General features: G+C 39.8%; 191 protein-coding genes and 1 tRNA gene (2 of these 192 cut by a window edge). 81 read left to right on the top strand and 111 right to left on the bottom strand.

The features are described 5' to 3' along the window. Positions 1-1,623, bottom strand: partial view of an SbcC/MukB-like Walker B domain-containing protein gene (locus tag M1D52_RS12270; protein ID WP_437392686.1) — the 5' portion only. It extends 1,443 nt beyond the left edge of the window; only the first 1,623 of its 3,066 coding nucleotides appear in the window; its start codon is at positions 1,621-1,623; its stop codon lies beyond the left edge, outside the window. Next, the gene (locus tag M1D52_RS12265) at positions 1,620-2,843 is read right to left on the bottom strand and encodes a metallophosphoesterase family protein (protein ID WP_437392685.1); all 1,224 of its coding nucleotides are present in this window, start codon (positions 2,841-2,843) and stop codon (positions 1,620-1,622) included. Before M1D52_RS12265 ends, M1D52_RS12270 begins: the two co-directional genes overlap by 4 nt. A gap of 133 nt (positions 2,844-2,976) precedes the next feature. Between M1D52_RS12265 and M1D52_RS12260 the strand changes: the two genes are divergently transcribed. From M1D52_RS12260 to M1D52_RS12250, 3 genes are all read left to right on the top strand, one after another. Continuing rightward, positions 2,977-3,810, top strand: a complete 834-nt coding sequence (locus M1D52_RS12260) for a sulfite exporter TauE/SafE family protein (RefSeq protein WP_130855855.1) — start codon at positions 2,977-2,979, stop codon at positions 3,808-3,810. A 32-nt stretch (positions 3,811-3,842) separates the two neighbouring features. Continuing rightward, positions 3,843-4,232: a DUF1634 domain-containing protein gene (locus tag M1D52_RS12255; protein WP_437392684.1), complete on the top strand. Its 390-nt coding sequence runs from the start codon at positions 3,843-3,845 to the stop codon at positions 4,230-4,232. A 96-nt stretch (positions 4,233-4,328) separates the two neighbouring features. Continuing rightward, positions 4,329-5,309: a 2-hydroxyacid dehydrogenase gene (locus M1D52_RS12250; protein WP_437392683.1), complete on the top strand. Its 981-nt coding sequence runs from the start codon at positions 4,329-4,331 to the stop codon at positions 5,307-5,309. A 123-nt stretch (positions 5,310-5,432) separates the two neighbouring features. Here M1D52_RS12250 and M1D52_RS12245 read toward each other — a convergent pair whose 3' ends face one another. Both M1D52_RS12245 and M1D52_RS12240 read right to left on the bottom strand, forming a co-directional pair. Next, the gene (locus M1D52_RS12245; RefSeq protein ID WP_013667121.1) at positions 5,433-5,630 is read right to left on the bottom strand and encodes a cold-shock protein; all 198 of its coding nucleotides are present in this window, start codon (positions 5,628-5,630) and stop codon (positions 5,433-5,435) included. A 311-nt stretch (positions 5,631-5,941) separates the two neighbouring features. Beyond that, positions 5,942-6,577 carry a peroxiredoxin gene (locus M1D52_RS12240; RefSeq protein ID WP_013667122.1) on the bottom strand — a complete coding sequence of 212 codons (636 nt, stop codon included), beginning with the start codon at positions 6,575-6,577 and terminating at the stop codon, positions 5,942-5,944. 234 nt (positions 6,578-6,811) lie between these two features. Here M1D52_RS12240 and M1D52_RS12235 point away from each other — a divergent pair, with 234 nt between their 5' ends. Beyond that, positions 6,812-7,624 carry a DUF3050 domain-containing protein gene (locus tag M1D52_RS12235; protein ID WP_437392682.1) on the top strand — a complete coding sequence of 271 codons (813 nt, stop codon included), beginning with the start codon at positions 6,812-6,814 and terminating at the stop codon, positions 7,622-7,624. On the opposite strand, the gene M1D52_RS12230 is transcribed toward M1D52_RS12235, so the two are convergent. From M1D52_RS12230 to M1D52_RS12215, 4 genes are all read right to left on the bottom strand, one after another. Further along, positions 7,591-8,358, bottom strand: coding sequence for an MBL fold metallo-hydrolase (locus tag M1D52_RS12230; RefSeq protein ID WP_013667124.1), 768 nt, complete (start codon positions 8,356-8,358; stop codon positions 7,591-7,593). The two genes, M1D52_RS12235 and M1D52_RS12230, sit on opposite strands and share 34 nt — an antisense overlap. Next, entirely contained in the window at positions 8,355-8,627 is a 273-nt protein-coding gene (locus M1D52_RS12225) for a hypothetical protein (RefSeq protein ID WP_013667125.1), read from the bottom strand. Before M1D52_RS12225 ends, M1D52_RS12230 begins: the two co-directional genes overlap by 4 nt. Positions 8,628-8,666: 39 nt before the next feature. Beyond that, positions 8,667-9,317, bottom strand: a complete 651-nt coding sequence (locus M1D52_RS12220) for a LolA family protein (protein WP_437392681.1) — start codon at positions 9,315-9,317, stop codon at positions 8,667-8,669. Positions 9,318-9,432: 115 nt separating this feature from the next. Continuing rightward, positions 9,433-12,051 (bottom strand): FtsK/SpoIIIE family DNA translocase, encoded by a 2,619-nt coding sequence (locus tag M1D52_RS12215; RefSeq protein WP_437392680.1) that lies wholly within the window; start codon positions 12,049-12,051, stop codon positions 9,433-9,435. A gap of 161 nt (positions 12,052-12,212) precedes the next feature. Here M1D52_RS12215 and M1D52_RS12210 point away from each other — a divergent pair, with 161 nt between their 5' ends. Both M1D52_RS12210 and M1D52_RS12205 read left to right on the top strand, forming a co-directional pair. Beyond that, positions 12,213-12,947: a DUF4397 domain-containing protein gene (locus M1D52_RS12210; protein WP_437392679.1), complete on the top strand. Its 735-nt coding sequence runs from the start codon at positions 12,213-12,215 to the stop codon at positions 12,945-12,947. A 284-nt stretch (positions 12,948-13,231) separates the two neighbouring features. Continuing rightward, positions 13,232-15,025: a DEAD/DEAH box helicase gene (locus M1D52_RS12205; RefSeq protein WP_013667129.1), complete on the top strand. Its 1,794-nt coding sequence runs from the start codon at positions 13,232-13,234 to the stop codon at positions 15,023-15,025. A gap of 56 nt (positions 15,026-15,081) precedes the next feature. Here the strand turns inward: M1D52_RS12205 and ggt are convergent, their stop codons facing one another. From ggt to M1D52_RS12170, 7 genes are all read right to left on the bottom strand, one after another. Beyond that, entirely contained in the window at positions 15,082-16,788 is a 1,707-nt protein-coding gene (gene ggt, locus M1D52_RS12200; RefSeq protein ID WP_437392678.1) for a gamma-glutamyltransferase, read from the bottom strand. Positions 16,789-16,815: 27 nt separating this feature from the next. Next, positions 16,816-17,820 carry an NAD(P)H-dependent glycerol-3-phosphate dehydrogenase gene (locus tag M1D52_RS12195; protein ID WP_437360933.1) on the bottom strand — a complete coding sequence of 335 codons (1,005 nt, stop codon included), beginning with the start codon at positions 17,818-17,820 and terminating at the stop codon, positions 16,816-16,818. A gap of 188 nt (positions 17,821-18,008) precedes the next feature. Continuing rightward, a complete protein-coding gene (locus M1D52_RS12190; RefSeq protein WP_437392677.1) occupies positions 18,009-19,454 on the bottom strand; it encodes a RagB/SusD family nutrient uptake outer membrane protein in 1,446 nt (481 codons plus the stop codon). 50 nt (positions 19,455-19,504) lie between these two features. Next, on the bottom strand, positions 19,505-22,570 hold the full coding sequence (locus M1D52_RS12185; RefSeq protein WP_437392676.1) for a SusC/RagA family TonB-linked outer membrane protein: 3,066 nt from the start codon (positions 22,568-22,570) through the stop codon (positions 19,505-19,507). A gap of 307 nt (positions 22,571-22,877) precedes the next feature. Next, entirely contained in the window at positions 22,878-23,228 is a 351-nt protein-coding gene (gene gldC / locus M1D52_RS12180) for a gliding motility protein GldC (RefSeq protein ID WP_013667134.1), read from the bottom strand. A 44-nt stretch (positions 23,229-23,272) separates the two neighbouring features. Further along, positions 23,273-23,530, bottom strand: coding sequence for a hypothetical protein (locus M1D52_RS12175; RefSeq protein ID WP_013667135.1), 258 nt, complete (start codon positions 23,528-23,530; stop codon positions 23,273-23,275). Next, complete coding sequence (locus M1D52_RS12170) at positions 23,527-24,855, bottom strand: DEAD/DEAH box helicase (RefSeq protein WP_437392675.1); 1,329 nt, start codon at positions 24,853-24,855, stop codon at positions 23,527-23,529. Before M1D52_RS12170 ends, M1D52_RS12175 begins: the two co-directional genes overlap by 4 nt. 93 nt (positions 24,856-24,948) lie before the next feature. Between M1D52_RS12170 and M1D52_RS12165 the strand changes: the two genes are divergently transcribed. The 3 genes from M1D52_RS12165 to M1D52_RS12155 are packed head-to-tail and all read left to right on the top strand — an operon-like array spanning position 24,949 to position 28,910. Continuing rightward, the gene (locus tag M1D52_RS12165; protein ID WP_013667137.1) at positions 24,949-26,286 is read left to right on the top strand and encodes a dihydroorotase; all 1,338 of its coding nucleotides are present in this window, start codon (positions 24,949-24,951) and stop codon (positions 26,284-26,286) included. Positions 26,287-26,321: 35 nt separating this feature from the next. Further along, on the top strand, positions 26,322-27,380 hold the full coding sequence (locus tag M1D52_RS12160) for a S66 peptidase family protein (RefSeq protein WP_437392674.1): 1,059 nt from the start codon (positions 26,322-26,324) through the stop codon (positions 27,378-27,380). Positions 27,381-27,422: 42 nt separating this feature from the next. Continuing rightward, on the top strand, positions 27,423-28,910 hold the full coding sequence (locus M1D52_RS12155; protein WP_437392673.1) for a M14 family zinc carboxypeptidase: 1,488 nt from the start codon (positions 27,423-27,425) through the stop codon (positions 28,908-28,910). Positions 28,911-28,948: 38 nt separating this feature from the next. Here M1D52_RS12155 and M1D52_RS12150 read toward each other — a convergent pair whose 3' ends face one another. Beyond that, positions 28,949-30,139, bottom strand: coding sequence for a C40 family peptidase (locus tag M1D52_RS12150; RefSeq protein ID WP_437392672.1), 1,191 nt, complete (start codon positions 30,137-30,139; stop codon positions 28,949-28,951). A gap of 187 nt (positions 30,140-30,326) precedes the next feature. Between M1D52_RS12150 and M1D52_RS12145 the strand changes: the two genes are divergently transcribed. After that, complete coding sequence (locus M1D52_RS12145; RefSeq protein ID WP_437392671.1) at positions 30,327-31,346, top strand: N(4)-(beta-N-acetylglucosaminyl)-L-asparaginase; 1,020 nt, start codon at positions 30,327-30,329, stop codon at positions 31,344-31,346. A 77-nt stretch (positions 31,347-31,423) separates the two neighbouring features. Continuing rightward, entirely contained in the window at positions 31,424-32,143 is a 720-nt protein-coding gene (locus M1D52_RS12140) for a copper homeostasis protein CutC (RefSeq protein WP_437392670.1), read from the top strand. Between the two features lie 58 nt (positions 32,144-32,201). Here M1D52_RS12140 and gap read toward each other — a convergent pair whose 3' ends face one another. Genes gap through pfkA form a run of 3 tightly spaced genes read right to left on the bottom strand, consistent with a single transcriptional unit; the run spans position 32,202 to position 35,047 of the window. Then, positions 32,202-33,197, bottom strand: coding sequence for a type I glyceraldehyde-3-phosphate dehydrogenase (gap, locus tag M1D52_RS12135; protein ID WP_013667143.1), 996 nt, complete (start codon positions 33,195-33,197; stop codon positions 32,202-32,204). 5 nt (positions 33,198-33,202) lie between these two features. Continuing rightward, positions 33,203-34,051 (bottom strand): hypothetical protein, encoded by an 849-nt coding sequence (locus tag M1D52_RS12130; protein WP_130855838.1) that lies wholly within the window; start codon positions 34,049-34,051, stop codon positions 33,203-33,205. Between the two features lie 9 nt (positions 34,052-34,060). Continuing rightward, positions 34,061-35,047: a 6-phosphofructokinase gene (pfkA, locus tag M1D52_RS12125; protein WP_309012891.1), complete on the bottom strand. Its 987-nt coding sequence runs from the start codon at positions 35,045-35,047 to the stop codon at positions 34,061-34,063. Positions 35,048-35,450: 403 nt separating this feature from the next. Here pfkA and M1D52_RS12120 point away from each other — a divergent pair, with 403 nt between their 5' ends. Continuing rightward, positions 35,451-36,146 carry an NUDIX hydrolase gene (locus M1D52_RS12120; protein WP_013667146.1) on the top strand — a complete coding sequence of 232 codons (696 nt, stop codon included), beginning with the start codon at positions 35,451-35,453 and terminating at the stop codon, positions 36,144-36,146. A gap of 55 nt (positions 36,147-36,201) precedes the next feature. Here the strand turns inward: M1D52_RS12120 and M1D52_RS12115 are convergent, their stop codons facing one another. Next, complete coding sequence (locus M1D52_RS12115) at positions 36,202-37,056, bottom strand: N-acetylglucosamine kinase (RefSeq protein ID WP_013667147.1); 855 nt, start codon at positions 37,054-37,056, stop codon at positions 36,202-36,204. Positions 37,057-37,400: 344 nt separating this feature from the next. On the opposite strand from M1D52_RS12115, the gene M1D52_RS12110 reads away from it, so the two are divergent. Next, the gene (locus tag M1D52_RS12110; RefSeq protein WP_013667148.1) at positions 37,401-38,006 is read left to right on the top strand and encodes a riboflavin synthase; all 606 of its coding nucleotides are present in this window, start codon (positions 37,401-37,403) and stop codon (positions 38,004-38,006) included. Between the two features lie 29 nt (positions 38,007-38,035). On the opposite strand, the gene M1D52_RS12105 is transcribed toward M1D52_RS12110, so the two are convergent. Then, positions 38,036-39,337 carry an MFS transporter gene (locus tag M1D52_RS12105; protein ID WP_437392669.1) on the bottom strand — a complete coding sequence of 434 codons (1,302 nt, stop codon included), beginning with the start codon at positions 39,335-39,337 and terminating at the stop codon, positions 38,036-38,038. A gap of 116 nt (positions 39,338-39,453) precedes the next feature. After that, positions 39,454-40,473: a LacI family DNA-binding transcriptional regulator gene (locus tag M1D52_RS12100; RefSeq protein ID WP_437392668.1), complete on the bottom strand. Its 1,020-nt coding sequence runs from the start codon at positions 40,471-40,473 to the stop codon at positions 39,454-39,456. Between the two features lie 166 nt (positions 40,474-40,639). Here M1D52_RS12100 and M1D52_RS12095 point away from each other — a divergent pair, with 166 nt between their 5' ends. Further along, complete coding sequence (locus tag M1D52_RS12095; RefSeq protein ID WP_437392667.1) at positions 40,640-40,933, top strand: hypothetical protein; 294 nt, start codon at positions 40,640-40,642, stop codon at positions 40,931-40,933. A 35-nt stretch (positions 40,934-40,968) separates the two neighbouring features. Here M1D52_RS12095 and M1D52_RS12090 read toward each other — a convergent pair whose 3' ends face one another. Further along, entirely contained in the window at positions 40,969-42,483 is a 1,515-nt protein-coding gene (locus M1D52_RS12090) for a RagB/SusD family nutrient uptake outer membrane protein (RefSeq protein WP_013667152.1), read from the bottom strand. A 17-nt stretch (positions 42,484-42,500) separates the two neighbouring features. Continuing rightward, a complete protein-coding gene (locus tag M1D52_RS12085; RefSeq protein WP_013667153.1) occupies positions 42,501-45,503 on the bottom strand; it encodes a SusC/RagA family TonB-linked outer membrane protein in 3,003 nt (1,000 codons plus the stop codon). Positions 45,504-45,960: 457 nt separating this feature from the next. Between M1D52_RS12085 and M1D52_RS12080 the strand changes: the two genes are divergently transcribed. From M1D52_RS12080 to M1D52_RS12070, 3 genes are all read left to right on the top strand, one after another. After that, positions 45,961-48,444: a penicillin acylase family protein gene (locus M1D52_RS12080; protein ID WP_437392666.1), complete on the top strand. Its 2,484-nt coding sequence runs from the start codon at positions 45,961-45,963 to the stop codon at positions 48,442-48,444. Positions 48,445-48,505: 61 nt separating this feature from the next. Further along, the gene (locus M1D52_RS12075) at positions 48,506-48,850 is read left to right on the top strand and encodes a hypothetical protein (protein WP_437392665.1); all 345 of its coding nucleotides are present in this window, start codon (positions 48,506-48,508) and stop codon (positions 48,848-48,850) included. Between the two features lie 30 nt (positions 48,851-48,880). Then, positions 48,881-49,867 (top strand): LuxE/PaaK family acyltransferase, encoded by a 987-nt coding sequence (locus M1D52_RS12070; protein WP_437392664.1) that lies wholly within the window; start codon positions 48,881-48,883, stop codon positions 49,865-49,867. A gap of 70 nt (positions 49,868-49,937) precedes the next feature. On the opposite strand, the gene tyrS is transcribed toward M1D52_RS12070, so the two are convergent. Then, positions 49,938-51,230, bottom strand: a complete 1,293-nt coding sequence (gene tyrS, locus M1D52_RS12065) for a tyrosine--tRNA ligase (RefSeq protein ID WP_377608774.1) — start codon at positions 51,228-51,230, stop codon at positions 49,938-49,940. A gap of 209 nt (positions 51,231-51,439) precedes the next feature. Here tyrS and M1D52_RS12060 point away from each other — a divergent pair, with 209 nt between their 5' ends. Continuing rightward, the gene (locus M1D52_RS12060) at positions 51,440-52,126 is read left to right on the top strand and encodes a hypothetical protein (RefSeq protein WP_377608771.1); all 687 of its coding nucleotides are present in this window, start codon (positions 51,440-51,442) and stop codon (positions 52,124-52,126) included. Positions 52,127-52,236: 110 nt separating this feature from the next. Continuing rightward, complete coding sequence (locus M1D52_RS12055) at positions 52,237-53,931, top strand: amino acid permease (RefSeq protein WP_377608769.1); 1,695 nt, start codon at positions 52,237-52,239, stop codon at positions 53,929-53,931. 301 nt (positions 53,932-54,232) lie between these two features. Here the strand turns inward: M1D52_RS12055 and M1D52_RS12050 are convergent, their stop codons facing one another. Beyond that, complete coding sequence (locus tag M1D52_RS12050; protein WP_130855827.1) at positions 54,233-56,179, bottom strand: KUP/HAK/KT family potassium transporter; 1,947 nt, start codon at positions 56,177-56,179, stop codon at positions 54,233-54,235. A gap of 256 nt (positions 56,180-56,435) precedes the next feature. On the opposite strand from M1D52_RS12050, the gene M1D52_RS12045 reads away from it, so the two are divergent. From M1D52_RS12045 to M1D52_RS12000, 10 genes are all read left to right on the top strand, one after another. Further along, positions 56,436-56,951 (top strand): T9SS type A sorting domain-containing protein, encoded by a 516-nt coding sequence (locus tag M1D52_RS12045; RefSeq protein WP_130855826.1) that lies wholly within the window; start codon positions 56,436-56,438, stop codon positions 56,949-56,951. Between the two features lie 306 nt (positions 56,952-57,257). After that, the gene (locus M1D52_RS12040; protein ID WP_130855825.1) at positions 57,258-57,869 is read left to right on the top strand and encodes a fumarylacetoacetate hydrolase family protein; all 612 of its coding nucleotides are present in this window, start codon (positions 57,258-57,260) and stop codon (positions 57,867-57,869) included. Positions 57,870-57,876: 7 nt separating this feature from the next. Next, on the top strand, positions 57,877-59,592 hold the full coding sequence (locus M1D52_RS12035) for a M23 family metallopeptidase (protein ID WP_377608767.1): 1,716 nt from the start codon (positions 57,877-57,879) through the stop codon (positions 59,590-59,592). 58 nt (positions 59,593-59,650) lie between these two features. After that, positions 59,651-60,112: a thioredoxin-dependent thiol peroxidase gene (bcp, locus tag M1D52_RS12030; RefSeq protein ID WP_013667165.1), complete on the top strand. Its 462-nt coding sequence runs from the start codon at positions 59,651-59,653 to the stop codon at positions 60,110-60,112. Between the two features lie 114 nt (positions 60,113-60,226). Next, positions 60,227-61,072, top strand: a complete 846-nt coding sequence (locus M1D52_RS12025; protein WP_013667166.1) for a transketolase — start codon at positions 60,227-60,229, stop codon at positions 61,070-61,072. Between the two features lie 38 nt (positions 61,073-61,110). Beyond that, complete coding sequence (locus tag M1D52_RS12020; protein WP_309012871.1) at positions 61,111-62,064, top strand: transketolase family protein; 954 nt, start codon at positions 61,111-61,113, stop codon at positions 62,062-62,064. Positions 62,065-62,130: 66 nt separating this feature from the next. After that, entirely contained in the window at positions 62,131-62,676 is a 546-nt protein-coding gene (locus M1D52_RS12015; protein ID WP_013667168.1) for an RNA polymerase sigma factor, read from the top strand. 42 nt (positions 62,677-62,718) lie between these two features. Then, positions 62,719-63,414 (top strand): hypothetical protein, encoded by a 696-nt coding sequence (locus M1D52_RS12010; protein WP_437392663.1) that lies wholly within the window; start codon positions 62,719-62,721, stop codon positions 63,412-63,414. A gap of 6 nt (positions 63,415-63,420) precedes the next feature. Beyond that, positions 63,421-63,822 carry a hypothetical protein gene (locus M1D52_RS12005; protein ID WP_013667170.1) on the top strand — a complete coding sequence of 134 codons (402 nt, stop codon included), beginning with the start codon at positions 63,421-63,423 and terminating at the stop codon, positions 63,820-63,822. Between the two features lie 77 nt (positions 63,823-63,899). Then, entirely contained in the window at positions 63,900-65,090 is a 1,191-nt protein-coding gene (locus M1D52_RS12000; protein ID WP_013667171.1) for an aspartate aminotransferase family protein, read from the top strand. Positions 65,091-65,147: 57 nt separating this feature from the next. Here the strand turns inward: M1D52_RS12000 and trxA are convergent, their stop codons facing one another. Both trxA and dnaE read right to left on the bottom strand, forming a co-directional pair. Next, positions 65,148-65,468 carry a thioredoxin gene (gene trxA, locus M1D52_RS11995; RefSeq protein WP_013667172.1) on the bottom strand — a complete coding sequence of 107 codons (321 nt, stop codon included), beginning with the start codon at positions 65,466-65,468 and terminating at the stop codon, positions 65,148-65,150. A 118-nt stretch (positions 65,469-65,586) separates the two neighbouring features. Beyond that, complete coding sequence (dnaE, locus tag M1D52_RS11990; protein WP_437392662.1) at positions 65,587-70,068, bottom strand: DNA polymerase III subunit alpha; 4,482 nt, start codon at positions 70,066-70,068, stop codon at positions 65,587-65,589. A 391-nt stretch (positions 70,069-70,459) separates the two neighbouring features. Here dnaE and M1D52_RS11985 point away from each other — a divergent pair, with 391 nt between their 5' ends. The 5 genes from M1D52_RS11985 (at position 70,460) to M1D52_RS11965 (ending at position 83,164) form a co-directional block, all read left to right on the top strand. Then, positions 70,460-74,473: a hybrid sensor histidine kinase/response regulator transcription factor gene (locus tag M1D52_RS11985; protein WP_437392661.1), complete on the top strand. Its 4,014-nt coding sequence runs from the start codon at positions 70,460-70,462 to the stop codon at positions 74,471-74,473. 202 nt (positions 74,474-74,675) lie between these two features. Further along, the gene (locus tag M1D52_RS11980; protein WP_377608757.1) at positions 74,676-77,534 is read left to right on the top strand and encodes a glycoside hydrolase family 31 protein; all 2,859 of its coding nucleotides are present in this window, start codon (positions 74,676-74,678) and stop codon (positions 77,532-77,534) included. A gap of 39 nt (positions 77,535-77,573) precedes the next feature. Further along, positions 77,574-80,669: a SusC/RagA family TonB-linked outer membrane protein gene (locus M1D52_RS11975; protein WP_437392660.1), complete on the top strand. Its 3,096-nt coding sequence runs from the start codon at positions 77,574-77,576 to the stop codon at positions 80,667-80,669. Between the two features lie 19 nt (positions 80,670-80,688). Beyond that, the gene (locus tag M1D52_RS11970) at positions 80,689-82,278 is read left to right on the top strand and encodes a RagB/SusD family nutrient uptake outer membrane protein (RefSeq protein WP_377608753.1); all 1,590 of its coding nucleotides are present in this window, start codon (positions 80,689-80,691) and stop codon (positions 82,276-82,278) included. A gap of 19 nt (positions 82,279-82,297) precedes the next feature. Next, entirely contained in the window at positions 82,298-83,164 is an 867-nt protein-coding gene (locus M1D52_RS11965; RefSeq protein WP_437360996.1) for a hypothetical protein, read from the top strand. A 39-nt stretch (positions 83,165-83,203) separates the two neighbouring features. On the opposite strand, the gene M1D52_RS11960 is transcribed toward M1D52_RS11965, so the two are convergent. Continuing rightward, complete coding sequence (locus tag M1D52_RS11960; protein ID WP_437392659.1) at positions 83,204-84,283, bottom strand: Gfo/Idh/MocA family protein; 1,080 nt, start codon at positions 84,281-84,283, stop codon at positions 83,204-83,206. A 67-nt stretch (positions 84,284-84,350) separates the two neighbouring features. Then, the gene (locus M1D52_RS11955; RefSeq protein WP_130855813.1) at positions 84,351-84,572 is read right to left on the bottom strand and encodes a hypothetical protein; all 222 of its coding nucleotides are present in this window, start codon (positions 84,570-84,572) and stop codon (positions 84,351-84,353) included. Between the two features lie 151 nt (positions 84,573-84,723). Between M1D52_RS11955 and M1D52_RS11950 the strand changes: the two genes are divergently transcribed. The 8 genes from M1D52_RS11950 (at position 84,724) to M1D52_RS11915 (ending at position 98,018) form a co-directional block, all read left to right on the top strand. After that, positions 84,724-84,924: a hypothetical protein gene (locus M1D52_RS11950; protein ID WP_013667181.1), complete on the top strand. Its 201-nt coding sequence runs from the start codon at positions 84,724-84,726 to the stop codon at positions 84,922-84,924. 247 nt (positions 84,925-85,171) lie between these two features. Next, entirely contained in the window at positions 85,172-90,451 is a 5,280-nt protein-coding gene (locus M1D52_RS11945; protein ID WP_437392658.1) for a translocation/assembly module TamB domain-containing protein, read from the top strand. Further along, positions 90,441-92,741: a translocation and assembly module lipoprotein TamL gene (tamL, locus tag M1D52_RS11940; RefSeq protein ID WP_437392657.1), complete on the top strand. Its 2,301-nt coding sequence runs from the start codon at positions 90,441-90,443 to the stop codon at positions 92,739-92,741. The genes M1D52_RS11945 and tamL overlap by 11 nt, the downstream gene beginning before the upstream one ends. 207 nt (positions 92,742-92,948) lie before the next feature. Continuing rightward, positions 92,949-93,887: a malate dehydrogenase gene (mdh, locus tag M1D52_RS11935; RefSeq protein WP_013667184.1), complete on the top strand. Its 939-nt coding sequence runs from the start codon at positions 92,949-92,951 to the stop codon at positions 93,885-93,887. A gap of 16 nt (positions 93,888-93,903) precedes the next feature. Beyond that, positions 93,904-94,332 carry a retropepsin-like aspartic protease gene (locus tag M1D52_RS11930; protein ID WP_130855808.1) on the top strand — a complete coding sequence of 143 codons (429 nt, stop codon included), beginning with the start codon at positions 93,904-93,906 and terminating at the stop codon, positions 94,330-94,332. A 355-nt stretch (positions 94,333-94,687) separates the two neighbouring features. After that, positions 94,688-95,863, top strand: a complete 1,176-nt coding sequence (locus M1D52_RS11925; RefSeq protein WP_437392656.1) for a glycosyltransferase family 4 protein — start codon at positions 94,688-94,690, stop codon at positions 95,861-95,863. Between the two features lie 7 nt (positions 95,864-95,870). After that, a complete protein-coding gene (locus M1D52_RS11920) occupies positions 95,871-96,845 on the top strand; it encodes a lysylphosphatidylglycerol synthase domain-containing protein (RefSeq protein ID WP_437392655.1) in 975 nt (324 codons plus the stop codon). Between the two features lie 6 nt (positions 96,846-96,851). Beyond that, on the top strand, positions 96,852-98,018 hold the full coding sequence (locus tag M1D52_RS11915) for a glycosyltransferase family 4 protein (RefSeq protein ID WP_437392654.1): 1,167 nt from the start codon (positions 96,852-96,854) through the stop codon (positions 98,016-98,018). A gap of 193 nt (positions 98,019-98,211) precedes the next feature. Here M1D52_RS11915 and M1D52_RS11910 read toward each other — a convergent pair whose 3' ends face one another. From M1D52_RS11910 to radC, 17 genes are all read right to left on the bottom strand, one after another. Beyond that, positions 98,212-99,195 carry an endonuclease/exonuclease/phosphatase family protein gene (locus tag M1D52_RS11910; protein ID WP_437392653.1) on the bottom strand — a complete coding sequence of 328 codons (984 nt, stop codon included), beginning with the start codon at positions 99,193-99,195 and terminating at the stop codon, positions 98,212-98,214. 1,035 nt (positions 99,196-100,230) lie between these two features. Then, positions 100,231-101,379 carry a hypothetical protein gene (locus M1D52_RS11905; protein ID WP_437392652.1) on the bottom strand — a complete coding sequence of 383 codons (1,149 nt, stop codon included), beginning with the start codon at positions 101,377-101,379 and terminating at the stop codon, positions 100,231-100,233. Positions 101,380-101,417: 38 nt separating this feature from the next. Continuing rightward, a complete protein-coding gene (locus M1D52_RS11900) occupies positions 101,418-104,168 on the bottom strand; it encodes a TonB-dependent receptor (RefSeq protein ID WP_437392651.1) in 2,751 nt (916 codons plus the stop codon). 778 nt (positions 104,169-104,946) lie between these two features. Further along, positions 104,947-105,081, bottom strand: a complete 135-nt coding sequence (locus tag M1D52_RS11895; RefSeq protein WP_278045553.1) for a hypothetical protein — start codon at positions 105,079-105,081, stop codon at positions 104,947-104,949. Between the two features lie 238 nt (positions 105,082-105,319). Beyond that, on the bottom strand, positions 105,320-106,237 hold the full coding sequence (locus M1D52_RS11890) for an EamA family transporter (RefSeq protein ID WP_437361014.1): 918 nt from the start codon (positions 106,235-106,237) through the stop codon (positions 105,320-105,322). Positions 106,238-106,633: 396 nt separating this feature from the next. Further along, positions 106,634-107,491 (bottom strand): sugar phosphate isomerase/epimerase family protein, encoded by an 858-nt coding sequence (locus tag M1D52_RS11885; protein ID WP_437392650.1) that lies wholly within the window; start codon positions 107,489-107,491, stop codon positions 106,634-106,636. Positions 107,492-107,520: 29 nt separating this feature from the next. Next, entirely contained in the window at positions 107,521-108,417 is an 897-nt protein-coding gene (locus M1D52_RS11880; protein ID WP_377608737.1) for an aldo/keto reductase, read from the bottom strand. A gap of 5 nt (positions 108,418-108,422) precedes the next feature. Then, on the bottom strand, positions 108,423-109,136 hold the full coding sequence (locus tag M1D52_RS11875) for an FKBP-type peptidyl-prolyl cis-trans isomerase (RefSeq protein ID WP_157622266.1): 714 nt from the start codon (positions 109,134-109,136) through the stop codon (positions 108,423-108,425). A gap of 274 nt (positions 109,137-109,410) precedes the next feature. Further along, entirely contained in the window at positions 109,411-110,745 is a 1,335-nt protein-coding gene (locus tag M1D52_RS11870) for a GH1 family beta-glucosidase (protein ID WP_437392649.1), read from the bottom strand. Next, positions 110,742-111,734, bottom strand: a complete 993-nt coding sequence (locus M1D52_RS11865; protein ID WP_013667201.1) for a glycosyltransferase family protein — start codon at positions 111,732-111,734, stop codon at positions 110,742-110,744. The genes M1D52_RS11870 and M1D52_RS11865 overlap by 4 nt, the downstream gene beginning before the upstream one ends. 143 nt (positions 111,735-111,877) lie before the next feature. Further along, positions 111,878-112,405 carry an Mpo1 family 2-hydroxy fatty acid dioxygenase gene (locus M1D52_RS11860; protein WP_437392648.1) on the bottom strand — a complete coding sequence of 176 codons (528 nt, stop codon included), beginning with the start codon at positions 112,403-112,405 and terminating at the stop codon, positions 111,878-111,880. 153 nt (positions 112,406-112,558) lie between these two features. Further along, complete coding sequence (rny, locus tag M1D52_RS11855; RefSeq protein WP_013667203.1) at positions 112,559-114,112, bottom strand: ribonuclease Y; 1,554 nt, start codon at positions 114,110-114,112, stop codon at positions 112,559-112,561. A gap of 331 nt (positions 114,113-114,443) precedes the next feature. After that, positions 114,444-114,734, bottom strand: coding sequence for a cell division protein ZapA (locus M1D52_RS11850; protein ID WP_041387595.1), 291 nt, complete (start codon positions 114,732-114,734; stop codon positions 114,444-114,446). A gap of 36 nt (positions 114,735-114,770) precedes the next feature. Then, positions 114,771-115,079: a hypothetical protein gene (locus tag M1D52_RS11845; protein ID WP_437392647.1), complete on the bottom strand. Its 309-nt coding sequence runs from the start codon at positions 115,077-115,079 to the stop codon at positions 114,771-114,773. A 26-nt stretch (positions 115,080-115,105) separates the two neighbouring features. Beyond that, a complete protein-coding gene (gene pheT / locus M1D52_RS11840) occupies positions 115,106-117,505 on the bottom strand; it encodes a phenylalanine--tRNA ligase subunit beta (protein ID WP_437392646.1) in 2,400 nt (799 codons plus the stop codon). Continuing rightward, positions 117,462-117,680: a hypothetical protein gene (locus M1D52_RS11835; protein WP_013667207.1), complete on the bottom strand. Its 219-nt coding sequence runs from the start codon at positions 117,678-117,680 to the stop codon at positions 117,462-117,464. Before M1D52_RS11835 ends, pheT begins: the two co-directional genes overlap by 44 nt. Positions 117,681-117,743: 63 nt before the next feature. Continuing rightward, positions 117,744-118,445, bottom strand: coding sequence for a RadC family protein (gene radC, locus M1D52_RS11830; RefSeq protein WP_013667208.1), 702 nt, complete (start codon positions 118,443-118,445; stop codon positions 117,744-117,746). A 177-nt stretch (positions 118,446-118,622) separates the two neighbouring features. Between radC and M1D52_RS11825 the strand changes: the two genes are divergently transcribed. Continuing rightward, a complete protein-coding gene (locus tag M1D52_RS11825) occupies positions 118,623-119,489 on the top strand; it encodes a 3-keto-disaccharide hydrolase (protein WP_437392645.1) in 867 nt (288 codons plus the stop codon). Positions 119,490-119,541: 52 nt separating this feature from the next. On the opposite strand, the gene rpsT is transcribed toward M1D52_RS11825, so the two are convergent. Beyond that, positions 119,542-119,796, bottom strand: a complete 255-nt coding sequence (gene rpsT / locus M1D52_RS11820) for a 30S ribosomal protein S20 (RefSeq protein ID WP_013667210.1) — start codon at positions 119,794-119,796, stop codon at positions 119,542-119,544. Between the two features lie 105 nt (positions 119,797-119,901). Here rpsT and M1D52_RS11815 point away from each other — a divergent pair, with 105 nt between their 5' ends. Beyond that, entirely contained in the window at positions 119,902-120,858 is a 957-nt protein-coding gene (locus tag M1D52_RS11815) for a zinc dependent phospholipase C family protein (RefSeq protein ID WP_242627171.1), read from the top strand. A gap of 122 nt (positions 120,859-120,980) precedes the next feature. Next, positions 120,981-122,855 carry a TonB-dependent receptor plug domain-containing protein gene (locus M1D52_RS11810; protein WP_437392644.1) on the top strand — a complete coding sequence of 625 codons (1,875 nt, stop codon included), beginning with the start codon at positions 120,981-120,983 and terminating at the stop codon, positions 122,853-122,855. A 56-nt stretch (positions 122,856-122,911) separates the two neighbouring features. Here M1D52_RS11810 and M1D52_RS11805 read toward each other — a convergent pair whose 3' ends face one another. The 3 genes from M1D52_RS11805 to M1D52_RS11795 form a co-directional block, all read right to left on the bottom strand. Further along, on the bottom strand, positions 122,912-123,967 hold the full coding sequence (locus tag M1D52_RS11805) for a sugar phosphate isomerase/epimerase family protein (RefSeq protein ID WP_437392643.1): 1,056 nt from the start codon (positions 123,965-123,967) through the stop codon (positions 122,912-122,914). 192 nt (positions 123,968-124,159) lie between these two features. After that, on the bottom strand, positions 124,160-125,488 hold the full coding sequence (xylA, locus tag M1D52_RS11800) for a xylose isomerase (RefSeq protein WP_013667214.1): 1,329 nt from the start codon (positions 125,486-125,488) through the stop codon (positions 124,160-124,162). Positions 125,489-125,520: 32 nt separating this feature from the next. Next, the gene (locus M1D52_RS11795) at positions 125,521-127,002 is read right to left on the bottom strand and encodes a xylulokinase (RefSeq protein ID WP_437392642.1); all 1,482 of its coding nucleotides are present in this window, start codon (positions 127,000-127,002) and stop codon (positions 125,521-125,523) included. A gap of 258 nt (positions 127,003-127,260) precedes the next feature. Between M1D52_RS11795 and M1D52_RS11790 the strand changes: the two genes are divergently transcribed. The 4 genes from M1D52_RS11790 to M1D52_RS11775 all read left to right on the top strand — a co-directional run bounded on the left by M1D52_RS11790 (position 127,261) and on the right by M1D52_RS11775 (position 134,053). Beyond that, on the top strand, positions 127,261-128,286 hold the full coding sequence (locus tag M1D52_RS11790) for a LacI family DNA-binding transcriptional regulator (RefSeq protein ID WP_289553260.1): 1,026 nt from the start codon (positions 127,261-127,263) through the stop codon (positions 128,284-128,286). A 73-nt stretch (positions 128,287-128,359) separates the two neighbouring features. Continuing rightward, positions 128,360-129,655, top strand: a complete 1,296-nt coding sequence (locus tag M1D52_RS11785; RefSeq protein WP_377608719.1) for a TolC family protein — start codon at positions 128,360-128,362, stop codon at positions 129,653-129,655. 142 nt (positions 129,656-129,797) lie between these two features. Then, positions 129,798-130,907, top strand: a complete 1,110-nt coding sequence (locus M1D52_RS11780; RefSeq protein ID WP_013667219.1) for an efflux RND transporter periplasmic adaptor subunit — start codon at positions 129,798-129,800, stop codon at positions 130,905-130,907. A 53-nt stretch (positions 130,908-130,960) separates the two neighbouring features. Further along, positions 130,961-134,053, top strand: a complete 3,093-nt coding sequence (locus M1D52_RS11775) for an efflux RND transporter permease subunit (protein WP_437392641.1) — start codon at positions 130,961-130,963, stop codon at positions 134,051-134,053. Positions 134,054-134,060: 7 nt separating this feature from the next. Here the strand turns inward: M1D52_RS11775 and mgtE are convergent, their stop codons facing one another. Then, positions 134,061-135,440, bottom strand: coding sequence for a magnesium transporter (gene mgtE, locus M1D52_RS11770; RefSeq protein WP_013667221.1), 1,380 nt, complete (start codon positions 135,438-135,440; stop codon positions 134,061-134,063). Between the two features lie 406 nt (positions 135,441-135,846). Between mgtE and M1D52_RS11765 the strand changes: the two genes are divergently transcribed. From M1D52_RS11765 to M1D52_RS11755, 3 genes are all read left to right on the top strand, one after another. After that, positions 135,847-136,185: a hypothetical protein gene (locus M1D52_RS11765; RefSeq protein WP_013667222.1), complete on the top strand. Its 339-nt coding sequence runs from the start codon at positions 135,847-135,849 to the stop codon at positions 136,183-136,185. 209 nt (positions 136,186-136,394) lie between these two features. Further along, positions 136,395-138,023 (top strand): SulP family inorganic anion transporter, encoded by a 1,629-nt coding sequence (locus M1D52_RS11760; RefSeq protein WP_437361041.1) that lies wholly within the window; start codon positions 136,395-136,397, stop codon positions 138,021-138,023. Between the two features lies 1 nt (position 138,024). Next, the gene (locus M1D52_RS11755; RefSeq protein ID WP_013667224.1) at positions 138,025-138,687 is read left to right on the top strand and encodes a carbonic anhydrase; all 663 of its coding nucleotides are present in this window, start codon (positions 138,025-138,027) and stop codon (positions 138,685-138,687) included. A gap of 77 nt (positions 138,688-138,764) precedes the next feature. Here the strand turns inward: M1D52_RS11755 and M1D52_RS11750 are convergent, their stop codons facing one another. The 13 genes from M1D52_RS11750 to M1D52_RS11690 form a co-directional block, all read right to left on the bottom strand. Next, positions 138,765-139,691, bottom strand: coding sequence for a bestrophin family protein (locus M1D52_RS11750; protein ID WP_013667225.1), 927 nt, complete (start codon positions 139,689-139,691; stop codon positions 138,765-138,767). 25 nt (positions 139,692-139,716) lie between these two features. After that, entirely contained in the window at positions 139,717-140,211 is a 495-nt protein-coding gene (locus tag M1D52_RS11745) for a hypothetical protein (RefSeq protein WP_013667226.1), read from the bottom strand. Between the two features lie 168 nt (positions 140,212-140,379). After that, positions 140,380-141,753: an ATP-binding protein gene (locus M1D52_RS11740; RefSeq protein ID WP_377608716.1), complete on the bottom strand. Its 1,374-nt coding sequence runs from the start codon at positions 141,751-141,753 to the stop codon at positions 140,380-140,382. Between the two features lie 65 nt (positions 141,754-141,818). Beyond that, a complete protein-coding gene (locus M1D52_RS11735) occupies positions 141,819-142,514 on the bottom strand; it encodes a response regulator transcription factor (RefSeq protein ID WP_013667228.1) in 696 nt (231 codons plus the stop codon). 121 nt (positions 142,515-142,635) lie between these two features. Beyond that, the gene (gene rpsJ, locus M1D52_RS11730) at positions 142,636-142,941 is read right to left on the bottom strand and encodes a 30S ribosomal protein S10 (RefSeq protein ID WP_013667229.1); all 306 of its coding nucleotides are present in this window, start codon (positions 142,939-142,941) and stop codon (positions 142,636-142,638) included. A 61-nt stretch (positions 142,942-143,002) separates the two neighbouring features. Beyond that, positions 143,003-145,111: an elongation factor G gene (gene fusA / locus M1D52_RS11725; RefSeq protein ID WP_013667230.1), complete on the bottom strand. Its 2,109-nt coding sequence runs from the start codon at positions 145,109-145,111 to the stop codon at positions 143,003-143,005. Between the two features lie 173 nt (positions 145,112-145,284). Next, positions 145,285-145,752, bottom strand: coding sequence for a 30S ribosomal protein S7 (rpsG, locus tag M1D52_RS11720; RefSeq protein ID WP_013667231.1), 468 nt, complete (start codon positions 145,750-145,752; stop codon positions 145,285-145,287). A 19-nt stretch (positions 145,753-145,771) separates the two neighbouring features. Beyond that, complete coding sequence (gene rpsL, locus M1D52_RS11715; RefSeq protein WP_002993550.1) at positions 145,772-146,185, bottom strand: 30S ribosomal protein S12; 414 nt, start codon at positions 146,183-146,185, stop codon at positions 145,772-145,774. Between the two features lie 113 nt (positions 146,186-146,298). Continuing rightward, positions 146,299-147,264, bottom strand: coding sequence for a 30S ribosomal protein S6--L-glutamate ligase (gene rimK / locus M1D52_RS11710; protein ID WP_013667232.1), 966 nt, complete (start codon positions 147,262-147,264; stop codon positions 146,299-146,301). A 68-nt stretch (positions 147,265-147,332) separates the two neighbouring features. Then, a complete protein-coding gene (locus M1D52_RS11705) occupies positions 147,333-147,764 on the bottom strand; it encodes an ATP-dependent zinc protease family protein (RefSeq protein ID WP_013667233.1) in 432 nt (143 codons plus the stop codon). Positions 147,765-147,806: 42 nt separating this feature from the next. Next, complete coding sequence (locus M1D52_RS11700; protein WP_013667234.1) at positions 147,807-148,982, bottom strand: AIR synthase related protein; 1,176 nt, start codon at positions 148,980-148,982, stop codon at positions 147,807-147,809. A 124-nt stretch (positions 148,983-149,106) separates the two neighbouring features. Beyond that, positions 149,107-151,296, bottom strand: coding sequence for a glutamine synthetase III family protein (locus M1D52_RS11695; protein ID WP_130855778.1), 2,190 nt, complete (start codon positions 151,294-151,296; stop codon positions 149,107-149,109). Between the two features lie 511 nt (positions 151,297-151,807). Next, complete coding sequence (locus tag M1D52_RS11690; RefSeq protein ID WP_437392640.1) at positions 151,808-152,785, bottom strand: cation diffusion facilitator family transporter; 978 nt, start codon at positions 152,783-152,785, stop codon at positions 151,808-151,810. Positions 152,786-152,993: 208 nt separating this feature from the next. On the opposite strand from M1D52_RS11690, the gene M1D52_RS11685 reads away from it, so the two are divergent. Further along, a complete protein-coding gene (locus M1D52_RS11685; RefSeq protein WP_437361053.1) occupies positions 152,994-154,199 on the top strand; it encodes a pyridoxal phosphate-dependent aminotransferase in 1,206 nt (401 codons plus the stop codon). Between the two features lie 48 nt (positions 154,200-154,247). Here the strand turns inward: M1D52_RS11685 and M1D52_RS11680 are convergent, their stop codons facing one another. From M1D52_RS11680 to M1D52_RS11670, 3 genes are all read right to left on the bottom strand, one after another. Then, on the bottom strand, positions 154,248-155,450 hold the full coding sequence (locus M1D52_RS11680; protein ID WP_437392639.1) for a Gfo/Idh/MocA family protein: 1,203 nt from the start codon (positions 155,448-155,450) through the stop codon (positions 154,248-154,250). A gap of 4 nt (positions 155,451-155,454) precedes the next feature. Beyond that, a complete protein-coding gene (locus tag M1D52_RS11675; protein ID WP_437392638.1) occupies positions 155,455-156,825 on the bottom strand; it encodes a 3-keto-disaccharide hydrolase in 1,371 nt (456 codons plus the stop codon). A gap of 303 nt (positions 156,826-157,128) precedes the next feature. Beyond that, positions 157,129-158,373 (bottom strand): ABC transporter permease, encoded by a 1,245-nt coding sequence (locus M1D52_RS11670; RefSeq protein ID WP_437361058.1) that lies wholly within the window; start codon positions 158,371-158,373, stop codon positions 157,129-157,131. Positions 158,374-158,629: 256 nt separating this feature from the next. On the opposite strand from M1D52_RS11670, the gene queA reads away from it, so the two are divergent. Both queA and M1D52_RS11660 read left to right on the top strand, forming a co-directional pair. Continuing rightward, the gene (gene queA / locus M1D52_RS11665; RefSeq protein WP_013667241.1) at positions 158,630-159,679 is read left to right on the top strand and encodes a tRNA preQ1(34) S-adenosylmethionine ribosyltransferase-isomerase QueA; all 1,050 of its coding nucleotides are present in this window, start codon (positions 158,630-158,632) and stop codon (positions 159,677-159,679) included. A gap of 62 nt (positions 159,680-159,741) precedes the next feature. After that, a complete protein-coding gene (locus tag M1D52_RS11660) occupies positions 159,742-160,443 on the top strand; it encodes a 2-C-methyl-D-erythritol 4-phosphate cytidylyltransferase (protein WP_437392637.1) in 702 nt (233 codons plus the stop codon). Here M1D52_RS11660 and M1D52_RS11655 read toward each other — a convergent pair. Together M1D52_RS11655 and fbaA are read right to left on the bottom strand one after the other, a co-directional pair. Beyond that, on the bottom strand, positions 160,440-160,592 hold the full coding sequence (locus tag M1D52_RS11655) for a lmo0937 family membrane protein (protein WP_013667243.1): 153 nt from the start codon (positions 160,590-160,592) through the stop codon (positions 160,440-160,442). The genes M1D52_RS11660 and M1D52_RS11655 overlap by 4 nt on opposite strands. A 223-nt stretch (positions 160,593-160,815) precedes the next feature. Beyond that, complete coding sequence (fbaA, locus tag M1D52_RS11650) at positions 160,816-161,895, bottom strand: class II fructose-bisphosphate aldolase (RefSeq protein ID WP_013667244.1); 1,080 nt, start codon at positions 161,893-161,895, stop codon at positions 160,816-160,818. Between the two features lie 201 nt (positions 161,896-162,096). On the opposite strand from fbaA, the gene accD reads away from it, so the two are divergent. Further along, positions 162,097-162,939 (top strand): acetyl-CoA carboxylase, carboxyltransferase subunit beta, encoded by an 843-nt coding sequence (gene accD / locus M1D52_RS11645; RefSeq protein ID WP_013667245.1) that lies wholly within the window; start codon positions 162,097-162,099, stop codon positions 162,937-162,939. A 39-nt stretch (positions 162,940-162,978) separates the two neighbouring features. Here the strand turns inward: accD and M1D52_RS11640 are convergent, their stop codons facing one another. The 3 genes from M1D52_RS11640 to glmM all read right to left on the bottom strand — a co-directional run bounded on the left by M1D52_RS11640 (position 162,979) and on the right by glmM (position 165,832). Beyond that, the gene (locus M1D52_RS11640; RefSeq protein ID WP_013667246.1) at positions 162,979-163,152 is read right to left on the bottom strand and encodes a hypothetical protein; all 174 of its coding nucleotides are present in this window, start codon (positions 163,150-163,152) and stop codon (positions 162,979-162,981) included. A 95-nt stretch (positions 163,153-163,247) separates the two neighbouring features. Next, entirely contained in the window at positions 163,248-164,384 is a 1,137-nt protein-coding gene (locus tag M1D52_RS11635; RefSeq protein ID WP_130855771.1) for a cysteine desulfurase family protein, read from the bottom strand. Positions 164,385-164,449: 65 nt separating this feature from the next. After that, positions 164,450-165,832, bottom strand: coding sequence for a phosphoglucosamine mutase (glmM, locus tag M1D52_RS11630; RefSeq protein WP_013667248.1), 1,383 nt, complete (start codon positions 165,830-165,832; stop codon positions 164,450-164,452). A 273-nt stretch (positions 165,833-166,105) separates the two neighbouring features. Here glmM and M1D52_RS11625 point away from each other — a divergent pair, with 273 nt between their 5' ends. Both M1D52_RS11625 and M1D52_RS11620 read left to right on the top strand, forming a co-directional pair. Next, a complete protein-coding gene (locus M1D52_RS11625) occupies positions 166,106-166,690 on the top strand; it encodes a phosphatase PAP2 family protein (RefSeq protein ID WP_437392636.1) in 585 nt (194 codons plus the stop codon). Further along, complete coding sequence (locus M1D52_RS11620; protein WP_437392635.1) at positions 166,687-167,406, top strand: ZIP family metal transporter; 720 nt, start codon at positions 166,687-166,689, stop codon at positions 167,404-167,406. Before M1D52_RS11625 ends, M1D52_RS11620 begins: the two co-directional genes overlap by 4 nt. 22 nt (positions 167,407-167,428) lie before the next feature. On the opposite strand, the gene M1D52_RS11615 is transcribed toward M1D52_RS11620, so the two are convergent. From M1D52_RS11615 to M1D52_RS11580, 8 genes are all read right to left on the bottom strand, one after another. Beyond that, positions 167,429-167,878 (bottom strand): MarR family winged helix-turn-helix transcriptional regulator, encoded by a 450-nt coding sequence (locus M1D52_RS11615; protein WP_013667251.1) that lies wholly within the window; start codon positions 167,876-167,878, stop codon positions 167,429-167,431. A gap of 103 nt (positions 167,879-167,981) precedes the next feature. After that, the gene (locus tag M1D52_RS11610) at positions 167,982-168,920 is read right to left on the bottom strand and encodes an MBL fold metallo-hydrolase (RefSeq protein ID WP_013667252.1); all 939 of its coding nucleotides are present in this window, start codon (positions 168,918-168,920) and stop codon (positions 167,982-167,984) included. Then, entirely contained in the window at positions 168,917-169,531 is a 615-nt protein-coding gene (gene coaE, locus M1D52_RS11605) for a dephospho-CoA kinase (RefSeq protein ID WP_437392634.1), read from the bottom strand. The genes M1D52_RS11610 and coaE overlap by 4 nt, the downstream gene beginning before the upstream one ends. Beyond that, positions 169,522-170,463 carry a CdaR family protein gene (locus M1D52_RS11600; RefSeq protein WP_437392633.1) on the bottom strand — a complete coding sequence of 314 codons (942 nt, stop codon included), beginning with the start codon at positions 170,461-170,463 and terminating at the stop codon, positions 169,522-169,524. The genes coaE and M1D52_RS11600 overlap by 10 nt, the downstream gene beginning before the upstream one ends. Before the next feature lie 105 nt (positions 170,464-170,568). Next, positions 170,569-170,916, bottom strand: coding sequence for a preprotein translocase subunit YajC (gene yajC, locus M1D52_RS11595; protein ID WP_130855765.1), 348 nt, complete (start codon positions 170,914-170,916; stop codon positions 170,569-170,571). 28 nt (positions 170,917-170,944) lie between these two features. After that, positions 170,945-171,421, bottom strand: coding sequence for a DUF1573 domain-containing protein (locus M1D52_RS11590; protein WP_130855764.1), 477 nt, complete (start codon positions 171,419-171,421; stop codon positions 170,945-170,947). Between the two features lie 75 nt (positions 171,422-171,496). Then, positions 171,497-172,444, bottom strand: coding sequence for a transcription antitermination factor NusB (gene nusB, locus M1D52_RS11585; RefSeq protein ID WP_437392632.1), 948 nt, complete (start codon positions 172,442-172,444; stop codon positions 171,497-171,499). A gap of 43 nt (positions 172,445-172,487) precedes the next feature. Further along, the gene (locus M1D52_RS11580) at positions 172,488-173,570 is read right to left on the bottom strand and encodes a Glu/Leu/Phe/Val family dehydrogenase (protein WP_013667258.1); all 1,083 of its coding nucleotides are present in this window, start codon (positions 173,568-173,570) and stop codon (positions 172,488-172,490) included. A 201-nt stretch (positions 173,571-173,771) separates the two neighbouring features. On the opposite strand from M1D52_RS11580, the gene M1D52_RS11575 reads away from it, so the two are divergent. After that, positions 173,772-175,553, top strand: coding sequence for an ABC transporter ATP-binding protein (locus M1D52_RS11575; RefSeq protein ID WP_013667259.1), 1,782 nt, complete (start codon positions 173,772-173,774; stop codon positions 175,551-175,553). 48 nt (positions 175,554-175,601) lie between these two features. On the opposite strand, the gene M1D52_RS11570 is transcribed toward M1D52_RS11575, so the two are convergent. Next, complete coding sequence (locus M1D52_RS11570) at positions 175,602-176,138, bottom strand: tetratricopeptide repeat protein (RefSeq protein WP_013667260.1); 537 nt, start codon at positions 176,136-176,138, stop codon at positions 175,602-175,604. 162 nt (positions 176,139-176,300) lie between these two features. On the opposite strand from M1D52_RS11570, the gene ung reads away from it, so the two are divergent. Continuing rightward, positions 176,301-176,972 (top strand): uracil-DNA glycosylase, encoded by a 672-nt coding sequence (gene ung / locus M1D52_RS11565; RefSeq protein WP_013667261.1) that lies wholly within the window; start codon positions 176,301-176,303, stop codon positions 176,970-176,972. A gap of 31 nt (positions 176,973-177,003) precedes the next feature. Here the strand turns inward: ung and M1D52_RS11560 are convergent, their stop codons facing one another. The 7 genes from M1D52_RS11560 to pyrF form a co-directional block, all read right to left on the bottom strand. After that, positions 177,004-177,474 (bottom strand): Lrp/AsnC family transcriptional regulator, encoded by a 471-nt coding sequence (locus M1D52_RS11560; RefSeq protein WP_013667262.1) that lies wholly within the window; start codon positions 177,472-177,474, stop codon positions 177,004-177,006. Positions 177,475-177,594: 120 nt separating this feature from the next. Further along, complete coding sequence (locus tag M1D52_RS11555) at positions 177,595-178,014, bottom strand: SufE family protein (protein ID WP_013667263.1); 420 nt, start codon at positions 178,012-178,014, stop codon at positions 177,595-177,597. Between the two features lie 11 nt (positions 178,015-178,025). Continuing rightward, positions 178,026-179,249: an aminotransferase class V-fold PLP-dependent enzyme gene (locus M1D52_RS11550; RefSeq protein WP_437392631.1), complete on the bottom strand. Its 1,224-nt coding sequence runs from the start codon at positions 179,247-179,249 to the stop codon at positions 178,026-178,028. A 32-nt stretch (positions 179,250-179,281) separates the two neighbouring features. After that, the gene (sufD, locus tag M1D52_RS11545; protein WP_013667265.1) at positions 179,282-180,589 is read right to left on the bottom strand and encodes a Fe-S cluster assembly protein SufD; all 1,308 of its coding nucleotides are present in this window, start codon (positions 180,587-180,589) and stop codon (positions 179,282-179,284) included. A gap of 42 nt (positions 180,590-180,631) precedes the next feature. Further along, positions 180,632-181,402 (bottom strand): Fe-S cluster assembly ATPase SufC, encoded by a 771-nt coding sequence (gene sufC, locus M1D52_RS11540; protein ID WP_130855762.1) that lies wholly within the window; start codon positions 181,400-181,402, stop codon positions 180,632-180,634. A gap of 67 nt (positions 181,403-181,469) precedes the next feature. After that, entirely contained in the window at positions 181,470-182,921 is a 1,452-nt protein-coding gene (gene sufB / locus M1D52_RS11535) for a Fe-S cluster assembly protein SufB (protein ID WP_437392630.1), read from the bottom strand. A gap of 183 nt (positions 182,922-183,104) precedes the next feature. Continuing rightward, positions 183,105-183,941, bottom strand: coding sequence for an orotidine-5'-phosphate decarboxylase (gene pyrF / locus M1D52_RS11530; RefSeq protein WP_437392629.1), 837 nt, complete (start codon positions 183,939-183,941; stop codon positions 183,105-183,107). Between the two features lie 366 nt (positions 183,942-184,307). Here pyrF and rho point away from each other — a divergent pair, with 366 nt between their 5' ends. Further along, positions 184,308-185,867: a transcription termination factor Rho gene (rho, locus tag M1D52_RS11525; protein ID WP_013667269.1), complete on the top strand. Its 1,560-nt coding sequence runs from the start codon at positions 184,308-184,310 to the stop codon at positions 185,865-185,867. A 142-nt stretch (positions 185,868-186,009) separates the two neighbouring features. Beyond that, complete coding sequence (locus M1D52_RS11520) at positions 186,010-186,717, top strand: CDP-alcohol phosphatidyltransferase family protein (RefSeq protein ID WP_130855759.1); 708 nt, start codon at positions 186,010-186,012, stop codon at positions 186,715-186,717. A gap of 64 nt (positions 186,718-186,781) precedes the next feature. On the opposite strand, the gene folK is transcribed toward M1D52_RS11520, so the two are convergent. Continuing rightward, the gene (gene folK, locus M1D52_RS11515) at positions 186,782-187,267 is read right to left on the bottom strand and encodes a 2-amino-4-hydroxy-6-hydroxymethyldihydropteridine diphosphokinase (RefSeq protein ID WP_130855758.1); all 486 of its coding nucleotides are present in this window, start codon (positions 187,265-187,267) and stop codon (positions 186,782-186,784) included. Positions 187,268-187,440: 173 nt separating this feature from the next. On the opposite strand from folK, the gene sppA reads away from it, so the two are divergent. The 7 genes from sppA to M1D52_RS11480 all read left to right on the top strand — a co-directional run bounded on the left by sppA (position 187,441) and on the right by M1D52_RS11480 (position 195,106). Further along, entirely contained in the window at positions 187,441-189,207 is a 1,767-nt protein-coding gene (gene sppA, locus M1D52_RS11510; protein ID WP_437365797.1) for a signal peptide peptidase SppA, read from the top strand. Between the two features lie 143 nt (positions 189,208-189,350). Then, positions 189,351-191,033, top strand: coding sequence for a helix-hairpin-helix domain-containing protein (locus tag M1D52_RS11505; RefSeq protein WP_377608702.1), 1,683 nt, complete (start codon positions 189,351-189,353; stop codon positions 191,031-191,033). 12 nt (positions 191,034-191,045) lie between these two features. After that, a complete protein-coding gene (locus M1D52_RS11500; protein WP_013667274.1) occupies positions 191,046-191,654 on the top strand; it encodes a DUF4254 domain-containing protein in 609 nt (202 codons plus the stop codon). A gap of 34 nt (positions 191,655-191,688) precedes the next feature. Beyond that, a complete protein-coding gene (locus M1D52_RS11495) occupies positions 191,689-192,720 on the top strand; it encodes a glycosyltransferase family 9 protein (RefSeq protein WP_013667275.1) in 1,032 nt (343 codons plus the stop codon). Next, complete coding sequence (locus M1D52_RS11490; protein WP_377608698.1) at positions 192,713-193,204, top strand: SixA phosphatase family protein; 492 nt, start codon at positions 192,713-192,715, stop codon at positions 193,202-193,204. Before M1D52_RS11495 ends, M1D52_RS11490 begins: the two co-directional genes overlap by 8 nt. Before the next feature lie 52 nt (positions 193,205-193,256). Continuing rightward, positions 193,257-194,126, top strand: coding sequence for an aldose 1-epimerase family protein (locus M1D52_RS11485; protein WP_377608697.1), 870 nt, complete (start codon positions 193,257-193,259; stop codon positions 194,124-194,126). Between the two features lie 140 nt (positions 194,127-194,266). Then, positions 194,267-195,106, top strand: coding sequence for a mechanosensitive ion channel family protein (locus M1D52_RS11480; RefSeq protein ID WP_013667278.1), 840 nt, complete (start codon positions 194,267-194,269; stop codon positions 195,104-195,106). Between the two features lie 252 nt (positions 195,107-195,358). Here M1D52_RS11480 and cls read toward each other — a convergent pair whose 3' ends face one another. The 10 genes from cls to M1D52_RS11430 form a co-directional block, all read right to left on the bottom strand. Then, on the bottom strand, positions 195,359-196,819 hold the full coding sequence (cls, locus tag M1D52_RS11475; RefSeq protein WP_437392628.1) for a cardiolipin synthase: 1,461 nt from the start codon (positions 196,817-196,819) through the stop codon (positions 195,359-195,361). A gap of 49 nt (positions 196,820-196,868) precedes the next feature. Further along, positions 196,869-197,654: a GLPGLI family protein gene (locus M1D52_RS11470; RefSeq protein ID WP_013667280.1), complete on the bottom strand. Its 786-nt coding sequence runs from the start codon at positions 197,652-197,654 to the stop codon at positions 196,869-196,871. Positions 197,655-197,699: 45 nt separating this feature from the next. Further along, positions 197,700-200,480 carry an outer membrane beta-barrel family protein gene (locus M1D52_RS11465; protein WP_437392627.1) on the bottom strand — a complete coding sequence of 927 codons (2,781 nt, stop codon included), beginning with the start codon at positions 200,478-200,480 and terminating at the stop codon, positions 197,700-197,702. Positions 200,481-200,700: 220 nt separating this feature from the next. Continuing rightward, a complete protein-coding gene (locus M1D52_RS11460; RefSeq protein WP_437392626.1) occupies positions 200,701-202,581 on the bottom strand; it encodes a M1 family metallopeptidase in 1,881 nt (626 codons plus the stop codon). 70 nt (positions 202,582-202,651) lie between these two features. Next, positions 202,652-204,679 carry a M3 family metallopeptidase gene (locus M1D52_RS11455; protein ID WP_377608690.1) on the bottom strand — a complete coding sequence of 676 codons (2,028 nt, stop codon included), beginning with the start codon at positions 204,677-204,679 and terminating at the stop codon, positions 202,652-202,654. 130 nt (positions 204,680-204,809) lie between these two features. After that, the gene (locus tag M1D52_RS11450) at positions 204,810-205,034 is read right to left on the bottom strand and encodes a hypothetical protein (RefSeq protein WP_013667284.1); all 225 of its coding nucleotides are present in this window, start codon (positions 205,032-205,034) and stop codon (positions 204,810-204,812) included. A 31-nt stretch (positions 205,035-205,065) separates the two neighbouring features. After that, positions 205,066-205,407: a hypothetical protein gene (locus tag M1D52_RS11445; RefSeq protein WP_013667285.1), complete on the bottom strand. Its 342-nt coding sequence runs from the start codon at positions 205,405-205,407 to the stop codon at positions 205,066-205,068. A 33-nt stretch (positions 205,408-205,440) separates the two neighbouring features. Further along, positions 205,441-206,016: an RNA polymerase sigma factor gene (locus tag M1D52_RS11440; protein WP_013667286.1), complete on the bottom strand. Its 576-nt coding sequence runs from the start codon at positions 206,014-206,016 to the stop codon at positions 205,441-205,443. Between the two features lie 211 nt (positions 206,017-206,227). Continuing rightward, positions 206,228-207,151, bottom strand: coding sequence for an SMP-30/gluconolactonase/LRE family protein (locus M1D52_RS11435; RefSeq protein WP_437392625.1), 924 nt, complete (start codon positions 207,149-207,151; stop codon positions 206,228-206,230). Positions 207,152-207,185: 34 nt separating this feature from the next. After that, positions 207,186-208,016, bottom strand: coding sequence for an alpha/beta hydrolase (locus M1D52_RS11430; protein ID WP_013667288.1), 831 nt, complete (start codon positions 208,014-208,016; stop codon positions 207,186-207,188). A gap of 181 nt (positions 208,017-208,197) precedes the next feature. Here M1D52_RS11430 and M1D52_RS11425 point away from each other — a divergent pair, with 181 nt between their 5' ends. Then, the gene (locus tag M1D52_RS11425) at positions 208,198-208,683 is read left to right on the top strand and encodes an anthrone oxygenase family protein (protein WP_130855745.1); all 486 of its coding nucleotides are present in this window, start codon (positions 208,198-208,200) and stop codon (positions 208,681-208,683) included. A 4-nt stretch (positions 208,684-208,687) separates the two neighbouring features. Here M1D52_RS11425 and M1D52_RS11420 read toward each other — a convergent pair whose 3' ends face one another. Both M1D52_RS11420 and M1D52_RS11415 read right to left on the bottom strand, forming a co-directional pair. After that, entirely contained in the window at positions 208,688-209,203 is a 516-nt protein-coding gene (locus tag M1D52_RS11420) for a 2'-5' RNA ligase family protein (protein ID WP_437392623.1), read from the bottom strand. A 139-nt stretch (positions 209,204-209,342) separates the two neighbouring features. Then, the gene (locus M1D52_RS11415; RefSeq protein ID WP_437393127.1) at positions 209,343-209,825 is read right to left on the bottom strand and encodes a VOC family protein; all 483 of its coding nucleotides are present in this window, start codon (positions 209,823-209,825) and stop codon (positions 209,343-209,345) included. Positions 209,826-210,208: 383 nt separating this feature from the next. Between M1D52_RS11415 and M1D52_RS11410 the strand changes: the two genes are divergently transcribed. After that, positions 210,209-210,643: a soluble adenylyl cyclase-like protein gene (locus M1D52_RS11410; protein WP_130855743.1), complete on the top strand. Its 435-nt coding sequence runs from the start codon at positions 210,209-210,211 to the stop codon at positions 210,641-210,643. A 115-nt stretch (positions 210,644-210,758) separates the two neighbouring features. On the opposite strand, the gene M1D52_RS11405 is transcribed toward M1D52_RS11410, so the two are convergent. The 3 genes from M1D52_RS11405 to M1D52_RS11395 form a co-directional block, all read right to left on the bottom strand. Beyond that, positions 210,759-211,553, bottom strand: a complete 795-nt coding sequence (locus M1D52_RS11405) for a response regulator (protein WP_437365816.1) — start codon at positions 211,551-211,553, stop codon at positions 210,759-210,761. Positions 211,554-211,759: 206 nt separating this feature from the next. After that, the gene (locus M1D52_RS11400) at positions 211,760-212,491 is read right to left on the bottom strand and encodes a LytR/AlgR family response regulator transcription factor (RefSeq protein WP_437365818.1); all 732 of its coding nucleotides are present in this window, start codon (positions 212,489-212,491) and stop codon (positions 211,760-211,762) included. Next, positions 212,475-213,509 carry a sensor histidine kinase gene (locus M1D52_RS11395; protein WP_437365820.1) on the bottom strand — a complete coding sequence of 345 codons (1,035 nt, stop codon included), beginning with the start codon at positions 213,507-213,509 and terminating at the stop codon, positions 212,475-212,477. Before M1D52_RS11395 ends, M1D52_RS11400 begins: the two co-directional genes overlap by 17 nt. Before the next feature lie 208 nt (positions 213,510-213,717). On the opposite strand from M1D52_RS11395, the gene M1D52_RS11390 reads away from it, so the two are divergent. After that, positions 213,718-214,251, top strand: coding sequence for a hypothetical protein (locus M1D52_RS11390; RefSeq protein ID WP_437365822.1), 534 nt, complete (start codon positions 213,718-213,720; stop codon positions 214,249-214,251). Positions 214,252-214,371: 120 nt separating this feature from the next. Here M1D52_RS11390 and M1D52_RS11385 read toward each other — a convergent pair. Beyond that, positions 214,372-214,459 (bottom strand) — tRNA-Ser (locus M1D52_RS11385). A gap of 336 nt (positions 214,460-214,795) precedes the next feature. Here M1D52_RS11385 and M1D52_RS11380 point away from each other — a divergent pair. Beyond that, entirely contained in the window at positions 214,796-215,092 is a 297-nt protein-coding gene (locus tag M1D52_RS11380) for a hypothetical protein (protein ID WP_130855739.1), read from the top strand. Between the two features lie 65 nt (positions 215,093-215,157). Here the strand turns inward: M1D52_RS11380 and M1D52_RS11375 are convergent, their stop codons facing one another. The 3 genes from M1D52_RS11375 to M1D52_RS11365 all read right to left on the bottom strand — a co-directional run bounded on the left by M1D52_RS11375 (position 215,158) and on the right by M1D52_RS11365 (position 217,277). Further along, entirely contained in the window at positions 215,158-215,529 is a 372-nt protein-coding gene (locus tag M1D52_RS11375; RefSeq protein WP_013667298.1) for a DUF423 domain-containing protein, read from the bottom strand. Positions 215,530-215,567: 38 nt separating this feature from the next. Further along, a complete protein-coding gene (locus M1D52_RS11370; RefSeq protein WP_013667299.1) occupies positions 215,568-216,566 on the bottom strand; it encodes an LLM class flavin-dependent oxidoreductase in 999 nt (332 codons plus the stop codon). Positions 216,567-216,635: 69 nt separating this feature from the next. Further along, positions 216,636-217,277 (bottom strand): M949_RS01915 family surface polysaccharide biosynthesis protein, encoded by a 642-nt coding sequence (locus M1D52_RS11365; RefSeq protein WP_049795072.1) that lies wholly within the window; start codon positions 217,275-217,277, stop codon positions 216,636-216,638. Between the two features lie 89 nt (positions 217,278-217,366). Between M1D52_RS11365 and M1D52_RS11360 the strand changes: the two genes are divergently transcribed. The 7 genes from M1D52_RS11360 to M1D52_RS11330 all read left to right on the top strand — a co-directional run bounded on the left by M1D52_RS11360 (position 217,367) and on the right by M1D52_RS11330 (position 228,934). After that, on the top strand, positions 217,367-218,020 hold the full coding sequence (locus M1D52_RS11360) for an HAD family hydrolase (protein ID WP_013667301.1): 654 nt from the start codon (positions 217,367-217,369) through the stop codon (positions 218,018-218,020). Positions 218,021-218,149: 129 nt separating this feature from the next. Further along, a complete protein-coding gene (locus M1D52_RS11355) occupies positions 218,150-220,732 on the top strand; it encodes a phosphatidylglycerol lysyltransferase domain-containing protein (protein ID WP_130855738.1) in 2,583 nt (860 codons plus the stop codon). Between the two features lie 193 nt (positions 220,733-220,925). After that, complete coding sequence (locus tag M1D52_RS11350) at positions 220,926-221,609, top strand: response regulator transcription factor (protein WP_437392621.1); 684 nt, start codon at positions 220,926-220,928, stop codon at positions 221,607-221,609. A 15-nt stretch (positions 221,610-221,624) separates the two neighbouring features. Beyond that, complete coding sequence (locus tag M1D52_RS11345) at positions 221,625-222,959, top strand: sensor histidine kinase (RefSeq protein WP_013667305.1); 1,335 nt, start codon at positions 221,625-221,627, stop codon at positions 222,957-222,959. Positions 222,960-223,107: 148 nt separating this feature from the next. Next, positions 223,108-224,466: a TolC family protein gene (locus tag M1D52_RS11340; protein WP_437365827.1), complete on the top strand. Its 1,359-nt coding sequence runs from the start codon at positions 223,108-223,110 to the stop codon at positions 224,464-224,466. A gap of 49 nt (positions 224,467-224,515) precedes the next feature. Continuing rightward, positions 224,516-227,794, top strand: coding sequence for an efflux RND transporter permease subunit (locus M1D52_RS11335; protein ID WP_437365829.1), 3,279 nt, complete (start codon positions 224,516-224,518; stop codon positions 227,792-227,794). Positions 227,795-227,806: 12 nt separating this feature from the next. Next, positions 227,807-228,934, top strand: coding sequence for an efflux RND transporter periplasmic adaptor subunit (locus M1D52_RS11330; protein WP_130855735.1), 1,128 nt, complete (start codon positions 227,807-227,809; stop codon positions 228,932-228,934). Positions 228,935-229,007: 73 nt separating this feature from the next. Here the strand turns inward: M1D52_RS11330 and M1D52_RS11325 are convergent, their stop codons facing one another. After that, complete coding sequence (locus M1D52_RS11325) at positions 229,008-229,829, bottom strand: arylamine N-acetyltransferase family protein (RefSeq protein WP_130855734.1); 822 nt, start codon at positions 229,827-229,829, stop codon at positions 229,008-229,010. A gap of 138 nt (positions 229,830-229,967) precedes the next feature. On the opposite strand from M1D52_RS11325, the gene M1D52_RS11320 reads away from it, so the two are divergent. Beyond that, a complete protein-coding gene (locus tag M1D52_RS11320) occupies positions 229,968-230,597 on the top strand; it encodes a helix-turn-helix transcriptional regulator (RefSeq protein WP_013667310.1) in 630 nt (209 codons plus the stop codon). An 82-nt stretch (positions 230,598-230,679) separates the two neighbouring features. On the opposite strand, the gene M1D52_RS11315 is transcribed toward M1D52_RS11320, so the two are convergent. After that, on the bottom strand, positions 230,680-230,686 hold the 3' end of the coding sequence (locus tag M1D52_RS11315; RefSeq protein ID WP_289553314.1) for a phosphatase PAP2 family protein. The gene runs 572 nt beyond the window's last position; 7 of the gene's 579 nt are visible here — the last part of the coding sequence; the start codon falls outside the window, past its right edge; it ends in the stop codon at positions 230,680-230,682.

The following is a 230,686-nucleotide window of genomic DNA, read 5'->3' as shown; positions in this document are numbered from 1 at the left end:
ATTCCGTTCGTCCTTGAGATGTACAGATTTAGCATTTAATTGTTGGAGCTGATTTTCCACATCCTCTAAGACCATAACTTGAGGGTGCTCCAATGCTCCACAAAGCGGACAAGCTTCACCTCGCTGCAAGGCCGCGACAAAATCACCTAATTTAACTTGCATCCGGGCATGCGCAATTTCATTTGAAAGCTTATCGAGCTCAAAATCAATGGTCTTTATGCGTGCGTCTAATGATTCTTTATGATTTTGGATCGGAGTAGTTACCCCAACAAGTAAGTCGTCGATGGTACTTTCAAGTTGCTTTAAAGTTGCAGTTATATCATCAAGTGCTAATTGGCTTGTTTTTTTGTTTTTTTCTAAATGCTCGCGGGAAGTAAACCAATTTTTTATCTGCGATAAGGTGTTCAAATCCAGCTTTTCATTCCGTTTCTTTTTTAGTTTTTCTCGAAGCGCTAAGGCTATTTTTTCTCGATATATCTTCTCCTGCTGCGCTTTATGGACAAATTCTTTCCCCTTGATAATTCGTCCACTTAAGTGATCGATATCTTCTTTTAACTGCAATATTTGCAAAGCAGTCCGATAATCGTTACGCTTTTGATTAAGGAGCTCAAGTGATTGATATTTCAACGTGATATTGGCAAGTTCTTGCTGTTGCTCCATCAGTAATGTTTCGCAGTTTTTGAGCTTATACTGATATTCTTTCAAGCTTTCTTTTCGCTTTTCTATTCCTGTTGCCAGCTCTTCCGCTCGTTGTATATTTACCTTAAAATAACGTTCGCAGTATTCATAATCACTCAATTGCTGTTTCAACTGCTGATATTCCGATGACTTAAGATGCAACTGCTTATAGGAGTTTTCAGCAGTTTTTAAGTCCTCAAATAATCGTTTCAATATCTCCTGCTCTTTTAGGTCGCTTTCTCTCTGTTGAAGCTCGGCCTTCATTGTCGAGACTTCTGCTGCCAAGCTTTGCAATTTTTGCAAAGCGAGACCAACATAAGTTTCATTTATTCCTTCAAAAACAGATAAACGTCCTTTTAGACGTTGGGTCACTTCGTTGTTCTTTCGCTCTAAAGAGGCGGTCTGTTGAAAAAAATCATATTTGTCCAGCTGAAAAATATCTTTGAGCATCTCCGTTCGGGCTTTATCTGTCAGCTGTAAGAACTCTTGAAATTTGCCTTGTGGAATAATAATGGTACGTCTAAAGTTCTCGTAACTAAGTCCCAATAAAGGTGTCGCAGTTGTTACCTCCAAAGGTTGCCACATACCATTTTCAAACTTATAAGCAGACCGATCGAAAGTATTTACTTTCTCAAATTTCTTGCCATGGCGTTTCCCTTTAACGATAAATCGATACTGCTTTTCGTCGAAGTTGCTGAACACAAAATCAATGAGCAACTCATCCGATTTCAAGTTCATCATGTTATAGTTTCTATCGTCCCGGGTGCTCAGTCGTTCGGTTTCTCCATACAAAGCAAAAGCAATCGCCTCCAAAACCGATGATTTGCCTGAGCCTACGGAACCGAAAATGCCGAATAATTGTCCCTCAATTAGTCGAGCGAAATTAATCGTTTGCTCCTTTTGATAGGAAAAAAGTCCCTTTATAGTTAATGAAATTGGAATCATTCGTCTATCTGCTCTGCTCTTACTTCTGTAAATAGTTTTAACAAGTCCTCATTTGGTTGCTGTTTGTTCCTGAAGCTAAAATACTGGATAAATAATTCTTCGACTGACTGACTTAAATCGATTGTTCTAGTCTCATCAGCTACATTTCCTTTGTTTTTTACTTCAGGAATGATAGTAACGATGCCGTCATGGGCCTGTAGAAGTTGCTTTCGGTCTTCTGCATTCATGAAATCTTCGCTTACCATTGTCAATTCAATCCAGGCAGGACCGCAGTGGTGCAACCATTCAAGAGCCTCTGATATACTTTCGAAACGTTTTTTATATAGTGGTTTTCCTGCTGTTAGTGGCAATTGCCGGAAATCTACTGATCTGGCTGGCTCAGCTTCTATCGACACTACATTTTTCTGTTGACCCGCTTCAGCAAAGCTATAACTTAATAAACTACTGCTATACACAATAGGCATGCGAGCTTTATCTATTTCCTGATATCGATGTAAATGCCCTAATGCCACATATTGTAAACTCTCCGGTATATTTTCGCTATAGACAGCCTGTGCACCACCAATGTGCAGTATAGGTTTTTCATCGATGGGTTCTTCGGGGGGGACTTCTCCCCTCTTCATAACGAAGAGGTGTGCCATTAATATATTTACGCCAAATTTGTCGCAATACTTTGTTGCCAGCTGCTCCCAATGGGCTTCCAAAATACTTCTCAATTCTTTCTCCTCATTATCCACACCCAAAAATGTTCTCAATCGATATTCGTTAGCGTAAGGCATTAACAGCAAACGAAGCGGATAATCGTATTTCGGAACCTTTATCTCGAGGAAGCCAGGTTCACTCTTAGTAATACAAAAGCCACCACACAATTCACCTACAGCGATTGTGGCCTGTGGATAACCGACGAACACAATCCCGCATTCACGAGCCAATACATCGGGGGCATCTATTCTATCGGGCGAATCATGATTACCAGCGATGGCAATAACAACTCGTTCACCATTCTTTGCCAATCTTTTCAAACTTCTATATAAAAGCTCCACGGCTTCAACGGCCGGGTTAAAAGCGTCAAATAAGTCTCCGGCGACTAACACAACATCTATTTCCTCTTCGTCTGCCAGGGCAATTAGCTCATCCAATACAGCGCGCTGCTCCTCTAGCCTTGAATACTTGTCTAATCTCTTACCTAAATGCCAATCGGCAGTATGGAGTATTTTCATAAGTCCATTATAGTTAATATAAGCAAAAAACGGAATTTTTTTTTTTAAAAGCTTTAAAAATAACGTCCACACTAGGCTATCTAATTGTATAATCCCCACAAATTGGCTAAGTTTGAAGCCAAACACCATATTAATGACAGTTTTAACTTTTACACTCATCTTGTTATTTGGGGCGTGCTGTGCTGGATTTATTGGATCGCTTACTGGACTTGGTGGAGGCGTGGTAATTATCCCCCTGTTGACAGTAGTGTTGGGTGTTGATATACATTATGCTATTGGCGCTGCTCTTGTCTCGGTCATTGCCACATCTTCGGGATCAGCTGCAGCTTATGTAAGAGAAGGGATCACGAATATGCGCTTAGGAATGTTTCTAGAAATAGCGACAACGGCAGGCGCTGTGGGAGGAGCCTTGTTAGCCTCCATTGCACCAACCAGCTTAATCGCTATTCTATTTGGTTGTACCCTTATATTTTCAGCGTTAAATTCTTTGCGTAAAAAGGAAGAACACAATGTGAAATCCTCAAGCTCCTTGGCTTTAGCATTAAAGTTACCTTCAAGTTATCCCAGCACTTCCGGGATTATCTCCTATGGAACCAAAAACGTAATAGGCGGTTTTAGCATGATGGGTTTGGCGGGTATGCTTTCGGGATTACTTGGAATAGGATCCGGTGCCTTTAAAGTAATCGCTATGGATAATATTATGCGTATTCCTTTCAAGGTGTCAACAACCACTAGTAACTTTATGATGGGAGTCACTGCTACCGCCAGTGCTGTTATTTATTTGCAGAAAGGATATATCGAACCGGATATTTGCATGCCGGTGGTAATAGGTGTTTTATTGGGTGCTATGACGGGTGCTAAAGTCCTACTGAGGGCCAACCCAAAAAAATTAAGAATGTTTTTTGCCGTTATCATCATTATTTTGGCACTCAACATGATTTATAACGGCGCCGCCGGAAATATATAATATGATGAGAGGAAGCTCTAATTCAATCACGAATGCAAAATGAGAAAGTAAAAGATAGAGATATCCAGCTGGTTATAGGAAATCTATTGCGATACGGCGTTTGGACGGCACTTGGTGTTGCCGCTTTGGGTGGATTGATCTATCTGTTCAATCATGAACGTGATACAATTCACTACGGTACCTTTATAGAGAAAGACATAGATATCATAACATTATCTAAGCAAACACTTATTGGGGTGGCACATGGAAGAGGCGATGATGTAATCCTGCTGGGAATATTACTCTTGTTTTTAACACCAATTCTGCGTATAATATTTTCGTTAGTGGCTTTCTTGTTAGAGAAAGACTATCTTTATGTAGGAATTACACTACTTGTTATCGCAATAATCTGTTTTAGTATTTTTTTTGGTTTTGCCCATTAGCATCGTTCCGATTAGGAATACCTAATGCAAGGAAACCACCTAAAGCAGGATTAACTATTTATCGTTAGTATAATTATTATAATAAAACGATTACGTATGACCGTATTTATCGACCGCATGATCCCGCAAATCGGCCTAGATCTTTTAAATGAGGCTGGCATAACTTATGAACAACACGTTGACAGAAGAGAACTTAGTACACAAGAGCTGATTGATCGCTGCAGTAAACACAACGCGTTGCTGACTGCCGGTTGGGGGCCGCTCAATAGTGAATTTATTGCAGCATGCAAGCATTTGAAAATCATCTCACTCCATTCTGTTGGCTATGACCGCGTTGATATTAAGGCGGCCACCAAATGGGGTATTCCTGTCGGCAATACGCCGGATGTATTAAGCGAAGCCACCGCTGACACCGCTTTTCTTTTAATGCTTGCTGTATCGCGGAAAGCACTGTACCTTCATAAAAAAATTATTAAAGGAGAATGGGGGTTTAGCCAACCAATAGATGATCTTGGTTTTTCCCTTCAGGGTAAAACGTTAGGCATATTTGGCTTAGGTAATATTGGTTGCGAACTAGCAAAAAAAGCAAAGGCGGCTTTTAATATGCCTATTATTTACCACAACCGTTCGCACAATGAAGAAGCCGAAAGAAACCTGGGTGCAAACCGTGTATCCTTCGACGACTTAGTAAGTCAAAGTGACGTTTTAGTTGCTTTCTCTTCTCTAACACCGGAGACGAAAAATAAGTTTAATAGAGACGTTTTCCATAAAATGAAGCCGTCTGCCATTTTTATAAATCCTTCGCGGGGTGGCGTACACAATGAACCCGATCTCATCCAAGCCTTGCAGCAAGGTATAATATGGGGAGCCGGACTAGATGTAACCAATCCTGAGCCGATGCAAGCAGACAACCCGCTTCTCAATATGCCTAATGTAGCTGTTTTCCCTCATATAGGATCAAATACCGTAGAAGCGCGAAATGGGATGGCCAGTATTGCGGCTAAAAACGTTATCGCCGCGTTCCAGGGACGACCTTTATTACATATAGTCAACCCGGAAGTTTACGAACAGCACTGACGATCAGAAATTGAAGGTTACGGTTTTACGAATTATTAATAAAAGGGTAACATAATATAGAACAGCCCGTAATAACGGGCTGTTAGAATTTCTTAATACAAGCTTAAACAGAAGTTATACACACTAGATCTTCTTCACATTTACAGCCTGCTGGCCTTTTCTTCCGTCGGCTACCTCAAACTCCACTCGATCATTATCTTTGATTGCATCTATTCCGCCCTTTACGTCTTTAAAGTGAACAAAAATGTCGGTCCCGTCTTCTTGAATAATAAATCCAAATCCCTTTTGCGCGTTGAACCATTTTACTTTTCCGGTTTTCATTAATAAAAAATTTGTTGTTGTACGATTGTTGTGGCCCTATATAGAAATACTGATGTATCATAATTTAGGAAACACAGGGTTAATTCTCAGTAATTTTGCTTAAAAAAATAGTCCACATTACTACCGGCAATGGTGAGAACCCGAACAGATTTATTTAAACTATACCAAACCTACTATAAAATTTTCAATTTTTCAATGATCAAGCAAAAAAATTGAACGGTATATGATAAGTTGTTTCATTGATATCATCGTTACTCACTGATTTGTTAAAAGTTCAGCTAATAGCTCATTAAGTTATTAGCTGATTACTCTTACTTATTCGGCTGTGGAGTTGTGCGCAAATAAGGTTTGATCTCCTTATAGCCTTTCGGAAATTTTGATGGAATATCCTCTGTTTTTATAGCCGGAACTACAATAACATCCTCTCCATCCTTCCAATCAGCAGGTGTTGCAACACTATAATTCTCGGTAAGTTGTAATGAATCAATCACTCGCAAAATTTCCTGGAAATTTCTGCCTGTAGACGCAGGATAGGTAATCGTAAGCCGTACTTTTTTATTTGGATCGATGATATAAACCGAACGCACAGTCGCAGTGGCAGATGCATTGGGATGAATCATTCCATAAGCTTCTGCTATTTTCCTGTCTTTGTCAGCAATAATCGGAAAGTTTACCTCCACATGCTGGGTTTCATTAATATCTTTTACCCATCCATGGTGATCCTCGACGCTGTCCACACTAAGTGCCAAGACTTTCACGTTACGCTTGTCAAACTCATGCTTCAGGGATGCTGTTTTTCCCAATTCAGTTGTGCATACCGGTGTATAATCAGATGGGTGAGAGTAAAGTACTACCCAACTGTCTCCAACGTAATCATAAAAATTAATATTTCCTTCTGTTGTGACCGCATCAAAGTTTGGTGCAACATCTCCTAGTTGTAAACTCATTATTTTTCCTCCTTTAAAGTTAATACAAAGTATATCAAATTAATCGACTTTTTTCGACAATAACAAACGCCGCCATCACAAATTTTACTTATAGCTGATTCGATCTACACCTATTACATTGACATTACATAAATCCGGGGAAATGGTTTTCATAGTAGCTCCTACTTGCTTTTTTGACATCTGTGTTATGTTAATTACATCGCACATAGCTATGTTTGCAGAAAATTACGGGCCATGCAGTTAGCTTATATACAACAATTAGAAGAAGCGATCGCTCAACAGAAGGAGGAAATCATTTACCACCCGCTTTATAGGAGTATTACAAGTATTGATGATCTGAAAGTTTTTATGGAACATCACATTTTTGCCGTGTGGGATTTTATGTCCTTGTTAAAAGCGTTACAAAGAAGTTTAACTTGCGTTCAAATACCTTGGTATCCTATAGGCGACGCAAACACACGTTATTTAATCAACGAAATTGTCACCGGTGAAGAATCTGATATTGACCATCTGGGAAATCGAAAGAGCCATTACGAAATATATTTGGAAGCAATGGAGCAGTGTGGAGCTGACACGACTTCAATAACCAAATTGACGCAGGCGCTTAAAGAAGGTAATTCAATGCAAATTGCTCTACGTATAGCAGATGCACCGGAGGCGGCAGTAGATTTTGTTAGCGATACTTTCGATATAATAAGCCATGCAACCCCCGCAATTCAATCAGCTGTATTTACCTTTAGTAGAGAAGACTTGATTCCTGATATGTTTATTTCCATCATAAAAGATTTGGACAGCGAATTTCCGGAAAGTATTTCCATTTTTAAATACTATTTGGAAAGACATATTGAAGTAGATGGAGATCATCATGGCAATCTTGCACTCCAGATGACGAGCACCCTGTGCGGTGACGACCCCTCTGTTTGGCAAGATGCGATACAAGCGGTAAAAAGATCCTTACAATTTCGCATTAAGCTCTGGGATTGTGCTTTAATGAAAATGAAGTACCAAAAAGATCAATTATCCAAAGAAATTTCTAATCCATCATAAGCAAGGTGGATTCCTGGAGGCAATTCTTTGGAAACTTCCTCATGCAAGCCCAAACGATGGCTGATATGGGTCAAATAGGTGTGGTCAGCCCCTATTCTGCTCGCAAAGTTTATAGCTTCTTCTAAAGTAAAATGAGAAATATGCGCCTCTCGTTGCAACGCGTTTACTACTAAAGTTTTCGTACCTTTTATTTTGTTCACGGAACTTTCCGAAACGGATTTCACATCGGTAAGGTAAGTGAAATCACCAAAGCGATAACCTTTTATCGGTAGTTTAAAATGCATAATATCAATAGGTTGAACACCTATATTTCCCACGAAAAAGGATTGATCGGTTACATCTCTTAAATTAATCTTAGGTATACCTGGATATTTGTGCTCAGCGAAGATATAATAGAATTCCCGTTTAAGTGCTTCTTGAACCAAATAATCGCCAAAAACATCAATCGCTGTCCCCTGAAAATAGTTAAAGGCACGGATATCGTCCAAACCTGCTATATGATCTTTATGTGCATGCGTGTAAAGTACGGCTTCTAAATGATTTACTTTCGCACGGAGCATTTGAAAACGAAAATCAGGGCCGGTATCGATCACAATGTTTTTGCCTTTCTCCGTGAGCAAAATAGAAGAACGAAGACGTTTATCACGATAATCAGAAGAGGTACAGACGTTACAATTGCATGCAATTACAGGCACGCCCTGTGATGTTCCAGTACCTAAAAACTTAATCGTCAAAGTGTTAATTTAGTTTGTTTAATATTAAATAATAGTTGTTTTTGTTTATCATCCAGTTGGGATATATCGGGTTCCAGTTCACGCAAAAGCTCAATTAACGAATTTATCTTTACCTCTACATTCGAAAAGCGATTAACAACTATTATCTTACTATTCTGTAAAAGGCAGGAACCTGTCTTAAAGTTTCCTTTTTCATAGCGAACTTTATAGCCCATCCCCTTAAAAAGAGCCTCTAACTTATCCAAACTATGTTGCGTAAACGGTAACACTTTTTCTATGTATAAAAATCATTGACCCGATCGCAGAACTTATCGCAAATCTACAACGTCCATCCCCGGATAATCTGCTTTGTCAAATATAAAAGTTTTGGGGCTAACTTTAACATTGGGTATGAAATTTTGGATGGTGTAGCTATAAAGGCTTCCACTTTTATCAAAAACTGTAACATCGTAAATCTGATTTACTGATTTGTTTAACCGTAATCGCACTTTGAAATAAGACTTGCTATTGTCCGTCGGGGTCAAATCGATCACCCACAAGGCCTTGCCTGCTACTTGCTCGCTTTTTGCGGCAGGATATTTAAATCCCTGATTATAGAACGAAAAAATATTTGCCGGGGTAATTGATCCCGATTGTGTTTCTTCTACATCGTTAATCTGAACTTCCTGCTCTTCTTTCAGTACATGCCATTGCTGTTTACCATCCGAGATCACTACCTGATCGTCAAGAACGATACGGTATTTATTGGTTCGAGGTTCTATAGTTAACTCCCCTTTTTCATTTACCGTCGTCTGTTTTTGTTGGTTAAGTGCCTTTAAGCTAAATTGAATTTTAGCCGTTCTATACGATTGGTATTTTTTACTTATGTCGTTTAGCAGCTTCTTTGTTGCAGGATCATTTTGACCTAAAGCCATTAAACTGCAAGCAAGCAAAATAATCACAGAAAAAAATTTCTTCATATTATAAACTTCTGTAGCCACCGTTTTCCCCAGCGATTGGTAGGGGCTCAATAGCTAGGTTATATGGGATAGACGTTTTTATCTGCAAAACGTTTAATTGCGTATTCGATTTCCATCAATCCTTTTTAGCTAAACTTTCCAAAAATTGTTCCAATGAGTATTCATCCGGGTATAGCACTTCCCTGGCCTTGCTACCTTCAAAAGGACCTACAATGCCTGCTGCTTCAAGTTGATCAATAATGCGCCCTGCACGGTTATACCCTAATTTGAGTTTTCGCTGAATCAAGGACGTAGAACCCTGCTGATGCAAAACAATTAATCGCGCAGCTTCTTCAAATAATGCATCGCGGTCGTTTACCAAATCGATATCGCTTAAACCACTGCCCTCTCCATTTTCATCCACGTACTCGGGCAACAGAAAAGCTGAAGGATAGCCTCTTTGTGCCCCGATGAATTCTGAAATCTCTTCTACTTCGGGGGTGTCCACAAAAGCACATTGTATCCGGATCAAATCACTTCCTGTCGCAAGCAACATATCACCTCGTCCAATAAGTTGATCCGCACCTCCGGTATCTAAAATCGTGCGTGAGTCCACCTTAGAAAGAACTCGGAAAGCTAAACGAGCCGGAAAGTTTGCTTTAATAGTACCGGTAATAATATTAACGGAAGGGCGTTGCGTTGCAATTACTAAATGTATTCCCACGGCCCGTGCCAATTGCGCAAGTCGCGCGATAGGTGTCTCCACTTCCTTTCCGGCTGTCATCATCAGATCTGCAAATTCATCGACAATCAGAACAATGAAAGGCATAAAGCGATGTCCCTCTTCAGGATTAAGCCTTCTGTTAACAAATTTGTTGTTATATTCTCTCAGATTTCGCACTTGCGCATTCTTCAACAAATCGTAACGTTGATCCATTTCAATGCAAAGTGAATTGAGGGTATTGATAACTTTTTTCGTATCGGTTATGATGGCTTCCTCTTCTCCTGGAAGTTTAGCTAAAAAATGTCGCTCAATAGTTTTAAAAAGCGATAGTTCAACCTTCTTCGGGTCTACCATCACAAATTTCAATTCTGCCGGATGCTTTTTATATAGTAAAGAAGTAATAATGGCATTAATGCCCACTGATTTACCTTGGCCCGTTGCCCCTGCAACTAGTAAGTGTGGCATTTTGGCTAGGTCAGCTATATATACTTCATTCGAAATAGTTTTGCCTAACGCAATCGGTAAGTCCATTTCAGTATGCTGAAACTTTTCGGTAGCGATAACTGCTTTCATAGCAACCATCTCCGGCTTTTTATTTGGAACTTCAATACCAATAGTCCCTTTACCCGGCATCGGTGCAATAATACGTATTCCAAGGGCTGCTAAACTAAGTGCGATATCATCTTCTAAATTCTTGATTTTTGAAATACGCACACCTGGCTTAGGAATAATTTCATATAAGGTAACCGTAGGACCAATAGTTGCCTTGATCTTGTCGATTTCAATATTATAATTGCTAAGTGTTTCAACAATTTTATCTTTATTTGCTTCCAGTTCTTCATTATTCACCACGATCTTTCCCGAACCATAATCTTTTAACAAGTCTAAATGAGGGTGTTGATAGCCTGATAAATCTAATTTTGGATCATATTGACCAAATTGCTCTACAAGCGTATCAGCGGTGGTCAACGGCTTTTCCTCCTTCACGCGCTCTACCAGTAAGTCAGGGCTTTCTTTAACCTCGTTGAGAGGCATATTTCGCTCGGATTCCGGTTCATTTGCAATGAGCGGTTCCAATTCAAATGAAGGACTATTTGAACTTGCGTCTGAGTCCAATTCAACCTTTCTCGGCTTAACTTCTAAGTTCTGCGATAAACGAGTTTCATTTTCTTTCTCGCCACCAATATGATCACCCCGGTCATTCTTTATTTGATTGCGTTGAAAGGCGGGTGTTGTGTATTCATCCTCCTGAACATCATCATCCTCTTCTTCCTCCACGTTGGATATAAGATCGTTGACATCATTATTTAGCACTATTTTTTTCTTTTTCTCCGGCAGTTTAAAATCGAGATTAAATGCAATAATCAAAGCGGTTAAGCCTATAAATAACAAAAAGGCTCCAACACCTGCCGTGCCAACCTGAGCTTCTAGTATCTTATTGGTCCAAAAGCCGAACTCTCCTTCTAAATAATGTGGATATTCTAAGATGAAGCTATGAAAATAAGCAATCGTTACAGATATGAACAACAAGAGAAAAAAACCGTAGCCGAAAAGCTTATCTAAAGCAATGAGCCTTACTTTAAATAGAAGCCTATACCCCATTACAAAAAAGGCTATTACAAACAAAAAGGATGCGATACCGAACCACTCATACATAAATTGATTCGCCAATAATGCACCCAACTTGCCAAGCCAGTTTTCAACAACTACCTCTTTAAACCCCAAGGTTTCTAGCTCTTCCCTGGTCTTAAATAGTGTGTTCCACCCTCCATTAGCCGCAGATATATAACTTTGGTCATTTTGCCAAGTAAATAGATAAGAGGTAAATGCAATGAAAAAATAAAGAGACAGTACCAAAAAAAATAGACCGGCAATTTTCACAGCTTTACTATTCTGGAAATTTATTCGCCCCGAAAATCGGGTACCAAACGTCGACTGTTCATCGCGTGATCTTTTAGGGGTACCGTTATTTCGTATCTTCCCTTCTCCCTTTACTGTATTAGACCTAAACTGATTTCCTTTTAAAGACATTAATTTCTACAATTCTTTGGTACAAACTTATGGATTTTTTTGGACGAAGGCTTCGCCCTAAATAAATTTTATAAATACTGTAGCGCTCACACTCCCCAACCCGTTAAAGGTATCAGAAGATAAGCCATCAACAGGCTATCTACATACGTTTATTAATTCACATGAACATACATACTTTATTGTTAAATAACAAGAAGAGATTGATCTATGCGTTTCTAGGCCTTTGTTTTTTGTTGCCAATGAGCGCATGTCTTAAAGATGACGATAACGGACAGGATGGAACCATACCCGCAGCACTTGTATCGTTTATACATACATCACCGGATGCTGGTGATTTAATCGTAGGAATAAACGGGTATAGAGTTAATACACAACAATTTAAATATTTGGATAGAACGGTTTACCAATTGGTGTATCCAGGGGGTAACCAATTTCAGGTAAATACGTCAGCAGACAATAAAAAATTGGATGTAAAAAATTGGAGTTTAGAGGGTGGGGTATGCTATTCCATTTTTGCGGTAGATCGCCTTGATTCATTGGAACTGTTAGGAATGCGGGATTTTTATGCAAGCGATGTCCCTGCCAGCGGCATGGCGAGAATTCGTTTTATTAATCTTTGCCCTGACTCCGTGAAATTTGACTTAAAGACAAGTGCGGTGGATACACTTTTAGCGTCCGATAAAAAGTTTAAGCAAAATAGTGCTTTTGGTAATATTAAAGCGGACGACAACACAGCATACACACTGGAGGTAATTAACCATGATACGCATGTATCAATGGCGAACGCTACTTTTACACCAAAACAAGGACAATATTATACTATACTGGCTACCGGCTTTATAGACACTGAAGAGGAGGCGAAAAAGCTTAAGGTCTCCATCTTCAAGCACGATTAGGTTGATTGATGTCCATCATATCCCAATCGATGGACAGCCGCCCGCTCCCCTTGGGCGGCTTTTTTTCACAACACTTCATTCACTTTTGCTTCGGGGGGGAAATAGTTAAGAGGTAAATAAGATAATGATCTTTTTAAAACAAGTTAATGTTAAACAGGTTTGAGGTTCTATATTACAATTAATGTAGTTGGTTAATAAAAAAGGTTATAAGCTTGCATATATCAATAATTAAGTCTACCTTTGCACCTTCTTTAGACAATAAAGTCTAACGTTTTTTGAATTTCATGAACCCATTTAGTCAATTGGGAATCCGTCATGATGTTGTTAATGCCATATCGGCGCTAGGTTTTGAAAAACCTACACCAATCCAGGAGCAGGCCATTCCGGCCCTTCTTACAGGCAGCAGCGATTTTGTCGGATTAGCCCAAACAGGAACCGGTAAAACCGCAGCATTTGGCCTGCCGTTATTAGAATTATTAGACTTCTCACAAAACACGCCTCAAGCATTAGTGCTCTGTCCTACGCGTGAACTGTGTTTGCAGATTACTAATGATTTAAAAAATTTTTCTAAAAATCTAGACAATGTACACGTTGTAGCTGTGTATGGTGGCGCTAATATTAGCGATCAGCTGCGCCAGATTAGACGTGGTGTACAAATTGTGGTTGCGACACCTGGCCGTATGCTCGATATTATCGGCAGAAAGGCCATAGATTTTTCGGGAGTACGGTATGTAGTTTTGGATGAAGCGGATGAAATGCTCAATATGGGCTTTCAAGAGGACATTAACGATATCCTTTCAACTACTCCCGATGAAAAGAAAACGTGGTTATTTTCAGCCACTATGCCGGCAGAAGTACGTCGGATCGCAAAAAATTACATGACCGATCCGTTTGAACTTACCGTAGGAACAAAGAATACAGGTAACGCAAATATCGATCATGAATACTACATCGTGAGACCGCGCGATAAATACGCGGCTTTTAAACGCATTGTAGATTTTAATCCTGAAATTTTCGGTATTGTTTTTTGCCGCACGAAAATTGAAACGCAAGAAATTGCGGAAGCCTTGATAAAGGATGGTTATAATGCCGATTCTCTACATGGTGATCTTTCGCAACAACAACGCGACAAAGTAATGAAACGTTACCGCGAACGTAGTTTGCAACTGCTCATCGCAACTGATGTTGCTGCGCGTGGTATCGATGTTAATAATGTAACACACGTTATTAACTTCTCTTTACCGGACGAGATCGAGAATTATACGCACAGAAGTGGTCGTACTGCTCGTGCCGGTAAAACGGGAGTTTCTATTTCGTTGGTTACCTCTAAAGAACTAGGGAAAATAAGACAGATTGAACGTGTAATCGGCAAGCAATTCGTAAAAGCAGAGATTCCTAATGGTTTTGATGTATGCGAGAAACAATTGTTTGCACTTGTTCATAAAGTAAAAGCCGTTGAAGTGAACGATGACCAAATCGGTCAATACCTTCCACGTATCATGGACGAGTTTAGTGATTTTTCTAAAGAAGATGTCATTAAGCACTTTGCTAGCTTGGAGTTCAATCGCTTCTTGGATTATTACGAGAATGCACCTGATCTGAATGTATCCGCGGCAACTGACTCCCGATCAGAAAAAGGAGGAAAAGCAGATCGTTTTGGCCGTACAGGCTACAAATCTGACTTTACTCGCTTATTTATTAATCTTGGTTCGGTGGATGATTTTACCAGAGGAGATATGTTGGGATACATCTGTAACAATGCACAAATAAGCGGTAAAAGCATCGGTAAGATAGACCTAAAAGGTGTGTATACTTTCTTTGAAGTAGAAAATGATGTAGTTGACAAAATCATGAGCGGATTTCAGCGAGCGGATTTCAACGGACGTTCCGTACGTGTTGAATTAGCCGGCGACCGAGACGCGGGCCCTTCTAGAGGTGGAAGCAGTCGGAGTGGGCGCTCTTCAAGAAGTAGTGGACGTGGAGGACGCGATCGTGAAAGAGATAGTGGTAATGGCGGAGGTTTTCGTGATTTTTCGGGAAAACGTCGCGAGAGAAAAGGTGAACGAAAAAAATGGTAACCCTAGCCCCTATTTAGTAGGGGCTTTTTTTATACCAGTTGTTTCTTATTTTTAAGTTAATATCCAACGGCCTTATCGTCTCCTCTTGAATCGGCTCCTCCCATCAATGAGCCATCCGAACCTACCAAAATTGCATCCACCCTACCAATGCTACTTCTAGGCGTAAACTTATATCCTTTCTGCTCCAAACGAGTTCGGACAGCGTCTGTTATCGCGTTCTCTTCTACAAATACCTCGTCTGGCATCCATTGATGATGAAAACGGGGTGCATCAACAGCCTGCTGCATTGTTTTATTGAATTCTATGACGTTTAAGATCGTTTGAAATACCGACGTTATAATAGTTGATCCGCCAGGTGTACCAAGAACCATAAAAAGCTTGTTATCTTTGGTTAAGATTGTCGGACTCATTGCACTTAACATTCGCTTTCCCGGTTCTATTGCATTTGCCTTTCCACCAAGAAGTCCATATAAATTGGGCACACCTGGTTTAATTGAGAAATCATCCATTTCATCATTTAATAAAAACCCTCCTTTTTGCACCACTACCTGTGAGCCATAGGCATTATTCAGGGTAGTCGTTATGGATACCGCGTTCCCTTCTTTGTCAACAATTGAAAAGTGCGTCGTTTGTTCACTCTCATGATGTTGAGGGCTTCCTGCTTTGATGGCGCTGCTAAGGGTAGCCCGATTAAAATTCATGTCTCGCATTCTTCCAAGCTGATAATTGGAATCCAACAGCCCCTTAATTGGTACCGGGTAAAAATCGATGTCTCCTAAATGTTCCGCGCGGTCCGCATAAACCCTCCGCTCAGCTTCCACCATCACTTGAATTGTCGAATCTTGTTGGAAGCCCCACCTACTCAACGGATAGGGTTCAACTGATTTGAGCAAGGACACTAAAGCAATACCGCCACTAGATGAAGGCGGCATCGACACAATTTGGTAACCTTTATAATTTCCTATAATCGGTTCGCGCCATTTAGCTTGATAGCGTTTTAAATCCTCATAACTAATAATTCCGTTACCGCGCTTCATTTCCTCCAAAATCAAAAAAGCCGTCCGACCCTCGTAAAAACCGGCACGACCTTTCTCCTTAATTGCGGTAAGTGTCCGGGCTAAATCCTTTTGCACTAAAAGATCGCCTGCTTTCCATTCGCTTTTTTTATTAATAAGCGCCGTTCCCATTGGATTGAACCGCTGAAAAGCTTCCTTTCTTGCATTCAGCTCCTCCGCTTGCATAGCTGTAAGGGGGAAACCTTTTCTCGCTAAATCTATTGCTGGCTGAAGCAAATCCTTCCAAGCCAATTTAGCATATTTTTCGTGGGCTTTAACCATTCCATCCACGGTTCCTGGAACCCCTACTGATAACTGTCCATCTAAACTTAAACGCTCGATTGGATTGCCTTCGGGGTCTAAATACATATCTCGTGTCGCTTTGCCGGGAGCTGTTTCCCTAAAATCCAAAGCGGCAAATTCGTTTTTGGCAGAACGATACACCATAAACCCGCCTCCACCGATATTCCCGGCATTAGGGTAAACGACGGCTAGGGCAAATTGTACTGCAATGGCAGCATCAACCGCGTTTCCACCTTTCTTCAGTATATTCAAACCAACTTCTGAAGCTATCGGGTGAGCAGAAACTACCATACCATTCCTATATCCTGAAACTGCATCCTGTGCAACGACAATATGATGGGTTGGAAGTAAAAAGCACAGCAACAAACAACTGAATCTGCCGATTGATCGTAAATAGGTGTTCATAATAAGTCTTATATGATTGGTTAATAATTAGGTTAATTGTTCAGATAAAAGTCTCATTTCGATATGAGGTGAATGTTTTTCATACAAAATGGCATATACGGCTCTACAAATGGGCATATCTACCTGATATGTTTTATTAATTTGGTGAATACATTTTGATGCATAATATCCTTCTGCCACCATGTTCATCTCCAGTTGAGCAGATCTAACAGTATAGCCCTTTCCAATCATATTCCCAAAAGTTCTGTTTCGGCTGAATTGTGAGTATGCCGTTACAAGCAGGTCACCCAAATAAGCGGATTCATTAATATCTCGGTTAATCGGATGTACTTTTGCCAAAAAGCAAGCCATCTCACGAATAGCGTTGGAAATAAGAACCGCTTGGAAATTATCACCGTACCCCACGCCATGACATATGCCACTGGCAACGGCATAAATATTTTTCAAAACAGCTCCATACTCGGTTCCATATATATCATCGGATTGAATCGTCTTAATATAACGCGTATTGAGCATAGACGAAAAAACAGAAGCCGTATGTGGAGACGCAGAGGCAATAGTTAGATAAGAAAGCTTTTCCAAGGAGACTTCCTCCGCATGACAGGGTCCGCTAATGACAGCAATGCGATCCAAGGGAACATCGAATCGACTCTGTAAATAGTCGCCGATTATCTGATTTTCTTCCGGAACAATGCCTTTGATCGCGCTTATAATATATTTACCTTGCAATAGCTCTGCTGAAACTGTCGAAAGTGCATCCTTCAGGAACGCTGCAGGTATACTTAAGATCAAGAGATCGCAAGATTTGATAACAGCAGACAATTTGGTTGTTATCTGGTCCGAAGGGATTTTAATTTCTACAGCACTAAGGTAATTTGGATTATGATGGTATTCTCTAATGTAGGATGCAGCTTCCTTGTTTCGCATCCACCAGAAAATGTCTTTTTCCACTTCGTTATCGCTTAACATCTTAATGATGGCTGTCGCCCAGCTACCCCCTCCTATTACGGCTACTTTCTTTTTTCTTTCCATGCGTGTACCAACTCTGCTAAAGTAGGCCAAATTAAGGATTTTTTTACATTACTACTACATGGATTCTTTTTTAGAACTATTACGCCATGTAAACCAAAAGTCTAGGATCGCTCCCAGACTTTGGTTTACTGTGATAACAAGTGTTATACTTGCCCAACAAGATAATAAGACAAATAGACGAGCAGCTGTCAATACCCGGGGTTATTTTCCGTTATACCCTGATTGTAGTTTAATTCAGCTAATGGAATCGGCCACAAATAATGTTTATCAGCAATGGCCACACCTTTATTCTTTTGAAGTATCTCTGATGCTTTACCTGTGCGTTTCAAATCAAACCAACGCTTTCCCTCAAACTGAAATTCATAGGCCCTTTCTTGTAGGATGGAGTCTATCAACGTTTCAGGAGAAAATGACCCAATTTGATAATCGATGTCAGAAGCTGTGTTTATTTCTCTTCCATAAGCACGTCTTTTAACTTGATTTAATGCATCCAGCGCCTCGGCTGTGACACCATTCACCCGTGCCTCTGCTTCAGCAAATAACAGTAATACTTCAGCATAACGATATACGGGAAAATCATTAATTGCCCCGTATTCATTTGCAGCTGCGGGGTCAATGAATTTTTTTTGAAGAACGGTTCCTTCTCCTAGACCGATATTCATTGGATACCACAATTGTTTACGTAAATCCAAGTCACTCCATTCCTTATAAAAATTATTATTAACATTGGAATATTGGGCATAAGCACCTTTTCCACCCCCTTTCATGAAATACCCTGTTTCCGGATGGTTGATAATAAATGGATAATAATTTCCCTGACCTTCTCGTGTATATTTGAAATGAAAAACTTCTTCATCTGTTACGCCTACTCCCGCTCCAAAAATACGTTCGAAGTCATCAACTTGTTGTATAGGAACAAGGGAGAAAAGACCGGATTGCACAAGCTCCGATGCTTTATCTCTTGCCTCCTGATATTTATTGTTGGTTAATAGGTAATCACTTAGCACCGTCTTTGCCATCCATTTAGTAGGCCTTCCCGGCTGTGCAGCATTATCCTCAGGGAGGTAACTTTCTGCAAACCGTAAATCAGCATCAATCAAAGCATAAACTTCCTCAACCGAGCTTCTTGGCACATCCTTTTCTTCCATATTACTTTCAATACGTAACGGTACACCTCCCCAATTACGAACTAAATGAAAATAGCACCAGGCACGCATGAACTTTGCTTCTGCAACATACCTGTTCTTTTCTTCATCATTCATTGCATTACCCTCCGGTACGTGTCTAATGACAAGATTGGCATTTCGGATGGCCAGATAAAATGAATTCCAAAAATCGCCTACTCGATTGGTATTCGTAGCATCTAAGCCACTAAAATCATTAAACTGCGCCCAACTTCCTCTTCCGTAGGCATAATCGCTATGGCACTCCAAGGTAGCATTATAAGAAGCGATGCCCTGCGCTCCTAAACGAATTGGGGGGAAAATCGCATTGACGGCTGCCTCGGCCTCGGCAGCTGTATTATAAAAGGTTTCTTCCAAGATCGACCGTGGTTCCTGATCCAATTCTTTGCTGCAACTCGACAGCGTAAAAAATACCACTATTAGCCATATCCCCAGGCTGTGATGCTTCATCGTATATATTAATTGAGCTTTGTGTATCATATTCTTAAAGTCTTTTTTTGTTAGAAACCAGCTTTCACACCGAATGTATAGGTTTTAGCGATCGGATAACTTAGGTAATCAGAACCACTGGATGGCATCTCCGGGTCATACCATGAATAATTGGTTAATGTGAGCAGATTTTGCCCGCTCACGTAAACCTGTAAACGCTTAAGCCACCCGAGATTAAACTTCTCTACCGGTAAATTATAAGCTAGCTGGATATTCCTTAATCGTAAAAAGGAACCGTCTTCAATCCATCTATCAGACACACGTGCGTTAACGGTATTGCTGATTACCGGATACTTTGCGTTTGGATTCTCGGGAGTCCAATGATTATTCAGCACATCACGCACCATATTCAGTCCGGAAACATAATCCACAGTGCTGCCAATTGAGCTGGCGTTGAAAATGTCATTACCGGTCATCCCTTGTATAAAAAAGGTAAAATCAAAGTTTTTATAAGACATGGAGGAGTTCAACCCATAAATAAAATCCGGATTCGGGTTGCCTATTACCGTTCGGTCTGCGTTACTGATCGATCCGTCACCATTTAAATCTTTGTACTTTATCTGGCCTTTTTCATCATATCCATCTTCTAGATAACCAAAAAACAAGCCCCTTTGTAAACCCTCGCGTAAAATGGTTCTGGAATCACTTACCACATTCATCTTCAGTTCATCGCCAAATATATCGGCTCCTGCATATAATTTTAAGACTTTGCTTCTGTTAAATGCAATATTAGCAGTAACATCCCATTTAAAATCGCCCTTGAAAATGTTAGCATTCAGACCTAATTCAACACCGCTATTACGTATTTGTCCCACATTCTGAAAGGTCGTTGCGTATCCCATTGAAGTGGGAAGTGGAACAGCATTTAATAAATCTTTTGTAGTTTTGCGGTAGTAATCTGCCGTAAAAACAAGCCGATTATCTAAAACACCAAAATCAAGTCCCGCATCGATCTGCTCAGTCGTTTCCCATTTTAAATCCCTATTTGGAAGATCAGTCTCAGGCGCAAACGCTAAGTGCAAATCTTGTCCGAAAACAGTATATCCGCCAGCTAATGGATTAAACGTCGGATAAAAATCTTCAATCTGTGTACCTGTTTTACCCCAGCTTACTCGCAATTTAAGGTCAGATATCCAATTGTGATCTTTCATAAAATCCTCCTGCGAGACTCGCCATGCAAAAGCGCCGGACGGGAAATAACCCCAGCGACTGTCCGTACGGTACCGAGACGACCCATCGGCACGAAAGCTTACCGTAAAAAGATACTTATCATTCAATGTGTAGTTTACTCTTGCCAAATAAGACAGCAAAGTTGATTTATTATAACCTGATGCAGGCACTAAAGGCACCAAAGCGCCGCCTAAATTATCCCATCCGCTTACATTACTAATGAATCCCTGGCCGCTTCCCATCACGTAGCTATTTATAAAATCCTGATAAGTTACACCAGCTAGCGCCGAGAAATTGTGTCGCTCATTCCAAATCTTATTATAATTTGCGGTTAGTTCAACCAATCTACTTTGTTCATTATTAGCCGTAATTTTTGCTTCACCCGTTGAGCCCTGATACCGGTTTGTGCGATACATATTTTCGCGATCATCTCGGTTCTCAATACCGGTTAAGAGTTTAATATTGATGTCTGATATAGGTTTGTAAGTAACGGCTGCATTTGCAAGCACTAAATTTGCTTCCGTTTTGTTTGTTTCTTCGTTTATCCAATTCAATGGATTTATAATATCCGGTGCTGCGATATTGAAGGCGTTTGAGAGCAATCTGTACCCCCCATTATCGTCGTATGGCGTTAATGCAGGAGGTGCCCCTAAAATTGATGATATCAATGAATTACCCCTTGCTCCACCATTACTGTCTTTTCTTCCCGTGATTAATCTACTTAACGTAGCATTAGCATCAACTGTTAGCTTGTCACTAATCTGATGTTGAATACTTCCGCGTAAAGAATATCGATCATAATCGCTTCCTTTGATAATTCCGTCTTGTGCAAGCACACTACCACCGACTGAAAATTGCGTACGTTCATTTCCACCGCCAATATTGAGTGAGGTGCTTTTTATCGGTGCTGAACGGAAAATAAAATCTTGCCAATCGAACGATGGTAAATTATTAATTTGTTCTTGCGTAAAATAAGGGGTAACTCCATCATTTGCAGCACGTAGGTTATAAAACGTGGCGTATTCAGGTCCGGTCATCAAATCCAGTTTTTTTCGGATTTGCTGTATGCCGTAATTAGCTTCAAAATCTACCTGTGTTGCACTTCCCGTACCTTCAACTCCGCCTTGTTTTGTTGTGATAATTACTACACCGTTGGCCCCCCGCGAACCATATATTGCTGTCGCGGATGCATCTTTCAGTATTTCCATACTTTCTATGTCGGCGTTATTTAGGATAGTCGGATTACTCCCCGATAAGGGAAAACCATCCACGACGTATAAGGGCTCATTGCTTCCTAAGATGGAATTGGCTCCCCTAATACGTACGGACATAGCAGGCCCGGGTGCGCCGGAACCCTGATAAACTTGCACGCCAGGTGCCCGGCCTGATAACGATTGCAATGCATTACTTGTTGGAAAAGCATTGATTTCAGTAGCTTTTACTTGCGCCACGGAACCGGTCAAATCTCGTTTTTTTACCGAACCATAACCAATAACAACTACCTCTTCCAACGCTTCCTGCTCTGCTCTAAGGACAACATCAACTTCTTTTCTCTTTCCAATGCGTTCTTCCTTACTTCCGTAACCGGTGTAAGAAAACACAAGTATCGTATTACCGCCAACAGTGGCTTTGTAACGGCCGTTCGGATCGGTTGTGGTGCCGGTGTTGGGTTTTCCCTTTACCATTACCGAAACGCCCGGAAGTGCATTTCCTTGTTCATCCCTCACAATTCCGGTTATCGTGTCTTGTGTTTTTGTGTTGGTCGTATCGCCGGGAATGGTCGGAGTTGGAATCTCTTGTGCTTGAGACAGCTTTATAAATAACACATCGGCAACTAACAAAAAAGCAATCAGTATACTGATGTATTTAAACGATTGCATTAAATAAAATAAGAGTCTAACCACCATAACAGAAGGCTTAATAAATAACGATTAATAATGCAGGGTATGTAACAATTGTCTGTCCACTCTAAGGAGTCGTAGCATATTACTAACGGCTCATCAGCCTTTCTTTTATAGCAATGAGGGTTAAAAACGCTATTTATGAAAAGCTGAAGCGTCAAATACACAATTTGATTATTTAATCAGAAAATTGCAATTGAAGACAGCCAATATTGCTTACATAATTATGGCATGTGGAATGAGAAGGATACTTTGTAGAGAAAGAGAAACAACTAGTTCAATAAAGTGAACTAGTTGTTTCTTTTTGAAAACGTTATTTTTGAGCTTGTACTACTTCCATTTTTTCAGCAAAATGGGCGCAATAGTCGCGTAAATCTCCTATTACGGCTTCCGCTAAAGGATCGCTGCCCGCAGCTCTCAAAAATGAGTCGCCCATAGTATGCAAGGTTTCATAAAAGAAACGTTTCATTTCATCAAGGGGCATGTCCTTTGTCCACAAATCAATACGTAGCGCATTTTTGTAATGATGGTCCCAAAGTGCTAGAAACATTGCCTTGGTTGGTAATGCTTCTTTGTTTTCTCCTTCTGTCGACTCCCAGGTTATATTTTCAGGAATATTAGCGTCATCTAATTCAATTGTTAATTTTATTTCTGCTTTTCTCACTTTATATTATTTTAGTTTATTCATTATCTATTAATAGCTCTACATCAAAAAGAGCCTTGATTTTCTATTAGCCATATCACCAAGATGGTAAAAACAACAAAGCCCATTTCAACAAGCCAAATACGTCTGATTCGTTGAAAAAAAAGACGAAAAAACTGGTCCGCAATGATCAGTATAACAATTAATAGTATGCCAAGTGCAATTCTCTTCCAAGCCAATTGATCAACAATTACACTCCACACCCCCCAAACAGCGAGCAAGGCACATACAATATTGAGCGGAGTCAAACGGAGATTCTTCATCTTTTACGTTTCATATTGCCTTTTGTTGCCCTTTTACTTGCCGTTTTGCTTTTACCGGCTTTATTCACCTTTTTGTTCGCCGCTTTCTTTTCGTGGAACGCCCCTTTGAATTCGGGATTCTCTTTCCGCTTTTGCATATCAATTTCCCTAGCCTGAGCTTGTTTTTCCTCAAAAGGAGTCTTTTCTATAAGCACCTCGGCGGGCAGTTCAGATACAGGAATTTGCTGGCGAATAAGTTTTTCAATCTTCGTAATATAGTACGCTTCCGCTGGCGTACACATACTAATGGCAATGCCCGATTTCGTTGCTCGGCCTGTACGACCAATGCGATGTACATAGTCCTCTATAACAATTGGGATATCAAAATTAATAACGTGGCTTACATCGCTTACATCCAACCCTCTGGCAGCTACATCTGTCGCAACAAGTATTCTTACAGATCCCTCTTTGAAGGCGTTGATAGAGTTGATTCGCGTATTTTGTCCCTTATTGGCATGAATCACCCGCACTTCGTCTTCGCCATATTTTCTAGATAAAAAATGATATATATTGTCAGCGATCGTTTTCGTTTTACTGAAGATGATGAGCCGGTGAAAATCTTCATCATTTTTTAGTAAATATTGCAAGAGATTAATTTTCGTTTTTGTATTCGGCACAAAATATAATTGCTGGCTTACCGTGTTTGCCGGCGTAGCTTGTGGCGACACCTCTACTATAGTTGGAAAAGCCAAAAAATCACCGGCAATTTTATGAACTAGCTCACTCATTGTTGCAGAAAAGAGCAAATTTTGTCTTTTTCTAGGAACAACTTCAAGAATCCTGTGGATTTTTCCGATAAATCCCATATCCATCATTTTGTCCGCTTCATCCATCACGAGCAACTTGATTTGCTTCGTATTAATGTGCTCAGCTAGGTATAGATCCAAAAACCTTCCCGGAGTAGCCACAAGTATATCCACCCCTTTCTCAAGTGCTTCTATTTGCTGCTTAGGCCCTAGTCCACCGTAAAGAACTACCGTACGCAAATCCGTATACTTAGCGAACAATTGTATATTCTCTTCAATTTGCATTGCTAATTCCCTTGTCGGCGATAAGATCAATGCTCTCGGGTCTGATCCCTGGGCATATTTGAGCTTCATAATTATGGGCAATACGTAAGCGGCCGTCTTTCCTGTACCCGTTTGAGCAATACCCATCACGTCCTGCCCGGCAAGTATTGGAGTAATCGCCTTTTGTTGAATAGCCGTAGGCTCTTTATATTCCGCGTCAGCTATTGCGTTCAGTATTTGCCTGTTAAACTTAAAGTCCTCAAATGATTTGTGCATAGCCTGCAAAGATAGAGAATTGATTGGATTGGATAAAATTGTTTATGAAGCCAATTTTGCCTAAGTTTGACTTATCATACTGAACAAAATACTATGTCATCCATTTTAATCAAGGCCGCTACCATTGTAAACGAAGGAACTACTCAGATCGCTGATTTATATATAAACCATGGTATAATAGAAATGATTTCGTCGGAGATTAACCACCCGGCCGATCACATAATTCGTGCGGAGGGTTTACATCTTTTTCCAGGCCTAATCGACGATCAAGTCCATTTTCGAGAACCTGGTTTGACACACAAAGCAGATATATGGCATGAAAGCAGGGCCGCCGTTGCCGGTGGTACTACCAGCTTTATGGAAATGCCCAACACGGTTCCAAATACGTTGACTCAGGGGTTGTTAGCAGACAAATATAGAATAGCATCAAAAAACTCGTTGGCAAATTATTCCTTTTTTATGGGAGCTGCTAATGACAATTTGGAGGAAGTATTAAAAACCAATCCCAAAGATGTCTGTGGTATCAAAGTCTTTATGGGATCATCAACCGGAAATATGCTTGTTGATAACCAAAAGACCTTAGAGGCTATCTTTAGAAATGCACCGATCCTTATTGCAACACATTGCGAAGATGAAGCTACAATACGGCAGAATTTAACAAATTTCAAGAATCAGTATGGCGATAAACTTACGCCGGATATGCATCCTTTGATACGATCTGCCGAAGCTTGTTATTTATCATCTTCAAGCGCAGTAGCACTTGCGGAGAAGTTTGGTACTCGATTACATATTTTACATATTTCGACCGCAAAGGAAACGCACCTGTTTAGAAACGATATACCGCTTAAAGAAAAAAGAATAACGGCAGAAGCATGCATTCATCATTTGTGGTTTAACGATCAGGACTATAAAACGAAGGGCAATTTCATCAAATGGAACCCTGCGGTAAAAACGAAGGAAGACCAAAGAGAAATTCTACGGGCGGTGTTGGACGGAAGACTAGACGTAATAGCTACCGATCATGCGCCACATACGCTGGAAGAAAAATCCAAGCCGTATATCGACGCGCCATCAGGAGGACCTTTAGTACAGCATGCACTCCAAGCCCTCCTTGACTTATACCATGAAGGAAAGCTAACGCTAACGGATATTGCTTGGAAAACCGCTCATAATACGGCAATTTGTTTCCAGGTTGAAAATAGAGGTTTTATTCGTGAAGGTTATTTCGCAGATCTTGTATTAGTTGATCTGAACAAACCATATACTGTAAGTTCATCCAACATCCTATCAAAATGTGGCTGGTCGCCGTTTGATGGACATACATTTAAATCCTCGATTATACATACGATTGTCTCCGGAAATCTGGCTTTTGAAAATGAAAAAATTGTGAGCAACGAACCGGGGAAACGCCTATTATTTGAAAGAGATTAGCTAATTCAGGTAAATTCAATCACAACCATTAGGCAATGGATAGACGAACTCTTTTGCGTTTCATGGGAACTGGCATAGCATATGTCACATCGGCGAATTTGAACCTGCCTACGGTGCAGGCTGCCAAGAAAAACATGCCTAAGATCGCCCCGATTTATCCTGAAAAATTAAAACCGGGCGATACTATTGGTATCATTTCTCCCTCGTCGGCTATTGATGGAAACTTGCCATTTATGCTAGCACAAGAGACATTCGAAGCCCTGGGATTTAAAGTTAAATGGGGTAAACATACCCATGATCGCTTCGGCCATCTTGCAGGGAATGATGAACAAAAATTGGATGACTTGCATGATATGTTCGAAGATACGCGGGTTAAAGCTATAGTTTGCATGCGTGGAGGTTCAGGCGCTGCGAGGTTGTTAGATAAAATAGATTACAATCTAATAAGACACCATCCTAAAATATTTTTGGGATATAGTGACATTACAGCTTTACACGCTGCTATACACAGTCAAACAGGTTTGATAACTTTTCATGGCCCGGTAGGATCGAGTTCCTGGCCGACCCTAGTCGTGGAGCAATTCCGAGATATTTTCTTTAACGGCATCCCCCCACTCTACCGCAATCCATTGAACAAAGGTGACGATCTTATTCCAAGGCAAAACCGTATCCAAACAATTGTCCCCGGTATTGCCAAAGGCAAATTATTAGGTGGAAATCTTACCGTTTTGACCAGTATTGCCGGTTCAAAATATTATCCAGATTTTGATAATAGCATTTTATTTTTGGAAGATGTATCAGAAGAACCATATCGAGTTGAACGCATGTTTTGTCAGCTGAAGCTAAACGGTACACTCGATAAAATCAGAGGTTTTATTTTTGGAAAATGCACAGATTGCTCGCCTAGTGGTGGTTTTGGCTCATTGACACTCGATCAAATTTTAGAAGATTATATTAAACCACTTCGTATACCCGCTTATCAGGGTGCACTAATTGGTCATATTCGCGAGCAGTTTATTCTTCCTGTCGGCGCAGAAGTTACGATGAACGCAAATGAAGGCACATTTCTTGTTGAAGGGAAGATGGTTTCTTAAAATGAATTAGGTCTGTGGTTATTTCTCACAATCCCGTGCAGTATGAAGTTAATTAAAATCGTATTCTTTGCTTTACTTACAATAAGCGCCTGTCAGCGCGAAAAATCCAGCTTTAACAACAAAAAAAACTATAGTCCCGATACCGCTATGTTAGCAACTGCTTTTGAAACTTTTAAGGAAAAAAATCTTACGCATCGTCGATTTAAACACGCAGATATAGAGCCTTTGATATTAAAACGAGAAGAGGGTAAGCTTTTTGAAATAAGTAAGTTAGGTCAATCGGTACAAAAAAGAACGCTTTATCAGCTGAAATATGGCTCAGGAAATAAACGAGTGATGCTATGGTCACAAATGCACGGTAACGAAAGTACCGCTACCATGGCGCTATTTGATCTCTTTAATTTTTTGGAGGGTAGAAATGACCAATTTGATTCCGTTCGAAATCTGCTAAACAAAGAAACAACATTGTACTTTCTACCCATGATCAATCCCGATGGTGCTCAAATTTTTAACCGCAGAAATGCGTTGGACATCGATTTAAATCGAGATGCCCGCGAAACGGCGAGTCCGGAGGCTCGCATACTAAAACATGCTGCCGAAGTTAACAAACCGGCATTCGGCTTTAATTTGCATGATCAACATATTTATTACAACGTTCCGGGCACGTCAAATCCAGCGACAATATCGTTCTTGGCACCAGCTTATAATCATGAAAAAGACATTAATGATGTAAGGGGCCGAGCGATGCAACTTATTGTGGGAATGAATAAAATCTTACAGCAATACATCCCCAATGGTGTGGCTAAATACGATGACACACATGAACCCCGCGGTTTCGGCGACAATTTTCAGAAATGGGGAGCCAGCACGGTGCTCATCGAATCGGGAGGTTATAAGAATGATCCCGAAAAGCAATATATCCGAAAGCTAAACTTTTTGATTATTTTAAACGCCTTGATTGAGATCGCACAAGAAAGTTATACCCAGTATGAACAAAAGGCTTATCAAGATATTCCTGAAAATGCGACTAAACTATGTGATCTATTAATAAGGAATATCCAAGCTGAGCGAGACTCGGTAACCTATCCGATTGATCTAGCGATTAAAAGAGACGAATTGAATGCACCGGACAGTGCATTTTATATACGAGGTAGAATTGACGATGTAGGTGACCTGAAAGATAGTTACGGCTATGAGGAGTTGGATGCGAAAGGGCTTAGTTTTATGAAAGGGAAATTGTATCCGACAGCAATAAATCATCCCAACGAACTCACAAAGGAAAAGGTTATCGGATTATTGCGAGCAGGTTACATTGCTGTTCAAGTTAAAAACGTAGCGAATAATAAACACTATAAATGGCCGCTTCTTTTAACCGGTAACGGAACAATTTATGGCAACAGTCCAACGCTAGGAAGTCAGGCGAATTTTTTCCTTGCTAAAGAGGGTGAACCTAAGTATGCAATTGTAAATGGTTATTTGGTTGACTTGTCGAAAGAGCTGGATGAAAACTTTAAAAATTATATTCAATAATGAGGAAACAGACTGGAAGAAACGAGGTGTCAATCGAACTATTTCACCTTCTTTATGCCCTCTATTTCCCGGTTTGCTAAATAGCGACGCGCTGCTACTACCGTTCGACTTTCAAAATCATCATAATTGGAGGCTCCGGGCACCATACTGTTGATCCTCACCTTGCCTGCGGCGTGGATGAAGCTACCATCGCCTATATATAATGCCACATGGGTTACCTTGGCATTTGAGCTTCTATGCTTTCCTCCAGCAAAAAATAGGAGATCTCCCGGTTTTAAATTGTTAAGTGCTTTGGATAAATCAAGTTTATCATTCGTTAAAATATTAATGGGCTCTCCTACTAAGACTTGTTGTGAAGCGTCTCTCGGAATGATAAAACCATTCATTAAATAGGCTGTCTTTGTAAATCCACTGCAATCAACTCCTTTTATCGATGTTCCTCCCCATAGATAAGGCACACCAATCATTGTTTTTGCAATTCCCAGAACTGCATCTGCTGATGGGTTAAGCCCGTGTCTCCAATCTTCATAATCCAGCGCTATTGCTTTATCGATATAACCACGTCTGCCGTCAGGAAAAATGACTTTAAAAAAATCCTTGAACTCACCCTCTTTTACCAATATATTTCCCATCACTATATCAGAAACTCGCAAAGACCTTCTATCCAGATCACTGTAGACATGCCCGTAGTCGCCTACAACTATTACTTTTTCCTTTCTATTCCAATCATCTATTTCAGGTTTTGTTTTTAACGAAATAGCCGCTTCATCTAGCCAGCTAATATAACCATCGATCGTTCGCACTAGATAGTACCCCTCCTTCTTTCTCAATACATCAACAGGCCAACCGAGCAGTGCTTGACTGGCCATTTCCGCAGCGTTTTTGGGGAACGTACGCATATTACCTACAGAAACATTTATTACACCGAAAGTAGTATCTTGCAGCGCCGCGTCCGGCAAAGTATTAATGAATAAAGGCTGGTTTATATTGGCAGTTTGGTATTGTTCACGAAAATAGGCGGCTGCTACATTGCTGCTCGTTTCAAGTACACATCTTCCTAAAGAATCGGTATAAGCTTCAAAAACAACTGTCCTTTTATCCAATGCATATTTACTGCGTGTGAGCTCTATTAAGTGTACAATTCTTTCTTCTAGGGGCAAATTCTGCTGTGCATTTAACCGCGAACAAAGCCCTAAAGCGAATATAACAAGAATTGTGATCCTTTTCATATAATTCAGATGGAGGTATTAGGTACTAAATTAACGTATATGTCAAGAAGAGCAAATTATCTTTGCATAATTTTTATATAAAAATGCAAAACAACGCATTTTGCGCAACGATTTCTTTTGCATGTCACTTACTTGCCGTTTTTCTAAAGAGTTTTTTTATGTTTGCATCGATATAAATAAAACTAGAATGATCAATCGAAGAAAGTTCATTCGTCAAGGCATTATCGGAACTGTTGCCTTGGGAATTAAGAACGAAACATATGGACATCCACTCTCGTTTTCCGCAAAATCTTCCAAGCCTATTGTCATCTCCACCTGGGATTTTGGGATTGCAGCCAATCAAGCTGCATGGCAAATATTAAAAGAAGGAGGACGTGCATTAGATGCCGTTGAAGCTGGTGTAAAAGTGCCGGAAGCCGATCTTAAAAATGTTACCGTTGGCAAAGGCGGTTATCCTGATCGCGATGGGCACGTAACATTAGACGCATGCATTATGGATGAGAATGGAAATTGCGGGGCCGTGTTAGCTATGGAGCATATTACACATGCCATTTCAGTCGCCAGGTTGGTAATGGAAAAGACACCACACGTAATGCTTGCCGGTGATGGTGCGCTTCAATTTGCATTGGAAAACGGTTTTAAGAAGGAAAACCTTTTGACAAAAGAATCAGAGAAAGCTTGGAAAGAATGGTTAAAAAAAGCTGAGTACAAGCCGATTATGAATATTGAAAATCAGCATTTTTCGCCAAATAAATTACCAGGTAATCAATATAATCACGACACAATTGGTATGCTAGCTTTGGATAAGCGTGGCAACCTTAGCGGTGCCTGCACCACAAGTGGAATGGCTTTTAAAATGCATGGCCGGGTGGGTGACAGTCCCATTATTGGCGCCGGCTTGTATGTAGATAACGAAATAGGTGCTGCTACTTCTACGGGCGTGGGTGAAGAAGTGGTCAGAACCGTTGGAAGCTTTCTGGTTGTTGAATTAATGCGCCAAGGTTATTCACCAGAAGATGCCTGCAAGGAAGCCGTTCAGCGCATTGTAAAGAAAAAACCCGCGAAAGCGAAGGAAATCCAAGTTGGCTTCTTAGCCATGAATAAGCAAGGTGAATATGGCGCCTATGCCCTACAACAAGGATTTTCGTTTGCCGTGTGTAATGAAGAACAACAAGACTTACTTATTAAAGGGAAAAGTATATACTAAATAACGTTTTCGTGTTATGAGTTTTGAAGCCTAGCTTCTTCCGCCAACAACTGATGACTAATAACCAACAACTACATATGACACTCGAAATATGTGCAAACTCACTCGCATCCGCTTTGTCCGCACAACTTGGCGGTGCCCAACGCATCGAGCTTTGTGAGAATTTAAATGAAGGCGGAACAACACCTTCCTATGGAACAATAAAAAGCGTTCGCAAGCTGCTTAAAATAAAGGTATATGTACTGGTTAGACCACGTGCAGGAGACTTCTTTTATTCTGATGATGAATTTACCGTCATGAAAGAAGATATCGGTATATGCAAACAGCTTGGCTGCGATGGTATAGTGATTGGTCTACTAGATCAAGATGGGAATGTAGACATCGAGCGAACGAAAGAATTGGTTAAACTAGCCTCTCCAATGGGTGTTACCTTCCATCGTGCCTTCGACTGCAGCAATGATGGTTTAAAAGCGTTAGAAGATATTATAGAATGTGGCTGCGAACGTATATTGACATCGGGTATGGAAAATACTGCGACAGAAGGAACTGCATTCTTAAAGACCTTGGTTGAAAAGGCAGGTGATAGAATCGTCATTATGCCTGGTTCGGGCATTAATGAACAAAACATTACAGAATTAAAAAAATCGACCAATGCTAAAGAATTCCATACATCAGCAAAAGAACCTATTCCAAGTAAAATGATCTATCACAACATGGCAATAACCAATATGGGCGATACGATCGAGGTAAGTAATGAGCGTAAAATTAGGAGGATAGTAGCGTTGTTAAATAGCTAAAACGTTAAGTAGGCATATAGTTGATTTAACTATTTACCTACTTAACTACTTAACAATTTTACAATTTGCCAATTTCCTGAACCAAGTCGATCAGTTTATTGGAATATCCCCATTCATTATCGTACCAGGAAACGACTTTTACAAAATTATCGTTCAAAGCAATACCTGCTTTTGCATCGAAAATAGAGGTTCTTGCATCCCCTTTAAAGTCTTCTGAAACAACGTCATCTTCAGTGTATCCTAGAATACCTTTTAATTCGCCTTCTGAAGCGTCTTTGAAAGCTTGCTTAATTTCTTCGTATGTAGCTGGTTTCTCTAAACGAGCTGTTAAATCCACTACCGATACATCAGGCACAGGAACGCGGAAAGACATACCCGTTAATTTACCTTTGATTGAAGGGATAACCAAGCCGACCGCCTTAGCAGCACCTGTTGAAGAAGGGATGATATTCTGATAAGCACCACGTCCTCCTCTCCAGTCTTTTACGGAAGGGCCATCCACCGTTTTTTGGGTAGCTGTTACAGCATGTACGGTGCTCATCAAACCTTCAACGATTCCCCATTTGTCGTGCAACACTTTTACAAGCGGAGCCAAACAATTGGTAGTACAAGACGCGTTTGAAACGATATGTTGATCAGGTCTTAGTTCTTTATGATTTACACCCATGACAAATGTAGGCGTGTCGTCTTTAGCGGGAGCTGACATTACCACTTTCTTAGCACCGGCATCAATATGTTTTTGAGCAGTTTCTTGCGTGAGGAACAAACCTGTTGATTCAACAATTACCTCGGCACCTACATCTCCCCATTTCAAATTTGCAGGATCTTTTTCGGCTGTTACACGAATAGTTTTTCCATTAACGATTAAATTTCCATCTTTTGCCTCTACCGTTCCATCAAAACGACCATGTGTAGAATCGTATTTTAACATATAGGCCATGTATTCCGGATCAACTAAATCGTTGATACCAACAACTTCTATACCTTCACGGTTTATAGCAGCCCTAAATGCAAGACGTCCTATACGTCCAAATCCATTAATTCCAATTTTCATTTTAACTAATTTTTATTTAAATAATAATTTAAAAGATTCTGAATCGGCTCTTTAATAACCACTCCCACTTCCATGCCATGATTATTAGCTACTTGCCTTAACCAGGGCTCATAACCGGCAGCCACACTTCCGGTAAAATTTATTTTCGGATAATGATACCGCTCTTTCAACGGAACAAAATACGTTTCAAACAATAAATTGAAACCCTCCATCACCATATTATGAACGAATTCATGACTTTTTTGTTCTGCAACAAAGTCGGCAAAGGAGCTTAGAAATAATGCAGCATTTGGATTCCTGTAAACTTTATCCATAATTTGCTTCCGATCAAGAGGATAATAGCTGGTGAACTTATTCTCGAGATCAATGGGTAAAGTTTCGGATAAATAATTTCGCAGAAGATATCTACCCATCCAATTTGCCGAACCCTCGTCTGCCAAAATATAGCCTAGCCCGTAGTTAGTCTCGTAAATTCTTTTGCCATCATAATAGGCGGCATTGGAGCCACTGCCTAATATCCCTACAAGCGCCTGCTCATTGCCTCCCGTAGCGAGGGCAGCTGCCAGCATATCGTGCTCAACAAGTACTTTGCTATAGCGGAAAAATTCTTTAAAGGCATTGTAAACCGTCTCCTTACGTTCATCAGAAGAGGCACCTGCACCGAAGAAATAAATCTTCTTTATTTTTTCAGCGTAGTTTATCAGACTGTTGTTCTTGTTCAAAACCTGGCTTATGTACCGCTCATCATTATGATAAGGATTAATACCCATAGTTTTAAACCCGGCAACAACCTTACCCTTATCGGCTAATCGCCAATCAGCAAATCTCGAACCACTGTACACTACGGCAATCATCTTAATTGACTAAATCGCTAAAACATTCATCATTTCGATCATATCATCGGCTAATTTAAATTCCTTGCTTCGGAGCGCAACCTCCAAAGGGGTTGTCACAATATCATTTCCCCGCAAACCAACCATTACCCTTGTCTCACCTCTTAATAGCCTTTTAACGGCTGCAAAGCCCAGCCGGCTGGCCAATACACGGTCAAAGCTGCTCGGAGAGCCGCCCCTTTGCAAATGGCCTAATATGGTAACTTTGGTATCATAAAAATCGAACTTTTCCTGAACCCTTTTAGCTACGTTGTATGCCCCTCCATTTTTATCACCTTCAGCAACAATTACAATGGTAGAAGTTTTCTTGTCTTTCGCAGCATTTTCCAATTTTTGAATAAGCTCGTCAATACCTGTTTCCTTCTCAGGTAACAAAATGGCCTCAGCGCCTCCTGCAATACCGCAGTTTAAGGCAATGCAGCCCGAATCGCGTCCCATTACCTCAATAAAAAACAAACGATCATGGGAAGCCGCTGTATCACGGATCTTATCTATTGCATCAATCACCGTGTTGTTAGCTGTATCATATCCCAAGGTAAAGTCGGATCCGTATAAATCATTGTCTATAGTACCTGGTACGCCAACAACCGGAATATCATACTCCCTGGAGAACACTTCGGCCCCGGTAAAAGTTCCATCTCCTCCAATAGCTACCAAAGCATCAATTCCCTGTGCTCTTATATTATCATAGGCCTTTTTACGTCCTTCAGGTGTTCTAAAGTCCAAGCAACGTGCTGTTTTTAAAATAGTACCTCCCAGTTGAAGAATATTACTGACCGAACGACTATTCATATCGATGATATTCCCATCGATCATTCCTTGATATCCATGCAATATACCACTTACTTTTTTGCCTTCATAAATGGCGGTACGAACTACCGCCCGAATACATGCGTTCATCCCTGGAGCATCTCCCCCTGAAGTAAATACGCCTATACGTTTGATTGAATTGTCCACTGTAAATAATCTATATAGGTTTCACTTGAATTTAACTTTCATTATGAATTGAAGAAAACACATCCGCATTGCTCATTAAAATATAGCGTTAGCGTGCGTATTAGGTTGCTTCACTTCACATCAAAGCACGAATATAAGGTGTATTTCTTACACTATTGCTATTTATTTGTATTTTTTTTTACTTTTTCGCATCAGCTTTTATTCTTTCGTTACAAACATTCTAAAAATACTAAAAACGTAGCGGAAGTGGATAAGTTTTTTGCTTTTATAGTTTTCTTCCATAATTTTGAGTTTATTTGCCTAAAGTACCTAACGTTTTGAAATTAGCAATCAATTGCTCAATTTTATGGGCGTCTATGGAACTGAGAATTGGATATTTAATTGAACCTTAAAAAACAGAATTTTGCAATCAAACTTACCACATCTACAATCTATATTTACGGCTGACTGTGTTATTTTTGGTTTTAACGAAGGTGAGCTGAAAGTCCTTTTAATTGAAAGAAATGAATATCCTTTCAAAGATTGGTGGGGACTCCCAGGTTTTTTTGTTGAACACAATGAAACGATCGATGACGCAGTTAAACGTATTTTACTGGAACACACGGGGTTAAAGGGAATATATATGGAACAGCTCTATACCTTCGGTGACCTAAAAAGACACCCTCAAGGAAGAATCATAACGGTGGCATACTATGCTATGTTGCGATTGGAAGCTGTCAACCTCAATCTGAAGCCGTCTACCAACTACGTGAGAAAAGCGCAGTGGCACCCCCTTAACAACCTGCCTGAACTTGCTTTCGACCACCGAAATATAATAGAAAAAAGCATAGAAAAAATACGGCGTAAAGTCAGTCACAGTCCGATAGCTTTTGAACTGCTTCCTGAAAAATTCACGCTTACCCAATTGCAACAACTGTATGAAGCTATTTGGGACAAAAAACTAGATAAAAGAAATTTCAGAAAGAAGATGCTTAAATACAATGTCTTAAAAGAATTGGATGAAAAGCAAAAAGGGGTTTCCTATCGTGCCGCCAAACTGTACAAATTTGATAAGCGAAAATACAATAAGATCTTTAAAAATGAGTTGAACTTTTCTTAAAAAAGTAAAGGGTCTTTAGAAACCCTTTACTTTTTATAGACTATGCCAAGTTTAACTAAGCATTAATTTTCTCTTGATGAAACTTCACCAGGTCGTCGATTGGTGACCGAACAATTCTGCCAAACTCCATACCAAACTCATGCGCCGTCTCCTCCAAGACATTCCGGAAGTTATAAGCTACGGAGCCGATACAGTTAAATGAATATTTTTGATAGTCAGGATAATGAACAACTAAATTCTTAAAGAAATCTTCAAAAGAGCTCTTTACCAATCCTCGTGAATATTCGATATTGATCATGATATCGTAAACGAACTTACTAAAGCTCGCGCAGAATCGATTCGCCAGTGGCTTGGTGTAAACAGCGTCCATTACATCATCCGGCGTAAGCTTAAATGTTTCCCAAAAAACTTCTCTTACATCACTTGGCATGTAGCCACGTACATAATCTGTTAAAAGTTTTTTTCCAATATAGCATCCGCTGCCCTCATCACCCAATATATAGGCTGCAGAATCAATATTCTGAACGATGTCTTTTCCATCATAAATACAGGTATTGGTTCCTGTTCCTAAAATGGCAGCAAATCCAGCTTTGTCTTTTAACAAAGCCCTGGCAGCTGCTAACAAATCGTGTCCTACAAATACTTCCGATCGACTAAATACTTGTTTGATAGCCATTGCAACAATAGCCGCTTTTTCTTCGTTGTGAACCCCCGCACCGTAATAGTTGACCTCTCTTACTTCACTGAACGGCAAATCTTTTGGAAGCCCCTTTTTCAAAGAACTTACAATGTAATCGCTCGATACAAAATAAGGATTATACCCTTCAGTGTTAAAATAGATTTTTTTACCGGAGTCATTGATCAGGCACCAATTCGTTTTGGTTGAACCGCCATCTGCAATAATGATCATGTTATTGGTTTTAGTTAATATTGATTTATATCATTTTCTAATTTAAAAAATTTCTCTCAAGCAAGCGTTCAAAAACAAAATACGCTGCAAAACCTGAAAATCGTGGCACAAAATACACCTTTCAGGATATTATTACAAGTAAATACAGAAAAATTAATACACAATTTTATTATACCGTTTATACAATTGGTATAAAAACAGCTTTAATAGTACTTAAAAACTTGTTTTTGTATCCCCATATTTATGCTAATATATAGTGTACTTTTTACAATTAGCTACTTCATGACACCGAATTGTTTTAGGATATCAAATGGAAATGTACCTTTGTTAAAAAAACCGGAAACATGTTTACAGGCATTATCGAAACATTGGGAATTGTAAAAAATATAAAACGAGAGGACACAAACTTGCATCTAACGATAGCTTCCGATATTTCAGATGATTTAAAGATAGATCAAAGTGTATCTCATAACGGGGTGTGCCTTACGGTGGTGGCTCTTAGTCCTGGCCGTCACACCGTAACTGCTATTCAGGAAACGTTAACAAAAAGCAATTTTGATGAAGTAAAAGAAGGTGACAAATTAAATTTGGAGCGGTGTACATTAGTTGGAAGTCGTTTAGACGGACATATCGTTCAAGGGCATGTAGACCAAACCGCCACTTGTATCCAAATTAAGGATGAGCTTGGAAGCTGGATATATACCTTTCAATATGATCCTTCTGTCGGAAATATCACAGTAGAAAAGGGCTCAATAGCGGTAAATGGAATAAGCTTAACCGTAGTGGATTCAAAAGAAGATAGGTTTTCGGTAGCAATCATACCCTATACGTTTGAGCATACATCTATGCATATGGTAAAAGTCGGTGATCGGGTTAACCTGGAATTTGATATTATTGGAAAATACGTAACGCGTTTAGTGTCATTAGGGAGAATAACCGCGTCTGAATGAATAGCCTATGATAGGTGCCTTTTAGGTACTTAATCTTGTGCATTACCTTTAATCTTTAATACCGAAATAGCGGCAAACAACATAAAAAAACCTGCCAATATAAGTGCATAAACGGCCTTTCCATTAAACACATACTTTATGATATAACCGATACAAAGGCCGTTTATAATCTGTGGAAAAGTGATAAAGATGTTAAAAATACCCATATATACACCCATTTTATTAGCTGGTAAATTTGCAGAAAGAATGGCATAAGGCATAGCCAAAATGCTCGCCCACGCAATACCGATACCCAGCATGGGCAGGGTCAAAAGGTACGGATCGCGGATAAAAAAAATAGACAACAAAGCGAATCCTCCCAACAAAAGTGATATGGCATGGGTAGCGCTCTGTCCGAAATATTTAGCTATTCTTGGTAAAACTAAAGCGTAAAGGGCTGAAACTGCATTGTAAATACCGAATAACACACCAACCCAATTGCCTGCATTTGCAAAATCGGTTGAGGATGAATCTCCTACTTTAACGCTATAAATATGCTCTGCTATTGCAGGTGTACTAAAAACCCACATAGAGAATAATGCAGACCAAGAGAAAAATTGTACAAGGCCCAATTGTTTCATTGCTTTTGGCATCTGTTTTAAATCGTTCAGAATAGCCGCTAAGCCTCTTGTGTCTTCCTGCTTGGCAGTAGTTCTATTTGCGGATTTTTCGAAGGCATTCAGTTCTGCCGGTGTATACTCCTTTGTCGTCATCACTGTCCACATTACGCTCATCACCAGGATGAAAGCACCTATATAGAACGAAAAGACTACATTGTCGGGAAGATGCCCTTCCGCTGCTAATTTAGAAACACCCAAGAACTCTGCTAACACATAGGGTAACCAGGAGCCAACAACTGCGCCGATTCCAATAAGAAAACTTTGCACAGCAAAGCCTTTACTCCTTTGCTCATTGGGTAAATTATCGGCGACCAACGCCCTGAACGGTTCCATCGTCACATTGATGGAAGCATCCATGACCATTAACATACCCGCTCCTATTATCAACGGAGGTAGAATTGTTGTTAAAACCGCGGCGTTTGGCATCAATAATAGGGCAATAGCCGTTAATAACGCCCCAGTTAGAAAGTAAGGACGCCTCCTGCCGAGCCTGCCCCACGTCCGATCACTGTAATGCCCTACGAGTGGTTGCACAATCATGCCGGTTAAAGGCGCGGCTAACCAGAATAAAGACAGATGTTCGACATCGGCACCAAAGGTTTGCAATATTCTGGAAGCGTTTCCGTTCTGAAGCGCAAAACCTATTTGGATTCCTAAGAAGCCTAAGCTCATATTAAATATTTGCAAAGTGCTGAGACGTGGTTTAGTTAGTTGATTCATGCTAGGGTAACGCAAACTAGGCAGTTTGGCTCTGTTTAAAGACCGATTGCTTTAGTTTAAACAAACACTTAGTTATTAACAACGGCAGTTGATTTTCGGGGAATAATAGTCGAAGGAAGAAGAATAACCTGCTTTTCCGTTACGGACTCCTTATTGCACAAAGCCTCAAATAAAATTTCTGCGGCGCGTTTGCCCATCTCGAAAGCTGGTTGCTTAATAGTACTTAAAGGAGGGTTCAGCATATCGGCAATTTCCAAGCAAGAAAAGCAAACAAGTTTAAAATCTGAAGGAATCTCCAATTTTACATCTGCGCAATATCGCAAAGTAGTCATTGCTAACCGCTCAACAGAGGCGAAAGCACCATCGGGTTTCATTTTCTCAAAAGATCGTTTAATAGACTTATATATTTCTTCCTTATCGTTTGTGCATTCAATAATCAACTCGTCCTCACATGGTAAACCGGCACTCTTTAGCGCGTCTAAATAACCCTGCATCCTGATCTTCCCGATAGATACATTCTTATTTACCACTAGGTAAGCAATCCGCTTACATCCGTTCATGATTAAATGGAATGTTGCTTCATAGCTGCTCTCATAGTCGTTGCCCGTTACACAAGTAGCTTCTACGTCTTCATAGCAGCGGTCAAAAAAAACTAATGGAATCCCCCTTTCTTTCAACATATTTAAGTGAACATGTTTTAACCCCTCTCCTGAGGCTGACATAACCACCCCCTCTACCCTTCCATTGCATAACGATCGGATAAATGTGGCCTCCTGTTTTACATCATCTTCTGTAACATAAATCAATGTATGGTAGCCATTACGTCTCGCTTGTTGCTCAATACCTTTGATCGCTTGCGAGAAAAAGTTATTATCAAATTCCGGAATGATGATGGCGATTGTTTTACTCTTTGATTCGCGCAGATTACTAGCATAAAGGTTAGGTGAATAACCTAATTCATCGGCCATGCGTAAAATACGCTCTTTAGTAAGCGGATTGATATCGCTATTATTTCGAAAGGCTCGGGAAACAGTCGAAGTAGATAAACCCAAAACGGCTGCTAATTTTTTGATGTTTATTTGGCTCATTATTTATAATTCTATTAACAAACTTAGATAAAGTTGATCGTTATTCCAAGCTTACAAAGTATTGTAAACCAACTGCTTCGCTAATCCATCTTCTTATAATATGTTACTTGAACAAACAAATTAATTTTATTTCTTGTTAGTGATTATGAAAACAAGAGCTTGAGATATGGATAAACTAAAAAAGTTTGAATTGATGGAAAAGATTGTCCGTCAATTAGAAGATTTGCGAAATAGCCAACAGGCTATTCTTGAAAAAATAAGTAACATTGAAGTAGAGAACATTGAAGTAGATGATAAAAGTCTTGAACAGATTCTTCCCCAAATCCATCAGCGCACAGCAGATAACCTGGATGCAGTCACAAGTTTAATGGAAGAATTCACTTCAAAAACCAGTGATTTTGGTGAAAAAAATAATGTGGCTCGACTAAGGCAACAGCAAGAAATCAACAATACTAAATAATATTCAAGCCGGGCAGCTACTGCCCGGCTTGAATACTAATATCCTGGATTTTGTGTATAATTTGGGTTTCCCAATTGGTTCAAAGGAATCGGGAACAACAGATTTTTCGCGTCTGATGCCGGTTTTTCTTGCCAGGCTTCCAAAAATCTGCCAAAACGGATGAGATCAGTTCTCCGATGTCCTTCCCAAAAGAATTCCCTACCTAATTCATCCAATAATAGCTGTTCGTTCAATTCGGTAAAACTGCTGGCACCGCGCTTTGTCCGTACTTGATTGACTAAGTTAAGGGCTTCGCCGGTTTGTCCCAACCGTAATAACGCCTCGGCCTTCATTAATAAAACATCCGAATAACGGTAGAATACCCAATCATTATTTAACAAGCTCGTAGAACCGTTCGCATAGTCAATTGGATACTTAATAACACGTATACCAGCTACTTCCAAATGATTCTGATCTCTTTCTATAATGCTAACTTCTGGAGTAAAGGCTAAAGGGTTTCCTCGTCTATCGGTTAAGTTTTCACCATTTTGATTTACTTGCTGTCCTACCAAAAAGCCAACTCTTACACCACTCACATTAGTTACACCGGGATATTCACCGCCTCTCCGGACGTCACTTTCTTCAAATTTATTATAGAAGTCCGATAAAGTACAGAAACCATTATTTCCCGGGGGATTTTGATTATAGTGTAATGTAGCTACCCACATATTCGTCATACCGGTAGCAGAACTTTCTCCACCGATATTTTCACCTGTAAAGATATTTTCGGTTGTCGATTGCCCATTATTTGGCGCGAAATTTAAATAATAATTATCAATTAAGGCGTATTCTCCACTATTGATAATCTCATCCGCCAACCGAACGACTTCCTGCATATCTTCATTGGCAAAAGTCGGCGCTTGACGATTCAAAAAGGCTCCCTTATTTAAATAAATTTTCATCAACAGAATTTTAGCTGCATCTTGTGAAGCACGATCAATTCTGTCCGTAGGTAAATCGTCTAACACTTCTGTCACTTCAGAAATCAGGTAGTCAATTTCTTCTTGCGCAGTTCTGACCCTCGGATTTTGCGTAACATTTTCTCCGGGGTCACGGTAAGGTACCTGTCCCCAACCATCTAAAATGGAAAATTCGGCAAAAGCCCGGAGAAATCGAGCTTGGGCTTCTTGCGAGGGAGTAGGATTATACTGCAAAATATCCGTTGCCGCATAGCTAACTCCTAGTACATCTTTAAACACACTGTGAACGCGTGTATGATCTGATTGCCATCGATGCAAATGAAGCGCTCGCCAAGCACCGTTATCGTCCCAGTCGCCGCCTCTCGTAGGAACTATCGCTTCATCGGTAGGAAATTCCTGTAGCGCCCACCAACCATACGGACCATAGTACGGATTGCGCATGGCAATATAGGCCGCATTTAACAACGCTGGTACATCATCGCTGCCAACGCCACCGGAACCTACTTGCCCATGAAGATCTTCTTCCAGTTTTGTACATCCTGTAAATGCAACTAATGCAAGTAAAAGGACCTTTATATATTTATTTCTCATGATTCTTCCGCTAAAATTTATAATGAAAAGTTGACGCCTAAATTAAATGTTCTGGCTGTTGGATAGGTCACATTATCTATGCCCGCCGAAGGCACGCTGTTTACCGATTTATTGACATTCACCTCAGGATCAAATCCTTTATATTTAGTGATCACAAATAAATTTTGCCCGTTAACAAAAATGCCTAAATTTTTAATGGAGTTACCAACATCTCCTACCCGGTAACTTAATGTAGCGTTTGCAAGTTTTAAATAGCTTCCATTTTCAATGTAACGTGATGAGGCTGCAATTGGATTGGCTGGCGACTCTAATATGCTTGAATTTACTAGTTCCGAAGCAATGTTTCTAGACCCTAGATTAGATATAGGTAATACAGCATTAGCGGTATTATTATAAATATCTTGTCCGAGGGCTCCATTAAAGTTTGCAGAGAAAGAGAATTTTTTATAATCTAACGCTGTACTAATACCTAATAACACTTTTGGATTTGGATTTCCCACACGATAAAACACAAAACCGTCGTCTGTATATTGTGAAAACCCTTCTTGATCCAATCCTAAATATTCCCTTGTCACGAAGGCAAAAAGCGGATAATTATTTTGAATTACTTGCACCGTTACATCACTAAGCCCTTGCCCGCTTAAGCTACCGGTTCTAATGATTTCATTTTCTCCTAAATTGCGTACCTTATTGCTTACAAACGTTGCATTCGCCCCTAAATCCCATCGAAAATTATCATTTTCAACGATTACACCATTTAGGTTCAGTTCGATCCCTTTGTTAATTACTTCTCCCGGCAAATTTATCCAAGTAATAGATGCATCCGGTGATGCAGGATATTGTGGTGTTTGCGGAAAAAGTAAATCCGTTGTCTTCTTATTAAAATAATCCACCGTACCACTCAAGCGACCGTTAAATAAACCAAAATCCAGCCCCACATTCATCTGTTCATCCGATTGCCAACGTAAGTCTGGATTCTCGTTATTATTTATAGGTCTGGTTTGGCCACCACCTCCATATCCGATTGAATATCTACGTTGTGATGAACCCGACGGAAACTCTTGATTACCTGTTTTACCCCAACCGGCACGTAACTTCAATTGATTCAACCAAGCAACATCCGCCATAAAATCTTCATTTTTCAGGTTCCAAGCACCCGCGAATGAAGGAAAGGTTCCATAACGGTTATTTTCTCCAAATCGAGTAGAACCGTCAATACGAACCGTAGCGGTCAATAGATAACGATCTTTAAAATTAAAGGTAGCCCTTCCGAAATAAGATTGTAGTTGCGTAGTAGGATCGTTAAAAGAGTTCAAATTTCTATTTCCAGGTGCAGTGGCTTGCATAACATCGGTATAATCTACAGGAATATCGCCGAAACCACGTGCATTCATGTCGGTGCCCCGATTGATGAAATCCATGTATTCATAACCTATCACCGCGTTTAGATTAAGGTCGGAGGCAATTTCTCTATTAAATGAGAGTGTATGAGTCAATTGTTTAGTTATGAGCTCATTATTAGCAACACTAGCATATCCCCCAGGGAAATTATTGGCGGGCTCCGCCTGAATACTTGGAAGATTAATAAAACTCCGCGTGGATGATCGACGTTCTCCCCGGTTATAGTTAATACTCAACAACATCCGATACTCCAACCAATCGTTAAACTTATAATAAGGTGACAAGCTTGCCAATATGGTAGATACATTAGAACGATCGTTATAAGCTTCAGACATGGCTAGCGGATTAACAATATTACCACGTTCTACCAGCAAACTGCCATCCGGGTTCCGCAATGGCCGAGTTGGGTTCCAGGCTAAAGCGTGTGTTAGTAAACTACCTGACGCTCCTGCGTCTGTTGCCAGGGGTGCTATATTTTCGTTGGTCTGGCTGGCTATTAAACTCACATCCAATCCCAATTTTTTACTTTTAAGCATTTTGAAATTTCCATTAAACGAACCGCTGTATCTTTTAAATCCGGTTTTTTCGATAATACCCTGCTGATCCTGATATCCAAAAGATGCTCTGTACTTATTATCAGCGTTCCCTCCGCTTAATGAAAGGCTGTGATTTTGATTGTAAGCGGTTCGCAATATCGCATCCAAAGCATCGACATTATCGCCAAAATCACCAGTTGTTAGTCCATATTTGTTTAAAGCGTCTCGATATTGGTTGCCGTCAAGAATGTCGATTCTTCTCATAATATTACTTATCCCACCGGAAGAGTTGACATCTACCTTCAGGCCGCCCTCCTGACCACGTTTTGTTGTGATTAAAACGACACCGTAAGCAGCTCTTGAACCATAGATTGCCGTTGCGGACGCGTCTTTTAAGATTTCCATCGAGGCAATGTCCGCCGGATTAATAAAACTCAAGGGATTTCCTGCCGGGCTCGTACCTATCCCGCCACTTTGACTCGGTCTGGCTGAACGCCCGTCCAAAGCAACGCCGTCCACTACGTACAGTGGTTGCCCGGTACCTGTAACAGCCGAATTACCACGAATACGTACGGTGGTAGCGCCCCCTGGTTGTCCGCTATTATTGATCATCTGCACACCGGACACCTTACCCTGAATTAATTGATCGGCTGCAACTAATGGGCCTTTGTTGAAATCCTTGGCGCCAACAGAAGCAACAGCTCCCGTTAAATCACTTCTGCGTTGGGTACCATACCCTACCACTACCACTTCATCCAAACCCTGCGCATCGGGTTGCATGGTAAAGGTCACCGTAACGGCCTGGCCTGAAACCGTGACAGATTTTTCTTGCGGCATATAGCCGACAAACGAGGCAACTAAAGTGTACCTTCCATTCGGAATATTAGCCATGTTAAAATTCCCGTCAACATTCGTTCCTACGGATTTGTTTAATTCTTTTAGCTGTATAGAAGCACTTGGTAAAGGTTGGTTGTTTTCGTCTAAAACTTTTCCCGCTATACTGCCACTTTGTGCCATAGAAACGAGAGAGCTTAGCATAAAAATGAAATACGCCAGAAAACTGACAACATGATTCTTTTTCATTCGATTGGTTTTAATGGTTATAATGAAGCTTGTTGGGCCAATTTATTTGGCCATTTACATACATACATCGCTAGATAAGCGTTAAGGAACGGGCGTTGGATAAAAACTCATAATTTACTTTAATTTTATTGGTGATACCTTTTGTTAAGATTGGCAATTGTCATCGTCTTTCATGACAACACCCAATCTGTTTATATTGGCCTCTGGAAACGCTACACCTAATGAAAACGTTCCCGATGAGTGCGGTAAAATTAAAGTTATTCTTAAGAATTACAAAAGTAATTTTTAAAATGTAAACGCCGATTTAGGTGCTGTACACTTCCAGCTCTTTTAGACTTACTTTGGCACAATTACAAGTAACCGCTTTTTTTCTTTCAAAAGACGTTGTGGGAAATGACGTTTTTAGTTACTTTTATGTCGTGACCTATTACAACCGTTCATTATATTCTATAGACTTATGAAGTTAAAAGCAGCCTTAGCTATTTTTCTATGTATCGGTTTTGCGTTCGTATTAAATAAAAAAATCGGGGATATCCCTCCTCTAGGAAAGTTTTTAAATCCATTTGATGGCTTTTGGAAAAATGCAGAGCCCCTTTCGCAAACAGAAAATCAAAGCTATCTTGTAAAAGGGATAAAAGACACCATCGAAATTTTTTATGACGACCAACGCATCCCCCATATTTCTGCCAGAAACGATTATGATCTCTATTTTGCGCAGGGCTACATTACCGCGAAAGACCGACTTTGGCAAATGGACTTTCAAACGCGATATGCAAGTGGTAGACTTGCGGAAGTAGTAGGTGCAAAAGCAGTTCCGTTAGATCGGTATCAACGAAGAATGGGTATGATGTTGGGTGCTGAGCGAATGCTAGCTGAAAGTATGAAAGATCCTATTAGTAAACTTATCCTTGAAGCCTATGCCGATGGTGTAAACGCTTATATCGCCGATCTCTCTCCTGCTGATTACCCTTTGGAATTCAAACTGTTAGATTATGCACCTGAACCTTGGCAACCTATAAATTCAGCCTTATTGCTGAAATTAATGTCTGCTACACTCGCCGGTAGTACCGATGAACTTCATATGACGAACATCCTGAAGACACATGGAAAAGAAATAACAGACAACTTATTTCCAAACTATCCTTTTAGAGAAGATCCGATTATCCCACAGGGAACGCCTTGGCCATTTAAGGCGGTACACGGAACAAACATTGCAAATAAAATTCAGACACCTGTAGAACAACCCAAAGAGTCACTCTCTTCAATGAAGTTTATTGATCAAAATAATTTACTGGCAGGAAACAAGGAAGAGGGTTTAGGCAGCAATAATTGGGCAATATCTTCGCAAAAAAGCAGCACGGGCTATCCAATATTGGCAAATGATCCACATCTTAGCCTTACACTTCCAAGCATTTGGTATCAGGTACAGCTTCAAAGTTCCACCAGCAACACTTGCGGTGTTTCTATTCCTGGTGCCCCTTGTGTAATTATCGGCTTTAATCAGCACATTGCCTGGGGTGTGACTAATGTCGGATCAGACGTATTAGATTGGTACCAAATTACCTTTAAAGATAAAAAAAAAGACTTCTATTTAGTTGATGATGAATGGAAGAAAACTACGAAAAGAATAGAAAAAATCAACGTAAGATCAGGTGCTACTGTATTCGATACGGTATACTACACCCATCACGGTCCTATTAGCGTCACCGAAGAACCGCTGAATAGCGATAGCAACCTAGCAAACAACATACCAACGGGTGCGGCTTTGAAATGGGTTGCCCATTTGCCCTCCAATGATTTGCGAACCTTTTATGAGTTGAATCGAGCCAAGAACTATGATGACTACAGAAAAGCACTGGTGTTTTTTACTGCCCCGGCTCAGAACTTTATTTTCGCTGACAATCAGGATAACATTGCTATTACACCAAACGGCTATTTTCCATTAAAATCATTTGAACATGGAAAATTTATACTCGATGGAAAATACAGCAAGAACGATTGGTCGGACAGAATTCCTGCAGAGCAGAACCCTAGCGTTAAAAATCCATCACGCGGTTTTGTCAGTTCGGCAAATCAATCCCCGGTTGATCAAAGTTATCCTTATTATTTGAATTGGGAGTATGCACCCTATGATCGCGGGCATCGAATAAATGAACGACTAGCAAAACTGGAACACGCAACGGCTGATTCACTTCGATTACTTCAGCTCGATAACAGAAGCATATTGGCGGACGATATCCTGGATACCTTGGTGTCTGTTACTGAAGGGGTGCAGGAATTAAATGACATTGATCGAAAAGCACTTGCCTTATTGCGAAATTGGAATCATTGTTATGAAGCAACTTCTATTGCTGCAACCATTTTTGAACAATGGTATAAAGAAATTGAAAATGCATTATGGAGCAAATGGTTTGATAAAAAATCGACGAAAATGCGTTATCCCAATCGCGATCGTACTGTCGAGCTCTTACTCAATGAGCCTAATTCAATATGGTATGGAAAGGAAAAGACGGGCACCCTAAGCCCTCGAGCTACCCTGTTCGCCAAATCACTTCACGACGCCCTACAGAACCTGGAAGAAAAATATGGTGCGCTCGATGAAACTTGGGCGTGGGGAACGGTCAATGAACGACGTGTTCTTCACTTGGCGAGTATAAAAGGATTGGCATCTTTTAAGTTTCCCGTCAATGGTTCGGGGCGTACAATAAATGCAATCAAGGAAAAGAGCGGCCCTTCCTGGAGAATGGTAGTAGAACTTGGCCATAAACCGAAGGCTTATGGCATATTACCGGGTGGCTCGTCAGGAAACCCGGGCAGTATTTACTATGACAATCAATTGAAAGCCTGGCTTCAGGGAGAGCTCAAAGAACTACTATTCCTGACAGGTGAAAAAAATGAGCTGCAAAACAGAATTGTAAGTAAAATTACGCTTACCAACTAAATCAACTTTTGTCTTTCGTAAGTGAATAGGCAAACTTCATGCTTTTTAAAATACTATTATAATGAAAATGTATATCGTACTTTGTGTAACCATCTTCACGGCTCAATTAGTATTGCCTTGGTGGATCATTATACCAATTTCCGTCATTGTATCCTATCTTTTCAACGAAAAGCCATGGAAAGCTTTCATCATTTGCTTTGCTGCAATCTATTGTGTTTGGGCTTTGTACAGCCTTTATCTAAGTTATTTAAACGGGCACATACTACCTAACCGTATCGGCCTGTTACTGGGCTTACCTGAAAGCTCTTTCAATTGGATCTGGATGACGCTGATCAGTGGTATACCCGGTGGCCTAGTAGCAGGTTTTGCCGGCTTGTCGGGACAATACATTAGAAAAGCATTTTAATATTTTCACGTATCTTTGTTTTCAGTAAATATGGTAAACATCGATAAAAGGGCAATTTTTCAAATAAGCTCATCGGAACAATTTGAGCAAGTTGCATTGCAAATTTTTAAGAAGCAAGCATTGGAGAATGCCGTGTATAAGGAATACCTGCACTATCTCAACTGTAATCCTAACAATATTTCTCATACAGAAGAAATTCCATTTCTGCCTATTGAATTTTTTAAAACAAAAGAAGTCATACTGGATAATCAAATCAGTCAAGTTACTTTTTCAAGCTCGGGAACTACCGGTATGCAACCAAGCAGGCATTTGGTTAGCGACTTGAGCTTGTACGAAGAGAGTTTCAGAAGAGCTTTCAGGCTTTTTTATGGCGATATAAAAAACATGGCCCTATTGGCCCTTCTTCCTTCTTATTTGGAACGCGAAGGATCTTCACTTATTTATATGGTAGATGATCTGATTAAGGATTCCAATCCACAATATAGCGGTTATTTCCTTTATGACCATCGGGCTTTATATGAACGATTGAAGGAGCTTCAAAACCTGAAAATTCCAACCATGCTAATCGGCGTCACCTATGCTTTGCTTGATTTTGTCGAAAACTATAACATTTCTTTTAAAGAGTTGATCGTTATGGAAACCGGTGGAATGAAAGGTAAGCGGAAGGAAATGATCCGAGATGAATTGCATAATATATTGTGCACCGGTTTCGGCGTCACCGCCATACATTCCGAATATGGAATGACTGAGCTTTTGTCTCAAGCCTATTCTGAGGCAAAGGGCGTTTTCGCCTGTCCTCCTTGGATGAAAGTATTAATAAGAGATGTAAATGATCCACTTACCAAATTGCCGAAGGGATTAACGGGAGGCGTCAATATAATTGACTTGGCTAATCTTAATAGTTGCTCTTTTATTGCCACACAAGATCTCGGTCGCGTTTCAAGTAATAATCATTTTGAAATATTGGGCCGCTTCGATCAAAGTGATATCCGAGGTTGTAATCTATTGGTCCAGTAACCACTCGCTCATAGCTATTATTGTTACCGGCTGCTGAGCTACAACCGGTAACCGACATTCAAATAGGGGCTTACTGTGCAATGAGTAAAAAATAGTTCTTTTTACCTTTTTGTGCAATTATATATTTGTTATTAATCAAGTTTGAAAGGTCAATCGTTTGATCAACCGATCCAACTTTTTCCCTATTAATGGATACGCCCCCACCTTGTATCATTTTCCGAGCTTCACCTTTTGAAGGGAAAACAGATGCGTAGGTAGAGAGGAGATCGACAACATTGATTCCGTTTTTCAACTCCTCTTTTCTAATTACAGACTGTGGCACACCATCGAAGACGTCCAATACATCTGCATCGTCCATGCCACTTAGAAAGTCCAAAGAACCGCTTCCAAATAAAAACTCAGAAGTCTTTACGGCCATTTGGTAAGCAGATACCGAATGTGTTCTTATCGTAATATCCTCGGCTAGCGCCTTTTGAACAATTCGTAAATGTGGAGCAGCATCATGTTCAGCGATAATCGAATCGATTTCGGCCTTATCTTTAAGGGTAAAAATTTTGATCCAATTTTTTGCGTCTTCGTCACTTGCATTAAGCCAGAATTGATAATATTTATAGGGCGACGTTTTTTTAGGATCCAACCACACGGCACCACTTTCAGTTTTTCCAAATTTTGTGCCGTCTGTCTTCTTTATCAACTGAGTTGTTAAACCAAAGGCACTTCCTCCTTCCTGCCTTCTAATAAACTCCGAACCGGTTACGATATTACCCCATTGATCCGATCCGCCCATTTGGATCATACAACCTTTATGTTTCCATAGATAGTAAAAATCATAGCCTTGGATAAGCTGGTAAGAAAACTCCGTAAATGATAAGCCATTTTCACCTTCTAATCGCTTTTTTACTGAATCTTTTGCCATCATATAATTGACAGTGATAAGCTTTCCGACATCACGTATGAAATCTAAAAACTTAAAATCTTTGAACCAATCATAGTTATTGACCATTATGGCTCCATTGCCTTTTCCACTTCGGTTGTCAAAATCTAAGAATTTTCTCAACTGCTTTTCCAAGCATGAAACATTATGGCGAAGCGTTTCCTCGTCCAACAAGTTCCTTTCCGCCGATTTGAATGATGGATCTCCGATCATCCCGGTGGCTCCGCCCACCAAAGCGATCGGTCTATGTCCCGCTCGCTGAAAATGAATGAGTGTCATTATTTGCGTTAAGTGACCTACATGCAACGAATCGCCTGTTGGATCAAAGCCGATATAACCGGAAGTTACTCCTTTTTCTAATTGTTCTTCTGTTCCGGGCATAATGTCCTGTAGCATGCCCCTCCAACGCAGCTCGTCAACAAAATTCATCTCTGTATCTATTTATTTAACTATCTATTTTTCCCATGAAATGTGCAAACTTAGCATTATTTTTTCATCGATGTAATTTTTTCTCCATTTAATACCTGGAGTTCTTACCTCGAAAGCTCCTATTTGAAAACTGGCATAAAAAATGTATATTCACAGGAAGTTTGCACATAACAGAATTGGACAAAGATGAGGACTTTAAACTGAGTACCATGAATTTCCTATCTCATTTTTATTTTGAACGAAAAGTAAATGACCCTCATCGCGCACTTGGATCTGTGCTGCCTGATCTTTTACGAAATATGGATAGAGATATCCGTGTTTTTCCCGAGAAGAATGTTGCATTGTTTATCGATGATCAGCGTATTTCTCGGATATTGAAAGGCTGGTGCCGCCACTTGGCTACAGACCGGTTCTTCCACAACAATGTGTTTTTTTTGGAAAAAACGAGACAATTGAAAGCGCATTTGTCACCTGTTGTTGCAAATACACCCATCCGCGCTTCATTTCTTTCTCACATTGCCCTCGAGCTCCTCCTTGATCGCTTACTTCTCAAGGATAGTTGGCTACATGAAAACGACTTCTACGGGCAACTCCAAGATGTAGATCGTCAAAGCTTATCCCGTTTTTTGGAACTTTCCGGCTTACAAGATACCACACTATTCCTTACATTTTTTAATGCTTTTATCAATGATCGATATTTAGGAACCTATCGTGAGATGGCCAAAGTTACCTACGCTCTAGACCAAGTTTGTAAAAAATTTTGGCCGCAAGGCTTAAATGAAGATAAAAAACTTCAGCTGACTGATGCCTTAAATGTATATGAAAGAGAATTAGCATACAATTATAAAGTGATCTTTAACGAAATTGCCGATTATTTAAGCAAATACTACAATTAGGCTCACCAAAGAATGGATGCAGCTTTATTTGGTGTCCATAACAACGGAATAAAATATTTTTTTTATGTTTGGGCCTTAATTTTAATTGCTGTTTAACAACCAAACATCGTATGGCTCATAAACTCTTCCGCAAAAAAACCGTTGAGCAAATCCAAAAAGACACGTATCATCAAGGAAGCGGAGGATTAGCAAAAGTCCTAGGCGTAAAAGATCTAGTTTCGCTCGGTATAGCGGCTATTGTTGGGGCGGGTATCTTTAGTACAATAGGATTAGCAAGCTATAACGGTGGTCCGGCAGTTTCGCTTTTATTCGTTTTTACAGCGATAGCATGTGTATTTACTGCGCTTTCTTATGCGCAATTTGCAAGCACCGTCCCGGTTTCCGGAAGTGCCTATACTTATGCCTATGTTGCATTCGGTGAAATATTCGCATGGATAATCGGATGGGCACTTATTTTGGAATATGCGGTGTCCAACATGGTGGTTGCCATCTCGTGGTCTGAATACTTTGTAAGCATGCTAAAGGGCTTCGGAATCCGACTTCCACTGTGGCTTACAACTTCTTCCGAAGGCGCCTATGAAGCTTTCCACAAACTACAACAAGCGGGTTCCGAAGCTCTCAGTTCTTCTGAAAAAATTGCAGCAGCGGCCTATGAACAAGCTCCCCACTTAGGTAATATTGCCCTTGTTTGCAACCTTCCGGCTGGCCTTATTACGATTTTGGTGACGTGGCTGGTCTATATTGGCATTAAAGAATCAAGAACTGCAAGCAACATCATGGTCATTCTTAAAGTCAGCGTGGTGCTTTTTGTTATTATCGGAGGTGCTTTTTATGTTAAACCGGCAAACTGGAGTCCTTTCGCACCTAATGGAATTCAAGGAATTTTAAGTGGTGTTGCAGCTGTGTTCTTTGCGTTCATCGGTTTTGACTCCATTTCAACTACAGCGGAGGAATGTAAGAATCCACAACGTGACCTCCCACGTGCTATGATCTACTGCCTTTTAATCTGTACCGTTTTATATGTATTAATAACGCTTGTGCTAACAGGAATGGTGAACTATAAAGAATTGAACGTGAATGATCCCTTAGCCTTTGTATTTCAATCAACAGGATTAGATTTTATGGCAGGAGTCATCTCCATTAGTTCTGTTATAGCTATTACCAGTGCCCTATTGGTTTTTCAATTGGGTCAACCACGCATTTGGATGACGATGAGCCGAGATGGTCTATTATGGAAAAAATTTGCCAGTATTCATCCCAAGTATAAAACACCTGGCTTTGCCACCATTATTGCCGGTATCGTGGTTACGATTCCTGCGCTATTCTTTAGAATGGATTTCTTTGTAGACTTAACCAGTGTAGGTACTTTCTTTGCCTTTATATTGGTTTGTGGTGGTGTTTTATATTTAGATCATCAAGGGATCTCAAAACAATCAAAGTTTCGGGTTCCTTACGTCAACGGCAAATATATAGTCGGTTTAGCCCTCTTAATAACAGTGCTAGGTCTGTTCATATATGGTAAAGCAACGATAAAAGAATGGGTTGATCTCTCTGCCGTGGAATTAATCGAACATAAATCGCTCACAATAATCTTCTGGCTTACTTGGGTCATACTCACTGTTCTCAGCTACAAATACAACTTCTCGACACTCCCGGTAGCCGGTATTTTGGTAAATCTTTACCTCATGACTGAACTTGGCGCAAGCAACTGGATTATATTTATTGGTTGGCTCGTTATAGGTCTTATCATCTACTTCATTTACGGCTATAGAAAGTCAAAATTGAATGTTAACCATAGGCTTTAGGCGATAAGCTTTAAGCTTTAGTTACCCTGTCGGTATGTAAGTACAACTGCCACAACCACTAACCCACCACCATTACATTGGCTAACCGACCGTTGGGAGTTCATGAGTACCGAAAAAACAAACATTTACGAGAATAATTGGCCAATTAAACTACTTAACAATTTAACAACTGCCACAACCACCTAACCCACCACCATTACACCATTACATTGGCTAACCGACCGTTGGGAGCTCATGAGTGCCGAAAAAGCTAACACTTACGAATAATTGGCTAATTAACTAATTGGCTAATTAACCGAACCTACTGCTTCCAATAACTTCGTTTGATATTAATTTCTTTTGTACCCGAAATGACAAGTGGTACACGTTCAATGGTCACGAAGCTGGAATCTAAGCCGAAACCTCTTTCTTCTGATAAACTGAAATGCCTCAGCAGATTATAGGCATCCATTACGATACGTTCCATGAACCCTAGATTATTAGACCTTGAAACCACTTTTTCGAGTACCACAAATCGAAAGTCACCCACCATATTATATTTCTTCAAGGTTTTATACCTACTTGTAATCTCTACCTCCTGGTTTTTCACTAACTCTTCTACTACCTTTCGGAATAACAGGCTAATACGTTGTTCGACTCTAAATCCTAAACGAAAATCAATTCGTATCAACTTGCCCTTAACTAGGTGATCCACTTTATATTCATTTGTATAGGGTTCATCGGTCACATCAACATGAACCAGCCAGTATACATCGGCGCGTTTTGGTTTCTTCTGAAGAATAGAATAAACAATTTTCGACTCTATTTCCGATCTAAAATTGGCGCTGGTCAGGTATACGAGTTGAGAAGCATAGCGAGGCACTGTTTCATCTTCTGTCAATTCACTTAATATAGGATAATAATCCTCTATATCAACATAGCGTACAAAATTATTCTTTATCTTTCGAGCCCACCACCAACAAAGCATAACAGCAAAAAGCACACTCGCCAAAAGCAGCGTTAGCCATCCACCATGAGCAATTTTGGCGCCGTTTGCCGCTAAAAAAGCCAGTTCTATCCCCATGTAAATGATGAAAAAAAGCGCAATCAAATACCGTGGTGTATGCTTTTTGAAAAGATACGCTACCATTAAGACAGTTGTTGCTAGAAAGGTGGTATTGATGGCTAATCCGTAGGCCGCTTCCATATTGCGCGACTCTTTGAATATTAAAATTACGACCATACAGCCGATCCATAAAAGTAAATTTACAGATGGCACGTACAACTGGCCTTTTTGATTACTTGGATAGTTAATTTTCACTTTCGGCCAGATATTAAGTCGCACCGCCTCAGCAATCAGGGTAAACGATCCCGATATCATAGCTTGCGATGCGATAATAGCTGCTATCGTTGCAATGGTAATGCCAATCGTCAAAAACCACTCCGGCATCAAGAGGTAGAAAGGATTCTGATCGTTTAGATAGGCACCTTGATGCTGTGCTAACCAAATGCCTTGACCAAAATAATTCATTAACAGGCAGGTTTTTACGTAAATCCAGCTTATTCTAACATTCGCGCGCCCACAATGGCCCAAATCTGAATAAAGTGCTTCAGCACCTGTAGTACACAAGAATACCGCTCCTAAAATCAACCATGCATTCGGATAATTAATTAGAAGTTTAATGGCATAATACGGGTTGATAGCTGCAATAATTTCGGGCATATCAACCAAGTAACGTAAGCCTAAAACCCCCATCATCGTAAACCAAACAAACATCAGCGGACCAAACACTCTTCCCACCACCGATGTTCCAAATCGTTGAATAACAAATAAAACAGAAATGATGCCGATCACAATGGGAACAGTGGGCAAATCTTTGTTATAGATTTTCAACCCTTCAATTGCGGAAGATACGGTGATTGGTGGCGTAATCATCCCGTCAGCAAGCATAGCGGCAGCTCCAACCATGGCCGGAAATATTAACCACTTAGCTCTCCGTTTGACTAGCGAGAATAGAGACAGAATCCCACCCTCTCCCTTATTATCGGCCTTTAACGTGATGATAACGTATTTTATGGTAGTTTGTAAAGTCAAAGTCCAAAAAATACAGGATAATCCCCCATAAATCAACTCAGATGTGATAACATCGTCACCTATAATGGCTTTGAATACATATAAAGGAGAGGTTCCTATGTCGCCGTATATCACCCCCAAACTAACCAATAAACCCGCAGCGCTTAACTTGTGTAAATCTTTTGATTTTTCCACTGATTAATTTTTCTAATTTACGAGGCAAATGTAGCTAATATATTGATATTTGAAAGCATGTCTCATTTCCAATCAATTCAAAAACAGAGCAAACGAAAAAAGTTGTTAAAAATTGTTAAAAACTATCTTTTTTTTGCTTTGTTCTAAAAATTGAAATATATTTATTATATTTTTGTAGTCAAGCTAACTGGTGAAGTGTTTCCCTTTGTGACGATCCACTTCTCTTTTTTTGCAATAACTATTTGAAGCGACACCTATGGCATATAAATACTTTTCTATTCTATATCTTTTTATTTTAAGTGTAGTCTTTACGCTAGCAAAAATAGACACGCATGCAGCGGCTTCTCTCAGTCTAGAAATGGATTCCGCATCGAGAAAGCAGCAAACACCCATGCAGAAGAGTCGAATTTCCGATCACAAAGCCTATAAGGTCAGCGATCTGCACTTTGGATTCAAACCCTTTTCTCCCTTAATGGGGGCACAAAAGATGGAGGGGACCGAAAATGAAAAGCTGCTCAGTAATGTGAAGGTTTTTCCAAACCAAATTTCAGATCAACTGAGTTTGTCCTTTAAACTAAACAAAGATAGTAATGTGTCCATCAAAGTGATGGATGCGTTGGGAAATGAAGTAACTACTTTGCTTTCACAACGTCTGTCTGCGGGAGAACAAAGCAACACTTTTAACTTGGGTAGTAAGCTTAACCAGGGATTTTACTTTATCCGTGTTGTTGCCGGTACAGAAACTATTGTTAAGCGAATTGAAGTGCTCTAGATAAAAACTAATTACTTTTCTGATTCGAAACCATCCGCTCCAATTGGAAACGGATGGTTTTTTTATTTAAATTAACAATCAAAAAATTCGTTGCAATTTTTTTTTGTAGTAGGTTTGGGGGTATATTTACAGAAACCTGCCTGCGGTAAGCAGGCAAGCTTCATTGCCACTTTAAAACAAATTATTAAATGAAACCTGCTGGCCGTAGGCAGGCAAGCTTCATTGCCACTTTAAAACAAATTATTAAATGAAACCTGCTGGCCGTAGGCAGGCAAGCTTCATTGCCACTTTAAAACAAATTATTAAATGAAAATTATAGCAATCGGTAGAAACTATGTAGCCCATGCCCACGAATTAAACAATCCTGTACCGGAAAAGCCTGTAATTTTTTTGAAACCGGATACAGCAATACTTAAAGACAATAAAGATTTTTATCTACCTGATTTTTCAAAGGAAGTCCATCACGAAATTGAGATAGTGATCCGAATTTGCAAAGAGGGAAAGCATGTTCAGCGAAAATTTGCTGATACCTATTATGATTCCATCGGTTTGGGAATCGATTTTACAGCACGCGATCTTCAAGCAGAACATAAACAAAAAGGTCTACCCTGGGAACTGGCAAAAGCCTTTGATCAATCGGCGCCCGTTAGTACTTTGATTCCAAAAAACACTTTTGCAGATATCTATAACATTAATTTTTGTTTAAAGAAAAACGGAGAAGAAGTTCAGATAGGGAATACAAACAATTTGATCTTTTCTTTTGAGAGCATTATATCCTTTGTAAGCGAATACATTACACTCCGTAAGGGCGATCTAATCTTTACAGGAACACCTGCCGGCGTAGGCCCTGTGGCTATCGGCGATCATTTGGAAGGTTATATTGAAGACCAAAAGCTACTTGATTTCAATATAAAGTAAATTGCGGATGAAACTTCTCTATATTACCGCGCTATTTCTCCATTTCATGCTTCCAGTAGAAGCTCAAGATTCGCGCGTTCAGCAAAAACAATACCCGCAGAACTATTTTCGTCCTCCGCTAGACCTAGCGCCGCAGGCAGCCGGAAGCTTTGGTGAATTGAGGTCAAACCATTTTCATTCTGGAACAGACTATAGGACGAATCAGCGAGAGGGTTATCCGATTTACGCCGTAGCTGATGGCTTTATTTCTCGTGCCCGCGTCCAAATAGGCGGTGGCGGAAATGCGCTTTATATAGATCATCCAAATGGTTATACCAGCGTTTATATGCATCTACAACAATTCAATGCAAAAATCGCCACACTTGTAAAAGATAAGCAATACAATGAAAAAAGATTTGATGTAGATTTTCCGTTGACTGCCACGATGATTCCGGTGAAGAAGGGAGACATCATCGCATTCTCGGGGAATACCGGTGGGTCCGCAGGACCCCATTTGCATTTTGAACTTAGAGATACTAAGACCGAGCATACCATTAACGCTCAACTTTTTGGACTGACAATTCCCGACAGGGTCCCTCCTACTATTAGCGCTTTAACGGTATATCGATTTGGAAGCGATACATACGACGAAAACACAGAAAGAGAACACTTTCAGGTTTCGGGGACCGGTGGTGAATATAAAATCACCCCGACAAAAACGATCATCATCAACGGACCAACCGCTTTTGGAATTGTAGCTTCCGACCTCAATTCTGCATCGGCCAATCGAAACGGCGTATACTCCATTGAACTTTTCTTGGATGGAAAGAACATTTATACAGCGGCCTGGGAAAGCTTTTCTTTTGACAATAGTCGAGCCATTAATGCACATATTGATTATGCGTCTTATATATTACATAAAAGAAGAATACAAAAGAGCTTCGTGGAACAAGGGAACAAACTAGAAATTTACCACAATCTTCATAATCGGGGTATCATCCATATTAAAGATCAACAGAGTCATCGGCTTCTTTATAAAGTAAAAGATATAATGGGCAATGTGAGTACTTTATCATTCGAAGTCAGAAACGATCCTCAGTATACGATAGCAAAAAAGAATCACGAAGGAACGACTTTCTTTTATTATGGGCAAGATAACCAATTTGAAAATGACGCGATAAAGATTAGCTTGCCTAAAGGCAGCCTATACAGCGATTTATATTTTAGATACGATCAAGGCACGCGCCCAAAAGGTGCTTATTCGCATCTACAGCACATCCATAACCGCATGGTTCCGGTGCATCAGGGATATAGCTTGGCAATTAATGCGCAGGACGTGCCCCGCAACTTGCAATCCAAAGCTCTTATTGTAAATGCGCAAGGCGATTCGCAAGGAGGCATTTATAAAGATGGTTTTGTTATGACGACTGCAAGAACCCTGGGAAGTTTTTATATCACCGTTGATACCGTCGCTCCCATTATCCGTTCGCTTAATCTCTCTGCAAACAAAAATATGAGTGCCTACAGTCGGATTAACTTCAAAATATCCGATAATTTGTCAGGAATTCAGTCATTTGAGGGCTACATAGATGATCAATGGATATTAATGGAATATGATCCCAAAAGTGCATCTCTCCGACATACCTTTGACGACAACCTCCCTAAAGGAAGGCATCGGTTCAAATTGCGTGTAAAAGACTGGAAAGACAACGAAAAAGTATTTGAGGCGGATTTTGTGAAATAAGCTGTCAGCCATTGGCTATTAGTCATTAGCTAACGGCTAAAATCTAATAACTAAAAAAATGAAAGAACTAAAAGAAGGTGATAAAGCACCGGCGATTAAGGCCAAAAATCAAAAAGGTGAAACCGTAGAACTGAAAGACTATTTAGGTAAAAAAGTGATTTTATACTTTTACCCGAAAGATAATACACCGGGCTGCACCACCGAAGCCTGTAACTTTAGAGATAATTATCAGTCTCTCCTTCAAGATGGATATGAGGTATTAGGAGTGAGTATTGACAGTGAACAATCGCATCAAAAGTTTATCAGCAAGTATGAACTCCCTTTCAACTTATTGGCTGATGAGGATAAAAAGATAGTTGAGGACTACGGTGTTTGGGTGGAGAAAAATATGTATGGTAGAAAATACATGGGAACAGCCAGAACTACCTTTGTGATCAATGAAAAGGGAATCATTGAACATATCATCAGAAAGGTCGATAATAAAAATGCTTCCCGCCAGATACGGGATTTGGTAAAATAGACCATTTATTTAAAAGACCAACCAATATAAGTGTCAAATTAACAACTATTAATTAACGGCTAATAACTAAAAATATTTATCTTAGCATCTTAATATCGTTTAACACAAATTATAATGAGTGCAGACATAGCAAAACTTGAAAACATAGCAAAGCAAGTACGTCGAGATATCGTACGCATGGTACATGGTTGCCAGTCCGGCCATCCGGGAGGATCACTGGGATGTGCAGACTTTTTCGTAGCTCTCTATTTCCATCAAATGGAACACAATCCCACGTTCAACTTGGATGGTATTGGAGAAGACATTTTCTTTTTGTCCAATGGACATATATCTCCCGTATTTTACAGCACCTTGGCACGTGCCGGATACTTCGACAAAAGTGAACTAGCAACTTTTAGAAAGATTGATTCCAGGCTGCAAGGGCATCCAACAACACATGAACATTTGCCGGGTGTGCGTGTTGCTTCTGGCTCTCTTGGTCAAGGACTTTCCGTGGCAATCGGAGCTTCCCGTGCGAAAAAATTAAATGCGGATGATAAATTGGTTTATGTTTTAATGGGCGATGGTGAATTGCAAGAAGGCCAAGTATGGGAAGCTGCCATGTATGCACCACATAATAAAGTGGATAACCTTATCGCAACGATTGATTTAAACGGTCAACAAATCGATGGCCCAACCGAACGTGTACTTTCTTTAGGTAATTTAAAAGCCAAATGGGAGGCTTTCGGATGGGATGTTTTGGAGGCAAAGGGTAACGATATGGCGCAGCTCATCGAAACCTTAACGGAAGCGAAAAGCCGTACCGGAAAAGGAAAACCGGTTATGATTCTTATGCATACCGAAATGGGATATGGCGTTGATTTTATGATGGGATCTCATAAATGGCATGGTGTAGCACCCAATGATGAACAGCTAGCTACAGCACTAGCACAGCTTGAAGAAACTTTAGGAGATTATTAATTGACCTGACTTGGTCATACACTATTCAATATTACGAAATGAAGAAATATACATATACGGACAAGAAAGACACGCGTTCGGGCTTTGGAGCTGGTTTACATGAAGTAGGCAAAAAAAACAGTAATGTCGTTGCACTGTGTGCCGATTTAGTTGGATCATTAAAAATGGATGCATTCATCAAAGATTTTCCGGAAAGATTCTTCCAGATAGGAATTGCTGAAGCTAATATGATGGGAATTGCTTCCGGTTTAACCATTGGCGGAAAAATACCCTACACCGGAACCTTCGCAAACTTCTCCACGGGAAGAGTTTATGATCAAATCCGCCAGTCTATCGCTTACTCCGGAAAAAATGTTAAAATATGTGCCTCACATGCCGGTCTAACATTAGGCGAAGATGGCGCTACACATCAGATATTGGAAGATATCGGTTTAATGAAAATGTTGCCCGGTATGACGGTGATTAATCCTTGCGATTATAACCAGACAAAAGCCGCAACGATCGCGATCGCCGACTACGATGGTCCTGTTTATCTTCGTTTCGGCCGCCCTGTCGTACCAATCTTTACCGACCCGGATCAAAAATTTGAAATCGGCAAAGCTTGGATGGTAAACGAGGGTTCCGATGTTACGATTATTGCAACCGGTCACTTAGTTTGGGAAGCTATTCAAGCAGGAGAACAGCTTGCTGCATTGGGAATAGACGCTGAAATTATAAATATTCATACCATTAAACCTTTGGACGAAGAAGCAATCTTAAAGTCTGTGGCTAAAACCGGCTGTGTGGTGACAGCAGAAGAGCACAACCGTCTTGGCGGCTTAGGTGATAGCGTATCCCAAGTGTTGGTTAAAAACCATCCAGCTCCCCAAGAATATGTTGCTGTTAACGACAGCTTCGGAGAAAGTGGCACACCTGCACAATTAATGGAGAAATACGGACTAAATGCTACGAGTATTGTTAGCGCCGCTCAGAAAGTTATCAAAAGAAAATAAATGGTTTAGGTTAGCAACGGAAGGTAACAGGTTTCCTTCCGTTGTTATCAACCATCAAGCTCTCTAATGGAAGATTCAATAATAATTGAAAAATTCTCTAACGAAAGAACTCGAAATGAGGCTTTTAATTTATTGCTAAAAAAATACCAGCAGCGGATTTACTGGCATGTCCGTAGACTGGTAGTAGATCACGATGACGCGGATGATTTGGTGCAGGATATTTTTGTAAAAGTTTGGAAAAATCTGGAGAACTTTAGAGCCGATGCGCAGCTATACACATGGCTTTATCGTATCGCAACCAATGAGTGTATTACATTTTTAAATAAAAAGAAGCAGTATCAAAGTATATCCTTAGATGATGATTCTGCTTCCTATCTGTCGGACACCCTCACTACCTCAAGTTACTTCAACGGAAACCAAGCTCAACTAAAATTACAGCAAGCTTTATTAACCTTACCGGAGAAACAGCGACTGGTTTTTAATATGAAATATTTCGATGATCTAAAATATGACGAAATTTCTGAAATCCTGGGAACAAGTGTTGGTGCGCTAAAAGCATCCTATCATTTAGCCGTAAAAAAAATTGAACAATTTTTTAGTGATAACGATTAAACCTTTTAGCGTAATCTATATCTAAGAGTTACTATGAGCACTATGGACAATGAACGTAATTATCAAGATGATTTAGCTGGCATACAAGGGGTGCCACCTAATCCAAAGGATACGCCATTTATTGTGCCTAAGGATTACTTTGATCGATTGGAAGCTAATATCATGCAACGTGTCTCCATCATTTCCGATATGGAGAAAAGCTTCACTGTACCAAACGGGTATTTTGAATCACTTAGTGACCATATCATTGCCAAAATAGAAAAGGAAGACAACCTGACACTGGCAAATTCTACGTTTGAAGATACTGAATATCACCCTTTCATCGAAAAACTAAGGGAAAAAGTTACGACCTCGGGTTTTGTCACACCGCAAAATTATTTTGATCAATTAGATAAAAAAATCAATCAAGCGATAGTTTCCACAGCTAAAAACGAAAAGACAAGGGAGATTGCATTTCCAATAAGAAGGAAAAATCGGAATCTAACCTGGATCGGCTATGCGGCAGCGGCTTGCATAGCAATCGGCTTAGGTGTTTACGGTTTCTTTCAGTATCAATCCAACAATTTTGAACGTACTTTGAAAAGCATTCCCGATAATGAAATTGTGAACTATCTGGAGTATTATAGTGAACCGGGAGACGCTGCTTTTCTTGAAGCTCAATTTGATGGTGTCATTCAAATGGATAAACCCAAATTTTCAGAAGAAGATATAGAAGCCTATTTGGATTACAGTATCTAACTTGAAATGAAGAAATTACTTTTTACATATATACTGTTGGTTGCTTCTATCTTCACGCTGAAGGCTCAAGATAGAGATCAGCAAAATCGATTTAAGCAGATTGAAGCTGCCAAGATAGCTTACATAACCAAAGAACTTTCCTTAAGTCCGGCTGATGCTGAACGTTTTTTTCCCTTATATAATCAATACCAGCGGGAAATGCGGGCACTGATTCATCAACGGCGAACTAAAACCGGAAAAAAGAGAAGTGAATTAGACTATGACTCGGAGGTCTTAGCTTTGAAGATGCGTTATCGTGACGCTTTTATTCCTATAATAAATGCACAACGAACCGCTAAATTCTTTGAAGCGGAGCGAGAATTTAGGGAGCAACTATTGCAGGAGTTGAAAGACCGGCGAAACGAGTAAAAGATCTTTATCGCCCGTACCTCTATACTATTTTAAATCTGTACCTTCGACGCACAGAGTGAATTGAAAGGATTTCTATGTTAAGTAATCGCCAACTTTTTTTATTGAATACCGCACAAACGTCTACAAGCCCACGATTAATAGAAATTGAAAAAGCAGAAGGGCTTTACCTTTATGGGCCCGACGGCCAAAAGTATATGGATCTAGTATCAGGCTTCGCTGTTAGTAATATCGGACATCGGCATCCTCGAGTTTTAACGGCTATTCGCGATCAACTGGAAAAATATCTCCACGTTACCGTATATGGCGAATTTATTCAAGCACCTCAGGTGGCCTTGGCTACTAAGTTGTTAGAGCAACTCCCTTCTACCCTGAACAACATCTATTTCGTAAATTCGGGCGCCGAAGCAACTGAAGGAGCGATGAAAATAGCTAAAAAATACACCGGACGCTCCGCGTTTATTGCTGCGAAGAAGGCCTATCATGGAAGTACGCAAGGTGCTCTCAGTTTAATGGGAGATGAAAAATATAAAATACCATATGAGCCTTTGCTTCCTAATATAACTTATATCAACTATAACGAACTCAACGATCTCTCAAAAATCACCACAGATACCGCTGGCGTAGTGCTTGAGGCCGTACAGGGAGAGGCAGGCATCCGTGTGCCGGATATAAATTATATGCAACAGCTACGTAAACGTTGCAATGAGACGGGAGCTCTTCTTATACTAGATGAAATACAGACAGGGCTGGGACGAACTGGAAAACTTTTCGCTTTTGAGCATTATGGTATTGTCCCGGATATATTATTAACTGCAAAAGGCTTAGGTGGAGGTATGCCTATAGGGGCATTTATTGCTAGAAGAGAAATAATGGATGTTATTAAAGAAAATCCGATCTTAGGTCATATTACCACCTTCGGCGGACATCCTGTATCGTGTGCTGCAGCGCTGGCGTCCTTAACGGTTATTTTGGAAGAGAAATTAATGGATACTGTTCCACAGAAACATGAAATATTCAAAGCTCATTTGAAGCACCCACTCATAAAAGAAGTAAGAGGCATTGGCCTCATGATGTGCATTCAGCTAACGTCTTTTCAGCAAGTCGAAGCTGTTAGTAAATACTGTGCAGAAAATGGCGTCATGATCGATTGGTTTTTACATCACGAAACGGCTTTGCGCGTTTCTCCGCCATTAATTATTAAAGAGGAAGAAATAATAGCAGCTTGTACGGTTATTAAACAGGGTTTGGATCGTTTATCAGCATAGCTATTAGGCTTTAGCCATTAGCTAATTTGCTAACAGCTAATACCTAACAGCGAAAACCTAAGCTAACTGTGCTTCTAACTTACTAGCCAAAACCGACTTAGGCACGGCACCGATTTGTTTGTCCACAATCTCACCGTTTTTAAAGAACAATAAAGCCGGGATATTTCTAATTCCGTATTTAGTAGAAATTTCGGCGTTGTGATCCACGTTCACTTTTCCTACAACAACTTTACCGTCGTAATCTTTTGCTAATTCTTCAACAACAGGTCCTACCATACGGCATGGTCCGCACCACTCTGCCCAAAAATCCACCAACACGGGTTTGTCTGATTTCAAAACAACTTCATCAAAGTTGCTATCTGTGATTTCTAATGCCATTATCTTTTTATTTTATATGCTTATTATTTATATCCAAGATTTTCCTACATCCTAGAATTGATATTACAAAGATAACTTTCAAAAGCTTTGCCAAAGTATAGTATCTGACAATCTGACACTAATTTAACTTATAGCCCCTATCGCCCGTTAAAGCTCGCAAATCTTGTAAAAACTCATTACTTAGATGTACTTTCATGCCCTTTGCAGGCATCTCTAAGCTTACCTTATCTTCATAGTCTAACAATACAAACTTCAATTGACAATTTCTAATTTCCTGTTCCTGCTGATTCTTATGAATAATTTGTTGCAGATTATCTACAAACTTATTGTTCAGTTCATGCAGCGGTACCTGAATACTGATCGATTTCGCCATTTTATCCCGAAGCTCAGACAATAGTTGAATCGAAGTGATTTTAAACTCCCAATTATCTTGTTGTCGAAAACGTTCACTAACTGTGCCCCTAATCTGCAAAAAGTAGTTTTCGTTCATAAACCCTTTAAATTTAACATAATCTTCACCAAAAAGTGCCATTTCATACGAATCGCTGTAATCCTCAAAGGTCATACGTCCATAGGGTTTGCCCGTTTTGGTCATGCCATGGTAAACTGCGGTGACCATCCCTCCTACTACTAAATCCTTATTTTTTATCTTAGCAAATTCCGTTTTGACATCTTCTACTCCTTCCTCTGGAGATTCTAGTCCTGCGTCCTGTCCGTTATCAGCATCTTTCCCTGCACCGGCTTTCATTTTGTCAATCAAGTGGAGTTGACTCACCTTGTGTTGACAAAAATACTCCAATTCCAAACGATAGTCATCCATTGGATGCCCGGTTATATACATACTAACAACGTTTTTTTCGTAACGCAGCTTCTCCATCAATCCCCATTCAGGGCATGGCGGTAAGGATGGTTCGGGAATATCCGCATCACTGGTTCCTCCGAACAATGACATAGCTGCATTATTTTTGTTGTACTGGTAATCATTCGTATATTTTATTAGACGCTCTATCCCATTTTGGCTTAGCCCCTCAGGCACATGGAAGAATTGCGCCCTGTTTATACCAAAACAGTCAAAAGCCCCACTATACACCAAACTTTCGTATACCTTCTTATTGATCGTACGTGGATTACTGCGCCGGGCAAAATCGGCAATGGATAGATACTTGCCTTCATCCCTATTGCTCACAATGGTGTCTACAGCGCCGGCTCCAACTCCTTTTACTGCACCAATACCAAAGCGTATAGCTCCCTGGTCGTTCACCGTAAACTTGTAGAATGATTCATTTACATCCGGACCCAAAACCGTTAATCCCATTCGTTTACACTCTTCCATAAAGAATGATATTTGCTTGATATCGTTCATATTATTGGATAATACAGCGGCCATATATTCGGCAGGATAATGAGCCTTCAAGTAGGCTGTTTGGTAGGCCACCCACGCATAACAAGTGGAGTGCGATTTATTAAAGGCATAACTTGCAAAGGCCTCCCAATCTTTCCATATCTTCTCCAAAACCTTTTCATCATGTCCTTTTTCCGCTGCTTGTTGCACAAACTTCGGTTTCATTTTATCCAGTACATCGCGCTGCTTTTTACCCATAGCCTTACGCAAAACGTCCGCTTCACCTTTGGTAAAACCGGCTAGCTTCTGGGAGAGAAGCATCACCTGCTCTTGATAAACGGTGATACCGTAGGTCTCTTTTAAGTACTCTTCACAAGCTTCCAAATCGTAGGTAATGGGCTCCTCTCCATTTTTTCGTCGGATAAAACTGGGGATATATTCCAATGGCCCGGGTCTATAAAGAGCGTTCATAGCAATCAGGTCACCAAAAACGGTCGGCTTTAGCTCCTTCATATACTTCTGCATGCCGGGCGATTCGTATTGGAAAATACCTACCGTTTCACCGCGCTGGAAAAGCTCGTAGGTCTTCACATCGTCAATCGGAAAAAAGTCAGGATTTAGTTCAATCCCCTTCGTATGTTTCACCAAGCTGACCGTGTCCTTAATCAAGGTTAAGGTTTTCAAACCCAGAAAGTCCATTTTTAATAAACCTGCGCTTTCAACCACCGAGTTATCGAACTGCGTTACGTAAAGCTCGGAATCTTTCGCCGTGGATACAGGAACGAAATTGGTAATATCATCCGGCGTAATGATTACGCCACAGGCATGTATTCCTGTATTTCTCACAGACCCTTCTAATGCTTTCGCCTGCCTGATTGTTTCAGCTCCGAGATCATTACCATTTGCCAAATTGATTAATTCGCGGACACTCTCAAGCTCTTCTGTTCTTAAAGCGCTCTTCAAGGCCTGTGCATCCATATTAAATAGCTTGTTGAGCTTTAAATTTGGTACGAGTTTCGCAATTTTGTCCGCTTCAAATAATGGTAAGTCCAACACCCTTGCCGTATCTCGAATAGAAGATTTGGCGGCCATTGTACCATAGGTAATAATCTGTGCTACCTGATTGGCGCCATATTTATTTATAACGTAGTCCATTACCCGTCCCCGGCCTTCATCATCAAAATCGATGTCAATATCCGGCATGGAGACACGATCGGGATTTAGGAAACGCTCAAAAAGTAAATCATATGCAATTGGATCGATGTTTGTAATTCCCAAGCAATAAGCGACCGCGGAGCCTGCAGCCGAGCCACGACCCGGCCCAACGGACACGCCGATTTCTCTAGCCGCCGCAATAAAGTCTTGTACAATCAGGAAGTAGCCTGGGTAACCGGTTTTTTCGATTGTTTGTAACTCAAAATCAAGCCGCTCTCTTATCTCCGGTGTAATCTCGCTATAACGCTTAGCGGCACCTACATAAGTTAAATGTCGAAGGTATTTATTCTCTCCTCTTTTACCGCCGTCCAGCTGATCTTCTGCTACCTGGAATTCTTCAGGAATATCAAACTTTGGCAAAAGTACATTACGATAAAGTGAGTAAACCTCTACCTTGTCTACAATCTCCTGGATGTTTGCAATCGCTTCAGGGATGTCGGTAAAGAGTTTCTTCATCTCTTCGCCCGATTTGAAGTAGTACTCCTCATTGGGCAGTCCGTAACGGAAGCCTCGACCGCGCCCTTTAGGTGTCGCTAATTTCTCCGCATCCCGAACACATAAAAGAATGTCATGTGAATGCGCATCTTCCTTGTTTATATAGTACGTATTGTTAGTTGCAATAAGTTTTACCCCGTGTTTCCTTGCCAGTTCAACTAAACTGGCATTGATACGATTTTCATCTTCCTGGCCATGTCGCATCAATTCGATATAGAAGTCCTCACCGAAAGTCTCCTTCCACCATATCAAAGCTTCCTCCGCCTGGTTTTCTCCCATATTGAGTAACTTATTCGGTATTTCACCATATAAGTTTCCTGAAAGGACGATAATGTTTTCTTTATATTGCTCAATTATCTTCCTATCGATACGAGGTACATAATAAAATCCATCAGTATAAGCTAACGAAGACATCTTGGCCAAGTTATGGTAGCCTGCCTTGTTCTTTGCTAACATTACAATCTGGTAACCATTGTCCTTTCTCGTCTTATCCGCATGATTATCACAAACAAAAAATTCGCAGCCCACGATAGGCTTAATGATCACTTCGCTCGGCTCCTCTCCATTTTCCACGGCTGTTTTATTTTTGGCTTCTGCCGCCTTGTTATGATTCAGCACGTTGCTGACAAAGTGAAAAGCGCCCATCATATTTGCATGATCAGTAATTGCTACAGCAGGCATTCTATGCTTAGCGGCGGCCTTCACTAAATCGGAAACAGAAATGGTCGATTGCAAAATGGAAAATTGCGTATGGTTATGAAGGTGTACGTAGTCGACTTCTTTAAGCTCCTCTCTGTTGGCGTCAAGCTCTTTTTGTGAAATGCTATCTTGATCAGCCTTTAAACGTTGCCTAATTGAATCAGAGGCTGCTTTCAGATTAACATGCTGTAAACCAACTGCCGCGATAGGATCTGGATTATTCGTTCGAAAAACCTCAAAATAATCTTCCTGAACTTGTAACTCAGCCGCAGTGAAAATATTCTTCTTGATCAGCTCTAGAAAACAGCGTGTCGTAGCTTCAACATCGGCGGTTGCATTATGTGCTTCAGCGAAGGGTACTCCAAATAAATATGCATGCAGCTCTGTCAGATTGGGAAGTTTAAATTTACCACCCCTACCTCCCGGTAGCTGTAACAAATTTGCCGTAACCTCTGTACAGGTATCCAATACCGCCTTCTCGCCCATGGTTGTGGCAATTCCCATCCGATGAAACTCACAACCCATAATATTGATGTCAAAACCGATATTCTGTCCGACAATAAACTTGGCTTTATCCAAAGCAATATTGAACTTTTCCAACACTTCGACCAGATCAATTCCCTGTTCTAAAGCTAGCTCGGTAGAGATACCATGGACCCGTTCAGCATCATAAGGAATATTGAAACCGTCCGGCTTAACCAGATAGTCCTGATGCTCAATCAAACGGCCCATATCGTCATGTAATTGCCAAGCTATCTGCACACAGCGCGGCCAATTATCTGTATCGGTAATGGGTGCATCCCAACGTTTCGGTAATCCTGTCGTTTCAGTATCAAAAATTAAGTACATAGCTATTAAATGGATTGAGCAATAAGATGACACAAAACTACAGAAAATTAAACGTATCCGCTTGTCACCTGAACACAAAAGTATCCACATATGTCAGAAATTATACCGTAGAGAAAACAAGTTTTTTTCCGCTACCACTATTCTGTTCAAACTATCAGAGATTTCGCTTTTTACCGGTATATTATAGTGTTTGTATTAAAAGAACGCTTATTTTAGCTAAGGTTATTTAGTAAATTGGAAATCACGCCAATTTTCTATAGGTTTGGTGGAACAAAAACTAACAATAACCAACAGTTTTGATCTAATCATCTACTGTCGATCCACCGAAATAAATTGCTTAACCGTGCGACGAGTTACCCTATATACCCTGATTTTGATGCTGTGCAGCGTAATGACAACGTTAGCACAACGCATAGGTAATATTCGATTCTACCAGTTGAACGAGCAGCATGGCTTATCCAATAACCACATAAGCGCCATTATTAAAGATTCAACCGGTTTTCTTTGGTTCGGTACTTCAGCGGGCTTAAACCGGTACGATGGCCGTCAAATCAAGGTTTACCGCCACTCTAACGCAAATATTACCAGCATAAAGGACAATAATATCATCGATCTGTTTATCGGCCCTGAAAACAAACTGTGGATAAAAAGCAAAAAAGGCTTAAACATCTATCAGGACAAACACGAAAATTTCGTCAGGAATGTAGATAGCGTATTAAAAACCTATGGACTACCACCTACAGACATTATTCAAATAGAGCGAGATAGTCAGGGGAATTTTTGGTTTCTAACTGTTGGAAATGGCTTATATCGATATAATCCTGTAAAAAAAACGAGCGTCCGCCTTCAAAGCCTCAACGGACAAAACATAACCGGTATAGCGCTTTCGCAAAGCAATGGAACATTGCATACAATTTACGCAAATGGATTGATAGAGACTATAGATATTCAAACCCTCGTGTGCAGAAAACGTCTTCAAGCGATCACAAAAGCGGTTGATGGTTTGTCTAGTGCAATCTTTAAACTATTTTGTGATCGGCATGACGACCTTTGGGTTTACTCAACAGATGTTCCGCTTGGTGTTTACTACCTCCAAAAGGGAAAAACAGACTCCAGACACCTGCATAAAAACAGCAAACCTGCTTCGCTGAATACGGATGTAGTTACCCATATTACCGAGGATGAAAACAACAATATCTGGTTAGCAACTGATCATGGTGGAATTAATCTATTACACAAAAAGGATTTCTCCGTGTCCTATATTCTTCATCATGATGCCAATGCTTCCACGATAGCACAGAACAGCACCATTTCACTCTATAAGGATGACCAGCAAATCATTTGGGTTGGAACATATAAACAAGGGCTAAGCTATTATCATAAGCAACTTTTTATGTTCCCGCTGGTAAACAAGCAAACCGGGTTACCCTTTGAAGATGTGAATCGATTTGCAGAAGATCGTCAGGGCAATTTATGGATAGGTACAAATGGCGGTGGTCTTTTGTATTTCGACCGCGCCAAGAATCAGTTCAAAACTTATAAGCAAACCGGCTTACCCAACGACCTAAGTAGCAATATTATTGTCAGCATGCTGCTCGACACAAAAGATAGACTTTGGGTTGGCACTTACCACGGCGGCCTAAATATGTTCGACGGCAAGACGTTTAAGCAATACCCGCTTGAATCAGATCGGGATGGATACCCTCATGATAATAATATATGGGAAATCTATCAGGATAGCAGAGGCAGGATATGGGTAGGAACGCTATCAAACGGGCTTTATTACTATGAAGCGGAATACGATCGGTTTGTCAGTGTGAACAATGCAGGTATACCGAAATACATATCAGCCATGATGGAAGATAAAAACGGACATCTATGGGTCGGAGGTGCGCAGGGAATTGTGATATTGAATCGATCTAACGAAATCATTTACAAGTTTACGGCCGGAACCGGGAAAGACAGCTTGAGCAATAACTATATCTCGGATTTATTGCAAGATAAACATGGCCGTATTTGGATTGCTACACAAGATGGTCTAAACTTGTATAAACCTAGGTCAAATAGCTTTCAAGTTCTTCGGAATACAAATGGCCTACCTGATAATTTTACGCTGAATTTATTAGAAGACGCACAGGGCAGACTTTGGGTAAGTACCTTAAAAGGCCTTTCATGCGTACACTATCGGGAAAGCGATAACGAATTACCGGATATCAAAAATTACCATACCGAAGATGGTCTTCAGGGCCTTTCTTTTAATGAAAATGCGGTATACAAAACAAAAGCGGAAGAGCTTATTTTCGGTGGGCCCGCTGGTTTTAACATCATCGTCCCAAAGGATATTCCTAAATTAAAAGCGCCATTTAAACCGGTAATAACAGCCTTCTCATTATTCAACGAGACATTGGAAATCGATAAAGAATATCATGGTCGTTCCATTTTAATCAATTCCCCTACCTATACCAAAAACATATCCCTAAATTATGATCAGAATATTTTTACAATTACCTTCTCGCCGCTTGAGTATATAACGAAGGAGCATCGACGGTTTCTCTATCAGCTTGAAGGTTTTAACGACAATTGGTTACCTGACCAGGGCGATCACAAAATAACCTTTACGAATTTGGATCCGGGTGTTTACGAATTCAAGGTAAAAGCGTCGCTCGATAACGGACAATGGAGCGATCCCTATACCTTACTCCGCATTGAAATTGCTCCCCCCATTTGGAAAACACCTCTGGCCTATGTCTCTTACATTCTGTTGCTTGTTGCCTCGCTTTTACTGATCCGACATATTGAAAGGAAACGACAAAAAAGCCGATTTCGGTTGCAACAGGAGCGCGAAGCTTTTAAACAGGCAGTTGAGCTAGACAGAACTAAAACACAATTTTTCACTAATATAAGTCATGAATTCCGCACACCATTAAGTCTCATCCTAGCACCAATTGATCGATTACTGGATGAAAAGCTAAATGAGGGACAAAAGACTCAGTTGCAAACCATGAAGCGTAATGCCAAAAGGTTATTGAATTTAGTCAATCAACTTCTTGATTTAAAAAAGGTTGACAGCAACAAGCTAAAGATAGACTTAACTTTAGGTGATATCATCTCGCACATCAGAGAACATGTTGATTCTTTTATGGATCTGGCGGCCGTAAAACATATAACACTCTCATTCATCTCAAATAAGGGCAGCTTTTACGCCTATTTCGATCAAGAAAAAATAGAGCGTATTACATTTAATCTATTAAGTAATGCACTGAAATTCACCGACAAAAATGGTAAAGTGGAGGTAATACTTACAGTAAAAGATGCCGCAAATTCACATTACTTAGAAATAAAAGTGAAAGATACGGGAATAGGTATACCCGCGGATCAGCAAGAAAAAATCTTTGAACGTTATTTTCAACATGTTGACACCAAGAACTTTTACAATCAAGGAAACGGTATTGGATTATCAATCACACATGATTACGTGCAATTGCTAGGTGGAACAATTACACTCAATAGCCAAGAGAACGTCGGTAGCACCTTTACAATTGATCTACCATTACCTGTTAATGTTGAAAAAAACAGCGATGCCCTATCTGCACTAGCTGAAGTTGGACCCGATCTCCATCCACAAAAGCACAAAAGGGAGCAAGGGAAAAAGCTTCCATCAATACTTTTGGTTGATAATGATGAAGATTTGATTTTTTACCTATATGAAAACTTAAAGTATAAGTTTCAACTTGATTATGCTTTTGATGCACAATCAGCGTGGGTAAAAGCGCTTGGGCAACATCCCGACCTAATCATTTCGGATATACAGATGCCCGGCGATTCGGGTATTGACTTATGCAAAAAGATAAAAGACGATTCCCGAACCCGTCATATACCCGTTATGTTATTGACAGCCTATAGCGATGAAGCGATACAGCTAAAAGCTACTGATTCCGGCGCGTCAGATTATATCATCAAACCTTTTCATTTCCAGTTGCTAATAGCAAAAATCGACAACCTATTAAAGCAAAAGACATTATTGGAAAGAACTTATAAAAAACAACTTGAAGTTATTCCTTCTATCACCGCCATTGAATCTGAGGACGAAAAATTTCTACGGCGTGCAGCCAAAATCGTGGAAGATAATATAGCCAACACGACATTTTCAGTAGAAGATTTAGCGGCAGCCCTAAACATTAGTCGCGTAGGTTTATATAAACGCCTCTTAGCATTAAATGGCCATACGCCCTCCGAGTTTATTCGTAATATTCGATTGCGCAAAGCCGCTCAACTCCTGGCAAAATCCAATCTAAGTGTTGCAGAGGTAGCTTATCAAGTCGGTTTCAATAATCCTAAACAATTCAGCAAATATTTTAAGGCAATGTATGCGGTATTGCCTTCTGTGTATAAACAGAATCAGTAGATTTTCTATACCGTTTGCGACGAAAAAACGCGATAAAGCAAGCATCCAGATCTATATTGTTAACCAAAATACCCCTATTTATAAACATTTCCGTCCCCTCCCATATTGGGTGTACGCGTAGTTTTGTCTCACAAGTTTTACAGGACTAACCAAAACAAACTAACCAAAACTTGTAAAACAAGAATTTTTTTTGTAACAAAACATGCCAAAATTACCTACTCTTTTTGCCCTACTTTGTTGCAGTTTACCACTACTGGTAAATGCACAGAAAGCTGATTATCGAAAAACTGAAAACGGAATTTCGTTGACATTTAGAAATGCTCCCGGAACGATTGATCAAAATCTAGCAATTGAATTCATTCGTGACAGCATTGTACATATCAGGTCAACCCCCTTAAACAACTCGGTAAAGCAGTCGGCCCAACTTTCCATCACCGATACACTTCAAAGTAAGTCGACGCCACACGCTATTGAGGAAACCGGGAATACCATTCACCTCAAAAACAAAGTGCTTCAACTTAGTATTTCCCTGCTGACAGGCCAGATAGCCTTCTTAAATCCTAATGGTGATACCATCTTATACGAAATGCCAAGAAATGCCCAAGCATTTACTCCAGGCGTTGCCAACGGTGATGTGTTTTACAAAATAAAGCAAGATTTTAAAATAAGTGAAGACGAAGGCTTATACGGACTTGGCCAACATCAAAACGGTATTATGAATTACCAGGGCAAGCAAGTCACCCTTTTGCAATACAACACCGATGTTGCCGTACCAATGTTATTGTCTACAAAAAACTATGGGCTCTTATGGAATAATTACGCTATTACTAAAGTCGGAGACACGCGCGAACTATTGCCTTTATCCAGTTTAGCATTGTATGCAAAAGATGGTCAACAAGGCTGGTTAACAGCGAGCTATGTAAATAAAGAAAACGAAAAAGAGGTTTTTACAACGCGCGCCGAATCGGATATCGATTACAATGATCTGAGTGATTTATATAAATTTCCTCAAGGAATTGACCTCTCCAAGTGTTTAGTTCGTTACGAGGGTCACTTTAGCTCTCCTTTAACCGGCAAACAACGTCTACACTTTAAGTATGCAGGCTATATCAAGGTTTGGATCGACGGCAAACTTTTACAGGACCGGTGGAGGGAATCATGGAATGCCGGAAGCTTCGAATTGGAATTCGCCACGGAGGCCAATGAGAAACACGCCATACAAATCGATTGGAAACCGGAAGGCGCCCAGTCGTATTTAGGAATAAATTGGCAACGCCCCATTCCACAAGCAGGGCGACGAATCTTTGGCTTCGATTCAGAAGCGGGTGATGGCATTGACTACTACTTTATTAAAGGAAGTAATATGGACCACGTAATCAGTGGGTATCGTACGCTTACCGGAAAGGCACCCGTAATGCCCAAATGGGTGTTTGGTTATTGGCAAAGTCGCGAGCGCTATAAAACGCAAGCTGAAATCCTAGAAGTAGCCAAAGAATTTAGGCGGCGCCGCATTCCAATTGATAATCTTGTACTCGATTGGTCATATTGGCCCGAAAAAGATTGGGGAGGCCAAAATTTTGATGCTGCACGCTTCCCTGATGCAACAGGAATGATCTCTCAACTGCATAAAGACCATTTCAAACTCATGATTTCCGTATGGCCTAAATTTAACCAAGAAGCTACCACCTATTCTCAATTCATGGAAAATGGTTGGCTATATAGACGAAACATTGCGGATGGCAGGAAAGATTGGATAGGAAAAGGATACACTTCTACGTTTTACGATCCTTTCAATGCCGAGGCAAGACGCGGATTCTGGGACTTGCTCAATAAAAAGCTCTATCAAAAAGGTGTTGATGCTTTCTGGATGGATGCTAGCGAACCGGATATTCATTCGAATATAAGTGTTCAGGAAAGGAAAGACGTGTTTCAACCGTCTATCGGATCTTCGACACGTTATTATAATGCCTTCCCATTGCAAAATGCCAAAGGAATTTATGAAGGTCAGCGAGCGGAAGATCCTAATAAACGAATTTTTATGCTTACACGTTCAGGGTTTTCCGGGCAGCAGCGCTACGCCGCTGCCACATGGAGTGGAGATATTGCTTCTACCTGGAATGATATGAAAGACCAGATAGCAGCTGGTGTGAATTTCTCAATGTCCGGACTTCCCTATTGGACAATGGATGTTGGCGGCTTTTTAGTTGAAAAAAGATATTACCAACCTCAAGCTGCCGATCAGGAAGAATGGCGCGAACTAAATAGCAGATGGCACCAGTTTGGCGCTTTTACGCCTATTTTTAGGGCACACGGGCAGTTCCCGTTCCGAGAGCCCTTTAACATCGCTCCTGAAGGACATCCGGCCTACAATAGCATGGTATACTATATACGCCTACGTTATCGGTTGCTTCCCTATCTGTATAGCTTAGCCTGTAAAACCTATCACGATGACTATAGTATACTACGGGGATTGGCTATGGACTTCACCGGCGATACTAAAACTTACAATATCAACGACCAGTTTATGTTGGGTCCGTCCTTGCTTGTCAACCCGGTCACCCGTAAAGGAGCCAACAGTCGCACCCTCTATTTACCGACCGGAACTTCCTGGTATAACTTTTACACCGGTGAACAGGTCCAAGGAGGCCAACAAATCGATGCACCTGCTCCCTTCGAGCGTATACCTGTTTTTGTTAAAGCGGGCTCCATTCTACCGTTGGGCCCCTCCTTACAGTATACTGACGAAAAAAATGATCAAGCCACTACGTTGTATGTTTTCGAAGGCGGAAATGGCGATTTCACCTTGTATGAAGACGATGGACTCACCTATAACTATGAAAAAGGAGGTTTTAACTACATTCAAATTGAATACGACGATCAAACAAAAACAGTCACCTTTTCAAAAAGAACAGGAAACTACACGGCCGCGCCTAAAAGTCGGATGTTTAACATCGTTTTTGTCAGCAAGCAACGACCTAGCGGTATAGATAGCCAAGCTAAACCCAACACAAGCGTGAGCTATAAGGGCAATAGTATCAAGGTAAAACTAACAAACAATTAAATAAACAAGCCAGCAACGGTAAGACCTAAAAACATGAATATGCTAACATTCAAAAAAACCATTAAACAGCTTGAATTATGGGCTCTTTTACTGCTATTTTCAGTACAATTGACATTCGCCCAACAAGCAATTAGAGGGAAGGTGGTCTCTACGGAAGACCGACTTCCTATTCCAGGGGTAAGTGTAAAAATCAAAGGGACCGCTCAGGGTATATCAACCGACGAAAACGGTAATTTCTCCATTAATGCCAACGTTGGCCAGTCATTGATATTTTCCTATATCGGTATGCAAGAAAAGGAAGTAAAATTGACATCCGCTGCACCTATTAACGTCGCGCTCGAGCCAACAACAGGAAATCTAGACGAGGTAGTAGTGGTAGGCTATGGCGTGCAGCAGAAAAAGTTGATAACCGGTGCCTCTGTTCAAGTAAAAGGCGATGACATTCAAAAGCAAAGCACAACCAATGCACTGCAAGCTTTACAAGGACAAACACCGGGGGTTCAGATTAGTTCAACCTCCGGACAGCCGGGAGAAAGCATGCGTGTCATCATCCGGGGTGTCGGAACAATCGCCAATGCCAGTCCACTTTACGTAGTAGACGGTGTTTTAACAAACGACATCAGTTACCTGAATCCCAACGACATCGCCTCCATAGATGTGCTAAAGGATGCTGCTTCTGCGGCTATTTATGGCTCACAGGCCGCCAATGGCGTGATACTCGTTACTACTAAAACAGGTAAATCGGATCAGCCCGCACAAATTTCCGTGGACACTTATACCGGCTTACAAAAATTGGCAAGGAAAATCGATATGCTCAATGCCAAACAATACGCCATTATTATGAACGAAGGAGCTATTAACGCCGGAAAAGTGCCTTATTTTACGAATGAAGAGATAACCAATCTCGGAGAAGGGACCATGTGGATGGACGAAATGTTCAAGGATAATGCATTAACGCAAAATTATTCGCTAAGTGCACAAGGGGGCAGTACAAAATCAACCTATTCGACTTCCTTTGCGTATACGTCGCAGGAGGGAATTGTAGGAGGTAAAAGTTTATCCAACTATGAGCGTTTCAATTATCGCATCAATTCAGAACACAACTTATACAATGACATTATACGGTTAGGAGAACATCTCACATTTACCTATTTGAACAGTAACGGGATTGGGGTAGGTAATCAATACAACAACTCGTTAAGGGGGGCTTTCAATACCAGTCCTTTGGTGCCAATGTACGATGAAGAGGGGAATTTCTATGACAACACCAATTCCTCTTGGAACACAGGTGAGGCAAACCCTTATGCAACCATGTTTTATAGCAATCAAAATGATCGCAATAGTCAGCGTTTATTTGGCGATGTTTATTTAATAGTAGAACCTATTAAAGGCCTACGTTTTAGAACCAGCTTAGGGCTGGACTATAATGTTAATGAAAGTAGATCTTTTACCCCCATATATAGGCTTTCTGCTTATTCTTTCAATGATTTTTCCAGAATTAATCAAAATATGGGAAAGAATAAATCCCTCCTATGGGATAATTTACTTAGTTATACGTTCGATATAAAAGACGATCACCACTTTGAGGCCATGGTTGGATCTTCGGCCTTTCAATACGATGGATCGAGTATCTGGGGAGCCAATATAAATGCGGTCTTCAACGATCTAGAGCACGCCTGGTTATCTAATGCCACCAACGCTAATGATGCAGCACAGATGACCTTAAGGGGTGCACCCGATGATGCGGATAAGCGCATGTCCTATTTTGGACGGCTTAACTATAACTATAAAGGCACGTATTTATTAAATGCGACCTTTAGAGCGGATGGTTCATCGCGATTTGCGCGCGGTAATCGTTGGGGATATTTTCCGTCCATTTCTGCCGGTTGGGTTATCTCCAATGAGGCTTTTGCAGAAAGCACCAAAAACTGGTTGGATTTCTTTAAACTAAGGGCGAGCTGGGGACAGGTTGGTAATCAAAGAATAGATGCCTTTCAATTTATGTCGCCGGTAACATTCCTGAATACCAATTACATCTTTGGAAATCAAGAAGGTGTGCTTACACCGGGCGCCTATCCAAGTCGCTTAAGCAATGTTAACCTGAAATGGGAAACTTCGCAACAGACAAACATCGGCTTCGATGCCCGATTGTTACAAAATCGACTGGACATTGCCTTTGATTGGTATGATAAAATCACAAAAGATTGGTTAATCCAGGTTCCCGTGTTGGCAACAGCGGGAGCAGACGGACCATTTATAAATGGCGGTGATGTGAAAAACACCGGTGTAGAACTTGCATTGAATTATCATGATCATATTGGTGAGTTTAACTACAGTGTAGGCCTTAATGGTACTTACAATAAAAATAAAGTAGGCAGTATACCCACTGCAGACGGAATTATCCATGGTGCCAACAATTTACTGTTTGCTAACTCCGGTGAGTTTTATCGTGCACAAAACGGCTTTCCCATTGGCTATTTCTGGGGATATAAAACAAATGGGATTTTCCAGACTGAAGACGAGGTTAACAGCTACCGCAATGCCAATGGTACGCTTATACAACCCAGTGCACAACCGGGAGATGTTCGTTATGTTGATGTAAACGGTGACGGACAGATCGGCGAAACGGATAAAACCATGATTGGCAACCCAAACCCCGACTTTACTTATGGTTTCAGTATTACAGCTAATTATAAAGGTTTCGATTTAGCAATTCAGGCTTCGGGCGTGGCAGGTAATCAATTAGTGCAATCGTACCGCAATCATACGGATCCATATTCCAATTACACAACCGCCATACTTGACCGTTGGCACGGGCCGGGATCATCGAATACCACTCCTCGCATTACCGAAGATGCACGTAACTGGACTAACTTTTCTGACCTATACATTCATGACGGTGATTTCCTTCGTATAAGTACCATTACATTGGGTTATGATTTCGGAAAAATCATTAAAAAGAATTATTTAAGAAAAGTTCGCCTATTTGCTTCTGTATTGAACGCCTTCACTTTTACGAAATATGACGGTATGGATCCGGAAATAGGATATGCCGAAGGATTTGCCAGTGGTGTCGACCTAGGTTATTATCCACGCCCAAGAACTTTTATGATTGGAACCAACATTACTTTTTAACCAATTATCTATTGAAAAAATGAAAAATTTCATTCTCTATACGCTTTTAGCGAGCACGTTAACATTAGGATCGTGCACGAAAGGATTTTTAGATACAGAGCCAATAACCGAATTGACGGATGAAAACTTTTATCGTACCACGGACGATGCATATAAAGCTCTTGTCGGCTGTTACGATGGTTTACAGATCGTTTGGGCCGGTGGCGTTAGCTTACCAGTTGCCACTGAGATCCTATCTGATAACTGCTTTGGTGGTACGGGTAATTCGGACGGCTTTGGTTATCAAATGTTGGACGAATTTGATCGGCTACGTTCACCCGCTGACCAAAATTTATTTGTTGATAATTGGATCGCCTATTATAAGGCAATCTATCGGTGCAATATGCTCTTAGGAAAATTGGACGGTATAGAATGGGGAAACAAAGCCGATCTGCGTCCTGTATACGAAGCAGAAACACGTTTTATCCGTGCCTATTTGTATTTTGATATGATCCGGTTATGGGGGCACGTTCCTTTATTAACGGAGCCGAGCAATGAAAATATACCGCAAGCCGATCCTAATGAAGTTTATACGGTTATAGCCAATGATCTTAAGTTCGCTATAGAAAATTTGCCGGCAACATCTTACGCAAGCCAGCCAACCGCCACTTATGGGCGGGTTACAAAATGGGCAGCTGAAAGTTTAATGGGCCGGGTGTTCCTTTATTATACAGGTTACTACAAGCAAACCGACTTGGTAGGCGTGGTTGACCGTAATGCTGCACTCAACTACTTGGAAGACGTTATCAATAACGGAGGCTTTTCGTTGGTAGAGAATTTTGCTCATCTATGGCCAGCCTCCTTAGAAAACTATGTGGGAGAGGATAATAAAGAAACCGTTTTTGCTATCAAGTATACCTTTACAAGCGACTATGATGGAAATACGGATGGTAATCATTGGATGGTTATGTTTGGCATGCGCGAGCAATGGAGTTTTCCTTATGGCAACGGATGGGGTGGCGCAACTGTCAATCCAAAGTTATGGAATGCTTATAATAGAAATGATAGTCGCAGAACAGCTTCCATCATCGCCATCGCAGAAGAGGGCATCAACTTCACCAATCAAAGTAAGCAAAGAGAGTATACCGGCTATTACAACAAAAAGTACAGCCCATTGGTAGATGAAAACGGAAACAGCATTGCCGTAAACAAAGGAGGGGTCAACTTTCAAATTGGCCAATTCCAAGATTATGTATCCATTCGTTATGCGGATGTGCTTTTAATGGCAGCAGAACTTGGAAGCCCTAACGCCCAAACTTATTTTGATGCCGTACGCAGGCGTGCTTTTGGCACTAATTTTTCCGCTCAACCGGTTAGTCAGTCGGCCATTATGAATGAGCGCAAGCTTGAATTTGCGTTAGAAGGAATTCGTTACTGGGATTTACTACGCCAAGGCGTAGACGTAGCCGCTTCAACAATCGCTGAAAGCACCACCGTATTAAACGGGGGCCAAGAAGTGCGTAAAACGATCAGTGCCGGGAAAATCAATGAAACAAACGGATTACAACAAATTCCGAACAATCAAATAACCCTGTCTAATGGTGTACTGGTTCAAAATGCAGGGTGGTAACATACTAAAGCTATTAAAAATGAAAGCAAAGAAAATAAATATAGCGCTGATCGTGACTTGTATCACTATACTGATAAGCTCCTGTCAGAAAAAAGACTATCAATTGGATGAACCTTTGGATAAGTCCCAAATCCAGTTCGAAGTTGTGCAAGATTTCAATGCCGATGCAGGTGGTAATACGGTTATATTGAAAAATAACACAGCTAGTACAGTATCCATATGGGATTATCAAACCGGAAAATCAACCCGACAACAAGATACCATTCATTATGCATTTAAAGGCGATTACACGATTAAGTTTTCGGCTATGACAGGTGGTGGTATTGTTGAGGTTGATTCTGTGAAAATCACAGTTACTGAGAATAATCTCAATTATGTTAGCGATCCTATGTGGACCTATATATCCGGTGGCGCCGGTCATGAAAAAACTTGGGTGCTCGACACCGACGGCCTTTTTTTTGAGGGTCCGATGACTTTTGTTGATCCCAATAATTTCTCGACTATTTGGTGGGATGCCGGGCAAGGAATCTATCCCGACAATATGGCACGAGGAGATTATGGTGAAATGACCTTCTCGCTCTTAACAAGTCCCGATTTCCGGAACATCAAGAGGATGGAAAATAACGTTCAAGAAAAAGGCACCTATATGCTAAATATAGCCGACAAAACCTTAACGATAAACGGAGGAACGATACTCAGAGGATATAAGCCGGCTAAAAACGGTATTACCGGTATATCTAATTGGACTACCTACGAAATTTTAGCCCTTGATGAAAACACGCTGCGATTAGGAGTTTACCGTGATAAGGATGTCGACGGTGAAGGCTTAGCGCTATTGGTATACAATTTTATAGCTAAAGACTTTGCTGAAAGTCAAAATAAGTAAAAATAGAAAGCAGGCTTCGTATGAAGCCTGCTTTCTATTTTACAACTCAACACGCTTACCTTCCATAGCTGATTTTTTTGCAGCTTCTAAAATTTCTACAACAATCACATTATTGTTTAAAGAAGACAAATCGTCGTCTGCTCGCACCTCACCTTTTAAAAGGGCTTCTAGATAGGCTACATGATTTTCGTAATACTCGTTTGTAAGCGAAATCGATTCTGGTTTCTGATGCGAAGTATACTTCAGGAGCGTGGTCCCATTTACTGCGTGCCACTGCTCTTTCGTAGTAAACACCTGTAAATCCTTAACGCTATAAGGCCAGCACCAGGAAGCTTGGATAATCCCCGTGCTGCCATCCGCATATTCAAGAACAAGGGTAGCATCATCCTCTACTTTCGGATAAATCATGGGTTTGAGCTGTTTGGTGATAGCCATAACGGCCTTCGGTCTTTCTCCGTTTTTAAGCCAAGTCATCAAATTAGCTCCATAACACCCGAAATCCATTAAAGCACCGCCCCCATTCTTTACCGGATCAGTTAACCAATTAAGGAAATCTTCGCTACATCCTATTTCTTTAGGGCCTTCATGACCATCTTTCACCATCATTTTCCTAATAGTTCCAGCTGCTTGTTCAGGAAGCAAAGCTTTGAGACGTTGGTTACTTCTATACCAGGTAGTTTCGTAATTAGTTAAAAATAGCGTGGCATTCTCTTCTGCTAATTGAGCAATCCGTGCAGCTTCCCCCGTATTGGTCGCTAAAGGCTTTTCTACCATGACGGGTATTTTGAGCGGCATGCATAATTCAGCAACCTGTACATGCTCATTCGTGGGATTGTACGCGAGTACAACGGTTGGCTTTACATGTTGTAATAAGGTAGCAAGATCTTTGTAAAACAGATTGCCCGGAATTTTATACCTTGTTTGCATTCTTCGCACTAACTGTTCATCTGATTCAGCTATTCCTACTATATCAACTTTCCGTTGCTCATACAAATTCAGCAAAAGATGTACATGATCATGGTTTAGGCCAGCCACGGCAACTTTTAATACCTCCCTACTGAATAGATGGTTAGGCATAAGCAAAACAATAGCAAGCGTTACTTTAAATAATAGATTCATGAGTGTATGGCTATTCTGTCAGGCTAAAGGTAGTGATTCAGGCAAACAAAAAGCCATTGTATCCTAATTATTGCAATTGCTCCGGTCTAACAATGTTACGGACAATCCATTCTTCCCTGTCATTTATATTGCTTCTTTCCAGAAAAACAGTATAAGTATGTACACGGCCATCCTCCCCTTCTATATCGACACTCGTTTTGAATTCAGTTTCACTTGAGGCCTCATTTTCCTGAATAAGTTGGTGAATGTGACTGCAAACCCAGTCCTTAATCTCTTTATCTGTATGCATATCAAAAAGCTTCTTCCCTATTAATACAATTTAACAAGCGCTTTGTTGTTGATTTTATCTGAGATAAAGGATGAATTAGGCTAAACCTTTTGTCCAAAAGCGTGTTTAGAGTTAAGAATGTAAAAACAGCTCAGATGGACGCATTAATAAAATGACAGGAAGAGAGAAAATGGTAGATAATGATAAAAACAGCAGTAAAACGAAGGCTGAAGAGGATTATGTGGCACATAAAGAAAATCCAGGACCCGCACCGGAAGCATTCGAAAAAACAGACAGAGGTTCAGGAAGATTTTTATTTTTGATACTGGCGCTGATTGTCGTTATTCTGATCATTGTGTGGATGCTTACCTAAGCAGTAAAGTTGCCAATAATATCAAGTATAAAAAACAAAAAAAACGTTATTTAAAACAAGATCGGCCCTGTCTTTTATCAAAGTTTGATACCTTTGTTTTTTCTATTCTGCACAACTATTTGAGTGCTGAAGGTTTACCGGGGGAAGATGGTCATTAACACAAACAGGTGAAAAGCAAAGGAGAGACAGCATTCGTTAGGGCTTCGAAAACACATGAATTTGGGAACACTTTTAAGAATATATTATTTTGAATAAAGTTGGAAGAATTGCACTCAAGACCATTTTATGGGTCGTTGGTAGTATCATTGGTTTAGTACTCCTGATTTTTATTTTAATTCGTATTCCAGCCGTTCAGAATTTTTTGGTCCAACAAGTAGTATCCTATCTGGAGAAAAAAATCGAAACGCCGGTTAAAATTGAAAGGGTATCGCTCGATTTACCTAAATTATTGGTATTGGAAGGTGTTTATTTCGAAGACCAAAAGAAAGATACATTGCTCGCCGGAGAGCAATTAAAAGTCGATATAAGTCTACTTAAGCTCCTAAAAAACAAAGTGGAAATAAACGAAATCGATTTAAGAGGCATTACCGTCAAGATTGACCGCACTTTACCTGACAGTAGCTTCAACTTCGATTACATTATGCGAGCATTTGTTAGTGAAGAGCAAACGCAGCCTAAGCCGGAAGATACAACCTCCAGCATGGAGTTTTCGATTGATAAGATTAATCTCAACCGTATTCGACTCGTTTATGAAGACGAAGTTATTGGTACCAATGCCGATTTCAATTTAGGCCATTTAGATACACGGATTAAGACTTTCGACCTGAACAAAATGCGTTTCGAGATTCCAAAGATCAACATCCAAGGAGTCAATACAGCTATCAGACAATGGACGGTAGCAGACTCCACAGCGATCCCATCTAGCAAAAACTTAGGAGTGGAAGCAGCCGTTGGAGAAGAGGCTCCCCTCCCCGACATTCAACTTGGCAGTGTCAGCTTAGAAGATATCAAAGCACAATACGTGGACGAAGCAAGTGCTTTAAATGCGCAAGTTCTGTTTGATCGACTTTTGGTTGATTTTAAAGACATCGATTTGAGTGGCGAGCGAATAGATATAAAACAGGCCGTATTAGAAAACAATACGGCAAAGGTATCCTTTGGAAGGATACAAAAACCAACCCCTAGCACCTCTACGCTTGATACCGGCGAAACCACACCTATAAAATGGCAAGTAAATATCTCCGACTTAATTATTGGAAAGAATAAACTTGTTTATTTTGACGCAAATCAGCCAAAAGTGGCCAAGGGCATGGATTATGGAAATCTTGATATGACGGGCGTAGACCTGAAAATGTCTGACTTTTTCTTTTCGATTGATTCGATAAGTGGGAAGCTAAACCAATTGAATTTCAAGGATAGAAGTGGCTTTACCATCACGAAAGCGGAAGCTGATTTCGTCTATACAGAAAAAGGCGCGGAGGCAAAAGACTTATACATTGAAACCCCTAACACCCTTATTCGAAACTATGCCCGGGTAAACTATCCCTCGCTGGAACAAATTACGGAGCGCATTGGCGAAATTCAATTGAATGCTAATATCCAAAAGAGTAAAATTGGAATGAAGGATGTACTCTTGTTAGTTCCGGATTTAGACACGATGGAGGTAATGAAGCCGCTACTCGGCCATACCTTTTTTGTGGACGGAAACGTAAAGGGGCGTGTTGATGATCTTCGCATAGCTAATTTGACATTTACAACCTTAGATCAAACCCGCTTGCAAGCTAGCGCACATATAAAAGGATTACCTGACATCGACAAATTCTATATCGATTTACAATTAAAAGATCTACAGACCGGAAAGCGAGACCTGGATCGCTTGGTAGCGAAGAGCATGCTGCCTGATAGCATCGAATTGCCAAAACAGCTGAACTTGAACGGTACGTTCAAAGGAGGGCTTAATCAATTTACTACCAACATGCATCTTCAATCATCTATGGGAAATGCAAATCTCCGAGCAAACTATGCCGCCCAAAGGGATACGAGTTATGATGCAGATATTACAATCCAAGATGTGAATGTAGGTCATCTGATGAAGATGGATTCAACACTTGGAAAGATATCATTTGCTGCACAAATCAAAGGGAAAGGTCTTGATCCATCTAAACTAGTAGCAGATGCCAAAGCCAAGCTGATACGTGCGGAGGCTATGGATTATACCTATACCAATATAAACTTAGCGGCCACAGCCAATAGTGGCGATGTAAAAGCATCGCTTAGCAGTAAAGATCCAAACATAAGCCTGGAAATGCAGGCATTTGCAAACTTGAAAGAGCGATACCCAACGTTTAACATGGATCTACTAGTGGATAGTATCAACACCAAAAATTTAAACCTGACCAACGACAATATCCGGTTTCATGGCAAATTGCTTGCTAATTTTGATTCAGCCGATCCAGATTATCTCAATGGAAAGCTGGATTTAACAAATGCTATTATCGCTTATAATACTGATCGATACGTATTAGACACGATCAGTTTGATTGCGCAGACTGACAGTAGTCAAAATCTCTTACAATTACGTTCTGAGTTTCTCAATGCACATATGATTGGATCTTATAAACTCACTTCTTTATCCTATGCTTTTCAGGATGTACTAAACACGTATTATAATCCCAATCCGGCCATTAATAAAAAGACAGGCCTACCGGACACCATTCCTGCATATAGTCCTGCACAAATCGAATTTGGTGCAACTTTCAGAAGGTCACCACTCATCATCCGTGTAATGCCGGAACTAACCGAAATGCAACCTATTACTTTAGACGGCAACTTCAATAGCGAAACCAAATCGATTAACATTAAGGGTGTTGCACCGAAGGCGGTATATGCAGGCACCGATATACAAAATGTTAGCTTTGATGTCAACACTTTAGATAGTACACTCTACTACGCTGCACTTATTAATAACATTAAAGTATCCGGTATCGAAATCATGAATACACTTTTAAGCGGTACCGTAAAGAACAGTTCTATTGATGCGGGTTTGTGGATCAAAGATAAGAAAGGTAAAGAGCAATATCATTTGGGCGCTAATCTACAGGCCCGCGCCGAAGACTTTCTCTTTTCCTTAAAGGAAAACGGCCTTATGTTAAATTATGACAAATGGTCCGTTAATCCCCAAAACACTATTAGCTTTGGCTCAAAAGGTTTATTGGCTTCTCACTTCGATCTCAGCCAAAATGGGCAAGAAATGACTATTGCATCGCAAGACTCCGTACCCAATTCACCTTTAGCCGTTAATTTCAAAAACTTTCGTATTGAAACGTTTGCTAATATGGTGGAAAGTGCAAATTTAGATTTAGGTGGCGGAATAAACGGTAATGCCTTAGTCGATCGACTCGATGGCTACCCCGTTTTTACATCCGATATAACCATCAACGACTTCTACTTTGGCAAAGACACTATTGGAGATATTGGCCTTCAAATAAATAATGCGAAGGAAAACACCTACAATGCGAATATTACTATTCAAGGAAAAGGAAACGATATTCAATTAAGTGGCGACTATATTACACCGCTTGACGCCGAATCTACGATGGATTTTGATTTGTTGGTTAATAATCTTAATATGAGTACCATCGAAGCCTTTAGTTTCGGCAATTTAAGGCGCTCATCCGGAAGCATTTCCGGAAAGCTTGATTTAACCGGTAGTTTAGATGCACCGATCATCAACGGCGATTTGAACTTCAACCGAGCCAGAATGAATATTTCCATGCTAAACGCTACGTTTAACATGGATCAGCAGCGGATTAATTTCAATGATCGAGGCATCAGCTTTAAACAATTTACCTTGACTGATAGTGTTGGTAATAAAGCGATTATCAATGGCAATATCAGAACAAAGACGTATACCGAATTTGCTTTGGGTATGGACGTAAAAGCTGATGATTTCCAGGTTTTAAATTCCACAGAGATCGATAACAACTTATTCTATGGAAAACTGAACATCGATACCGACCTGCGTATCCGTGGCGCAGCCATGAGTCCGTCTGTGAATGGTACCTTAAGAGTCAATGAAAATACCGACATGACACTGACCATGCCGGAAACGGATCCCGGTTTAGTGGAACGTGAGGGCATTGTAGAATTTACTAGTTTGAGTCCTCGAGATAGCGCGGAGATCTTAGCGGTTTACGATACAACCGAAACGACGGGCAATACCATTACCGGGATGAACATATCCTTAAATATCGATGTGGATAGAAACGCGGCCTTTACTGTGATCGTTGATCCCGGAACCGGCGATAAATTATTTGTCAAAGGCCAGGCTCTACTTAACTTCGGTATCAATCCGGGCGGCGAAATGACCCTTGCCGGAACTTACGAAGTGGAAGAAGGTAACTATTCCCTATCCTTTAATATGATCAAAAGAAGATTTGACTTTAAAAAAGGAAGTACAATCACTTGGGGTGGCGACATTATGGACGCTGATCTTAATATGACGGCAGTTTATACCTTGCAAGCACAACCGATTGATTTGGTACAGGTTACCGGCACGCAAGCAAACTATTATCGACAACGCCTTCCTTTCAATGTCAATCTTCATATAGGGGGCAAAATGTTAAAACCCGAGATTTCTTTTGACATTGATTTGGGAACCGGCGGAAATGCCAATACGGTATCGCAGGATGTGACCCAAAATGTAGAAGCAAAACTGGCACAACTACGAGACAACCCTTCGGAGATGAACAAGCAGACCTTTGCTCTGATTGTATTAGGTAGGTTTATCGCTGAGAATCCTTTCTCCAGTGCAGGCGGATCCAGCACTGAAACGATGGTACGATCCAGCGTTAGTAGTTTGTTAACAAGTCAGCTAAATAAAATGGCCGGTGATCTAATTGCCGGTGTAGAATTGAATTTTGATCTACAATCTACTGCTGATGACTATAGCACCGGGCAAGCGCAAAATCGGACAGATCTAAACGTCGGGGTTTCAAAACGAATGTTAGATGATCGGTTGAAAGTGACCGTCGGCTCCAATTTTGAATTAGAAGGAGCTACGCAACCTGGTCAAAAGGCTACGAATATTGCGGGTGATATCTCGGTTGAATACCAATTATCAAGAGACGGTCGTTATATCGCTCGTGTATATCGAAAAAATCAATATCAGGTAACCCTACAGGGCCAATTTATTGAGACAGGGCTGGGTTTCATTATCAATATGAATTACGATGAATTCAGGGAGCTGTTTATGAGCGCTAAGCGCATTCAAAAGCTTAATGAAGAACGAGCAGAAGAAATGAAAGAGCATTTGGAAAAAAATGATGAGGAGGATGAAAACGGCCAGGATAGTGTGGAGCGCCGCAATGACCATCAACCTAAGGAGACGAAGAAAGAAGATGGGGTGGCCGAAGAAAAGCAAGAAGACATACCTGCGGATCACGTCGAAAAGTTAAACAAAGCCTACCGGAATGAGGATGAATTTACAGAGCAAGAATCATCAGAGAAGAGCAACGATGAGAATTAAAATATACACATATATAGCGATTTCAGTACTTTTTGCTTCCTGTAGTAATATCAAGTATTTAAAGGAAGGTGAAAACTTGTATGTGAAAGGTGAGGTGGAATTGAATAACGATTCGATTCCGGACCAGTATAGAGGACCGCTAACCGAACGACTGGAGGGGGTGCTACGGCCGCGTCCGAATAAGAAGTTTTTAGGCTTACGTACCAAACTCTATTTCTATAACATTGCCGGTCAGCCCAAGAAAAACAAAGGTTTTAAACACTGGTTGAAAAATAAAGTAGGTGAACCTCCGGTATTGCTCCAAGATGTAAATGTTCCGTACAATGAAAATCTCGTCAGGAATAGGTTGGAAAACATCGGCTTCTTTAATGCTTATGTAACGACAGATACGACTATTGAAAACAGAAAGGCGACGCTGAACTATGTAGCTACGACCAATAAAATTTACCGTATCAATAAAGTAACGTATGAAGCTGACACAACTACACAGATTGGAAGGGAGTTAAAATTAGCGCAGGAAGGATCGCTTTTGGTGCCCGGTAGACCTTATAACTTGGATAGGATCATTGCGGAACGCGAGCGGATTGATAATATCCTCAAGGATAAAGGTTATTATTTTTTCAGCTCTGATCACCTTTTGGTACAGGTAGACAGTATGATTGGCAATCACATGGTAGACATGAATGTCAAACTAAAAGAGGAAACACCAAAAAATGCGAAACAACCTTATACGATCAACAACATTTTCATTTATCCGGAATATTCACTAGTTCAGGGTAATTATGAAGTGGCTACTCCCAAAGATGCCGAAGAATACAAAGGCTTTTATTTTATAGATCCACATCGGACCTTTCGAAAGTTTGCACTCGCCAGAACGATGTTTTTCCATAAAGGTGATCTTTATAACCGAGATCGACAAAATCAAACGATTAGCCAGCTTGTCGGAATGGGAACTTTCCGCTTTGTCAAAAATAACTTTATGTTGGCAGATCGTGGAAAAAGCAATAAATTAGATGTCCATTACTACCTTACGCCACAACAAAAAAAGGCCGTACGTGTTGAATTGCTTGGTAAAACAGCTGCTGTTTACAATGGTTCCGAGGTTAACGTCAGCTGGAGTCATCGAAATGCGTTCAAAGGAGCTGAACTTTTACGTTTAACTGCTTATGGCGGCTACGAAGTGCAATCAGGTGGTGGTATCAATATCAACTCGAATTTTTACCGTTATGGTTTAGAAGCCTCCTTAACTTGGCCACGTATCATTGCTCCTTTTGGTTGGGAGCCTACGCGTCGGTTCGTCCCGCATACTACCACGCTGGTAGGCTACGAATTTCTAAATAGAAGACAGGCCTACCGTTTGAATTCACTACGTTTTGCATGGGGCTATAACTGGCAGGAATCCGCAAAAAAAACACATCAACTGAACGTATTAGACGTTGCTTACGTACAGCCGGTAAATGTAACCCGCTTTTACGATAGCTTAGCTACAGAGTTTCCCTATTTACAAAGAGCGATCGACCGACAGTTCACCTTTGGTCCGAACTACAAATTTACCTATACCAATACCATGGAAACCGATAGGAAACATACCTTTTACTTTTCCGGTGGTTTGGATCTTTCCGCCAATACCGTTGGTTTGATTTTGGGATCAAACGTAAAAAAAGGGAAGCAAGACAGTATTTTTAACGCTGCATTTTCGCAATATATTAAAACCGAAATTGAGTACCGTCATTATATGAAACTGGGGCAAAATCGGACGCTTGCCGCTCGTGCTTTGTTTGGTTATGGTTATTCCTATGGCAATTCGACCCGACTTCCCTATGTGAAGCAGTTCTTTGCGGGTGGGCCTAACAGTCTACGTGCTTTTAGAGCCCGGGCAATTGGTCCTGGATCTTATAACCCCGAGCGATTTGGAAACGATAATTTCGTTCCGGATATGACCGGTGATATCCGCATGGAATTCAATTTAGAGTATCGGTCTAAGATTGTTAGTATATTAGATTGGGCGGCCTTTATCGACGCCGGTAACATTTGGTTACAAAATGCAGATACGGTATTTCAAGGTGGCAAATTTTCCAAGAATTTCTTTAAGGAATTAGCGGTTGGCGGCGGCGTAGGGCTCCGCTTTGATCTGACTTTCCTCATTTTAAGAACGGATCTTGCTATTCCACTCCGTATCCCTTATTTACCGGATGGCCAGCGCTGGGTTTTCAATAAAATTAATTTTAGAGACCCTGATTGGCGACGTGATAACTTGGTCTTCAACTTGGCTATTGGTTATCCGTTTTAGTTATACGTTATAAGTTTTAGGTTTTAAGTTTTTGAGTTGTTAGTAGCAACGGTAACACGATTTACCCCATACAAGCGATAGCTTACAACTTATGACTTATAACTTACGACTTGTTTTGCCATTCCCATTCCTTTTTACTATTTTACCATCGTGCGGAACTGAGGTAAAAAACAATAATTTTAACGAATCATTTAATTCCGGAAATTTATGAAAATCACCGTTATTGGCGCCGGTGCCGTAGGCGCAACCGCTGCAGATAATATCACAAGGAAAGAACTTGCAGAAGAAGTTATACTGCTGGATATCAAAGAAGGAGTTGCCGAAGGCAAGGCGCAGGATATTTCGCAAACCGCAGCCCTTTTAGGATTTGACACTAAAATCACGGGGGTGACAAATGATTATGAAAAAACTGCCGGATCAAGCGTTGCTGTTATTACTTCCGGTATACCGCGTAAACCGGGAATGACACGTGAGGAATTGATCGGAACAAATGCAAATATTGTTAAATCGGTTGCCGAGAATCTGCTAAAATATTCGCCTGAGGTGATTATTCTAGTGGTTTCTAACCCTATGGACACCATGACCTACCTTACCCTTAAAGCCACTGGCTTACCTAAAAACAGAGTTATCGGTATGGGCGGCGCATTGGACTCTTCCCGATTTAAATACCAGATCAGTCAGCATACCGGAGCCTCTCCTTCCGATTTAAACGCCATTGTTATAGGCGGGCACGGTGATACTACGATGATTCCGTTGATAAAACACGCCACTTGGAACAGTATTCCAGTGACACAGTTTTTATCTGCACAGCAACAGGAACAAGTAGTAGCCGACACGATGGTAGGTGGAGCCACTTTAACGAAACTTATAGGCACCTCTGCTTGGTATGCGCCGGGTGCAGCTATCGCCGGGATGGTGGAAAGTATTGTCAGAAATCAGAAAAAACTATTCACGGCTTCTGTTTACTTAGAAGGCGAATATGGTGAGCAGGACATCACGTTAGGAGTTCCTGTTATTATCGGTAAAAACGGCGCCGAAAAAATAATTGCTCTTCAATTGGACGAAGAAGACAAGGCTAAATTCAGACAAAGTGCCGAAGCCGTGAGAAGCATGAATAACGTGCTTTCTGAGAGTAAAATCATCTAAAAAACTAATATCGTTAATGATTAAAATACCACTAGCATTATTAAATCTTCAAGATGACGGCTTCCACTTATTGGTGGAAGTCGTTGTTTTCGAACATAGCTTTAAAGCTGTATTGGACACGGGTGCGTCCAAAACTGTATTCGACAAAACAATCGTAGAGCGTCACATAGGTAATGAGCAACTTAAAAGCAGTGACCGCGTATCTACCGGTTTGGGTACGACTAATATGGAAAGCTTTACTTGGCAACTTCCTGATTTTCAAATCGGCACTTTCCACCTTAAAAATTTTGAAGTGGCCGTGCTGGATTTGTCTTCTATTAATTTTGCCTACGAGAATCTTTCAGTCGAGCCTGTAATCGGCGTTATTGGCGGCGATATACTCACCCAATATCAAGGTATCATTGACTATGGAAAAATGACCCTGACACTTAGCATGAAGGAATAGAGTTTAATAATAGCACCTAACAACTAACAACCAATAACTAATAACCAATAACTAACAACTAATAACTAATAACTAACAGCTAATAACTAACAGCTAATAACAACAAAAAAAGGCGCGCTTCACAGCGAGCCTTTTCCCAATTTTAACCAAACCTAATTTACATGAATCAATTACTATTTAACTCTGATACAAATCTAAGCTATCCGCGTTAAGCCTATTTTAAAAAAGCATTATGCCTTTGTGAAAAAAACAAGGCTATCGGCTAGGTTTTCTTCATTACATGATGAATTCATAACAATTGATTAATGCTATTATTAATTTAAACCGATAGCTTTATAAATACGAAGTATATGCTATGCGAAAAATTAAAGTAGCGTTTTTTGCGGAAATCTTGCATGAAGATAAAGATGGGGCATCCAGAACGATGTTTCAGCTTATTAAGAGAATTCCGTTCGATCGTTTTGAATTCATGTTTATTTATGGTGATGGCCCGGATCAACTGTTAGACTTTCCTTCGCTTAAAGTTCCAACCATCACCATTCCTTCCAATAAGAATTATACATTATCGATTCCTTCCTTAATAAAAAGAAGATTAATCCGTAAACTAGATACATTCGGTCCGGATATCGTACACATCGCTACCCCTTCTCTTTTGGGGCATTTCGCGGTCACTTACGCCAGCAAGCGGCATATCCCGGTGGTCAGCATTTATCACACCCACTTTATTTCATATATAGACTACTACTTGAAACATTTGCCTTTTCTTATCGGCCCGGTTAAGCGATATGTTTCGTCGAAGAAAAAATTATTTTATAATCAATGTGATTGCATTTATGTTCCAACAAGAACCATTAAACAGGAACTAATCAATTACGGCATTCAAGCATCGAAGATGTTGCTATGGGAAAGAGGAATTGACAATACATTGTTTAATCCGCTGAAAAAGGATCTGGCAAAGCTTGAAAAAATAACCGGGAACCAACAGCCTACACTCTTGTTTGTAAGCCGCTTGGTATGGGAAAAAAACCTGGAAATGCTCTTTAAAATTTATCGATTAATTAAAATACGAGGAATTGCATGTAATTTTTTAGTTGTAGGAGATGGATCCGCAAGAAAAGCATGCGAAAGCAATATGCCTGGAGCAATCTTTTTAGGCCATGTTGGTCACGACGAATTAGCAAGTCTTTATGCATCGAGTTCCATTTTTGTCTTCCCATCTGTTAGTGAAACTTATGGCAATGTTATTTTAGAAGCACAGGCCTCTGGCCTGCCTTGTGTCATTGCTGACGGTGGGGGTTCCAAAGATCTAATAGAAAATGGTGTTAATGGCTTTGCTTGCAATCCTAACAGTGAGGGAGAATTTGTAGACCGTATAGAAACGTTATTGAATAAAAAAACGATTCACCGGCAATTCAGCATGCTGGGCATACAAGAAAGCACAAAACGGAACTGGGAGCGGCTAGCTGACATTTACTTTAACGATATTGAGCAGTTGGGCAAAGTTCCCAGCATTTACAAACTAACCTCTTAGTACCGGAATGCTTCGATTTATTAAAATTATACTATTCTTATCTGTTGTTATTTCTTTAGGAATCTACATTGCTCATACAGACCTTACGCAGGTAACCCGGTCGTTAGCACGTATCGGTTGGGGTTTTTGCTGGGTTTTGATCCTTACCTGCCTCGCGTATCTCCTAGGCACCCTGGCCTGGGCTTATTGCTTGGGAGACCAGCGAAAGCGAATCAACATTTATCAATTGTTTTGGATCAGACTTATTGGTGAAACGGTGAGCCTTTTTAATCCCAGTAGCATTATTGGAGGCGATTTTCTAAAGGCCGAATTGTTGAAACCCTATATGATCGAAAGAAAATCGGCTATTAGATCGGTTATCGTTTCACGCTTTCTGATGATCGCTTCGCAGCTTCTGTTGTCGGCACTAGCGGTAGCTATTCTACTTAAGCAGAGCAGCAACGATAGTTTTAATCGACAAGTAGCGTCTTTTTTCCCTTATTTTGTGATTGTTTTTTCAGTCATCAGTCTGCTTATTTTCTTAATATTTCGCCTTACTAAATCGTTGCATAAGAAACTTACAACCCGTTTTAGTCAACTCAAATTAAGTCTAACAACTACCCTATCCGAAACAAAGTTATACTATCACCAAGAGAAAAAGGCGCTATGGCTGTCGTTTCTCTTTTTCTCGCTCCATTGGTTTGTCGGTTCCCTGGAATTCCTGCTTATCTTGCATTCGCTGGATATCAATATTGACGTAATTGAAAGTTTAGCCATGGATATGGGCGTTATTTTTTTTAAATCAGCAGGCGCAATAATTCCGGGGCAAATCGGTATTGAAGAGTATGGCAATCAATTTATGTTAGAATTTATTGGTATAACGGGCAGCCTATGGCTTAGCGTCTCCGTTGTCCGGCGGGCTCGACAACTCGTTTGGTTACTTTTTGGCGGTATCAGTTATGTTGTATATCATAGAAAGGCCCCGCAACTGCAAGCAGTATAATTATTCATGGAAGTTCTATTTGTAAGTCATAAATATCCCCCTACTACCGGCGGTATGGAAAAGCAAAGCTATGAACTGGTAGTGGGTATGAGAAAATGGTGTACGGTGCACGAGTTAATATACAAAGGCATCGGTAGCCGGCTGAGCTTTTTTCTGGCACTCGGAAAAAACATAAGACATCTTATCAATCAGCATCCCAATATTACACTTATCCATTTTAATGATGCATTGATTGCCTCCTATTATTTATTGTGCTGTCGATTCAATCCGCACATTAAACACACGGTTACCATACATGGTTTAGACGTCGTCTTTCCGAGTTTTTTATATCGGAAATTTATTCTCCCAAAACTGAATCGCTTTGATCTTATCGTGGCAGTAAGCAAGGCTACGGCCCAAGCCGCACAAAGCGTGGGGATCGCTACGGGAAAGCTACGAGTCATTTCAAACGGTGTCGATGAAAAAATACCTAAACATAAATTCTCATTAAATTTCCATGACGATTTCCAAGCAAGGTACCGTTTGGATATTCGTGGAAAACAATTATTGGTAGCCATTGGCAGGCCCGTTAAGAGAAAGGGATTTTCTTGGTTTGTCGAACGCGTAATGCCTCATTTGCAACATGATTATTTATTGCTTTTTATAGGGCCGTTTCATTGGAAAGCAACCAAACAAGAGCGCTTCTTTAAATTCCTTCCACCCTTTTTCCGAAACAAACTTGCGTTATTTCTAGGTGCGGCCACCGATGAGCCGAAATTGCGTCAGTTATTAAGCAAGCCTGAAATAAGAAAAAGAGCCAAACACTTGGGACGATTGCCGTTCGATGAAATTCTGAACATCCTGTATCATGCAAGTGCCTTTATTATGCCCAATATCGAAGTAGAGGGTGATATGGAGGGCTTTGGCCTAGTTTGTTTGGAAGCTGCCTTATGTGGGACAACTGTTTTTGCCTCCCACACAGGAGGTATTTCGGACGCTGTAAAACACGGGAAGAACGGTTATCTGTTACCATCAGAACAAGCAGAAGAATGGATTACGACACTAAACGAGTTTATGAAGAAACCTAGCGACGAGGAGAAAAAGACAGCGTCGGTTAATTATACAAAAAGACACTTCGGTTGGAAGAAAATGGTCAAAGCTTATTATGAGGCATTTTTGGGGTTAGTTGAGTAGTTAAGTCGCCGAGTTGTTAAGTAGTTAAGTTGTTGAGTAGTTGAACAGGAAAATAGTTGACATAGAACGGAAAGTCGTGATACTTATGTCCTGATACTTACCTGCCTGTCGGTAGGCTGGTGTCTTGATACTTGATACCTGCTAGAACATAAAGACAGGAAGAAAACTCACACCCACAACCAATAACCAACAACTAATAACTACGTTGCTGCCAACTAAACGATAAACTCACGGGGCAATGGTCCGAGAGCGGTATTCCTTCTTTATTATTGAATTTCTCGTTCTCGAAACGGTAGGCATTTGGAGTCAGCAACAGATCAGCACTGTTTCGAAAGAGTATCTTATCGATAGACTCACAGTCGTCAGTCAACTTCAAAATATCCTCTTTCACAAATTTTTTGAAAGCGGGGAAGCTATCCTTAGCCTTGAGCGTTACCCATGCATCTTTCAAACCATTTTGGGCAAGCAGATCGCGAATATTGTCATGTTCATAGCAGAAGTGCGCATTTAAATCACCCATAACGATGACCGCTCGATCGCCTGAGTGCTCTTTAATATAATTGGACAGTTGAATCATATTCTTCCGTCTCGCGGCAGCAGCGGCCGGATCATCCGCCGCATTTGCGTGTACATTATAAAAATCGATAAATACGCCCTTCCCTACTTCAATCTTACTAAACGTAAAACCCTTAGGTGTCAAACAGTCCGCCCCCGTGCAATTATTCCAAGGAATGCGGTGTATTTCCGTAATACGATATTTTGAGAGTGTATTCAAGCCATCACCAAAAGGTACGCCTCCTTTCGTTTTGGTTTTATAAGGATGCTCATTACCACTATAGTACAAGAAGCTATTATAGTTAAAGTCTTCCTGCACATGAACAATATCATAATCATTCAATCGACGCCCAATTTCTGCAATACTAGACGAACGCTCGGTAACAGCGCTGCAAATGAGCTGTGGCAAACCCGCTATATTATAAGTTATGACGGAAAATTCACCCTCATAATTGATGGGCAATTCTTCAGGAGGATGGGTATTGAAGCTAATAAACGAATGGCTTTGTGTAGGAACACGACAAACTTGAAAATATCGCTTCACAACCAAAAACAAAAGACAGGTAATAAAGAAGAAGTTCATCCACTTTCTGCTTAGTTTACGACGAAGAATAAGTTCCATAAAAGTAAGGCTTTCCTGGCATAAAACTAGTATCGAGAGTTAAACAGAACGTCGTTTAAATGTTAAAGGAATGTTATTTTTTTTTAGACTATAGGCAGTACGCTATATCCCCTCAGTGAACAAGGGACCCTGTTAGTTGGGAATAGGCCCTATGTCCTCATTTAACTCCTACTCCATTCACTATTAACTACTCCCTACTCACCTCCTTCAAGTGAACAAGGGAACCTGGTAGTTGGGAACATGCCTTACGTCCTCATTTAAGTCCTACCCCATTAACTATTAACTACTCACTACTAACTGCTCCCTTCTCCCTATTCACCTCCCGCCAGTGAACAAGGGAACCTGTTAGTTGGGGACACGCCTTACGTCCTCATTTAAGTCCTATTCACTACTAACTACTCCCTATTAACTACTCCCTATTCCCTCCAGCTTCAAACCAATCTCAAATGACATTAAAACAAACCTAACTAGTATTGACGTAAAGTCAACCGGGATCGTCATAAAGACAACCATATTTAATACAAATTCGATCACCTTTATTATAAAGCTGATTGACATAAACATAATGGTAACTGACTTTGCTTTAAAGAGGTACGGAATTACTTCAATTTCAATTGACTTTAACGTAATCCCAATTGTCCTTATAGTAAAGTCAACGGTTTTTACTATAAACCCATATGACTTTATTATAGATGGAAACGTCCTTCATATAAGGTCGATCAACTTTGCTACAAAGTCGTACAGCAATGAAATAAACCCAAAAGGATTCATCATAAACCCAACCGACTTTGAAGTAAAGACGACCGGAATTAAGGCAAAGTTGTACGGAAACAAGATAAAGGCAAACAACTTTAAATTAAATCTGAATGTGTTTATTATAAACCCAATAGTGTTTGCTATAAGGACGAACGTCTTTGAAGTGAGGTTTTAGTTAAACCTAACAGTCATCCTATATCAAACATCCAAGTATAGATAACAAAAAAGCGGCTATCCTATTAGATAGCCGCTTTAAAGCATTTATGTTTTGACTATAGATTAGTTTCCTGATACATGTGCATTAGCCCAAGTTGACCAATCTGGACGAGCAGCCCCGTTACCAGCGCCTGTAGCATTAACATCTTCCTCGAACGTTCCAGCAGTTGTTGACTTAGTTGGAATATTGTCAAATCTAACCCTTTTTAAAGGATTAGCTGTAAAGAACGCTATTGCTTCGGTTCCATTTGTATTTATTCCAGCACCAGATGCAAAATCTTTTAAATAAACATTATCAAAAGAAGCATGGGTTCCAACACGAAGCATAATACCTGCTTCACTAGTAACAGATGCACTATTTCTTCCGATTAAGGTCAGATTCTGAATGGTAGGATTCGATAATGGTTCTATTGTTGCATTATCTCCTGAATTATTAGCCTCAATTCCTCTACTATCGCTCGATGCATTGGTCGCCAATGACTGGTCTGCATATAGATTGGTAGCAGTACCTACCCATCCGTCTGTCCAGTCAAACGAATCGTCTTGGGCGCCTAGAACCATAAGGTTATTAACATTCACAGATCCACCGAACCATTCCACTCCGTCATCAGCAACTTGATTAATGAAAATGTCACTTACCTTAGTACCAGAACCAACTGCATATAAAGTTAATCCGTTAAATTCTTTCTCTCCGGTAATGATGTTTCCTGAATGCTCAATAATTATGTGTGAAAGAACACCGGAATTATCGGCCGCGTTAGTTCCACCATATTTTAAACCTGTCACTTCAGCTTCTACGTTTGTGCCAGCATTTGTAATACCTCTGCCACATATTACAAGTCCACCCCATTGGCCAGCAGCAGGTTGAGCAGCTCCAGATCTGAAAATAATAGGGCTACTTTCCGTTCCTTCAGCCATTATTTTTCCACCCATTTCAACGGCAAGAAAAGCAGTACTTGAATTTTCATTGTACTCCGCTTTGATGATAGCACCTGGTTCTATAGTCAAAGTAGCACCATCTTTGACATAAACGGCTCCCCGCAAGGTATATTCTTTGCCGCCTTCAACACGGGCATTTCTATCAATGTTTCCGCTAATAATACCATCATCAAATGTGATTTCACCATCTGGTGTCGGATTATTATCGTCATCGCTACTACATCCTGCAAACATTGCAGATATAACTAACATACCTAAGAATAATTTTTTCATAATGAGAATTTTAAATGAATGATTTATTATTTGCTATTTTATTTTTTGATCAATTTGTATTTCACTCCGATTCCTAAATCCAATCCGCGTTTATACGAGTATACATTGATAGGACCATCACTATTTTCTTGTTCCATTTTAATACGACTATTGGTCAAGTTGTTAACTTTTAAAGTCGCCTCCCATCTAGATCCTATTTCCGCGCCTGCCACAAAATTTATGATAGGATATCCTTTTTCTACGATATTTCCCTTTGCCCGATTGCCTAAAGAGAATATGCGGTCATAGAAATAATTTCCAACAAGGGAAATAGTGGGTTTAAATCCACTCCATTCCCCTTTGTAGGTAAAATCTGCATTTGCTAAAAATGGAGAAGCTCCTTGTAAACGATCATGATCTGTATTAAAGTTTACGCTGATATTATTATTAGTTTCTTCTAATACCTTTTCAGCATCAAGTTTCTGATAGGAATACATGTATGTTAAATTGATTCCACCAGAAAGGTTTTCAGTGATACTTTTGCGAGCTTCCAACTCAATACCAGCCACATAAGCATAATCACCTGCGTTTACAAAAGATATAGTGTTAGGATCAGCACCGTTTATGCGTAATTGACTGATTGGATTAGATATATATTTTCCAAATACGCCAACAGCCAAAACTTCATTAATAGTTGGAAATTTCTCCCATTTCAAATCCAAATTGTAGTTGTCTGCGGGTTTCAAATTTGGATTCCCTCTCGTAAACATCGTAACATCCTCATAACCGAAAGGAGCCTTTTCCAAAAATTGAGGGAGCGTATAAGACTTGCTCGCCGCAACCCGCAAATTTTGATTATCAGTTAACGCATATTTTAATGTTGCTTCAGGTAGTATGAAAAGCTTATCAATCTTTGCGTCGTCAAAATCGACACTCGGCGTCGGAATGTTCACATCCCAAGTCATTTTTTGCAGTATTTTATCAGCTCTAAGACCTAAGGTATAGGTCAACCTATTGTTTGGATTGTGCTCAAAATTTAAATATCCCCCGTGCAACTGAAGATCAACATCATACACCCAAGGAGCCAAGCTTATTCCTCTTGCTGTGGTTATGGTAAAAGTACCGTTCACGGCGTCACGAGAAAAATTATTTGGGTTAATAAAGGCATCAATATTGCTAGGATCCGCAGCAATATTGCTTGAATTAACGCGCATATTAAATTGGGTAGCTTCAAAATCTCGTTTTTTAGCCCTTCCCGTGTAACCTAAAGTCAATTTACCGTTGTAATCACCTTGCCCATCATTCAACACCTTATATGACAACGCAGCCCTTCCAGCCCATTCTTTTTCATTAATGTATTGATAGAATCGGTTATTAGCACTGGATGCTGCACCGCTGTAAATGAAACCGTCCCCTGCATTATTTTCAGTAATTTCATTTGTGATACGATCTGGCATATCCGCGTCAACTTTACCATAGGAAGCACCCCAATCCAAATTCAACCGCTCATTGAACTGGTGTTCTCCTAATAGTTGGTTCAAGAAAAGTTTATTTTGCTGCGTAAGTGTTTGTCGCGTAAATGTATTACTTGTTGCCCCTTGGCCATCAAGAAAAAGATACTCATTCACGGAGCTGGAAGACCCGTTTATAAAGATACTATTCCATTTAATCAAATGTTTCGGATTTAATCGATATGCCAGGTTAAGCATACCTGTTGTATTAGTATGATAACCATACTTCTTTATATCAAAATAATCAGCAATAACATTCGCTCTAGTTTCTCCAACGATTTTCTCTGATCCTTCTCTAAAACTAAAATCGCTACTTTGCGACGCTGTCGCGAACAAATTTATTCGACCTTCTTTTCCTACTGCAAAACTAGTTCCACCACTTAAAGAAAAGTCGTAACCAAAAGGCTTATTGATTGTTTTTGGAGTCCAGCGATTGTCAAAAGTATATTCTTGAATTGTGTTCGGAGTTTTTATATTGTAAAATCCAAACCTATTTAAACCGTCTGCACGTTTAAAATCAGATTGGAACGCTCCAGTATTAATACCGCCACCAATCCCTACACTTAGTTCAGTTGGGCCAATATGCTCCTTAGATAATATATTAACAGTAGCGCCACCGACATCACCATAATCATCTGCTGTATAAATTTTGCTAATGCCAATTGATTGAATAACATCCGTTCCAAATAGATCTAGTGAGATATTTTTACTTGTTGGCTCATTCGATGGCAGCGGCAAACCGTTTAACAAGGTATTATTGTAACGATCTCCTAAACCACGTACAAATACGCCACTGGTTCCTTCTTGCTTGGCAATACCAGTTACTTTCGTAATAGCGACAGCCGCGTTACTAATACCTTTTCGGCTCATTTCCTGTGAGCCAATGCTTTGTGTAATGACCGCCGAGTTCATCTGTTTTCTTAACAAAGCCGATTCAGTATCCTTCCTTACTTCACCAACAATCACCACATCATCGAGCATCTGCGCATCGGAGGCCATGGCTACATTAAGATTAACGTTGTTTCCGGCTTTTACAGTGACTGTATCCCGTAAAGTTTGGTAACCTACATAACTAAACACGAGGATATGAGTTCCAGGATTAAGTTCTAACTTGAATTTTCCATCGATATCTGTATTGGCACCCAACTTGGTACCTTGCACGGCGACGGACACCGCGGGCATGGTTTCATTATTTAATGAAGCATCTACCACAACACCACTAACGATTCCCTTTTGTTGAGCAAAAGTAATTGAACCGCTAAATAATAGAGTTAAAAAGATTAGGGTCTTGACTTTCATGTAACTTGTAATATTCCGCTACAAAGGACGCAAGAACAGGTAAACAGAATGTTAAGTTCATATTATTCTTATATATATCTATTGTTAATATAGTGTTAAGACTAAACAAGGATTGAATTGTTAGACATACCTTGTCATTGGAATATTAAGCATAAAATCAGCATTTTATATAACGCTTAACACTTCCATAACCTCTTTATAATATTGCTTCCGCAATTCGAGACTATAAAAATAACTTAAATAAAATCTTCATGATTTCGGAACTCGTAAATGGATCATTTCGTGTTCGTTCATAAAAAACACCCCCTCGAAGTGATGTTATAAATCATCAACAGTTCAAAAAAGATAACGGAGACAGCTATCTACTTGTATTTAAATGTAAGACTAAGCACATATACACTGCCTGAAGCTGCGCTGCCTAGCATGCCAAAGTCTAAAAAGCATAACCAACTTCAGGTTAAATTCGTGCCAAATTCGAGATTTCATCAGATATTTACCAGATCCTATCAGCTTTTTATCAGATAAACCTGACTAAAATCTGGTAAAACCTGAACAATACCTAATAAACTTACGAATTTGGTACGGAGTTAAGGGGTAATTGAATGGAATAAAAAGGGATTACCACGTGGATTCGATGAATCATCAGGCATAAGACAGAACGTCGTAGATACTATTTAAGCACCTCTCGAAGATAAGATCTGAAAAGCTATCTAGTTACTCCCTCGCCCCTCCCCATCCTCTCCCCAGCGAGCTAACTTGAGCGGGGCTGAAGGCGCACTTAATGGAGTGTTTCCCCAAGGATCTCGCCACGAGTCCCCATTGAGCTCCGACCAAGGTGAATCGAACCACCGAAGCCATCTCCAAAAGAGGTACAAGCGAGGGGCCCAAACTGCTTTACACGATCTTTGTTCATGCTTGATCGCATCTATAGCCTAGTTCGATAGGAGTCCGATAGGTATTGCTTAAAAAGCCGTGTTTTGGGCCTTTTTACGTACCATATAAGGATATCACTGGGATATAGGGCGAATGGGACACGGATGGAGCACGGCTCAAGGTCGGATCTAAGTGCTTGCAACCGCGTCCCAAATCAATTCCGTAGAAGCATACTAAAAATAGATAAAAGGCTAAACCAGGTACATGTAATGCTGAAATTATGGAGACAATGCAGAACCTAATTGTTTTTCTTTTTTGTTTTTTAGTGATTTATAATAATTCATTGTCGATATTGCTGCCAGCATCACAAGTATGCCTACAATCTGCACGAACCCTAGTTGTTCATTCAGAACGATGCTTGCGCAAAGGACGGCAACGGGAAGCTCGATCGTCATTAGTATGGAGCTGATGCCTGCCCCGACCTTTGGAATAGCGGTTGCAAAAAGCGCCGTGGGAATGGTCGTTCCGATGATGGCAAGAAAAACTGCTATCATTGCAAATTCATAGCTGAAATAGCTTCCCACCAAAATGGTTTTTACATTGATGATAAAAATAGTCAGGGCAGAACCCGTCATGATTACCATGCTTTTAGGCAACCAACCCACCGCGTGGCCAACCCTACTATTCGCAACGATATAGATGGCATAGGTCAACGATGAACAAAGTGCCAAGGCAATACCGATCCACGAGAGGGATTGGACATCTTCTCCGAAAAGGTTTGCGGCCATAACCGTGCCGATAAGAATGAAAACAACCGTCAGCAATTCCGACTTATTTGGTTTTTTACCGAACACAGCCCAATCCAGTAATAGACTGAACCATGTAAACTGCATAAGAATTACGATAGCAAGTGATGCGGAAATATAGCTTACGGACTGATAGTATAAATAATTGGTGAGACCAATCGCTCCGCCTGTTGCTAAAAGAGATATAAATTCATTCCGTGCGAGGCGTACTTTTCCCTTACGGGCAAGGAATTGAGCTGTCCCGAGAAATACTGCTGCCAAGAATGCTTGTGAAAAGGATAGTTCAGCGGCATGGTACCCGCGTGAATAGAATAACTTTACGAACGAGGACATCGTACCATACATGATGCCTCCCATTAAGACCATTATGATGTATTTTAAATTTGTCATTTCAAGATTGTTAGAAAATAATTACGTTAATACCTGCTTAGAGGCCAAACAACCTTGAATGGTCACATGAAAATGTAAACAATATCCCCTCACTGAAAAAGTGAGAACATGAAAATGATAAATCCGGTTATTTAGCCTTTAGGCTACCGGAGGGGGCGTATTTGAGGAAAATTGTTTATTCATAAAAATATATGATAATTAAGGCGAATATAATAAATTCTTGATGTATTTAAAATCAATGGAAATGTTTGTAATAAATAAACGAAAGCCCCGCCTTGCTGTGACACGGTAGCTTCAAAAAAAATTTTACGTTGATTTGTAAATAAAAAAGCCACTGCGGTGTGCAATGGCTCCATTCTATACGGTATAACTTACAACGTATAGCTTAAACTTATCCTACTCTAAGTCTTTCACTAATTTGCGGAAGTTTTCAGCACTAGCCGCGATATCTGCAGAATTGGCTAACCAATTGTATTCGTATTCCGCTGAAAGCATCCCTTTAAACTTTTGGTTTTTTAATTCTTGCATCACCCCTTTTATGTTACCAACGCCGGTACCCCAGTGTACATCATGTGCATTTCTCGATTTTTCGTTCAAATCTTTAAAATGTAAATGGTTGATATGTCCCTTATACTTTTGTAGACATTCTATGGGATCTAAACCGGAACGTACCCAGTGGCCAATATCGGCACAAGCGCCTACATATTTACTGTTTGCCAGTTGGATAGCATTTAACACAATTTCAGGGCTCCAGTAGTGGGTTGGATTCGGATGGTTGTGAATGGATACTTTGATTTTAAACTCAGTAGCCAACTTTCCGATTAAAGGAAGATCTTCTTGCTTAGGCTCAGTATTGATGTTTTTAATACCCATGGCTTTGGCAAACTCAAAAAGTTGACGCCAAGCTTCCGGCGAATCGGCGCTTACAACACCGAAAGCAACCAAGGTAATTCCTTTGTCTTTCAACAGTTGCAAAACCTGTGCTCTTTTTTCTTTGGTCATGGCAAAATCCATTTTACCTTCTATCCCACCACCAATAGTTTGACCCGGGTAAGCTTCAATATACTTCAATTTACAGCTATCTACTTTAGCAATTGCCTCGGCGAAAGTAAATCGGTTAAAACTATAGGCCTGGGCGCCTAATTTCCAACCTAATTTTTCTTCCGGCCTATCTTGCGCTTTTAAAACGCTTGTTGTAAAAACGATTGCTACGATAGCAATCAGGCTACTCCATACATGTTGTTTATAGTTCATCTTGATTTTATTTGGTTTGTGGGTTTATTCTATCTATGGCTATCGTAGGTAAAGCTTCGGACTTGCGTTCTTAACACCTGCAGTTCATCAGGTGATAGTTTCGGCCGGTTTTTCAAAATGCTTAACCCTTGATCCAACTGCTCTTCTGTACGAAAGCCTGTTACGGCCGAAGCTACTGCCCGATTTTCGAGTACATAGGCTAATGCCACAGCAGTATCCGATGTATCCAACTTTCCGGCTAGTTTATGAATGGCTTTAGCGGCTTTGAGTACCTCACTCGAACTGAATTGCAAATAATCTCCTTCTTTCTTTCCAAGCAATCTTCCTTGAGCCAAAGCTCCTCTACTGATTACACTAATATGGTGATCAGCTAACAACTTCAGTATCTCCTCTTCCGGACGATGATCCAACAGACTGTATTGCATCATCACCGACACAATACTAGATCGCTTAATATATTCGCGAATGACATTTGGTCGAATCGATGAAATTCCATACCACCTAATTTTACCCTGTTGCTTCAATAGTTCGAAGGCCTCAATCGTCTCATCTATTGGATCTTCTATGGTACCGCCATGAAGCTGGTACAGATCGATATAGTCCGTCTGCAAACGTCGAAGGCTTTGCTCTACCGCTTTGAGAATGTACTCTTTCGAAGGATTCCACTCCCAGCCATTTCCATCTGGTCGCCATTGATTTCCAACTTTTGTGGCAAGAACAATCTCTTTTCTGACCGATTTCAGCGCTTCGCCAACATAGGTTTCGTTCATCCCTTTATCGTAGAGATCGGCTGTATCGAAAAAGTTAATGCCATTGTCAAAAGCTTTACGTAATAAGTGACTTGCATGCGATTGGTTTTCTCCTAAGGACATACAGCCAAAGCTGATTTCGCTAACTTTTAAATCGGATTTTCCAAGCGCATTCATGAATACTAGCCTCCTATTTTAAGCAGCTCAACATCAAATACCAAAACGCTAAATGGAGGAATATCGTTTCCGGCGCCGCGCTCTCCATATCCTAATTGATAGGGTATATAGAAGCGATAGTGCGACCCAACAGGCATTAGCTGCAAGCCTTCCTGCCATCCCTGAATAACGCGATTTAATTGAAATGAAATCGGTTCGCCCCGATCGTAAGAGCTATCAAATACTTTTCCACTTAAAAGTGCACCCTTATAGTTTACGGTAACGGAATCTGTCGCCAATGGTTTCGGTCCGACAGCGTCCCGAATAATTTCATATTGCAAACCACTCGTTGTAGTATGAACCCCTGCTTTCGTTTTGTTTTGTGCTAAGAAGGAATCACCCGCAGCTGTTTGCTCTTTCTTTAAATCTTCTGCTGCCGCTGTTAACACGTCGCTGATAGCCTTATATTCATCTTCTTCTTTTATACGGATAGGACTCTCTGAAAAATAGTCCTCGATAGCCTGTGCTACTAATTTTCCGTTTAGATTTTTCAATCCTCTCTTCTTTAAATCTCTTGCCATACTTAAACCAAAGGCATAAGAAGCTGAGTCGATTTTACTTTCGAACATGGGTGTAACTTTATTTTGCTTGGGTATTATTTTTTGTTTCGTTTTTTGCTGCGCGAATGTAGGAAGTGCCGACACAGCTACAAGACCCGCGATAATTAATGGTTTGATCATGATAGGCAAACATAAAAAAATTAGTTGAGTGGGGAAATAGTTAGTGGGAAAATAGTTAAGGGAGTAGTTTTAAGTTGCGAGTTGTGGGTTGCGCGTTTTCTTCCCTTCCTATGTCTTAGGAGGTATCAAGTATCAACACTTCCTGTCTTACATCCTATGTCTATATTAAGCTATAGGCATGAACTATTCTACTCTACGCAAAAATTCATCATTCATTATTCATCATTCAACATTCAACATTCAACATTCATCACTTAAGACCCTACTTAACAAATCAACGACTTAACCACTCTCCATACCATTTCCCGCTTTCTTTAACGATACGTTTTTGCGTTTCAAAGTCGACATGCACCAGACCGAAGCGCGGATGGTATCCTTCCGCCCATTCAAAATTATCGGTAAAGGTCCATACAAAATAGCCACGCACATCTACTCCCTCCACTTTAGAGCGCAAGACCTGCTGAATGTGATCTTGTAAATATTTTGTCCGTTCCGCATCATAGACACGATCACCGATCACCTCGTCTTTAAATGCTGCTCCATTTTCGGTAATAATGATGGGAGGCATGTTAGGATAGCTCTGGAACCGCTTAAGTGCCTCATAGATAGACGGCGGGTAAATTTCCCAATCCATCGCCGTCGTGTGTTTTACCCCCCTTTTGCGAGGTTCAACAATGTTAGCCCACACATAAGGCATCAGCATTGAAAATTGGATAACCTCTCGTGTATAAGTTTGAAGTCCTATAAAATCGAAATTAAAACCGATATTCTCTTCGTCGCCTGGAAGTATATATTTCTTTAAATTTTTAAGTGCTTTGACAGCGTCGATGGGATATCCCATCCCTAAGATAGGTTCTAAAAAAAGGCGATTCATAATTGCATCTGCCCTTCTAAGTGCATGGATATGTCTCGTCTTAAGGGATATGGGCTCGAGCACCGAATGTGAAAAAGTAGTGCCTACCATTGCCGTAGGATAACGCTCTTTTATAATTTTGGCCCCTCGGGCCATGCTAAGGGTAGCATGGTGCACCGCCGGAAGGAAATAACGGAGGCCCCACCGTCCCGGCGCGTGCTTTCCGAAAAAATAGCCCGCACCAACGAAGGCAACCGGCTCGTTCATAACCATCCAATGCTTTACACGATCGCCAAAAGAATCAACACATAAACGGACATAGGTCTCAAACCATTCTAAAATGGAACGGCTGGTCCAGCCACCTTTGTTTTCCAGTGCTTGCGGAAGATCCCAATGATATAAGGTTACCCAAGGTGTAATTCCATGTTGGATACACGTATCAATGACCCGGTTATAAAAGTTGATACCCTCGCGATTAATTTCTCCCACACCTTCCGGCAGTATACGTGTCCAAGCAATGGAAAAGCGAAAATGCGGGATATTCAGCTGTTTCATTAGTAAAATATCGTCTTCATACCGATTGTAAAAATCGCACGCAACTTCCGCATGATGCCCGTTTCTGATTTTTCCTTTCTTTTTACTAAAAACATCCCATATGGATGGGCCTTTCCCGTCAGCATTATGCCCCCCTTCTATCTGATAAGCGGCCGTAGATACGCCCCAGATAAACTCTTCACCAAATAAGCTGCGATTCATATATGGAGATGCGTGGCTAAAATCTTATCTACAATTTCTTGTGTATTGTCGGGGTAACTAACTTTTACCCCCTGATCGGTATTTATCCAGCGCTCAATAGCTTCATCATTCTTTGATTTGAGATTTTTGATAACCGGTACGCCCATTTGCATTAACGCCGCCGCATTTAAATGTTGCTCATATTGATTTTTCATCGGAACAACCATTAACTTCTTACCCAAAAAAAGCGCTTCAGCAGGCGTCTCAAAGCCCGCCCCGCATAAAATACCATGGCAAGAGGCCATACTTTCCACAAATTTCTGATTATTAATAGGCTGAACGTTCACATTCTTGAGTGAAAAGGGCACTCGATTATGCTTAGAGAACACGTCCCATTGAACTTGATCAAAGCGTAGCAGGCTTTTTAATAGACGTGCGTCATCATAGGCCGGTAGGTACACCGTATAGTGCCCCTTATCACTGATTTCCTGCTCCCTGATTTGCTTTCTGATAACCGGTGTAAATATAGAGGGACTGTAAGGTTGAAAATGGAAACCGTAACTTACATCTACCGGGGCATAATGCTTTAAAATAAACTTACCCATCATGTCCACTTCTTCAGGCTTTGGCGATTTGGAATCCAAAACAGCTGATTGATGACTCATGCCGATGCAAGGATGCTCGCGTAAATGACAAGCCCAGGCAGTTACGGGCTCAAAATCGTTAATCACGAGATCATAATCCTCAACAGGCGTTTCATTTACCTCTTTTACGATATCTCGAACTTTATTACTCATAAAAGTTCGCCAGAGGTCGACACCGCCTGCTTTTCCAAAGATAAAGCTAAGCCCGTGCTTACGATATTTGACCTCAAAAGGCAAATCTAAATCGGCTTGGATACCGCTCACGAGAATGTCTACCTCTGCCCGTTTTTTTAAACAAGGGATCACATCCATCGCCCGGCTTAAATGTCCGTTACCTGTTCCCTGTACAGCATACAATATCTTCATTTGATAATGATAAGTACTATACTTAATCTTTTGGTTAGGTTAAAGTTAATTATTTGTAACCAAAATTGTTTGTTTGTTGTTGGTTACCGGTTATTGGTTGTTAGGATTGAAGACCTAACAGCTAATACCTAAGACCTTAAACCTTAATACGGTATTCCTAGCCTTTTGAAAATAAAATGCCATAACCAAACCGGACCGATTAAAAGAAACTTGATATCTGTCAAAAACGAGGGTTTCTTACCTTCAATTTTGTGACCTATAAATTGTCCGATCCAGGCTATAACAAAAATGATCAGGCATATCAACCAGGGTGCAGGCCCTCCTGCTTTTTCCCAATACTCCAGTTGTACGATAATATAGCTGAAAACCCCAAAGCTAAAAAGCATCGCATAAGATAACGTAGGAGCTAAACGGAGATAGTAGTAAACCACCAGTGCCATTGCGATGGTAAACCAGTTAATAAAACCATTATAACGCCCTAAGAATTCAAGATGTGGAAAAGGGATGAACCAGATAAGCCCGGAAATACTAAAGGTTATAAGTGGAACACAGATCCAATGAATCAGTTTGTTGCTTGAATGTTGGTGGTGTTCAGCATATTGCTCAAAATAACGATCAATAGGGCGTTTCTTTGTCTGTATCTGCTTCGCCGACTTAAGCTGTTTTGACATAAGAGTAAGAATTTAGAGGATGCCTAAAAGCTTTCCCGATGTTCATTCGACCGTGTACTCATATCTCAACTTATTTCGATTGCCTACCAGCGATGAGCAAGCAATCGAAAAAATGTCAAGAAAAGGCCTTTTTAAACAACCTCCTTGTATTATTTATTTTGCAAAGGCCACTGATCGGGTTTCGCGGATAACCGTAACCTTAATCTGCCCGGGATATGTCATTTCGGTTTGTATACGATTGGATATATCTGCCGCTAATATTTCTGCCTGGGCATCAGTAACTTTTTCACTTTCTACCACCACACGCAATTCCCTACCGGCTTGTATCGCAAACGTTTTTTCCACGCCTGGATAAGAAAGTGCTAGCTCTTCCAACTCCTTTAAACGCTTGATATAACTTTCAACAACTTCTCTCCTCGCTCCAGGCCTAGCACCGGAGATCGCGTCACATGCTTGTACGATTGGAGAAATAAGCGAAGTCATTTCAATTTCATCGTGGTGAGCTCCGATAGCATTGCAAACTTCAGGGTGTTCTTTGTATTTCTCGGCCAATTGCATACCTAAAATCGCATGAGGTAATTCAGGATTATCGTCAGGCACTTTACCGATATCATGCAATAAGCCGGCACGTTTTGCGAGTTTTACGTTTAATCCCAATTCAGCCGCCATGGTTGCACAAAAATTAGCCACTTCGCGCGAGTGCTGCAACAAGTTTTGCCCATACGAGGAACGATAACGCATTCTGCCAACCATCCGGATCAACTCAGGATGTAAACCATGGATGCCCAAATCAATAACAGTACGTTCGCCAATCTCTACAATTTCATCTTCTATCTGCTTTTTGGTTTTCGCTACAACTTCTTCAATGCGGGCGGGGTGAATACGTCCATCTGTAACCAATCGGTGCAAAGCAAGCCGCGCAATCTCTCTTCTTACCGGATCAAACCCGGACAAGATAATCGCCTCAGGCGTGTCGTCAACGATGATCTCTACGCCAGTAGCTGCTTCCAATGCACGGATATTACGTCCTTCACGACCGATAACGCGTCCTTTGATTTCATCATTTTCTATGTTAAAGATGGAAACCGTATTTTCGATAGCGCTTTCGGTAGCCGTACGCTGTATAGTTTGAATGACCACCTTTTTTGCTTCTTTACTGGCAGTGAGTTTGGCCTCATCTACAATGTCTTTTATCTGGATCATTGCTTTCGACCGTGCCTCTTCTCTTAGGTTATTTACCAGTTGTTCTTTCGCTTCTTCCGCCGATAAACCCGCAATTGTTTCTAACTGCTTAATGTGCTGCATTTTCAAATGCTCCACCTCATCCTGTTTTTTGTTGTTCAGCTCAATCTGACGTTCCAGATTTTTCTTAACGTTATCAAGCTCTTGCTTTTCCCGATTAACTTGCTCTAATTTGGAATTAAGTGATTGTTCTTTTTGGCGAAGCGAGTTCTCCTTCTGATTGATCGCATTATTTTTTTGGTTAACTTCGCGCTCGTGTTCGGCCTTTAAATGAAGAAACTTTTCTTTTGCTTCCAATAAACGATTTTTCTTCAGCATCTCCGCCTCTTGTTCCGCCTCTTTTAAGATACGTTTAACCTTATTCTGTGCTGCAATTTCTTGCTTCTTAAGTAAGCTACGGAGTAAAAAGCGTCCGATCAATACGCCAATAGCCAAACCTAATAACACATAAATTACTATTTCCATGTTGTTTATATATATATTTAGTTGATAATAGAACCGGGGGATCATACTATCCCCGTTTCTAGAACCGTGATTGCTTAATCATCGTGCAAAACCAACACCTTTCCCATAAGGTCAGGAAGGTTTACGCAAAAAAAAAACCGCAGTTAAAAATAGGTTCCAATTATTTTAAACTTCTATATACAGGTTTAGCGTACTAACTATCTCCAGGTGGCGAAAGCAAAATGGAGTATGTCTATTTACGCTTCTTTATATTGAAGTGTTAAGTTTAAAAATAGTGAAACCCGAATTAACTGCGGTTAAATCTTATAGCTCTATATTTCAAAAGAACGAATCAATCTTTAAAAAACTCCGATAGCAATTGATCTAATTGGTAAACTTTATCGGATACGCTTGTATCCTCTTCTCTCACCTTTTTTTCTGCCTTTAAGGCTGCTGTAGCATAATGCAATACAGCCATCGAAAGCAGATCTTGCTTATCTCTTACCGCATAATTCTCCTGTAGATCTTTTATACGGTCGTTAATTAATTTCGCTGCATGACGGATAATCTCTTCTTCTTCCATCTCTATCCGTAAAGGATATATCCTGTCTGCAATATTTATTTTTATGGAAATATCTCCCATAGAATGAGCTTGATTCACTATATAATTTGGGTTACTCTATTTTAGTAACTCAATACATTTATCTATTTCTCGCACAAAATCGTTAATTTTTTGCTTGATGTCAAGTGTTTTTTCATTAATGACTTCCTTTTCTACCAGTGCGCCTTCCAAAGAACGGGCAACAGTTAGCGCCTTCAGTTTCTCCTCCAGATCCTTATTTTTGTCTTTGGACGCTTCAAATGCTACTTTAATGGATTGATTCTCCAATTTAAGCATGTCGTTTTCTTCTTGTAAAGATAAACATAATTCAATCAGTTTTGCTGTTTTCTCTACGACATTATCTAATTGCGCTGAAACTGTTGACATCTCTATTTAGCATTTTTAGTTAGCCTCTATCCCTTTCTAATTTCTGCACCTACTTCTTTTTCAAAGTTAAGTATTAATTTTTGTATCACCGAATCAATTTGTTTATCTGTTAAGGTTTTTTCCTCGTCTTGCAACTCAAAGCTCAAAGCGTAGGACTTCTTTCCCGCCGGCAACTTGTCACCTACATAAACATCAAAAACACCTACTGATTTGAGAAGTTTACGTTCGGTTCGTTCGGCTATATTCTTTAAAGCGTCGAAGGTTACTTGCTGATCAATCAATAGCGATAAATCTCTTCTTACCGCAGGGAATTTGGCTACTTCCTTATAGGTGATTTTATTTTTACGGATGGCCTTTAATAGTAATTCCCAATTGAATACCGCATAATATACCGTGCCGTTCACATCGGCTTTTTTTAAAGCCTTTGTAGAAACTGCGCCAAATTTCACTAAGGTCTTTTGTCCTTTAACATATTGTAGACCATATGAAAAATGCGCGCGCTCCAAGTCTTCCGTTTTGAGATCGCGAATGTTAAGACGCTTCACTAAGGCATCAACTGCTGCTTTTATATCGTAAAAAGAAACGGGCTGCGACTGTTGGTTCCATTGCTGGGTATGTTGAGCGCCCGTAATGGTTAAACTTAATTGCTGTTCTTCTTCGTAAACGCCGTCTACCATATGATAAGTCTTCCCGAACTCAAACAATTTCAAATCGGGATTTTTTCGCTTTTGATTATATGCAACAGCTTCTAATGCGGAAAAGAGCAAGTTTTGTCGCATGACGTCCAAATCACTGCTTAAGGGATTTAGTATCTTAACCACTGTCTCTTCATTATCGGCATAGGCTAGTTTAGTAAGCGAGTTGGATAAAATCTCAATAAATCCATTGGCTATTAAAGTATCCGCAACAAGGTTCTGAATCACTTCTTTGTCCGGTTTTGCAGAAGTATTCAATGAAGCCTTGATTTGCTGCTTCATCTCGATATTATTATAACCGTAAATGCGCAAAACTTCTTCGGTAATATCAACCTCCCGCGTCACATCAACTTTATAGGGTGGAACATAAACCGTCAAAACGCCTGCGTCTTTGCTTGCTACCTGTATTTGTAATGCCTGTAAAATATCAACAATATTTTCGTCAGTGATATTTTTACCGATCAAACGTCGAACGTTGTCCGGATTGACCTCAAAAACAAAAGGTTTTACCGGAGCAGGATAAATATCTGATATCTCAGAAGATATTTCTCCACCTGCGACTTCCACCATTAGCAACGCAGCCCGTTTAAGCGCATAAACGGTCATATCGGGATCTGTACCACGTTCAAATCGGAAGGAAGCATCTGTTTTCAAGTTATGTCGCTTTGACGACTTTCTAATAGAAACGGCATCAAAATAGGCGCTTTCCAAAAACACATTCATAGTCGTTCCGGTAACACCTGAATTTAGTCCGCCAAATACGCCAGCAATGCATAGGGGCTTCTCCTCGTCACAAATCATAAGATCTTCCGCAGATAGCTTACGTTCTACCTCGTCTAATGTAACAAAAGCCTCGCCTTCTTTCGCGTTGCGAACGATAATGTGACTACCTGCTACCTTATCTGCATCAAATGCATGCAGTGGTTGCCCTAGCTCGTGAAGGACATAATTGGTGACGTCAACAATATTATTAATGGGTCTTAAGCCAATTGCCCTTAGTTTTTCCTGTAACCACTCAGGTGAGTCGGCAACTTTTACGCCACTAATACTCAGGGAAGAATAACGCTTACAAGCATTGGTGTTATCCACAGTGACAGGCATCAAACGACCCGATCCCGCTTTGAAGGAGCTAATATCCGGCAACTTTACTTCCTGTCTCAAAACAGCCGCTACATCCCTAGCAACCCCTAAATGAGAGGCGGCATCAGCACGATTCGGCGTCAGCCCGATTTCGAAGCAATAATCGTCTTTTACGCCGAAAAAATCTTTAGCCAAACTTCCAACGGGTGCGTCAGCGGGCAATACCATAATTCCTTCGTGCGATTTGCCCAAACCTATTTCATCCTCCGCGCAGATCATCCCTTCGGAAACTTCTCCCCTTATTTTCGATTTATTGATTTTAAAAGGTTCACCCTCCAATGGGTAAACCGTTGTACCAACGGTTGCTACTACTACTTTCTGGCCGGCAGCGACATTTGGGGCCCCGCAGACAATGTGTAATAAAGAAGCTTCCCCGACATCGACCGTAGTAATACGCAGTCTATCAGCATTTGGGTGTTGCTGGCAAGTTTTCACCTCTCCGATCACTAAACCTGTCAAACCCCCAGGAATGCCCTGGATTTCTTCAACACCTTCAACTTCTAAACCAATATCTGTTAATATTTGTGAAAGTTCGTTCGGGTTTTTATCAGTAGATATAAATTGTTTGAGCCAGTTGTACGATATCTTCATGGAAATAGTCTGTTTTCTTTGCTTTTTTATTTCGACGTTGCTTGGGTGACAGATTAAATAAATATCGCCAATAAAAGTTTATTAAATCCAGACTCAATACGGAGGCTGCAATAAACAGGCTACCTGTTAATCGTCCCACCGGTTGCAACGCTAAAAATTGTTGCAAACTTAGCATATTTTTTATTTTTATCGTACTTTGAGATAAGATAGATCACGAATATTAACTTGAATTCGGTTACTAGATATCCCCATGATCTAAAAAGCTGTAATAGCCTTCATCGGAAATGATGAGATGATCCAGTACCCTAACGTCAAGCAGTTTCCCTCCCTCAACAATTTTCTTCGTCAGCTGTTTGTCTGCCATGCTTGGCCTCAGCGAGCCGGAAGGATGGTTATGGCTTAAGATCAAACCCGTTGCCTTTGCCTGCAATACCGCTTGAAACACACCCTTGGCATCAACAGCCACCACACCGCTCCCACCTTTGCTTATTAATTCCTTTGCAATTACCCTATTATTTGTATTTAATAACAGAATCCAGAATTCCTCATGAGATAGATCAGCATAAACCGATTGCAACACCTGATAGGCATCTTCGCTACTCTCAATTTGAGGCTTTAGTACCGAGGCATTCTCTTTTCTCCGTCGTCCCAGCTCCAAAGCAGCAATGATGGCAATAGCTTTCGCCTCTCCTATTCCCTTATAATTGCATAAATCTGCAAGGGTTAATCGCGCTAAGTCACTCAGGTTGTTTTCCACATCACTTAAAATACGCTTACTGAGCTCAACAGCGGTTTCCTCTTTTGATCCGCTGCCTATTAAAATGGCTATCAGTTCAGCGTCACTGAGTAAACGACGGCCATTTAATAATAACTTTTCTCTTGGTCTGTCTTGTTCTGCCCATTGTTTTAAACGCATTCTTTTGGTGTAGGTTTCCTGCATAATTTTAATTCTAAGGTTTAAAAAAGATTTTCAGGTTCAGTGAAATTTATAGGACTAAGATAGTAAATTTCGGTTGGAAATCCTCTCTCCTCCTCCCGATAGCTAAAACCCAAATCTTATAGCAGCAAATTCATCTAAGTTTACTATTTTAGGCCTTAATTTACGCAATTATAAGCAATGAACAAATTACTACAGCTAGGAATGTGCGCATTGATCGGCGGAACGCTATCGGCTTGTCAACACATTCAATCGAAAGAAGCAAAAATGGAAACACCGTCTTGGGTTGATTTATTCAACGGAAAAAACCTTGATGATTGGACGGTAAAGATTGCCAAACATGAGGTTGGCGAAAATTATGCTAACACGTTTCGGGTGGAAAATGGCGTTATCAAGGTAGGCTACGAAGGATATGATCAGTTCGACCAACAGTACGGACATATTTTTTATAATAAACCGTATTCTTATTATTTGTTAAGAGTTGAATATCGATTTGTTGGTGAGCAAGCAAAAGGCGGTGAAGGTTGGGCCTGGAGAAACAGCGGTATTATGCTTCATGGGCAGGAACCTCATACTATGTTAAAAGATCAAGACTTTCCGATTTCTCTTGAAGCACAACTTCTTGGCGGGAATGGAAAAGAAGAAAGAAGCACCGGAAATTTATGCACGCCGGGTACCGAGGTCGTTTATAAAAATGAGCAATATACGCCTCATTGTTTGAACTCTAATTCAAAGACCTATGCCGGTGATCAATGGGTTACTGCGGATGTGCTAGTGCTCGGTGATTCCATTATCAAACATATCATCAATCGTGATACCGTAATGGTTTATACCAAGCCGACGATAAATGGTGGTGGCGTTAGCAATTACGACCCTAAAGTGAAACAAGATGGGAAATTGCTGAGCAGCGGATATTTTTCCCTGCAAAGCGAAAGCCATCCAATAGAATTTAGAAAAGTTGCTATTATTGATTTAGATCCTTATGCTAAAGATCCAAAAAAGTTGGATGGTATATTGAAGGAAATTCGTGAAAGGGACACCAAATAATAAAAGGGGTTGTGGAAAAAATCCCAACCCCAAAAATCTTAAACTATATATCTTAAGCTAAACCGTTAACGAACTTCGTCAATTTAGACTTATTGTTAGATGCTTTGTTTTTATGAATCACGTTTTTCTTTGCTAAACGATCTAGCATTGATATTACACGAGGTAATAAAGTAGCAGCTTCTTCTTTCGAAGTTGTCGCACGTAATTTCTTAATAGCGTTACGCGTTGTTTTTGCTTGGTAACGATTTCTTAAACGCTTCGCAGCGTTAGCTCTAATTCTTTTAATTGAAGATTTATGGTTTGCCATTTTTTAGCCTTTAATCCTTAATGTTTTTTTTCGGACTGCAAATATAGAATTAAGATTTGGATATTACAAAAAAGTTTTAAAAAGAGTTTGAAACGAATCTTGCTTATGAATCGTATCCTGACATTTTTATTAGCCTGTACAACCATATTTTTCTTAAGTTCTTGGGGCTTTTATGCCCACAGAGAGATCAATCGCTTAGCCGTTTTCACCTTACCAAGCCAATTGGCTCCTTTTTACAAAAAACATCTGTTGTATTTAAGTGAACACGCGGTGGATGCTGACAAAAGAAGATATGCCAATGAATACGAGGCGGCCCGACACTATATTGACATCGATGCTTATGGAAGCCATCCATTTGATAGTTTACCGAAGCATTGGTCGGAAGCCGTCTCAAAGTACGGCGAGGATACACTCAACAGCCATGGTATTGTGCCTTGGCAGATCGATCGAACCTACCGTCTTTTAACAAAAGCCTTTAGCGATGGTGAACTATCGAAGATTCTACGATATTCTGCTGACTTGGGGCACTATATTGCCGACGCACATGTTCCACTTCATACGACGCACAATTACAATGGTCAATTGACCAATCAAGTCGGAATCCACGCGTTCTGGGAAAGCCGTCTTCCTGAATTGTTTGCTCATCAATATAATTTTATTGTCGGCCGTGCCCGGTATGTTGCAGATCCGCTAGATGAGGCTTGGAGAATCGTCCAGCAAAGTTTTTTACTCGTCGACAGCGTGTTGACTTTGGAATCTACGCTTAACGATCGGCATCCCAAGGAAAAAAAATACACCTATGAAAACCGACTACGTACATTGGAAAGGGTCTATTCCCGTTCTTACTCAACAGCTTATCATCGATCATTGGGCGGAATGGTAGAAAGACAGATGAGGAAATCAATCTTAGCTACCGGCAGTTTCTGGTATTCGGCATGGATCGATGCCGGGCAGCCCGATCTGGAAAATCTTTTAAAAATTGATAGCCGCCACCTGGTTAATCCCGAAAAAGATAGCATCCCCCCTAATGGTAAAGCCTTTGGCAGGGAAGAATGGCAATAAGTAATCCGGACTACCTCTAATATTAAAACCGGACTACCTGACCTAACGTAATAGCTGTTTAATTTGCACCGGTTTCTACTATGAGAAACCAGAAGAAGCACTTTTAAAAACACCTAGCTGTCATGAGAGTTTTTACGTTTATAGTCTTTTGCCTCTTTACAAAGGCCCTATTAGCACAATCGCCCCTATCATCTATTGACACGGATACCGTGACTACTTCACTAAATGAAGTGATTATTAATGAAAATCGCCTTCAGACACCTTTTTCGGAACAAAACAGAAATATCAATATCCTAACGAAAGAGCAAATAAAAAATTTACCTGCGCGTTCGGTTAGTGAGTTGCTCAGCTTTATACCTGGTGTGGATGTTCGACAGCGAGGTCCATGGGGTGCACAAGCGGATATCAGTATTGATGGGGGTACTTTCGAGCAAACGATGATTTTGATCAATGGTATTAAAGTAAATGATCCACAAACCGCACACCATTCCATGAATATCCCAATTCCTATCGGAGCCATAGAACGAGTGGAAGTTATCCGTGGGCCAGCGGCTCGTGTCTATGGTATAAATAGTTTAACCGGAGCCATTAACATCGTCACCCGAACACCTGATAACGATTTCTACGAGGGAACTGTCCAACTCGCTTCCAGTTTAAAAAGCAAGGAAGAAGGCAGCGGCCTTTATAACGGACGCACTATCCAATTGGGCACCGGATTCGCAGGTAGTACTGCGACGCATCTCGTATATGGAAGTCATAATTCCGGAAATGGATATCGTTATAATACGCCCTACAATAACAGCAAGATTTTTTATCAAGGAAAGATAAAAAACCATCATGAGGGACTGTGGAATCTCATGGGAGGCTATACCTATAATAATTTTGGAGCCAATGCTTTCTACGCTCCGCCAAATGACAAAGAAGCAAAGGAGGTTGTACAAACCGCCCTTTTTTCGCTTGGGTTTACCAGCAGCACTTTAAATCGATGGAAGTTTTCACCGCGACTGAGTTATCGATATAATTATGACGACTATCGTTACAACCAGTATAATTTAAGCTTGTTCAGAAATTTACACCATTCTCATGTAGTTAACACAGAGTTCAATGCTACCTATGGCACAGGAAGGGGTGTATTAGGATTAGGCATAGAGTTGCGAAATGAATTTCTCATCAGTACGAATATGGGCGATCGACAACGAAATAACTATGGCCTGTACGCCGAGTATAAAACTGAATTTTCGGAACGATTAACAGCTAATATCGGCGCCTATTTGAATTATAACACACATTTCGGCTGGCAGGTATACCCTGGCTTAGACTTGGGCTATAAATTAACTCCTCATTGGCGTCTCTATATCAACACGGGTTCGGGACAGCGAATTCCTTCTTTTACCGATCTTTACACCAATGGTGGAGGCAATGTTGGTAATCCCGATTTAAATTCCGAAAATGCTTGGTATACAGAAGGGGGATTAAAATATAACAATGAGCGTAGTTTTGTAAGCATCAGTTATTTTTACAGGAAAATAACTGATTTTATTGATTGGACGAGGGCTAACACCGATGAAAGTTGGCGTGCTTCCAATTTTATGCAAAATCAAGTGCAGGGTTTTAATGTAAATGCCAATTGGCAATTGAGCACCCTCGCTAATAGTAACTGGTATCTCGGTCTTGCCTATAATTACCTAGATCCCAAGGTAAAGGCAGTTTACCGGGATCCTGTTATGTCCAAATACGCCATTGAGAGTTTAAGGCATCAAGCAGCACTGCAATTAAGCTTTAGATCAGCACCTATATCATTCAGTATATCAGAACGTTTTGTTGAGCGGATAAGTTATAAAAATTATTTTTTAACAGATGTAAAACTGAGCTATAACTGGAAGAAGTACAGACTGTTCTTAGACGCCAATAATATATTCGATACGAGCTATATTGAAGCATCAGCTATTCCGCTGCCGGGACGGTGGTTTAATCTCGGATTTAATTGCAGTTTCTAAATCTAAGTAAGAGGTCGTCCGGAAACTACTTTCTAGACGGCCTCCTACTCTTTGATCTAGCGGATTCCTAGTATCTCTTTATTGAGTTTCTCATTCACCCCGGTAGAAGCAAAATCATCGAATGTTTTATCCGTTACTCGAATAATATGTTCACTAATAAACTTAGCCCCTTCTTTAGCACCATCTTCGGGGTGCTTTAGTGCGCACTCCCATTCCATAACAGCCCATCCGCTAAAATCGTACGCGGTGAGTTTACTAAACACTGACTTAAAGTCTACCTGACCATCGCCTAACGACCTGAATCGACCCGCACGTTCAACCCAACCCTGATATCCTCCATAAACACCTTGTTTACCTGTTGGATTAAATTCGGCATCTTTTACATGAAACATTCTAATACGCTCATGGTAATGATCTATATAGGCTATGTAATCCAAGCATTGAAGTACAAAGTGAGATGGATCATATAAAAGACAAGCTCTTTTGTGGTTATCGACTTTATCTAGAAACATCTCGTAGCTAATACCATCATGTAGGTCTTCCCCCGGATGAATTTCGTAACATAAATCAACACCAGCTTCGTCAAATGTATTTAAGATGGGTAACCATCGATTAGCCAACTCTTTAAAGCCTTCTTCCACTAGACCCGCAGGACGTTGCGGCCAAGGATAAACGGTATGCCACAGCAAGGCACCGCTAAAAGTAGCATGCTCGGTAAGGCCAAGATGCTGTGAGGCTTTCGCTGCATATTTGAGCTGCTGAACCGCCCATTCGGTACGAGCTTTCGGGTTATTATGATACTTCTCCGGAGCAAAGCCGTCAAACAATTTATCATATGCGGGATTCACTGCTACCAGTTGTCCTTGTAAATGGGTTGATAACTCCGTAATCTCTAAACCGTAACTATTTACAAGCCCTTTTATTTCATCAGCATAGGTCTTGCTTTCAGCGGCTTTTTGCAAGTCGAAATAAGAAGTCGCCCATGTGGGAATTTGTATACCTTTGAACCCTAAATCTTTAGCCCACTTACAAATAGAATCTAGGGTATTAAATGGTGGATTTTCTCCAATAAATTGTGCTAAAAAAATGCCTGGTCCTTTAATTGTTTTCATCTATTATTTTTTTTAATTGCTGATGAGAGCTCGAGTAAATAATATTGCTCTATGTGTCAATATTATTTACGTCTCGGTTTCATTCCAAATTTTATTTTTTGTTGGCTTTTCTAATATTGAGGGTTCAATATATTACATTTTTTTGAGCAAACCAAAAACCCTGCTTATGGGGCAGGGTTTCCGAGTACATTTTTAAATATACCGATTAATCAGATTCTCCAAATATTCTTGTTTACCACTGATTGCTTTCGGTTCACCAAGCGAAATCGCCAGGTTGCGAAGATCCGCTAACGATAGCTTTCCTTCCTCATAGGCTTTGCCATCACCGCTATCGAAAGAAAGGTAGCGCTCTCTTCTTATTTTAGTATAGTCAGAGTTTTTCAAAATTTTGTCTGCCACTAATAAAGCACGTGCAAAAGTATCTGCGCCACCGATATGTGCGTAGAATAAATCGGCCGGATCGGTTGAGTTTCGTCTAATTTTAGCGTCAAAGTTAATACCGCCTCCAGCAAAACCACCCGCCTCTAAAATGATCAACAGAGATTCCACCAGTTCGTTGATATTATTCGGAAACTGATCCGTATCCCATCCATTTTGGTAATCGCCACGGTTAGCGTCAATGGAACCTAATAATCCCGCATCCGCAGCTACTTGTAGCTCATGCTGGAAAGTATGTCCTGCTAAGGTAGCGTGGTTCACTTCCAGATTTAGCTTAAAATCATTTAACAAGTCATATTGACGTAGAAAGCCTATAACAGTCGCGGCATCGTAGTCATATTGATGTTTTGTAGGTTCACAAGGTTTGGGTTCAATGAAGAAGGTGCCCTTGAAACCTTGCGAACGTGCATAGTCTTTTGCTATATGTAACATCTTCGCCAAATGCTCCTGTTCCCTCTTCATATCCGTGTTCAGCAAGGTCATATAACCTTCTCTACCACCCCAGAAGACATAATTTTCACCACCTAAAGCGATTGTTGCGTCGAGTGCCGCTTTGATTTGTGCGCCCGCGTGCGCCACAACATGAAAATCAGGATTCGTTGCAGCGCCGTTCATATAGCGTTTATGACTGAAGAGATTAGCCGTTCCCCATAGCAATTTTACGCCACTAGCCTGTTGTTTTTCTTTTGCATAAGCGACTAATTTTTGCAGACGTTCTTCATTTTCCACAACATTATCTCCATAATCCACTACATCTACATCATGGAAGCAATAGTATGGCATGTCAATTTTGGTAAAGAACTCAAATGCGGCATCCATTTTGTCTTTTGCCCGCTGAATTACGTCTGCGTGCTCATCCCACGGAAACACATGCGTTTGACCACCAAAAGGATCCGAACCCGTTCCGTTGAATGAGTGCCAATAGGCTACAGCAAAGCGAAGATGCTCTTTCATGGTTTTACCTCCTACTACCCGGTTAGGATCGTACCAACGATAAGCTAATGGGTTATCACTTTCCGGACCTTCATACTTTATTTGTCCGATTCCTTTAAAATACTCGCGTTCTCCAATAATAATTGACATATGATATCTATTTATTAGTTTATTATAATACATTATTTCAATTGATTCTCTAATAGATGCAGCCATTGACCATATTCCTCCTCATAGTTCCAGTTGGGATTTGGTTCAATTACCCTAAGTGCTTTTGCGTTTTGAAAAGCCTCTTTCGATGAATTAAAAACGCCGGCACCAATACCTGCTCCAAGCGCAGCTCCAACACTGCCATCGTTATTGTAAAGTTCGACGGGGGTATCCGTTACGTTCACAAAAATCTGTGTGAATAGGTCACTTAAAAATAAATTAGCTTTACCCGCACGTATCACCTCGGGAGACATACCGTTCTCTCTCATAATATCAAGACCATATCGAAAAGCAAAGGCAATTCCCTCCTGGCTAGCTCTAAATACATGTTCACGCTGATGCTTATTTAAATCCAGATTGGCTAAGTGCGCACCAAGTATACGGTTTTCCAAAATCCGTTCGGCACCATTTCCAAATGGCAGTATCTTAAGTCCATCGCTTCCTAAGGAAACTGTCGAAGCCAGCCTATTCATACCCTCATAATCAAGTCCCTTTCCGAATTGTTCTTTAACCCATCTATTTAAAATCCCCGTGCCGTTTATACAAAGCAATACACCAACCTTCGGGTCATCTAACCCGTAATTGACGTGAGCAAATGTATTCACACGCGAGAGGCGATCATAAACAAGTTGGTCACTTACACCATAAATAACGCCGGATGTGCCTGCCGTTGCGGCCACCTCTCCCGGATTTAAAACATTTAAGGATAATGCATTATTAGGCTGGTCTCCTGCCTTATAACTTATAGGAATACCGGCAGCAAGACCCAATTTATCGGCTATCTCCTTGCTAAGCCTGCCGTGTTCCCCGAAAAGGGGTGCCACTGTTGGTATTAGATCTTCTCTAAAGCCAAAATAGTCCATAAGTTCTTTGGATAATCGCTTGTTCCGAAAATCCCAAAATATCCCTTCAGAAAGAGCTGAAATACTTGTCGTAATGGTTCCTGTTAATTTCATGGCAATATAATCGCCTGGAAGCATTACTTTATATACGCTATCATATAGAACTGGTTCATATTCTTTTATCCATCCCAATTTAGCAGCGGTGAAATTTCCGGGAGAATTGAGCAAGCTAGCAAGAGCGGCTTCTTCTCCTAATGCACGAAAAGCCTTCTCTCCTATTGAAACAGCCCGACTGTCACACCAGATAATCGCGTTACGAAGATTATTTAACGCTTTGTCAACCATGACCAATCCATGCATTTGATAAGCAATACCAATAGCCTTAATATCCTGCGGATTATAACATTTTTGATTGTTTAATGAGCGGATCGCTTGTTGTACATGCTCCCACCACATATCGGGTGATTGCTCTGCCCAGCCTGCCTCGGGAGTTAAAATCGCTGTCTCCTCTTCTTCGGGATATCTTAACGAGGCGACACAGGTTTGCTTGTCAGCGTCTACCACTGATATCTTAATAGCAGATGTTCCAATATCTATTCCTAATAATAACATATATCTTCAGTTTACTTAGGTTAATGCTAACGTTGGCATAAAAATAGAACTAAAGAATGAAAATTGCAATAGGCAGCGTATTATTTTATTGTTTTTGGCTTCACAATGATATCGCCCAGCTTCTATATCGCAAAATTGCATATCACCTTCATTTTTTCTATGTTTGATAAATTATTTCGTATATTTTCTATAATAGCCGTGGACCTTTGCTTTGGTGGTCTAGTTCCGGCAACCCAAGTTTAAATATTATATTACCGAATGAAGAAAGTCACTATACTGGATATTGCCAAAGAACTGAACATCACATTTTCAACTGTTGCAAGGGCCTTAAATGATCATCCTGCTATTAGTAAATCAACAAAAGAAGCTGTAAAGAAGACAGCCGAGAAACTAGGGTATAGTAAAAACAAGATTGCCTCTTCGCTACGTTCGGGCAAAAGTAATATCATCGGTGTCCTCGTCCCTTCGTTGGACGTTAGTTTCTTCAGCTCAGTGGTACATGGTATTGAATCTATTATGAACCAACATGGATATTCGATACTTTTATACCAATCGCAGGAATCCTATAAAAAAGAGGACAAAGGTATTGAAACGCTGCTTAATTCGCGTGTTGATGGCATCATTACCTCATTTGCTATCGACCGTGAAGATAGTACCATCTTTGAGGAAATTATCTCGAAAAATATTCCGCTTACGTTTTTCGATCGTGCGTTATATCAATTGAATGCACCGTCCGTTACTATAGACGATTACAAAGGTGGCTATATGGCAACAGAACACCTCATCCAATCTGGGTACAAAAAGATCGTCCACATTACAGAAACAAGGGATCTATCCATTTTTAAGGAACGTTTAAAAGGTTATTTAGATGCTTTGAAAGCCTATAATATTCCCGTTAACGAGGATTTAATTCTTAAGGGCAACTTATCGCTGAATTTCGGTAAAGACTGTGTAAAGGAGTTGACAAGCAGAGGCATCGACTTTGATGCTATTTTTACACTAGAAGACTTTACTGCTATGGGAGTTATACAGCAGTTAAAATCACAACAGATCAGAATACCGGAAGAAGTAGGTGTAATAGGCTTTGCCAACGAAGCTTTCGGCAGTCTGGTTACGCCATCTCTTTCAACCATTGATCAACAAACGCATTTGATGGGACAAGAGACAGCACAGTTATTTTTGACGATGTTAAAAGAGGGAAGTTTTTATAAAATGGCCCCGCAAAGAATCAAGCTTGACCCCTTACTAATCGTAAGGGAAAGTTCAAAAGGCCCACAACTTTAATCTAACTCTAATATACTTATAAAGTATTCCTAATAAGGCGTGCCTCATCTTTGCTGCATTATAATGAATGATAATGACGGCAAAGACACCTATTCTATTGGTTATATTTTTTCTTTCTTCCATTTGTAGCGTCTCTTACGGACAGATAAAACCGGATACGCTCCGCATATATCCCGAAGAAGCGGAACAGCTATTTCTTCGCAATAACTTATCATTGATAGCCGAACGATTAAATATCGATCAGGCAAATGCTTTGATACTGCAAGCGAAAGTTTGGCCAAACCCAAACTTGAGTATTGATGAAATCAACTTGAATCGCAATTCTACATCCGAATCCATTCCGCCCCTATTCGGAAGCTTTGCGCGCAATCAACAATTTACCGTACAACTCGAACAATTGATCTTAACGGCTAGGAAAAGAAAGAAAAACATAAGCCTTGAAGTTAGCAATAAACAATTAGCAGAAAATACGTTCATCGACTTTTTACAATCATTAAAAGTAGAGTTTAGGGCGCTTCTGGCTAATTTATTATTTAATCAGGAAACTTTTTCGGATCTGGAACGACAAGCACAGCTCGTTAACAAGCTAGTAAAGGCACAGGAGGCGCAACTGCAGGAAGGAAATATATCGCAAGCCAGCTATCTACGCCTAAAGGCGCTTGGAATTGAGCTGCTCAGTGAGCTTAATGAAACTAGCGAAGAACGCAATAAGTTGCAATCAAATCTAAAAACGCTTATGGCCATTAGTGGTTCTACCTTCATTGTACTAAATGACAATAAACTTAACGAAAAGACGATTAATAAATGGTCCGATATGCCCTATACGGCATTGCTTGAAATGGCTGATCATCATAACAGTCAACTTAAGATTGCCAATAGTCTAAAAGAAGTTTCATCATCTACATTGGCTGTTGAAAAAGCAAAAAGGATTCCAGACCTGACTGTTAATTTAAACTATGATCGCAATGGTTCTACGATGTTCAATTTTTTCGGTGCCGGTATTTCGTTCGATTTACCCTTGTTTGATAGAAACAAAGGCAATATTAAGTATGCCACAATTGAGATGAAAAAGCAGGAGCAGTTGACGGAGGAAAAGAGAAACGCCATTCGCAATCAGCTGGACGAGGCCTACAAAAACATCCGCCAGCGGATTCAGCTTTATAGAAGTTTCGATGCCAATTACCTTGTTCAGTTAGAAAAAATGCAATCATCTATCGCCAATAATCTACTCGGCCGCAACCTAAGCCTGCTTGAATTTCTTGATCTCTTCGATTCATTTAAAAGCAATAAACAATTGTACTACAAAACGAAAAGGGATATTCAATTACAGGCTTGCGAACTGACCTATATAATTGGCAAGGATCTGTAGCTGGATAGGAAAAATTGAATAGGTATAAGAAAGTAAGCTTCAACTAACATATTAACCAAGTTTATTCAAAGCGCTTCGGCGCTGAAAATAGCATTTATAGATTAGTACCTTAAACAGGTGATACATAAACAAATTCATTCTAATGAGAAAAAGTATAATATTTATTTCGTTCATTATAGCCTTAGGTGTAAGCTCTTGTAATTCAAGTAAAGAAAGCAATGGAGGTCAAGAAGAAGAAAACATAAAAAAAACCTGTTTGAACGATGATCTTAAAAAAATAATATCAACCGAGACGATCCGAACAAGCGTTGAAAACAAGGAAATTCTCAAACTTACCGGAAGTGTTAGCTATGACGAAGATAAAGTTTACAAATTTGTACCGCTATTAAGCGGTGTGGTGCAACATGTGGGATTCAGCCTTGGCGACTATGTGAAGAAAGGTCAGATATTACTTGAAATAAGCAGCACAGACCTGAATGATATGGTTGCCGGTTTGAATGAAGCCGAACTAAAATTAAAAATTGCACAAAGACAATTAAGCGCAACCCAAAATTTATATGCCGATGGCGTAGCTTCGGATAAAGAAATTTTAGAGGCACAGGCTGATGTAAGCAATGCACAATCCGAAATTAAAAAGACCAAAGCAAGCTTAGACATCTTTGGTGGCAATATTGAAAAAGGAGTACTGGTTATCCGCTCAAAGAATGATGGGTACATCGTGGAGAAAAATATTGTAAATGGTCAACAGATAGAAGCGGGAGGAGAACCGCTGTTTGTAATTGGCGATTTGAGTAGGGTTTGGGTAAAAGCTAACGTGTATACCGGCAATATTAGTAGTGTACGAAGGGGACAATCTGTCAATATAGAAACAACAGCCTATCCAAACAAGCATTTTAATGGGGTTATTAATCGTATTTCCAATGTAGTGGACCCAAACGAACGTGTTCTGAAAGCCATTATTGAGCTAGACAATCAAGACTTACTATTAAGACCGGAAATGATGGCTACTATTGATGTTTACTTAGATCATCAAGTTCACAGCATGGCCATTCCACATAACGCCGTTATTTTTGATAATGAAGCGTATCATCTTATTAAATACAATAACGATTGTGATTTAGAGGTGGTGGATTTTACACCTAGCTATGAAGACAATCATTATTATTATGTGTCTGATGATCACCTTCATGACGGTGATCGTATTATTGGTAAAAACAGTTTATTAATCTATAACCGATTGATCGGAAGATAACAATTTGTTCTAAGTTATTTTAAGCGCTATCCCCTACTCATACTTTATTTCAAATGATTAAACTTGTAGAGAAGATTGTTGGTTTTTCACTGAAGAATCAACTGATTGTTTTCTTTTTTGTGGCCCTCTTGATAGCCGCCGGCGTCTATGCGTATAAACATACTCCTATAGAAGCCTTTCCTGATGTTACCAATACACGTGCACGGATCATCACGCAATGGCCCGGGAGAAGCGCCGAAGAAATAGAAAAGTTCATTACTTTGCCGATAAGCAAGGAAATGAACACCATTCCCGGTAAAACAGAAGTCCGTTCCATATCACTTTTTGGCCTATCTGTGATCACTGTCAATTTCAAAGATCATATAGAAGACTTTTACGCCCAACAGTATACAGCCAACCGGTTGCGTGCTGTTGATCTACCCGAAGGGGCTGAAGCAGAAATAGAGCCGCCCTATGGGGCAACCGGCGAGATTTTTAGGTATGTAATTAAAAGTGAAAAAAAGATTCCGATTAGAGAGTTATCTGCATTGCAAAACTGGGTTATTGAAAGAGAACTTTTATCCGTAGATGGCGTGGCAGACATTGTTAGTTTCGGTGGTGAGGAAAAGATATTTGAAATAAGAGTTAATCCCGCTGAGTTAGCAAACTATAATTTGACGGCGCTTGATGTGTATGATGCGGTAGAAAAGAGCAATATTAATGTGGGAGGCGATGTCATTCAAAGGGGCGATCAAGCCTATGTGGTTCGGGGCGTTGGTTTACTTGACAAGGTAAGTGATATCGCCAGTATATTGATAAAAAATGTAAACGGGGTACCCGTACTGGTAAAAAATGTGGCCGACGTCCAGATTAGCAGCAAACCAAGATTAGGTCAGGCCGGATTAAATGAACAAGACGACCTGATCGAAGGCATCGTCGTGATGTTACGGGGCGAAAACCCAAGTGAAGTTATTGAACGATTGAAAGAACGTATACAGGATTTAAACGATCGTATATTGCCGAAAGGTGTTAAAATTGAAGCTTTTCACGATCGCACGCATCTTGTGGAGAAAACGGTAGATACCGTAACGCATAACTTGATTGAAGGTATTGTACTGGTATCTGTTGTCATATTCTTATTTCTATTTAACTGGCGTACAACCGTAATCGTTGCTTCCGTCATCCCACTGGCGTTTCTGTTCGCAATTTTGATGCTGAGGATCCATGGTTTACCCGCCAATTTAATTTCAATTGGTGCTATTGATTTCGGATTACTTTTGGAAGGTACGATGGTTATTGTAGAGCACGTATATGTAAGTCTCGACAAAAAGGCGAAGCTATTGGGAATGGAACGCTTCAACAAAATTGCTAAAGGAGGTATTATAAGAAAAAATGCAAAGGGTGTCGCAAAATCTATCCTTTTTGCCCAAATTATATTGATCATCGCACTGATGCCGATTTTTACTTTCCAGAAAGTTGAAGGCAAGATGTTTGCACCCTTAGCTTTCACTTTGGGTTATGCACTTTTAGGATCGCTTTTATTATCGCTCACCTACGTTCCGGCCATGTGCAAGCTCTTATTAAATACTCATGTGGTGGATCGGCACAATCCCGTTGCCGAGTTCTTTCGTCGGCTCATTTTCAATTGTTATCAATTTGCCCACAGGCATATCAAAGCAACCCTGTTCTTTTTTGCTTTGCTTTTAACAATTTGCAGCATCGGCTTTACCAAAATTGGTACAGAATTCATACCTGAATTGAATGAGGGTGCCATCTATATACGAGCAACCCTACCAAATAGCGTAAATCTCGACGAATCGGTACGTTTAACCAAAGAAATGAAAGAAAAATTGAGAAGATTTCAGGAAGTGAAGTTTATACTGACACAAACAGGACGACCTAACGATGGAACGGACCCAACTGGTTTCTTCAATATAGAATTTCACGTACAGCTAAAGGACGACAACGAATGGCGAAAAAACATAACGAAAGAAGACCTCCTGGAAGAGATGGAAGCAACGCTTAATGTTTATCCAGGGATTAATTTCGGCTTTAGCCAACCCATTATGGATAATGTGGAGGAGTATGTTGCCGGTGTTAAGAGTTCTTTAGTGGCAAAAGTATACGGTGATGATCTATACAAATTAGAACAAATTGCGGATAGTATCGCCAAAAGCCTGAATCAGGTAAAGGGGATTGAAGATCTATTAGTTTTTAGAAATATTGGCTTACCGGAATTAAGAATACGCTTGAGTGAGGCCAGAATGGCACGATACGGTGTTTCCATGCGTGACGCACAAGCCGTTGTTGAAATGGCTATTGGCGGAAAGGCGGCGTCTACCTTTTATGACGGAGAAAAGATGTTTGATATTCGCGTACGCTATGATAAGCCCTTTCGGGATACAGAAGAACAGATTAAAAATATTTTAGTTCCCTCAATCGATAATGCTAAAATTCCGCTCTACGAAATTGCTGACATCGGGTATCATTCAGGCCCTGCCTTTATTTATCGGCAAGGGAACTCACGCTATATTGCCGTCGGCTTTTCAGTCAGGGGACGTGACCTGGGCAGCGCAATTAAAGAAGCACAGGATAAGGTAACGAAACAAGTGTCTCTCCCCTCATCCTACAGATTAGAGTGGGCGGGTGATTTTGAAAACCAACAACGCGCTTTAAGTAGACTGGCCGTTATAGTGCCTGTGTCTCTGCTGCTAATAGCCTTTCTTTTGTACTTAAACTTTGGCAACTTAAAGGATACACTCATTTCGTTAATAACCATTCCTTTTGCCTTTATTGGTGGCTTCATATCTTTATGGTTAACAGGAACCATTTTTGGTATTTCTGCCGGTATCGGTTTCATTATTTTGTTCGGTGTAGGAACAATTGATGGAATTATTCTTATTTCAGTTATGAAAAGCAATTTAATCAAAGGCAAAGATCTATCAAATGCTATTTCGGAAGGAGTATATGACCGAATTAGACCGGTGTTTATGATTGCTATTATGGGATCATTAGGTTTATTACCAGCTGCCCTTTCTCAGGGAATGGGTTCTGAAATACAGAAACCCTTAGCCATCATGATCGTTGGGGGGCTCTTAATCTGCATGATACTGAGCCTTGTTGTTTTACCACAGGTATTTTACCTGGCCTATAAAAAGAAAAAGTAATAATCGATTAAAGCAGCGTACCCTTTAGAATCGATGTCGCCACGGTGAAATAGATGACCAACCCCGTAACATCCACTAAAGTAGCAACAAAAGGAGCCGATGACGTGGCGGGATCGGCTCCCAATTTTCTTAAAATGAAGGGAAGCATGGAGCCAACCAAAGAACCCCATAATATCACTCCTACCAGGGATAGGCCTACGACCATACTGATTAAAAACCAGTCTTGCCCATATTCGCCGAAAAGATGATAACCGAATATCCGCAATAAGCCAAGCACACCTAAGATAACGCCTAATATGACACCGGATATCAATTCCCTTTTAAAGACTCTAAACCAATCAGATAGATTAACCTCTCCCATAGCCATCGCCTGGATAATAAGAGCAGAAGCTTGCGAACCGGTATTCCCTCCACTTGAAGTAATCAAAGGAACAAAGGTCATCAATACAACGGCTGTCGCCAATTGTACCTCATATTTTTCAATAACGGTAGCTGTAAATAGCTGACCGATAAACAACACCATTAGCCATGGAGCCCGTTTTTTTACCAGATGCCAAATTGATACGTCCAAATAAGGCTCGTCCAGCGCTTCGGATCCCCCCATCCGTTGTATGTCCTCAGTATACTCTTCATTAGCTATCCACAACACATCGTCCACCGTCACGATCCCCAACATAATTCCCTGCTTATCAGTTACGGGTAGAGCCACCCTGTTGTTCATCCTAAATATATTGATAGCTTCTTCTTGTGGATCGAAAGCATTAAGGGCGATTAATCGATTATCCATTAGATCGGCAACCTTTACATCGGGAGCGGACAAAAGTATTTCGCGGATTCGGATATCGTCAAGTAACACACCTTTATCGTCTATCACGTAAATGACGTCAATGGTTTCGGAGTCTTTCCCATATTTACGTATGTGTTCCAGTGCTTGCGCCACGGTAAAGTCTTGTTTCACCGTTACGTAGTCCGGTGTCATCAATCGACCTACACTATCCTCGGGATAACCCAATAATGTCAGAGCCTCCTTTCTATCCTCAGGCGGCATTAATATAATCATCTTCTTCACGGCGTCGCCGTGAAGTTCGCTAAAGAAAGCTGTTCGATCATCCGGGGGCAACTCGTTGATCAGTTCAGTTATTTTTGCACCGGATAGTTTCTTTATAATCCGCTCTTGCGTAGGGAAATCTAAAATCCTAAAGACATTAACCGCTCTATTGATACTGAGCGTCTCAATAAATGTAGAACCATATTCGGGCAGTTCGTCGATGAGATCTTCTACCTCGGATATATTTAGGCTATCCAGATATTCTTGTAGCTGTTCCTTATCACCTTCGGCAATCAATAATTCTATTTGTTCTACCAGAGTGTCCAGGTTATTCTCCATACAAAAGCCCTCAAGTAAAGTTTTTACATAAAAATTCTATTTGCTGCAAAAGTCGCCTTTTTTATTGAATAATCTCAAGGTAATTTATACATTTCACCTAAAATAAATTTACCCTTAATGCTTCATAAAGCTCATTTTCATTGCCCTCGCTTTAAGTACTGACATAAGAGCTTGCGTTCAAAAGCCTTTATCATCCAGCTATTTTGCTTTGGCCGATGATTCTCGTGTCTTATTAATATCGATCATATGAAGATCACGACTGAAAAACAAAGCCTGTCTGGTTTAGTTTTTAAACTCCCCAACTTTGTCTGACTTTCGTAATTTTTTTATTCATTAAAATCATATATAAATGTTTTTTGTTTATTTTAGCGACAGGTATGATATGAAATTACCAACTTAAAATAGCATGAGAACGAAAAGGATCAGAAAAGTATATAGCGCTCTTTTTCTTTCTATCTTCTTTTTGAAGATGGCTATTTCAATCGCACCTATATATGCTTCTTTATACGATAGCAAACATGTAATGGCAGTTATCTTGCAATTAGAGATTGAAAACCACTCCGGTAAATCTAATTGTGGCGACACCAATATTGAAAATTTCAGCAAAGAATTCGCAACGGTAATTAATTGGGACATTTTCATGACTCCTTTGCGTTATTTAGCTATTAAGCAATATGTTACAGATGATGACATCAGCGTAAAGTCATTCTACCCTTCTGTCCCGACGCCGCCTCCAAATTGTTAAACAAGTAATTCCCAAATTAATTTTTCCTAAAGCTATAGCACCCACATACCTTATTGGTTATGCGAGCTAGTAAAGGACTGATATACTCCCACAATCAGCTCTTTATAATCGTATAACCAATAATAAAGATTCGGTGCTGTATTGTAGGGATAACATATACTTGCTTAAAACAACAAATAATTATCATTTATCTAACACATTAAAATTTTATGCTAGGCACACGTTTTTCAGCATTTTTTAAAGTTGCCAAAAGAGACTTAAAGTACGACTTACCCGCAAGTGTGGTCGTCTTCCTAGTTGCCTTACCCCTTTGTTTGGGGATAGCAATGGCGTCGGGAGCACCTTTATTTGCAGGTCTATTGACAGGAATTGTCGGAGGACTCGTAGTAGCCTCTATTAGTGGTTCGCAATTAAGTGTAAGTGGCCCTGCCGCCGGCTTAACGGTTATTGTTTTCGGTGCTATTCAGTCGTTGGGTTCGTATCATGTTTTTTTATTAGCTGTAGTCTTGGCGGGCATGATACAACTAGTTCTTGGTATGATTAAAGCAGGAACCATCGGCAACTATTTCCCTTCAGCAGTTATCGAAGGTATGTTAGCTGCCATTGGTATAACCATTATCCTTAAACAGTTACCCCATGCACTGGGATATGACGCTGATTTTTTTGGAGATGAAAGCTTCAAGCAATTAGACGGAGACAACACGTTATTAGCTATTAAAGCCGCTTTCGGAGCGATCCATTTAGGTGCTACTATTATAACGGCTTTATCCCTCCTAGTATTAATCTACTGGCCAAAACTTAAAAAGCTGAGTATAGTGCCGGCGCCTCTTATGGTCGTTGTTTTCGCCGTATTGCTTAATATCGCCTTTAAGGGCAGCAAGCTCGAAATTGACCCAAAACATTTAGTAGAGATACCGGTTGTTAACTCTTTTAATGAATTTTTAGGCTTATTTCAGTTCCCTGATTTCACTGCGATCGTAAACTATGATGTTTGGATAGTTGCATTTACAATTGCTATTGTTGCGAGTTTGGAAACACTTCTCTGCATTGAAGCGGTTGATAAACTAGATCCCTATAAGCGTGTATCTCCTACTAATCGGGAGTTGGTTGCGCAAGGAATTGGAAATATGACAACCGGTATGTTAGGTGGCCTTCCAATGACTTCCGTAATTGTGAGGTCTTCCGCAAATGTTAATGCCGGCGGAAAGACCAGGCAAAGCGCTATGTTTCATGGCTTCTGGTTGCTATTGGCACTATTAATTATTCCTACCATTATTAATATGATACCGCTCGCCTGCTTAGCGGCCATACTATTGGTTACCGGATACAAATTAGCCAAAATTCCCCTATTTACCCGCATGTACCGAAGAGGGCTCGATCAATTTATTCCGTTCGTTGTTACGATATTAGCAATTGTTTTTACTGATTTATTAAAAGGGGTCGGTATTGGCATGGTAGTGGCTATATTCTATATCTTACGTAACAATATGCGCAATCCTTTTGGATATGACCTGGAGGAAAGCAATGGAAATAAAAAAATAAAAGTATACTTATCTGAAGAAGTGTCCTTTCTAAATAAGGCAGCTATTCAACAATCATTATATAATTTGCCGAAAGATGTAACGCATATTATCGTGGACGGAACCGGTAGCCGTTTCATAGACAAAGATGTTGTTCAAGTAATCAAAGACTTTGAACAAAATGCGCTCAGTTCGGGAAAACGCGTCGAATTGATCGATGTGTATGATAAACGAGAAGCGCCGAATATCCATCATTTATTTAAGAAAATACAACCAAGAACAAGAAAAAAAAAGATTAAACCAATAAAACAAATTTAATATGTCGAACAAAGCTTTTAAGAATCCCATTTTAGAAGAAACATTTAATAGAATTAAGGCAGGAAATGACGCATGGGTTAATGAAGTAGCAAGCGATACAACGGGCTTATTTAAAGAATTAGCCAAGGGACAACGTCCTGAGATTCTTTGGATTGGCTGCGCAGATAGTCGTGTACCGGCAAATCAAATCACGCATACAAGACCGGGAGACGTTTTTGTACATAGAAATATTGCAAATATGTGTATTCATTCGGATATGAATATGTTGAGTGTATTGGACTATGCAGTAAATGTATTAAAGGTTAAGCATGTTATCGTTGCAGGGCACTATGGTTGCGGCGGCGTGGCTGCTGCTCTTAGTCAAAAGCAGTTTGGCTTAATTGACAACTGGCTTTGCCATATTAAAGACGTTTATCGCTTACATAAAGGCGAAATCGATGCTATTACCGACTCTACTGCTAAGGTGAATCGCTTGGTTGAACTGAATGTTGCAGAACAGGTATTTAATCTCTGCACTTCAACCATCATCCAAAACGCCTGGAAAGAAAGGGACGATTTAGCTGTTCACGGTATGGTTATTGAACTGGAAACAGGCAGGTTGATTGACCTTGACTTAACTTTTACAGAAAGCACCCAATTGGATGATGTCTTCGCTTATAAATAATAGGCTATGGCTATTATAGTTAAAAAGCCGATAGAGATTATCTCTACCGGCTTTTTTAACGGATAAAGGTTAGTTAATTAAAGTATATAGAACATTTTTCGATCTGCATTTTTCGCTTCATCTCGCTGATCTTCCATTCGATCATCAAGCCACATTTGCATTAAATCCCGCTCGATTTTTGCGGAAATGGTAGACATAGGCGTATCCGTCGGCTTATTCTCAAATGGATCTTGCAAATGTACAGCCATCTTTTCTATTAAAAGGAACAGCGTACCGATGGCGATAACCAAAGGAATAGATATATATCCGAACAAACCGAAAAGGCTGAATGGCAGCACCGTAATGAATAGATAAATTGCCAAACGTATATATAGTGTATACGTTTCAGGAAATACCGTACTTTTTATGCGTTCGCATTTCCCCATCGAATCGGTCAGCTTCATTAAGGTTCTCTCTAATTCAATCTGTTGAAACTGGTTTAAAAGCCCCTCATTTGTCGCCCTATTAATGTCCATGCCTTGCAACTTAAGTAAAGCATTAGGTACATTGTCATAAGCCTTGACAAACTCAAAATCAGATTCGGATAATAACCTTTTGATATCTTTATACGGATCTTGTTTCCGCAACGACTTCGTTAACGCATAATTCCATGCGATTTGACGTTTAATCAGTCTTTCTTTCAATTCGCCAGTGCTTCCTGAATCGTAAAGATTTCCAATAAATGTGATAACCTGCCTTGCGAAACTTCTTGAATCATTTACGATAGCTCCCCAAACAATGCGGGCCTCCCACCAACGATCATAAGCTTGATTTGAACGAAAAGCCAGTAATAAGGAAATAACCGTTCCAAGAATCGCAGGCACACCTCCTATTGGAATGTCAAAATTAAATATGTTCAGTTGGTGTGAAACCGTCACAACAATGGCATATATGGCAACCAGCGCGCTGTCGTATTTTACTTTACCAAGCACGTATCCTATGGGTATATTGTTTTTCAGTAGCATAAGTAAATTCTTTAAGTTTTTTGATTTATAGGAGCGCTCTTTCTAATTCCCGAGCATAAATTGCTTTCTCCTCCTCGGTTAATTTACTGCCCATCTGCTTTCTTGATGGAACCCATTTGTTCCATTTACACCTTTCAATTAGATCAATGGGATCGGAACTCTCCTTGGTAATCATCTGTAATTCAATAGAAGGATCGTAAACAATTTCATCGATACGGTTTGCATCCAAAAAGTTTCTAAAAAGTGCAATCGTATTCCCGTAAAAGTATTCAAATCTTACATCTTTAATCCTTTCGAACTCATCCTGTATACATCTACAATAATTTTCGAATGATCTTGGGATCAATTCTATTTCTTTAGTCCTTTTCGACAAAAGCAACAAATCAGTTATAGAATCAGAAAGTTTCACTACGCTAAAGAATAAAACAGATACCTCTTTTTCATTGCAAGACAAAAGATAATCGGTCAGAATATCCAATGATTGGCCTGAAAAATCAGTCGGAATAAGAATTTTCTTCATAAAATGTCTCCTTTTAGCTTAAAAATCAATAAAAAAGAACATTGTTAAAGCTCCCACAAACAATTGCTCATTTTACCTAACTTTACAAAGAAATAAGAAACTCATTAAAGAAGATTAAGGATAAAATTAAAATAGGATTAGAGTTTTAGGTAAAATCAAGCTATGACCTTATTTATGATTGGCAACGCTTGGCAATAAAACAGTGATATCTGTTCCGGAATTTACTTGGGTTCTAATATCGATTGTGCCTCTGTGTAAGCGAATTATTTTTAAGGCTAAAGGTAACCCTACACCATGTCCTTCATAAAAATGAGTGTTGGATGCCCTGAAAAATGGTTCGAAGATGTATTTCTTTTCTTGTTCGGGGATACCTATCCCTTCGTCTAAAACATTAATGAGAATATGTTTATTAGAAGTTTTTAAATGAATTCGTACTGGCTTGTTGTCGGAGTATTTGCAGGCATTTGTCACAATATTAGATAAAGCCAGCTGTAACAAATGTTCATATCCCATCACCGTAAGTTCATCTTCCTCCTCCGGCAAGTCTTCAAAGGTTAACCTCAATTCACAATCGGGATTCACCTGATCGGTGATCTTTTTAATATTCATTAAAAGCTGATCCATGCGCACCCGTTCTTTTGGCTGCTTACTTTTATCTGCAGACGTTTTGGCAAGGTAAAGTAAGCCACTGATAATCTCCTGTAATTTATCCGCTTCGCTAATAATGACCGACAAGGATTGTTTATGTGATTCTGGTAATTCACCGCTACCCATAGCCAATTCTGCTTCCCCGGATATAATGCTGATGGGAGTTCGTAGCTCGTGAGAAGCATTACTGATGAAATTACTCTGTGTATCAAATGCAGTTTCCAATCGATCCAGCATATCATTAAATGTTGTGGTAATTTCAGCCAGCTCATCCGTTCCTTTACGTCCAGGCAAGCGTAGATGTAGGTTATCAGCCGTTATTTCCTGCACTTTTTTAATAATTTGCGAAAAAGGTTTGAAAATTTGTTGAGAAAAAACCTTGCCGATGAAATAAACAACCAGAATAGATATAAAAAAACCGATGATCAATATTTTTTGAAGCATGGCCAGTTCACGGAAACCGGAAGGGTCTTTGGCGTAAACCACTACAATGAAATCGCCTTTCTCCGACTTAAAAAATCGACCGGCAAAAAAATCGTTCCGGTTATTATATCGACTACGGCCTTTTTTTAGTATTTCCGTAAAAAAGCTCTTCGGCAGTTGCGGCGCTCCCTTTTTTGGAATTACCTTTCCATGTTCAACACGAAAGAAGAAATCGCTTTCTGCCGGTAATCTTTCGAGATAACGATTTCGTATCCGTCGGTAATAGTAGATGGTCAGTTCGTCTTCCTGCATATATACCTCAGCACCGATATTCACCCTTGCCTCCAAGCGCTTATAGAAATCTTCAAAAGCATACTGCTGCGTAAAAAAGAAGATAGCTCCCATTAAAATGGAAATTAATCCGAGCGCAACACAGAAGAAAAGAAGGACAAACTTACTTTGGATTTTCATCTAAGTCAACATATTCTTTATCATCAGAGAAGCTTATACCGCACTTGTTTCGACAGTCTCAATATTTAAGCTTCTTTGATCGAGTAACCGACTCCTATCATCGTATGAATCAATTTTACGTCAAAACCTTTGTCTACCTTCTTCCTAAGATAGTTTACGTAAACGTCTACCACGTTGGTTCCCATATTAAAATTGATGTCCCAGACATGTTCTAAAATCTCGATTCTCGTTAGTACTTTATTTTTGTTTTTCATCATAAATTCCAGCAAACGGTATTCGGTTGCCGTCAAGGCAATTTCTTTACCACCTCGAGTAGCGATCCGCGCATCCATATCTAATACTAAGTCCATAATTCGAATAGTAGACGAAGCTGGATTCTGCTGACCGTTAGTGCCATTTGCCCTTCTCACCAATGTGCGAATGCGAGCTTTCAGTTCCTCGAATTTAAAAGGTTTAACCATGTAATCGTCCGCTCCTGAATCCAATCCGGTTACAACATTGTTTGTTGCACTTAATGCGGTTAGCATTAGAATAGGAACGGGGTTATTTTCTTTACGCAACAGTTGGCAAACTTCAATTCCACTAATTCCAGGCAACATGACATCCAAAACAATAAGGTCAAATGCGTTGTGGTATATCATGTCCAAGCCCAATTCTCCATCGGAAGCAATCCGAACGTCATAACCATCTGCGCTGAGTCCCCTTTGAATTAACGATGCTAATTTCGACTGATCCTCGATAACTAAGATTTTATTGGCCATACTTATTAAATAAAAAAGCGTTAATTGCTAAAATACACATTTTATGGCTTATATCATGCCCTTAAACAAAAAAAGCGAGGGGTTTGGCCCTCGCTTTTTGTTCTAAAGAAAACTAAAATCATTAAACTTTAATTTCAACTTCTACACCACTAGGGAGTTCAAGTTTCATCAGAGCGTCAACTGTTTTTGAGTTAGAGCTGTAAATATCTAACAATCTTTTATAAGAGCATAACTGAAATTGTTCACGCGCTTTTTTATTCACGTGTGGTGAACGTAAAACGGTGTAAATTTTCTTTTCAGTAGGAAGTGGAATTGGACCGCTTACTACGGCTCCTGTAGGTTTTACAGTTTTTACAATCTTTTCGGCTGATTTGTCAACCAAATTGTAATCGTACGATTTTAATTTAATTCTGATTCTTTGGCTCATTATATGTTATATTAATGATGTTCCGTTAGAGCTATTTATAACGGAACATCAGATTTAAAAATTAGGCTTTAACTTTACCTTTTGCTTTTGCAATCACCTCGTCCTGAACGTTTTTAGGTGCTTCTGCATAGTGATCAAACTCCATGGTAGAAGTAGCGCGACCGGATGTAATTGTTCTCAATTGAGTCACATAACCGAACATTTCAGAAAGTGGCACAAGTGCTTTAATTACTTGAGATCCGTTACGTGTATCCATACCTTGAAGCTGTCCGCGGCGACGGTTTAAGTCACCCATTACATCTCCCATGTTTTCTTCCGGTGTAAGCACCTCAATTTTCATGATCGGCTCCATTAACACGGGGCGACATTTCGGTAGTGCTTCACGGAAGGCAGTACGGGCGGCAATCTCGAAAGACAGTGCATCGGAGTCGACCGCGTGGAAAGATCCATCTACCAATCGAACTTTCATATCCGTTACCGGGAAGCCCGCTAACACACCATTTACCATGGCTGCTTCAAAACCTTTCTGTACTGAAGGAATAAATTCACGTGGAATTGCTCCACCTACGATTTCATTCACAAATTGTAAGCCGCCTTTCTCGTAATCTTTATCGATTGGAGAAATAATTACTTGTATATCCGCAAACTTACCACGACCACCGGTTTGCTTTTTGTATACTTCGCGGTGCGCAGCTTCTGCCGTAATCGCTTCTTTATAAGCCACTTGCGGAGCGCCTTGATTTACTTCTACTTTAAATTCGCGCTTCAAACGATCAATTAAGATATCTAAGTGTAGCTCACCCATACCTTTGATAACCGTTTGGCCTGTTTCTTCATCACTTTGTACCACGAAGGTAGGATCTTCTTCAGCTAATTTACCCAAAGCAACACCCAGCTTGTCAACATCGGCTTGCGTCTTAGGCTCAATCGCCAAACCAATTACCGGTTCGGGGAAAGTCATGGATTCTAAAACAATTGGATGTTTTTCATCGCAAAGGGTATCCCCGGTTTTGATATCTTTGAAACCAACAACTGCACCGATATCACCTGCTCCGATATTTGGAATAGGATTTTGCTTATTCGCGTGCATTTGGAAGATACGAGATATACGCTCCTTATTGCCTGAGCGTGTATTATAAACATAGGAACCTGCTTCCAATATGCCCGAATAAACACGAATGAAGCATAAGCGGCCCACAAATGGATCCGTTGCAATTTTGAAACCTAGTGCAGCAAATGGTTCGTCAACAGAAGGTTTACGAATAATTTCTGCATCAGTCCGAGGATCTGTTCCTTTTACCGCTTCTTGATCTAGCGGGGACGGTAACAACTCCATTACTAAATCCAACATGGTTTGAACCCCTTTATTTTTAAAGGACGATCCACAAACCATTGGCACAATAGCATTGTCAATTACCGCTTTACGAAGTGCTGTTAAGATTTCACGTTCTGAGATCGAGTTAGGATCTTCAAAGAATTTCTCCATCAACGATTCATCGTAACCCGCTACCGATTCCAATAGCTTCTCTCTCCACTCGGCAACTTCGTCAACCATATCCTCAGGGATAGGCACTTCAGTAAAGGTCATACCCTTATCTTCTTCATTCCAAACGATCCCACGGTTATTGATCAAATCAACAACTCCTTTGAAGTTATCCTCAGCACCGATTGGTAATTGCAAAGGAATTGCATCAGCACCTAACATATCTTTTACTTGCTTAACTACCTTTAAAAAGTCAGCACCTGAACGGTCCATCTTATTAACGAAGCCGATACGTGAAACTTTATAGTTATCTGCCAAGCGCCAGTTAGTTTCGGATTGAGGTTCTACACCGTCAACTGCAGAGAACAAAAATACCAACCCGTCCAGTACACGTAAAGAACGATTTACCTCAACGGTAAAGTCAACGTGTCCCGGTGTATCTATAATATTTACCTGATATTTACTTCCTCGATAGTTCCAGAATACAGTGGTAGCAGCGGAAGTAATGGTAATACCGCGCTCAGCTTCCTGGACCATCCAGTCCATGGTTGAAGCTCCCTCATGCACTTCCCCAATTTTGTGGTTAACTCCGGCGTAGTATAAGATACGCTCGGTAGTAGTGGTTTTACCAGCATCGATGTGTGCGGCAATACCGATATTCCTTGTGAATTTTAAGTCTCTTGACATCTTTTTTATATTCCCTAAAGGTGTATTTAAACTCTTATATAAATGTGAATCTACTATTGGTAAATCCACTTTGCTTTATACTTCGGCAAAAAACGACACAGATTAAATTGACACACACTAGTTTGTTACATGCTATTGTGTTATTCAATTTAATCTGTGTCATTTTAATTGGATTAGAACCTAAAGTGAGAGAAAGCTTTGTTAGCTTCCGCCATCTTATGGGTATCTTCTTTTTTCTTAACAGCAGCACCTTCACCTTTAGAAGCTGAAATTATCTCACCGGCTAATTTCTCGTACATAGTTTTTTCACCACGTTTACGAGCATAGCTGATCAGCCACTTCATTCCCAAGGCAATCTTACGTTCCGGACGAACCTCTGTTGGTACTTGAAAGTTAGCACCGCCTACACGACGTGATTTTACTTCAACTGAAGGCATCACATTGTTTAGTGCTTTTTTCCATGTTTCCAAGCCATTTTCATTGGTTTTTTGTTCAACCAAATCAACAGCATTGTAGAAAATTGAGTATGCAATGGATTTCTTTCCATCGTACATCATGTTATTTACAAAACGTGTAACCTGAATATCGTTAAACTTTGGATCAGGTAAAATGATTCTTTTCTTTGGTTTTGACTTTCTCATCTTAATTTCCTCCGTTTAACTATTTCTTTTTACCTTTTGCAGGAGCTGCAGCAGCTTGTCCTGGTTTTGGACGTTTTGTTCCATACTTAGAGCGACGTTGATTACGACCGGCAACACCGGAAGTATCTAAGGCACCGCGAATGATGTGATAACGCACACCTGGTAAGTCTTTTACACGACCTCCGCGGATCAATACAATCGAGTGCTCTTGTAAATTGTGTCCTTCACCAGGGATATAGGCGTTCACCTCTTTTCCATTGGTTAAACGTACACGAGCAACTTTACGCATGGCTGAGTTTGGTTTTTTAGGGGTAGTGGTGTATACACGTGTACACACACCTCTTCGCTGTGGACAGCTGTCCAACGCTGGTGATTTACTCTTATCAACCAGAGCTACTCTACCTTTTCTAACTAATTGTTGAATAGTAGGCATTTACTGTTTTTTAATTTGCTTTTTGTCCTATTTCTATTAAAGTCCGCAAAAATATGAAAAAGAATTTGATAATCAAAGCATAATCGATTGTAAAAGAAAGATTGACCGGGACACTAAAGTGTCTGCCCCACCTTACTCTTCTTTTTCCTTTCCTTTGGCTCTTTCTTTAGCTGGTGTTTCTTTTCCAAAAATTCGATAATGTGGGTAGCAATGTCCTTTCCGGTAACCTTTTCTATACCTTCTAAACCCGGTGAAGAGTTCACTTCCAAAACAAGCGGACCTCTATCAGATTGCAACATATCTACTCCACAAACGGTTAGGCCAAGCTCAGCGGAAGCTCGTAAAGCGGTTTCTTTTTCGGCTTTTGTTAACTTGATGACGGTAGCAGATCCACCTCGGTGAAGATTCGATCGGAATTCGCCTTCTTTAGCAGTGCGCTTCATTGCGCCTACCACTTTACCATCTACTACCAACACCCTGATGTCTGCGCCTCTCGACTCTTTAATATATTCCTGTATCAAAATGTTGTTTCCAAGTCCATAGAATGCTTCGATCACCGAGCTGGCAGCCTTTCTGGTTTCGGCAAGAACAACGCCAATACCCTGTGTTCCTTCTAATAGTTTGATCACAAGAGGCGCCCCTCCTACCATCTTTATTAAATCATCGACATCATTTGTTTGTCGTGCAAATCCCGTTATCGGCATACCAATACCGGCACCGGATAAAATCTGCATACATCGTAATTTATCTCTGGATCGCGTAATAGCCTGACTTGGATTAGCGGACGCTACTCCCATAATTTCAAATTGCCTCACTATAGCCGAGCCGTAAAAGGTCACCGAAGCACCTATTCTGGGGATGATTGCATCGATATTGGACACATCCTGCCCTTTGTAATGTATACTGGGCTCCCCCTGTTTTATGCCTACATAACACTGCCTATGATCTAGCACAACACATTCATGCCCTCTTTTTAGGGCCGCCTCTACCAAACGCTTGGTAGAATACAAATTTTTATTGGTTGACAGTACTGCAATCTTCACAATATGTATAAATAAATTGAACGCAACGATAAACATGTGTTTCAACAGCAGCTGATCATGTTTTGTTTCGAGAGGTCAGTTGTGATTCTTTCGTTATTAGGTTTCTATTTGGTTTTGCTTTCTTTTTTTGATAAATTTGACTTGGAGACGTCGACCAGAAATTTCTTCCGGATAAAACTTCTTCCAAGTAACATCGGAAATTCCATACCCGACCGATCACGAAGCGAAATTTCAATCTCGTGATTTTCATTAAATATAGAGATTGCTGTTTTTACTATGAATCTATTTTCTTCACTCCCAAACGAGTTTTTAACCTTTCGCTCTTTATGGTATGGAAGCATATAAACTGCTCCATTTCCCCCAAAATTGTCGTCCAAGGGGATGAAACGAACAAAATTTTTTCGCTTTACTTTAACCAGTTCGATGAACTTACAATGTAATACGGATGTTTTGGCTCCCGTATCTATTTTGGCTGGAACATTATAAAGTTTAAAATCTATAAAATCGACAGTCTCCTTCCAGCCGATAATCTTCATAATATTAACTAATTTCTCAACTATAATGTATGCGTAAGATAATTAATAGTAAACAAATTCCCCAACTTCGGAATGGACGGTTACCTTCTTTTGTTCACTATCTTCAACTCTTCCTACTATTTTAGCCTCAATGCCAAATTTTTCTGCGATGCGAATGATATCGACTGCCCTCGCCTCCGGAACGTATAACTCCATTCTATGTCCCATATTAAAGACTTTATACATCTCCTGCCAATCAGTCTTTGACTCCGTTTGTATCAGTCTGAACAAGGGAGGGATCGGAAAAAGGTTATCTTTAATAATATGGAAACGATCAATAAAATGCAGAACCTTTGTTTGTGCTCCACCACTGCAATGAACCATCCCGTGTATATCTTGGCGATAATGATCGAGCACTTCCTTCATAACGGGCGCATAAGTACGGGTTGGCGAAAGGACCAATTTTCCGATTGTAATCTCCTCGCCGTCAATAGTAATCGTATCGGTAAGCGCTTTGCTTCCCGAAAAAACAAGCTCATGAGGAATTGCGGGGTCGTAACTCTCTTTATATTTTTCAGCGACTGACTTATTGAACACATCGTGACGGGCGGATGTCAAGCCGTTTGATCCCATTCCGCCATTGTATTCAGACTCATACACAGCTTTTCCGTAAGAGGAAAGCCCTACAATAACATCTCCTGCCTCTATCTTATGATTTGAAATCACGTCAGCTCTCTTCATGCGGCAGGTAACTGTACTGTCGACGATAATTGTTCTAACCAAATCGCCGACATCCGCCGTTTCTCCCCCGGTCGAATAGATACCTATCCCCAGATCTCTCAGTTCTTGAAGGATTTCTTCCGTTCCATTAATGATTTCTGCGATTACTTCTCCGGGGATTAGACTCTTATTTCTTCCTATGGTGGACGAAATTAATATGTTATCTAAAGCCCCAACACAAAGCAGATCATCGATGTTCATGACGATTGCATCTTGTGCAATACCTCTCCATACCGATAAATCACCGGTTTCTTTCCAGTAAACATAGGCCAATGAGGACTTGGTGCCTGCACCATCGGCATGCATAATGTTACACCAATCATCCGCCCCGCCTAAAATATCCGGTATTATCTTACAAAACGCTTTTGGAAATAAGCCCTTGTCAATGTTTTTAATGGCATTATGCACATCTTCTTTACCGGCCGAAACACCGCGTTGGTTGTACTTTAAATCTGACATACGGCTGCAAAAGTAACTAATCCTAATGATATTTTAGACACCTTAATATAAATATAATACGATGGGGTAAAAATAAAAAATCCCCAAGGGAAACCCTTGAGGATGTATTTTTTGGCCGCCTCTTTTATCTTACAAACAGAAGTTCTCTCAATTTTGGAAGAGGCCATTTGCGATCGTCAACAATCTGCTCAAGTTTATTGAGATGATAACGAATCTTATCAAAATACGGCTTCACATTTTCGTCATAAGCAATAGCTTTGTCACGAACGTCTTCCAAAACATTGGCTTTCTTACGCTCTTGTCTCATAGCTTCAGCTTCTTCAAGTATTATATTGATATGCTCACCGATACGCTCCAATAATTCAGATTGCGATTTATAAGCAGAAGCTTTTACACCGAGGTCTTTTAAGCCTTTAACGTTTTCTATCAGCTCATTCTGGTAGGTTATAGCCGCAGGAACAAGTGAACTGTTAACGATTTCGCCTATTACACGGGCTTCAATTTGAATCTTTTTGAAGTAGTTTTCCAATAAGATCTCATGGCGAGCTTCACCTTCACGCTTAGTCATGATCCCTAAAGATTCGAACATCTTTTCGGTTTTTTCGCTCACGTAAACATCTAAAGCTCTTGGTGTTGTTTTGATATTAGACAACCCGCGTTTCGCTGCCTCGTCTTCCCACTCTTTGCTATATCCATTACCTTCGAAGCGGATAGCCTTTGATTCTTTAATATACTTACGAACAACGTTTAAGATCGCTAGATCTTTCTTCGTTCCCTTCTTTATTTGTTTGTCTACTTCAACCTTGAACTTAATCAACTGCTCTGCAACGATCGCATTTAATACCGTCATCGGACTGGCTGAGTTTGCAGAAGAACCTACAGCACGGAACTCAAACTTATTTCCTGTAAATGCAAAAGGAGAAGTCCGATTACGGTCTGTATTATCTAATTGTAAGGTTGGGATTTTAGGAATTCCATGCCACAATTGACTATCCGCTTTCACTTTCTTCGCAACACGTGCCGTTTCAACTTCGTCCAACACAGCATTTAATTGGCTGCCCAAGAAAATAGAAATAATAGCAGGAGGAGCTTCGTTCGCACCTAAACGGTGATCGTTGCTGGCTGTTGCGATAGAAGCTCTTAACAAATCGGAATGCTCATATACCGCACGAATAACATTCACGAAGAATGTCAAAAACATCAGGTTGTTTTTAGGGGTTTTCCCCGGAGACAACAAATTGATGCCGGTATTGGTAATCAACGACCAGTTGTTGTGTTTGCCCGATCCGTTAATATCAGCATACGGTTTTTCGTGTAAAAGAACTTTGAAGTTATGACGCAAAGCCACTTGATCCATCAAGTTCATTAACAATTGGTTGTGATCAATTGCTAAATTGATTTCCTCAAACATCGGAGCGCATTCGAACTGTGAAGGGGCTACCTCGTTGTGGCGTGTCTTCAATGGAATACCCAGTTTCAACGCTTCTTGCTCCAGGTCAACCATAAAAGCTAGTACCCGCTCAGGAATAGCACCGAAGTAATGATCTTCCAATTGTTGACCTTTAGCAGACATATGACCAAATAAAGTCCTTCCCGTTAATTGCAAATCAGGGCGACCGTTAAATAAGGCTAAATCAACCAAGAAATATTCTTGTTCGATACCTAAAGAAGCAAAAACTTTTTCAACGCCTTTATCAAAATATTGTGCAACATCAACAGCCGCCTTATCTAACGCGTTTAGGGTTTTTAACAAAGGAGCTTTATAGTCTAATGCTTCACCTGTATATGACAAGAAGACTGTTGGAATACAAAGTGTCTTGCTGCCTCCTGTTTCATAAATAAATGCAGGTGAAGAGGGGTCCCAGCCGGTATAACCTCTTGCTTCGAAGGTATTACGAATACCACCATTCGGAAAGCTGGACGCATCCGGCTCCTGTTGCACTAACGCATCGGCTGTAAATTTCTCAATGGCTACGCCATCGCCGCCGGGCTCAAAGAAAGCATCATGCTTTTCTGCAGTTGCGCCCGTTAAAGGCTGGAACCAGTGAGTGTAATGGCTTACCCCATTGCTGATCGCCCAACTTTTCATAGCCTGAGAGATATGCTCCGCTAAATCAAAATCGATCGCCTCGCCGGCTTCGATTACACTTGTTAATTTCGCGAATACATTTTTCGGCAAATACTCTTTCATCTTCTTCACGGTAAAAACATTTTTACCAAAGTATGAGGAAGCTTTTTCTCCAGCGGCTATCACTGCTGGTCTTTTGTCACGAGAAATTGCAGCTTCAACTGCGCTAAACCTGAGATTTGACATGCTTTTGTGTTGATTTTATTATTTTTTTGTCTTTGTTTAGAGATTATGCCGTAAAAATCATCATATTTTTTCGAAATTTCCTAATATTTCTTCAAAAAAAATATCAACAAAGTAAATATTATCTGAATATGTTGTTAAAATACACAAAAGGGAATCATAAAATGGTGCTCGCCTAGGCAGGGAATTGAGGCCTAATTTTTAAAGAATTTTGAAGGATAAATTAGAATTTTGAAATATTTTTCAATAGAAAGAAAAATCCACTCACATAGACACAAAGAAAATGGCGCGATTTTAGGATATTCAAAATAGAGTTAACAGACACTATTTCGTTATCAATTGCAATGTCCAAGCGCGTAATAAACGATTATAAAAATTATTATAGTCGATAAACATCCACCTCCCAATTTTTTGGCGGTAAATCCTGCAATTAGTGCTCTAAAAAACTTATTCATCGTTAAGGTGCTTTATTAGGTAAACTCCTTAACCATTCAATTTGTTTTTCGTAAGAGCGCTAGACATCAAAATGCTTTTTATTTCTCATAACAAGTGGCGCATCCCAAACGATATCCACTTTTTTTTCATCACTCCTAATAGGGCAATTCTTCATATTACAATAGTGACAGCATGCGGGCAAACATGGGTCTGCGTGAATAAAGAGTTCGGTATCTATATGTACTTTCTTATTGATAAGGGCGTCAACTTGAGACACTTCCTCGTGCACTTTTATCAAATCAAAATAGTTGGGTAAAGTCATATGGCAATCGATATGGAGTTCGTGTCCGTAGCGTTGAACCCGTAAATTATGAACATCGATCCAGCTGTCCTTCCGATTTTCTTCCAATATTTGCACAACCTGGTTTATTAATTCGAAGTCGGACTCATCCATTAAGCCACCGATCGACTTCCTTAATAATTTGTAACCACTAAATAAAATGTAAAAGCCTAATCCTAAGGAAAGCACTATGTCAATTTGCTGTACACCTGTCGTATAGAGCAGAAGTAATCCTACCAATAAGCCTAAGGTGCTGTATGAATCAACTTGTAGATGCTTGCCGTCGGCCATAATAGTGAGCGAATACAAACTCTTACCTTTTTTTATCATGTAAGTACCCAACGCGAAATTAACCAAACCGGTAAAAGCCAGCACGCCCATTCCCTCTAGCAAATTACTAATTTGCTCTGGAAAGAAAATATTATAAATAGCCTTGCCGACAATTAAAAGTCCGGCGATAAATATCAAACCGCCTTCCAGAAAGACCGAAAAGAACTCTACCTTGCCGTGACCATAAGGGTGATTTTCATCCTTGGGCTGCGAAGAAAGGTGAATGCTATAGAAGGCAAAGCCGCTCGCTATTACGTTAACGATGCTTTCAACAGCATCGGTCAGAATCGCATTAGAGTGCGTTATGAGGTAAGCTGTGAATTTAAACAGCATTAAAATGATACCGGTACTCAGCGAGTATAATATAATCCTTTTCTGTTCTTGCACGCGCAGACTGCTTAAAGTGCAAAGGTAAAAATTAAAAAATCATAACAATGTGAATTGAATGAAGGCCTCAAGGCATATTGAAAGAATTAGTCGACTTAATTGCACTTTGTTGCGAATATGCTATCCTAAATCACAGTTCATAACTTTTTTATCAAAAAGATTGTTATAAAATTTAAAATAGTAGAATTTTGCTTAGGTTTGTAATCTAATGGAAACACTATCAATATTATCTGAAAGAATCAATAACCTATCTGAATCGGCCACACTAAAAATGACCAAATTAGGTAGGGAGTTGGCAGCCCAGGGCGCCAACATTATTAGCCTTAGTGTAGGTGAACCTGATTTTAATACACCGGATCATATAAAGGAAGCGGCGAAGAAGGCGTTGGACGAAAACTATACGCGTTATTCTCCCGTCCCCGGATATCCCGAACTAAGAAGAGCCATTGTAAAGAAGTTAAAGGAAGAAAACGGTTTAGATTATGATATTTCGCAGATTGTCGTTTCAACCGGTGCCAAGCAATCACTATCTAACGCTATACTTTGTGTGATTAATCCGGGAGATGAGGTTATCATTCCGACTCCTTACTGGGTGTCTTATTCAGAAATGGTTAATTTGGCGGAAGGAAAATCGGTTTTCATTAATACCAGCATTGAAAGTGACTTCAAAATCACTCCAAAAGAATTAGAAGCTGCGATAACAGATAAAACGAAATTATTCATGTTCTCTTCTCCTTGCAATCCAACAGGTAGCGTTTATAGCAAGGATGAACTCGCTGCTTTAGTGGAAGTGTTTGAAAAGCATCCTCAGATCTATATTATATCTGATGAGATTTATGAGCATATTAATTTTAAAAGTCAACACGAATCAATTGCCCAATTTGAAAGCGTAAAGGACCGTGTGATATTGATCAACGGATTCTCCAAATCTTATGCTATGACAGGTTGGCGTTTGGGTTATCTTGCAGCTAGTAAAGAAATAGCAGCCGCAAATGACAAACTTCAAGGACAAACCACATCCGGAACTTGCTCAATTGCGCAACGCGCAGGAATTGCGGCCTATGAAGGCGGACTAGAATCGGTAAATGAAATGAAAAAGGCCTTTGAGCGTCGGCGAGAGTTGGTATATAACGCGCTGAAAGAAATTAAGGACGTAAAGGTTAATCTACCCGAAGGAGCTTTTTACTTCTTCCCTGATGTAAGTGCCTTCTTCGGACGAAAGGATGGAAATGGTAACACGATTGCTAATTCATCGGATCTGGCACTTTACCTATTGAATGAAGCACATGTGGCAACTGTAGGAGGAGATTCATTTGGCAACAATGACTGCATCCGTTTGTCCTACGCTGCTTCGGACGAGCAACTAACGGAAGCATTGCGACGCATTAAAATTGCGCTTGAAAAATTAGTTTAAACGTATTCCGTATACCCGTATTTGCTCTGGAGCAAATACGGGTATTTTTTATATATCATAGTCCGCCTTCCAATACTCAGGCCGATTGTTATAAATGGCGTTATTAGCCATGGCGACACAAATAGCAGCGCTAGCACCACGTTTTACGTTTGACGAAGGCATCGTATTGGTCTTTATGGCTTTGTAAAACTCCTGTAGTGCATACCAAGTACCATCTTTAGTCGGTTCATCTAAAATCGGTGTTCCGCCATCTTTGTTCCAAGCAATTTTCGTTGCACCACTTACCCCATCTACTGTACTTAAAGCCTCCTTTGCTTCTTTTTCAGGATAAAACAGCCCTGTGTTTGTCAACAAGGAAACAGTTCCTTTGGTACCCTTGATCTTAAATAGATAACCATCTCGCGCATTTCCGCAAGTGGCACCAAAATTACCGATCATCCCCTCCTTTTTGTACCTAAACATGACTTGGATATTATCAAACGTTTCCCTACCATCAGGATAAATATCAATACCGCCGGTACCATAAACTTCATCCGGGTGCGTATCAAAGGCCCAGTTTATAAAATCGATCTGATGTGACAACAATTCTGCTGCTAAGCCACCGGAAAATTCTTTATACATGCGCCAATTAATTTGCCTTTCCAGCCCAGGTTCGGGTACTGCCCTTCTCCAAGTGCCATTTCTATCCCACCTGCAGTCAACCTGACTAACTTTGCCAAGGAAGCCGCTACTAATCATATCTTTCACTTTGAAATATAGGGGTGAATACCGGTATTGATAACCTACTTGAACCGTTTGTTTAGGGTGTTGATCAGCTAACCTCACTAATTGCTTTGCTTCATCAATCGAGTATGTCATCGTTTTCTCTACGTAAACGTGTTTACCTGCTTCAATTGCGTCCTTAGCAATACTAAAATGCGCACTCAAGGGCACTGCAATAAAGACAGCATCAAGATCCTTGTCGTCAAGCATTGACTGATGCGATTTGAATTTAATAATCTTATTGTCTTTCAGAAGATGATTTGCCTCATCTAATCTAAAGTCCAAGACATCACAGTAACTTCTGATTCTGAATAACTGGGGCAACGACTTTATGACAGATAACACGCCCTTTCCCCGATCACCACAACCAATCATCCCAATGTTAATTGGCTTATCATTCAGCCAGTTCGTTTTCGCCAACAGCTCATCAAACATAAGTAGACTCCCCCCTAACAAACTGCCTTGTTGTAAAAAACTTCTTCTGTCCATTCTTTTACAATTCCCTTATTTTAATGCTTCTAAAGCTCACCTCATTCCCGTGATCTTGTAGTAAAATACGACCCTCTTTTGCCTCACCAAATCCAGGTTTATCTTTAAATTTACTTAAAGATACCATTTTTTTGAATTCATCAGAGCCCCTTACATACTCAAGAACCTTTACACCATTTAAGTAATGCTCTACCTTATTATCCGGATACACAACGATTCGTGCATTATTCCAGGAACCTATTGGCCTTAAAAACCTTGGCTGCTTTTCGGCAGTCAATAGATCGTATAGCGAAGCGAGCGTCCGATTGCCATCACGTCCCATTTTTGCGTCCGGATGTTTTACATCATCAAGTACCTGGTATTCTAGACCCAAAGGCCAATCTTTGTTTTTGTCATCGATTACGACGAAATATTTAAGTCCACTATTAGCACCGGGTGTTAGCTTAAATTCAAAGGATAAGTCGAAAGCACTAAAAAGCTCTTTAGTTACAATATCACCGGCACGGGGTATATCTATTCCTTCAGTAGCATGCACGCGCAATTCTCCTTGATCGTACGACCATCCCTTTTCAGGAAAGACATTTTTATTTGAGCTGACCCAATTATTTGTTGTTTTACCATCATAAAGCAGTTTATATCCGCTCTCGCGTTCATGGGACGAAAGTGTGTTGGGCTCTAAATTCACAACATAAATTTCCTTTCCTATCCTTTTGGGCTGTAAATTATTTGTTTGTATTTTAATATTTTTGAAATAGACTTTTTTGCCCTCCTCGCCATTTTTGCCGACGCTATGAACCTGTAAACCGATAAACCCGGTCTTGTCTAGGGTATCAACGACATAAGAGACAGGGATGTCATTAATCCAAGTTTTGGTTGTGTTGCCAATGCATTCAATCCGAAAATGATTAAATTCTCCTTTTTTGAATGCTGATTTACTTGTCGGATTGAGATCTAAAGGATAAAGCCAATTCCTTCTCGCCTCGTCATAAATGCCACCTGTCCAACTACGTGGAGTCGGATCGATTTCAACCTGTCTTCCATATACCCGCCCTTTACCGTTATTTGCCTGTTGATCGATATGACTTCTCGTTTGAATGCCTGAATTATTGTGGTCTCCTTCTATTTTCGCATCCAATTCCAAAATAAAATCCCCATATTCCTTTTCCGTTACTAAAAAAGTATTTCCGGTATTTTTAACGGTAGTTCCAACAATCATTCCGTTTTCTACGGTATAAGGGGCATCCCCTGCAACTTGTTTCCAGCCTTTTAACGACTTTCCGTCGAATAAATCCTGCCAAGTGCTTTTCTGAGTATAAAAGGCTGAAAAAACACAGACCCCAATGGCGCTCAAAGCAATTAAACTTATTTTTCTCATGTTTTAGTATCCCTATATTGGTTTAATAATATACATTTTAATGGCTAGCGAAGCTTCTTCAATATGTGCAAGTGATTTTTAAGCGGGACAAAATTTAACATTGCTAGCGAGTCGGTTATCATTGGATATTTATCAATTGAAACGCTGTAGACTGCACCCTTTGCAGGCTATCTATCATTTAACAGCCTACAATCGGGTCTTTGTCCCAACATTCAATATTAGCAAATATTCCCAATACTAAGGTTGGAAAGGATGTATTATTTACGAAAACGATATCGTAATTTTTTCGCGACGGTGGGCAGATTATTTGCTCCTTATAGCCTCAACAGGATCCAGTTTACTAGCAATTATAGCGGGTATAATTCCGGAAATGAGCCCAATAGTAGTGGAAATAAAAATAGCCAACAACACTTCATCAAGGTGTACGACAACACCTATACCAGCGATGATTTTTAATAAAAACGCCAAGGTGTATACCACAAATAAACCCATTAAACCGCCAAAAATGCATAAAGCGACCGATTCGATCAAAAATTGCCAAAGTATAAAGTAGTTCTTTGCACCGAGCGATTTTTGAATGCCAATAATATGGGTACGCTCTTTAACGGATACAAACATAATATTGGCAATTCCAAATCCCCCAACTAATACTGAAAGAATGCCTATACAAAAGCCTGCTGTATTTACAATTTGGAACATGGTATCGAGCTGCGCGGTAATAATGGTTGTTTGATTAAGTGCAAAATCGTCCTCCTGTTTAGGGCTAAGCCGATGAATGGAACGCATGAGCCCTCTCAATTCGCTTTCCGCTTCATCCAAGGAAACACCACTTTTTGCGTTAACAATAATCGACGGTCCGAAATTTCTCACATTAATTACGTTTCTGGCAAAATTCAACGGTACCACTGCAATATTATCCAGCGAAACATCAATCAACATGCCTTCCCCCTCTTCCTTGAAAACACCTATTACTTTTAATCGGCGCCCGAGCGCCTGTATAGTCTTTCCTATGGGATCCGTATGCGGAAATAAACCTTTAGCTATCGTTGATCCAATAATGACAACAGCGGTACCTCTCTCTGATTCACTTTCGGTAAAATATCGTCCTGCCTGAAATTCGAGATTTCGTATTTTATAGTAATCATTTGAAACTGCACTGATGTACACCTTCTCCACATTGTTATTCAAAAATTTGAGCGTTTTGTCCGACATCCCGACTTCAAGTGCGATACCATCAGCAAGTGTTGCCCGTTGTTTTAATTGATCAAAATCACGGACAGTAGGCTCGGGTCTGTTCACATATTTCCACCAAGGGTAATCACCTCCACCACCCCAGGGCCACTTTTGAATGTAAATTGATCGACTTCCCAATTTTTCAACGCTACTTTCTAAATTCGCTCGGAGTGTATTAACGGCAGAGAAAATACCAATAATTGTCATAATACCGATCGTTACACCTAATAGCGAAAGGAAAGTACGCGTCTTATTTTCCCTTAACGCTGAAAATGCAAACCGGAAACTCTCAAAAAATAGCTTGATAAAAATCATACGCTCTTAAGACACGTAAAACAGGGAAAGGTTACAAGTTTCGGTACTTTTTTATAGGCGGATGTTTTTATCCAACAATCACCTAATATATAGCCTTTAAGGCTTACGTTTTTAAAACTTTTTTTTGTAAATTTGCGCGCTAATTTATCAGCTAATAAAAGAGGGGAACAAATTATGCCCCGTTTTTGTTATTACCATATTTAGGTTGACTGACCTATTTATTATTAAGAAATAAGATATATAAAATTCACAAAACATGAAGTTATCTCAATTTAAGTTTAATCTACCTGATTCGTTAATTGCTCATGAACCCGCAGAAACGAGGGACGAGGCGCGTTTAATGGTGCTTGATCGCAAAACCGGTGCAATTGAACACAAAATTTTCAAGGATGTATTGAACTATTTTGAAGAACATGATGTGATGATCCTCAATAACACAAAAGTTTTCCCCGCTCGTTTATATGGCAATAAGGAAAAAACAGGCGCCACGATAGAAGTCTTCTTACTCCGTGAATTGAATAAGGAATTGCGTCTTTGGGATGTACTGGTTGATCCCGCCAGAAAAATCCGGGTCGGGAATAAATTATATTTTGGCGACAACGACTTACTGGTTGCTGAAGTTGTAGACAATACGACATCGCGTGGTAGAACCATTCGCTTCCTGTTTGATGGGTCTGATGAAGAGTTTAGGAGGAACATTGAAATCTTAGGAGAAACACCACTTCCCAAGTATATCAAAAGAAAGCCTACGCCGGAAGATAAGTTTAGATATCAAACTATTTTTGCTAAGAACGAAGGCGCTGTAGCGGCACCTACAGCTGGTTTACACTTTAGCAGAGAATTGATGAAGCGCTTGGAATTAAAGGGTGTTGAGTTTGCAGAGGTTACTTTACATGTTGGTCTTGGAACATTCCGTCAGGTAGAGGTAGAAGATCTAACGAAACATAAAATGGATTCGGAGCAATTTATTATTGAACAAAAAGATGCTGATATTGTCAATAAAGCGATTGCTGAAAAGCGAAGAGTATGCGCAGTTGGCACAACAAGCATGCGTTCTATCGAGTCAGCGGTTTCGGCCAACCGGACCTTGAAAGCGGCAAACGATTGGACCAGCAAGTTTATATTCCCGCCTTATGATTTCAGTATTGCAAATAGTATGATCACTAATTTCCATACACCGGAATCCACCCTTTTAATGATGATTTGTGCTTTTGGCGGTTATGAACATGTAATGAATGCTTACGAGATCGCCGTAAAAGAGAAATACCGTTTTTATAGCTACGGTGACGCGATGTTAATCATATAAGGAGGAATACTCTTAACGAATAGGCTATCTAATAAAGGTAGCCTATTTTTCTTGGTATAGTTATGAGGAAAAACTACGTAATTATTGTTGGTGGCGGATCGGGAACGCGCATGCAAAGCGCAATTCCGAAACAATTTATGCTATTAAATGGTCTTCCGGTACTAATGCACACGCTGACTGCTTTCTCACAAAGTAACACCAAACCAACGATTATACTAGTATTGAATAACCGACTGAAATCGGAATGGGAACAGCTTTGTATTAAGTATAGTTTTGATGTACCCCATATAATTGTTGAAGGTGGAGATACCAGATTTCACTCCGTACAGAATGGATTAAACCACATAAAGCAGTTAAGTGAACCAATAAAGCCAACTTACATCGCGGTTCACGACGGGGTACGCCCACTTGTATCTAAAGAAATCATTGATTACGGCTTTCAACAAATAGGTCGGCACCGAGCACTAATAACAGCTGTCAGCAGCAAGGACTCTGTACGCATTAAAGAGTTGGGAGATACCTCTAGAGCGGTTGATAGAAGCACCGTTTTCCTCGTTCAAACGCCTCAATTTTTCTCCGCGGAGATTTTATTTGAAGCTTATGAGCAAACCTATAGTGATACATTTACAGACGACGCTTCTGTGGTGGAAAAAAAAGGGTATCCGATTCAGATTCTACCTGGGGATACCCGTAATATTAAAATCACTTTTTCGGAAGATTTACTCTTTGCAGAGGTCATAATGAAGTCGTTAGCCAACGACTAGGCAGCTCCTCTGATAATTCTAAGCAATACCGCAATGATTGCAATTACCAACAGAACATGGATAATACCGCTACTGGTGTATCCCCCGAAAAAACTGATGGCCCAGATAATTACCAGAACAACAGCGATTAAATACAATAGATTTCCCATAACAATTCGATTAATAATTAGTTCAGGCAGGCACATTTCATTGCGCTGTAATTGCCTATTTATTTCTTGCCTTAATAAAGCTTTTAAAAGCTATTTTGTTTTACATTTTTTATATTAGTCAAAAGAAAGGGAATCGGAAGACTACCAGAGGATGTTTAGAAAATTTTGGACATAAAAAAAGGGAAACAACTTGTTTCCCTTTACTATGATAAAAACACCTTTTTTATAATTTATCGTTCACATCAACGCAATTAAGTTCTTCGAAAGCCTGTTTTAAACGCTTCACAAAGCTCTCTTCTCCTTTCCTTAACCAAACACGAGGGTCATAATACTTCTTATTAGGAGCATCCTCTCCGTCAGGGTTACCAATTTGACTCTGAAGATAGCCTTCATTTGCTTTGTAGTAATCTTTTATCCCCTCCCAAAACGCCCATTGCATATCGGTATCAATATTCATTTTAATGGCTCCATAAGAAATCGCTTCCTCAATTTCGGCCGGAGACGAACCTGATCCACCATGAAAAACAAAATTCACGGGTTTTTCAGCGCTTAGTCCAAACTTTTCTTTAATATAGTCTTGAGAATTCTTGAGGATAACCGGTTGAAGTTTGACATTTCCCGGTTTGTAAACGCCATGCACATTTCCAAATGCTGCTGCCACGGTGAACTTATCGCTTACTTTACTGAGTTCTTCAAAAGCATAAGCTACTTCGGCCGGTTGTGTATAAAGTTTTGAGCTATCAACATCGCTATTATCCACTCCATCTTCTTCTCCGCCAGTTACTCCCAATTCAATTTCAACAGTCATTCCAAGCGGCTTCATGCGCTCTAAATACTTTTTAGAGATTTCTATATTTTCTTCAATAGGTTCTTCTGATAAATCAAGCATATGAGAAGAAAATAAAGGCTTACCATGTTGGGCAAAAAACGCTTCGCCGTGATCTAACAAACCGTCTATCCAAGGTAGTAATTTTTTAGCTGCATGATCTGTATGTAGGATAACCGCTACACCATAATGTTCGGCCAGTAAATGCACGTGCTTTGCAGCAGATACAGCACCTAGAATACATGCTTGCAATTTACTATTATCCAGCGTCTTACCAGCATAGAATTGCGCACCGCCATTTGATAATTGAATGATTACCGGTGAATTAACTGCTTTTGCAGTTTCCATCACTGCGTTGATAGAATTTGTTCCAATGGTATTTACTGCGGGGAGAGCAAATCGATGTTTTTTAGCGATCTCAAATAATTCTTGTACAGCATCTCCATGCAGAACACCTTTATAACCTTTTAAACTCATTTGTAATACGTTGTTTAATTTTTGATTCCCGAAAGTAGGTATTTTATTTAAAATAAGCTACTTTCCCTTTCATTTTTCTTTCAACAGCAGGAGCCGTTTAGGGTAGTTTTTAGTAAAATAGGATATAAAGTGATAAGGTTACACAAAAGGTCACGTTTTATACATTTTTTTTGTTTCTTTGTACCTCTAATATTTTTTTGAATGGCTTGGTTTAAACGAGATCGTGCCGGTATTAACACGGCAACAGAAAATAAAAAAGAAGCTCCCGACGGGTTATGGAACAAATGTCCGTCCTGTAAAAAACCACTCTTGAAATCAGAGCAAGTTGAAAACAAATATGTATGTCAATATTGCGGCTATCATTTGAGGATAGGCTCAGCAGAATACTTTTCAGTACTATTTGACGACAATCAATTCACTGAGCTGTTTGGCAGTCTACGTTCAGCAGACCCCCTTAACTTCGAAGACACAAAAAAATACACGGAACGAATTGCGGAAAGCCATGCTAAAACCGGTTTAAACGATGCAATACGTGCCGGGCACGGCAAGATCGAAGGGCTTGATCTAGTCATAGCCTGCATGGATTTTACTTTTATCGGTGGTTCAATGGGCTCCGTAGTGGGAGAGAAAATTGCAAGATCGATCGACTATTGCATACAGCACCGTCTACCTTTTTTACTTATCTCAAAATCGGGTGGTGCAAGGATGATGGAAGCAGCGTTTTCGCTTATGCAAATGGCCAAGACATCGGCTAAGCTAGCGCTTCTCAGTCAGGCGAAGCTTCCCTATATATCCCTTTTAACAGACCCTACGACAGGAGGCGTAACAGCCTCATATGCCATGCTCGGTGATATCAATATTGCGGAGCCAGGTGCATTGATCGGATTTGCAGGGCCTCGTGTCATTAAAGAAACGATCAAAAAAGATTTGCCAAAGGGATTTCAAACAGCTGAATTTGTGCTTGAACATGGCTTTTTAGATTTTATTGTTGATCGAAGGGAAATGAAGCATAAAATAGCAACATTCCTAAGAAATATTTTATAGTGTAAAAAAAGCCTGATTTAAAATCAGGCTTTTTTTACACTATTTCCGTTCTCTTGTGGTAGGTGAGTCTGCAGTAAAAGCAGGACCTTCGTTTTTTCTATGATGGTCTCTCTCGGAAAAACTGCCTTGATTCACCTCAACGACTTTTTTCTTTCCATCTTTTTCCTTTATGATTTCTTTGTCGCTTTTTCTATCTTTCAATTCATCACGCATAATAACCTCCTCTTAATTAAATAAACAAAAAATGGGTTGGTAATTAATTAACAAGTCCAAACCCATTTTGTTGGATAAATATCACGAAAGTTACGTTATACGTTCTCCGGACATACTTCCTTCAATTTAGAAACAACGAAATCGATTTCTTCTTTCGTATTGAATTTACTAAAAGAAAATCGAACAGACGGCCGTTTGGCATCCACGCCAATCGCGGTTAAAACATGAGATCCGATATTTGATCCCGAACTGCATGCACTGCCGCCCGAAGCGGAAATACCCGCAATATCTAAGTTAAAGAGTAACATGTCAGCTAAATCTGTAGGTGGAAACGACACATTTAATACCGTATACAAGCTTTGATCGGCTTCCAACTCGCCGTTAAAGCTTACACCGGGAATATGCTGAATAAGTTGCGCTCTCATGTAATCTTTCAGCCCCTGTATATAAGCCCTATGTTCGGCCATATGTTCATAAGCAATCTCGAGTGCCTTGGCCAAGCCAACAATGCCATAGACATTCTCCGTGCCCCCTCGCATATTTCGTTCTTGCGCACCGCCATGGATGAACGGCTTTATTTTTACTTCATGATTAACATATAGGAAGCCCGCTCCTTTCGGGCCGTGGAATTTGTGCGCTGCTCCCGCCAAAAAGCTTACTTTCAGAGCACTTAGGTCATGCACAAAGTGTCCCATTGTCTGGACCGTGTCGGTATGAAATAATGCGTTATAGGTCTGACAGATATCGGATACCCTTTGTATATCGGTTATTGTGCCTATTTCATTATTTGCATGCATCAATGAGACGAAACTAGGTGGACTATTTTGCAAAACTCTTTCCAGTTGCGATAAATCCACATGTCCCTTCGCATCAACGTCAAGCAGTGTTAGCTTAATGCTCCCTTCTTTTTCCAGTTCTTGTAAGGTATGCAAAACCGCATGGTGTTCGAGCGGTGAACTGATTGCGTGACTTAATTGATGATCTAAAATTCCCCTTCGAATTGCCGTATTGTCGGCTTCTGTTCCTCCTGATGTAAAAAAAATCTCCGCTGGAGAAGTATTTAATAAAGCAGCGACTTTTTTTCGGGCTTTTTCGATAATTGTTCTAACCTTTCTACCATCCGCATGAATGGATGAAGGGTTCCCATAATCGTCTCGCATAACAACCATCATCTCTTGCAATACTTGTTCATCTATTGCAGTGGTTGCCGCATTATCTAAATATACGCGCATGCTACAAATCTACTAAGTAATCCATTAACAGAATTTTATTCTTTTATACTTTTACTTCTAGGTGATCAAGATAAAATGGCTTCTATTTCGCCAATAATCTTATCAGCCAATAAGTCGGCGCGATTCTGTGTTGGCGATTCTGTGTAAATACGGATGATCGGTTCGGTGTTCGACTTCCGTAGATGAACCCATTCTTCCTCAAAATCTATTTTCAAACCATCAATGGTGCTATGGGGGGTATCCTTATATTTTTCCTCCATCGATTTTAAAAGCTGATCAATATCCAATCCAGGAGTGAGCGTGATCTTTTTCTTCGCCATAAAATAGGAAGGATAACTGTTGCGCAAAGCGGACACTTTTTGACCGCTTTTAGCAAGATGTGTCAAGAAAATACCGATACCTGCCAAAGCGTCCCTACCATAATGGGTAGCCGGGTAAATTACACCTCCGTTCCCCTCCCCTCCTATCACTGCATTTACCTCTTTCATTTTGGTCACTACATTCACCTCCCCAACCGCTGCTGCGTAATAAGTACCGCCGTGTTTCTCTGTTACATCCTTAAGGGCCCGTGTGGAGGATAAGTTAGATACCGTATTCCCTTTCTTTTGCCGGAGGATATAATCTGCAACGGCTACTAATGTATATTCCTCTCCAAACATTTCTCCATTTTCCATGACGAAACACAACCGATCGACATCTGGATCAACCGCAATTCCGAGATCGGCTTGCTTTTCTTTTACAAGGGCAGATAAATCCTTTAGATTTTCGGCCAAGGGCTCAGGATTATGCGGAAAGAGGCCATTTGGCTCACAATACAATTCATATACGGTTGATACCCCTAGTGCTTTCAATAAAGCTGGTACAAAGCGTCCCCCCGTTGAGTTAACAGCATCTACAGCAATTGAAAAATTAGCCTGTGCAATTGCGTCTCTATCAACTGTTTCCAGCGCTAAGATCTTCTCAATATGCCTTTCCAGGTAGGTGTCCTTTTTTATGACCCGTCCAAGTGCGTGTACTTCAGAAAAATCAAAACTCAATTCATCGGCTAAAGCCAATACTTCTTTTCCCTCGTAATCATTAATAAATTCTCCTTGCTGATTAAGCAACTTCAATGCATTCCATTCTGTCGGATTATGGCTAGCTGTCAAGATGATACCACCTGCCGCATCCTCTTCGGGCACGGCTATTTCAACGGTAGGCGTAGTAGACAGACCGAGATCAATCACCTCAATGCCGAGACTTTGGAGTGTACCTGTTACAATATTACTTACCATTTCTCCTGAAAGCCGTGCATCTCGACCTATTACTATTTTTTTATTGCCGGCTTTTTCGGTAATGTATTTTCCAAAAGCAGCGGTAAATTTTACAATGTCAATAGGAGTCAGGCCTTCGCCAGGTTTTCCACCTATGGTTCCGCGAATACCCGAAATAGATTTTATCAATGTCATTTTATACTCGAATTTATTAAGTAGGTGGTAAAAATAGCATTTTCATTAGAATATTCTAACGCTTCTGTCACCATCTGTAGAAGCAACCGATTGCTTAATAAAATAATTTTTTATTTTTATGACGCAATTATAAATCCGGATACGTTTGTAAACTGTATATTTGCAACCTTATTGAATTTAGCGACACAGAAAGGCATATTACATTTCAATGGTAATTTATATACAGATCGCTTTGGGGGTAAAAAAGATTAAAATCTTATTTCATAAAAACACATGTTTGCTTCTATCATACAATTTGATATAGATCTTTTCCTGATAATAAATCAGGATATGGCCAATGTTGTCTTTGATTGGCTAATGCCTTACTTACGGAATCCATATACGTGGGCCCCCTTATACTTGTTCATCTTAATTTTTTCGATACGTACTTATAAAAAACGAGGAGTAATCATGATGTTATTTCTGGTGCTTAGCTTTGGAATAGCTGACTTTTTATCTGCCTCGGTTATTAAACCCATAGTAAAAAGGATAAGACCCTGTAATGAACTTACCCTACAGGGGGAAATGGTAAGCCGGGTTCGATGCGGCAGCGGATACAGTTTTCCGTCGTCCCATGCAAGTAATCATTTTGCCATGGCTCTATTTCTTATTATGATCTATAGGAAGCGTTGGAGCGCCATATTATGGTTTGCTTTGTTATGGGCTTTCGCTATTAGTTTTGCTCAAGTCTATGTAGGCGTGCACTATCCTCTTGACGTAACTGCCGGCGCCCTATTTGGTAGTATCATTGGCTATTCTATGGCAACGTTATTTCTTTATATTCAGCCCGAAACAACTCGGCAGATAGCACAACCATGACACTTCTTATAATAGTTACTTTATTTCTTTCGGCTCTCTTGGGCGGTTTGGCTGTATTCTTTGTAAAAAGAGATAATACCGATTTATTAAGGCTCGTACTTTCTTTTAGCGGTGCGTATTTATTTTCGATCACTGTATTGCATCTTATCCCTGAGATCTACGCGCATAACGACGATCATTATTTAGGCTTATATGTACTTAGCGGTTTTTTATTTCAGTTATTATTAGAGAGATTTTCAGAAGGTATAGAACATGGTCACATTCATAAGCATGGCCACCACGGACATTTCCCGATAGGCGTTATGACCAGCTTATGCTTACATGCTTTTTTAGAAGGGATGCCACTAGCAAAGGGACATCAGAGAGAGCTGTTATTCGGCATTGCCATTCATCATATTCCTGCTGCCTTCGCTTTAGGCAGTTTACTCATTCAGTCAACTGTTAGGCAACGCACGATTATCCTATCTCTTTTTATTTTTGCTTTAATGTCGCCAATAGGTTTTACATTGAGTAATATGATTAGTTTAGGAGGTATTGGCGAAATCGACCAATACTTTGATAAAATGATGGCGATTGTCATCGGTATATTTCTTCACATCTCTACAACGATTCTGTTTGAATCTTCTTCAGCAGATCATCATCACTTTAATAAAAGAAAACTCTTAGCAGTGATTACCGGGGTCAGTCTTTCCCTAATTAATTTTCTGGTGCATTAAGCTACTGGTTTGTCTAATGAATTTAACCACGCAACTTATCAAGAAGGTAATTAAGTTGCTTGCATTCTTCTTCAGAAAGGTTTTCATCCAAGACGCTCAAGATAGACATTTTTTTATCTAAACGTTCCAAAATTGTCATACCATCATGGGTAATGAAAATATCAACAGCACGTCTATCTTTATGGCTCATACACCGCGAAACCAGTCCCTTTTGCACCAAACGATCGATAATTCTACTCACATCCGACATTCTATCCAACAAACGCTCCTTTAACATGTTAACGGTAGCCGGTTTTGCGTTTTGACCCCGCAAAATTCTCAACACATTGTATTGTTGAAGCGTTATTTTCTCTTTGTCGGTCCGCTCTTTTAAAAGACTTTGAATGAAGTTGCTTGTATATATGACGTTTAGAGCAGCCTTATGGTATTCGTTTTCGAATTTATTAGTGACGAGTACTTCTTCTATCTTCATATACCTAATTTAGAATTGGAGCACTAATATATAGCTTAAAATCTGATCTAAAAAATAAAGATGTCTTGCAACTACATTCTGTATAATATCGTGTAATCGACGATTATAAAATTTTCACATGACGACTGCCTCTATAATGATCTACAAGAAAACTGCCATCACCATGAAGTGTCCATATCTCCCGGGGATCAACAACATCAATTGTCTTTAAAATATCCCCCCAATCAACATGATCTGAAATAAACAATTCCATATCATTTCTGTTTTGCAGATATTTCCAACCGGAGGCAAAGACCTTTATAAGGTTTTTTGCTCTAAAATAGCTATTAAAAGTTAATGGTGGCACAAGGTAAATGATATTCTCAGGCTGCTCTTTAATAATTTTACGACCATAAGGTATATAGTGCCAACCAGCATAGCCATATTGTTCATAAATCCGATGAAAAGGAAGCACTGCATGATGGAGAAGTACTTTTTTTTCCGGGCAATATTGATTGATCATCGCCGTCAAACGTTGTGCTTTGCCTAACGCATAAGCACCAAGCATAATCGGATAGGTTGTACTATTTAGCTTATCAAGTTCCACCGAAGGGTCCGGATGTTTTACAATCGGATTCGCAAAAGTGCTTTCTGTAATCAAAACGTCCGCCTTAACAAGCGAGATGGGAGTACAGGTTGGATCTGCTTGCAACTTATAATCGCCGGTATATAAATAACGTACTCCTTTGAATTCCATCAATATTAAAGACGAACCCAAAATATGACCTGCAGAAAGAAACGTAACCGTCACACCTCCTAACGTAAAAGGCACGCCATAATCATAAACTTGGAAGTCGCGTGCAGCGCCCTTGTTATAACGCAGCTCCATAAATGACTTTGTTGGAGCCGTACAGAATACAGTAAAGCAACCTGATGTTATGTGATCACCGTGGCCGTGAGACACCACCGAAACTCTCACCGCTTCCCGGGCATCTATAAAAAAGTCGCCATAAGCACAATAAATACCCTTGGAATTGACTGTCAAAAAATCATCTAAAATCATCTTGCTTTCAGCTGCGCTAGCAAGCGAGCCCTGACTTTTAAAACTTGCGGAATAAGAGCGTGAATCTCGTCATTATCTATCACAAAATCAGCGAGCTTGCGTTTTTCTTCATCAATCATTTGTTTATCTATTCTTGCTAACACCGCCTCTCTTGTTAGCTGGTCCCTTTCCATCACGCGCTTGATTCGAAGTTCGTGCGGGGCAACTATTAAAATATTATAGTCTGATAATTTATAGGTTCCTGTTTCGAAAAGTAACGCAGCCTCTTTAAATGTTAGCTCTGCTTGTTGTTGCCTTTCCCAGTTTTCATAGGCTTTTATTGTAGCTGGATGAACCAGGGCGTTAAGCTTATCTAATTTATCACGGTCTTGGAAAACAATCCTCGAGAGATAGACCCGGTCAAGTTTACCTTCTTTTGAATAGACTTCCGCTCCGAATATTCCTTTGATATCTTCCACTAAATCCTTATTGTCTACCATCACATTCTTAGCTTCGGTATCCGCATAAAACACCGGATATCCCATAGCTTCAAATATTTTACAAACGGTGGTTTTACCAGTACCAATTCCTCCAGTTACGCCAATGCGTAGTTTATCTTTATTTATTTCCACAATAAAAATTCTACATTTTGCGGTTCTGCCTTAATAATTTTCACGAAATCCGGCTGCTTCGTGATAATAACCGGCAAATTCTTGATGTGATTACTTCGCCAGTCGTTCAAATTAATAACTGCTTCGAACATATCCCGATCTATATCTTCGTATTTATCTAAAGACACAATGGTTGTTAATCTTACTTTCTCAGGCAGCACTTTCACCGTTCTAAAGGCTTTACTATTCTCTGCCCTAATAGGTACCTCTATAATCTTTTCCGTCACTTCACCTACCGGTATGGTAACATCAACCGATGAGGGGTGTACATTAATATTTGCTTTCTGACTTTTTGATAAAGTAACTTTGGCAGTAATGGTATTGTCAACATTATTTCTTCTTAATGTATCTGTCGCCCAGCCATCAATCAATACCAGGTCTTCCAAAGGCCCTGTAACCGTCACAAACTTCGGTTCAATCTGAATATCGCCTGTGATATCATATTGCTTTCTAAACTTAATGTCTTTGGACAAATTAACGGTTACTTTTTTAACATCTTGCTTAGAAAAATTAAAGAAAAGTGTATCGGGAGAAATGGAAACAATACGTTGATTTGCACTAAATTGCCGATTTATATATCCCATTTGATTGGAAAATAGTATCCAATCACGTGTTTTTAAACCGCTTAAGTCAACATGTATATCTTGAGGTTTAAGTCGAAGATTAGAAAATAACACCTGCCAGCCCGTTCCTTCGACCTGCATAGCGACGGTATCTGACTGAAGTGGGTGAAATGCCCTTTTCGGCGGAATATTTACATAATTTAGAGAGGCCTTTACCGTATAAATGTAACGGTTTGATAAAGCAAAGAGGCTCCACACCAGAAAGGAGATAAAGAGACAAATAGCAAATAAGCTTAGTTTCTTTTGTTGCTTCTTATTGAGATTAAACATACCTACCCTTTATAAACGAACAAAACGCCTAACAAAAATAACAACCTTTGTCGGTCAAATCAATTTTGTCAGGCGTTTTATAGCACCTCGTCTAGCCGACAAAGTCTATTTCTTTTCGTCCGTTGTTGTAGTTACTGTCCCTTGCTTTGGTGTATTGGCAAGTTTGGAAGCATCCAATGAAATCGCAGCTTTATCGAATTTGATACGTGTACCGGAACCTACGTCAATGATAAATGTGCTTTCGCCTATCTCAACGATACGACCGTGAATGCCTGCGGTAGTTACCACTTTATCATTCACCTTTAAATCTTCTATATATTTTTTATGATCTTTCTGTTTCTTCATCTGTGGGCGTATCATGAAAAAATAGAATACTACCACAATTAATCCCATCATAATGAGGGATGACATTCCGCCTGATCCTGCTTGTAATAAAATTGCTGCTGTTGTCATGTAAATTACTGTGATTTAAAATTGTTAACTATTGTACTTCACCTTTTAAGTGTAGCATTAATTGTGCGGGTTGCGCGTTACTATATACGGTAATAATTTTATGCTGTGCACCGCGTTGTCCTGCACTATTAAAACCAACTTCAATGCTGCCTTGCTCTCCGGGTTTAATCGGTTTTTTATCAAATTTGGGAGTAGTACAGCCACATCCTGCCTGCACGTCGCTTATTATTAAAGGTGATTTCCCTGTATTAGTAAATTCAAAAACGTGATTTACCTTCTCCCCTTCTTTGATCTTGGAGAAGTCATATGTATCATTCTTAAATTTTAGCACGGGAGCATCCGCTACATCGGCGGAATCCGGAATCTGCTTATTCACCCCGGTATTATCAGTCGTATTTACACTTTCGATAATATCCTCTCCAGCACTTTTCTCCTTTTGTTTAGATCCATTGCAAGCGCTTAGCGCCAAAACTGCTAATGATAGTAACAAAATTTTATTTTTCATATACTTATAATTGTTGGTTATTTGATGTAGATCAGCCATGCACTAGCTTATCGACTAAAGGTTTATAGAAACATCTCACCCAATAAGTCCCCTTCCGAATTTTCTGATTTTGCCCTCCTTTTGAAGTTCGATCAAAATTTTATCGAGGATGCCATTGATAAACGAATTGCTCTTCGGTGTACTAAATTCCTTAGAAATTTCAATATACTCATTAATTGTAACCTTAACAGGTATAGAAGAAAAATTCAATAATTCGGTGATCGCCATTCTCATCAGTAAGGTATCAATTAACGCTATTCTGTCAGCTTCCCAGTTTTTTGTTTTCCCCGAAATATATATCTGATAATCCTCTCCATGCCGAGTTGTCAATCGAAACAAGTCTACAATAAATTCTTTATCATCAACCCAATTTGGACACAATTGCGCTAACTTATTTTTCTCCGGATCTTCGCTGTTGAAATTTTTCAAAGTTTTAGCTAACAGCGCTTGTAACACATCTTTATCAGTCGTCCAATTAATAAAATGCTCATCGAATATCTGTTCAATAGCCGGTGATTTCAATATAATTTTTTTAAAGATAAACTTTATAATATCCTTCTCAGCCTTGAGCGATCGATCTTCATTCTCTAAATAAGCAACATACTCGGGAGATTGTTTTAAAATGTGGAAAATACTTTTCACCGTTTCCATATCAAAAACGGCATCTACCTTATATTTTTTACACAGATCCACAAACTCCTCATTTTGTTGTAGCAGTTCAATAAAGGTGTTATTAGCCAATCGTGTATTAGCATTGAGATCATGTTCAGTAGGTAAAAATTTATTTGCCCGGTCTTCCGCATCTATCAACGCATATTCAGCCACCTCTGACGCGAGTGCGAGCACCCAAATATACATCTCATAAACCTGATCAACACTTTTCAGCAATGCCTTTTCAAAATTGTTTATATTCTTATCATCCGATTGCTGGAATGCATAGATTGTTTGTAATACTTTGACCCTCAGGTGCCTTCTATTTAACATATTATTTATAAAGAACGATTATATAGTCATGCTAGCCTTATGACTAGTTTTGTTTTATTTTTTTTATAAGCGCAATCCGGTCTTCAGCAATTTGCATAGCAGCCTGATGCGTTGGAATTTTTTCTTTCAACGATTTTTGAATCACCGAGCGCGTTGCTTCATAGATATTTTCGGTTAATGCGGCACTTCTTAAGACATTATATCCAGCAATTTCAGCATAGCAGCTCAAAAGGCCTCCAGCATTTATTAAAAAATCAGGCGCGTAAATAATGCCTTTTTCCAGAAGCTTAGCGCCATGTTCACGATCGTTGGCCAACTGATTGTTAGCAGAACCCGCAATAATTTTGCATTTCATACGCTCGATCGTGTAATTATTAACTGTCCCTCCTAATGCACAAGGCGCATAAACATCCAAATCCATATCGAAAAGGTTATTATGCGCGATGGCTTCTGCACCGTATTTGTTAGAAACCTGAATCATTCGATCTTCAACAATATCACTTACATATACCTTCGCATTCTCTTCCCGAAGCAATGAAACAAGATGTTCCCCCACTTTTCCCGTTCCCTGCACGGCCACCGTCCGCCCAGCCATACTATCTGTACCATAAAGTTCTTTGACGGCTGCCTTTATACCATAAAACACGCCTTTCGCGGTGAAGGGAGCCGTATCGCCGCTTCCACCCAAAGATTTTGGCAAGCCAACCACATGGTTGGTTTCCATGTGGATAAATTCCATATCCTTGGAAGTAGTTCCCATATCCAATGAAGCGATAAATGAACCATTCATCTCTTCTACAAACTGCCCGAGCCTCCTTAAGATAACTTCCGATTTCTGGGTACGGTGATCGCCAATAATTACCGCAGTTCCACCCCCTAAATTGACACCACTTATTGCCGATTTATATGTCATCGCCCGAGACAATCTTAAGACGTCGTCTATCGCTTCCAATTCGGTTTTATATGGCAACATACGTACTCCACCGATAGCGGGACCAAGTGTAGTGTCATGAATAGCGATGATAGCCTTTAATCCTATTGTATGATCTTGGCAAAATACAATCTTTTGATGTTCAAATTGTCGTAACAAATCAAACATTTGGGGGTATGGCGTTTCGGAAGACATATTTTACTATTATTTTAGTATCGGCAATTCTGCGCAAAAGTACTAATTTTATCGGTATCTTTTTACGAATTTAAAATCATTTCATTCAGTAAATAATTGTTTGCATTGCCATTTAATTTTAATATTAGTTAAATGCACTCAGTATAGCAATAGTTTTATCAGGATACGTACTTTTGTACGATAGGTTTAATTTTAGTCTTCATGAAGCACTTAGCTTATCTCAATAAATTTTTCTATAAATATCGTTGGCGAATGATTCCCGGTTTTATATTCGTGGTAGTATCAAACTACTTCGGCATTATACCGGCTCAAGTAATTCGTATTGCCTTTGATCTGGTTAAAGATAATATAGCTCTTTTTCAGCTATTCGATGGCTTTGAACGTCAGTCGTTGATTTATGAGATATTTGGACATAGTCTTCTTTTATTTGGTACGCTTGTTTTGGTCTTAGCACTGATAAGGGGACTGTTCCTCTTTCTTATGAGACAAACAATCATCCTGACTTCACGTCATATCGAATATGATCTAAAGAATGAAATTTATGATCACTACCAACAATTGGATATGGCTTTCTTTAAACGAAACAACACGGGAGATTTAATGAATCGTGTAACCGAAGATGTAAGTCGTGTCCGAGCTTACTTGGGTCCGGCCATTATGTACTCTATTAACACGGTTGTGCTGTCAATAATGGTCATTAGTTCTATGTTTACCGTGAACGCTAAGCTAGCTATTTACGCATTAGCTCCTATACCCGTTCTATCAGCGGTCATACTTTTTATTAATAAGCTCATCAATAAAAGAAGTGAAAAAATACAGGAGCAGCTATCCGCGTTGAGCTCTTTTGTACAAGAGACTTTCTCGGGGATCCGTGTTATTAAAACATACAGTCGTGAGCAGGATAAGAAAAACAGCTTTGCAAAAGAAAGCAACGATTACAAAACTGTCTCCTTATCGTTAGTGAAAGTTCAGGCTGTATTTTTTCCGCTTATCTTACTTCTCATTGGTTTAAGTACGATTATAACTATTTATATTGGAGGTATCGAGGTCATGCGTGGTAGCATATCATCCGGAAACATTGCAGAATTTATTGTTTATGTTAATCAATTAACATTTCCTGCAATGTCACTTGCCTGGGTGACTTCATTGGTGCAGCGAGCGGCAGCTTCGCAAAAACGGATCAATGAATTTTTAGATACTTCTCCTCGTATAAAATCGCAAACCGGCGGGAAAGAGGAGTTTAGAGGAGATATTGAATTTAGAAACGTATCTTTCACCTATCCGGATACAGGAATTACTGCACTAAAAGAAGTATCTTTTAAGGTTAATCCAGGAAAAATTTTAGCGATCATTGGCAAAACAGGATCGGGAAAATCCACCATTGCACGACTTTTAATGCGTATGTATGATACTTCTTCCGGTACTATTCTTGTCGATGGGATACCCATACAGGACTTAAACCTAAACAGCTATCGAAGCACAATAGGTTTTGTTCCGCAAGACGTTTTCCTTTTTTCAGATACGATAGCAAAGAACGTCGCTTTTGGGCTGGATCAACTGGATATGGCGAAGGTAGAGGAGGCAACAAAAAAAGCAGCCGTGTATGACAATATCATGGAGTTCGAAAAAGGTTTTGAGACAGCTATCGGAGAAAGAGGAATCACCCTTTCGGGAGGACAGAAACAGCGTGTTTCGATAGCAAGAGCAATTACAATAAACCCTAAAATACTAATTTTTGATGACTGCCTATCAGCGGTAGACACCAAAACAGAGGAAAAAATTCTTCAGAATTTAGGTACGGTTATGCGTGACAGAAGCGCCATATTTATTGCGCATCGTGTTTCTACCATCAAGAACGCAGATCATATCTTGGTAATGGAAAACGGTCAGATAATAGAAGAAGGTAAACACACAGAACTTCTGGCTGCTAAAGGCAGTTACTTTGAGCTATACGAAAAACAGCTACTGGAGGAAGAAGTTTAACCAACAGTAGCTGCTCTTAATTCGCTTGGGTATCTGGCGTCTTGTTTACTAACGGAATCGCATCTGCTGCTTGTCAAGCATACCCATTTGATCTTTCATCATTTTAATCTGATCGGCTAGCAATTTATTTTTATCAGCTTTTTTAGCCTCTTGAAGTAATTGTGTAGCTTCCCGCTTATTTCGCTTGGCCATGGCGATGCCCGCCAGGCTTAATTTAGCCAATGCTACGTTATGATCCATCTGCATGCCTAAGCTAAGTGCCTTCTTGAAATATTTTTCTGACTGTAATGGAGCGGATCGCGACTCAATTAGTCCAATGAGTAAATGATAATACCCATGCTGAGCACGAATCAACTGTTTCTCATAATTAGTGATTTTATTTAGCCAAGTTTTTGCTTTGTCCATATTTTCCTTTCGTAAGTAAAATTGCGCAATCAGCATATTTTCGTTAAAAAAGAAAGTGACAAAAACAACTATAGCCAAAAGAAGTGCTAATACTCCCCACGGCCAGTGGCCAAATACAAATAGACTGACAGCTGCTCCCAACAAAAGGAAAGCTATAATAATACGAATGAAATTTGGCATATCTTTACTTTATGAATGTATTCATTATAATGCTGCAAATATCCGTTAATTTATGGGTTTTAACAAAAAATTATCCGTTAAAATCTGTTGTTAAATCCGGTCTATAGGACATGCAAACGACTATTGTATTGTATATAATGTCAATTTTAGCTAAGTTTGAGCATGAGTATAGCCCTTGAAAAAAGCTGGAAAGAAATTTTAGAACCGGAATTTTCCAAAACCTATATGAGCGAGTTACGAAATTTTTTGAGGACAGAGCAAGCACAATATCAGGTATTTCCGCCCAATAAACTTATATTCAATGCCTTTGAACACACACCCTTTTATGAAGTGAAAGCCGTTATCTTGGGGCAAGATCCTTATCATAATATCGGACAAGCACATGGGTTGTCTTTTTCGGTTCAACCAGGCATTGCAATCCCTCCATCGCTACGGAATATGTATATCGAATTAAGTAATGATATTCCAGGTTTTAAGATTCCCAATCACGGTACACTTACCAAATGGGCTGATCAGGGTGTACTGCTCCTTAATGCGGTACTGACGGTGCGAGCACACATGGCAGCATCTCATCAAAAAAAAGGATGGGAAGTTTTTACGGATACCGTAATTAAGGAACTCGCACAACGAAGAGAAGGAATTGTTTTTATATTATGGGGAAATTACGCTAAACAGAAAGTGAAACTGATCGATTCCTCCAAACATTTGATTATAACATCAGCCCACCCTTCGCCGCTATCTGCACACAATGGATTTTTTGGCAGTAAACCCTTCTCAAAAACCAATGACTATTTAGAAAAACACGGAAAAACGCCAATTGACTGGCAGGTGTAGACCTAGTAGATTGTTATGCAAAAAATCGATCTTAGTATTCCATTGGTACGATCGGTTCTTTTTTAGACGTTGACATAATCATCATCGTTTGAAAGGTTTTCACACATGGTATCCGACTGATCTTTTCCATAATCAACCGCTCGTAAGATTTAATGTCCTTGACATAAACCTTTAAAATAAAATCACATTGCCCGGTGACGTGATGGCATTCGGTCACTTCAGGTATACTTTTGATCGCTTCAACAAATTCAGGGATTGAATTGTGTGTATGAAAATCCAATTGTATTTGTATAAAGGATTTAATGCCCAAGCCTAGAAGCTCTTCATCCACCAAGGCATGGTAGCTTTTGATATAGCCCGCATTTTCAAGTTTTCGAACCCTTTCCAGTGTTGGTGCCGGTGACAAACCGATATTGGAAGAAAGTTGTAAGTTGGTTATTCTACCGTTTTCTTGGAGTAATTTAATAATCTTTAAATCAATTCTATCTGGTTCAAAAGCCATGGCTAACAGTTTTAGCGTAAAGTTAACAAATAACCAAATAAAATTTTACAATATTGATTTTTTTATTTCAAAGATTAGGTATTCAATAGTACATTTAATACGATGGAAAATGAGTGCCAATTAACGTTTAGCATTTAGGGCAAGCGCGTACAATTTCATTTGCTTTACCATCGCCACCAACCCGTTAGCACGAGTAGGTGACAAATGTTCTTTTAATCCGATTTCATCTATAAAATAAAGATCGGCACTCACAATATCTTCTGCACGCTGTCCGGATAAAACTTTGATCATTAAGCTAACAAGTCCCTTAGTAATGATTGCATCACTATCGGCCGTAAAAAAGACTTTGTCGTCTACATACTGTGCATGCAACCAAACGCGAGACTGGCATCCTTTAATCAATAAATCGTCAACTTTATGGGACTCGTCGATTAAAGGCAGCTCCTTCCCCAATTGAATAATATATTCATATTTAGCCATCCAATCCTCGAAAAAAGAGAAATCTTCTATCAATTCGTCCTGTATTTCCTTAATTGTCATATCAACCATCGTTATAGCAACATAGAAGCGGCTCTTTTTACAGCGCTTACCAACAGATCTATTTCTTCCTTTGTATTGTACATTGCAATGGAGGCACGCACCGTGCCAGGAATCCCAAACCGCTCCATTAAAGGTTGTGTGCAATGATGACCGGTACGAACAGCAATGCCCAACTTGTCTAAGATAACGCCCACATCGTACGGATGCGCACCATTCACCAGAAAAGATATCACGCTGGATTTCTCTTTCGCCGTACCTATAAACCGGATTTGATCAATTTCCGACAAAGCTTTAGTCGCATATTTAAGCAGTTCCGTTTCATAAAGCGCAATCTGACTCAAGCCAATCGTCTTTATATAATCTACGGCTGCCCCCAAACATATTCCCGCTTCGATATTGGGTGTACCCGCCTCAAATTTAAATGGTAGTTCGTTATAAATCGTCTTTTCAAACCTAACCTCTTTAATCATATCACCCCCTCCTTGATAAGGCGGCATCTGATCCAACCATTTTTCCTTTCCGTACAAGACCCCCACGCCGGTTGGACCGTACATCTTATGTCCTGAAAAAGCGAAAAAATCAACATCTAAAGCTTGTACATCCACATGTAAATGTTGTATGGCCTGCGCACCATCCACCAGCACGGGAATGCCATGATCATGCGCCAGTTTTGTAATCTCTTTTATTGGGTTTAAAGTTCCGAGCGTATTTGATACGTAGGTTATGGAAACAAGCTTTACTCTTTCGTTGAGCATAGCGTGATAAGCGCCCATATCCAATTCTCCTTCATCATTTATGGGAACTACACGTAGCTTCGCGCCCTGCTCTTCGCATAACATTTGCCAAGGCACAATATTGCTATGGTGTTCCATGGTCGAAATAATAATCTCGTCCCCTTCTTTTACAAATTGCTTTCCATAACAATGCGCAACCAAGTTGATGCTGTGCGTAGTCCCATTGGTTAAAATAACCTCATAATCTTGCGCTGCATTTATAAATTCAGAAAGCTTTCTCCGTGTGACCTCATAAGCATCTGTTGCCAGTTGACTTAAGTGATGAACACCCCGGTGCACATTACTATTGATTTGTGTATAATAATCAGTAATAGCATTAATTACCGATTGTGGCTTCTGCGTAGTCGCTCCGTTATCCAGATAAACCAAGGGGTACCCATTTACCTTCGTTTTTAATATAGGAAAATCAGCTCTTATACTATGAATATCGTAATGTGTCAAAATCAGAAATTTAAAGTAAGACCGAAAACTTATTACTCAATAATTAGGCCCTGTTCGATTAGATGATCAACGTAAGCTCTTACATTATCATTGCTGAACTTTTCCGTTACATCAAAGGCAAAAGCATGAACCAAGAGCACCCGTGCACTCGCTTCACCAATACCTCTTGCTTTAAGGTAAAATAAAGCTTCGTCATCGAATTGTCCCATGGTACAACCGTGACTACATTTTACATCATCTGCAAATATTTCTAATTGCGGTTTGGTCAGAATACTTGCTTTATCACCAATTAACATGTTGTTATTCTGTTGAAAAGCATTGGTTTTCTGAGCGTCGGGTTGTACAAAAATCTTGCCATTGAATACTGCCGTTGAGGTATCTTGTGCAATATTCTTGTACCATTCATAGCTTTCACAATGAGGCATTCGATGGTCAACAATAGTATGATTATCCACCAGTTGATCTTTAGCGGTAAGCGTTACCCCGTATAAATGACTTTCTACCGATGTATCGTCTAAACGGACATTAATATTGTTTCGAACGAATGAAGATCCAGGAAATGAACAATTATAGTTGTTGTACAAGCTATGCTTAGCTTGTTTAACCTCTGTATGGTTAAGATATCGAGACTTTTCGCCGGAAGTCTGTAAATAATAATGTTGGAGATGAGCATTCTCGTTCAAAACAAGTTCGGATACTGTATTGTTCAGACTTATCGTGCTACCATTTGCAATAAAGGATTCGATAATCTCTGCTTCAGCGTTTGGGTCTAAAACAAATAAATTCCTTGTTTGGTTAAAAATAGCTTCACTTGAAGATGCAACATGAATAATTTGAATGCTCTTTTTTAAAGCAATATTTTGACCTATATGGATATAGAGTCCCCCCTCATGAAGAGCTGTATTGAGCGCAACTAGTGGATTATCTGTTTTATCTGCGTATTTTGCAAAATGCGCAGCGAATAATTCATTATTCGCTACATCTTCAATAGCACTCACAAATATGCCTGGTTCTGTAATAACATCAGAAAGGTCTTTGCGATAGCGCCCATTCACTAATATGAGTCGATAAGCGTCCAAACCTTTTATAATCGCTTGACTCGTATCTACATTTTTTCCCGGAATGGCGTCATTTAATAGATAATGCTGATTGATTAAAGGTTGCAGATTCGTGTACTTCCAATCTTCCGCCTTCAGCGTAGGAAAGCCCCAATCCTTAAAACGGGCAAAAGCCTCCTTACGTAGAGAGACTTGCGGCTCCTGGTATCCCTTTAAGGTTAGCCTCTCTTCAAAAAAAGTAACTAATTGATGATATAATGAACTTGAAACTTGTGTAATCATTTGTTAATTATCATAAAAGGATGAGAAAATAATCGCTATAACCTAAATGGCAGCATTCTCTTCTGCATCCACACTTTCTTTTAACCAGTCGTAACCCTTCTCCTCCAGCTCGAGTGCTAGTTCTTTCGTTCCGGATTTTACGATTTTTCCTTTATATAGTACATGTACAAAATCAGGCACTATATAGTCCAAAAGGCGTTGATAGTGCGTAATAACAATAAAAGCATTATTCTCTGAACGCAAATGATTAACACCGTTCGCCACAATGCGAAGCGCGTCGATGTCTAAGCCTGAATCTGTTTCGTCCAAAATAGCCAGCTTTGGTTCCAGCATGGCAAGTTGAAAAATTTCGTTACGCTTTTTCTCTCCACCTGAAAATCCTTCATTTAACGACCGATTCGCCAATTTAGCATCAAATTCAACAAGCTTTTGCTTTTCTTTAACCAACTTTAAAAATTCTTTCGCTTCCATTGGGGCTAGTCCCTTATAGGCCCTGATTTCGTTAACGGCCGTTTTTAAAAAGTTGATATTAGAGACACCTGGAATCTCAACCGGATACTGAAAAGCCAGAAAAAGCCCTTCCCGTGCTCGATCCTCGGGAGATAGCTCCAGTAAATCCTTGTTATCTAACCTAACTTCCCCGCCGGTTACCTCATAAGCTTCCTTACCGGCTAAAACCGAAGCCAACGTGCTTTTACCCGAGCCATTCGGCCCCATAATAGCATGCACTTCACCCGCTTTAACTTCTAAATTTAATCCCTTTAAAATCTCTTTATCATCTACAGATGCCTGTAGGTTCTTTATACTTAACATATCTTCATCAATTCAAATCTCGCGATTTGCTATTTGTTTTTTATATTAAAAATATTTACAATACTCTTTATCCAACACTACCCTCCAGTGAAATTGCCAGCAACTTTTGCGCCTCCACGGCAAATTCCATCGGTAATTGGTTAAGTACCTCCTTAGCATAACCATTAACAATCAGTCCAACGGCTTTTTCCGGATCAATACCTCGTTGTGTAAGATAGAATATCTGATCTTCTCCAATTTTTGAGGTAGTAGCCTCGTGTTCCAATTTCGCTGTTTTATTCTTTGCTTCAATGTAAGGAAACGTATGAGCTCCACATTTATCGCCAATTAATAAAGAATCACACTGCGTAAAGTTTCGAGCTTTTTCGGCACCTTTACCTATTTGAACCAGGCCTCGGTAACTATTTTGACTAACACCGGCGGAAATGCCTTTAGAAACAATTTTACTGCGTGTGTTTTTACCGATATGATACATTTTACTTCCGGTATCTGCTATCTGATGGTTTCTTGTCAAAGCAACGGAATAAAATTCTCCTATAGAATTATCGCCCTTCAAAATTACACTTGGATATTTCCATGTAATCGATGAACCGGTCTCAACCTGTGTCCAAGAGATCTTGCTATTATCACCTTTACAAATTCCTCTCTTGGTTACAAAGTTGTAGATACCTCCCCGGCCTTCTTTATCTCCGGGATACCAGTTTTGTACAGTGCTATATTTTATCTCTGCGTTTTCAAGTGCAATTAATTCTACAACGGCAGCGTGCAACTGGTTTTCATCCCGCATTGGGGCGGTACATCCTTCCAGGTAACTCACATAACTTCCTTCATCGGCAATTATTAGCGTACGTTCAAATTGCCCTGTGTTCTGCGCATTAATCCTAAAGTAGGTGGAAAGCTCCATTGGACAATTTACACCCTTTGGTATATAGACAAAAGATCCGTCGGAAAATACAGCGGCGTTTAAAGCCGCATAAATATTATCGGTTTGTGGCACTACTGTTCCCAGGTACTGCTTTACCAAATCGGGATGTTCTTTTACCGCTTCTCCGAAAGAACAGAATATGACGCCATATTCTTTCAATTTTTCCCTAAAGGTTGTCTTTACTGATACACTATCAAAAACAGCATCTACAGCAACGACACCTGCCAACACCTTCTGTTCATCTAGGGGAATTCCCAATTTTGCGAAAGTATCCAACAATTCGGGGTCAACCTCATCCATGCTGTTTACCTTCGGTTTTTCCTTTGGCGCAGCATAGTAAGATATATCCTGAAAATCAACTTTGGGATGCTCAAAGTTTTGCCACTTAGGCATTGTCATTTTTTCAAAATGCCTTAAGGCCTTTAACCTCCAGTCAAGGAGCCAAGCAGGCTCACCTTTTTTTGCAGAAATGAAGCGTACTGTTTCTTCGGATAGACCCTTTTTAGCGATATCCATCTCGATATTGGTAGTAAAACCATATTTGTACTCCTCTACCGCGAGTTCTTGCAATATATTATCGTCTTTCGTACTCATTTCATTATCGATTTCGCTTCGTACTTCTCTTCTCCTTTAGAAGCGATTGCCATTAATTAATTTGCAAAGTTACAATTTGAAGAGCAATTATTCGAGCATTTACCGGCTCTTTTACGGCAAATAAATAATCTCAATGTAAATTAATGACGGTCGTCATTTTTTCTTCGCAGCTTTTTACTTTCTTTAAATTAGTATGCCGATTTTTTGTAATTCCTGTTCCATTTCAATTTGCAATTTTTGGGCCTCCTCTCTTGCCCTTTCAGCGAAATCACTACCCTTGCTCGCGTAAATAATTGATCTGGTAGCATTTACCAACAAACCACATTCCTTATTCATTCCAAACGCACACACTTCTTGCAAACTGCCGCCTTGAGCACCGATCCCCGGTACTAGCAGAAAATGGTCGGGTGCTATCCGTCGTATATCCTTAAAATATTCCCCTCTGGTGGCTCCTACGACATACATTACCTGTTCACTGCTTCCCAGAGCATTAACCTTTTCAATAACATGTTCAAACAACCTTTTACCACTTAAATCGGCCAAAAACTGGAAGTCCAAGCTTCCTTTATTTGATGTTAAGGCCAGCACGACCGACCATTTACCCGGATACTCCAAAAAAGGGCTAATCGAATCTTCTCCCATATAAGGTGCAACAGTTACCGCGTCGAATTCCAGACCGGACACCTCCTTTGAAAAGAACGTCTTAGCATACATATCTGCTGTGTTTCCTATATCGCCACGTTTGGCATCTGCAATATTTAAGCAACTTTTCGGAATGATCTCACACGTACGCTGTAGGCTCCGCCAACCCTGAGCGCCCCTGCTCTCATAAAAAGCAATATTGGGTTTATAAGCGACACATAGATCAGCAGTTGCCTCAATAATACGCTTATTAAATTCAAAAATGGGATCTTCCAAGTCCAATAGGCAACTTGGTATTTTCTCGATATCCGTATCTAAGCCAACACACAAAAAAGAGCGTTTCAGTTTAATCTGCTCTATTAATTGCTTACGAGTCATATAAGGGGAAAAATTATTAGGAACATGTAAAAAAACACGACAAATTTAGCTATATTTGTCGGCATATACAAAAGACTTTGCAATTGAGACCTTATCACTTTTTTAATGGTGTTCAATATAAAAGGGTACTAAATTGAACAATTTTAACAAGACATATTGATCTCTATTTTTATTTTTTTTCGTTTTTTTTTTGAATTTTCAATTCTTATGCATACAATTGCAGCGGAATCTCAAAATTTACCTATCCGTTAAAGGAGAATCATTAGTCCTTCAGCGAAAAATTTAAACTTATCAATCGAGTTTTTATATGGGTAAATTTCTGTTAAACACAAGCATAAAAATCCTTATTACACATAACGACATTTGATGAATATTAATGAATTGAACGCTAAGCTCGTGTCTGAGCTACGTGAAATTGCAAAATTAATCGGTATTGCAGATGCTGAAAAGTTGAGAAAACAAGAGTTGATCAACAAAATTATTGCTACAGACAATGAAAAGCCTGCAGAAGAAGAAGAGGTGGCGGACATTCTTGAAAAAGAGGAAGAATCCGGTGAAACGAAACATCGTAAACGGGTCAGGACCTCTGTAAAACAGGCCGAGCCTATAGAGATAAGAAAAAAAGTAGAGAAAGAGCCTGTCTTGGCTACGGCTATAAAAGATGAACCTAGCAAAGAAAAACTTGCTTCATCTGAAAACCGTCCACAGCGCACTGATCGCAGAGCGAGCAGCTCAACTCCCTCCTCTACAACCCCACCTCAAACAAAAACGGAAACTGCTCCGGCATCGACACCCGCTTCTAATCTTGATTTTGACAATGTGATCGTCAACGAAGGCGTATTAGAAATCATGCCTGATGGCTATGGCTTTTTACGCTCGTCTGACTATAACTACCTGACATCACCCGACGACATTTATGTCTCACAATCACAGATAAAGCTTTTCGGGCTTAAAACAGGCGATACCGTCAGAGGAAGTATTCGCCCTCCGAAGGAAGGCGAAAAATATTTTCCTTTGGTGCGTGTAGAAGCCATTAATGGCCAAATTCCCGCAGAGGTAAGGGATCGGGTTCCGTTTGATTATTTGACACCACTATTCCCTACTGAGCGTTTGAAGCTCTATACCGATGCAGGAAACAATTCGACCCGCATCATGGATTTGTTTACGCCTATTGGAAAAGGGCAACGCGGCTTAATTGTAGCGCAACCAAAAACCGGTAAGACAGTTTTATTGAAAGAGGTGGCAAATGCCATAGCAAAAAATCACCCAGAGGTTTATTTGATCATTTTATTAATCGACGAACGTCCGGAAGAGGTGACTGACATGGCTAGAAGTGTTCGGGCAGAGGTGGTGTCTTCTACTTTTGACGAACCGGCTGAACGACATGTTAAAATCGCCAATATCGTGCTCGAAAAAGCAAAGCGTATGGTCGAATGCGGTCATGATGTTGTCATTCTGTTAGATTCGATTACCAGGCTGGCTCGCGCTTATAACACAGTTGCTCCTGCTTCCGGAAAAATTTTATCGGGAGGTGTGGACGCTAATGCCTTGCATAAACCGAAAAGGTTCTTTGGAGCAGCTCGTAATATTGAGCATGGCGGCTCGCTTACTATCTTAGCTACTGCCTTGACCGATACCGGCTCCAAAATGGACGAAGTGATTTTTGAAGAGTTCAAGGGTACAGGTAACATGGAATTACAACTCGATCGGAAGTTGGCTAATAAGCGTATATTCCCGGCTATTGATATTACTGCATCGAGTACACGTAGAGACGATTTGTTAAACGACAAGGAAACACTTCAACGTATATGGGTGCTTAGAAATCACTTAGCGGATATGAACTCCACAGAAGCTATGGAATTCTTGCTAGCTCAAATGCGTGGAACAAGATCAAATGAAGAGTTTCTTATCAGCATGAACGGCTAGAAACGGGTAATCGTACAATTAATTGATAAACAAAGCTTTCTTACTTTATAATAGGTAGGAAAGCTTTTTTGTAACACTTTATGAAGACACTGCCAAAATCATATTTTTTCTAAGCATTTGACGGGAGTGAAAGAAATGACGCATGAAACAACATATACCTAATACGATTACAAGTTTTAATCTGTTCAGTGGGTGCATAGGTGTCGTACTAGCTTTTGAAGGACAGTTGATAAATGCGGGGTACGCTATTATCATAGCCGCAATTTTTGATTTCCTCGATGGCATGGCGGCTCGTCTATTGAAAGTAAACTCTCCGGTAGGTAAAGAGTTGGATTCACTTGCTGATATGATTAGCTTCGGTTTTTTACCGTCTGTTATTGTCTTTATGATGCTGGAGACAAACCCGGCGATAGAATACGGCGGTTCGTGGATCAAATATTCGGCTTTTTTGTTAGCCGTTTTTTCTGCGCTACGTTTAGCGAAATTCAATTTAGATAGCAGGCAAACTTCTATTTTCATAGGTCTTCCTACTCCTGCCTGTGCATTGTTCATCCTATCGCTTCCACATATCGCCTTAAGCAAAGATCCGATAATCAGTGCCTATGTGCAGCATCCGGTTATTTTGCTTGCTTTAATACTTGCTTTAAGTTTTTTATTGGTGGCGGAAATCCCGCTCATGTCGCTAAAATTTAAAGATTTACAATTGCGCACCAACCTTCATCGCTATATCCTTCTTTTGGTCAGTGTAATATTGCTTTTTTTATTTCAACTAACGGCCATTCCGTTCATCATTATTTTCTACTTGGTATTGTCGCTTATGCAATATAATAAGCTTACTCAAGAGTTATAAATTGAAAAACGACTCGATTTTCAATTTATCTTTGCTCAGATTTGATGAAGTTTAATGGTAAAGTCTATTTTTCAAGTCGCCTTACCGACAGGTTATCATCTAATTTTTCATATAAGTCGGCTATTCCCATTCTATAGGAAGGGTGCATTAGGCCAGGTGCTATTTCAACGAGAGGAGTTAGTACAAACCTCCGTAAATGAAGCAACGGATGAGGGATTTTCAAATTAAGGGTATCTAAGATGATTGCATCATAAAATAAAATGTCAATATCGATTAGTCGAGCCTCCCACTTTGTATTTCTTTTCCTTCCAAGCGTCTCCTCAATCGCGAGAATTTCTTTTAGCGTTTGTTCAGGGGTTAAAATCGTATTGACTTTGAGTGCCTGATTTAGGTAATTCGGTTGGTTGTTTACCCCCCAAGCAACTGTCTCATAAATTGCGGATTGATCAATAACGTTTCCTACTCTACTTTCAATTAATTGAATGGCTTTAGTTAATTGCTGTCTGCTGTCTCCTAAATTTGAACCCAATATCAGATAAACTGTGTGCATAAACAAACTTAATCAAAATGACATTGATATCCAATTATGGTTTTGACGGTACTCCGATGATCGATTGAGCTTCTATACCGATGATTACTTATTTTGCATTTCATGTAACAATACAGCACCTTATTTGTCTTATAGCAGTGTAAACATTTAAATTTCAGACATAGAAAACATACATGAAGCAATTTTTCAAATTTGTATTTGCCTCCATGCTTGGAGTATTTTTATCAACGATCATTTTTTTCTTCGTTGCTATTGCCATTATGGCCGCGATAATAAGTGCTGCCAGTTCAGACAAGGCAGTAGAAATAAGTGAAAACTCCATTCTACGCGTGTCTTTAAATTACGCCATCAAAGAACGTACAGACAGAAGTCCCTTTAACAATGTTAGCCTTCCGTCTATGAATTCGGAAAAATATATTGGTTTAGATGAGATATTGCTTCGAATTGATGCAGCAAAAAATGACAATCGAATAAAAGGTATTGTACTCGATATGGACGGTATCGGTGCAAGTTTTGCCACACTTCAAGAGATTAGAGATGCATTGCTCAAATTTAAAGAATCAAAAAAATTCATATTAGCTTACAGTGAGGGGTATTCAATGAAGGGATACTACCTTGCTTCAACAGCTGATAAGGTTTATTTGAACCCGGAAGGGTCGGTCGACTTCCGCGGAATGGCAGCGCAGCTTCCATTCTTTAAAGGCACACTTGAAAAACTGGGCATCGAAGCACAGGTAGTGAAAGTAGGTACTTACAAGAGTGCGGTAGAGCCTTTTATATTAGATAAAATGAGCCCGGCAAACAAAGAACAAGTCAACTCCTATCTTAATTCTTTATACGACTATTACCTTGGCAATGTGTCCAAATCACGGAATATACCTATGGATTCCTTGCGGAACATTGCCGACAACTACAGTGGAAGAGATGCCGAGAAGGCGCTGAACACAAAATTAGTTGACGGGTTGAAATATAAAAATGAAATAATAGATGAACTAAAAGTTAAGTTGGGTATTGATAAGAAGAAGAGGATCAAGTCAATAAATATTGAAGATTATACTTCTCCAAAAACAGAAGAAAACGGATCGCAAAATCGGCTAGCTGTAGTCTACGCAGTAGGTGATATCGTTTCAGGTGAGGGTTCTGATGAGCAAATTGGTTCGGAAAGAATTTCGAGAGCGATTAGGACAGTACGTGAAGATGATAAAGTTAAAGCAGTTGTGCTTCGTATCAACTCTCCGGGTGGAAGCTCGTTGGCTTCTGATGTTATTTGGAAAGAAGTTGAACTGACAAAAAAGGTAAAACCTATTATCGTGTCAATGGGCGACGTTGCAGCTTCGGGTGGTTACTATATTGCCTGCGCCGCCGATTCCATTTTTGCTCAACCGAATACCATTACAGGTTCAATCGGTGTGTTTGGTATTATTCCAAATTTACAGAACTTTTTCAATAACAAATTGGGAATTACGTTTGATGAAGTAAAAACAGGAAAATATGCTGACCTAATGAGTGTTAATAGACCACTTACAGCGGACGAGCGCGACCTTATTCAACAAGAAGTAAACAAGACGTACGATACCTTTACAAAAAAAGTAGCTAATGGTAGAAAAATAAGTCAAAGCCAAGTAGATAGTATCGGTCAAGGACGGGTATGGACGGGTGCACAAGCGGCAAAAATTGGTTTAGTTGATCGTTTAGCCAGTTTCAATGAAGCTATTATAGCTGCAGCTCGTAAAGCCAAATTGAAAGACTATAAACTGGTGAGCTACCCTGCCATGAAAGATCCTTTAGAAGCTTTTCTCGGTTCTTCCAGCGATAAGCTGAAGACTTGGATAATGAAGAAAGAAATGAATGAAGGCTACCTTCTTTACGAACAAGCAAAGCAGGTTATGCAACAAAGCGGTATACAGGCAAGATTACCGTATATGATTAATATTCATTAAATCTTATCGTGCTGCAACCAAAAAAGGGCACTCCGAAAGGAGTGCCCTTTTTTGGTTGCGCACATTTTGTTATATATCGTCTATATACGTAAGTTTGCCCGTTATATTGGCAAAGCTTCGAAGCCCGTTAACAATACATCGAAATGGAAAATAAAATTATATCCCGCAAATTTAGATTGCTTTCGCAATTGATGGAATTACATGGCGAGAATTCCTTCAAAACTAAAGCGATAGCTAATGCAGCTTTTAAGCTAGATAAGCTACCTTTTAAAATTATTGATAAAACGGAACAAGAATTAAGTGCAGAGCAAGGTATCGGCAAAAGCATAGCATCAAAAGTTTGGGAGCTTATCCATACGGGCTGTATAGAGGATCTAGAGGCATTACTCGCTAAAACACCTGAAGGCATTTTAGAGATGCTAACAATAAAAGGTTTGGGGCCAAAAAAAATCTTGATCATATGGAATACGCTTGCAATCGAAACGTTAGGAGAGCTTTACTATGCGTGTAACGAAAATCGACTGATCGAAGCAAAGGGGTTCGGGCTAAAAACACAAGAAGAAATCAAGATGGCCATTGAGTTTAATATGGCCAGTCAAGGTTTATTTTTATATTCCCAGGCAGAGAAGTTAGCCAGTTCAATTTTTGATACACTCAAAGAGATGCTTTCCGACCAACATCTCTTGAGTTATACAGGTGATTTCAGGCGCAAATTGGAATTACTATCATCGGTCGAATTGATTACAACTGCCAGTGCCGAGGAAATATTGATATATATTGAAAAAGATAAGCGACTTATCCAATTTGATTATCAGGAAAATAAAATTCGGACAGTTCACGAAAGCGGTCTTCCTATACATTTTATTTTAAGCAACGTAAATGAATTCTCTCAGCACCTATTAATCACCACAGGTAATCAACAGCACATCGCGTTACTCGAACAACTTTATGAAAAAGGAGTTCCTAATGCGGAAAGTGAAGAGGAAATTTACCGTCAATTAAACTTAGACTTTATTGAACCTGAATTGCGTGAAGGCTTGGATGAAGTCCAAAAAGCCCACGACCATACACTTCCTAACCTTATAACTTATGACGATATAAAAGGCACTTTGCATAATCATAGCACCTATAGCGACGGCGTTCATTCACTGAAAGAGATGGCTCTATATTGCAAAGACGTTCTTCAGTTACAATATTTAGGGATATGTGATCACTCTCGGACAGCAGTTTATGCAAATGGCTTAAAAGAGGACCGGGTAAGATTGCAATGGGAAGAAATAGATTCGTTAAATCAAACATTATATCCTTTTAAGATTTTTAAAGGTATTGAGTCGGATATTTTGGGAGACGGCTCTTTGGACTATCCGGATGAGTTATTAAGAGAATTTGATTTTGTAGTTGCTTCTGTGCATGCCAACCTGAAAATGGACGAGGAAAAAGCTACCCTACGTTTAATCAAAGCTATTGAAAATCCTTATACGACCATTTTAGGGCATCCAACCGGGCGCCTTCTGTTAAGCAGAAAGGGATATCCCATTGATTATAAAAAGGTAATCGATGCCTGTGCTGCCAATGGGGTAGCCATCGAAGTCAATGCAAACCCGTTAAGATTAGATTTAGATTGGCGCTGGCACCGTTATGCGATTGAGAAGGGTGTCTATCTTTCCATCAATCCCGACGCCCATCGCGTAGAAGGATTTCACGATATGCGTTATGGAACTTTAGTGGCAAGAAAAGGAGGACTTACAGCCTCGCAATGCCTCAATTGTTTTGATCTGGAAAAATTGGACAGCTACTTTAGCTCTCGTAAAACAAGTATAAAATAATTACCTTTGAGAATGATCGCACAACACGCTAATAAAATATTCAGTCAAGCTATTCACGATTACCATGTTCTTAATAATATAGACCATCCTATAAAGAATCCTTATGAAGCTCATACGCTGGAACATTTACTATATCTTAAATGTTGGATAGACACGGTACAGTGGCATATGGAAGACGAAGTACGTGATCCCAATATCGCTCCGGTGGAAGGGCTAAAATGGAAAAGGAGGATCGATCAGTCCAATCAAGACCGTACAGATACGGTTGAATACATAGATAGTTACTATCTAAATGCATTCAAAGATGTAAAGCCTCTACCGGATGCTAGGATAAATACGGAGAGTCCTGCCTGGGCTATTGATAGGCTTTCTATCCTGGCATTGAAAATTTATCACATGCAAATTGAGGCTGAACGTCGTGATGCCACGCCTGAACATCGCGATCAGTGTGGTCAAAAGCTTCGTATATTATTAGAGCAGCGGGAAGATCTTTCCAATAGCATCGATGAGTTACTCGAAGATATTAAAATGGGAAAAAAATATATGAAAGTATACAAACAGATGAAGATGTATAATGATCCCTCGCTGAATCCGGTTTTATATACAGGCGAAAAGAAATAAGAAACCTCTGAATACGTTAGGGGCTGAATAACACATGAATAAAAGGAGCATTTTGGTTTTTCGTTTTTCAGCAATGGGCGATGTCGCTATGATTTCACCCGTTATAGAACAGCTATGTGAACAACATCCCCAAGTCAGCATAATTCTGGTAAGTAGGCCTTTTTTCAAACCTTTTTTTGATACAAATCCCCAGATACGCTTTCATCCTATTTATCCAAAAGAACAGCACCGGGGCCTAAGAGGCTTGTATAGATTGTTCAAAGAGCTGCGAAATTATAAGATAGATGCAATAGCAGATCTTCATGACAGCCTCAGAAGTCGTATTCTTTCTACATTCTTTAGACTAACTACTATTCCAATAAAAAGAATAGACAAAGGAAGAGCTGAAAAAAGAGCTCTAACGCGCATTCAGAACAAGCATTTAATCCCTCTTAAATCGACTTTTGAGCGTTATGCAGAAGTGTTTCAGTCGCTTGGATTCTCTATTCGGCTAACAAATAAATTAGTAAAAAAGACCAGGCCGCTTCCTGCTGCATTCTTGCGTCAATTTAATAGTTCTTCTGCGCTGAGGCGAATAGGTATCGCTCCCTTCGCGCAACATCGGTATAAAGTATATCCGCTTGATAAAATGGAGGAAGTAATCGCTGTTTTAAGTCGTAATCACGAACTGTTTATATTCGGTGGAGGCGAAACGGAACAAGAAATGGCGACAAAATGGGAGAAAAAATACGCGCATGTTACCAATGTAATAGGTGTGGTAGACTTAACCCACGAGCTTGATTTAATAGCTAACTTAGATCTTATGCTCAGTATGGACTCCTCCGGCATGCACATGGCTTCTTTGGTAGGCACTCGAGTAATATCCGTTTGGGGGCCAACGCATCCCTATGCTGGTTTTTTGGGCTTTGGCCAAAAAGAAGATGACTGCCTACAGTTTCACCACCCCGCAAGACCTAGCTCCATATACGGCAATAAACCCTGTTTATGTGATGGGATTCCGTGTATTGAACGCATTAGTCCTGAACAAATCGTCACAAAAATTGAAAAAACATTAAGCTATGGCTAAATATTTATACCTGATTCGTCATGCCAAGTCGGACTGGAACTTTGATCTCCCGGACTTTGATAGACCGTTAAATAAGCGCGGATTGAGAGACGCCCCTATAATGGCTAAACGGTTAAATTTGCAAAATCTACGCCCGGATCGGTTGGTGAGCAGCCCTGCCAATCGTGCCATTTCTACCGCTAAAATTTTTGCTAAAGAGTTAAAATTTTCTGAGGCCGATATACAGGAAGAAGCAGCCATATATGAAGCCGATGTTCCTACCTTACTGAAGGTTATCAATTCATTCCAAGCTGAAGCGGATTGCGTAGCAATCTTTGGACACAATCCGGGCGTTAGTTTGTTGGCGGAGTATCTTTGCGATGATGCAGCCATCGATTTCCCCACTTGTGCAATAGGCTTTCTGTCTTTTAACATAGAGCACTGGAGTGAGGTAAGTATAGGAACCGGCAATTTAGTTTGGTTCAATTATCCCAAACTTGTTTAGCAACAGAAGCTTTATTATCTTTACCAGATAACAATTATTCTTTCCTGTTTACATGATTCAATTAAGCAACGAATATATCCGCGTAAATATTAAAAAAAAGGGCGCAGAGCTTTCTTCAATTTATAACAAGAACATGGCTCATGAATATATTTGGCAAGGAGATCCAAGCTTTTGGCCATGGCATGCCCCTAATCTTTTCCCCATTGTTGGCGGCTTAAAAGATAACCACCTAGCTGTTGATGGCCAAATCTATGAATTAGCCAGACACGGTTTTGCAAGACATACCAACTTTCAAGTTATTGAGTCATCGGGCACACATGCAATCTTTTCATTACGTTATAATCAGGAAACATTACGTGTTTATCCATACCATTTTGAGTTTCAGGTTATTTACCATCTGGAAAACGAATCCCTTAAGTGCATTTACAAAGTCATCAATCTAGAGACGAAGCCGATTTATTTTTCAGTAGGAGCCCATCCCGCCTTCAATGTGCCTTTTTTTTCCTATGAACGTTATAATGATTATTACCTGGAGTTTGAAAAAGATGAGCCCTTGATACGCCATCACCTTTCTGACGCCGGTTATTTTAACGGCGAGGAATCAACGATTTTACTTGACAATAGAAAGCTGCAATTAAATGAAAACCTTTTTGATACCGATGCTCTTGTTTTTAAAACATTGCTAAGTAAACATGTAGCTATTCGAAGTAAAAATCACCCTCACGCGCTGCTCATCAGTTATTCTGATTTTAAATCTTTAGGTATTTGGGCGAAACCGGGTGCACCTTTCGTTTGTATTGAGCCTTGGCTGGGATACGCAGATAGTGAGGCCGGCACTTCCACTATAGAAAAGAAAGAAGGCATCGTATCCTTAGCCCCAGGTCACGTATTTGAAGCTGGTTATTCTATCACAATTCAATAATTTGATCATTTTAAACAGATCTAACATAAGAAAAAAGCCTAAAGTAGGCTTTTAAATTGAAAAAATAATTTTCGAAACTGTAATTGCTTTTGCGGGTTATATCATTAGTATTCCGACAAAGTGCAAAAAAACAAATAACAATGAATAACAGAGTAGAAAGAACCATTGAAAATTTGATCGATTCTTTTATTGACAAACTTCCCTCGCTTTTACTGGCTATAATCACATTGGTTTTAGGTATTTGGCTAATTAAGGTATTAGTTCGTTTTTTACATAAACGGTTTACGAGTGGAAAAATCGATATTTCACTTGCTGAATTCTTGACCAGCATTATACGTGTTTTGCTCTACGTTCTATTGTTCTTGAGTGTTGCTTCCACCTTAGGTATCCAAACGACGTCTTTTGTTACCATGCTAGGTGCTGCGGGATTGGCCGTTGGTCTTGCGCTGCAAGGCAGCTTATCTAATTTTGCAGGAGGTGTTTTAATCCTGCTCTTTAAACCTTTTCGTGTCGGCCATTTTATAACGACCAATAACAATGTCTCAGGAACGGTATTAAAAATAGATATTTTATATACTACGCTAAAAGCAGGAAACGGCACGACTATATATGCGCCAAATGGTCCCTTGGCTAACGCTGTTATTAATAATGTGTCCGACAATCCTACTCGGATGGCGGAATACAAAATAGGCATCTCCTATAATAATAATATTGATACGGCACGAAAAATAATTCTTAATGTATTGGAGAACGATGAACAAATTCTAAAAGATCCGAAGCCAGCTGTATTGGTAGATTCTTTAGGTGACAACGCCGTTGTGCTAGTTATAAGAGGATGGGTTAATAACAAAGAGTTCTGGCCGGTTTATCATGCCAATTATCAGAAAATTAAAGAAGCTCTAGATCAACATAACATAAGTATGCCTTACCCTCAGCGAGACATACATATCATAACTAACAACACGGATAGCAATTCTTAAAAAACAGGGAAAGGAATCTCTTTTCATCTGCCTAATGAAAGCGATGAAACAGTACTTTTAACAATGCCTATCTTTATTTTAACCAATAGGTTAAAATATGCCATATCTTTTTAAAGACAAAAATAAGTGTCCACAAAAAATAATGGTACAAGGTGAAATTATGTTTGACTCTCATATTTGTTAAAATTAAGCGTTCACTCTCACCAAGTTAACGAACTTTTATTAACTTTTCGTTAATAAAACAATAATATTTTATAGCAATGGAGATATCATTCTAGCCGACTTTTCCAGTAGTTTACGCCATTTGGCACGATGTTCCCACCGTTCCACGTCTATTTCTTCTGCATTTAATAAGTCTTCATTGAAAATTTCGCGTAATTCTTCCGCTACTTTTGGATCCAGTATAAGAGACATAACTTCAAAATTAAGATCGAAACTGCGCTGATCCATATTCGCTGTTCCTATAATTGCTAATTTACTGTCAAACACGATCGTCTTAGCATGAATAAATCCTTTTTTATAGCGAAAAATACGTACCCCTGCTTTTAATAAATCATCGTAGTATGAATGTGCTGCCGCATTTACAATTTTAGAATCAGAAATATAAGGTACTAACAGCTTAACGTTGACACCACTTAACGAAGCAATGATGAGCGCATCCATTAAACTTTCACCGGGAATAAAGTAAGGCGTTGTAATAAGAATTTCCTCCTTCGCGGTAGCTATGGCCTTCAACAAGGTGTATAAAATAGAGGGAGAAACCGAGTCTGGTCCGCTTGACACGATCTGAACCAAGCTTCCCCCCTCTTCACTGGATAGCTCGCTGAAAAAACGCGGCTCCGGATGGAGCTTATTTGGGCTACAAAAGTTCCAATCACATAGAAAAATATACTGAAGGTATAAAGAGCCCTGTCCTTTTATGCGAACGTGAGTATCTCTCCAAAAGATTTGCTGCTCTTGTCTTTCATCATTCACATATCGATCAGCTACATTAATTCCGCCAACGAACGATGTATAACCATCTATCACAATGATTTTTCGGTGATTCCTATAGTTTAATCTATTGGCTAATAAAAGAAATGTAATTTTATGAAAGGGGTACACTTCTACTCCTGCAGCAGCCAACTCATCAGAAAAGCTCCCATCAATCGATCGGCTGCCGAAATGATCGTAAATAAAACGGACTTCTACCCCCTCCTTCGCCTTTCTGATAAGTGCATCTTTAATCGTATTGCCGATGGCATCGTTTTCAAACGTATAGTACTCGAGATGTATATGGTCTTTTGCCTGGCTAATTGCCTGTAAAATTGCGTCGAATGTTTGCTCTCCATTAATCAAAATCTTAACCTCATTACTTGTGGTCAGCGGACTCATCATGTCTTTCAAAATCATATGAGCAAGTCCTTTATAGCTCAGACCATAATCGCCCACACTATGTAAGGCATCGAATGACGATTTATAGATTTGTATTTTAAGTCGTTCTTGCAGTTTTTGATCGGAAAGTAGCTTTTTACTATACATGCTCCTATTCCGATAATTTATTCCTATCGAAAAGTAAAGGATGATACCCGCTATTGGAACAAATATCGTTAATAGTAAATACGCCAGTGTTTTTGTACTTGATCGGGTTTCATATATAATCCGCAGACAGACACCAATAACAAGAAGGATATAAGTAATTTCTGCAACAAGGAACCAGTCGATCGAAGGCATAGCATTTATCCCGAATATGGGAATAAACTTAACAAAAATTATTGATACCCTAAAGCATCATTGCCTTGAACACTTCTTGTGCATATTCTCCCCAGTCTTCCATACTCTCTTTTAAGGTGCTTAACAAACCTGCATTATTAACTTTTTTCGCCTTTTTTGCGGGCGCAATAGGACTGGGTTGTATAGAAACATCACTAACTTTAGTGGCAAACCAGGTTGTATTATCGTGCGGTAGCGCAAGACCCAAAATCATACCCGGTAACCCGGTAAAGGATTCCGGTCCGCCCGAAACAGGTATTTGATCCGTATAAAAAGCGACGACATAGATTGAGTCCATTACCAATGCGTTTGCTCGTCTGCAATCATATCCGGCGATCTCCCTGGTTTCATCGGTAATCTTCCATTTAATTTTTCTTACGCTGTCTTCCACGAGAAAGATCTCTTCGTACAGTTTCTTTTCACTGACGGAAATACCATTTTTAAAGTCTGTATAAATAGTTTTTTTCAAATCGATCGTAGGATCATTGCTAAAAAAACTATTAGTTGACGGCATGTTGGTTTCTATCGGTTTATATAAGGACGCGGTTTGCGAAAAGGATAAAGTAGCCTTTACTGAGTTGAACTGTGGCTGTGTCTTTTTGTACTGATCGTAAATTTGTTGCATCCAGCTTGAATTTCTCTTTGTAATGCGTTTTGCTAATTTAGCGTACATATTCACTCTCTTTTCGTATTCTATAGTTCCGCTATTAACAAAACGAACGTTTTGGCCATATACTAAATGACTGATTATTAATAACAGAACAATGGAGGTTGCGAGTTTTATTCCTTTTTTCATTTCCCTTAATAACTTTATAAACACAATATTTACATGTGGGTTAACCTATGGTTTTGCTCCCATTTTGCTAAATTCCCAAGTAACCGAGAACATAAAATAACGACGAATGGTTGTATAACTACTCTGATTAATGGTATTATTAAAAGCATTTCGATTAAAGCCTACGTTCTGGTTCAACAGATCATTTCCGGAAATAGTAAAACGAAGGTTTTCTTCTTTAAAAAACTTTTTGGTGATATAAGCGTTCAGTATAAATCGCTCAAAATTTTCATCGAAAGACTGTGTCGCTTGCGTATAAGTATAACTTCCGTCAGATCCTATTTGAATTTTACCGGGCAAATATATATTGAACCCCGCATCTCCGCTCATGCCCCATCCGTTATTGTTGAACTCAGGCTGCAGCGATGATTCAGAAGTGTTGTAGCTTGGCCCAAAATTCACACTAAAATCATATTTCTTCTCCTTATACTTTGATAAAGATAAGCGGCTTGAATAGTTGTATGACTTCGTCTCATTGAGGTTATCATTGGTTAAATTATAGTACGTATTACCATTCGTACTCAAATCAAGCCCTATCTGCATATCCAATTTCTTTATTTTCTTACTTGCATACATACCACCGTAAAAATTAGAGGTGTTTCGATCTTTTAGGTTAGCGGATTGATAGGTGCTTTTCCCAACGGAATCCGTTACTGTATTACTTACGATAGGGTTTGTGGTAAACGAATAGCTACCGTAAAAATTAACATACTGATTGCTGAGCACCTTGTAGGAATAATAACTCAAATTAAAGCGATTGGTAAAAGAAGGCTTTAGATCCGGATTACCCAATACGATATTGAGCGGATCTGTGTTTACCCTAACAGGTTGTATCTGATTGATTGTAGGCTGTGTATTGTTACCATTATATCCAACGCGTAAGGATTTTTGCTGCGAAAATTTATATTGGTAATTCAACTGTGGATTGAAATTCGTGAAATTTCTTGTAAACAAATCGTCTGTGTACCTATCAAGTTGTTTGAACCGCACGTCACTTACCTTTGCTCCAAAATTCAGGTTGGTTTTCTCCGTCTTATAATTGAAAATGGCCCCAACCTGGTTGGATGTTTGATCCAATTTATAATCATTACTGTATAAACTATCCAATACGTCATAAGCTCCCGTTGCCGATTGATTAAAGGACCGCCTATTAGAATGGCCACTATTAATACTAAGTCCATAATTCAATACCACAGCGAAATTCTTAAAAAGAGGTTCTGAGTAGGTCACATTAGATCGAAAAGAGTTATTTACAATATCGTTAGTTTTGTATTGATTGATGTTAGAAACGCTATCTTCCACGCCGGCATTACTATAAAATACGTTTTTTGCATCTAAAAACCCGTCCGTTTTGTTTGTGTTGGATGATTGATTCAGATTCAGGGAAAAAGACCGCCCCATCTTTTTAAATTTCTTTGTGAACAAAGCACTTGCATTAAAAATCCGATCGTCTGCCTTGTTGGTTAGCCTTCTTTGACTTTGGTTCAATAATCCGCCGGAACCGTTCCTACTTTCGGAAGTATAATTGTTTTCGGTGTCACTGTTTCTCAGGGTTCCATCTACTGAAATACGCAGGTTCGTAGTCGAATCTAATTTAATGTCATATCGTGCATCCAGTTTATGGCGAAACATATGGTTATTAAACGTCTCGTCTGAACGATCATTGATAACTCCCGTGGGTAAGTTGCGTTGCGTCAAATTATTTCGAGTACCGTCCACATCCAATGTACCTATTTTATAGTTGGTATTGATTGATTGTTTATCGCCATCCCACTTGTTATCATAGTGTAAACCACCTGTACGTGCCAAAGGAATGCCTTGTCCATCATATTGCCCGTTGAACGATTCCAAGTCGTCTCCCCCTCCCCCATAAAACATCATGCCGCCATCGTCCGTAAATTCCATGTTATTGGACGTTGTACCGTATCTATTTGCATCCTGCCAACCAAGCCCTACTTTCCCCGTATTCCCGATGGTTCCGTAGGCAGACATTTTTTCTTTCCCTTTAAACTTATTGATCATACCCTGTGCCTGATAAAATTCGTCATTTCCCGCTGCCGCTTCCAATTTACCAAAGTACCCCCTTTTACTGTCTTCCTTTAACTGAATATTGATCGTCTTGGTTTTTTGCCCATCATCAACTCCTGTAAAGGTGGCTTGGTCACTTTGCTTATCATATAGCTGCACCTTATCGACCATATCACTTCGAATGTTTTTTGTAACTAAAGTAGGATCGTCTCCAAAAAATTCCTCGCCATCTACCAGTACCTTATTAACCGTTTGTCCTTGCGCGGTAATCTTACCATCTTTATCCACCTGTATACCCGGAAGTTGCTTTAACAAATCTTCTACTTTAGCATTTGGCTGCAGCTTAAAACTTGCGGCATCATACTCAGTCGTATCGCCCTTAATGGTTATCGGTTGCCGCCCGGTAATAACCACCTCTGCTAAAAGCTGAGATTTTAAAATCATATCGATCGATCCGAAGTTAATTTCATTTAACGAATCGAGTGTGAAATTTTCAACGTAATCAGCGTATTTAGGATAAGTAACAAGCAAAATATATTTACCTTTCTCCAATCCCTCCAATTTAAAATTGCCCATCTGATCAGCTCTTGTAAATTTATAAAGCATGGAATCCCGCGCATGTAAAATACTAATGGTAGTATTGCTAAGTTTTATATTGGAAGCAGTATCTATTACTGTTCCTTTAATTAAAAATCCGTTTTGAGCGTGCGAACTAAAACAAGAGATAAGTAAAAGCAAGATAAAGGTTAATCTTTTCATAAATTTTTAGGCAATCGGCCTCTAAAATATTAAAAATATCTACACTCCAACTAAAAGATCAAAAGTTTTAACATTAATTAACATAATATTAAAGTATGAGGATCAGGCTTCTTTTAGGCAGCATTTTCATCCGGCAAATGCCAGTCTGAATTACTTAGAACATAAACTATTGCGCCGAACCGGGAAGGTTTTTAACGATGCATAATAAAATTCAAGATGACTAATTAACGTAGAAGACATTGTCTTGATTATTCTTATCCGGCACATAAGTATTGCCGAGCGCAACCGACTTAATTTTTTTCTGAGTGTTTAAGAACAAAGACACGGTTCTTCCGCCATCCTTCCATATGCCAATCGATCGATTTATCTTTTCTGTCGACCCATCTGAATAATAGACCGTGAGATAGATAGGCAGTGGTTTATTACTCTTATTTTTAACGGTTATTAGGTATTCATCATTTTCCTGTTTTACGACACGCTGAATGGCTAAATCCAGCATGCCCTCTTCGTAAAACCACCGATTCCAAAACCAATCCAAATTCTCTCCACTTCCTGCATTCATAGCACGAAAAAAATCCAAGGGCTGTGGATGCTTTCCTTGCCATGTTTTGATATAGTGATGTAACGCGTTTCGAAACAATTCCTTTCCCAAATAGCCTTCTAAATAGAGATACCCTAACGCCGGTTTTGGGTAAGAATTTGTAAAGGCTCCACCACCCTTCAAGTCGGTAGTCAACGTCATGATTGGTGTATCGTTCCGATCGCCGGAACTTTTAGCCGTAGCTTGTATTCCATAATCGTCCACATAGCTACTGTCAACATAATTAGAAAGCTTCCATTCTCCTATAGTTGCCCATCCTTCATCCATCCAACCGTACTTTGTTTCATTTGTTCCCATATAGAAGGGAAACATCGTATGGAATATCTCATGATTAGTTAGAGTAATAGCATCTTCTCTCGTTTTTGTAGGATTATCATTAGCCATCATTGGGTATTCCATTTGATCGAGTCCGTCAAAAACAGTCATATGACTATAGGGAAAAGGCCAAGCCGGAAAATGAAAGCTCATCCCTTCCACTGTTTTTGCCGCAAAATCGATTACTTCATTATAATCCTCGTGTATGGGGTTATAAACAGCATCAACCCGTGTTCTCCGGCCAGTAAGTGAATCAACAACTAAACTGACGGATTTCCAAACGTAGTGATTACTCAAAGCAAAAGCGAAATCAGTTACCTGTTTCGCCTCAAACTTAAAAGTATTAAAAGATTTTCTTTTTGTAACCGCATTGGATTTGATGTCCTGTTCATCGATGACATTGACAATCGTGTCGGATATACCTGCATATTCAACCCGATCGTTTATTGGCTTTTGATATATTTTCTTCCCATTCTTTAAATCGCCGGTAGCCCATAAGGCGTAACCATCGGGCACTTCGATTGCTGCTTCAAAATTGCAGAAATCATTATAAAATTCTTCCTCGCCTGTATAAGGATACTTATTCCAACCATCTATATCATCGTATACGGCAACTCTAGGAAAAAAATAGGCAATAAAATAGGCACCATTATCTATTTTTCCTGTGCGCAAGTGCGACCCTTCGTTCAAGGTATATTCATAATCTATTCGAAAATGCGCAGAGCTTTGAGGCAGCACTTCAGCATTCTGTAATTTCATGTTGGTGCCGTCAATAATGACATCATGATTTTCAATCGCGTGTTTATCAACCACAATTTTTTTAAGCGTCAAACCGTCTCCTAAATCTTTCTTTTCGATTTTGGATTTCCTGTTCACACCTTTCTTATAAATATTGGCATATAATTTAAACCATATTTCACGTAAGGTGTCCGGACTGTTATTGCGATAATCTATTTCTGCTGTTCCTATCAATAGGCGGGTTTTTGGTTCAAATTTTACCTTAAGCTTATAGTCTGCTGTATTTTGCCAGTATTTATTGCCAGGTATTCCATTCAAGGTACGCGTGCCTTTCCTCACAGCCTTGGAAAAACTTGAATCGATTCGCAAGATATCTTGAGCAAAACATTCAGCTATTCCAAAAACGAAATATACTAGAATAAGAGTTTTATTGAAGTTCATTTTCATCGAATACTATTTGACACATTTCCTCGGTCAGCGCCCTATGGAAAACGTAAATTAAATCAAACAGGCTGGCCTAGTTACTGATTAATCCCGCTCGTTTTAACAATGCATCAATTGAAGGCTTCCTCCCGCGAAAGTCTTTATAAAGCTGCATTGGATCAACGGTACCGCCTTTACTGAGTAGAACCTTAAACTTTTCAGCGATTTCCCTATTAAAGATACCTTTTTCTCGAAAATATGCGTATGCATCTGCATCAAGAACTTCAGCCCATTTGTAGGAATAATATCCTGCAGAATACCCACCGGGAAATATGTGGGAAAAGGATGGACTCATAGCGGTGCCCTCGACTGCCGGATAAAGTTGCGTTTCGGCTACAATGCGCCGCTCGAATTCTGCTATTGCATCATCTGGCCTTAACTGATTTGTGTGATAGGCTAAATCCAACAAACCGAAACTCAATTGTCGTAAAGTTTGATAAGCTTCCATGAAATTTGCAGACGCAACGATCTTATCAATTTCTACTAAAGGAAGCGGCTCGCCTGTTTTATAGTGTTTTGCAAAACTAGATAAAAATGTTTTATCATAGCAATAGTTTTCCATGAACTGTGAAGGAAGTTCAACAAAATCCCAATATACATTGGTACCGGAAAGACTTTCATATACAGTATCCGCCATTATTCCATGCAAGGCATGACCAAATTCATGAAATAAAGTAGTCACTTCATTAAACGTCAGTAGCGATGGGATATCTTCATAGGGACGCGAAAAATTACAAACGATAGAAATATGAGGTCTTATGTTTTGACCCTCAAACTTTGATTGCCCACGATAACTCGTCATCCACGCCCCCGCACGCTTACCTTCCCTAGGAAACCAATCCACGTAAAGCAATGCCTTATGTTTACCATTCTCCGACACTTCAAAAACGTCCACCTCCTGATGGTATTTCTGAATATCATTCCGCCTGTCAAATGTCAATCCATATAGCCTATTCGCTACATCAAATGCAGCTTTGATTACGCTTTCAAGCGGGAAATATGGTTTTAAAGCTTCTTCAGAAAAATTGTACTTAGCTTCCCTTAATTTTTCCACATAGTATGCGTGATCATATGGCATCAATTCGTCTATATCGTCTGCCGATGCAATATGCCTTAACTGATCAATTTCCTTTTGCGCAAAAGGTTTAGCCTTGATCAACAAATTATGGAGAAAATCCTCAACTTGTTTGGGTTCGGCCGCCATTCTTTCTTCCAAAATAAAGTGAGCATGTGTTTCATAACCCAGTAGCTCGGCGCGTTCTTGTCTCAAAGCAACTATTTTTCTAACACATTCTTCATTATCGTATTCGTTTTTGTTGAAAGCCTTTTTAGAAGAAGCTAAATAAAGTTCCTTTCTTAAATTCCGTTTTTTTGCATACTTCATAAATGGCATCATGCTTGGAAACTGCAAGGTAAAGATCCAGCCTTCCACTCCTCTTTTCTCTGCCTCTTCCTTTGCTACACTTTTTACAGACTCCGGAAGTCCGTCCATATCCTGCTCGCTTGTAATATGCAAAGTGTAGGCATTCGTTTCATGCAAAACGTTTTGTGAGAATTTAACTTTCAATGTTGAAAGCTCTTTATCAATATACCGTAGCCTTTCTTTTTGGACAGCGTCAAGTAATGCACCATTTCTTGTAAAACTTTTATAAGTCTTATCTAACAGTCTATATTCTTCTTCAGACAAACTTGATTTAGGTGTATCGTTAAATACTTTCTTTATCCTTTGAAAAAGACTTTCATTAAGGGTTATATCGTTTCCGTATGCTGCAAGTAAAGGGGAAAGTTCCTGCGCTAAATTTTGAAGGTAGTCATTGGTTTCAGCAGAATTGATATTAAAAAAACCTTCAGCGATAACATGCAATGGTTTCCCTGCTTTTTCAAGTGCTATTATAGTATTCTCAAACGTCGGATCGGCTGGATTGTCAACTATTTGTGCGATCTCCTGCTTCGCCTGTGCTATACCGTCTAAAATTGCAGGCTTAAAATCTTCTTGATTTATATTTTCAAATGGAAAACTATTAAAGGGGGTATTGAATGGCTTCAAAAGTGGATTATGCATAATATTGGAAATAAATTCCAAACTTAGACAAAATGCTCGTCATTCGCGAACGCTGTAGAAAAAAAGAGAAAGTAATTGCTTTTATATGCAATCTGTGAATACCTATAAAAGCAATTGGCCTTCGTCAAATTTACAACTCATACTCCATATGTTCGCAATATATACCTTCTGTTCTCAATAAATTTTCAATCATTTCGGGACGGACATTTAACGATACCACCCGTAGGACTCGATCACAATCGTCTAAATCAAAACTCCACTGTTTGATTAACTTAATGGATTTAAACAAGGCAGCTACTTGCTGTACATGTTTTTGAGCATTAACACTCGTTTTAAAAATTAACACTTGGTTCATGATACTTCCTTAATTTTTGTTGATTTCCATTCTATTTTTCCTCTTGAAAGCTCCTCCAATCACACCACCGCTCGCGCATGTAGGTTCTCATTTTTTCTGTATCCATTTCACTCGTTTTTTCAAATTTATCGCGCATTGACCGTTTGCTCCAAGGTGCACCTCCTCTTCGCCCTCCTTTGCCAAAGCCAAAAAGAACCTTGGAAAGAACAAATAATGCCATTGCCTGCCAAAGATTTATGCTATGTATATTAAAGATTGCTGCAATACTGAAATTCCATAATAGCATAACGATATAACTTACCAAGAATAGGAAAGTAACCGCTAGTATAGGTATGGCAATAAATCTAAATTTACTTCTGAATATCCGTTTCATCACTTTATGTTTTTATCAATTTTACCGATTCATTTATTTATCCAACTCTTTATAAAAGACAAGTAAGCGTTTCCTTAAATGTAGCACAGCATAACGCTTCCTAGAAATCAATGTATTCACGGACTCTCCGGTACGTTCCGCAATTTCCGCAAAAGGGATATGGTCTAACTCATGCCATACAAAAACATCACGTTGTGCTGCAGGCAATTCTTCCAGTGAGCTGAATAACGTTTTCCACATCAACCGATCTTGATAAGTTTTTTCCGGACTGTCGTTAACACCTAAAAGTAACTCACTAAATGATACAGATTGTTCATTGTCATCTTCCATGGTATCATCGTAAGAAGTTTCTGTCTTCTTTCTGTATTTATCGATAATACGGTTTCTTGCCACTCGGTAAAGCCACCCACCTACCTGTTCTACCGGCTCCGAATTAATGACTGCTGTTAGCTGAAACCACACATCTTGCAAAATATCCTCTGCATCTGCATCACTTTTGACACGCTTCCTAATAAAGCTTAGCAACCCCTTCCCATAAGATGTTATGGTGGTTAAGATTTTGCTCTGCTTATCTTCTGACATGCCTTTTGCTATTGATAACTGATCCATCTCTTTAACTTATCTGTATAGACGAGTGGGTCAATGAAATATTTCAATTTTTTTTTAAATTTTTCGCCTTCGTTCCAAGGCCCTCAAAAACAATATCCGCAGGTAGTTCCTGTGAAGAGCATGTGAAGCAAATTCTTGAAAAATTGATAATAGAGAATAGGAAACCGGTAAAAAAATAAGCAACTTAAAACTATCGTGGGAGTGATTATCGCTACTTACTATAACCCTTTGTGCGCATTTTTAGCGTAAACACCTTATCACTAGCGGTAATAAAAAGAATATTTCCATCACGGCCTCCGAAACATACGTTCGCGGTCCATTTTGCCGGCACTGAGATATGTGCAATCTCCTTCCCCTGCTTATCATAGACGGTGACTCCTTTACCTGTTAAATAAAGGTTTCCTTGAGTATCAATTGTCATTCCATCAGAGCCCTTATGAATAAAGAGCCGCTTTTTTGCGAGCTTCCCATTCTTTTTTAAGGTATAACGATAGGTTTTATCGTCTCCGATATCTGCTACGTATAAATAATGGCCATCAGGCGTTCCAACAATTCCGTTGGGTCTTTTGAATCGATCGTCCAATCGAACCAAGTGCCCGCCTTTTTTGTACAAATACAATGCTTGCACTTTTAAATCAGGGGCCTTTCTCTTCCAATAATCTCTCTGGTAATAAGGATCCGTAAAGTAAATGAAGCCGTTAGGTGCTACCCAAACGTCATTTGGACCATTGAGAAGTGTATCTTGATAATGCCTCACTAACTTCTCAACCACGCCATTCTCAATTCGCCAAAGCTGGTTCTGTTCATCAGCACAAGCAATCAGCGCCCCTTCCTTGTCGAAATACAACCCATTTGCCCTTCCTGCATTCTCCATAAAAATGCTGAGTTTTCCCTGTAAGTCATATTTCCAGATACGATTATTAGGTTGGTCAGTAAAATATACATTACCATCACGATCAGCAGCGGGCCCTTCAGTAAAAGCAAAACCATCTCCCACGAGTTGTAACTGCTCACCAGCAAGGACTATTTCGCTACTATCAGCTACCGGTGTTGCGGAGCCATTCACTTCCTGATTATAAAGAAATAAACAACAGACAATCAAAACAAAACGGGTACAATTATTAATTGGTTTCATAATCTATAGAAAATGGTCGCCAGGTGGGAATGGATCAGTTTAAACGATTGACAATCTCTTCTGTCCTACGATTGACTTCCTTAAGCAGCAAGGGAAATGCGGGAAAAGTCATATTATGTCCATATCCGCCTAGTTCAATAAGGGACGTCGCATTATGCCCTGCTAACTTCATCATACGCGCCATGTAGGCATTTTCTTCGTATCTTCCCAAAAGCTCTAAATCCCTGTCCCCAGTTATGAGTAATAGTGGCGGCGCATCGGCTCGTACATAAAACAAAGGAGCAAATTCGTCAACCACTGCCTGTACATCACGGATTCCTCTTTCTTTCCTTATCGTGAAATGAGTAATGGTATGACCACTAAATGGTATCACACCGGCAACTTGATTGGCATCGATATTATATTTTTTTAAGTAAGCTTTATTAAGGGTCAGCATCATTCCGAGATACCCTCCCGCCGAATGTCCGGACACGAAAATTAGTTTTTCATTCCCCCCAAACTCTTTGATATGCTTAAATACCCAAGCTGTTGCTGCTGAGGCGTCCTCAATCACGTCACTTCCTTTAACTTTCGGAGAAAGCCTATAACTGACACCAACAACAGCAATTCCTTGATTTTTTAGCGCTTCCGGCACTTCCTTCTCGCCTCCTGTCAAACCACCTCCATGAAACCAGATAACGGTAGCAAAGTCGCTTTTATTTTCGGGATAATAAATATCCAGCGTGCATCGCTCCTTCTTGTAGCTATCCAATCGGGAGCCCTCCTCGTAATAAGACACGTTAGCTTTCGTATTATATTGAACGACTTGCGCATTCGCAGATAATTTTAGTAGAATTAGATATAAAACAAAAAAACAACGCTTCATTTTGTATTTGCTTAAGGGAAAACCATTATTGAGTAAAGTCTAAAATTACACTATTTTTTAAAAATAGCGATAATGATTCGTTTTATTCCCTAAGTACCTAAAATTGTCGTATTTATTCTATTCTGTGAGGCCGTTACAATTTATTTTTACATGCACATCAATAAACATTAAAATATAGATTATGAATCAGTTATTAACTTTATGCGCACTCTTAGCAACAGCGATCATGTCTGGGCTTTTTTTTACTTGGAGTAACGCCATCATGCCGGGTTTGAGGAGGTTACCAGCTTTTGAGTCATTGTTGGCATTGCAATCGTTCAATCGGGTCATACTTAATCCTTGGTTTATTATCGTTTTTCTGGCTCCCTTACTATTGTTACCGCTAAAGGTCTTTTTTGCTTATCGACAAGAATCTCAGCTTAAAATCTATCTGCTTGTTTTCGCTACATTGATATATGTGTTAGGTGTCTTTATTATCACAATGAGCGTAAATGTCCCCATGAACGAAGGGTTAAATAAGCTTCATTTACAACAGACAAACCAGCAAGAATTAATGAATCAAAAAGAAATTTTTCAAACAACCTGGGTGCGCTTTAATTTCGTACGTGCGGTTAGTGCGTCTTTAAGCTTCCTCCTTCTTTCGATAGCTTGCGTTGATAAAGAATAACGCACTAAAATAAATCACCTTGTTTTGGATAAGACTTATTTCCTATGAAACGAATCGTATTAACTGGTTTATATGGGCTATAAGCCGTCGTCCTCTTTAGTAATAACATTTGGGATGCTATGAAAGCTGCTTGATATGAAGGAATCTTCCAACTTCGACTGATTTCCAGACACTGTAGTTGTAAAAGCCCCCTTGCAATCGTTACATGTGCGTTGCGAGTAAAATGATAGCGATTCTTACCTGCACGTAATAGTGGTAGCAGCGAAGACCGTTGATTGTATACGATATCCAAAATAGCGCTTCCCGTTGCCACGTCAATGTAAAAGACCCGTTCGAAAAATCTAAAGCCGTTTAAAATTACTTGAAATGGGCTAACATAACAAGCTAATTGGATCAGCTTATTTATAATAGCTCCTTCATAGTTTTCAAACTGCATAAACTTCAATAGTGTAAGGTGAGGATATGTGATTAAGGCGTTTGGAAAATCATATGTATCCTTAAAGACATTCTTAAAATACATAACGTGTTGTTGTACCTCCTTGGGCAACGGCAACACGAGCAAATATTCGAGCTCTCTATGTTTAATAGAAACCATAAACGACAAAACACTAAATATATTAGCAAATATAACAATTATATAGGTTTTTCTCTTATGTTGATTACTTACCATAGGCTGCCTCCAACTCAGCGATGTTGATTTTTTTCATTTGAAACATCGCTTTTAAAACACGATTAACCTTAACGACATCCGGATCCAAAATCATTTCGTTTAGCACAAGCGAAGCAACTTGCCATGATACACCAAATTTATCTTTAAGCCACCCGCATACTTGTGCTTTTTCGTCACCGCCCTCGCAAAGACGTTTCCAATAATAATCAACTTCGTTCTGATCTTCACAATTCACAATGAGCGATATCGCTTCGTTGAATATTGGCCCAGCATTTAATGCCAAAAACTCTTGGCCATCAAGGATAAATTCAATGGTCATCATGGACCCTGCCGGTTTTCGGTGATGCTCAAAGCCCTCTTCGGTATAACGAGCGATACCTTCAATTTTACTATTCTTGAATATCGAGGTATAAAAGCGAACCGCCTCTTCTGCTTCTTTTTCGAACACAAGTTTGTCGTAATTCTTTGTGATATAACGTCTCTTTTCATTGTATTTTTATCATTATTTGTTAAAATTAGTCTTCACACCAGCCAAATGATTCTTCTATAGTTAATTGAAAAAAAAGCTAAACCATCTCCGCTGCAATTTGCAGTAAACTCTATCACAAAATTGTAACGATACGAATCTACATGATCAATAAAAAAAAACAGCAGTCGCTCTATGAGAAATTTATAAGGAAAATGCGACAAACGCCTATCCGTATTCGCTTTCTTTTATCACAGAACAAACAATTTAAAAAAACAAAGCATACGATTTTTGATGTCTCTACCACAACAATGCATCAATCTTAGTCCTTCGAATTGTATAATTTATTTAAATTATATAAGTTTGTAAAAACCAATCACTAACATTACATGAAAGCTCAAGTTCAAGAAAAACAAGTAATCGAATACTTGAAAGAAATGCGGGAAGCGCTTTTACAGGAAATAAAAAGCATCGACAAAACTATTGAGGGCATTACGGGCAATAAAAGCAATAGCCTTGCCAGTCTGATCCCTTCCTCTGCCGGTTATACCCTTGAAAGTAAAGCCAATAAAAAGGTTCTCAAACCGGTAGAAAATTTTGATCCCCATTCCAAACTAGACTATAAAATCAGCTATGCATTGACAAATGTAGGACAAGGATTCAAAGAGGATATTTTGGATGTTCTACAACAGGCACAACCCGAATTGGATCCATATAAACTGGAAAAAGTAGTTGCGGTAAGGCTGTCCTATCTTCTTAAAAATGGCTTTATTGAAGGTAGAAAAATAGGTCGGAGATTTGAATATACCCTAATAGGTGCTTAACGATAACTCCCCATATTTATGGGGAGCCTATTAAAGAACAAGTTGTGGACCGTGCTTGTCCTATATTTTGACGTCCTCAAAATTTGCTAATAGATCTAAATGATATCCATTACTTCTAGTCAAGCATGGCCGCAAGCAAAGGCTTTACATCTTTAATTTCTTCATCTATTCTTTTTAAATGTTCAAGAAGAAAATCTTCATCAAAACTCGCTTGGTTTTCTAGCAATAATGCATATTCACTAAGCAGCGGCAAGCGAGCGTTGAGTGCGGTTCCTCGAAGTTCATGTGCAAGTTTTTGTATTTGCTCTTGATTTCCTTCAGTTATTAAGTTTCTAAACCTCGGCAAGAAGGTGTCCAGACTATTTAGCACATAAGTTAAAACTTCATTGATCAATTGTCTGTCATTAGCTAAAGATCGTTTAAGTTCCTCATAATTAAAATGCCGTTTATCGTGTAATATGTCGCCTTCTATTGTAGCCTCCAAGTTACCCGAGCTTTCTTCTATATTTTTCCCATCTACAATAACCGGCGATAGCAGTGTCAACAGAGCTTCTGCAGTAAACGGCTTGATGATATAATCATCAATCGCCTCCTGACTATGAGTCCCATCATCGACATTGAGTGAATTCCCTGTCAATGCAATTATCCGAGGTTTGTCCCCGTTTGTTTCGGCTAATTGCTTAATTGTTACGGCAGCCTCATTTCCTCCCATAATCGGCATATTTAAATCAAGCAGCACTAAATTCGGCCTATACGCTTCATATATTTCAACAGCTTCTCTACCATTTTTGGCTTCCAAAATCAGCATACCTTTAAAGTGCTGTTCGAAGAGAGACCGAAGATAAAACCGATTGACCTCATTGTCCTCGGCAAATAAGATTCTAAGCTCGCTCGTTTTGTTTTCTTCCATTAGAAATTCTCTTTAAGTGGCAATAAAATTCAGCTGGTCATCCACGTGAGAGGTGAATTATTTCACACCTCTCTTCAATCCACAGCTGTTCATACTTTTCATGACCTTATAACGCACATAAAACTGAATAATTGCGTTTCTTTCGCGCTGCAAAATACGAAATGTAATACGTCTCCCGAAATCTACAGAAACAAGCAATGCCATCTCTAAGAACCAAATTGATCCGCGTTCAATCGCTCAATCAGCCTTTTCTTATAGAATCGCCCAACGGGCAGGACCTCGTTTCCCACCCTCAATCGATCGCATTTATACGCCTTAATCTGGTGTAGGTTTACAATAAACGATTTGTGCATTCTAATAAAGTTATCCTCGGGCAACTTTTCTTCCATATAACTGATTCGCTGATACGTTATAATGGTTTTAGCAGCCATAACAATTTTGATATAATCTCTAACACTTTCTATATAAAGAATGTCTTTCAGAAAAACTTTGATCAATTCTTTGTTAACATTAAAGTACATGTAAACATCTTCTTGTTTTTGAACTTTCTGAACGAACTCCAAACTAGAACCGCTCGTTTGCGAATATTTTGATACTGCTCTTAAAAAGCGTTCAAATCGAAAGGGCTTAACTAAATAATCTAAAACATCTAAATCAAACCCCTCTGCCGCATGCTCACGATATGCGGTAGTCATGATTACTACCGGTCGATAAAACAACGCACGAACAAATTCTAAACCATTAAGACCAGGCATCTGTATATCAATAAATAAAATATCGACCTCATGATGTTGTATAAAATTAAAAGCTTCCAGTGCGTCGCTACTAGAAAACACCAATTCGAGTGATTGAATTTTTTCGATATAAGAAATTAATAATTGTAATGCAGGCGGTTCATCGTCCACCGCTATACATTTTATTTTATGCAGTGATTCCATTTTTAATTTTTAGAACAACTAAGAAAGTACCGGATTCCTTCATTATACTTATTTCGTGAGCTCCTTCATAGAGAATTTGCAGTCTTCTTTTTACATTGTCTAAACCAATACCGGGGCGTTCCGATTGGGTTGTTTGCTCAGCATAATTATTCTCAATCTTAACGGTTAAGATGTCGCGTTTCATCGAGATATCCATACGTATCCAAGCATTTTTTTGCAATTTGCCTGCACCATGTTTAAACGCATTTTCTACCAGAGGCAACAATAACATCGGACTTATATAAAAATGCTCTATTTCCGAGAGGATATTTATAGAGATATCTAGTCGATCGCCAAAACGAATTTTCTCTAATTCGATATAATGCTGTATGTATTCTATTTCGTTAATGAGTGGTACAGTGTTTTCCTTTGCCTGGTATAAATTATAATCTAAAAAAGACGAAAGGCGATGAATAAGGTCTGCCGCCTTCGGTTTTTGCTGAATGGAAAATGAGTAAATATTATTTAAGGTATTAAAAATAAAATGAGGATGAACCTGTAGCTTAAGCAACTCCAATTCAGACCTGATCATTTCTTTCTGAAGGGTTGCATTGAGTTTTTGTTGTTCGTAATAAGAACGAAAAAAATAGATAAGTGAATATAAACCAACAATAAGGTACATATTAACAAAATCGATAATAAGCTTAGGTACATAGAAAAAAGGCAATAACATCCCTTCAGGGTAGTATAGTGGATATGTGTGATAGTAATAAAATAACCTTCTTATCATCAGCAGCACGAACATGGTTAGCATGGAGGCAATCCAAAACAAGCGTTTGCGGCTCTTCAGATAGAATTTAGCGAAATAGACATGTACCGTTAGGATGGCGGCAATAAAGGTGGTAGGTACCATTACACAAGCTGAAATAAAATATCGCCTATACTCTCCGCTCATGGATGGAACACTTAGCCATTCGTATAGAAAATATAATGTCCAGAAAAGAATAATAAAAATATATTGGTTATTTAACTTTTTCATCACCGGTTATGGAATAGTCATTTTAAATCTAAGTTACCTAATATATCCGTCGAACGCCATTTTTTTTGTCATACGGCAGTTTTCGAACGACAAACGACTTATATCAAGACATATTTTCATTTAGGCTAAAAACATGTCGTATATCTAAAAAACATTGCTGATCTATAAATGATACCTTTCTTTTGTTTTAAATCAATGCTATTTGATCATGAAAAGTTTATTATTAAAAACGGCGATAACTTTTATGGTAATGGTTATCGTGATCATCGGTACGACCGATGGCAAGGCACAAATGCTTGTTGCGCAAAACGGATCGGAAATAGGAGAAGATTTAGACGCCCCACTTAATACCGTACTCACCTCAATTGGATCGTCTAACTCAAGGCTTGTACTGAAACATTTTAATAAGCATTTTTATAATATTTCTGACGCTCGATGGTACAAAGTAAATGATGGCCTGGTTACCAAGTTTAAACAGGAAACCATCCCCTATACGGTAAGTTATAGTGCAACAGGTATATGGAAACACACGATTAAATACCTGAATGAATCCGCTACTCCAGAAGATCTAAAAAAAATTATTCGTTCAAAATTTGATGGTTATTCTGTTTTACGTGCACGAGAAATTCAGATTCCGGGTACCGTTATTTACCTTGTTCAAATACAAAAAGACAAGCACTATAAAGAAATTTCGGTACATAACAAGCGTATTCGCACACTAAAGAGCTTATATCCGCTTTAGCTTAGCATCTCATTTCACAGATTGCTAGCCCCGATTATCAAATTGACGGAATAGTAGTAATCATAATAGGTTGGCTTCCGATAAAAAGAAAAGCCCGATAACTAGTCGGGCCTGTTTCCGCGGAGAGTGAGAGATTCGAACTCTCGATACCCTTTTGAGGTATACACACTTTCCAGGCGTGCTCCTTAAACCACTCGGACAACTCTCCGTTTATCCCTTACTTTGAAGGACTGCAAAAATAGGAGTTTTGGCGTATTTGCCAAAATAAAAATGTATTTTTCGGTTAATGTGAATTTGGTGACCGGGGCGAAAGGGTACTAAAAATGCTGTCCTATAAAAAATGTACTAAATCTCATACATTTCAGCGTACTATCCCCCCTTATTGTATAGCCATCACCAACTTCTTGCTTATCTGCCCTTATTAGCGATCGGTTTAGTTAATAAATGTTAAAGTTCGCTATTGCTAAGCTTTCTACATATTCCTTGGAATGTTTTTTGCCTAAGGGCACATAGAATCGCGGAAAGATTTTTAACAATCTAACTGATGAAATTGATAATAAATTGTTTGATCGCCTTAGCCTTATGCTCCTGTAGCAAGGATAACTTTGAAATAGAGACAGAAACGGATATATATACGTGGAATCGCGAATTATATCGCATAACGCCTTCCTATAAATACATTAATAATGTTCGCATCTCCGATGAACCCAAAGAAGAGTTTGTTTCTTATGACGTAATTAAATTAAGCTCACAACAGGCGCAACAACAACAAGACAGTCTTTTTCAAGCGTCCAACGGTAAATATCTATATCGTTTTAAAAAAGTCAGTACACACAAATAACAGTCAGGCATTAACTATTCGACAGTAAGATAAGATTCTTTCAAAGTAACATGGAAAGTTTATAGTTACTTTGAAAGAACCTGATAGAGCAATAAAGCCCATCCAATTACCAAGAAAAGTCCACCAAGAGGGGTGATGGGCCCTAAAAAACGTAGTTTACGACCGAACGCAGAGCTGAGACACAAACCATAAATACTGAATGAAAACAAGATGACACCAACAATAAATAGTATACTAATTGTTTGAAATAGTGCCACATCTTTGTATAGTTCACCTATACCTATCAAAACAATTGCATGGTACATTTGGTATCTTACACCGGTTTCAAAACTTTGCTGTTGGTCAACCGTAAATTTCTTTTTCAAAGCATGAGCACCAAAGGCTCCCAATATTACGGCAAGGAGGCCAAAAGCAGCGCCAAAAATTTGAGCAACCATCTGTTTTTATTTATTAGTCAAGTCATTTAGCATTATTCTTATATGCCCTGTAACGCTTCTTTCAGTATGGTAAAAGAGGCAAGCCTTTTATTCAGATCATAGATATAACTAGTGGCCATCAACTCATTGATACCCATCTCGGCAATAAAGGCCGATAATTGTCGGCTCAAGGTATCTTTGCTACCCACAAAAGTACAAGCAGTCATATTATTTACCGCTTGCTGGACCTCGGGGCTCCATGCCAGGGCCAAAGAAGGATTCGGTGGTTGCAATGGCTGCCGTTGATCCGTCAAAATGCCAATAAACATCCGATACAAACTGGAGGAAAGAAACTCCGCCTCCTCGTCCGTATCTGCTCCAATAACATTAACACAAGCCATAACATAGGGTTCGTTCAGATGTTCTGAAGGACGGAATTCTCGTTTATATATGGAAACGGCTGCTCGAAATTGAGCGGGTGCAAAATGGGATGCAAAGGCATAAGGTAAGCCTAAACGCGCTGCTAAATGTGCACTATCCGTGCTTGAGCCCAATATCCATATTGGAATATCAAGTCCTTCACCGGGAAATGCTCGAACCTTGCTGTCCACATTATCTCCACTTAAAAACTGTTGCAACTCTTTGACATCATCGGGAAACTGAAAAGCGGCGTGCATATTATTTTTCCGCAAAGCCATGGCTGTCAGCTGATCTGTGCCAGGTGCTCGCCCCAAACCTAAGTCGATACGTCCAGGATATAGTGTTTCTAAGGTTCCGAACTGTTCTGCAACAATCAACGGCGTATGATTGGGTAGCATAACTCCACCGGATCCCACCCTAATTGTCTTAGTACGACCAGCGACGTGGCCAATTAATACGGCTGTAGCGGAACTGGCTATATGTTCCATATTGTGGTGCTCCGCTAGCCAAATTCGACGATAACCTAATTCTTCGATGTGCTGGGCTACTCTTACGCTGCTTTCTATTGCTGTTCCTGCATCCCCCCCTTCCACTACTACTGCCAGCTCTAGAGCTGATAAAGGAATTTGTTCTGTCATAGTTCAACAAATGTAGCCTTTAAGGTGAGTTACCGCTGTAAGCTTTAAGTCAAATTCTATTATAAAATGTCAGCCGTCTTTCAGAATCACTCCCCGCTCCGTTCTCATGATTTCCATTAATTGAAGAACATGCCGACGAATACTTAAAGGCAGTGCAGCGTAGCTCTTATCAAATTTCAACGTACGGCAGGCATCCAACGCGCATTCCTGCGCACGAACGCCAATCTTCGCGGTTTTATAAAAAACAAATATCTTGACTCGTAGCGGTTCTTCATCCGATTTATCCTTCCCTTTATAAGAAGCATAAACGACTACAGGATCGATATACCCATCGCCATCTAAATCTGTAAAAGAACAATAGGATGTCCAGAAACGAATATCTCCTTCTTCCTCCTTTATAAAGTCCTTAAATTCTGTTTTTTTTAAATACCCGCCGTGATCCTGTAAGTATAAAATCCCCTTAATGGATGAATTAGTAGCTGTGTCACTCCCAGCCACATAATTATTTTCCAAAAGCAACATATCCCATAAACCACCTCCATCTCTATATTCAAAGCCACGGAATACAGGCATATCTAAATCACCTTCATAAGCAATTTCGTCTATTTCGGCAGCATTTAAGATTCTTATCTCTTGGGCAAATGATACGGCTATAAACAACATTGTACCAACCAGGCATATTACTTTTAAGAAAATCTTCCTATTCTTCATTAGAGCAAATAGATTTGGTATTTAATCACCACAAAACTAACTTAGTCAAATTGATTAATAAATAGCCATTTTCAAGTATTTCACCAGCCATGATAAAAAAAATAAAAGCAGTTATTTTTGATCTTGATGGAACGATCGCTAATACGCTTCCACTTTGCATTCGAGCTTTCCGTGAGTCTATAGAGCCACTAATTGGCCAATCAATTTCGGATCAGGAAATCATCTCTACTTTCGGCCCTTCAGAAGAAGGGACTATTATGGCCCTGGCTCCGGCGCATTATCAACAAGGCGTTTCCAACTATTTAAGTAATTACGAAGTATTACATGAAATATGTCCACAACCGTTTGAAGGTATACGTGAAATGCTGGCTGACCTAAAAAAGCATCAGGTTGAAACGGCTCTTGTGACAGGAAAAGGAGCACTGAGCACCGCCATTTCCCTAAAGCGTTTTGATCTTCTTTCTTTTTTTAAGTTGATCGAAACCGGGTCGCCGAAAGGGCCAAGAAAAGTTGAGGGTATTCAAGCTGTACTAAATCATATGCCTGATTTTAAGAAAACCGAGGTCATTTATGTTGGCGATGCTCCCAGCGATATAACAGCCTGTAAGGACGTTGGCATTCCCATTGTAGCGGCGGCTTGGGCAGAGACTGCAGAGGCTGATAAACTACGAGCCTTAGCACCCGACTTTATGTTTTATGACGTTAAAGATTTTCATGGATGGCTGCTTGAAAAAGTTAAATGAAGGTGGTACTTGTTACGGAAAATCTCTATTATCAGTCTATTGACAAAAGTATGTCGCCACGTATCCAAAACACAAACTTAGTATTATCTTAAAATGAAGTTTATTAAGTTTAACAAGATTTGAACCTAAATGAGCAGCTTAATAAATCGTTTTAAACAACATAACTATTACGTAAAGGAAATCATAGGTCTCCTTTTTGTCCTATTTGGCATTTACTTTTTAAAACAGCAGCGTGAAGAGCTGATCAAAGTAAAAGAAACGACCGTTCAAAGCGACCCTTTATGGGTACTAATTGGCATCATCGGTGTACTTCTATATATCCTACTCCAAGCTCTCATGTATGTCCATAGTTTCAAAACGGTTGGAAAAACATTATCTATCCGACTAGCCACGCAGCTGTTCCTCAAAAGAAACTTATTAAGTGTATTCCTCCCGGGAGGCGGCGTGACATCCTTAGCTTTTTTTACGAAAGAAATTGAACGAACGGGCATCAGTAAAACAAAGATAAATTTTGCTTCCTATATATACGGTGTTATCGGAATCATATCAGTTGTCTTATTCGCCTTTCCGGTTATCCTATACATTTCTTTTACAAATCAACGCTATGGAGGTGAATGGGAAACCTTATTGGCTCTCTGTTTGCTGCTATTTTTGATCGGTTATATCAGTTATGATATTTATGTTGAAGGCAGCTTCTATAGATGGCTATTACCGCGCTTCCCCGCACTTGAGGCAGTTGTTTTAGAACTTAAAAACGGACATTTCAGCAAACAACAACTAGGTTTAACATTGCTCTATTCCATATTGATTGAACTGGTTGGAATAATCCATTTACTATTGGCTATGAAAGCTCTCCATTTACAATACGATGTATCGGCTGCTATACTCGGCTATGTAATTGCAACCTTGTTCCTTTGTATTTCACCTTTTTTAAGGGGGCTTGGAGCCGTCGAAGTATCTTTAGTAGTGGTGCTCAACCGATTCGATTTTAGTACTACAGAGTCACTTTCCATTACTTTTCTATATCGTCTTTTTGAATTTTGGCTACCGCTTCTACTGGGTGTTTTTAGCTTCGTTTTTCAAAAGGGTAATTTAATTTTACGCATTTTTCCGTCTGTACTACTTTTCACACTGGGAATCGTCAATATCGCTTCTGTATTAACGCCTGCTATAGCGAGTAGAGTTAAAACACTGCATCGCTTCATTCCAAATGATACGATTCACTTCTCTAACTACATGGTTTTGCTGATCGGACTACTGCTGCTTATCTGCTCGGCATTTTTAATTAAAGGGTTAAGAAATGCTTGGCTAATTGCACTACTACTTAGTTCTTTATCTTTTATCGGTCATCTTACCAAGGCGATCGACTATGAAGAGGCCTCTTTGGCACTGTTCACAATCGTCACGTTATCTGTTACCTATAAACAATATTACATCAAAGGTGATAAGAAGCTTCAAACATTTAGTATCACTACCTCCCTCATCGTTATTTGTGCTGTATTAATCTATGGAACAATAGGCTTTTATCTTTTAAAAGCCAATCACTTTCATGAAAATTTTTCAATTCTTGACTCGTTTGTTAACACCCTGGCTTGTCTTATTCTAGTAGACACCACTTATCTAAATCCACATACGGAATTTGCCAGACTATTTGTTTATTCCATTAATTTATTCGGTGCTCTTGCCATCTTAATGTTATTCTATTCATTCATCCAACCCTATATTTTTAAAACTAAAAGAAACGAAGAAGAATTGATTAGAGCACATGCAGTGATTACGAATTACGGAAAATCAGCGGTTGATCATTTTAAGCTTGCCAATGACAAGCTATTCTTCTTTCCTGCGGATATAGATTCCATGATCGCGTATAAAATAGCCAATAGCTTCGCTGTTGTCTTACATGAACCGGTATGCTTTGACTCACCACTAGTTAAGGAGCAAACAATTTATGCATTTGAAAGATTCTGCCAGCAAAATAGTCTAAAAGCCATTTATTATCGTGTGGATGAGGATAATTTAGAATTCTATAGATCAATTAAGAAAAAAGCACTTCCTATCGGGCAAGAGGCAATTGTCGACTTAAGCCGATTTAACCTGGAAGGTAAAAGCAACAAATCCTTAAGAAATGCCTTGAATAATATCGAAAAGAAGGGTTTTATTACGAAGATTTACACGCCACCAATAAAAGATGGCTTGCTCCAAAAATTAAAGTCGGTCTCAGACGAATGGCTGATTATGCTCAATCGGGAAGAAATGGTTTTCTCTCAGGGGGCTTTTAATGAGACAGAATTGAAACAGCACACCATTATTACCTTAGAGAATACGGATGAAAAGGTCGTGAGCTTTCTAAATATTATACCGGATTATATGCCCGGTGAGACTACTTATGATCTTATTAGAAAAACAGCCGACGCCCCTAGCGGAAATATGGATTGTATTCTTATAAAACTAATAGAGTATGCTCAACAACAAGGGTTCAAATCTTTGAACATGGGCTTAGCTCCTTTTTCCGGTATTGACTCACCGACGGATATACCACAACGGACCATTAAGTTCGCCTACGAAAAACTGCAACAATTCAAACATTACAAAGGCTTAAGAGAGTTTAAAGACAAATATAATCCCACATGGCACACTAAGTATTTAATCTACTCAAACGACTACGATCTCCTGCATATCCCCCTTGCTTTAAATAAAGTGATGAAAGCTTAACGCAATAAGCAACGCCTTTTTTTGGGCAAGGGCACTTCAAATTTTTTTCAAAATTAGTCTCTATCTTGTGCTCTATTTAGCGTTTTGTTAATTTATTCTGTGGAAACCGATAAGTTTAAGCGATAATTGGCTATAAAGTATATTTTTAAGTCCCCGCATCCGGTTTGCTCATCAGATGTAAAACTAGTCGTAAATGAAAATTTTGGTAATAGAAGACAATAAAGAACTCGCTAGCAGTATTCATGATTACCTAGCTAGAGAAAATTATATCTGTGAGCTGGCTTTTAGCGCAACCGAAGCGCGCGAAAAATTGCTCTTCTTTACCTACGACTGTATAATTCTTGATATTATGCTTCCGGATGGAAACGGGCTCGAGTTGCTCAACTTGGTAAAAGAAGAACACATCAACGGTTCTATATTGATTATTTCTGCCAAAGGAGCGCTAGATGATAAAATAAAGGGCCTAGAAGAAGGAGCCGATGATTATCTTACCAAACCTTTTCACTTGCCGGAACTTCATGCACGTCTGAGAGCCATACATCGAAGAAAAAATCTAGACGGCAATAATATCATCTCTTTTAAGGAAATCACGTTAAATACTAATACCTTTGAATTAAAAATACATGGAAAAGCACTAGATGCGACCAGAAAGGAGTTTGAGCTTCTTCTTTATTTTCTGGTAAACAAAAATAGAGTTTTATCACGACAAGCTATTGCCAACCACCTTTGGGGCGATTACACGGATAATCTTAGCAATGTAGACTTTGTTTACCAGCACGTTAAGAATCTCCGAAAAAAAATCAATATGGCGGGTGGCGACGATTACATTGACACAATTTATGGTTTAGGATATAAGTTCAACACAAACAAGGGTTGATATAAATTCCAGATAATGAAATTAGCGGACAAATTTACACTGTGGTTTTTGGCGATAATATTACTTGTAACGCCTATCAGTATGTTCACGACATTAAGTAACATACGCAATCGTATCGATAATTCAGAAATAGAGCGCTTAAAAGCTGTCAACAATGAAGTAGCCGAGCAGTTGAAAGCAGGAATTGCGCCCGATCAGTATTCGCAGGGAAGACCAATCGCTATATTGAAGATAAACAGCGCCTTACCCCAAAACAGGGTACAAGTACAAAAACAACAATGTGACAGTACCGCTTCCGTTACCGATGAATGCCGAATAACGGTCAGTTGTTATTATACCATAAATGGCATCAATTATCAAGTATCTTCCTATAATTACGTAACGCAATCAAAACAGATTTTAAAAGGGATGCTCTTAACGGCCATTTTGAAAACTGTATTGATCGCTTTAGTGGTTCTCTTAACCGTCCGTTTGGTATCCAAAAAGATTCTTTCTCCATTTAATCAAACACTGAAAAGTATACAGAAATTTAGCATTAAAAAAAAGCAGCCGTTAACGCTTAATCATACTAATACGAAGGAATTCCAAGAACTGAACCGATTTCTGAAAAAGATGACGGACAAGGCAATCAAAGAATATAGTTTGGTAAAAGAATTTAGCGAAAATGCATCGCATGAACTGCAAACTCCACTAGCTGTTCTACGAAGCAAATTGGAGCTACTTACGGAAACGGACATACAGCAAAATCAGGCATCGCTTATCGCAGACATGCAAAACGCGATCGAGAAGTTGTCAAGAATCAATCACTCGCTCCTTTTACTCACGAAACTGGAAAATCAGGAATTTGAAGCGACCAAAGAAATAAACTTCACTAAACAGGTTCTTGAGTTACTCACGATTTATGAAGATAGGATAGCAATTAAAGAGCTAAAGGTAACGCAACACATCGATCCTGATATTACCGTCAGAATTAATCCGGCCTTAGCGGACATGTTGTTCGATAATCTGCTTAGCAATGCAATCAGGCATAATGTAAAGAATGGAACCATTTTCCTAGAAATAAATAAAAAGGGAATTTTAATAAAAAATACCGGCCCCGAACCGATTTTCCCAACAGAGGAGTTATTCCAACGCTTTAAGAAAAGCAATCAGTGCAGCAACAGTGTAGGTTTGGGTCTTGCTATTGTTAAACGAATTTGTGAATTGAATAACTTTGATGTCCAATACACTTACGAAAACAGGTTGCATATGCTAACCGTTGATTTTCCAAGAGCTGGGCTTACGGAGACTGATCGAGAGGAAGGTATTTCGGTTTTGGGGCAGGACAATCAAATTGTTACATTAGGATAACAAAATAATCACATTTTGATCACTTCCTTCAAATTCTCTTCAAAATCATTCCCCAATTTCACAAAAGATACTACTAATACTTTTATTTTTTGTGAAATATTCATTCCGTTGGATAATAAGGTATTGCATTTCAAGCCTATTATCATTAATGTTAACACAACATGCTTGGACACAGCAAAAATTGTCTCTAAAGGAAGCCCTCGAATTAGCAATTAACAACTACGGCAGTGTCAAGGCTAAAGCGAATTATGCCAAGGCTTCTTTTTCTTCCGTTGAGCAAGCTAAACGAGATTATCTTCCTAACTTGGTCTTATCCGCGCAACAAGATTATGGAACAGTCAATGGTCAGAACGGACCTCTCTATGGTTTTGGTGGATACGGTGTAGCCTCTTCGGGGCTACCGCTTCCAAACCAGAACTGGAATGCCGCGTTTGGATCGCTTTATTTAGCCAATGTCAATTGGGAATTCTTCTCCTTTGGAAAAGCTAAGGAGCGGATCAAAGTAGCACGAGAAGTTGCCGAACGAGACAATATGGATTTGCAACAGGAGCTGTTCAATCATCAGGTAAAAGTGTCAGCGGCTTATTTGAATCTTCTGGCTGCACAAAAACTCACGCTTTCGTATAAGAAGAATCTCTTTCGGGCCGATACATTCCGCCAAGTGGTTGTCACCAGAGCATTGAATGGGCTCATTGCCGGCGTAGATTCTTCCTTGGCAAATGCGGAGGTATCTAACGCTAAAATAGCATTGACCAAAGCAAAAGATTTTGAACAGGAACAGAGTAACAAGCTGGCGCAATTAATGGGTATTCCTCCAACCGAATTTACCTTAGATAGTTTTTTTATTTCGCATGTACCGGCAGGTATGGAACAGTCGACCGACAGTGATATTGCAAACCACCCTACTTTGAGATGGTATCAATCCCGTATTAATGTGGGGAAAGAACAAAAAAAGTATCTAAAAACACTTTATTACCCTTCCTTATCACTTGTGGGAATCTTTCAGACCAGGGGTTCAGGTTTTCGAAGTGACTACGCGAGTAATCAACAAGCTTTTACACAAAATTATTTCGACGGTATTAAGCCAAGTCGTTCAAATTATCTCATTGGGATCGGTTTGACTTGGAATTTAACCCAACCACTTCGGATTTCGAAACAAGTAAAAGGACAAACCTTTACGAACCAGGCTTTAACAGATGAATTTGAATTGGCGAATCAGCAAATCCGGGCCCAATTAGTTTTAGCGGATACGAAAATTGAAAATGCATTAAGCAATTATAGAGAAGTGCCAACCCAAGTTAAAGCCGCCTCGGACGCGTTTTTGCAGAAATCGGTACTCTATAAAAATGGGTTAACCAATTTAGTGGATGTCACACAAGCCCTGTATGCGCTCATACGGGCAGAGACGGATCGTGATATCGCCTACAACAACGTTTGGCAGGCTTTATTATACAAAGCTGCTGCTTCCGGCGATTTCGGCTTATTTGTTAACAAAATAGAACCTTAGCATTTATTGCTGCAAAAAAAACAGTTAAAAAGAATCTAAATAAACTATCATGAATTTAATTCGCTTTGCATTACGTAAACCGATAACCATAATGGTCATAGTAGCAGGGCTATTTTTCTTTGGAATAAAAGCAGTTACTTCCATTAAGATCGATATCTTCCCAAAACTAGATATGCCTGTAATTTATATTTCCCACCCTTTTACAGGTTATACGCCCGAGCAGATGGAGTCTTTCTTTGCTAAACAATATGTAAACATACTCCTCTATACGAATGGGCTAAAAAGTATAGAGACAAAGAATATACAGGGATTAACCCTAATGAAATTGAACTTTTATCCAGGGACCAATATGGCGCAGGCAGCGGCCGAGCTTGCCTCTTTCACAAATCGTATCCAAGCGATATTCCCTCCCGGATCAAACCCACCCTTCATTATACGTTTTGATGCCTCAACATTGCCCGTTGGCCAACTTGTATTGAGTAGCAAAACGAGAAGCAATAATGAGTTGGCAGATTTAGCTAACACCTATGTCCGTTCTTCTTTTACGTCAATAAGCGGGCTAGTCGCTCCCCCTCCTTTTGGCGGAAATGTCAGAACCATTGTTATCAAAGCTGACCCTGCATTACTTCGATCCCACAATATGACGCCAGACCAATTAGTAGAGGCCTTGAAAATCAATAATCAAACCGCCCCGTCGGGAAATGTAAGAGTTGGCGACAAAAATTACATCACACCTACTAATACAACGATTAAAGATGTTAAAGATTTTGAAAATATACCACTTTTCAAAAGTGGTGTCCAAAACCTTTATCTGAGAGATGTAGCAACTGTCGAAGATGCCGCTGACATTACTTCTGGTTATGCCTTGGTAAATGGTAAACGCTCAGTCTATTTAAATGTTGCAAAAAGTGCTGATGCCTCCACTTGGGAAGTAGTAAAAAAACTGAAGGCCGCAGTTCCAAAAATTCAAAGTCAACTGCCGGAGGATGTTCAAGTAAGCTACGAATTCGACCAATCGGTTTATGTTATGAATTCGGTAAAAAGCTTATTAACTGAAGGTGCCATAGGTGCTATACTCACGGGATTGATGGTTATTCTATTCTTAGGCGACCTACGTGGCGCTTTGATTGTTATCCTTACCATCCCAACATCCATTATATCAGGGGTCCTATTTCTTAATTTATTCGGGCAAACCATCAATATAATGACACTGAGCGGTTTGGCTTTGGCAATCGGAATTCTGGTGGATGAAAGTACGGTAACCATTGAGAACATTCACCAGCATTTTGATATGGGAAAACCAAAAGCTTTAGCGATTTGGGATGCCTGTAAAGAAATTGCCTTTCCTAAGCTCTTAATTCTCTTTTGTATTTTGGCCGTGTTTGCTCCAGCCTTTACAATGGGGGGCATACCTGGATCGCTTTTTCTACCGCTAGCTTTGGCTATCGGCTTCAGTATGATTGTATCCTATTTTCTGGCACAAACCTTTGTTCCTATTATGGCTAACTGGATTATGAAGGTAAAGCATCACAAAAAAGCAGATGGATCGAATTTAACCGATGCTGAAGAGCTCGAATTGGCTGGCCTTTCTACCGACGATCATCACGCACAGATCGAACAAAAAATTGCTGCTGCCAGAGCTGCCGACAGAAATCATAATGAAAAGATTGGCGTTTTTGAGAAGATACGAATGCGCTATTTACGTTTTATCGAACGCATTATGCCTTATCGCAAAGCAATTGTTGTTGCCTATCTTTTAATTATTTGTGGATTGGCAAGTATATTGATGATGCAAATCGGCCGAGACGTATTACCAAAAGTAAATGGAAGTCAATTCCAAGTACGCCTACGCGCCCCCGACGGCACCAGAATTGAAGAAACCGAGCGCAAGACAAACAAAGCCATTGAAGCTATCAAGAAGTTAGTAGGTCCGGAGAACGTGTCGATCACCTCTGCCTATGTAGGTTTGCATCCATCTCTTTTCTCCACAAGTCCTATTTACCTATGGATGGCAGGCCCACATGAATCCGTCATTCAAGTAGCATTGAGTGAACACTATAAAACTGACCTCGATAAACTCAAAGAGAACATTCGATCTGCATTTGCTAAAGATTTACCGGAAGTAACAACCTCCTTTGAACCGATAGAATTAACGGATAAAATTCTAAGTCAAGGTTCGCCTACTCCAATAGAAGTCCGATTCTCCGGAAGAAATAAAAAGGTGAGCGAGGCATTTGCGCAAAAGCTTATTACTAAACTTAAAAAAATAGATTACCTAAGAGATGTTCAATTGGGGCAGTCTACCAAATACCCATCAATCAATATTAATGTAGATAGAACAAGAGCCGCACAATTGGGCGTTGATATGAATGACGTTTCCCGATCTTTGATTGCCTCTACGTCTTCTTCGCGGTATACCGATAAAAATATTTGGATCGACCAACGCATTGGCAACAGTTACAGTGTTCAAGTACAGATTCCGGAAAATAAAATGAACAGTATCAATGAAATCAATGAAATACCTTTATTGAAAAATTCATCCAGACCCGTACTGGGAGATGTTGCTACCATAACTTCGGGTATAACCTACGGTGAAACTGACAATTTAGGAGCGATGCCCATGTTATCTGTAACGGCTAACATTAATCAGCAGGATTTAGGTACCGCGTCTAAAGAAGTAGAAAAGGCGATTTCCTCACTGGGTGAACTGCCTCGCGGTTTGGAAGTAGAATTGATCGGTTTAAGCAATACGCTAACCGAAACTATGGACAGTTTAGAAAGCGGTCTATTAGTGGCTATTGTGGTCATATTCTTAATGCTTGCCGCTAACTTCCAATCGTTTAAAGTTTCTGGAATTGTTTTAGCAACCGTCCCTGCAGTTATTTTAGGTTCTATCGGTCTTCTATTATTAACAGGATCTACCTTAAATTTGCAATCTTATATGGGTATGATCATGTCGGTGGGCGTATCAATATCCAATGCCGTTTTGCTGATTACCAATGCTGAAGAGATACGGAAGACGACAGGAAATGCTATTTCTTCGGCAACAGGGGCTGCCTCACTCAGATTAAGACCTATTGTAATGACGGCATTGGCCATGGTGGTTGGTATGATTCCGATGGCCAGCGGATTGGGAGAGGCCGGTGACCAATCCTCTCCTTTGGGTAGAGCTGTGATCGGGGGCCTTGTGGCGTCGACTTTTGCGGCACTTTTTATCCTGCCTTTGGTATTCGCCTGGGGGCAAGGTAAAGCCAGCACACAAAGTGTGTCTCTTGATCCGGAAGACGAAGAAAGTATTCATTACATTCCATCTATTACTAAAAATTAAAAAAATTCAAATATGAACTCTTACAGATTTGTTTTATTGACCAGCGGTTTATTGAGCATAACCTGCATGTTGGCTCGGTGCACCTCACCTATACAAAAAGCAGAGGCCGAAAATCAAAAAGCAAAGGAGGAGTCGGCTCCATTGGAAATATTTAAATTGAGCAAAGGCCAACTTTCTTCTTCTATTAAAATTCCCGGAGAGCTTATTGCCTATCAACAAGTGGATTTATACGCCAAAGTTAGTAGTTTCGTAAAAAAGCTAAATGTGGATGTCGGCAGTGTCGTATCTGCAGGGCAAATACTCGCTACAATGGAAGCGCCCGAATTGAATTCACAACTAGCAGGAGCTGAATCCCGCCTGAAATCGCAAGAAGCTGTTTATCTAGCAAGTAAAGCTACTTATCAACGGTTACTGGAAACCAGCAAAACACCGGGGACGGTATCACAAAACGATCTCGATTTAGCATTGGCTAAACAGAATTCAGATCTTGCGCAATTTAAAGCGGCACAGGCTGCCTATCGCGAGGTCGGCGACACAAAAAATTATCTTGAAATAAGGGCACCTTTTTCGGGTATTATAACTGCGCGGAATGTCAGCGCAGGTGCTTATGTTGGTCCTTCCGGTAAAGGTTCTGAGGCCCCTATTTTTACCTTACAGCAGCAGGACAAGCTCCGTTTAGTGGTCAGTGTGCCCGAACTATATTCAGCCTATTTGAATCGCCAAAATGAAATCAAGTTTTCGGTTAAAGCTTTACCAAGTGAATCTTTTACGGCCAAAGTCGCGAGGTTAGCAGGCGCATTGGATCCCCGTCTTCGTTCACAACGTATCGAAATGGATGTTAATAATAGTAATAAACAATTGCTACCGGGCATGATTACAGAAGTTGAAATTCCGCTTACCGGCGCCGAGCATACTTTTGTAGTGCCTACAGAAGCGGTTCTCAATTCAACCCTAGGAACTTTTGTGATTAAAGTAGAACACGATAGTACGAAATGGATCCCCGTCAATCTCGGCCGTCAAGCGGACGGAAAATCAGAAGTTTTTGGACCCCTTAATGAATCTACACAACTCGTTAGATTGGCGACAGAAGAAATACGAGATAAGGAACCCGTACGTGCGCCTGTAAAATTAATACAATAAGGCAATAAAAGCTATTGTAAATAACGTTACAATAGCTTTTCTACCGGCCTTTTCCTTATAGGTTTTCTCTTTTTTAACTTACTTGCTTTGTACTTATTATGGCAGACAGTACCTCTTCCAAATTATCCAACCCTCTAGTACGAATGTTAAAAGTGTGCTGCAGGGCTTCAATAACCTCACAAGCAGTACTAAAAAGAAACGACTCTTTTCTTCCGCTATCATATCGAATATTCAACACATTATCATGTAACGTATAACGGCCATCATCATCTACTTTCGCCACAATAAGCTGTTTTGTAAAGTGTGAATTGGGATGTGTTGAGACATACCAGTTGGCCACTTCATAGTCTATCGACTCCAAAACCTCTGTGTAAAACTGGTAGATCGACCGCCACTCATTCTCTTGCAATACCTGCAGGATATAAAATTTTTCCTTTTGTATAATGCGAAAGATTCCATGTTGCGTTTCCTGCACAATGTCAGGAGCAAAAAGTAAGGGAGCCGTTAAGGTCATAGCCCCAAACCCAACATCGGCTATATAAGCTTGGCCTTCGTAAACTATATGTAATAACATATGAGTTCTCGCCGTTATCTGGGTTGGATCTATATTCCAAATCACTCTTGCCCAAAATCCACTTACCTGAAAACCTAGTTGTATCAATACCTGCTTAAACAACGTATTATGTTCAAAGCAATACCCTCCTCTATGTGACAGTATTAATTTATCGAAAATATCCTCAATGCCTAGACTTATCGGTCTTCCGGTAAGCGGATTCAAATTTTCAAAGGGAATGTATTTTGGATGTAGTCGATGTATCTCCATCAACGTTTCCAGGTTGGTATCCGGTCGCTGCGTATAATGAATTCGCTCTAAATATGCTTTTAAATCAACCATATATAAATTTATTAAATGGTTATAGATAACAAGAACATCTAACGCCCTCCCCTCCTAATTATTATTCCTTCGTTCTTATTTCTGATTACCGATCAAAGTTAGTATTTTTACGCATTAAACCAAGCGGATACTTTGTTTATGAATCATCATATAAACGATTACGACAGCGCTCTTTGGTTGCTGAAAAAAAAGGGTCCTCAAACGCTCATTGAGGTCGCTAATGAGCTTAAAATCACCACGGAGGGCGCGCGTTTCAAGCTGCAAAAACTTGCCAACGATGAGTTGGTTACCTCCAGCACGCGAGTAAAAGGACGGGGAAGGCCACAACAGATTTGGTCGTTAACCCGTGCAGGACACGCGCGGTTTCCAGACTCGCACGCAGATCTTACCGTAAAGCTTATTGACTTAATTCGTCAAAGCTTAGGCGAACAAGCCATGGAAACCATCATTTCCGAAAACGAAAAGGCAGGCATAATAAAATACAATGAACACTTAAAGGGTGTTAATGAATTGGAAGAACGAGTCAATAAATTGGCCGAGATTCGGAATCAAGAAGGCTATATGGCCGAATGCCAAAAGCAGGGTGATGTTTATTTACTCATCGAAAATCATTGTCCGATTTGCGCAGCAGCACAGACTTGTCAGGGCTTTTGCCGTTCAGAGCTTAATACGTTCCAAAATGTTTTAGGAGAAAATGTATCCGTTGAACGGATAGATCATATTCTTGCCGGGGCAAGAAGGTGTGCTTATAAAATTTATCTTCAGTAATGCGGAATATTCGTCTAAATAGAGGTTGCTTTTGATAAAATAAAAACAATTGCTTCCCACTCTAATCGTAAACTCTGCTCGATCAGGGC

It is taken from the genome of Olivibacter sp. SA151 (assembly GCF_054130995.1).
This window is presented reverse-complemented; position numbering and strand designations above follow the sequence as displayed.

Coding starts and splice junctions, on each gene's coding strand:
- M1D52_RS11865 (WP_013667201.1), bottom strand. CDS start 111,734: ATGAAGATATTGTATGCTGTACAGGGAACAGGTAACGGACATTTAAGC.
- M1D52_RS12175 (WP_013667135.1), bottom strand. CDS start 23,530: ATGAAGAATCTCCGTTTGACTCCGCTCAATATTGTATGTGCCTTGCTC.
- M1D52_RS11685 (WP_437361053.1), top strand. CDS start 152,994: ATGGAAACACTATCAATATTATCTGAAAGAATCAATAACCTATCTGAA.
- tamL (WP_437392657.1), top strand. CDS start 90,441: ATGAGAATTAAAATATACACATATATAGCGATTTCAGTACTTTTTGCT.
- M1D52_RS11395 (WP_437365820.1), bottom strand. CDS start 213,509: ATGAAAAAGTTAAATAACCAATATATTTTTATTATTCTTTTCTGGACA.
- M1D52_RS12170 (WP_437392675.1), bottom strand. CDS start 24,855: ATGCACAAATCATTTGAGGACTTTAAGTTTAACAGGCAAATACTGAAC.
- M1D52_RS11390 (WP_437365822.1), top strand. CDS start 213,718: ATGAAAAGTTTATTATTAAAAACGGCGATAACTTTTATGGTAATGGTT.
- M1D52_RS11880 (WP_377608737.1), bottom strand. CDS start 108,417: ATGAATGCGCTTGGAAAATCCGATTTAAAAGTTAGCGAAATCAGCTTT.
- M1D52_RS11635 (WP_130855771.1), bottom strand. CDS start 164,384: ATGCGCGTATATTTAGATAATGCGGCAACCACTGCAATAGATGAACAA.
- M1D52_RS12080 (WP_437392666.1), top strand. CDS start 45,961: ATGAAGTTAAAAGCAGCCTTAGCTATTTTTCTATGTATCGGTTTTGCG.
- M1D52_RS11405 (WP_437365816.1), bottom strand. CDS start 211,553: ATGGAAGAAAACAAAACGAGCGAGCTTAGAATCTTATTTGCCGAGGAC.
- M1D52_RS12195 (WP_437360933.1), bottom strand. CDS start 17,820: ATGGAAAGAAAAAAGAAAGTAGCCGTAATAGGAGGGGGTAGCTGGGCG.
- M1D52_RS11500 (WP_013667274.1), top strand. CDS start 191,046: ATGATCGCACAACACGCTAATAAAATATTCAGTCAAGCTATTCACGAT.
- sufC (WP_130855762.1), bottom strand. CDS start 181,402: ATGTTAAGTATAAAGAACCTACAGGCATCTGTAGATGATAAAGAGATT.
- M1D52_RS11430 (WP_013667288.1), bottom strand. CDS start 208,016: ATGAAGCGTTGTTTTTTTGTTTTATATCTAATTCTACTAAAATTATCT.
- fbaA (WP_013667244.1), bottom strand. CDS start 161,895: ATGAGTTTAAAAGGTTATAAAGGTGTTCTGCATGGAGATGCTGTACAA.
- M1D52_RS11950 (WP_013667181.1), top strand. CDS start 84,724: ATGACAGGAAGAGAGAAAATGGTAGATAATGATAAAAACAGCAGTAAA.
- M1D52_RS11400 (WP_437365818.1), bottom strand. CDS start 212,491: ATGGAATCACTGCATAAAATAAAATGTATAGCGGTGGACGATGAACCG.
- M1D52_RS12150 (WP_437392672.1), bottom strand. CDS start 30,139: ATGAAAAGGATCACAATTCTTGTTATATTCGCTTTAGGGCTTTGTTCG.
- M1D52_RS12025 (WP_013667166.1), top strand. CDS start 60,227: ATGAGTGCAGACATAGCAAAACTTGAAAACATAGCAAAGCAAGTACGT.
- M1D52_RS11985 (WP_437392661.1), top strand. CDS start 70,460: ATGACAACGTTAGCACAACGCATAGGTAATATTCGATTCTACCAGTTG.
- M1D52_RS11680 (WP_437392639.1), bottom strand. CDS start 155,450: ATGGACAGAAGAAGTTTTTTACAACAAGGCAGTTTGTTAGGGGGGAGT.
- M1D52_RS12105 (WP_437392669.1), bottom strand. CDS start 39,337: ATGAGCTTAGGCTTCTTAGGAATCCAAATAGGTTTTGCGCTTCAGAAC.
- M1D52_RS11755 (WP_013667224.1), top strand. CDS start 138,025: ATGTCGAACAAAGCTTTTAAGAATCCCATTTTAGAAGAAACATTTAAT.
- M1D52_RS11815 (WP_242627171.1), top strand. CDS start 119,902: ATGAATCGTATCCTGACATTTTTATTAGCCTGTACAACCATATTTTTC.
- M1D52_RS11485 (WP_377608697.1), top strand. CDS start 193,257: ATGATTCAATTAAGCAACGAATATATCCGCGTAAATATTAAAAAAAAG.
- M1D52_RS11835 (WP_013667207.1), bottom strand. CDS start 117,680: ATGCTAAGTTTGCAACAATTTTTAGCGTTGCAACCGGTGGGACGATTA.
- M1D52_RS11370 (WP_013667299.1), bottom strand. CDS start 216,566: ATGACAGAACAAATTCCTTTATCAGCTCTAGAGCTGGCAGTAGTAGTG.
- M1D52_RS11765 (WP_013667222.1), top strand. CDS start 135,847: ATGAGAACGAAAAGGATCAGAAAAGTATATAGCGCTCTTTTTCTTTCT.
- M1D52_RS12260 (WP_130855855.1), top strand. CDS start 2,977: ATGACAGTTTTAACTTTTACACTCATCTTGTTATTTGGGGCGTGCTGT.
- M1D52_RS11740 (WP_377608716.1), bottom strand. CDS start 141,753: ATGAAAATCCAAAGTAAGTTTGTCCTTCTTTTCTTCTGTGTTGCGCTC.
- M1D52_RS11340 (WP_437365827.1), top strand. CDS start 223,108: ATGTTAACACAACATGCTTGGACACAGCAAAAATTGTCTCTAAAGGAA.
- M1D52_RS11580 (WP_013667258.1), bottom strand. CDS start 173,570: ATGTCTTCCGAAACGCCATACCCCCAAATGTTTGATTTGTTACGACAA.
- M1D52_RS12015 (WP_013667168.1), top strand. CDS start 62,131: ATGGAAGATTCAATAATAATTGAAAAATTCTCTAACGAAAGAACTCGA.
- M1D52_RS11445 (WP_013667285.1), bottom strand. CDS start 205,407: ATGAAACGGATATTCAGAAGTAAATTTAGATTTATTGCCATACCTATA.
- queA (WP_013667241.1), top strand. CDS start 158,630: ATGAAGTTATCTCAATTTAAGTTTAATCTACCTGATTCGTTAATTGCT.
- M1D52_RS11360 (WP_013667301.1), top strand. CDS start 217,367: ATGATAAAAAAAATAAAAGCAGTTATTTTTGATCTTGATGGAACGATC.
- M1D52_RS11660 (WP_437392637.1), top strand. CDS start 159,742: ATGAGGAAAAACTACGTAATTATTGTTGGTGGCGGATCGGGAACGCGC.
- M1D52_RS12145 (WP_437392671.1), top strand. CDS start 30,327: ATGATCAATCGAAGAAAGTTCATTCGTCAAGGCATTATCGGAACTGTT.
- M1D52_RS11620 (WP_437392635.1), top strand. CDS start 166,687: ATGACACTTCTTATAATAGTTACTTTATTTCTTTCGGCTCTCTTGGGC.
- M1D52_RS11570 (WP_013667260.1), bottom strand. CDS start 176,138: ATGCCAAATTTCATTCGTATTATTATAGCTTTCCTTTTGTTGGGAGCA.
- dnaE (WP_437392662.1), bottom strand. CDS start 70,068: ATGTACTTAATTTTTGATACTGAAACGACAGGATTACCGAAACGTTGG.
- M1D52_RS11440 (WP_013667286.1), bottom strand. CDS start 206,016: ATGGATCAGTTATCAATAGCAAAAGGCATGTCAGAAGATAAGCAGAGC.
- M1D52_RS11480 (WP_013667278.1), top strand. CDS start 194,267: ATGAATAACAGAGTAGAAAGAACCATTGAAAATTTGATCGATTCTTTT.
- M1D52_RS11330 (WP_130855735.1), top strand. CDS start 227,807: ATGAACTCTTACAGATTTGTTTTATTGACCAGCGGTTTATTGAGCATA.
- M1D52_RS12090 (WP_013667152.1), bottom strand. CDS start 42,483: ATGAGAAATAAATATATAAAGGTCCTTTTACTTGCATTAGTTGCATTT.
- M1D52_RS11735 (WP_013667228.1), bottom strand. CDS start 142,514: ATGGCCAATAAAATCTTAGTTATCGAGGATCAGTCGAAATTAGCATCG.
- M1D52_RS11670 (WP_437361058.1), bottom strand. CDS start 158,373: ATGATTTTTATCAAGCTATTTTTTGAGAGTTTCCGGTTTGCATTTTCA.
- M1D52_RS11780 (WP_013667219.1), top strand. CDS start 129,798: ATGAGAAAAAGTATAATATTTATTTCGTTCATTATAGCCTTAGGTGTA.
- M1D52_RS11655 (WP_013667243.1), bottom strand. CDS start 160,592: ATGGGAAATCTATTGTATTTAATCGCTGTTGTTCTGGTAATTATCTGG.
- pyrF (WP_437392629.1), bottom strand. CDS start 183,941: ATGACTCGTAAGCAATTAATAGAGCAGATTAAACTGAAACGCTCTTTT.
- M1D52_RS12100 (WP_437392668.1), bottom strand. CDS start 40,473: ATGAGCCAAATAAACATCAAAAAATTAGCAGCCGTTTTGGGTTTATCT.
- M1D52_RS11410 (WP_130855743.1), top strand. CDS start 210,209: ATGAAAGCTCAAGTTCAAGAAAAACAAGTAATCGAATACTTGAAAGAA.
- M1D52_RS11325 (WP_130855734.1), bottom strand. CDS start 229,829: ATGGTTGATTTAAAAGCATATTTAGAGCGAATTCATTATACGCAGCGA.
- M1D52_RS11460 (WP_437392626.1), bottom strand. CDS start 202,581: ATGAAAATGAACTTCAATAAAACTCTTATTCTAGTATATTTCGTTTTT.
- M1D52_RS11860 (WP_437392648.1), bottom strand. CDS start 112,405: ATGTCAAAACAGCTTAAGTCGGCGAAGCAGATACAGACAAAGAAACGC.
- yajC (WP_130855765.1), bottom strand. CDS start 170,916: ATGACAACAGCAGCAATTTTATTACAAGCAGGATCAGGCGGAATGTCA.
- mdh (WP_013667184.1), top strand. CDS start 92,949: ATGAAAATCACCGTTATTGGCGCCGGTGCCGTAGGCGCAACCGCTGCA.
- M1D52_RS11455 (WP_377608690.1), bottom strand. CDS start 204,679: ATGCATAATCCACTTTTGAAGCCATTCAATACCCCCTTTAATAGTTTT.
- rpsG (WP_013667231.1), bottom strand. CDS start 145,752: ATGAGAAAGTCAAAACCAAAGAAAAGAATCATTTTACCTGATCCAAAG.
- cls (WP_437392628.1), bottom strand. CDS start 196,819: ATGCCTTCGATCGACTGGTTCCTTGTTGCAGAAATTACTTATATCCTT.
- xylA (WP_013667214.1), bottom strand. CDS start 125,488: ATGTCAATTATTATTGGAGAACGCGAGTATTTTAAAGGAATCGGACAA.
- M1D52_RS12075 (WP_437392665.1), top strand. CDS start 48,506: ATGAAAATGTATATCGTACTTTGTGTAACCATCTTCACGGCTCAATTA.
- M1D52_RS11355 (WP_130855738.1), top strand. CDS start 218,150: ATGAGCAGCTTAATAAATCGTTTTAAACAACATAACTATTACGTAAAG.
- M1D52_RS12070 (WP_437392664.1), top strand. CDS start 48,881: ATGGTAAACATCGATAAAAGGGCAATTTTTCAAATAAGCTCATCGGAA.
- M1D52_RS11695 (WP_130855778.1), bottom strand. CDS start 151,296: ATGTCAAATCTCAGGTTTAGCGCAGTTGAAGCTGCAATTTCTCGTGAC.
- rpsL (WP_002993550.1), bottom strand. CDS start 146,185: ATGCCTACTATTCAACAATTAGTTAGAAAAGGTAGAGTAGCTCTGGTT.
- radC (WP_013667208.1), bottom strand. CDS start 118,445: ATGCAGGAAACCTACACCAAAAGAATGCGTTTAAAACAATGGGCAGAA.
- M1D52_RS11520 (WP_130855759.1), top strand. CDS start 186,010: ATGAAACAACATATACCTAATACGATTACAAGTTTTAATCTGTTCAGT.
- rpsT (WP_013667210.1), bottom strand. CDS start 119,796: ATGGCAAACCATAAATCTTCAATTAAAAGAATTAGAGCTAACGCTGCG.
- M1D52_RS11705 (WP_013667233.1), bottom strand. CDS start 147,764: ATGAAGATTATCGGCTGGAAGGAGACTGTCGATTTTATAGATTTTAAA.
- rho (WP_013667269.1), top strand. CDS start 184,308: ATGAATATTAATGAATTGAACGCTAAGCTCGTGTCTGAGCTACGTGAA.
- gap (WP_013667143.1), bottom strand. CDS start 33,197: ATGAAAATTGGAATTAATGGATTTGGACGTATAGGACGTCTTGCATTT.
- M1D52_RS11490 (WP_377608698.1), top strand. CDS start 192,713: ATGGCTAAATATTTATACCTGATTCGTCATGCCAAGTCGGACTGGAAC.
- M1D52_RS11910 (WP_437392653.1), bottom strand. CDS start 99,195: ATGGAACTTATTCTTCGTCGTAAACTAAGCAGAAAGTGGATGAACTTC.
- M1D52_RS11335 (WP_437365829.1), top strand. CDS start 224,516: ATGAATTTAATTCGCTTTGCATTACGTAAACCGATAACCATAATGGTC.
- ung (WP_013667261.1), top strand. CDS start 176,301: ATGAGTATAGCCCTTGAAAAAAGCTGGAAAGAAATTTTAGAACCGGAA.
- M1D52_RS11825 (WP_437392645.1), top strand. CDS start 118,623: ATGAACAAATTACTACAGCTAGGAATGTGCGCATTGATCGGCGGAACG.
- M1D52_RS12035 (WP_377608767.1), top strand. CDS start 57,877: ATGAAACTTCTCTATATTACCGCGCTATTTCTCCATTTCATGCTTCCA.
- M1D52_RS12165 (WP_013667137.1), top strand. CDS start 24,949: ATGTCATCCATTTTAATCAAGGCCGCTACCATTGTAAACGAAGGAACT.
- M1D52_RS12235 (WP_437392682.1), top strand. CDS start 6,812: ATGCAGTTAGCTTATATACAACAATTAGAAGAAGCGATCGCTCAACAG.
- M1D52_RS11615 (WP_013667251.1), bottom strand. CDS start 167,878: ATGAAGATAGAAGAAGTACTCGTCACTAATAAATTCGAAAACGAATAC.
- M1D52_RS12250 (WP_437392683.1), top strand. CDS start 4,329: ATGACCGTATTTATCGACCGCATGATCCCGCAAATCGGCCTAGATCTT.
- M1D52_RS11900 (WP_437392651.1), bottom strand. CDS start 104,168: ATGAAAGTCAAGACCCTAATCTTTTTAACTCTATTATTTAGCGGTTCA.
- M1D52_RS12140 (WP_437392670.1), top strand. CDS start 31,424: ATGACACTCGAAATATGTGCAAACTCACTCGCATCCGCTTTGTCCGCA.
- M1D52_RS11975 (WP_437392660.1), top strand. CDS start 77,574: ATGCTAACATTCAAAAAAACCATTAAACAGCTTGAATTATGGGCTCTT.
- M1D52_RS11625 (WP_437392636.1), top strand. CDS start 166,106: ATGTTTGCTTCTATCATACAATTTGATATAGATCTTTTCCTGATAATA.
- M1D52_RS11465 (WP_437392627.1), bottom strand. CDS start 200,480: ATGAAAAGATTAACCTTTATCTTGCTTTTACTTATCTCTTGTTTTAGT.
- M1D52_RS12110 (WP_013667148.1), top strand. CDS start 37,401: ATGTTTACAGGCATTATCGAAACATTGGGAATTGTAAAAAATATAAAA.
- sufD (WP_013667265.1), bottom strand. CDS start 180,589: ATGATTACACAAGTTTCAAGTTCATTATATCATCAATTAGTTACTTTT.
- M1D52_RS11930 (WP_130855808.1), top strand. CDS start 93,904: ATGATTAAAATACCACTAGCATTATTAAATCTTCAAGATGACGGCTTC.
- M1D52_RS12185 (WP_437392676.1), bottom strand. CDS start 22,570: ATGGTGGTTAGACTCTTATTTTATTTAATGCAATCGTTTAAATACATC.
- M1D52_RS11960 (WP_437392659.1), bottom strand. CDS start 84,283: ATGAATCTATTATTTAAAGTAACGCTTGCTATTGTTTTGCTTATGCCT.
- ggt (WP_437392678.1), bottom strand. CDS start 16,788: ATGAACACCTATTTACGATCAATCGGCAGATTCAGTTGTTTGTTGCTG.
- M1D52_RS12215 (WP_437392680.1), bottom strand. CDS start 12,051: ATGTCTTTAAAAGGAAATCAGTTTAGGTCTAATACAGTAAAGGGAGAA.
- M1D52_RS12210 (WP_437392679.1), top strand. CDS start 12,213: ATGAACATACATACTTTATTGTTAAATAACAAGAAGAGATTGATCTAT.
- M1D52_RS12055 (WP_377608769.1), top strand. CDS start 52,237: ATGGCTCATAAACTCTTCCGCAAAAAAACCGTTGAGCAAATCCAAAAA.
- M1D52_RS11980 (WP_377608757.1), top strand. CDS start 74,676: ATGCCAAAATTACCTACTCTTTTTGCCCTACTTTGTTGCAGTTTACCA.
- M1D52_RS11505 (WP_377608702.1), top strand. CDS start 189,351: ATGGAAAATAAAATTATATCCCGCAAATTTAGATTGCTTTCGCAATTG.
- M1D52_RS11380 (WP_130855739.1), top strand. CDS start 214,796: ATGAAATTGATAATAAATTGTTTGATCGCCTTAGCCTTATGCTCCTGT.
- accD (WP_013667245.1), top strand. CDS start 162,097: ATGGCTTGGTTTAAACGAGATCGTGCCGGTATTAACACGGCAACAGAA.
- M1D52_RS12040 (WP_130855825.1), top strand. CDS start 57,258: ATGAAAATTATAGCAATCGGTAGAAACTATGTAGCCCATGCCCACGAA.
- M1D52_RS11785 (WP_377608719.1), top strand. CDS start 128,360: ATGACGGCAAAGACACCTATTCTATTGGTTATATTTTTTCTTTCTTCC.
- M1D52_RS12240 (WP_013667122.1), bottom strand. CDS start 6,577: ATGAGTTTACAACTAGGAGATGTTGCACCAAACTTTGATGCGGTCACA.
- M1D52_RS11970 (WP_377608753.1), top strand. CDS start 80,689: ATGAAAAATTTCATTCTCTATACGCTTTTAGCGAGCACGTTAACATTA.
- rimK (WP_013667232.1), bottom strand. CDS start 147,264: ATGTTTATCGTTGCGTTCAATTTATTTATACATATTGTGAAGATTGCA.
- M1D52_RS11795 (WP_437392642.1), bottom strand. CDS start 127,002: ATGTTATTATTAGGAATAGATATTGGAACATCTGCTATTAAGATATCA.
- M1D52_RS11345 (WP_013667305.1), top strand. CDS start 221,625: ATGAAATTAGCGGACAAATTTACACTGTGGTTTTTGGCGATAATATTA.
- M1D52_RS11375 (WP_013667298.1), bottom strand. CDS start 215,529: ATGGTTGCTCAAATTTTTGGCGCTGCTTTTGGCCTCCTTGCCGTAATA.
- M1D52_RS12130 (WP_130855838.1), bottom strand. CDS start 34,051: ATGATTGCCGTAGTGTACAGTGGTTCGAGATTTGCTGATTGGCGATTA.
- M1D52_RS11555 (WP_013667263.1), bottom strand. CDS start 178,014: ATGACAATTAAGGAAATACAGGACGAATTGATAGAAGATTTCTCTTTT.
- M1D52_RS11495 (WP_013667275.1), top strand. CDS start 191,689: ATGAATAAAAGGAGCATTTTGGTTTTTCGTTTTTCAGCAATGGGCGAT.
- M1D52_RS11850 (WP_041387595.1), bottom strand. CDS start 114,734: ATGGGAGATATTTCCATAAAAATAAATATTGCAGACAGGATATATCCT.
- M1D52_RS12020 (WP_309012871.1), top strand. CDS start 61,111: ATGAAGAAATATACATATACGGACAAGAAAGACACGCGTTCGGGCTTT.
- M1D52_RS11760 (WP_437361041.1), top strand. CDS start 136,395: ATGCTAGGCACACGTTTTTCAGCATTTTTTAAAGTTGCCAAAAGAGAC.
- folK (WP_130855758.1), bottom strand. CDS start 187,267: ATGCACACAGTTTATCTGATATTGGGTTCAAATTTAGGAGACAGCAGA.
- mgtE (WP_013667221.1), bottom strand. CDS start 135,440: ATGGAGAATAACCTGGACACTCTGGTAGAACAAATAGAATTATTGATT.
- M1D52_RS11890 (WP_437361014.1), bottom strand. CDS start 106,237: ATGACAAATTTAAAATACATCATAATGGTCTTAATGGGAGGCATCATG.
- M1D52_RS11885 (WP_437392650.1), bottom strand. CDS start 107,491: ATGAACTATAAACAACATGTATGGAGTAGCCTGATTGCTATCGTAGCA.
- M1D52_RS12255 (WP_437392684.1), top strand. CDS start 3,843: ATGCAAAATGAGAAAGTAAAAGATAGAGATATCCAGCTGGTTATAGGA.
- M1D52_RS12115 (WP_013667147.1), bottom strand. CDS start 37,056: ATGATCATTATTGCAGATGGCGGTTCAACCAAAACGAATTGGTGCCTG.
- M1D52_RS11875 (WP_157622266.1), bottom strand. CDS start 109,136: ATGATCAAACCATTAATTATCGCGGGTCTTGTAGCTGTGTCGGCACTT.
- pheT (WP_437392646.1), bottom strand. CDS start 117,505: ATGAAGATATCGTACAACTGGCTCAAACAATTTATATCTACTGATAAA.
- M1D52_RS11920 (WP_437392655.1), top strand. CDS start 95,871: ATGCTTCGATTTATTAAAATTATACTATTCTTATCTGTTGTTATTTCT.
- M1D52_RS12190 (WP_437392677.1), bottom strand. CDS start 19,454: ATGAAGCATCACAGCCTGGGGATATGGCTAATAGTGGTATTTTTTACG.
- M1D52_RS11560 (WP_013667262.1), bottom strand. CDS start 177,474: ATGGCTTTTGAACCAGATAGAATTGATTTAAAGATTATTAAATTACTC.
- M1D52_RS11790 (WP_289553260.1), top strand. CDS start 127,261: ATGAAGAAAGTCACTATACTGGATATTGCCAAAGAACTGAACATCACA.
- M1D52_RS11895 (WP_278045553.1), bottom strand. CDS start 105,081: ATGAACAAAGATCGTGTAAAGCAGTTTGGGCCCCTCGCTTGTACCTCT.
- M1D52_RS11470 (WP_013667280.1), bottom strand. CDS start 197,654: ATGAAAAAAGGAATAAAACTCGCAACCTCCATTGTTCTGTTATTAATA.
- M1D52_RS11955 (WP_130855813.1), bottom strand. CDS start 84,572: ATGCATACAGATAAAGAGATTAAGGACTGGGTTTGCAGTCACATTCAC.
- M1D52_RS11610 (WP_013667252.1), bottom strand. CDS start 168,920: ATGATTTTAGATGATTTTTTGACAGTCAATTCCAAGGGTATTTATTGT.
- M1D52_RS11365 (WP_049795072.1), bottom strand. CDS start 217,277: ATGAAGAATAGGAAGATTTTCTTAAAAGTAATATGCCTGGTTGGTACA.
- M1D52_RS11425 (WP_130855745.1), top strand. CDS start 208,198: ATGAATCAGTTATTAACTTTATGCGCACTCTTAGCAACAGCGATCATG.
- M1D52_RS11915 (WP_437392654.1), top strand. CDS start 96,852: ATGGAAGTTCTATTTGTAAGTCATAAATATCCCCCTACTACCGGCGGT.
- M1D52_RS11700 (WP_013667234.1), bottom strand. CDS start 148,982: ATGTCAGATTTAAAGTACAACCAACGCGGTGTTTCGGCCGGTAAAGAA.
- trxA (WP_013667172.1), bottom strand. CDS start 65,468: ATGGCATTAGAAATCACAGATAGCAACTTTGATGAAGTTGTTTTGAAA.
- M1D52_RS11435 (WP_437392625.1), bottom strand. CDS start 207,151: ATGAAACCAATTAATAATTGTACCCGTTTTGTTTTGATTGTCTGTTGT.
- M1D52_RS11810 (WP_437392644.1), top strand. CDS start 120,981: ATGAGAGTTTTTACGTTTATAGTCTTTTGCCTCTTTACAAAGGCCCTA.
- M1D52_RS11450 (WP_013667284.1), bottom strand. CDS start 205,034: ATGAACCAAGTGTTAATTTTTAAAACGAGTGTTAATGCTCAAAAACAT.
- M1D52_RS12045 (WP_130855826.1), top strand. CDS start 56,436: ATGGCATATAAATACTTTTCTATTCTATATCTTTTTATTTTAAGTGTA.
- sppA (WP_437365797.1), top strand. CDS start 187,441: ATGAAGCAATTTTTCAAATTTGTATTTGCCTCCATGCTTGGAGTATTT.
- M1D52_RS11745 (WP_013667226.1), bottom strand. CDS start 140,211: ATGAAGAAAATTCTTATTCCGACTGATTTTTCAGGCCAATCATTGGAT.
- M1D52_RS11965 (WP_437360996.1), top strand. CDS start 82,298: ATGAAAGCAAAGAAAATAAATATAGCGCTGATCGTGACTTGTATCACT.
- M1D52_RS12220 (WP_437392681.1), bottom strand. CDS start 9,317: ATGAAGAAATTTTTTTCTGTGATTATTTTGCTTGCTTGCAGTTTAATG.
- M1D52_RS11845 (WP_437392647.1), bottom strand. CDS start 115,079: ATGTCAACAGTTTCAGCGCAATTAGATAATGTCGTAGAGAAAACAGCA.
- rny (WP_013667203.1), bottom strand. CDS start 114,112: ATGGAAATAGTAATTTATGTGTTATTAGGTTTGGCTATTGGCGTATTG.
- M1D52_RS11320 (WP_013667310.1), top strand. CDS start 229,968: ATGAATCATCATATAAACGATTACGACAGCGCTCTTTGGTTGCTGAAA.
- M1D52_RS11750 (WP_013667225.1), bottom strand. CDS start 139,691: ATGCTACTGAAAAACAATATACCCATAGGATACGTGCTTGGTAAAGTA.
- M1D52_RS12060 (WP_377608771.1), top strand. CDS start 51,440: ATGAATTTCCTATCTCATTTTTATTTTGAACGAAAAGTAAATGACCCT.
- M1D52_RS11350 (WP_437392621.1), top strand. CDS start 220,926: ATGAAAATTTTGGTAATAGAAGACAATAAAGAACTCGCTAGCAGTATT.
- M1D52_RS12265 (WP_437392685.1), bottom strand. CDS start 2,843: ATGAAAATACTCCATACTGCCGATTGGCATTTAGGTAAGAGATTAGAC.
- M1D52_RS11805 (WP_437392643.1), bottom strand. CDS start 123,967: ATGAAAACAATTAAAGGACCAGGCATTTTTTTAGCACAATTTATTGGA.
- M1D52_RS11775 (WP_437392641.1), top strand. CDS start 130,961: ATGATTAAACTTGTAGAGAAGATTGTTGGTTTTTCACTGAAGAATCAA.
- nusB (WP_437392632.1), bottom strand. CDS start 172,444: ATGTTAAATAGAAGGCACCTGAGGGTCAAAGTATTACAAACAATCTAT.
- M1D52_RS11675 (WP_437392638.1), bottom strand. CDS start 156,825: ATGAGAAAAATAAGTTTAATTGCTTTGAGCGCCATTGGGGTCTGTGTT.
- M1D52_RS11575 (WP_013667259.1), top strand. CDS start 173,772: ATGAAGCACTTAGCTTATCTCAATAAATTTTTCTATAAATATCGTTGG.
- M1D52_RS11600 (WP_437392633.1), bottom strand. CDS start 170,463: ATGTTTAATCTCAATAAGAAGCAACAAAAGAAACTAAGCTTATTTGCT.
- M1D52_RS11905 (WP_437392652.1), bottom strand. CDS start 101,379: ATGAAAAAATTATTCTTAGGTATGTTAGTTATATCTGCAATGTTTGCA.
- bcp (WP_013667165.1), top strand. CDS start 59,651: ATGAAAGAACTAAAAGAAGGTGATAAAGCACCGGCGATTAAGGCCAAA.
- M1D52_RS12205 (WP_013667129.1), top strand. CDS start 13,232: ATGAACCCATTTAGTCAATTGGGAATCCGTCATGATGTTGTTAATGCC.
- M1D52_RS11420 (WP_437392623.1), bottom strand. CDS start 209,203: ATGTATTTTAAGAATGTCTTTAAGGATACATATGATTTTCCAAACGCC.
- M1D52_RS12245 (WP_013667121.1), bottom strand. CDS start 5,630: ATGAAAACCGGAAAAGTAAAATGGTTCAACGCGCAAAAGGGATTTGGA.
- M1D52_RS12155 (WP_437392673.1), top strand. CDS start 27,423: ATGAAGTTAATTAAAATCGTATTCTTTGCTTTACTTACAATAAGCGCC.
- fusA (WP_013667230.1), bottom strand. CDS start 145,111: ATGTCAAGAGACTTAAAATTCACAAGGAATATCGGTATTGCCGCACAC.
- M1D52_RS12085 (WP_013667153.1), bottom strand. CDS start 45,503: ATGAAAAAGAATCATGTTGTCAGTTTTCTGGCGTATTTCATTTTTATG.
- M1D52_RS12010 (WP_437392663.1), top strand. CDS start 62,719: ATGGACAATGAACGTAATTATCAAGATGATTTAGCTGGCATACAAGGG.
- M1D52_RS11640 (WP_013667246.1), bottom strand. CDS start 163,152: ATGCGTGATGAATTGAAAGATAGAAAAAGCGACAAAGAAATCATAAAG.
- M1D52_RS12000 (WP_013667171.1), top strand. CDS start 63,900: ATGTTAAGTAATCGCCAACTTTTTTTATTGAATACCGCACAAACGTCT.
- M1D52_RS12005 (WP_013667170.1), top strand. CDS start 63,421: ATGAAGAAATTACTTTTTACATATATACTGTTGGTTGCTTCTATCTTC.
- M1D52_RS12095 (WP_437392667.1), top strand. CDS start 40,640: ATGGATAAACTAAAAAAGTTTGAATTGATGGAAAAGATTGTCCGTCAA.
- rpsJ (WP_013667229.1), bottom strand. CDS start 142,941: ATGAGCCAAAGAATCAGAATTAAATTAAAATCGTACGATTACAATTTG.
- glmM (WP_013667248.1), bottom strand. CDS start 165,832: ATGACATTGATAAAATCTATTTCGGGTATTCGCGGAACCATAGGTGGA.
- M1D52_RS12160 (WP_437392674.1), top strand. CDS start 26,322: ATGGATAGACGAACTCTTTTGCGTTTCATGGGAACTGGCATAGCATAT.
- M1D52_RS11925 (WP_437392656.1), top strand. CDS start 94,688: ATGCGAAAAATTAAAGTAGCGTTTTTTGCGGAAATCTTGCATGAAGAT.
- M1D52_RS11870 (WP_437392649.1), bottom strand. CDS start 110,745: ATGAATCGCAGCTTATTTGGTGAAGAGTTTATCTGGGGCGTATCTACG.
- M1D52_RS11590 (WP_130855764.1), bottom strand. CDS start 171,421: ATGAAAAATAAAATTTTGTTACTATCATTAGCAGTTTTGGCGCTAAGC.
- tyrS (WP_377608774.1), bottom strand. CDS start 51,230: ATGAATTTTGTTGACGAGCTGCGTTGGAGGGGCATGCTACAGGACATT.
- sufB (WP_437392630.1), bottom strand. CDS start 182,921: ATGAGTACGAAAGACGATAATATATTGCAAGAACTCGCGGTAGAGGAG.